Origin of the sequence: Acinetobacter sp. AHP123 (genome assembly GCF_023757925.1) — a bacterium.
GTDB classification, from domain to species: Bacteria; Pseudomonadota; Gammaproteobacteria; order Pseudomonadales; family Moraxellaceae; genus Acinetobacter; species Acinetobacter oleivorans.
Genome location: NZ_CP092454.1, coordinates 3,631,594 through 3,862,279, shown reverse-complemented (window position 1 = coordinate 3,862,279; position 230,686 = coordinate 3,631,594). Strand labels below are relative to the sequence as shown.

At 38.0% G+C, this 230,686-nt stretch carries 214 protein-coding genes, 2 tRNA genes, 3 pseudogenes and 1 riboswitch (2 of these 220 running past the window's edge); of the genes and pseudogenes, 148 read left to right on the top strand and 71 right to left on the bottom strand.

The window, feature by feature from the left end; all coding sequences use genetic code 11:
• A protein-coding gene (locus tag MJX77_RS18380; protein ID WP_252060100.1) for a GFA family protein crosses the window boundary here: on the top strand, positions 1–90 show its 3' portion. Its footprint begins 318 nt before the window's first position; the window shows 90 of its 408 coding nt (coding positions 319–408); its start codon lies off the left edge, out of view; the stop codon is at positions 88–90.
• A 633-nt stretch (positions 91–723) separates the two neighbouring features.
• On the opposite strand, the gene MJX77_RS18375 is transcribed toward MJX77_RS18380, so the two are convergent.
• Positions 724–1,080, bottom strand: coding sequence for a four-helix bundle copper-binding protein (locus MJX77_RS18375; protein WP_005303648.1), 357 nt, complete (start codon positions 1,078–1,080; stop codon positions 724–726).
• 472 nt (positions 1,081–1,552) lie between these two features.
• The gene (locus MJX77_RS18370; protein ID WP_252060099.1) at positions 1,553–1,882 is read right to left on the bottom strand and encodes a hypothetical protein; all 330 of its coding nucleotides are present in this window, start codon (positions 1,880–1,882) and stop codon (positions 1,553–1,555) included.
• Between the two features lie 443 nt (positions 1,883–2,325).
• On the opposite strand from MJX77_RS18370, the gene MJX77_RS18365 reads away from it, so the two are divergent.
• On the top strand, positions 2,326–2,919 hold the full coding sequence (locus MJX77_RS18365) for a LysE family translocator (RefSeq protein WP_252060098.1): 594 nt from the start codon (positions 2,326–2,328) through the stop codon (positions 2,917–2,919).
• 48 nt (positions 2,920–2,967) lie between these two features.
• Positions 2,968–3,186, top strand: a complete 219-nt coding sequence (locus MJX77_RS18360) for a hypothetical protein (protein WP_004793583.1) — start codon at positions 2,968–2,970, stop codon at positions 3,184–3,186.
• A 198-nt stretch (positions 3,187–3,384) separates the two neighbouring features.
• Here MJX77_RS18360 and xseB read toward each other — a convergent pair whose 3' ends face one another.
• Together xseB and xseA are read right to left on the bottom strand one after the other, a co-directional pair.
• Positions 3,385–3,579 carry an exodeoxyribonuclease VII small subunit gene (xseB, locus tag MJX77_RS18355; protein WP_004793582.1) on the bottom strand — a complete coding sequence of 65 codons (195 nt, stop codon included), beginning with the start codon at positions 3,577–3,579 and terminating at the stop codon, positions 3,385–3,387.
• A complete protein-coding gene (gene xseA, locus MJX77_RS18350; protein ID WP_252060097.1) occupies positions 3,569–4,834 on the bottom strand; it encodes an exodeoxyribonuclease VII large subunit in 1,266 nt (421 codons plus the stop codon). The genes xseB and xseA overlap by 11 nt, the downstream gene beginning before the upstream one ends.
• A 256-nt stretch (positions 4,835–5,090) precedes the next feature.
• On the opposite strand from xseA, the gene MJX77_RS18345 reads away from it, so the two are divergent.
• A tRNA-Met gene (locus tag MJX77_RS18345) sits at positions 5,091–5,167 on the top strand.
• Positions 5,168–5,341: 174 nt separating this feature from the next.
• Positions 5,342–5,575 (top strand): hypothetical protein, encoded by a 234-nt coding sequence (locus MJX77_RS18340; RefSeq protein ID WP_005303658.1) that lies wholly within the window; start codon positions 5,342–5,344, stop codon positions 5,573–5,575.
• Positions 5,576–5,726: 151 nt separating this feature from the next.
• Here the strand turns inward: MJX77_RS18340 and MJX77_RS18335 are convergent, their stop codons facing one another.
• Positions 5,727–6,398, bottom strand: a complete 672-nt coding sequence (locus MJX77_RS18335; protein WP_199944755.1) for an XRE family transcriptional regulator — start codon at positions 6,396–6,398, stop codon at positions 5,727–5,729.
• A 669-nt stretch (positions 6,399–7,067) separates the two neighbouring features.
• Between MJX77_RS18335 and MJX77_RS18330 the strand changes: the two genes are divergently transcribed.
• The 3 genes from MJX77_RS18330 to MJX77_RS18320 all read left to right on the top strand — a co-directional run bounded on the left by MJX77_RS18330 (position 7,068) and on the right by MJX77_RS18320 (position 8,498).
• A complete protein-coding gene (locus tag MJX77_RS18330; protein WP_005303662.1) occupies positions 7,068–7,322 on the top strand; it encodes a hypothetical protein in 255 nt (84 codons plus the stop codon).
• Between the two features lie 210 nt (positions 7,323–7,532).
• Positions 7,533–7,922: a hypothetical protein gene (locus MJX77_RS18325; protein ID WP_005303665.1), complete on the top strand. Its 390-nt coding sequence runs from the start codon at positions 7,533–7,535 to the stop codon at positions 7,920–7,922.
• Between the two features lie 30 nt (positions 7,923–7,952).
• Positions 7,953–8,498, top strand: coding sequence for a glycoside hydrolase family 108 protein (locus MJX77_RS18320; RefSeq protein WP_252060096.1), 546 nt, complete (start codon positions 7,953–7,955; stop codon positions 8,496–8,498).
• A 97-nt stretch (positions 8,499–8,595) separates the two neighbouring features.
• On the opposite strand, the gene MJX77_RS18315 is transcribed toward MJX77_RS18320, so the two are convergent.
• Positions 8,596–9,213 (bottom strand): LysE family translocator, encoded by a 618-nt coding sequence (locus MJX77_RS18315; protein ID WP_151963590.1) that lies wholly within the window; start codon positions 9,211–9,213, stop codon positions 8,596–8,598.
• 238 nt (positions 9,214–9,451) lie between these two features.
• Between MJX77_RS18315 and MJX77_RS18310 the strand changes: the two genes are divergently transcribed.
• From MJX77_RS18310 to MJX77_RS18295, 4 genes are all read left to right on the top strand, one after another.
• On the top strand, positions 9,452–10,384 hold the full coding sequence (locus tag MJX77_RS18310) for an LpxL/LpxP family acyltransferase (RefSeq protein WP_013198449.1): 933 nt from the start codon (positions 9,452–9,454) through the stop codon (positions 10,382–10,384).
• 350 nt (positions 10,385–10,734) lie between these two features.
• Positions 10,735–10,950 (top strand): cold-shock protein, encoded by a 216-nt coding sequence (locus tag MJX77_RS18305; protein ID WP_005303678.1) that lies wholly within the window; start codon positions 10,735–10,737, stop codon positions 10,948–10,950.
• Positions 10,951–11,166: 216 nt separating this feature from the next.
• Positions 11,167–11,391: a hypothetical protein gene (locus MJX77_RS18300; RefSeq protein ID WP_252060094.1), complete on the top strand. Its 225-nt coding sequence runs from the start codon at positions 11,167–11,169 to the stop codon at positions 11,389–11,391.
• Between the two features lie 380 nt (positions 11,392–11,771).
• Complete coding sequence (locus tag MJX77_RS18295) at positions 11,772–12,581, top strand: pyrroline-5-carboxylate reductase family protein (protein ID WP_151987405.1); 810 nt, start codon at positions 11,772–11,774, stop codon at positions 12,579–12,581.
• 14 nt (positions 12,582–12,595) lie between these two features.
• On the opposite strand, the gene MJX77_RS18290 is transcribed toward MJX77_RS18295, so the two are convergent.
• Together MJX77_RS18290 and MJX77_RS18285 are read right to left on the bottom strand one after the other, a co-directional pair.
• Positions 12,596–12,712: a hypothetical protein gene (locus tag MJX77_RS18290; RefSeq protein WP_004793556.1), complete on the bottom strand. Its 117-nt coding sequence runs from the start codon at positions 12,710–12,712 to the stop codon at positions 12,596–12,598.
• Positions 12,713–12,890: 178 nt separating this feature from the next.
• Positions 12,891–13,376 (bottom strand): Lrp/AsnC family transcriptional regulator, encoded by a 486-nt coding sequence (locus MJX77_RS18285; RefSeq protein WP_031945309.1) that lies wholly within the window; start codon positions 13,374–13,376, stop codon positions 12,891–12,893.
• A gap of 364 nt (positions 13,377–13,740) precedes the next feature.
• Between MJX77_RS18285 and MJX77_RS18280 the strand changes: the two genes are divergently transcribed.
• The 3 genes from MJX77_RS18280 to MJX77_RS18270 all read left to right on the top strand — a co-directional run bounded on the left by MJX77_RS18280 (position 13,741) and on the right by MJX77_RS18270 (position 16,553).
• Positions 13,741–14,508 carry a class I SAM-dependent methyltransferase gene (locus tag MJX77_RS18280; protein ID WP_252060093.1) on the top strand — a complete coding sequence of 256 codons (768 nt, stop codon included), beginning with the start codon at positions 13,741–13,743 and terminating at the stop codon, positions 14,506–14,508.
• A 283-nt stretch (positions 14,509–14,791) separates the two neighbouring features.
• On the top strand, positions 14,792–15,130 hold the full coding sequence (locus tag MJX77_RS18275; protein ID WP_252060092.1) for a hypothetical protein: 339 nt from the start codon (positions 14,792–14,794) through the stop codon (positions 15,128–15,130).
• Between the two features lie 868 nt (positions 15,131–15,998).
• Positions 15,999–16,553 (top strand): TetR/AcrR family transcriptional regulator, encoded by a 555-nt coding sequence (locus MJX77_RS18270; protein WP_252060091.1) that lies wholly within the window; start codon positions 15,999–16,001, stop codon positions 16,551–16,553.
• Between the two features lie 66 nt (positions 16,554–16,619).
• Here the strand turns inward: MJX77_RS18270 and MJX77_RS18265 are convergent, their stop codons facing one another.
• Both MJX77_RS18265 and MJX77_RS18255 read right to left on the bottom strand, forming a co-directional pair.
• Positions 16,620–17,564 carry a metal-dependent hydrolase gene (locus MJX77_RS18265; protein WP_252060089.1) on the bottom strand — a complete coding sequence of 315 codons (945 nt, stop codon included), beginning with the start codon at positions 17,562–17,564 and terminating at the stop codon, positions 16,620–16,622.
• A 283-nt stretch (positions 17,565–17,847) separates the two neighbouring features.
• On the bottom strand, positions 17,848–18,081 hold the full coding sequence (locus tag MJX77_RS18255) for a DUF2171 domain-containing protein (protein WP_005303705.1): 234 nt from the start codon (positions 18,079–18,081) through the stop codon (positions 17,848–17,850).
• Positions 18,082–18,330: 249 nt separating this feature from the next.
• Here MJX77_RS18255 and MJX77_RS18250 point away from each other — a divergent pair, with 249 nt between their 5' ends.
• The 4 genes from MJX77_RS18250 to MJX77_RS18235 are packed head-to-tail and all read left to right on the top strand — an operon-like array spanning position 18,331 to position 21,341.
• On the top strand, positions 18,331–19,344 hold the full coding sequence (locus MJX77_RS18250; protein WP_252060086.1) for an acyl-CoA dehydrogenase: 1,014 nt from the start codon (positions 18,331–18,333) through the stop codon (positions 19,342–19,344).
• The gene (locus MJX77_RS18245) at positions 19,332–20,126 is read left to right on the top strand and encodes a PIG-L deacetylase family protein (protein ID WP_252060085.1); all 795 of its coding nucleotides are present in this window, start codon (positions 19,332–19,334) and stop codon (positions 20,124–20,126) included. The genes MJX77_RS18250 and MJX77_RS18245 overlap by 13 nt, the downstream gene beginning before the upstream one ends.
• Positions 20,101–20,700 carry a class I SAM-dependent methyltransferase gene (locus tag MJX77_RS18240; protein WP_252060084.1) on the top strand — a complete coding sequence of 200 codons (600 nt, stop codon included), beginning with the start codon at positions 20,101–20,103 and terminating at the stop codon, positions 20,698–20,700. Before MJX77_RS18245 ends, MJX77_RS18240 begins: the two co-directional genes overlap by 26 nt.
• On the top strand, positions 20,697–21,341 hold the full coding sequence (locus tag MJX77_RS18235) for a glycosyltransferase family 2 protein (RefSeq protein ID WP_216070564.1): 645 nt from the start codon (positions 20,697–20,699) through the stop codon (positions 21,339–21,341). The genes MJX77_RS18240 and MJX77_RS18235 overlap by 4 nt, the downstream gene beginning before the upstream one ends.
• Before the next feature lie 4 nt (positions 21,342–21,345).
• Here the strand turns inward: MJX77_RS18235 and MJX77_RS18230 are convergent, their stop codons facing one another.
• Entirely contained in the window at positions 21,346–21,708 is a 363-nt protein-coding gene (locus MJX77_RS18230) for a DUF3592 domain-containing protein (RefSeq protein ID WP_252060083.1), read from the bottom strand.
• 246 nt (positions 21,709–21,954) lie between these two features.
• On the opposite strand from MJX77_RS18230, the gene MJX77_RS18225 reads away from it, so the two are divergent.
• The 5 genes from MJX77_RS18225 (at position 21,955) to MJX77_RS18205 (ending at position 27,046) form a co-directional block, all read left to right on the top strand.
• Complete coding sequence (locus MJX77_RS18225) at positions 21,955–23,202, top strand: mechanosensitive ion channel family protein (RefSeq protein ID WP_252060081.1); 1,248 nt, start codon at positions 21,955–21,957, stop codon at positions 23,200–23,202.
• A 220-nt stretch (positions 23,203–23,422) separates the two neighbouring features.
• The gene (locus MJX77_RS18220; RefSeq protein ID WP_252060078.1) at positions 23,423–24,364 is read left to right on the top strand and encodes a metal-dependent hydrolase; all 942 of its coding nucleotides are present in this window, start codon (positions 23,423–23,425) and stop codon (positions 24,362–24,364) included.
• A 1-nt stretch (position 24,365) separates the two neighbouring features.
• Positions 24,366–25,262, top strand: coding sequence for an alpha/beta fold hydrolase (locus tag MJX77_RS18215; RefSeq protein ID WP_252060076.1), 897 nt, complete (start codon positions 24,366–24,368; stop codon positions 25,260–25,262).
• A gap of 24 nt (positions 25,263–25,286) precedes the next feature.
• Complete coding sequence (locus MJX77_RS18210; RefSeq protein WP_252060075.1) at positions 25,287–26,528, top strand: NADH:flavin oxidoreductase/NADH oxidase family protein; 1,242 nt, start codon at positions 25,287–25,289, stop codon at positions 26,526–26,528.
• Between the two features lie 38 nt (positions 26,529–26,566).
• Positions 26,567–27,046 (top strand): DUF6632 domain-containing protein, encoded by a 480-nt coding sequence (locus tag MJX77_RS18205; protein WP_252060073.1) that lies wholly within the window; start codon positions 26,567–26,569, stop codon positions 27,044–27,046.
• A 51-nt stretch (positions 27,047–27,097) separates the two neighbouring features.
• Here the strand turns inward: MJX77_RS18205 and MJX77_RS18200 are convergent, their stop codons facing one another.
• Positions 27,098–27,502, bottom strand: coding sequence for a hypothetical protein (locus MJX77_RS18200; protein ID WP_252060069.1), 405 nt, complete (start codon positions 27,500–27,502; stop codon positions 27,098–27,100).
• A gap of 308 nt (positions 27,503–27,810) precedes the next feature.
• Between MJX77_RS18200 and MJX77_RS18195 the strand changes: the two genes are divergently transcribed.
• Positions 27,811–28,575: a COG4705 family protein gene (locus MJX77_RS18195; protein WP_151987424.1), complete on the top strand. Its 765-nt coding sequence runs from the start codon at positions 27,811–27,813 to the stop codon at positions 28,573–28,575.
• Between the two features lie 70 nt (positions 28,576–28,645).
• Here the strand turns inward: MJX77_RS18195 and MJX77_RS18190 are convergent, their stop codons facing one another.
• Positions 28,646–29,863: an MFS transporter gene (locus tag MJX77_RS18190; RefSeq protein ID WP_252060066.1), complete on the bottom strand. Its 1,218-nt coding sequence runs from the start codon at positions 29,861–29,863 to the stop codon at positions 28,646–28,648.
• A gap of 111 nt (positions 29,864–29,974) precedes the next feature.
• Between MJX77_RS18190 and MJX77_RS18185 the strand changes: the two genes are divergently transcribed.
• The 6 genes from MJX77_RS18185 to MJX77_RS18160 all read left to right on the top strand — a co-directional run bounded on the left by MJX77_RS18185 (position 29,975) and on the right by MJX77_RS18160 (position 34,065).
• Positions 29,975–30,421 carry a winged helix-turn-helix transcriptional regulator gene (locus MJX77_RS18185; protein WP_252060064.1) on the top strand — a complete coding sequence of 149 codons (447 nt, stop codon included), beginning with the start codon at positions 29,975–29,977 and terminating at the stop codon, positions 30,419–30,421.
• Positions 30,422–30,506: 85 nt separating this feature from the next.
• The gene (locus MJX77_RS18180) at positions 30,507–30,836 is read left to right on the top strand and encodes a hypothetical protein (protein ID WP_252060062.1); all 330 of its coding nucleotides are present in this window, start codon (positions 30,507–30,509) and stop codon (positions 30,834–30,836) included.
• A gap of 806 nt (positions 30,837–31,642) precedes the next feature.
• Entirely contained in the window at positions 31,643–32,161 is a 519-nt protein-coding gene (locus tag MJX77_RS18175; protein ID WP_252060060.1) for an antA/AntB antirepressor family protein, read from the top strand.
• Positions 32,162–32,247: 86 nt separating this feature from the next.
• The gene (locus MJX77_RS18170; protein WP_252060059.1) at positions 32,248–32,817 is read left to right on the top strand and encodes a hypothetical protein; all 570 of its coding nucleotides are present in this window, start codon (positions 32,248–32,250) and stop codon (positions 32,815–32,817) included.
• A 76-nt stretch (positions 32,818–32,893) separates the two neighbouring features.
• Entirely contained in the window at positions 32,894–33,229 is a 336-nt protein-coding gene (locus tag MJX77_RS18165; RefSeq protein ID WP_163119961.1) for a hypothetical protein, read from the top strand.
• 83 nt (positions 33,230–33,312) lie between these two features.
• A complete protein-coding gene (locus tag MJX77_RS18160; protein ID WP_174745241.1) occupies positions 33,313–34,065 on the top strand; it encodes a hypothetical protein in 753 nt (250 codons plus the stop codon).
• Positions 34,066–34,155: 90 nt separating this feature from the next.
• On the opposite strand, the gene MJX77_RS18155 is transcribed toward MJX77_RS18160, so the two are convergent.
• Both MJX77_RS18155 and cysS read right to left on the bottom strand, forming a co-directional pair.
• Positions 34,156–34,231, bottom strand: a tRNA-Gly gene (locus tag MJX77_RS18155).
• Between the two features lie 63 nt (positions 34,232–34,294).
• Positions 34,295–35,716: a cysteine--tRNA ligase gene (gene cysS / locus MJX77_RS18150; protein WP_111854818.1), complete on the bottom strand. Its 1,422-nt coding sequence runs from the start codon at positions 35,714–35,716 to the stop codon at positions 34,295–34,297.
• Positions 35,717–35,929: 213 nt separating this feature from the next.
• On the opposite strand from cysS, the gene MJX77_RS18145 reads away from it, so the two are divergent.
• From MJX77_RS18145 to MJX77_RS18095, 11 genes are all read left to right on the top strand, one after another.
• Positions 35,930–36,907 (top strand): KpsF/GutQ family sugar-phosphate isomerase, encoded by a 978-nt coding sequence (locus MJX77_RS18145; RefSeq protein WP_252060057.1) that lies wholly within the window; start codon positions 35,930–35,932, stop codon positions 36,905–36,907.
• A 3-nt stretch (positions 36,908–36,910) separates the two neighbouring features.
• Positions 36,911–37,450: a KdsC family phosphatase gene (locus MJX77_RS18140; protein ID WP_004793423.1), complete on the top strand. Its 540-nt coding sequence runs from the start codon at positions 36,911–36,913 to the stop codon at positions 37,448–37,450.
• Between the two features lie 37 nt (positions 37,451–37,487).
• Positions 37,488–38,036: an LPS export ABC transporter periplasmic protein LptC gene (gene lptC, locus MJX77_RS18135; protein WP_252060055.1), complete on the top strand. Its 549-nt coding sequence runs from the start codon at positions 37,488–37,490 to the stop codon at positions 38,034–38,036.
• On the top strand, positions 38,020–38,568 hold the full coding sequence (gene lptA / locus MJX77_RS18130) for a lipopolysaccharide transport periplasmic protein LptA (protein WP_013198418.1): 549 nt from the start codon (positions 38,020–38,022) through the stop codon (positions 38,566–38,568). Before lptC ends, lptA begins: the two co-directional genes overlap by 17 nt.
• Positions 38,568–39,314 (top strand): LPS export ABC transporter ATP-binding protein, encoded by a 747-nt coding sequence (gene lptB, locus MJX77_RS18125; protein ID WP_003650837.1) that lies wholly within the window; start codon positions 38,568–38,570, stop codon positions 39,312–39,314. Before lptA ends, lptB begins: the two co-directional genes overlap by 1 nt.
• Positions 39,315–39,587: 273 nt before the next feature.
• Positions 39,588–41,054 (top strand): TolC family outer membrane protein, encoded by a 1,467-nt coding sequence (locus MJX77_RS18120; protein ID WP_013198417.1) that lies wholly within the window; start codon positions 39,588–39,590, stop codon positions 41,052–41,054.
• Positions 41,051–43,189, top strand: coding sequence for a type I secretion system permease/ATPase (locus tag MJX77_RS18115; RefSeq protein ID WP_013198416.1), 2,139 nt, complete (start codon positions 41,051–41,053; stop codon positions 43,187–43,189). The genes MJX77_RS18120 and MJX77_RS18115 overlap by 4 nt, the downstream gene beginning before the upstream one ends.
• The gene (locus tag MJX77_RS18110; protein WP_005303758.1) at positions 43,186–44,382 is read left to right on the top strand and encodes a beta-barrel domain-containing protein; all 1,197 of its coding nucleotides are present in this window, start codon (positions 43,186–43,188) and stop codon (positions 44,380–44,382) included. The genes MJX77_RS18115 and MJX77_RS18110 overlap by 4 nt, the downstream gene beginning before the upstream one ends.
• Before the next feature lie 92 nt (positions 44,383–44,474).
• Positions 44,475–45,074, top strand: coding sequence for an IMPACT family protein (locus tag MJX77_RS18105; protein ID WP_252060051.1), 600 nt, complete (start codon positions 44,475–44,477; stop codon positions 45,072–45,074).
• The gene (locus MJX77_RS18100) at positions 45,067–45,678 is read left to right on the top strand and encodes an acyltransferase (RefSeq protein WP_005303760.1); all 612 of its coding nucleotides are present in this window, start codon (positions 45,067–45,069) and stop codon (positions 45,676–45,678) included. The genes MJX77_RS18105 and MJX77_RS18100 overlap by 8 nt, the downstream gene beginning before the upstream one ends.
• A gap of 155 nt (positions 45,679–45,833) precedes the next feature.
• Complete coding sequence (locus MJX77_RS18095; RefSeq protein ID WP_252060047.1) at positions 45,834–46,676, top strand: universal stress protein; 843 nt, start codon at positions 45,834–45,836, stop codon at positions 46,674–46,676.
• A 116-nt stretch (positions 46,677–46,792) separates the two neighbouring features.
• Here MJX77_RS18095 and MJX77_RS18090 read toward each other — a convergent pair whose 3' ends face one another.
• The 6 genes from MJX77_RS18090 to paaZ form a co-directional block, all read right to left on the bottom strand.
• Entirely contained in the window at positions 46,793–47,461 is a 669-nt protein-coding gene (locus MJX77_RS18090; protein ID WP_252060045.1) for an O-methyltransferase, read from the bottom strand.
• 138 nt (positions 47,462–47,599) lie between these two features.
• Complete coding sequence (locus MJX77_RS18085) at positions 47,600–48,322, bottom strand: D-Ala-D-Ala carboxypeptidase family metallohydrolase (RefSeq protein ID WP_174746768.1); 723 nt, start codon at positions 48,320–48,322, stop codon at positions 47,600–47,602.
• Positions 48,323–48,453: 131 nt separating this feature from the next.
• A complete protein-coding gene (gene fdxA, locus MJX77_RS18080; RefSeq protein ID WP_003650851.1) occupies positions 48,454–48,777 on the bottom strand; it encodes a ferredoxin FdxA in 324 nt (107 codons plus the stop codon).
• Positions 48,778–49,121: 344 nt separating this feature from the next.
• The gene (locus tag MJX77_RS18075) at positions 49,122–49,652 is read right to left on the bottom strand and encodes a GNAT family N-acetyltransferase (RefSeq protein WP_252060042.1); all 531 of its coding nucleotides are present in this window, start codon (positions 49,650–49,652) and stop codon (positions 49,122–49,124) included.
• Between the two features lie 61 nt (positions 49,653–49,713).
• On the bottom strand, positions 49,714–52,353 hold the full coding sequence (mutS, locus tag MJX77_RS18070) for a DNA mismatch repair protein MutS (protein ID WP_252060039.1): 2,640 nt from the start codon (positions 52,351–52,353) through the stop codon (positions 49,714–49,716).
• A 395-nt stretch (positions 52,354–52,748) separates the two neighbouring features.
• Complete coding sequence (paaZ, locus tag MJX77_RS18065; RefSeq protein WP_252060036.1) at positions 52,749–54,851, bottom strand: phenylacetic acid degradation bifunctional protein PaaZ; 2,103 nt, start codon at positions 54,849–54,851, stop codon at positions 52,749–52,751.
• Positions 54,852–55,116: 265 nt separating this feature from the next.
• Here paaZ and paaA point away from each other — a divergent pair, with 265 nt between their 5' ends.
• The 13 genes from paaA (at position 55,117) to MJX77_RS18000 (ending at position 66,485) form a co-directional block, all read left to right on the top strand.
• The gene (gene paaA / locus MJX77_RS18060) at positions 55,117–56,055 is read left to right on the top strand and encodes a 1,2-phenylacetyl-CoA epoxidase subunit PaaA (RefSeq protein ID WP_004793398.1); all 939 of its coding nucleotides are present in this window, start codon (positions 55,117–55,119) and stop codon (positions 56,053–56,055) included.
• A gap of 32 nt (positions 56,056–56,087) precedes the next feature.
• A complete protein-coding gene (gene paaB / locus MJX77_RS18055; RefSeq protein WP_000389648.1) occupies positions 56,088–56,378 on the top strand; it encodes a 1,2-phenylacetyl-CoA epoxidase subunit PaaB in 291 nt (96 codons plus the stop codon).
• A 12-nt stretch (positions 56,379–56,390) separates the two neighbouring features.
• Positions 56,391–57,146, top strand: a complete 756-nt coding sequence (gene paaC, locus MJX77_RS18050) for a 1,2-phenylacetyl-CoA epoxidase subunit PaaC (protein ID WP_252060034.1) — start codon at positions 56,391–56,393, stop codon at positions 57,144–57,146.
• 16 nt (positions 57,147–57,162) lie between these two features.
• Positions 57,163–57,663 (top strand): 1,2-phenylacetyl-CoA epoxidase subunit PaaD, encoded by a 501-nt coding sequence (gene paaD / locus MJX77_RS18045; protein WP_252060032.1) that lies wholly within the window; start codon positions 57,163–57,165, stop codon positions 57,661–57,663.
• Between the two features lie 23 nt (positions 57,664–57,686).
• Positions 57,687–58,748 carry a 1,2-phenylacetyl-CoA epoxidase subunit PaaE gene (gene paaE, locus MJX77_RS18040; RefSeq protein WP_107881558.1) on the top strand — a complete coding sequence of 354 codons (1,062 nt, stop codon included), beginning with the start codon at positions 57,687–57,689 and terminating at the stop codon, positions 58,746–58,748.
• A gap of 8 nt (positions 58,749–58,756) precedes the next feature.
• Positions 58,757–59,530: an enoyl-CoA hydratase-related protein gene (locus MJX77_RS18035; protein ID WP_252060030.1), complete on the top strand. Its 774-nt coding sequence runs from the start codon at positions 58,757–58,759 to the stop codon at positions 59,528–59,530.
• A complete protein-coding gene (gene paaG, locus MJX77_RS18030) occupies positions 59,530–60,321 on the top strand; it encodes a 2-(1,2-epoxy-1,2-dihydrophenyl)acetyl-CoA isomerase PaaG (protein ID WP_005041595.1) in 792 nt (263 codons plus the stop codon). Before MJX77_RS18035 ends, paaG begins: the two co-directional genes overlap by 1 nt.
• 2 nt (positions 60,322–60,323) lie before the next feature.
• Positions 60,324–61,862: a 3-hydroxyacyl-CoA dehydrogenase gene (locus MJX77_RS18025; RefSeq protein ID WP_252060028.1), complete on the top strand. Its 1,539-nt coding sequence runs from the start codon at positions 60,324–60,326 to the stop codon at positions 61,860–61,862.
• 12 nt (positions 61,863–61,874) lie between these two features.
• Positions 61,875–63,083 carry a 3-oxoadipyl-CoA thiolase gene (pcaF, locus tag MJX77_RS18020; protein WP_252060026.1) on the top strand — a complete coding sequence of 403 codons (1,209 nt, stop codon included), beginning with the start codon at positions 61,875–61,877 and terminating at the stop codon, positions 63,081–63,083.
• A 40-nt stretch (positions 63,084–63,123) separates the two neighbouring features.
• The gene (paaK, locus tag MJX77_RS18015; protein ID WP_016144874.1) at positions 63,124–64,413 is read left to right on the top strand and encodes a phenylacetate--CoA ligase PaaK; all 1,290 of its coding nucleotides are present in this window, start codon (positions 63,124–63,126) and stop codon (positions 64,411–64,413) included.
• A gap of 53 nt (positions 64,414–64,466) precedes the next feature.
• The gene (gene paaX, locus MJX77_RS18010) at positions 64,467–65,432 is read left to right on the top strand and encodes a phenylacetic acid degradation operon negative regulatory protein PaaX (protein ID WP_000062822.1); all 966 of its coding nucleotides are present in this window, start codon (positions 64,467–64,469) and stop codon (positions 65,430–65,432) included.
• Positions 65,419–66,024, top strand: coding sequence for a DapH/DapD/GlmU-related protein (locus MJX77_RS18005; RefSeq protein WP_252060024.1), 606 nt, complete (start codon positions 65,419–65,421; stop codon positions 66,022–66,024). Before paaX ends, MJX77_RS18005 begins: the two co-directional genes overlap by 14 nt.
• A 77-nt stretch (positions 66,025–66,101) precedes the next feature.
• Positions 66,102–66,485 (top strand): PaaI family thioesterase, encoded by a 384-nt coding sequence (locus tag MJX77_RS18000; RefSeq protein WP_252060022.1) that lies wholly within the window; start codon positions 66,102–66,104, stop codon positions 66,483–66,485.
• Positions 66,486–66,567: 82 nt separating this feature from the next.
• Here MJX77_RS18000 and MJX77_RS17995 read toward each other — a convergent pair whose 3' ends face one another.
• The 3 genes from MJX77_RS17995 to MJX77_RS17985 all read right to left on the bottom strand — a co-directional run bounded on the left by MJX77_RS17995 (position 66,568) and on the right by MJX77_RS17985 (position 70,198).
• Positions 66,568–66,777: a hypothetical protein gene (locus tag MJX77_RS17995; RefSeq protein ID WP_252060020.1), complete on the bottom strand. Its 210-nt coding sequence runs from the start codon at positions 66,775–66,777 to the stop codon at positions 66,568–66,570.
• A 335-nt stretch (positions 66,778–67,112) separates the two neighbouring features.
• Positions 67,113–68,147, bottom strand: a complete 1,035-nt coding sequence (locus tag MJX77_RS17990) for an ATP-binding protein (protein ID WP_252060017.1) — start codon at positions 68,145–68,147, stop codon at positions 67,113–67,115.
• Positions 68,148–68,353: 206 nt separating this feature from the next.
• Complete coding sequence (locus tag MJX77_RS17985; RefSeq protein ID WP_252060014.1) at positions 68,354–70,198, bottom strand: nuclease-related domain-containing DEAD/DEAH box helicase; 1,845 nt, start codon at positions 70,196–70,198, stop codon at positions 68,354–68,356.
• Between the two features lie 131 nt (positions 70,199–70,329).
• On the opposite strand from MJX77_RS17985, the gene MJX77_RS17980 reads away from it, so the two are divergent.
• From MJX77_RS17980 to MJX77_RS17965, 3 genes are all read left to right on the top strand, one after another.
• Positions 70,330–71,358, top strand: a complete 1,029-nt coding sequence (locus MJX77_RS17980) for a DUF7829 domain-containing protein (RefSeq protein WP_252060012.1) — start codon at positions 70,330–70,332, stop codon at positions 71,356–71,358.
• Between the two features lie 579 nt (positions 71,359–71,937).
• On the top strand, positions 71,938–72,492 hold the full coding sequence (locus MJX77_RS17970) for a TetR/AcrR family transcriptional regulator (RefSeq protein ID WP_252060010.1): 555 nt from the start codon (positions 71,938–71,940) through the stop codon (positions 72,490–72,492).
• A gap of 245 nt (positions 72,493–72,737) precedes the next feature.
• Complete coding sequence (locus tag MJX77_RS17965) at positions 72,738–74,078, top strand: aspartate aminotransferase family protein (protein ID WP_002157177.1); 1,341 nt, start codon at positions 72,738–72,740, stop codon at positions 74,076–74,078.
• 151 nt (positions 74,079–74,229) lie between these two features.
• On the opposite strand, the gene qhpR is transcribed toward MJX77_RS17965, so the two are convergent.
• The 3 genes from qhpR to MJX77_RS17950 form a co-directional block, all read right to left on the bottom strand.
• Positions 74,230–75,264, bottom strand: a complete 1,035-nt coding sequence (qhpR, locus tag MJX77_RS17960) for an AraC-like transcriptional regulator QhpR (protein ID WP_002157169.1) — start codon at positions 75,262–75,264, stop codon at positions 74,230–74,232.
• A gap of 308 nt (positions 75,265–75,572) precedes the next feature.
• Complete coding sequence (locus tag MJX77_RS17955; protein ID WP_252060008.1) at positions 75,573–76,898, bottom strand: HAD family hydrolase; 1,326 nt, start codon at positions 76,896–76,898, stop codon at positions 75,573–75,575.
• A 74-nt stretch (positions 76,899–76,972) separates the two neighbouring features.
• Positions 76,973–77,974 carry a phosphotransferase enzyme family protein gene (locus MJX77_RS17950; protein ID WP_252060007.1) on the bottom strand — a complete coding sequence of 334 codons (1,002 nt, stop codon included), beginning with the start codon at positions 77,972–77,974 and terminating at the stop codon, positions 76,973–76,975.
• 180 nt (positions 77,975–78,154) lie between these two features.
• Here MJX77_RS17950 and eat point away from each other — a divergent pair, with 180 nt between their 5' ends.
• Positions 78,155–79,570, top strand: a complete 1,416-nt coding sequence (eat, locus tag MJX77_RS17945) for an ethanolamine permease (protein ID WP_252060005.1) — start codon at positions 78,155–78,157, stop codon at positions 79,568–79,570.
• A gap of 88 nt (positions 79,571–79,658) precedes the next feature.
• Here eat and MJX77_RS17940 read toward each other — a convergent pair whose 3' ends face one another.
• Entirely contained in the window at positions 79,659–80,126 is a 468-nt protein-coding gene (locus MJX77_RS17940) for an Lrp/AsnC family transcriptional regulator (protein WP_005070150.1), read from the bottom strand.
• A gap of 118 nt (positions 80,127–80,244) precedes the next feature.
• Here MJX77_RS17940 and MJX77_RS17935 point away from each other — a divergent pair, with 118 nt between their 5' ends.
• The 4 genes from MJX77_RS17935 (at position 80,245) to MJX77_RS17920 (ending at position 83,638) form a co-directional block, all read left to right on the top strand.
• Positions 80,245–81,105 (top strand): EamA family transporter, encoded by an 861-nt coding sequence (locus tag MJX77_RS17935; RefSeq protein ID WP_252060003.1) that lies wholly within the window; start codon positions 80,245–80,247, stop codon positions 81,103–81,105.
• 199 nt (positions 81,106–81,304) lie between these two features.
• Positions 81,305–81,937 carry a hypothetical protein gene (locus MJX77_RS17930; protein WP_252060002.1) on the top strand — a complete coding sequence of 211 codons (633 nt, stop codon included), beginning with the start codon at positions 81,305–81,307 and terminating at the stop codon, positions 81,935–81,937.
• A gap of 33 nt (positions 81,938–81,970) precedes the next feature.
• Entirely contained in the window at positions 81,971–83,035 is a 1,065-nt protein-coding gene (locus MJX77_RS17925; protein WP_252060001.1) for a catalase family peroxidase, read from the top strand.
• A 12-nt stretch (positions 83,036–83,047) separates the two neighbouring features.
• Positions 83,048–83,638 (top strand): cytochrome b, encoded by a 591-nt coding sequence (locus MJX77_RS17920; protein ID WP_252060000.1) that lies wholly within the window; start codon positions 83,048–83,050, stop codon positions 83,636–83,638.
• A 104-nt stretch (positions 83,639–83,742) separates the two neighbouring features.
• On the opposite strand, the gene cuyB is transcribed toward MJX77_RS17920, so the two are convergent.
• The 6 genes from cuyB to MJX77_RS17890 form a co-directional block, all read right to left on the bottom strand.
• Positions 83,743–84,462: a cysteate racemase gene (gene cuyB, locus MJX77_RS17915; protein WP_252059998.1), complete on the bottom strand. Its 720-nt coding sequence runs from the start codon at positions 84,460–84,462 to the stop codon at positions 83,743–83,745.
• A gap of 1 nt (position 84,463) precedes the next feature.
• Complete coding sequence (gene cuyA, locus MJX77_RS17910; RefSeq protein WP_049836290.1) at positions 84,464–85,486, bottom strand: D-cysteate sulfo-lyase; 1,023 nt, start codon at positions 85,484–85,486, stop codon at positions 84,464–84,466.
• 17 nt (positions 85,487–85,503) lie between these two features.
• A complete protein-coding gene (locus MJX77_RS17905) occupies positions 85,504–86,295 on the bottom strand; it encodes an ABC transporter ATP-binding protein (RefSeq protein ID WP_252059997.1) in 792 nt (263 codons plus the stop codon).
• Positions 86,295–87,074: an ABC transporter permease gene (locus MJX77_RS17900; protein ID WP_013198368.1), complete on the bottom strand. Its 780-nt coding sequence runs from the start codon at positions 87,072–87,074 to the stop codon at positions 86,295–86,297. Before MJX77_RS17900 ends, MJX77_RS17905 begins: the two co-directional genes overlap by 1 nt.
• A gap of 9 nt (positions 87,075–87,083) precedes the next feature.
• Positions 87,084–88,163 (bottom strand): taurine ABC transporter substrate-binding protein, encoded by a 1,080-nt coding sequence (locus MJX77_RS17895; protein WP_013198367.1) that lies wholly within the window; start codon positions 88,161–88,163, stop codon positions 87,084–87,086.
• A 334-nt stretch (positions 88,164–88,497) separates the two neighbouring features.
• A complete protein-coding gene (locus MJX77_RS17890; RefSeq protein ID WP_252059996.1) occupies positions 88,498–88,935 on the bottom strand; it encodes a DUF2147 domain-containing protein in 438 nt (145 codons plus the stop codon).
• Between the two features lie 516 nt (positions 88,936–89,451).
• On the opposite strand from MJX77_RS17890, the gene MJX77_RS17885 reads away from it, so the two are divergent.
• Positions 89,452–89,922 carry a Csu type fimbrial protein gene (locus MJX77_RS17885; RefSeq protein ID WP_151823205.1) on the top strand — a complete coding sequence of 157 codons (471 nt, stop codon included), beginning with the start codon at positions 89,452–89,454 and terminating at the stop codon, positions 89,920–89,922.
• A 136-nt stretch (positions 89,923–90,058) separates the two neighbouring features.
• On the opposite strand, the gene MJX77_RS17880 is transcribed toward MJX77_RS17885, so the two are convergent.
• The 4 genes from MJX77_RS17880 to MJX77_RS17865 all read right to left on the bottom strand — a co-directional run bounded on the left by MJX77_RS17880 (position 90,059) and on the right by MJX77_RS17865 (position 94,562).
• Positions 90,059–90,736, bottom strand: coding sequence for a hypothetical protein (locus tag MJX77_RS17880; protein WP_252059994.1), 678 nt, complete (start codon positions 90,734–90,736; stop codon positions 90,059–90,061).
• Between the two features lie 47 nt (positions 90,737–90,783).
• Positions 90,784–92,955 (bottom strand): TonB-dependent siderophore receptor, encoded by a 2,172-nt coding sequence (locus MJX77_RS17875; RefSeq protein ID WP_252059992.1) that lies wholly within the window; start codon positions 92,953–92,955, stop codon positions 90,784–90,786.
• 155 nt (positions 92,956–93,110) lie between these two features.
• Positions 93,111–93,695, bottom strand: coding sequence for a GNAT family N-acetyltransferase (locus MJX77_RS17870; RefSeq protein WP_252059991.1), 585 nt, complete (start codon positions 93,693–93,695; stop codon positions 93,111–93,113).
• 48 nt (positions 93,696–93,743) lie between these two features.
• Positions 93,744–94,562, bottom strand: a complete 819-nt coding sequence (locus tag MJX77_RS17865; protein ID WP_252059990.1) for an isocitrate lyase/PEP mutase family protein — start codon at positions 94,560–94,562, stop codon at positions 93,744–93,746.
• A 313-nt stretch (positions 94,563–94,875) separates the two neighbouring features.
• Between MJX77_RS17865 and MJX77_RS17860 the strand changes: the two genes are divergently transcribed.
• A complete protein-coding gene (locus tag MJX77_RS17860) occupies positions 94,876–95,580 on the top strand; it encodes an SDR family oxidoreductase (RefSeq protein ID WP_151827686.1) in 705 nt (234 codons plus the stop codon).
• A 67-nt stretch (positions 95,581–95,647) separates the two neighbouring features.
• Here MJX77_RS17860 and MJX77_RS17855 read toward each other — a convergent pair whose 3' ends face one another.
• Positions 95,648–96,556 carry a LysR family transcriptional regulator gene (locus MJX77_RS17855; protein WP_252059989.1) on the bottom strand — a complete coding sequence of 303 codons (909 nt, stop codon included), beginning with the start codon at positions 96,554–96,556 and terminating at the stop codon, positions 95,648–95,650.
• Positions 96,557–96,690: 134 nt separating this feature from the next.
• Between MJX77_RS17855 and MJX77_RS17850 the strand changes: the two genes are divergently transcribed.
• Positions 96,691–98,079: an amidohydrolase family protein gene (locus MJX77_RS17850; RefSeq protein ID WP_353619249.1), complete on the top strand. Its 1,389-nt coding sequence runs from the start codon at positions 96,691–96,693 to the stop codon at positions 98,077–98,079.
• Positions 98,080–98,103: 24 nt separating this feature from the next.
• Positions 98,104–98,565, top strand: coding sequence for a DMT family transporter (locus MJX77_RS17845; protein ID WP_252059985.1), 462 nt, complete (start codon positions 98,104–98,106; stop codon positions 98,563–98,565).
• A 67-nt stretch (positions 98,566–98,632) separates the two neighbouring features.
• Here the strand turns inward: MJX77_RS17845 and MJX77_RS17840 are convergent, their stop codons facing one another.
• The 4 genes and pseudogenes from MJX77_RS17840 to MJX77_RS17825 all read right to left on the bottom strand — a co-directional run bounded on the left by MJX77_RS17840 (position 98,633) and on the right by MJX77_RS17825 (position 103,591).
• Positions 98,633–99,331, bottom strand: coding sequence for a DUF1826 domain-containing protein (locus MJX77_RS17840; RefSeq protein WP_252059984.1), 699 nt, complete (start codon positions 99,329–99,331; stop codon positions 98,633–98,635).
• Between the two features lie 154 nt (positions 99,332–99,485).
• Positions 99,486–102,029 (bottom strand): TonB-dependent siderophore receptor, encoded by a 2,544-nt coding sequence (locus MJX77_RS17835; RefSeq protein ID WP_252059981.1) that lies wholly within the window; start codon positions 102,027–102,029, stop codon positions 99,486–99,488.
• A 58-nt stretch (positions 102,030–102,087) separates the two neighbouring features.
• A pseudogene (locus MJX77_RS17830) lies at positions 102,088–103,054 on the bottom strand (FecR domain-containing protein).
• Between the two features lie 30 nt (positions 103,055–103,084).
• A complete protein-coding gene (locus MJX77_RS17825) occupies positions 103,085–103,591 on the bottom strand; it encodes a sigma-70 family RNA polymerase sigma factor (protein ID WP_252059976.1) in 507 nt (168 codons plus the stop codon).
• Positions 103,592–103,957: 366 nt separating this feature from the next.
• Here MJX77_RS17825 and MJX77_RS17820 point away from each other — a divergent pair, with 366 nt between their 5' ends.
• Together MJX77_RS17820 and MJX77_RS17815 are read left to right on the top strand one after the other, a co-directional pair.
• The gene (locus tag MJX77_RS17820) at positions 103,958–105,331 is read left to right on the top strand and encodes a putative bifunctional diguanylate cyclase/phosphodiesterase (RefSeq protein ID WP_252059973.1); all 1,374 of its coding nucleotides are present in this window, start codon (positions 103,958–103,960) and stop codon (positions 105,329–105,331) included.
• Between the two features lie 144 nt (positions 105,332–105,475).
• Positions 105,476–107,422 (top strand): acid phosphatase, encoded by a 1,947-nt coding sequence (locus MJX77_RS17815; protein WP_252059970.1) that lies wholly within the window; start codon positions 105,476–105,478, stop codon positions 107,420–107,422.
• Between the two features lie 123 nt (positions 107,423–107,545).
• Here MJX77_RS17815 and MJX77_RS17810 read toward each other — a convergent pair whose 3' ends face one another.
• Genes MJX77_RS17810 through MJX77_RS17800 form a run of 3 tightly spaced genes read right to left on the bottom strand, consistent with a single transcriptional unit; the run spans position 107,546 to position 110,415 of the window.
• Positions 107,546–108,460 (bottom strand): alpha/beta hydrolase, encoded by a 915-nt coding sequence (locus MJX77_RS17810; RefSeq protein WP_252059967.1) that lies wholly within the window; start codon positions 108,458–108,460, stop codon positions 107,546–107,548.
• Complete coding sequence (locus MJX77_RS17805; RefSeq protein WP_252059964.1) at positions 108,444–109,343, bottom strand: alpha/beta fold hydrolase; 900 nt, start codon at positions 109,341–109,343, stop codon at positions 108,444–108,446. The genes MJX77_RS17810 and MJX77_RS17805 overlap by 17 nt, the downstream gene beginning before the upstream one ends.
• Before the next feature lie 19 nt (positions 109,344–109,362).
• Positions 109,363–110,415, bottom strand: coding sequence for a sugar phosphate isomerase/epimerase family protein (locus MJX77_RS17800; protein ID WP_252059962.1), 1,053 nt, complete (start codon positions 110,413–110,415; stop codon positions 109,363–109,365).
• A gap of 180 nt (positions 110,416–110,595) precedes the next feature.
• On the opposite strand from MJX77_RS17800, the gene MJX77_RS17795 reads away from it, so the two are divergent.
• A complete protein-coding gene (locus MJX77_RS17795; protein WP_252059960.1) occupies positions 110,596–111,195 on the top strand; it encodes a TetR/AcrR family transcriptional regulator in 600 nt (199 codons plus the stop codon).
• Between the two features lie 9 nt (positions 111,196–111,204).
• Here MJX77_RS17795 and MJX77_RS17790 read toward each other — a convergent pair whose 3' ends face one another.
• Entirely contained in the window at positions 111,205–111,714 is a 510-nt protein-coding gene (locus tag MJX77_RS17790; protein WP_252059958.1) for a GNAT family N-acetyltransferase, read from the bottom strand.
• Between the two features lie 144 nt (positions 111,715–111,858).
• Positions 111,859–112,746: a LysR family transcriptional regulator gene (locus MJX77_RS17785; protein ID WP_252059956.1), complete on the bottom strand. Its 888-nt coding sequence runs from the start codon at positions 112,744–112,746 to the stop codon at positions 111,859–111,861.
• A gap of 116 nt (positions 112,747–112,862) precedes the next feature.
• Here MJX77_RS17785 and MJX77_RS17780 point away from each other — a divergent pair, with 116 nt between their 5' ends.
• Both MJX77_RS17780 and MJX77_RS17775 read left to right on the top strand, forming a co-directional pair.
• Positions 112,863–114,053: a serine hydrolase domain-containing protein gene (locus tag MJX77_RS17780; protein WP_252059955.1), complete on the top strand. Its 1,191-nt coding sequence runs from the start codon at positions 112,863–112,865 to the stop codon at positions 114,051–114,053.
• A complete protein-coding gene (locus MJX77_RS17775) occupies positions 114,050–115,213 on the top strand; it encodes an MFS transporter (protein ID WP_252059952.1) in 1,164 nt (387 codons plus the stop codon). The genes MJX77_RS17780 and MJX77_RS17775 overlap by 4 nt, the downstream gene beginning before the upstream one ends.
• Positions 115,214–115,508: 295 nt before the next feature.
• Here the strand turns inward: MJX77_RS17775 and MJX77_RS17765 are convergent, their stop codons facing one another.
• On the bottom strand, positions 115,509–116,396 hold the full coding sequence (locus MJX77_RS17765; RefSeq protein ID WP_206222633.1) for a LysR family transcriptional regulator: 888 nt from the start codon (positions 116,394–116,396) through the stop codon (positions 115,509–115,511).
• A 106-nt stretch (positions 116,397–116,502) separates the two neighbouring features.
• Between MJX77_RS17765 and MJX77_RS17760 the strand changes: the two genes are divergently transcribed.
• The 19 genes from MJX77_RS17760 to MJX77_RS17665 all read left to right on the top strand — a co-directional run bounded on the left by MJX77_RS17760 (position 116,503) and on the right by MJX77_RS17665 (position 136,875).
• Positions 116,503–117,423, top strand: coding sequence for an alpha/beta hydrolase (locus tag MJX77_RS17760; RefSeq protein WP_252059950.1), 921 nt, complete (start codon positions 116,503–116,505; stop codon positions 117,421–117,423).
• Between the two features lie 24 nt (positions 117,424–117,447).
• Complete coding sequence (locus MJX77_RS17755; protein ID WP_252059947.1) at positions 117,448–118,362, top strand: alpha/beta hydrolase; 915 nt, start codon at positions 117,448–117,450, stop codon at positions 118,360–118,362.
• Between the two features lie 721 nt (positions 118,363–119,083).
• Positions 119,084–119,638, top strand: coding sequence for a TetR/AcrR family transcriptional regulator (locus tag MJX77_RS17745; RefSeq protein WP_252059945.1), 555 nt, complete (start codon positions 119,084–119,086; stop codon positions 119,636–119,638).
• Positions 119,639–119,956: 318 nt separating this feature from the next.
• Positions 119,957–121,123, top strand: coding sequence for a carbohydrate porin (locus tag MJX77_RS17740; RefSeq protein ID WP_252059942.1), 1,167 nt, complete (start codon positions 119,957–119,959; stop codon positions 121,121–121,123).
• 11 nt (positions 121,124–121,134) lie between these two features.
• Positions 121,135–122,430, top strand: a complete 1,296-nt coding sequence (locus MJX77_RS17735) for a serine hydrolase domain-containing protein (RefSeq protein WP_252059940.1) — start codon at positions 121,135–121,137, stop codon at positions 122,428–122,430.
• Positions 122,431–122,715: 285 nt separating this feature from the next.
• Positions 122,716–123,420, top strand: a complete 705-nt coding sequence (locus MJX77_RS17730) for a PA4824 family protein (RefSeq protein ID WP_252059937.1) — start codon at positions 122,716–122,718, stop codon at positions 123,418–123,420.
• A gap of 140 nt (positions 123,421–123,560) precedes the next feature.
• The gene (locus MJX77_RS17725; RefSeq protein WP_005041709.1) at positions 123,561–123,878 is read left to right on the top strand and encodes a hypothetical protein; all 318 of its coding nucleotides are present in this window, start codon (positions 123,561–123,563) and stop codon (positions 123,876–123,878) included.
• 316 nt (positions 123,879–124,194) lie between these two features.
• Positions 124,195–124,389 (top strand): hypothetical protein, encoded by a 195-nt coding sequence (locus MJX77_RS17720; protein ID WP_252061358.1) that lies wholly within the window; start codon positions 124,195–124,197, stop codon positions 124,387–124,389.
• A 250-nt stretch (positions 124,390–124,639) separates the two neighbouring features.
• A complete protein-coding gene (locus tag MJX77_RS17715; protein ID WP_252059935.1) occupies positions 124,640–125,098 on the top strand; it encodes a hypothetical protein in 459 nt (152 codons plus the stop codon).
• Between the two features lie 311 nt (positions 125,099–125,409).
• Positions 125,410–125,754 carry a hypothetical protein gene (locus MJX77_RS17710; RefSeq protein ID WP_151767691.1) on the top strand — a complete coding sequence of 115 codons (345 nt, stop codon included), beginning with the start codon at positions 125,410–125,412 and terminating at the stop codon, positions 125,752–125,754.
• Positions 125,755–125,934: 180 nt separating this feature from the next.
• Entirely contained in the window at positions 125,935–126,879 is a 945-nt protein-coding gene (locus MJX77_RS17705; RefSeq protein WP_252059932.1) for a DUF4424 family protein, read from the top strand.
• Positions 126,880–126,971: 92 nt separating this feature from the next.
• Entirely contained in the window at positions 126,972–127,769 is a 798-nt protein-coding gene (locus MJX77_RS17700) for an SDR family NAD(P)-dependent oxidoreductase (RefSeq protein WP_151823187.1), read from the top strand.
• Positions 127,770–127,895: 126 nt separating this feature from the next.
• The gene (gene mumR, locus MJX77_RS17695; RefSeq protein WP_005303905.1) at positions 127,896–128,807 is read left to right on the top strand and encodes a LysR family transcriptional regulator MumR; all 912 of its coding nucleotides are present in this window, start codon (positions 127,896–127,898) and stop codon (positions 128,805–128,807) included.
• Positions 128,808–129,147: 340 nt separating this feature from the next.
• Positions 129,148–130,401: an NRAMP family divalent metal transporter gene (locus MJX77_RS17690; protein WP_081399177.1), complete on the top strand. Its 1,254-nt coding sequence runs from the start codon at positions 129,148–129,150 to the stop codon at positions 130,399–130,401.
• 34 nt (positions 130,402–130,435) lie between these two features.
• On the top strand, positions 130,436–131,200 hold the full coding sequence (locus MJX77_RS17685; protein ID WP_252059929.1) for a LamB/YcsF family protein: 765 nt from the start codon (positions 130,436–130,438) through the stop codon (positions 131,198–131,200).
• A 2-nt stretch (positions 131,201–131,202) separates the two neighbouring features.
• Positions 131,203–132,018, top strand: coding sequence for a putative hydro-lyase (locus tag MJX77_RS17680; protein ID WP_252059926.1), 816 nt, complete (start codon positions 131,203–131,205; stop codon positions 132,016–132,018).
• A gap of 32 nt (positions 132,019–132,050) precedes the next feature.
• Positions 132,051–133,634: a 5-oxoprolinase subunit B/C family protein gene (locus MJX77_RS17675; protein ID WP_252059923.1), complete on the top strand. Its 1,584-nt coding sequence runs from the start codon at positions 132,051–132,053 to the stop codon at positions 133,632–133,634.
• On the top strand, positions 133,634–135,352 hold the full coding sequence (locus MJX77_RS17670; protein WP_252061357.1) for an acetyl/propionyl/methylcrotonyl-CoA carboxylase subunit alpha: 1,719 nt from the start codon (positions 133,634–133,636) through the stop codon (positions 135,350–135,352). Before MJX77_RS17675 ends, MJX77_RS17670 begins: the two co-directional genes overlap by 1 nt.
• Positions 135,353–135,654: 302 nt before the next feature.
• Positions 135,655–136,875 carry a chloride channel protein gene (locus MJX77_RS17665; RefSeq protein ID WP_252059922.1) on the top strand — a complete coding sequence of 407 codons (1,221 nt, stop codon included), beginning with the start codon at positions 135,655–135,657 and terminating at the stop codon, positions 136,873–136,875.
• Positions 136,876–136,961: 86 nt separating this feature from the next.
• Here the strand turns inward: MJX77_RS17665 and MJX77_RS17660 are convergent, their stop codons facing one another.
• Positions 136,962–137,969: a hypothetical protein gene (locus MJX77_RS17660; RefSeq protein ID WP_252059917.1), complete on the bottom strand. Its 1,008-nt coding sequence runs from the start codon at positions 137,967–137,969 to the stop codon at positions 136,962–136,964.
• An 83-nt stretch (positions 137,970–138,052) separates the two neighbouring features.
• A complete protein-coding gene (locus MJX77_RS17655; protein WP_252059915.1) occupies positions 138,053–139,549 on the bottom strand; it encodes a T6SS phospholipase effector Tle1-like catalytic domain-containing protein in 1,497 nt (498 codons plus the stop codon).
• An 824-nt stretch (positions 139,550–140,373) separates the two neighbouring features.
• Between MJX77_RS17655 and MJX77_RS17650 the strand changes: the two genes are divergently transcribed.
• Positions 140,374–140,928: a TetR/AcrR family transcriptional regulator gene (locus MJX77_RS17650; RefSeq protein ID WP_252059912.1), complete on the top strand. Its 555-nt coding sequence runs from the start codon at positions 140,374–140,376 to the stop codon at positions 140,926–140,928.
• A 54-nt stretch (positions 140,929–140,982) separates the two neighbouring features.
• On the opposite strand, the gene MJX77_RS17645 is transcribed toward MJX77_RS17650, so the two are convergent.
• From MJX77_RS17645 to yddG, 3 genes are all read right to left on the bottom strand, one after another.
• Complete coding sequence (locus MJX77_RS17645) at positions 140,983–141,216, bottom strand: hypothetical protein (protein ID WP_004793244.1); 234 nt, start codon at positions 141,214–141,216, stop codon at positions 140,983–140,985.
• 426 nt (positions 141,217–141,642) lie between these two features.
• Positions 141,643–142,074 carry an SRPBCC family protein gene (locus tag MJX77_RS17640; protein WP_252059909.1) on the bottom strand — a complete coding sequence of 144 codons (432 nt, stop codon included), beginning with the start codon at positions 142,072–142,074 and terminating at the stop codon, positions 141,643–141,645.
• 128 nt (positions 142,075–142,202) lie between these two features.
• Positions 142,203–143,135, bottom strand: a complete 933-nt coding sequence (gene yddG, locus MJX77_RS17635; RefSeq protein WP_252059907.1) for an aromatic amino acid DMT transporter YddG — start codon at positions 143,133–143,135, stop codon at positions 142,203–142,205.
• A 203-nt stretch (positions 143,136–143,338) separates the two neighbouring features.
• Here yddG and MJX77_RS17630 point away from each other — a divergent pair, with 203 nt between their 5' ends.
• The 5 genes from MJX77_RS17630 (at position 143,339) to uca (ending at position 151,019) form a co-directional block, all read left to right on the top strand.
• Positions 143,339–144,289 carry a 3-hydroxyacyl-CoA dehydrogenase NAD-binding domain-containing protein gene (locus MJX77_RS17630; RefSeq protein WP_252059905.1) on the top strand — a complete coding sequence of 317 codons (951 nt, stop codon included), beginning with the start codon at positions 143,339–143,341 and terminating at the stop codon, positions 144,287–144,289.
• Between the two features lie 235 nt (positions 144,290–144,524).
• Complete coding sequence (locus MJX77_RS17625; protein WP_062849162.1) at positions 144,525–145,688, top strand: zinc-dependent alcohol dehydrogenase; 1,164 nt, start codon at positions 144,525–144,527, stop codon at positions 145,686–145,688.
• Between the two features lie 189 nt (positions 145,689–145,877).
• Positions 145,878–145,973, top strand: a riboswitch (guanidine-I (ykkC/yxkD leader).
• Between the two features lie 28 nt (positions 145,974–146,001).
• Positions 146,002–146,742, top strand: a complete 741-nt coding sequence (locus MJX77_RS17620; protein ID WP_252059903.1) for an urea amidolyase associated protein UAAP1 — start codon at positions 146,002–146,004, stop codon at positions 146,740–146,742.
• A gap of 15 nt (positions 146,743–146,757) precedes the next feature.
• Positions 146,758–147,411 carry an urea amidolyase associated protein UAAP2 gene (locus MJX77_RS17615; RefSeq protein WP_252059900.1) on the top strand — a complete coding sequence of 218 codons (654 nt, stop codon included), beginning with the start codon at positions 146,758–146,760 and terminating at the stop codon, positions 147,409–147,411.
• A gap of 2 nt (positions 147,412–147,413) precedes the next feature.
• Positions 147,414–151,019, top strand: coding sequence for an urea carboxylase (gene uca / locus MJX77_RS17610; RefSeq protein WP_252059898.1), 3,606 nt, complete (start codon positions 147,414–147,416; stop codon positions 151,017–151,019).
• A 40-nt stretch (positions 151,020–151,059) separates the two neighbouring features.
• Here uca and MJX77_RS17605 read toward each other — a convergent pair whose 3' ends face one another.
• Positions 151,060–151,596: an NAD(P)H-dependent oxidoreductase gene (locus tag MJX77_RS17605; protein WP_009388792.1), complete on the bottom strand. Its 537-nt coding sequence runs from the start codon at positions 151,594–151,596 to the stop codon at positions 151,060–151,062.
• A gap of 93 nt (positions 151,597–151,689) precedes the next feature.
• Between MJX77_RS17605 and MJX77_RS17600 the strand changes: the two genes are divergently transcribed.
• The 5 genes from MJX77_RS17600 to MJX77_RS17580 all read left to right on the top strand — a co-directional run bounded on the left by MJX77_RS17600 (position 151,690) and on the right by MJX77_RS17580 (position 155,684).
• Positions 151,690–152,055 carry a winged helix-turn-helix transcriptional regulator gene (locus MJX77_RS17600; RefSeq protein WP_252059896.1) on the top strand — a complete coding sequence of 122 codons (366 nt, stop codon included), beginning with the start codon at positions 151,690–151,692 and terminating at the stop codon, positions 152,053–152,055.
• Positions 152,056–152,276: 221 nt separating this feature from the next.
• The gene (locus MJX77_RS17595; protein WP_001000625.1) at positions 152,277–152,402 is read left to right on the top strand and encodes a hypothetical protein; all 126 of its coding nucleotides are present in this window, start codon (positions 152,277–152,279) and stop codon (positions 152,400–152,402) included.
• 4 nt (positions 152,403–152,406) lie between these two features.
• Entirely contained in the window at positions 152,407–152,841 is a 435-nt protein-coding gene (locus MJX77_RS17590) for a CopG family ribbon-helix-helix protein (protein ID WP_001118705.1), read from the top strand.
• Positions 152,842–152,853: 12 nt separating this feature from the next.
• Complete coding sequence (gene atzF / locus MJX77_RS17585) at positions 152,854–154,665, top strand: allophanate hydrolase (RefSeq protein WP_252059894.1); 1,812 nt, start codon at positions 152,854–152,856, stop codon at positions 154,663–154,665.
• Positions 154,662–155,684 carry an ABC transporter substrate-binding protein gene (locus MJX77_RS17580; RefSeq protein WP_252059893.1) on the top strand — a complete coding sequence of 341 codons (1,023 nt, stop codon included), beginning with the start codon at positions 154,662–154,664 and terminating at the stop codon, positions 155,682–155,684. Before atzF ends, MJX77_RS17580 begins: the two co-directional genes overlap by 4 nt.
• 51 nt (positions 155,685–155,735) lie before the next feature.
• Here the strand turns inward: MJX77_RS17580 and MJX77_RS17575 are convergent, their stop codons facing one another.
• The 4 genes from MJX77_RS17575 to MJX77_RS17560 all read right to left on the bottom strand — a co-directional run bounded on the left by MJX77_RS17575 (position 155,736) and on the right by MJX77_RS17560 (position 159,391).
• Positions 155,736–156,617: an ABC transporter ATP-binding protein gene (locus MJX77_RS17575; RefSeq protein WP_252059891.1), complete on the bottom strand. Its 882-nt coding sequence runs from the start codon at positions 156,615–156,617 to the stop codon at positions 155,736–155,738.
• Entirely contained in the window at positions 156,617–157,561 is a 945-nt protein-coding gene (locus MJX77_RS17570) for an ABC transporter permease (RefSeq protein ID WP_252059889.1), read from the bottom strand. The genes MJX77_RS17575 and MJX77_RS17570 overlap by 1 nt, the downstream gene beginning before the upstream one ends.
• A gap of 95 nt (positions 157,562–157,656) precedes the next feature.
• Positions 157,657–158,058, bottom strand: a complete 402-nt coding sequence (locus MJX77_RS17565) for a hypothetical protein (RefSeq protein WP_252059887.1) — start codon at positions 158,056–158,058, stop codon at positions 157,657–157,659.
• A complete protein-coding gene (locus MJX77_RS17560) occupies positions 158,051–159,391 on the bottom strand; it encodes an MFS transporter (protein WP_252059885.1) in 1,341 nt (446 codons plus the stop codon). The genes MJX77_RS17565 and MJX77_RS17560 overlap by 8 nt, the downstream gene beginning before the upstream one ends.
• A 98-nt stretch (positions 159,392–159,489) precedes the next feature.
• Here MJX77_RS17560 and MJX77_RS17555 point away from each other — a divergent pair, with 98 nt between their 5' ends.
• From MJX77_RS17555 to MJX77_RS17500, 12 genes and pseudogenes are all read left to right on the top strand, one after another.
• Complete coding sequence (locus MJX77_RS17555; protein ID WP_252059883.1) at positions 159,490–160,386, top strand: LysR family transcriptional regulator; 897 nt, start codon at positions 159,490–159,492, stop codon at positions 160,384–160,386.
• Positions 160,387–160,492: 106 nt separating this feature from the next.
• On the top strand, positions 160,493–163,687 hold the full coding sequence (locus MJX77_RS17550; RefSeq protein ID WP_252059882.1) for a DUF2345 domain-containing protein: 3,195 nt from the start codon (positions 160,493–160,495) through the stop codon (positions 163,685–163,687).
• A gap of 9 nt (positions 163,688–163,696) precedes the next feature.
• Positions 163,697–168,505, top strand: a complete 4,809-nt coding sequence (locus tag MJX77_RS17545) for an RHS repeat-associated core domain-containing protein (RefSeq protein WP_252059881.1) — start codon at positions 163,697–163,699, stop codon at positions 168,503–168,505.
• A gap of 7 nt (positions 168,506–168,512) precedes the next feature.
• The gene (locus tag MJX77_RS17540) at positions 168,513–168,842 is read left to right on the top strand and encodes an immunity protein Imm33 domain-containing protein (protein WP_062849148.1); all 330 of its coding nucleotides are present in this window, start codon (positions 168,513–168,515) and stop codon (positions 168,840–168,842) included.
• A 95-nt stretch (positions 168,843–168,937) separates the two neighbouring features.
• Positions 168,938–169,462 carry an SMI1/KNR4 family protein gene (locus tag MJX77_RS17535; protein ID WP_252059880.1) on the top strand — a complete coding sequence of 175 codons (525 nt, stop codon included), beginning with the start codon at positions 168,938–168,940 and terminating at the stop codon, positions 169,460–169,462.
• Positions 169,463–169,835: 373 nt separating this feature from the next.
• Positions 169,836–170,246: a DUF4303 domain-containing protein gene (locus tag MJX77_RS17530; RefSeq protein WP_252059879.1), complete on the top strand. Its 411-nt coding sequence runs from the start codon at positions 169,836–169,838 to the stop codon at positions 170,244–170,246.
• A gap of 362 nt (positions 170,247–170,608) precedes the next feature.
• Positions 170,609–170,887, top strand: a complete 279-nt coding sequence (locus MJX77_RS17525) for a hypothetical protein (protein WP_252059877.1) — start codon at positions 170,609–170,611, stop codon at positions 170,885–170,887.
• Positions 170,888–171,210: 323 nt separating this feature from the next.
• Positions 171,211–171,729 (top strand): SMI1/KNR4 family protein, encoded by a 519-nt coding sequence (locus tag MJX77_RS17520; RefSeq protein WP_252059875.1) that lies wholly within the window; start codon positions 171,211–171,213, stop codon positions 171,727–171,729.
• A gap of 78 nt (positions 171,730–171,807) precedes the next feature.
• Positions 171,808–172,343 (top strand): annotated as a pseudogene (locus MJX77_RS17515) (hypothetical protein).
• Between the two features lie 89 nt (positions 172,344–172,432).
• A pseudogene (locus MJX77_RS17510) lies at positions 172,433–172,771 on the top strand (hypothetical protein); the annotation flags it as partial.
• A gap of 345 nt (positions 172,772–173,116) precedes the next feature.
• Entirely contained in the window at positions 173,117–175,897 is a 2,781-nt protein-coding gene (locus tag MJX77_RS17505; protein ID WP_252059873.1) for a type VI secretion system Vgr family protein, read from the top strand.
• A 7-nt stretch (positions 175,898–175,904) separates the two neighbouring features.
• Positions 175,905–178,910, top strand: coding sequence for a hypothetical protein (locus tag MJX77_RS17500; RefSeq protein ID WP_252059871.1), 3,006 nt, complete (start codon positions 175,905–175,907; stop codon positions 178,908–178,910).
• A gap of 24 nt (positions 178,911–178,934) precedes the next feature.
• Here the strand turns inward: MJX77_RS17500 and MJX77_RS17495 are convergent, their stop codons facing one another.
• Together MJX77_RS17495 and MJX77_RS17490 are read right to left on the bottom strand one after the other, a co-directional pair.
• Positions 178,935–179,906 (bottom strand): formylglycine-generating enzyme family protein, encoded by a 972-nt coding sequence (locus MJX77_RS17495; RefSeq protein WP_252059870.1) that lies wholly within the window; start codon positions 179,904–179,906, stop codon positions 178,935–178,937.
• Positions 179,907–180,223: 317 nt separating this feature from the next.
• Positions 180,224–181,210, bottom strand: coding sequence for a formylglycine-generating enzyme family protein (locus tag MJX77_RS17490; RefSeq protein WP_252059868.1), 987 nt, complete (start codon positions 181,208–181,210; stop codon positions 180,224–180,226).
• Positions 181,211–182,019: 809 nt separating this feature from the next.
• Between MJX77_RS17490 and MJX77_RS17485 the strand changes: the two genes are divergently transcribed.
• The 18 genes from MJX77_RS17485 (at position 182,020) to MJX77_RS17395 (ending at position 203,655) form a co-directional block, all read left to right on the top strand.
• The gene (locus tag MJX77_RS17485) at positions 182,020–182,709 is read left to right on the top strand and encodes a hypothetical protein (RefSeq protein ID WP_151822129.1); all 690 of its coding nucleotides are present in this window, start codon (positions 182,020–182,022) and stop codon (positions 182,707–182,709) included.
• Between the two features lie 16 nt (positions 182,710–182,725).
• The gene (gene tssB, locus MJX77_RS17480; protein WP_003651049.1) at positions 182,726–183,229 is read left to right on the top strand and encodes a type VI secretion system contractile sheath small subunit; all 504 of its coding nucleotides are present in this window, start codon (positions 182,726–182,728) and stop codon (positions 183,227–183,229) included.
• A complete protein-coding gene (tssC, locus tag MJX77_RS17475; RefSeq protein ID WP_013198291.1) occupies positions 183,222–184,703 on the top strand; it encodes a type VI secretion system contractile sheath large subunit in 1,482 nt (493 codons plus the stop codon). The genes tssB and tssC overlap by 8 nt, the downstream gene beginning before the upstream one ends.
• 49 nt (positions 184,704–184,752) lie before the next feature.
• Positions 184,753–185,256, top strand: a complete 504-nt coding sequence (locus MJX77_RS17470; protein ID WP_003651052.1) for an Hcp family type VI secretion system effector — start codon at positions 184,753–184,755, stop codon at positions 185,254–185,256.
• Between the two features lie 78 nt (positions 185,257–185,334).
• Positions 185,335–185,811, top strand: coding sequence for a type VI secretion system baseplate subunit TssE (gene tssE / locus MJX77_RS17465; protein ID WP_002048404.1), 477 nt, complete (start codon positions 185,335–185,337; stop codon positions 185,809–185,811).
• Positions 185,812–185,827: 16 nt separating this feature from the next.
• On the top strand, positions 185,828–187,639 hold the full coding sequence (gene tssF / locus MJX77_RS17460; RefSeq protein WP_252059867.1) for a type VI secretion system baseplate subunit TssF: 1,812 nt from the start codon (positions 185,828–185,830) through the stop codon (positions 187,637–187,639).
• Complete coding sequence (gene tssG, locus MJX77_RS17455; protein WP_252059865.1) at positions 187,603–188,601, top strand: type VI secretion system baseplate subunit TssG; 999 nt, start codon at positions 187,603–187,605, stop codon at positions 188,599–188,601. The genes tssF and tssG overlap by 37 nt, the downstream gene beginning before the upstream one ends.
• Positions 188,598–190,007 (top strand): hypothetical protein, encoded by a 1,410-nt coding sequence (locus MJX77_RS17450; RefSeq protein WP_252059864.1) that lies wholly within the window; start codon positions 188,598–188,600, stop codon positions 190,005–190,007. The genes tssG and MJX77_RS17450 overlap by 4 nt, the downstream gene beginning before the upstream one ends.
• Before the next feature lie 30 nt (positions 190,008–190,037).
• Entirely contained in the window at positions 190,038–193,859 is a 3,822-nt protein-coding gene (gene tssM / locus MJX77_RS17445; RefSeq protein WP_252059862.1) for a type VI secretion system membrane subunit TssM, read from the top strand.
• 37 nt (positions 193,860–193,896) lie between these two features.
• Positions 193,897–194,856, top strand: a complete 960-nt coding sequence (gene tagF / locus MJX77_RS17440; RefSeq protein WP_252059860.1) for a type VI secretion system-associated protein TagF — start codon at positions 193,897–193,899, stop codon at positions 194,854–194,856.
• A 2-nt stretch (positions 194,857–194,858) separates the two neighbouring features.
• On the top strand, positions 194,859–195,626 hold the full coding sequence (locus tag MJX77_RS17435; protein ID WP_252059859.1) for an OmpA family protein: 768 nt from the start codon (positions 194,859–194,861) through the stop codon (positions 195,624–195,626).
• Between the two features lie 16 nt (positions 195,627–195,642).
• On the top strand, positions 195,643–195,906 hold the full coding sequence (locus tag MJX77_RS17425) for a PAAR domain-containing protein (RefSeq protein WP_005304032.1): 264 nt from the start codon (positions 195,643–195,645) through the stop codon (positions 195,904–195,906).
• Between the two features lie 148 nt (positions 195,907–196,054).
• Positions 196,055–198,736, top strand: a complete 2,682-nt coding sequence (gene tssH / locus MJX77_RS17420; RefSeq protein WP_252059857.1) for a type VI secretion system ATPase TssH — start codon at positions 196,055–196,057, stop codon at positions 198,734–198,736.
• 22 nt (positions 198,737–198,758) lie between these two features.
• Positions 198,759–199,853 (top strand): type VI secretion system protein TssA, encoded by a 1,095-nt coding sequence (gene tssA / locus MJX77_RS17415; RefSeq protein ID WP_004793180.1) that lies wholly within the window; start codon positions 198,759–198,761, stop codon positions 199,851–199,853.
• Between the two features lie 16 nt (positions 199,854–199,869).
• Positions 199,870–201,234 (top strand): type VI secretion system baseplate subunit TssK, encoded by a 1,365-nt coding sequence (gene tssK, locus MJX77_RS17410; protein WP_005304041.1) that lies wholly within the window; start codon positions 199,870–199,872, stop codon positions 201,232–201,234.
• Positions 201,235–201,251: 17 nt separating this feature from the next.
• Positions 201,252–202,058, top strand: a complete 807-nt coding sequence (icmH, locus tag MJX77_RS17405) for a type IVB secretion system protein IcmH/DotU (protein ID WP_004793176.1) — start codon at positions 201,252–201,254, stop codon at positions 202,056–202,058.
• A 12-nt stretch (positions 202,059–202,070) separates the two neighbouring features.
• Positions 202,071–202,694 (top strand): hypothetical protein, encoded by a 624-nt coding sequence (locus MJX77_RS17400; RefSeq protein WP_252059855.1) that lies wholly within the window; start codon positions 202,071–202,073, stop codon positions 202,692–202,694.
• Positions 202,695–202,701: 7 nt separating this feature from the next.
• Complete coding sequence (locus tag MJX77_RS17395) at positions 202,702–203,655, top strand: M15 family metallopeptidase (RefSeq protein WP_252059854.1); 954 nt, start codon at positions 202,702–202,704, stop codon at positions 203,653–203,655.
• Here the strand turns inward: MJX77_RS17395 and MJX77_RS17390 are convergent.
• The gene (locus MJX77_RS17390; protein ID WP_252059853.1) at positions 203,652–204,509 is read right to left on the bottom strand and encodes a LysR family transcriptional regulator; all 858 of its coding nucleotides are present in this window, start codon (positions 204,507–204,509) and stop codon (positions 203,652–203,654) included. The genes MJX77_RS17395 and MJX77_RS17390 overlap by 4 nt on opposite strands.
• Before the next feature lie 148 nt (positions 204,510–204,657).
• Here MJX77_RS17390 and MJX77_RS17385 point away from each other — a divergent pair, with 148 nt between their 5' ends.
• From MJX77_RS17385 to MJX77_RS17370, 4 genes are all read left to right on the top strand, one after another.
• Complete coding sequence (locus MJX77_RS17385) at positions 204,658–205,326, top strand: ankyrin repeat domain-containing protein (RefSeq protein WP_252059852.1); 669 nt, start codon at positions 204,658–204,660, stop codon at positions 205,324–205,326.
• A gap of 16 nt (positions 205,327–205,342) precedes the next feature.
• Positions 205,343–205,828: a nucleoside deaminase gene (locus MJX77_RS17380; RefSeq protein WP_252059851.1), complete on the top strand. Its 486-nt coding sequence runs from the start codon at positions 205,343–205,345 to the stop codon at positions 205,826–205,828.
• The gene (locus tag MJX77_RS17375) at positions 205,825–207,006 is read left to right on the top strand and encodes a cyanate transporter (RefSeq protein ID WP_252059850.1); all 1,182 of its coding nucleotides are present in this window, start codon (positions 205,825–205,827) and stop codon (positions 207,004–207,006) included. Before MJX77_RS17380 ends, MJX77_RS17375 begins: the two co-directional genes overlap by 4 nt.
• 130 nt (positions 207,007–207,136) lie before the next feature.
• Entirely contained in the window at positions 207,137–208,294 is a 1,158-nt protein-coding gene (locus MJX77_RS17370) for a winged helix-turn-helix domain-containing protein (RefSeq protein ID WP_252059849.1), read from the top strand.
• Positions 208,295–208,332: 38 nt separating this feature from the next.
• Here MJX77_RS17370 and MJX77_RS17365 read toward each other — a convergent pair whose 3' ends face one another.
• Positions 208,333–208,788, bottom strand: coding sequence for a GNAT family N-acetyltransferase (locus MJX77_RS17365; protein WP_252059848.1), 456 nt, complete (start codon positions 208,786–208,788; stop codon positions 208,333–208,335).
• A gap of 111 nt (positions 208,789–208,899) precedes the next feature.
• Here MJX77_RS17365 and pdxR point away from each other — a divergent pair, with 111 nt between their 5' ends.
• A complete protein-coding gene (gene pdxR, locus MJX77_RS17360; RefSeq protein WP_252059847.1) occupies positions 208,900–210,378 on the top strand; it encodes a MocR-like pyridoxine biosynthesis transcription factor PdxR in 1,479 nt (492 codons plus the stop codon).
• 277 nt (positions 210,379–210,655) lie between these two features.
• Here the strand turns inward: pdxR and MJX77_RS17355 are convergent, their stop codons facing one another.
• Entirely contained in the window at positions 210,656–211,315 is a 660-nt protein-coding gene (locus tag MJX77_RS17355; protein ID WP_111854934.1) for an epoxyqueuosine reductase QueH, read from the bottom strand.
• Between the two features lie 439 nt (positions 211,316–211,754).
• On the opposite strand from MJX77_RS17355, the gene MJX77_RS17350 reads away from it, so the two are divergent.
• The 3 genes from MJX77_RS17350 to MJX77_RS17340 all read left to right on the top strand — a co-directional run bounded on the left by MJX77_RS17350 (position 211,755) and on the right by MJX77_RS17340 (position 213,308).
• Complete coding sequence (locus MJX77_RS17350) at positions 211,755–212,048, top strand: hypothetical protein (RefSeq protein WP_013198273.1); 294 nt, start codon at positions 211,755–211,757, stop codon at positions 212,046–212,048.
• Between the two features lie 198 nt (positions 212,049–212,246).
• Entirely contained in the window at positions 212,247–212,714 is a 468-nt protein-coding gene (soxR, locus tag MJX77_RS17345; protein ID WP_192833586.1) for a redox-sensitive transcriptional activator SoxR, read from the top strand.
• Positions 212,715–212,873: 159 nt separating this feature from the next.
• Positions 212,874–213,308 (top strand): I78 family peptidase inhibitor, encoded by a 435-nt coding sequence (locus MJX77_RS17340; protein ID WP_013198272.1) that lies wholly within the window; start codon positions 212,874–212,876, stop codon positions 213,306–213,308.
• Between the two features lie 74 nt (positions 213,309–213,382).
• Here MJX77_RS17340 and MJX77_RS17335 read toward each other — a convergent pair whose 3' ends face one another.
• On the bottom strand, positions 213,383–214,006 hold the full coding sequence (locus MJX77_RS17335) for a hypothetical protein (protein WP_252059846.1): 624 nt from the start codon (positions 214,004–214,006) through the stop codon (positions 213,383–213,385).
• A 543-nt stretch (positions 214,007–214,549) separates the two neighbouring features.
• Between MJX77_RS17335 and MJX77_RS17330 the strand changes: the two genes are divergently transcribed.
• Positions 214,550–215,485, top strand: coding sequence for a dihydrodipicolinate synthase family protein (locus MJX77_RS17330; RefSeq protein ID WP_013198270.1), 936 nt, complete (start codon positions 214,550–214,552; stop codon positions 215,483–215,485).
• Positions 215,486–215,541: 56 nt separating this feature from the next.
• Here MJX77_RS17330 and MJX77_RS17325 read toward each other — a convergent pair whose 3' ends face one another.
• Positions 215,542–216,447: a DMT family transporter gene (locus tag MJX77_RS17325; protein WP_252059844.1), complete on the bottom strand. Its 906-nt coding sequence runs from the start codon at positions 216,445–216,447 to the stop codon at positions 215,542–215,544.
• 420 nt (positions 216,448–216,867) lie between these two features.
• On the opposite strand from MJX77_RS17325, the gene MJX77_RS17320 reads away from it, so the two are divergent.
• From MJX77_RS17320 to MJX77_RS17295, 6 genes are all read left to right on the top strand, one after another.
• Positions 216,868–217,551 (top strand): GntR family transcriptional regulator, encoded by a 684-nt coding sequence (locus MJX77_RS17320; protein WP_000174668.1) that lies wholly within the window; start codon positions 216,868–216,870, stop codon positions 217,549–217,551.
• Between the two features lie 179 nt (positions 217,552–217,730).
• Complete coding sequence (locus tag MJX77_RS17315; RefSeq protein WP_252059843.1) at positions 217,731–218,663, top strand: 4-hydroxyproline epimerase; 933 nt, start codon at positions 217,731–217,733, stop codon at positions 218,661–218,663.
• The gene (locus MJX77_RS17310) at positions 218,660–219,763 is read left to right on the top strand and encodes an NAD(P)/FAD-dependent oxidoreductase (protein WP_252059842.1); all 1,104 of its coding nucleotides are present in this window, start codon (positions 218,660–218,662) and stop codon (positions 219,761–219,763) included. Before MJX77_RS17315 ends, MJX77_RS17310 begins: the two co-directional genes overlap by 4 nt.
• A complete protein-coding gene (locus MJX77_RS17305; protein ID WP_000615330.1) occupies positions 219,764–219,994 on the top strand; it encodes a (2Fe-2S)-binding protein in 231 nt (76 codons plus the stop codon).
• Positions 219,994–221,256, top strand: a complete 1,263-nt coding sequence (locus MJX77_RS17300) for an NAD(P)/FAD-dependent oxidoreductase (RefSeq protein WP_252059841.1) — start codon at positions 219,994–219,996, stop codon at positions 221,254–221,256. The genes MJX77_RS17305 and MJX77_RS17300 overlap by 1 nt, the downstream gene beginning before the upstream one ends.
• A gap of 44 nt (positions 221,257–221,300) precedes the next feature.
• Positions 221,301–222,053, top strand: coding sequence for an AraC family transcriptional regulator (locus MJX77_RS17295; protein WP_252059840.1), 753 nt, complete (start codon positions 221,301–221,303; stop codon positions 222,051–222,053).
• A 67-nt stretch (positions 222,054–222,120) separates the two neighbouring features.
• Here MJX77_RS17295 and abaF read toward each other — a convergent pair whose 3' ends face one another.
• The 3 genes from abaF to MJX77_RS17280 form a co-directional block, all read right to left on the bottom strand.
• Entirely contained in the window at positions 222,121–223,410 is a 1,290-nt protein-coding gene (gene abaF, locus MJX77_RS17290) for a fosfomycin efflux MFS transporter AbaF (RefSeq protein ID WP_005304099.1), read from the bottom strand.
• Between the two features lie 162 nt (positions 223,411–223,572).
• Complete coding sequence (locus MJX77_RS17285) at positions 223,573–225,153, bottom strand: aldehyde dehydrogenase (NADP(+)) (protein ID WP_252059839.1); 1,581 nt, start codon at positions 225,151–225,153, stop codon at positions 223,573–223,575.
• A 153-nt stretch (positions 225,154–225,306) separates the two neighbouring features.
• On the bottom strand, positions 225,307–226,878 hold the full coding sequence (locus tag MJX77_RS17280; protein ID WP_252059838.1) for an APC family permease: 1,572 nt from the start codon (positions 226,876–226,878) through the stop codon (positions 225,307–225,309).
• A gap of 450 nt (positions 226,879–227,328) precedes the next feature.
• Here MJX77_RS17280 and MJX77_RS17275 point away from each other — a divergent pair, with 450 nt between their 5' ends.
• Entirely contained in the window at positions 227,329–228,708 is a 1,380-nt protein-coding gene (locus tag MJX77_RS17275) for an L-serine ammonia-lyase (RefSeq protein WP_252059837.1), read from the top strand.
• A 137-nt stretch (positions 228,709–228,845) separates the two neighbouring features.
• Here MJX77_RS17275 and MJX77_RS17265 read toward each other — a convergent pair whose 3' ends face one another.
• Complete coding sequence (locus tag MJX77_RS17265) at positions 228,846–230,201, bottom strand: dihydroorotase (protein ID WP_252059836.1); 1,356 nt, start codon at positions 230,199–230,201, stop codon at positions 228,846–228,848.
• On the bottom strand, positions 230,191–230,686 hold the 3' portion of the coding sequence (locus tag MJX77_RS17260) for a gamma carbonic anhydrase family protein (RefSeq protein WP_032007519.1). Its footprint extends 65 nt past the window's final position; only the last 496 of its 561 coding nucleotides appear in the window; the start codon falls outside the window, past its right edge; the stop codon is at positions 230,191–230,193. Before MJX77_RS17260 ends, MJX77_RS17265 begins: the two co-directional genes overlap by 11 nt.

Sequence of the window (230,686 nt, the reverse complement as noted above, 5' to 3'; positions counted from 1 at the left end):
ATTTCTCACGCTTTTGTGTCTTCAAAAGTGAAGTGGTATCCAATTTGCGATAGTGCTCGCCAATATCAAAATGGGGTAGAAAACCCTTAAATATTAAGGTTGGATGGTATTTTATTCATTTGTAAAAAAACGTGAACAAGACTAGTCATGAATAAATAATGTGCTATAACTGTACCTAAGGTAATCGTAATATCTCCTCGATCCACAGGGAAACTTGGGACAGGGCAAAAGATACGATAGGACCTTACATATAGCTAGCAAAGAGCATGTAAGAGATGGATAGACACAAATCTTAGATTGCTCACCGTTGCAGAAAAGCCCGTGAAACGGGCTTTTTTAATGCCTGTAAAAAGCTATTTAGTGGATGATCAGACTATAAATAAAGTTTTTTATAACGTCATTTTTTACCATTCGTTCTTAAGCAAATAAAAAGATGTAGAAATAATAAAATTTTTTAAACATACAGACTATTCTGTATTGCAATTTAATTTGTTTATAGGTACATTTACTTAACGGTTTAAAGTTCAAGTTTAATAATGGACTCATGGTCGTTGTGGGAGATCTAAGAGCCTGCATTCTTCCCCAAGATGCGGGTTTTTTTTATGCCTATAGAAAAGTGGCGATTAATTCGACTTAAATAAAAAACATATAATTTTCTGTTATTTATTAGATTTTAATAAGCCTACGATCTAAAGATTGCGTAGGCTTTACATGTTTAATAATTTAGGCGCGATAGGCCAAACACGCTTGAGCACAAGCCAAACATGCTTTAGCACAGATCTGACAGTGCTCATGTTCATGTTTACTACATTCTGCTGCACAGAGTTGACAGGCATTGGCGCACAATTGCATGGCTTGTTCAGCAAGCTCAGAATTTCTTAACTCTAAAGAGGTACACAGTTGGCAGGTTTCTACACATGTCATGCAATGCTTAATACACTCTCGCATCATATGGACATGTTCCTCTTGTAAACATGCAGCTGCGCACGTTTTACAAGCAATCATACATTCGATACAGGCTTGAACTGAGGTAGAAGTGTCACAAAATAAAGCTGAGTTTGTTTCTTGTTGAATTTCCATAAGAGTTCTCCTATCGAAGACTATTATTAAAAAATGGAATATCGTTATATTTTCTATTTTAGAAGATCATTTTTAAGGCATGGCTGTTTGAGATGAAAGGGCTACAAATCGCTAATACACAATTAACCTCGTAGTAGAATGTTACATCCAGCTTTTAGCTAAAACGCTCGTATTTTTTGATATTGATAGGGGTTTTAAATTTAAGGATTGTGTTAAATTTAATTGCATATAATACTTTTGGCTAATTTCTTATTGTGTGAATATTAGGCAAATTAGGAATGTGAACTTTGAAGGACACGAAATGGAAAACGTTAATCAATACGCTCACGGAGCTGAGCATGAAGTCCACATCCATTGCAAACGATCATTAAGCACATTAATACTGAGTATGTTCGTATTAATTACAACTGGTCGTTAAAAGAAAAAGCACCCGAGGGTGCTTTTTCTATATGTGTACTATAAATAGATAGGTTTAAGAGTCTATAAAACCACGACGTTTTTTGTAGGCTTTACGGTCATAAGAAGGGATATTTGATTGCTGGAGATCAATCGCTAGTTGTTTCTTACGTTGAAACTGAACTTCATTAAGAAGAACAGCATAAATTTTGGGTCGGTCAGTTTTAAACTTATCTACATCCAATGGAATCTTATCTTCATTCTTGACAATGTATAGAACAGAGCCATTGCCATTTGTTTCATAAACCGTCCAACCAAGCCGCACAGCATAGAGTCCGGTTTTCTGATTTTTACCTAAATAAGATTTAAAACCATCGGGATGAGGGCGAACATAAGCATTCATCATGCATCCTCCATCATTTGATTTATTTGATGAAAGCGACAATCAATGAATTGATGGGGAGTGAGACATCATATTCAGTAAAATTACGATTTCTAGTTGTTTATATATTGTTCAATTTTAAAATTTCAAGTGAGGCGGAAAACTGTTATTTACTGAGTTACATACGCTCAAGAATATTCAAAAAAAGCTTATTTTTTTGAGTAATAAATTTTCAAGTTCATTCCTTGTAGGCAAGAAAGAATAGCCCACTATTCTGTATTTGTGTGATCGATTTTGCATATTTAAAATTGATGAAATCGTAAGTGAATTTAAGGTCAGTTTTAGTTAATCATTTGTTTTAAAAATAAATAATTAAGTTTTAATATTTCTTGTTACAACCATTTTGTCGACAATAGATGCACCTTTTTGACATATTTCGCCTAGCATAATTAAAGAGTTCGTTGCCTATGGTGTCATTTATGTTCATTGGACTTGTGGTCACCATTTTGTTGACTCCAGGCCCAACAAATACATTGTTAGCCTCTGCTGGAATACAGGTAGGAGTGAAGCAGTCTCTTAAACTTATTCCTGCTGAAGTGATGGGTTATCTCATTGCAATTACTTCATGGGGTATTTTACTTGAGTCTGTTTCACATTTTATTCCGTGGCTTCCACCTGTATTAAAGTTAATAAGTGCAACTTTTATTCTCTACCTTGCATTTAAACTTTGGACAACATCGACAAACGACATCAAATTAGACAATCCACTGATTACGCCTAAGGCTTTATTTGTCGCGACACTTTTAAATCCTAAAGCTTTACTCTTTGCTTCTGCTATTTTTCCACATGCAGCATGGGAAGTGTTTCACGTATATTTTATTCATATTGCTGTTTTTTTATCATTAATTACACCCATTGCTTTTTTATGGATTGCTTTTGGAACCGTATTAATTTCAAACAAAGTAACTTGGTTAAACCAACGTAATTTACAACGTACGGCTGCATTTATTTTAACTTTTTTTGCTATGCCAATCGGCTATTCAGCGATTAGCTCATTTTAAACTTAACTCGTTATTTATATTAAAAAATTTAATTTTCAGGAGATTTTTATGAAAAGATTAAAAGTAATTATTAAGGATCAGTTTAACCAAGAAACGATTGCTTTGGCAAAAGTTCGACCTATGAATGACCACGCCCTTGAACTTCACAAAAGCGTTGAACATATTGAAATTGATGACGATATTATTTTGCCAAACATGGATTTGCTTTATGAAAACCCTAAAGACGGCAAGATTTATCAATTGATTGGAGCATTCAGCGAGGAATAGCTTTTAGCTAAGAAGTGCTGAAAATAAAGCCAAACTACGTAATAGACACAATTAAAATATTGAAGATGCCCAATACTTATGGGACTATGCTTTTGCAAAAATGTGACCTAATCCACATTTTTGCATTTCAGGACTAAGTGGTTTTCACTAAGCCCATTCCTTCAATGAGAAGTAGGAATGGGCTTTTTTTATTGCAAATTATTCTTTAAATGTTTCATCTAAAGCTTGTTGAACAGCTTCTATACGTGATTTACACGCTTTATAAGCAGTAATCGACTCTTCAACAATCTTCATTAAATTATCAATATCTGGGCTTTCTTGAGACTCAAGTAGTTCGGCATTTTTTTTCAGAATGTCATGGCCGTCTTTAAACGTTAACTCTTCATTGTTCATTTGGAATTACCTGTGTAATGTTGGCTTCAATCACACCATCTTGCATTTCAATCGCAATGGAGGGGTTTGAAATTTGATGTATAGACCGAATCGCTTTTCCTTCGGATCTGACAATTGCATAGCCTTTGGCTTGAACTTGTTTTGGATTTTGTAAAAGGACTTCTTTCATTAATGATTCGATTTGAGTTAATGAAAATTTAATCTGTTGCTGAGAACTAAACTGAATACGTTCTTTCATTTGGTCAAGCAGACGATGTGCCGAGCTAAGTTGACCTTGGGCCGAAGATTTAATCTGATGAAGTAGCTGATCATTCTTGCTTTGATACGTCGTGATTTGATGTTGCGAAAGAAGCTTAATGGTTTGCAGGCTATCGACGGCTTCTTGTACGCGTTCAACAATATGGTTACGGATGCCAGCAATCACTTTACTTGGCGTGTCGAATGAACGATGGGCAATTTCATCAAGAATAGTACGGTCTTTTTCATGACCAATACCAACCCAAATTGGTACAGTGCGTTTGCAGAGCAGGGCTGCAAGTTCGTAATCATTTAAATAAGCTAAATCATTCACAGATCCGCCACCGCGAATAATTACAATAAGGTCAGGTGGAAATTTAAATGTGCTGGCCCATTGTCTTAAACCCGAACCTAAAGATTCAATCAAGCTAGTTGCAGCGCTGTTCCCTTGAAAAGTAGCGGTGTGATACACAAAATGGCAAACACCATTTCTCTCTAGAGCATCAGCATCTTTTTTAAAGTCACCTAGGCCCGCAGCATTTTGAGGAGCAATGACTAAAACATTTTGAATGTCAAAAGGAGTAGGCAGGAGTTTGTTCTTGTGAATTAACCCTTCTTGCGTGAGGCGTTCAATAATTTGCTGATAACGTTTAGCAATTTCACCTAAGGTAAAGCTTGAATCAATCTCTTCAATATTGACCGAAAATCCATATTGAGGATCAAAACGCGCTCTAATTTTGATAAGCACATTTAAATCGCTTGAAATCTCAATGCCAGTTTCGCGTTCAAACTTTAAAACAATTTTACTGGCTGAAAATTTCCAGATTGTAGCTTTACAACTGGCAATGACTTTATCAGTCTCTGCATCTTTTTCTGCAAGCTCTAAATAGTAATGGCCGCCTTTAATATTTAAATTTCGAATCTCTGCTTTTACCCAGACTGGCTCATCAAAAGCCAAACGTATGACTTCCTGAACTGTGCCAAGATATTCACTAAGGGAAAACTGAGGTTCAGACATACGAACTAAACATTAAAGGACCAACCTAGATAGTATAAAAGCCATCCAACCAAGGCAATTGCTGTCTATGAATATCGGGTTCTATTTAAAATAAATACAACAATTTAAAGAATTAAAAATTGGAAATTGATAGGGTTATTTAGACCAAACGGTTAAAATGAAAAATTAATAAAAAGATAATTCTCAATAATTACAACCGATTAAAAAATAAAGTTTGCTTTATGAAATATATGAGCGTATAAAGCTTACTTCCAATTGCGGGGTGGAGCAGTCTGGTAGCTCGTCGGGCTCATAACCCGAAGGTCGTTGGTTCAAATCCGGCCCCCGCAACCAAAATATTATGCTCTGTGATGTACCACTTTTCATAATACGAAAATTATGAAAAGCAATTAGCTTATAAATAACCCTATATAAAGCTAAATATTAAATTCTAGACTGACTGTCCATACCTTAAATCTAGCGTTCTAATTAAATACCGTTAAATCACATGAGCTCAGTGATGAGTGAATGATTGTGAATATAGTAAATGAGTGGCATATTGCCACATCCGTAAATGGCAATGAGATCAATGTGAGGATCGTTCCTCATGTGCGTAAGCAAAACTCTCAAGATGGTTATCGTTGGGTCGAAGTTGGTAAGAAAATTCAACTTCAATCTGGTGAAGAAATCGAATTAAACCAAGATGGTAAAAGCTTTTATGCTGGATTTAATCAGCTTTATCGTTTAACAACGTATTGTTGATAAAATGCTTGGCGCTAAAGCTAAAAAACCTATCTCCTTTAAAAGAGATAGGTTTTTTTATATCTATATGGATATAAAATAATTAAAATTATAAAAAGCAAAAACGTATTAAATTGATAGAATTATTATTTTAATTATATTTATAACGACCTTAACCCGCTCGCCAAAATTGACGGCCCATGACCTTAAAGTTCTTTCCATTTTCTTCGGTTACACGGCGGTCTCTAAATTTTTCATTCAAACTATGCAAAATTAAAGAGCCATCCGCTTCTTTAAAAATTTGCTTAATCATTCCTTCCCCTGCAAAGTAAACCGCATAAATCTCGCCATCAATTACTTCAGTTTGAGAGATATCAATACCGACCAGATCTCCATCTTTAATGTAGTCTGTCATGCTATCGCCTTTAGCTTTGATAATACGCATGCACTCTTGAGCAACCCGTTTTTCTTTAAAAAATGAAGCAGGGAAAGGGATTTTTCCATTAATTGCATCGAAGTGGAACTCAATAGACTCACCAGTACCACACGAAAAACTAGCTTCTACCACTTCAATCCAAGCATATTGATCGGTGGATTCTGCACTCACAACTGTAGGGGTAAATACATCACTTTCTCTAAAAGCATCTTCTGTATTTCCAGTCGTTAACCAATAACCATCTACACCTAAAAACTGGGCAATAAGTGGAAGAAACGCAGATTTTAAATTTTTCCCAGACTCTAAAGCCTGATAGGCCGGCTGAGACATTTTTACAGCCTCAGCGACTTCAGCCTGAGTTTTTTTGGCTTTAATTCTAGAATCTTTTAAACGGTCTTTAAGAGCCATAACGGTTACACCAGCAAACTTATAACAAATATATAACTAAAGTTATATCGAGTAAAACAACTATAGTTATTGACTAATAATAACTATAGTTATAATATCAGTTATATCTTCAGATGAATAGATTAAGTTTAAATCGTATTTGAACCACTATTTATTGAATTATCAACATGTTGAGATGAAAGCTAAATTTATTTTGTTTCTAGAGGAGGCAAAATAGAAGGGAGATAGCTCAATTATTATTTACAGATAGGCTATCAAAACAAAAAATGGAATAAAAAAAAGCCCGATTCCGTGGATCAGGCTTAATGTTCGTCGATAAAGGGTATCAAGAACATGAAGAATTTAGCAAAGATTGTGAGTCGTAACAAAAGTTTCCGATATACGGCAAAGTCTTATTTGAACTTTTTGGTCAAAAAATTAAAGTTCGAAAAAAGCGTAAAAGTAAGCGCTTTCATACTTTTTTACAATTTTAGAAAAAGGAATATCTACTTTTAAATGAATGCTTTAAATGCATACCGTTTAGTTCTTTAGGTTTGTTGTACCAGATGAAACGTTTTGAACACACATTTGTAGTCATAGCTTCGCTATATTGCTCAAAGAATGGATCAAAACTTCAAGAATAACAAACGATAAAGATGCCTTATTAAACGTGTGAGTTGGAGATAGTGAATGACTACAGCAATGCAGAACAGAGCTAAACAACTTAAAAATGCAAAACGTGGAGGATATGTTCCGACAATTGCAAAAGACGTAAACAAATACAAGGTACAAAAAATAAAAAGGGCGCTTGAAGAGGCAAAGCTAATTGCTAGTGAGCTTGAAGATGATGCATTCGAATTCGATGATCAAGTCTCAATGCAAAAAGCGATAGGTGCAATCACCGTGATTGAGTTGATTGAACAAGCCTTAAACAGTGCACACTAACAGGCTTTAGCATACAAACATTCTTTCTTGGACCCCTGAAATATGGGGTCAAGGATCAGTTCGTCTTGCGATTTAGCGCGGTTAAAAAAGCGTTAGTGTTTTTTATTGACTGTAATAAAGAAAACTAAGGGTATTTATAGAACCTGAAAAACAACAAGCGAGTAAGCGTGGTGAGTTTTCAAGTTTTACCCTTTAAAGCAGGACAAGATGATGAAAACAGTTCCAACAGGTGGTTTAGCAACATTTTTAGATTTTTATAGCATTGCAATTATGGTGGCTTTAGCAGTCAGCTTAGTTGTGGCAGTCGTGTTGATGATGCGTTTCCCTCGCTCACCACAAGAATGGATTGTTGGGCTGATATGCACAGTCGTTTCAAGCTTAACTGGAGGCTCATTTATCATCATGAAATGGAATTTACATGAATGGGTCTCGGATATTTGGGGAATGATCACACTATGTGGATTCTTCTTTATTTGCGGTTTGCCGGGCTGGGCGATTGTGAGATGGATATTTAACTTCATCAATAAACAAGAAGGTAAAACGATTGTGGAAGTCATCAAAGACTTAAAAAAAGCGAAAGATGATCTGCAAAATAGCTAAAAACAGTTTCAATGATATAGGTAAAATAAAATGAATATTGACCAGTATTTAGAAGCAATCATAGACAGAGAAGGTGGATATATTAATCATCCATCAGACCATGGCCATGCTACCAAATTTGGCATTACAGAGGCAGTCGCTCGATCAAACGGATATCAAGGTGATATGCGAGATTTACCATTAAGCGTAGCCAAATCTATTTATAAAAAACAATATTGGTTTGAACCCCAATTTGACCAGATCAATCAAATTAGCCCTGCTATTGCAGAAGAGTTACTTGATACGGCTATAAATTGTGGAGTCAACTTTGCTAAACCTTTATTACAACGTGCTCTAAATCTGCTAAATAAGCAGGGTGAGGAGGGCTGGCCCAATCTTACTTTAGATGGTCAATATGGGCCTTTGACTTTTCAAGCACTGAGTACGTATTTGAACAGGCGTAATAAAGATGGAGAAACGGTATTACTACGCGTTTTAAATATTATGCAAGGGCAGCACTATATCGAAATTACAGAGAAGAACCCAAATTACGAAGACTTCTTTTATGGATGGATCTTAAACAGGGTAGTGTTGTAAAAATTGTAGTTAGATAAAAATATGTTGATAGACAAAAGACTTGAAAAGCCTAACCATGAGTTGAGGCTTTTCAAATAATCATATGTCGAGTAATGATTTATTGTGCAATGAGTAAAACGGCAAGAAGAAAGAAAATAGCACCGCTAATTTTATTGAGTATAGAAAAATTATTTCCCGCCAACATCTTTTCTTTAAAAATTGAAGAGAAATTTGCATAGACCAAATGAATTAAAAAGCCAATAAAACAAAAGGTTAAAGATAGAACTAAAAACTGAGTTAAAATTTCTTTCTTTATATCAATAAATTGAGGGAATAGAGCAATAAAAAATACGATTGTTTTGGGGTTAAGCAAAGATGCAAGTAGACCTTGATAAAAGAGTCTCGATTTACTTACATTTTTATCGCTTTGCTGATCAGTGATTAAATCTTGCGATGGCGATTTTTTGCTGAAGTTTTTATATCCAAGATACATTAAATAAAATGCACCAATAAATTTTAAAACCGTAAAAATAGTAGGGTTGCTGGTAATAATAAGACCTACACCACTAGCGGAAATTACAGCAATTACAAACATACCAATGATTAAGCCGCTAATACCGAATAGAGCAGTTTTAACACCATAATTGATTGAATTTGTGACAGTAAATAAAACGCCAGGTCCGGGGCTTAAGAGAGTAAGAAATGCAATTGTTATAAAGACTAAAAGACCGCTCACGCTGATATATCCTATTTATCAATGAGACTAGATTATGCGATTACTTTAAATGAGAAAATAAGTTATGTATACAGACAGTTATGTATATTTAAGCCTTGAATAGATTAAATGTTTAAAATATGCATTTTGATAAATAGGTAGGGTAATAAAAAGCTTATTACTCAAAGCAACATAAACATACAACCCCAACAGTAGGGGGTGTTAGTATGCTAAACCTATACCTCAAGAAATATACAGCATGACGAAAAAAGAACGGCAGTTTAAATCTGGCGAATTTCGATTTTCCTTTTTATCGTTTAAATATTGGGGTATATGGTTTTTAGCATTTATTCTGATGTGTTTTGCGATGTTACCTTGGGCAATTCAATGGCGTCTTGCCGATCTTTTATCAAAAATAGCATGGAAATCTTTAGGTTCAAGAAGAAAAACAACATTACGTAATTTAGAAGCCTGCTTTCCTGAAAAAACACCTATGCAAATTGAGGTCAAAGCCAAACAGGTTTTTGTAGATACTCTCACGGGTGTATTTGAAGCCTTAAATGCTTGGTACAGCCCAAACTGGTTTAAAAGCCGTGTTCACATAGATGGATTAGAGAATTTAACCAATAATCAGGAAAATGGTGTACTACTATTAGGCACTCATAGTACGCTTTTAGACGCTGGTGGAGCAGCTTGTACCTTATTTTTTAATATGGACGTGGTTTACAGACCTCAAAATAATCCCTTTTTAGATTTTCTGATTCATCGTAGCCGCGCAAGAGTCTATAAAAATCAGATTGCTCGAGACAACATGCGTGGACTTATCCAAAACCTTAAACATGGTCATGCCATATGGTATAGCCCAGATCAGGACTTTGGCTTAAAACAAGGTGTAATGGCCTCATTTTTCGGAATACAGGCTGCCACCGTGACCGCTCACCGTAGACTGATGGATATCTCAAAAGCAGCAGCAGTACCTTTATACTTTTATAGAAGTGGCGATATCAGAAACCCTCAATATCATGTTCTCGTGGAACCTAAATTAGAAAATTTTCCGAGTGGATGTGAAGTGAGTGATGCTGAAAGAGTCAATAAGATTATTGAGAATCAAATTCGTATTGCCCCTACACAATACATGTGGTTCCATCGACGCTTTAAGACGCGTCCTGCTGGTGAAAAGAAATTTTATTGATGGTTTTATAGGGAAATAGCACTGATATGGGACTTCTTCCGATTAAAATGAAACAAAATTTGACTTTTAATTGAAAGGAATCTTAATTAAATCAATGTGAAAGGTGAATCGGGGAGTGGGTAGAGTTTTTCTTGCTTTAATTATTTTGAATATCGATTGCAAATGCTTATGAAGCGTGTATTATCGAGCATAACTAACAAAATATTCTTGTCATAATAAATTTCTATTTGCGCAGTTTTATATTTATAATCCTTGGGTTTCTTCAGATATTTAATTTTTGACATCTATTTTTTAGTTAAATTGGTTTCCCAATAATAAGTTATAATATTTTAAGATTTAGGATATAACATATGTCTACTAGTACTGGTACAGTAAAATGGTTCAATGAAACTAAAGGTTTTGGTTTTATTGTGACTGATGAAGGTAAAGATATTTTTGCTCATTTTACTGATATTCAAACACAAGGTTTTAAAGTTCTATTAGAAGGTCAACGTGTTGAGTTTACCGTAGTACAAGGTAAAAAAGGCCCTCAAGCTTCAAATATTGTGATTCTTCAAAACTCATAAATAAAGCGTTTAATTGATTTGAATATATTATTTAAATAAAATATATTTAAGTCTAAAGTATTTTATTAGAGTTTAAAAAAGCCCACTTTAGTCTTGTGGGTTTTTTATAAGTTTTAATTCAACTTATATTTAAAAAAAGAAGTATAAAAATACTCTCATCAAAGTGCTTCTAAGTTTTTATGTTAAAATATAACGAATTAGGTGTATGGTATTAAAATGGATATTTGTATTGGCGGTATTTTTGACGGTCAGAAAATAGAAAATAATAATGATTTCTTTAAGGTTGAAGAGCATTATTCAGACAATAGTTCTAAATATATTAGGCAACACTTCCACTTGTTTGGACAAATTTTTAGCTTTTGGGTGTGTGAAGAGGTTGATTTAAGTCAAGCAATGAGAAAAGCCGAGAGTATTTTAAAGAAGAAAAATGAAAATATTTAGCTAATAAATTAAAATAATTTTACTACTGTCTATTATTTTAAAGATTTTCTTATTAATTTAATTGAAATAGATTTAATGAGTAAACTTTAATTTTTGAAAATCAATGGTTTTATTTTATAGCTTTAAATAGAATTTACAATATTTTAGTATTAGTTACAGACCATTACAATTTGTGAGTGGAATTTGCTAAATATAGTTATACATTAGGCGTAAGCTAAAGTTGTTTTATTTATTGCGCAAATAAAACAAAGCCCACTTTAATAAAATATTTTATTAAAGTGGGCTCTTTATTCAGACGGTCATCTTTAATTCAACCTTCATAATTAAACTATAGATAATATTTATTGTTATAGCCTCGCTTAGAAAGGAAAACATTTTAAATGTTAAGTGAAGTACAACCTAATATTTGCTTTATTGGCAGTAGTAATTTAGCTTTGGCTTTAATCGGAGGAATGGTTTTAAAAGGGTTTAACAAAGAAAAAATACACTTAATTGAAGAGAAAAAAATTAATGATACACATGCTTTGAAGCAAAAAGAAAATGGTTTAAAAAAAGCTGATATTGTTGTGTTGTTACTCGATCCAAAACAATTAAAAGAGATACTTGCGCCGTTTAAAAAATGGTTAGCAAATAAGATTATTGTTTCTATGATGGCAGGGATTGATATTGCGCACCTATCCAGTTTTACAGGTTCAAAGAAAATCGTTCGTGTGATTTCAAATCCGCCTGTACTGACCCATGTTGGTACTCACGTGCTGATTGCTTCAGAGCAAATGGACCAGCTTGATAAAGACTTAATTGAAACCTTGTATTCTGCAACGGGCCAGACTTTTTGGGCGCCGTCTGAAACACAAAGTGATGCCATTATTGCATTATCAGGTTCAGGGCCAGCTTACTTTTTCTATATTTTAGATAGCATGATTAAGACAGGTGTTTCATTAGGGCTAGATAAACAATTTGCCTTAGATCTTGCGCTTCAAGCGGCTACTGGCGCAGTCGAAATGATTCGTAAAAGTAATGTTCCACCAGCGGAGTTATGTGGAAAGGTCACTTTAGCAAATGGGATTACCGAATCTGCTTTACGAATGTTTGAATTAGGCAATGTGTCTGATGATATACGTTTAGCCATGAGGGCCGCATATCATCGTAGCAAAGAAATTACTTCAGAAATTATTTCTGAGGCTCGTTAACGCTTTTTAGCAAACTAGGCCTTTAAGAAGTATTCCCAAATAATGAAACCTAAGCCAAACCCAATAAAAGAGTAGAGAGTAATAATAAAGAATACAAAACTGGCCTTATTTTTTTTCTTCAAAATGTTCATGGCGATGCCTCCAATTCAGATTAATTTTATTATGGAGATGAGGAGGCTGTAATCATAGATACAGAATTTTTTAAAAAAAATATAACAGAGCTTAAATCTGTTATGGTTTAAGCCGCTTAACTGAATAAGAAGTTTCGAATCAAAAGTTTAAGTCGATACGCTATACGTCTTACACCTTTTATTCAATTAACATTAAATCGGCGGTATTGGCAGATTTAAGAGGGCGTAGGGCAAAGGTCGAACGGGTGTGTCGAATTCCCTTAATTGAATAGAGTTTTTTTCGTAAAAAACGTTCGTAATGGTCAGCATCTTTTACGGCTACTTTCACCAAATAATCATAATCACCTGTAACCAGATGCGCTTCTACAACTTCTGGTATGTCAGCTAATGCTTCGCTGAAATTTTCCAGCATTTCATCGTCATGGCGTTCTAAAGTAATTTCTATAAAGAATACTTCATGAATACCGATCGCTTTTGGGTTTACGTTTACCGTATAGCCTTCAATAATTTTTAAAGTTTCCAGACGTTTCAGTCGTGTCCAGCATGGTGAAGATGAAAGACCGACTTCTTCTGCTAATTGAGCAACAGTTAAACGGCCATTGCCACGTAATGCAGATAAAATTTTCCGATCTATGCGATCTAGTGTGTATTCTGTTCTGTTCAAAATATAAACCAAAGAAGAATCTTCTGATAAAATTAAATATACTTCATTTTTATGCTGCGAACATTTAAAAATATTAAAAAATACAGGAAACATTTTGAGTTAAAGGTACATACACTAGTTCTATGCATCGAACTCTCTGGATAAGGGTTGTGATGGAGCAAAGAGCACTGTTTCAGTAAGGGTGACTAAACAGTGCTCTTTGCGGATCCCTTCTAAGTTCTTAAATCTATTTTTATTAATTGCCGTAGTGTATTAAAACAAATTAAATAATAACTTTTATTTATCAATTGAAGAAAAACTAATCATTATTTTTTATCTAACTTTTGCTTTATGGTGATTTCATTGCAAAGTAGGAAGCAAGGTTATGATCACCCAGCACGATATAAACCAAAAACAATATCAAAATAAATCTTTAGACTATTTGAATAGCCAAGCTCATTCTGAAGGAATTGAATTTAATAAATTTATTCATGAAATTCAGAAATATGAAAAGGCTGTTGTCCTAGATTTAGGCTGTGGTGGTGGTCATGTTTCTTATAATGTTGCTCCGCATGCTGACCTAGTCTTTGCCTACGATTTATCTCATGAAATGTTAGACACAGTCTCTAAAGCTGCTAGCCAGCGCAAATTAAAAAACATCTTTGTGCAGCAGGGCATTGCTGAAGATATGCCTTTTAGTGATCAGCAGTTTGATGTTGTGATTAGCCGATATTCAGCTCATCACTGGCAGCATGTTCCGACAGCCATGAAAGAAGTAAACCGTGTTCTTAAGCCAGATGGTATTGTTATTTTTGTAGATATTATTAGTTCTAGTTCGCCTATATTAGATACGTTTTTACAGACGATCGAAACTATTCGAGACCCAAGTCACGTAAGAAACTATAGTGTGAAAGAGTGGGTTTATTTTATTGAAGATGCTGGCTTTGACTTAGGGGGGGTAGACAAACAAACGCTTTCATTAGACTTTGATAGTTGGGTAAAGCGTATGAAAACCCCTGAAGATCAAATTAAAACATTACGCTATTTGCAGGAAGGTTCATCTGACCTCGTTAAGAAGTATTTCAAAATTCAAAATGACGGTAGCTTTGAAAGCCATGTGGGTTATTTTGTCTTTAAGAAGTTAGGGTTTTAAAGTGGTGTAATGAGTAAGGGTTTTAGTCGATAAGAAATCTATGAAATATCACTAAAACTCTTTACTTGAATAACTTGGATTATATTAAAGAAGATTAAAGAAAAAATTAATATCATTTATTTGAGAAAACTTAATCACACAATTTTTTTAAGGTGATTAAGTACTCAAAAGAGAAGAGGATTTATCTAATTTTCTTATTATTAATAGACACTTATAAGTAATTATTATTTAATACGCCCGCAACATTATCACTAATACTTTTAATAACTTTGTCGGGGAAATAATGCGTAATATTTTAGTAACAGTTTTCACTTTATTGGTAGGAACATCAGTTTATGCTGAGCAAGAGCCGAAAACTTATATACAGCGAACAACTTGCGAGAGAACAGTACAATTACATGGTTTTTTAAGCCGTGCTCAACTTGATTGTAATTATCACTATACTTCACAAGAATTAGTTCATGAATCTGACAAATGTACTAAACATGAACTAGGTGAAAAATATGGTAGAGAAGTTATGAGATTAGGTATGGACCAATTTGAAGCACGTAAGAGAGGAGATATGAAAGGCCAATTATGTAATACGGTTTTAAAAGAATTTCCAAACTATATTAAAAAATAAAATAAGGTTTTAAAAATCTCTTCTAGCAAGCCGATAAAATGGATTTAATTATTCATTTTATCGGTGTTTCACCCTATATAATTTGCCAATTAAACCAGATAATAAACTTTAAGAATTCACCTAATATCACATTGACACTTAAAATCTCTCTTATTATTCTTCGTTTCAGGATGAGAGAGGGACGCTCAATGCGTGCTGATTCTTGTGTGTTAGTCTGTCAACCCTTTCTCGTTCTATTATTATTTTTACTAAATAATGAATTTCTAATAAAAGAATTAAATATTTTACTCAAATGAAAAATAATATTTATTCAATTATTTTCTAGCCAATATCACATTGACACCTAAAACCCCTCCGATTATGCTTTGCCTGCTGGCCTACATTGCCAGCCGGTTTTAGCAGACCGAGAGCGTATAGCGCATCAAAAAAGCAATTTTTTGGTGGCGAACTCGTTCGTCCCCCCTTCGTAGCGGTAGGACGGAAGGGGGACGCCTTGTGCGTGCTGGTTCTATATGCCCAGTCTGCTAACCCCCTTTCGTTCTGCCACCATAATCATTTAGCAGTGATTGGCAGAAATTTTATGCATATAGGAGTTCGCTCATGCGTACTATTTCTTCTCATTTATTGGTCTTTGCCAAACTCTCTCTAGCCATACCGCCCAACTGGTCTTTAAAACGGTTTAACCGACTCTAGGTTTTCTACAACCTTAGCTCGTTACGACTAAAAAATCATAGCAACAATAAAACCTGAGATAGCTTAGGCACATTTTTGTGCTGCTTTTGCATGCCTGTTTTTAGCACTCATTTTAAGAGTGACGGCATTTCTATCTCTTTTAGATACAACAAAAAATTATTTAAACGGTATTCCTATGCCAAATTTAGAATCTTCATTTAGAGCACTAAGAGTGCTTCACATCGCAAAAGACTTATTTAATCAATATGGGTTTCATAAGGTCGGGGTCGACCAAATTATTGCGGAAGCCAAAGTTGCCAAGGCTACTTTTTACAACGACTTTCACTCAAAAGCCCGACTCATCGAAATGTGTCTTACTTTTCAAAAAGACGCGCTCAAAGTAAAAGTGTTTTCCATTGTTAATTCTTACCGTGAACAAATGGTGCTCGATAAACTTAGGCAGATTTATCTTTTACATGCCGATTTAAATGGCTTTTATCATTTACCCTTTAAAGCAATTTTTGAAATAGAAAAGCTCTACCCAGTTGCCTATAAAGTTGTGGTTGACTATAGACACTGGTTTGTTAACGAAATCTATAAGTTGCTCTTAACCTTAAAAGCTACGGTCTCCATCCAAGATGCTTACATGTTTTTATTTATGATTGATGGCGCAATGGTCCAGCTTTTAGATAAAAATGCGGTAGATGAAAGAGATCGGTTGTTGGATTATTTCTTTTTAAATTTTGCTTAAGCGACAAAACTCAGTAAAGAAAAAGCCTCCAAATAAGGAGGCTTTCATTTTAAATAAAATAGCTGCTTAGCTTAATGTTGCTGGTTTTGTAGCTTGTGCCATTCCTTCAAAATATTGAACGGCAGGTGAACGAGCCATATAAGCTAAAGCTTGCTCGGTGTCACCTTCATGAAGTGGGTTAAATTTTGGAGAAACCCATCTTAATGTCGCTTTCCATAAATATTTAATGGTCGGTAAGTTGTCTGAGCGAGTCGCAGTTTTTTCAAATTCACGAATAATTTTGAAGTAGCCACGACGCATCAATTTTTGAATGTCTTCGTGCTCTAAATCTTGTTGGCCTAAACTACGCGCAAAGTCAGCAAGGAAATAAATAAACAGCGGGAAAACAGCCGCCATAATCACTTGGCGCGACACATAAAAACCAAACTTGTTTGTTAAGAGGTGCTCAAATAAGTCATAGGCAACACAACGATGCTCAACTTCTTCAGCCAAATGCCAACGGAACAAATCGGCCATGGCAGGGTCGGCTTTGTCCCAAGACTTACTATCAAGTGTCCACTGACCAATAGTTCCAGTAAAGTGCTCAATTGCAGCAATCACACCTACTCGGAAAAGTAACCAATATTCATCGAGCTTTTCGCCTTTTAAAAAGGGTATACCTAAAGGTTTGTCACCCAATAAAATGTTAAACACAAAATGGGCGCGGTTAAGTGTTTCTTGAATGTCGTAGCCATTTTCACGTAAGAAGTCCTGAGCCTTTTCATGGGCACGTGCATGAGCTGCTTCTTGACGAACAAAGCCAATCACTTCTTGTTTTAATGTTTCGTCGGTAATCAAGGGAAGGGTTTTATTAAACACGCGGCAAAACCAAAACTCACCAGCCGGCAAGAGCATATTAATGCCATTGGCTACATGTGAGCATAGCGGATCATTCGGCATCCAACACACAGACGACTCCGCGAAATCAAAATGTACTTTTCGAGCTTTAAGCTGATGATTCCCTGTGATCATATACGTCACCCTATTCATAATTATTCATTTAATGCGAATGCACAATTTTTAGCATTAAGTAAAATCGATCGCCATGTGAGTAAAGGACAAAAACATCCAACCAAAGGCTTAAAGAGATAAAAACGGTCTAAGACAGAGATTTCATAAATAAAAAAAGGCTCCTTATGAAAAGGAGCCTTCAGTTTGGGGAGTTAGGCTTTAAAGTTTCTAAGCCTCTTTATTTTTCTAAGCTGAAACGCTTTATTATAAATTTCACGTTAAGTCACGTATCGTGCTTTAAAGTCTAGATCGCTTGCCACTGATCTTTAACTTCTTCTGAATTTTTATTCAGAATGACTTGGTTTTCTTTCACTTCACCAATCCATCCTGTAGGAATAAGGTGATGTTGACCGCTTTCGTCTCGAGTCAGCTTTAATTGGTTTTCACCCTCTAGATGGTCGACTGTACCTACTTTAGTACCACAAGAAGCAATAACGTCTGCGTGTTTTTTAATATCATTAATATTTAAAGTACTCATTTTAGACCTCTTCTTTAGAAATAGAAAAACGGTAAGACTTAAATTACTTTAAATAATTGGATAAATCAGGGGTTTTTAATAAACCTTACAGGATGGGTTTATAAGTTCACTTAATAAATATATTCGAGTAACAATGAAATAATTAGATATAAAACTAATAATATTTATCTTTTTATTACAATTTACATGTTTATTTAAACAGAAGTATTTAGATAAGGTTAAACCAAGTCTTATAAATAATTATTTGCAATGAATATTAAAATACCTATAAATGTGACGATATTAAGTGTCTTGAGTGAATTTGAATCTGCCTTAGCTGAAGATAAAAGCAAGCTTCGTATAGATTTGCTCTCTCAATTGGTAAATTTAGCGAAAAATTTGCCTCATCCCGCTTCAGGCCAGACCTATCAACGCTGGCAACTTTTTGCTCAGATTGCTGGAGTCGATTTGAGTTTGGCGAAGCTTTTTGAGTCACACTGCGATGCTTTAAGCATTTTAAGTGAATTGGGTTATCACCCAGAAATAGATGACCAGCTTTGGGCTGTTTGGGCAGCAGACGGTGGACCAGCTCCGTTGCAAGTGAAAGATAACCTGTGTAATGGCATAAAGCCTTGGTGCTCTGGTGCAGAGTTTATTCAAAAAGTTTTGATGAGTTATAAAAATCAACAAGGGCAGGCGCAGCTTTGTATTGTTGACTTAAGTCATTCCTCTATTAGCACGGACTCAAGCCACTGGCATGCAGTCGGGATGAATGCGACACAGACTGCAAGAGTAAGTTTTGAAAATACACCTGTTAAATTGATCGGTCACCCAAATAGTTATTTAAAACGTCCAGGCTTTTGGCATGGTGCAGCCGGTGTGGCGGCTTGTTGGTATGGTGCCGCCGTTGGCTTAGCTGGTTTTTTACAAGAAAGTTGTCAGGTTAGTCCGAATCCTTTTAAAAAACTGTACTTGGGAGAGGTCGCTCATCAATTAGAAATCACTAAGCAATATTTTCAATATGTTGCTGAACTGATTGACAGCAAACCCATGCTCAATCATGAGCGGGAAATACGAATATTACGTGCCCAAACAGAACAATGCTGTCTGAGTGTAGTTGAGCGAGTAGGCAAAGCATTAGGCGCTCGTCCTTTTTGTGAAGATGCTACTTTTGCACAGCTCATGGCTGATTTGCCGGTGTTTATCAGACAAAGTCATGCTGCTTTTGACTACCAGCAAATTACAGAACTCTGTTTATCGGACCAAAGTCTATGGGAACTTTAAAACATCCTTTGGTCGAAGACCGCATTATTTTTGGTGAGGGTACGTCCAAAGAGCAATGGTTAAATGCATTTCAACAACAACCTTTAGCAGCTTTAGATCTTGAGTTATTTCGCTCTAAAAGGATGGTGATTGTTGCTCCACATCCTGATGATGAAGTGCTTGGTTGTGGTGGCTTAATGCAGCAACTTATTGCGCTGAATTGTAAGATCCTCATTTTAGCGGTAAGTAACGGCACACAAAGCCATCCTAACTCTACAAAATATCCTCCAGATCAGCTCAACATTCTTCGCCCACAAGAAAGCTTGGCGGCATTAAATTGTTTAGGAGTAGCCGAGTCAACCGAGCATATAGAACTTAATTTGTTAGATGGTCAGATTCATTTGCAAACAGATCAACTGTGGCAGAGTTTAGAGCAGATCATTCAAGCCGATGACATTCTAATTTGTAGCTATGCCTTTGATGGTCACCCAGACCACGAAGCCGTAGGTAAAACCGTACAAGCTTACGCAACCGCTAAGCAACTTCTATGTTTACACGTATTAATTTGGGCTTGGCATTGGGCAAAACCGTTAGACTCACGAATTGATTGGTACCGAGCAAAAGCCTATCACTTAACCGAAGAACAGCTAACTAAAAAACATCAAGCAATTTTGCAGTTTAAAACCCAACTTGAAGCAGATGAAACCACGGGTAATGCTGCGGTTCTTTCTTCAAGTGCAATTAAACGTCTTTTAATGCCTTATGAGGTTTATTTGAGTGATTCATTCTCGCATGTACTTTGAAGATTTATATCGTCATAACAGTGATCCGTGGGGCTATGACTTTCATTGGTATGAAGCTCGTAAAAGACAAATTTGTCTCGCGCTACTGACAAAACCTCGTTATTCAAAAGTGTTAGAAGTGGGCTGTTCAAATGGACATTTAAGTTTTCATTTGGCGCAAAGAGCCGAGCAATTGCTGTGTATAGATGTCTCTGAATGTGCTGTTCGTTTGGCATCCGAGCGCTTAAAAGAATTTGAGCATGTGGTCGTTGAAAATAGAAAAATACCTGAAGACTACTCAATTCAAAAATTCGATCTCATTTTAATTAGTGAGATGGCCTATTACTTATCTGCTGATGAGTTGCAGCAGTTTATTGAAAAGTTAAAACATAGTTTAAATGATGACGGTGAGATTCTGTGTTGTCATTGGCGTCATGAAATTCAAGATTTTGAATTAAATGCAGAACAAGTCCATCAAGGCTTTCAGCAACATTTTCCATTTCATCACTATCTCAGCTTAAATGATCCAGATTTTATGATTGATCTATGGACGGCGAACACTTCCTCTTTAGCACAGCAGGAAAAACTAAGATGAAAATAGGTATCGTCATTCCAGCGCATAATGAAGAGCACTATCTATCTGCCTGTTTGCAATCTATTCAGGTCGCTATAGAGAACATTCACGGTTATGACGTAGAAGTGATTGTAGTACTGGATAACTGTACAGATCAGTCGCGGTTGATTGTACAAAGCCATCAGATCAATTGGATTGAATGTAATTACGCGTGTGTTGGGCAAGCACGAGATTTAGGAATTCGCCATTTAATTGGGCGTGGCGTGACATGGATTGCATGTACGGATGCAGACACAGTCGTTAGTCCTGATTGGCTGCGCTATCAAATCCAGCACCAACCCACAGATGCAATTTGCGGCACTGTAACGCTAGACGATTTTAGTCATCTCTCTATAACGAAACAGCAAAAATATTTAGCGCATTATAAAGATCAGATGGATCACGCGCATATTCACGGGGCGAATTTAAGTTTTAGTGCAGAGGTTTATCTTTTGGTAGGTGGCTTTGAACCTATTTCATGCCATGAAGATGTGTCTTTAATCAAAAAATTGATCAAGCATTGTTGCAATATTACTTGGAGTAATCTGGTTCGAGTGACAACGAGTAGTCGCTTAAACGGACGGGCACCTCAGGGCTTATCGTACTTTTTAAATAATCTCTAATCACTTAAACCATGACTTCTCCCAATATCGAAATATTCTTTAAATTTTTAGGGTCATATTTAATTTTGATGATGCTACCGACCTTATATTGATCGTGATTTTTTTTAGCAATAAGCACCTTAAGGTTTTCAGTAATGATTTGGCCTTGCTCAGTTTGAAATTTCAATTTTATATAACATAACGGGCGATATTGCACCTTAGCTAATGAGTCCTGAAAATATACGACCTTGGCAGAAGTAATCATTCCTCGTTTATAAATTAAAAACCTATGAACCAGACTTTTAAGAAAAAAGGTCCAAGCAATATAGACAAAGAATAAGCTGAACCAAACTACTCCAATAAAAGTCAAAAAATCAGAAAACTTCACTCACTAAAACCAGAATTATTCGTTTAACGGATTATTCTAAATGAACAGATTTGTTCAATCTAGTTGATGTACGTGATCCAAAACATAAGCGGATAAAACCTTATCGTTAAGCGTCAAAAATAATAAGATAAATAGCAGGGTATATAACTTAGTTGTTGTATTTATGCCTACATATGTAAACAAGTCTTATTAACACATGCTTTAGCCCTTAAAATTCTAGAAAAGAAAGTTTTAAGGTGTATAGGTTTGGATTTTTTAAGTTTTTTCCGCGATATTCGGGTTCAGTTAAGCCATTATCCTTGGCTAGAAATGTTTGTTTCACTCACCATTTTGATTTTATTTGCAGCAATAGCAAATTTTATTGCTAAACGCATTATTGTTCGGGGCGTCCGTCACTTGGTGACCAAGCTAAAATCACCCAATCAATCTATTTTTGCCCAGCATAGCGTCATAAAGAAATTTGCAAATATTGTTCCTGCTGTTGTGATTATGAACGGTATTGCAACGGTTCCTCATCTAACTCCAAAGTTCATTTCGTTTGTAGAAATGGGCGCGCAAGCATTTATCTTTCTTACACTCGCACTTACGGTCAGCGAGTTGTTAAATATCTTTAATCTTATTTATCAGCGTAATCCGAAGTCTAAAAACAAGCCGATTAAAGGTTACTTACAACTGGTTAAGTTAATCTTATTTGTCGTGTGTGGCCTGATGATTTTGGGAACATTCCTTAAAAAGGATGTGTTCACTTTACTGGCAGGTTTCGGTGCGATGGCAGCGGTATTAATGCTGGTTTTCCAAAACACTATTTTGTCTTTAGTGGCGAGTGTACAAATTGCCTCTTACGACATGGTGCGGATTGGAGACTGGATTGAGATGCCGTCGCTTAATGCAGATGGTGATGTAATTGATATTTCGCTGCATACGGTGACTGTGCAAAATTTTGATAAAACCTATACCACCATTCCAACCAATAAACTCGTTACCGATACGTTTAAAAACTGGCGAGGCATGAGCAATTCGGGTTGCCGTCGAATGAAGCGTTCACTCTTTCTCGATCAAAGCAGTGTTCATTTTATGAGTGATGAAGAGCAACAAAAGCTCAAAGAGTTTTTATTATTAGACCAATATCTCGATGCAAAGAACTCTGAAATTGAAGAGTTCAATAAGCATTTAAGCAATCAATCTCGTTATAACAAGCGCCGTTTAACCAATATTGGGACATTTAGAGCCTATGTTGAATTTTATTTGCGCCAGCACAAGGGTATTGCCCAAAATCAAACCATTATGGTTCGCCAATTACAGCCGACTAGCCAAGGTTTGCCTTTAGAAATTTATGCATTTACCAATACGATTGCATGGGTTTCTTATGAAGCAATTCAGTCAGATATTTTTGACCACTTAATTGCGATTCTTCCCGAATTTGGTTTACGTGTTTACCAAGCACCTTCGGGTCATGATTTGCAAAGATTAACTACCGAGATTAATCCAAGCTAACTTTTAAGCTGTGAATAGCAGGTCCTCAACTATTTTAAAAAGCTCACAGATGGGGGCTTTTTTAACTTTTTTCAATCTGAAAATGTTTGCGTTAACCCTTATTTTAAAACGTTAATTATGAGTTCTTGACCGTTCTGACATCGGAATTGTCCTTTAAAGATATTAACAAGTTCTGTTTTAGAACTTAGTGTGTAGATATCTTGAGGACGAGAAAAAGAACATGTACCCAAACACATTCAAAGATATGGCTTCTAAAACTTTATGGCCTTTATTTCCACGTCGTGTTGCTTTTGATTGGAATGAATCACCACTCCACTGGATGCCACAATCTCCAATAGGAAGTCATGCTGTAAACCATTTCAGTTTTACACTTGTGCGAGGAGAGTACTTTTTCTGCCGTATTTTTAATAAGGCATTGCCTTTTGTAACCGATGAAAAATTAAAAAAAGATGTAGAAACTTTTATCCGCCAAGAGGCGATTCATGCTCAAGCGCACAAAGAATCTATCGAAAAATATATACAGCGTTATGGCGTTGATATTGAAGAACAGTATGAGCGCGTAATTGAACTCTTTGATTACATGCTTGCAGATAAGCCGTTTGGAAAAGCTCTACCAAAGCGTATGCAAAAGTCTTGGTTATTGTTTCGTGTAGGCATTGTTGCTGCTGCTGAACATTATACGTGTGCATTAGGGCAATACGCTTTGACGAAAGCACATTGGGAAGAAAAAGGCTGTGACCCAGCAGTAAGTGATCTATTTACTTGGCACTGTGCCGAAGAAGTTGAGCATCGAACGGTTGCTTTTGATTTATTTGAGCACTTAGGTGGGAACTATGCATTACGTGCTGCAATCATGAGTATGGTGGCACCAATTTTCACTTATTTAATGGTTAAAGGCACGCAAGAGCTTGCAGCAGTAGATCGTAGTTTACCTCAATCTCAACAAACCTTAGCTCGCTTTGGTTTTTGGCAACAATGGTTTAAAGCAAGTTCTCAAGAATTAGTACCAAGTCCTGTCTGGTTTATGACTACGGCTAAAAACTTCTTTAAACCTTCGTATCATCCTTACTATGAAGGTTCAACTGAGCTTGCACTGGATTATATAAACCGTTCACCAGCGGTCAAACTGTATGAAGAAATACAAAAAGGATTGGTGAGCTAATATGAATACGAATATCGAAAAACAACAAAGATATATTCAGTCTGCTGATGTCACGCTATCTATATATGAGTGGGGTACAGCGGTAGACAATCGTGAAACACTGGTGTTTATTCATGGTTATCCTGACGAAGCACAAATCTGGGATGAACTGGCTTCATTACTGAAATCAGATTTTCATATTGTGACTTACGATGTAAGAGGTACAGGTTTATCAGGAACTCCGTTGTCTGACGCGGGTTATCACATGGACTATCTCATTTCAGATTTAAAAACGGTTATTGAGCAAACGAGTCCTCAGCAGCCCGTGCATTTGATTGGCCATGATCTTGGTGCCCTCCAAGGTTGGGAAGCGATTTTGGACGATAAGTTAAAACCATATATCAAAAGTTATACGGCTTTAGCACCGAGTATTGATCATGCAGGTATGTGGTTTAAAGAAAATCTGAATAGCAAAGAACTTGCACGAAAGTTTGCGGCTATTAAGCAGATGATTTCTTCGAGTTATATGCTGTTTTTTAATATCCCAATTATTCCAGAGTTAAGTTGGTATCTGGGCCTATCTAAAATATGGCCAAAAGTGGTTTCTCAACTCGAAGGTAAGAAAGTTAATCCACATCCTCATCAACTCAAAAATGCCGTACGTGGATTAGGTTTCTATCGGTTGAATTTGTTTAAGCCATTAATTAACTCTAAAAAGCGTTATACCTCAGTACCTGTACATGTTTTATCGATGACCAAAGATCGCTTTGTGCCTCAACACATCGTAGATAAACAAGACAGATGGGTAAATTCATCTTTTACGCGTACTGATATTCATGCGGGTCATTGGGGAATTGCGAGCCATCCTGATTTAATCGCAATGCCTATTCGTAATTATATTCAAAAACTTACTGCGTAAAAACAATAAAGCTGGAGGTCTAAAATGAAAAACGATTTAAAGCTAGCGTCGCCATTTGTACTAAAGAAAAAAACTACGCTAAAGAACCGGCTTATTAAATCAGCTTTAAGTGAAGGGCTGGCGCATACAGATGGACGAGCGAGTAAAGAACTGATTCAGCTCTACCAAACGTGGTCGCAATCTGGAGCTGGGGTTTTGATCACGGGTAACGTAATGATTGACTCTAGAGCAATTGGTGAACCAGGCAATGTCATTATTGAAGACGAAAAAGATTTTGATTTAATCAAAGAATGGGCAGATGTTGCTAAATCTGGTGGTAGTGAAGTCTGGATGCAAATAAACCACCCAGGTAAACAAGCAATTCGAGGCTTAAATAAAGAAACCATTTCACCGTCAGCTGTGCCTTTTAGCCCGAAAATGGCAGCGGTTTTTGCTACACCGCGAGAGCTGACTCAGCACGAAATTGAAGACCTGATTCAACGCTATGCAAACACTGCTGAGATTGCCAAGAAAGCAGGTTTTAGCGGTGTGCAGTTACATGGTGCACATGGCTATTTAATTAGCCAATTCCTTTCTCCGCATCATAACCGCCGTACCGATCAGTGGGGTGGGAATATCGAAAATCGACGTAGATTTGTCCTTGAGGTCTATAAGGAAATTCGCAATCGAGTCGGGGCTGACTATCCTGTAAGCATTAAATTGAACTCAGCCGATTTTCAAAGAGGTGGTTTTACCGAAGAAGAATCGCTAGCAACCATTCAAGCCCTCGATAAGGTGGGAATCGACTTAATCGAGATTTCTGGCGGAACCTATGAAAAACCGATTATGCAGTTGGGGAAACCTAAAGAATCAACCATCTCTCGTGAAGCTTACTTTTTAGACTTTGCTAAAAAAGTTCGTGGACTTAGTAAAGTACCTCTTATGGTGACTGGTGGCTTTAGAAGTCTGCAAGGGATCGAAAGTGCTTTATCAAATAACGATCTAGATTTTGTGGGTCTTGGACGAATTTTTGCAATTGAACCGTTGGCATCAAAACGTTTATTAAGTGGGCTTGAAACGATAAACCAAGTTAAACCTTTAACTACGGGCTTTAAGTTTATTGATAACTTGGGTACGTTGGAAATCACTTGGTATACACGTCAAATGCATCGATTGGGACGAGGGCGCTTGCCAATTCCAAATGAAAATGGTCTCAAATCTTTTATTCTGGATATTAAAGATAAAGGATTGGGTATTTTCAAAACTCGTCGATTACGTGCTTCTTAAAATTATAAATGAACGTTTATATCAATGAGGATATAAGGATGCCAACAACTGAACATATAAAAATATCGAGATTTAGCCTCGCCGCAAAATTTACGGGAATTAGCTTTCTGCTATTTTTTGTCGGAGCAGCGCTTCTTATCTTTTTAAATATTCCTGCAATTTTACTTCAGTTTGAATGGGGTAAATTTCTAGTTCGATTAGTTCGCTGGGGAGAGTTGCATGGAGGAGGTGAGCATTACGAGTTGATGATCTCTGCCATCTATATTGTATGGGGCTGGTTTCTTTTAAAAGCAGCGAATGAACCTCTAAAAAACTATCTATTTTTTGAATTTACCATGTTTGCAAATATTGCTCACTTTGGTGCAATGTTCGTTATGGGTTTGGTAATGACACATGAAACTCCACACTTGATTGGAGATGTATTGTTGGGTTGGGTCATTCTCTTAATTTATATTTATTTCTGGTTACCTGTGAGAAAAATTTATAAATCTGGTAGTGAATTAAATCGTTCTGTTTAAGGCCTAGAGATTGAGAGGAGCGAAAATCGAATTCAAACTCTTCTCTCTAGATTATCCAGCAAACCAAATCTTCTGATGATCACACATTGGGCTTAAATGTTTAATGCGTAGATTGTCTCGCTCAAAATCGCCACTCCCTCCAGCAATATCTAATTCGCTACCTAAGCGGATATGCTTGTCTTTATAGCTTAAAGCTTCTTTTTCAGCATCCCACTTGGCCGAATGTTCAGGAAAGATAATCAGAATATCGTTTACATAGAGACACTCTTGTTTTTGCTCTAATATTCCTTTTAAGCGCGCTGAAGCAGAAATACCATTAGATTGATAAACAGGGAGTTTTACCGCACTGGTATTTTCGTTCGCTTCTTGCTGCTGACATCCTGTAAGAAGAGCAAATACAACTGCACAAATCAATTTATTATTAATACCCAATTTTGTTCCTATAGGGATTTCCATATAATTTTGATAGTAATGGACTAATGTTGCATATCAATCTTTAGATTGTTAGAGAAGATTTCATCTCACTACGGTTTAAACTTAAGCATTTTAGCCAAATGAACTCATTCACTGGCATGATTAATTATTGGTTATTATATTTTATTTATTTGTATATTGTTATCTTTTTCATTTGAGTTTTTTGGTTATATGCATCGTGTAATTTGCTTTGAAAAAAGTATTTGTAATTTATTTTTAACCTTAACTTTATCTTAAGGCATAAATATTTAGATAAGAGCTAATAAATACGTATGTTTGGAGAACATACAATGATGAGTCATGAGAATTTATCTAAAACCTTGAGTAAGGTTCCAGAAGTCACCTTATTATTCTGGATCATTAAAATTGCAGCTACAACGCTAGGTGAAACTGCTGGAGATGCATTATCTATGTCCCTAAATTTGGGATATATCATTAGTACAGCAATTTTTGCTGTGATCTTTGCCGTATTTGTCGGGCTACAAATTAAAGCTAAAAACTATAATTCTTTTTTTTACTGGGCGACCATTATTGCCACTACCACGTTAGGTACGACAATTGCCGATTTCGTTGATCGAACTTTAGGTGTGGGTTACGCAGGAGGGAGCTTAATATTACTTATTTTATTAGGCGTATCTCTGTTTGTTTGGTATTTAAGTTGCGGCACCATTTCAGTAAAAAGTGTTCAATCTGCAAAAAGTGAAGCTTTCTATTGGTTAACCATCATGTTTTCTCAAACATTAGGGACAGCTTTAGGAGACTGGACTGCTGATACTCAAGGCTTAGGGTATACCAGCGCCGCTTTAATTTTTGGTACTTTATTATTGGTGTTAGCAATCTGCTATTTTTATACCAAAATTTCAAGAACCTTATTATTTTGGTTGGCCTTTGTTCTGACCAGACCTTTAGGTGCAGTATTGGGAGATTTTCTTGATAAACCTATCGCACATGGTGGATTAGAGTTAAGTAGATTTAGTGCGTCTTTTGTTTTATTAGCTTTTATTGTTGTCTGTTTAGTGGTCTTTAAACCTAAAGCAGCTCAGTCATCTCATTAAATTAACTGCTCATTAAAAACCACATGATTCTCTTGAGTCATGTGGTTTTTTTATTTGAGAGTAGGCATTTTTAAGAGACTTTACGGGTTATCCACCAAAATAATAATGCCAGAAGGCTAACACCTGCACCGAGTGCACATACGCCAAACCATCCAGCATAGGCGTAAGTGACTGTTGTACTGATTGCACCTAGTCCACTACCGATTGCATAAAACAGCATGTATAGACCAACAAGCCGGCTATGCGCTTCTGGACGAGTGCGAAAAATCATACTCTGGTTGGTGACATGTAAGGCTTGTCCGCCTAAGTCTAGCAATACGATGCCAATCACCAGCGCCCAGAGCGAATAAGCCATGAATGAGAGTGGTCCCCAAGCAAGCAGTAATATTACGAGTGCTGCTAAGCTTGTACGCTGAGCATATCCGCGGTCGGCCCAATAACCCGCACGTGCAGCAGCTAGAGCACCAACTACTCCAACGAGTCCAAAAGACCCAATAACAGTATGCGAGAAACTGTAAGGCGGTTCACTCAACGGTAGTACCAGTGCACTCCAAAAAATATTGAATGCGGCGAACATGAGTAAAGCTAAAACACCGCGTACTTGTAGCACTTTTTCTTGGCGAAGCAGTTTTAACATCGATGCTAAAAGTTGCGAGTAACGCATGGTAGCGGGCTGAACCTCTAAATGAGGCAGACGTTTCCAAAGTGGTAACGCAATCATGAGCATGATGATGGCTGCACAAAAGTAGACGCCACGCCAGCCCGCTATATCGCTAATTCCTCCTGAAAACACACGGGCAAGCAGTAAACCAATGAATACACCACTTTGTGCAGTACCGACCACATGTCCTTGCTCATGTGGGAGAGCGGCACTTGCAGCATAAGCAATAAGCCCTTGAGTCATGGCTGTGCCGAGTAAGCCCACAGCAAGCATTCCTGCTAAAAGAACAATTGTAGAATGAGCAAAGGCAACCACGAGTAATGCCGAGATCAAAGCCAGTAACTGTAGGGCCATTAATCGACGTCGATTTACAAGATCACCCAACGGCACTAAAAACACGAGGGCAAGGGCACAACCTATTTGAGTGGCTGTAACTACCCCCCCAATGGCAGCATGACTAACGTTAAAGTCCTTGGCCAATATGTCGAGCAAAGGCTGTGCATAATAGACATTTGCTACGCTTGCACCACTTGCAATAGCAAACAGCAATATTACGCCACGAGGCATGCTTGAAAGCGGTTTATCACTTTTGGTGTGTGAAGTTGATGATGCAAGAGAAGCTTTCATGGCTCTAAACTCACTCAATTTGGTTTTAAAATGCAACTAGTTGAATATTAAGTCTGCTAGTTTTAAAATGCAACTAGATGACTTGTTACTGATGATTGGTAAGGAAACTCGATGGCGAACTCTACATTGTTAAAAGATGAACCTTGTCCTGTTGCACGTTGCGTCAACCTGATAGGAGACCGCTGGTCATTACTTATTGTGCGGGATGCTTTTGATGGAATGCGCCGTTTTGGAGATTTTCAGCGCAGCTTAGGTGTTGCGCGAAATATTCTTTCTGACCGACTTAAAAAATTAGTAGATGTCGGTGTTCTTGAAATGCAAGACGCTTCGGATGGCACGGCTTATCAGGAGTATGTATTGACGGCTAAAGGGGAGAGTTTATTTCCTGTGATTGTGGCTCTGCGACAATGGGGAGAGCACAACCTTTTTGAAAGTGGTGAGCATCATTCTCTGTTAATTGATAAAACGACAGGACAACAAATTCCATTTATGACGCCAGTCGCGGCAGATGGAACAGTGCTGAAAGCTTCTAATACTCAAGTGCAAAAGGTCAAATAAAATAAGACAAAACAAAAATAACCTTTTTTAACTTAAATTTGGGCAGATTAGTTGGTACCCTTGCGCGTCAAATTAAGGTGAGATTATGAGATTTATATTCCTCTTTATCAGCGCAATTTCAATTCAATGTTATGCAGCATCAGAAGCAATGGAACTTCATTACTGTGAAACCGTGAAGAAAGCAGCGAGTGGGGTGATGGATGCTAGACAACATGAAGTGCCAGCTAAAGAGTTACACGACATCGCCGATCATCTTGAAGAGCAACAAGCCAAACAACTTTATCAAGAGCTTATCAAATCTGCATATTCTTCAAAATTATTTGAAGATCCTCTCATTAAGTCAAAAGCTGTCGAAAATTTTCAAACCACTTGGCATGAACAATGTTTAGCAAAAGAATTGGCTAAAAGTATGTGAAGGTGTTAGTGAAAGTTTAACTAACTAACACCGAAAGCCATCTAATTTTTTAAACTAGGTGGTTTTTTTCAATTTTAGAGTAGGAAATGAAGCTCAAAATAGTGATAATTTTGTAACTAAAAAATTCAAAAATATAATTAATTATTCACTTATAAATGATAACAAGGTTCTTAATCTTAATTAATTTATTGGAAAATTCATCAAATCAACAGACTATTACGGACTAATACAGATTAATACGGACAAATCTAGCGAAAGCTAAGCAAATTAAAATTAATCTTCGCAAAGAGGGTAAATTTATATTTAGTAGATAACAGTATTATCTAAATGTGAATAATTTTATGACGCAATCTGTCGTAGTTGTTAGGTAAAGAGGTAGTCATTTAAGCAAAACTCTTATAAAGTAAAAAGATAGAACCAATTCAATGATTAGCGTGGCTATTTATCTCGCTTTTTCAAAAGAAAAAAGACCAAGTACGGCAATACTTGATCTTTTTCGTGGTTCAGGTGGTATCTCGTAACGGCAATTACGAGAAACCTTAATTTTTAATCGCCGTCCGAGGGCACAAACTAAGAGAACTTAGATGTAAAGATTAAAAACTAACTTAACTTAGTAAATATTAGACCACTGGTTTAAACAAGTAAACATTTTGTTTACTTTGGGAAACCTCCAGTTTATTTCACTAAACATAATGTCTTGGTGAGGTAGATTGTTGCGGATTAATATTTGGTAGTATGAAAATTTATCTTTATTTCTATTTCTCTTTATTTGTAGCTTGGCTGAACTCTTTTTAGAGGTCTTGCATATGCACAAACCCCAAACATTACACAATTCTTTAATTCCAGTTGTGGACGCCAAAATTGGTGGAGAGATTCAACCTTGTGTTGATGCCCGCACTTTACATCAATGGCTGAAAAGTGAAGATCATTTTGCTGACTGGATAAAAAGGCGAATCAAAACTTATCGATTTGTTGAAAATGAAGACTATATTGTTTTTTCGGTAAAAGGCGAAAGACCCTATAGTAGAAAGGCTTATCAGGAGTATTTATTAACACTGGACGTTGCCAAAGAGCTATCAATGGTAGAAAACAATGAGCAGGGGCGAATTGCACGCCGTTACTTTATTAACTGTGAGAAAGTATTAAGGCAATCAGCTTTCCATTTAATAGATCAATTTAATCGAGCTACATTGGATCTTGAGACTTTAACAGACATTGCTTCTAAAGCTGGAAGGACTTTATGTTTGGTTGGTAAGCAACTTAAACCGAAAGCAAAATATAAAGTTGAAGAGTTAAAACAAAAAATGCAGCCACTTTTAATCTAAGTGATTAAAGAAGAAACCACCTTTCGAGGTGGTTTTTTAATATCTTAAATGTTAGATTTTGACCATTAGTAATAAAGGGTAATTTCATGAAAAAAATAATTTTATTAGGTGGTATATTAGTCTTATCACCTTTCATTAATGCTTCAACTGAAATCGAAGATAAACAAAATGCTTTTAATATGGTAAAGCAATATTCTGGGCTAGTTTCTTGTATGAGTTCTTTTGAGAAAAATCCAGAAAATGGACGACCAACCACTATTAAAGATGTAACTACCGTTAATTACGATAAAAATAATAATGAATATGTGTTTTTTGTTTTATGGGTAGGAGATATGGGGTGTTTAGGTGGGTCAGGAACAATCTCTAGCTTCGTTACAGAAGTTGCCAGACATGGAGGGGACTGGAAGCCTTATACTATTCAAACTGATTTTGCTTTTGGTCAGAATGTTGATATCAATTATGGATACATTGAATCAATCAAAAAAATTAATGCTAATAAATTTGAAGTTATAAGTTGGGACCATGCAGATAGTAAGTACGGTGGAGTAGATGGAGGTAGTAATTTTCCTGCTAATAAATTTAAGTATACGGTAGAGCGAGAAGGATATTCGGGATGGAGAGTTACTCATCAAACATTACTTGAACAAAGAAAGTAAAATGGGAAATCGTCTATTGATATTTTTTTATTATCTGAACTATTAAATTCTACTCATTATTAAAGGGATAATTATTATGAATAAAATTATTTTATTGGGTTTAGTAATTTTAAATACGTCATCTGTATATGCTTTAGCACCTAAAAATGGTGAACAACCTACCTATTGCGAGCAGATAGTTGCTGTTCATGGATTGCTTACGAGAGCACAAGTTGAATGTGGATATAGCAAGTATAATAAAGAAATGATTTCAGAGACTAAAAAATGTTTTAAGCATGAGCTTGGAGAGGAATATGGAATGGAAGTACTTAAATTCGGTTTGATGGAATATGATCGCCATGTTAGAGAAGAAGGAAAAGAACTTACCTGTAAATCTATTCTAAAAGAATTTCCAGAATATGTTCAAAAGTAAAAAATAAAAACTACCCTTGGGTAGTTTTTATTGTGCCTTTATTAACCACTTATTAAATATTATTAAGAAATATAGGTAATTTCATGAAAAGAATAAATTTAATATTTGGTCTATTATGCATTTTTTATTTTTCAAACTCTTATGCTGAGGATTGGGATAGGCTGAGTAATTTAAGTAAAACACTTTCGGAAGGTTCATATACTCATCCAGCCAATTCAGAGTCGACAACTTTAAGAGAGAAGCTAGAAGATAAGCAGAGAAAAACTGAATTTGAAGATGTGTCAAGAAGTGAACTGAAAAAACTGGGGATGTTGCCAGCATATGGGGATTCAATTATTAAGAAAGATACTGAGAAAAATGAGTATTTTGAGATAAAAGAATTTCCTGATGGAAATTACATGTATAGAACTTTAAGTCAGAAAGAAATAGTGGCTGTATTTCCAGTTGCTGGTGAAGATGATCCTTTTGGCGACGGCTGGAAAGTTGTTTGCTATATAGATCAAATAACAGCTATCAGAAATTGTTCGATAACAAAATATGCAATTATGATCTTAAAATCTGCCAAACATGGCTTAGTTTTTTCAGTAAGTAATGAGCCAGATAAGCTTAATCCTTTAATCGATCACTATGTAAGAGTTGATAAAAATACTCCTTTAAAAACTACATCTATTTTTATCGGTTCACAAGCTGCCAATATCATAGAACAGATGAAGAGAGGAGAAATAATGAGGACTAGATTCCATGAATTTGGTGATACATATGAGGAGACTATTTATCTTGATGGTTTTACAAATGCTTATAATTTTATGAATTTGATGTATCCACAAGTTAAGTGAAATGTCGCACATATTTTTTAATTAATCAAAGCTAATTAATAGCCAATAAAAAACCACCTAACTCTTTCGAATTAAGTGGTTTTTAAATTTTGGAGCGGGAAACGAGACTCGAACTCGCGACCCCAACCTTGGCAAGGTTATGCTCTACCAACTGAGCTATTCCCGCAATGTGAGCACATTATAGAGTGTTTCACTAAAGTGTCAACACTCTTGTGATTTAATTGAACATTTAATCAGCACGACGCCAAACTGTACCTTGACGCGTATCTTCTAATACAACACCTTGGTCGAGCAAAGACTGACGAATACCATCTGCTTTAGCAAAGTCTTTTGCTTTTTTCGCATCTACACGTTGTTGAATAAAATCTTCAATTTCAGCATCAGACAAAGTAAGCGCTTCTTGTCCAATATCTGATTTTAAGAAATCATCTACATTGTGTTGTACCAAACCTAAAATGTTGGTGAGGTGACGTAATGTCGAATAAAGCACAGTTGCTTGGTCAGCTTGCTCTTCTTTTACAGCACGGTTCAATTCTTTGTTCAGTTCAAACAATACCGCCATTGCTTCGGCAGTATTGAAGTCATCACACATTGCATTGTTAAAGCGTTCAATAAAGCTTTGATCAAGCGTTTCAGTTGTCGTTTGACCATATACTTGTTGGTAAGCTTTAAATGAGTGATAGAAACGAGTTAAAGAAGTTTTTGCTTCTTTAAGTGCCACATCAGAGAAGTTCACAGGACTACGATAGTGTGAAGACACAATAAAGTAGCGAATCACTTCAGGGTGGAACTTCTCCATCACGTCACGAATAGTAAAGAAGTTGCCTAAAGACTTAGACATCTTTTCACCATCAACGTTAATGAATCCAACATGCATCCAGTAGTTTACATATTGTTCGCCAGTTGAAGCTTCACTTTGCGCAATTTCATTTTCATGGTGTGGGAACATTAAATCTGAACCACCACCATGAATGTCAAAGTGATTGCCTAGGCAGCAAGTCGACATTGCAGAACATTCAATGTGCCAACCCGGACGGCCATTGCCCCAAGGTGACGCCCAAGATGGTTCATTTTCTTTAGCATGTTTCCAAAGTACAAAGTCAAACGGATGTTTCTTTTCAACTTCTACGTCAACACGCTCACTCGCACCAGCTTGCATGTCATCAAGCTTACGGCCAGAGAGGCGACCATATTTTTCAAATTTGGTAACTTCAAAATAAACATCGCCATTTGCAGCAGGGTAAGCAGAACCTTTATTGACCAGATTGCCAATCATATTTTGCATCTGATCAATATATTCAGTCGCTTTAGGTGCTTCATCAGGTGCAGCACAGCCTAAGTTAGCTGCATCTTCGTTCATTGCATCAATGAAACGAGTAGTAAGCTGCTGAATGGTTTCACCATTTTCATTCGCGCGTTTAATGATTTTGTCGTCAATGTCGGTAATGTTGCGAATATAGCGAACATTCCAGCCTTGGCTACGCAAGAAACGAATAATGTAGTCAAATGCAACCATAACTCGAGCATGCCCGATATGACAGTAATCGTAAACGGTCATACCGCAGACGTACATATCGATGTGACCTTCTTTGCGAGGTACAAATTCAACTTTTTTTCGTTGCTCAGAGTTATATAAAACAAACGGTTGCATAAGGGTTTTCAAACACTCAACAAAAACAGTGTTACATCATAACTGATGCATCATTTTTCACAAAGGTTTATGCAAGAATTTTATAAGCTTGTGAAATCTTATACATTTAAAAACGTGTAGATGATTGAGTTATGTTAGAATGCCCCCAAATCTTTTGATTAAAATCACCGATCTTCATAAGAGATCAGATCAATTATTTTGAGTCAAACTCGTATGCCCAATCCTACAGATTTTCAAAGCAGCGCATTAGCAACCTTGCGTATTGAGCAGCAAGCCCTAGACGTGTTAGCAACACAAATTAATGACAGTTTTAATCAGGCTTGTGAAATATTGTTACAGTGTAAAGGCCGTGTTGTGATTACTGGCATGGGTAAGTCAGGGCATATTGGCCGTAAAATGGCTGCGACTTTTGCTTCAACTGGTACACCATCTTTCTTTATGCATCCGGGCGAAGCTGGGCATGGCGATTTGGGGATGCTGGTTCGTGGTGACGTTTTAATTGCGATTTCCAATTCTGGAAAAAGTGATGAAATCATGATGTTGATGCCGCTCATCAAACATCTTGGTGTACCTCTTATTACCATTAGCCGTACTGATAAAGGGCCAATGCCTCAAAATGCCGACATCGCTTTAACTTTAGGCGAGTCTGATGAAGCGTGCCCACTAGGTTTAGCTCCGACATCGAGCACGACCGCAACTTTAGTATTGGGTGATGCGCTGGCGGTTGCTTTACTTGAAGCGCGTGGTTTTACTGCAGATGATTTTGCTCGCTCGCATCCTGCTGGAGCATTGGGTAAGCGTTTACTTTTACATGTAAAACACCTGATGCATACAGGCGATGAATTGCCAAAAGTTTCACCAAATACGCCAATGAATCAAGTGCTTTACGAAATTTCTAATAAGCGTTTAGGCTTGACCACGATTGTAGATGAACAGGAACATTTACTTGGTATTTTCACCGATGGTGACTTGCGTCGTTTAATTGATAAACAGCAAGGTTTCGATGTGAATTTACCTGTTTCTGAAGTAATGACAAAAAAACCGTCAACTATTTCTCAAGAAGCACGTGCGGTAGAAGCTCTACAACAGCTTAACCTGAAAAAAATCAGTCAATTTGTTGTGGTTGATGACCAAAATAAAGTGATTGGTGTAATTAGTATGCATGACCTTATTCAGGCAGGGGTAAATTAATCAATGGCATCTTATGCATTGTTAGAACAAGCACGTCACTTACAGGCATTGGTTCTGGATGTCGATGGTATTTTGAGTGATGGCTTTGTAACTTTAACCAATAGTGGCGATGAGATTAAATCATTCGATATTCGTGATGGTTTAGGCATGAAACTTGTGCAGCAAGCAGGCATGAAAGTCATCATTATTACAGGCCGAAAAAGTAATATTGTTGAAAAGCGTATGTCTGATTTAGGCGTAGATCTCGTTTTTCAAGGTCGTGAAGACAAAGGTTCTGCGTTACGTGAAGCTTGTGCACAGTTTAATATTTTGCCTTCCGATTGCTTGTATATGGGCGATGACTGGCCTGATTTATCTGCTTTTGCAATCGCAGGAATGAGCGTTACCGTGCCAAATGGTCATGAAGAAGTGCGTCGCCGTGCGCATTTGGTTACCCAGTCGATGGGCGGACGTGGTGCTGTACGTGAAGTCTGTGATATGTTGCTGATCGCAAAAGGCATTTACCAAGAACTTCTTGAAAAATATCTTGCAGTACCGCATTAATAATAAGATTACTTAAAAAGGTAGGCTATTCCTGCTCATGGATACCAGAGTTTTATCTATTGTTGCTGTAGTTATTGCTGCTATAAGTGGTGGTTATTACTACTATAGTGGCAAAGCAAAAAAACTAGACATTGGTTCTGCGAAGAATATGACATATTCGGCGCAGGGCGTCCATTTGACTCAAACTGATGATCAAGGCAATTTGTATATTCGTGCTGAAGTTCGTCAGCTTGAACAGGATATGCAACAAAAAACATCAAAGTTGGATCAACTTAATGCCTCTATGTATAAAGATGGCAAGGTTGATGCGACGTTCTTTGCGAAACAGGCAAATGGCTATGATGATAATCGTAAAGTTATATTATCGGGTAATGTGGTCGCAACTAAACTTGCTCCACAAGGGAAAATTGAATTCAAAACCGATGAGTTAACTGGTTATCCAAAAACCAGAGAGATTGAAACGGATCATCAAGTGATTGTACAGTCTCCACAAGCCGACTTTGTTAGCAAAGGATTAAAAGCCAATTTGAACAACGGTCAGTACGAATTTTTTAATATTCGAGGAAAGTATGCACCAAAGTCTTAATTTAAAACGTTCTTCAGCTTTCCTAAAACAAGCTGCGGTTATTACATTCGTTGCTTTATCATCAGCTTCGACTTTTGCGTTGCCGTCTGACCGTAATCAACAAATTTCACTCGTGGCAGACCGTGCAACTTATAACGAAAAAACTGGTTTAACGACTTACACAGGTAACGTCGTGATTGAGCAAGGTACGATGAAGCTTCAAGCCGATTCGATTGTTGCTACGCTAAACTCTAAGCGTGAAATCCAAACCATTACTGCTAAAGGTCGACCATCTAAGTTTCAGCAACAAATAAGTGCTGATAAGGGCGTGGCACGCGGTGAAGGACAGACCATTGTTTATAATGCAGATACGGGCATTATTACATTGAATGGTGGTGCATATTTATATCAAGATGGTTCTAGTATTCGTGGTAACTCATTGAAATATAGTATGAACAAAGGTGATGTTGAAGCTCAAGGTTCATCATCAAATCGTGTGCAGATTATTATTCCACCATCAAGTTCAAAAAGCTTTCCAGGAGCGCGTGACTAATGCAACAAGCTCTTCAACAACCCCAAACTTTGTGTATTAAGCACTTAGGAAAAAACTATAGTAAGCGTTGGGTCGTCAAAGACGTATCTTTTAGTATGCAAAGTGGACAGATTGTTGGTTTGCTTGGCCCTAACGGTGCAGGAAAAACAACAAGCTTCTATATGGTTGTAGGGCTAGTGCGTATGGACAAAGGTGAAATTCACCTTGATGATCTTGATATGTCTGACTTGGCAATGCATGAACGGGCACGTAAGGGCATTGGATATCTTCCGCAAGAGGCTTCTATTTTTAGAAAGCTGACTATTGCTGAAAATATTATGTCCATTTTAGAAACACGTAAGGACTTAAATAAGCAACAACGCCAGCAACGTCTTACTGAATTATTAAATGACTTTAAAATTAGTCATATTAAAGATTCATTAGGAATGAGCGTGTCTGGTGGTGAACGCCGCCGTGCTGAAATTGCACGTGCATTGGCTGCTGATCCTAAATTTATGTTGCTTGATGAACCATTTGCCGGCGTTGACCCAATCTCGGTTGGAGATATTAAAGATATTATCCAGACTTTGAAGGATCGTGGTATCGGTGTACTCATTACTGACCATAACGTACGTGAAACTTTAGCAATTTGTGAACGTGCATATATTGTGAGTGAAGGGGCTGTAATTGCAGAAGGTACACCACAAGAAATTCTGGATAACGAGCAAGTCCGTAAAGTCTACTTAGGTGACGATTTTACAGTTTAAATAACAAAGTTAATCTATTTGTCTAAAAAGAGGTCAATGCCTCTTTTTAGTTTTTTTATATTTAGTTTTTAAAAACAATGATTTAACTTATTCATTTAATAGAACTATAATGTGTGAATTATTCCTGCAATTATGCTTCTTTATGCAAAAAAATATGTAGAATGTAAAAGCTTTTAAACGATAACAAACAAGATCAACAAGACAAGCATGATTGGATATAACCAGAGAAGAGTAACAAGGACATGTAAAAAGCCGGCTTTCCTGAAAGGGTTGATGCTTTTAACTTCATTGCATGTACCTGTGGTGATATATGCTGCTAAACCAAGTGAGCAATATCACACCTTAAAAGACAACTTATCACAACTTTTTGCCCCAAAAAGTAGTGATGAATTTAAAGTTGCCAAGATGCAAGAGCTGAGTAATTTTAAGTTAGATCGTTCTAGAGTTCAGGAGTTTCCGACTGTTCAACTCAATGATCGATCGGCTGGATCTTATTCAAGTTTGCCATCAAGCAAAATGACGTTGCAGGAAGCGGTGAAAATCGCGATCCAGCGTAACCCTGATATTTCTCAAGCCATTTCTACTTTAGCTGGCCAAAATGCTGGTATTGATTATGCCAAGGCTGGTTATTATCCACAGCTTTCAGGTGGTATCACTACAGGTGACTTGACTAGTGGTGAGCGTGGTAGGCAGTTATTGACCTTAAATGCGACTCAAATGCTCTATGATTTTGGTAAAGTTAAATCAGGTGTAGATGTTGAGCAAGCCAAGGTTCAAGTCGAGCAGGCCAATGTTCTGGTCAGCATTGATGATATTGCACTTGATGTTGCACAGTCGATCATCAATATTCAGCGCTATCTTCAATTAAATAAAATTGCCGAGCAGCAAATTGCGGGTATTCAGCGAATTCAGGAAATCGCTAATTTACGTGCAAATGCGGGTATTAGTAGTCAGGCTGACCCGATTCAAGCTCAGTCTTATTTGCAAGCTGCCCAGTCTGGTTTAATTGCACAGCAATCTTTATTGCGTCAGTACCAACAACATTTAAGAACATTACTGGGTGCAGATGTCTCGCGCACGGGTTGGATTATTTCAGATGATTTGGTGAAACAATCTGATTTATATGGCGAACCTGAGTTTAATACCATCCCAAAAATGATTGCGGCTCAAGCCAGTGTTGAAGTTGCCAAGGCACAAAAGGAACAGACGCGTTTAACACGTTACCCAACCTTGTCGGTTAAAGGTTCCTTGAGTCAGGCCATTAATGGCAGAAACCCAAACAATGATAAAGATGACGGTCTATATAGTTCAGTCATGCTTGAAGCAAGCAGTCAGTTTTATCAAGGTGGGGCAGTTTCTTCTCAGGTAAAAATGGCAAGTTATGCTGAAGAAGCAGCAAAGTCTAAAGTCAATTCAGTTTATCTGGACGTTCTGGACCAAATTAGAACAAGCCGTGAACAAATTGAAAATAAACAACGTCAAATGTTGGTTTTAGCAAATCGCCAAGCCACTACAGTTCGTACACGGGAACTTTACCAAGAGCAGTACAAGCTTGGTACTCGTTCATTGGTTGACTTACTGAATGCAGAACAGGCCATTCATAGTGCTAACTCAGAACTCGAGACGGCACGTTACGATATCTATAACAGTATTGTTCAGTACATTTCGGCAACAGGACGTTCCCGCCAAGCTTATGACTTAAATAATATTTCAATTCAGGGGTTCGAAGTACAACCATGATGACAAAAATAAACTACCAGCCCTGGTTACAGGCGGTCTTAACGATTGCTAAACATTACCGAATTGAGCCTTCAGAAGAAAGAATCCGTTTACAACTTGATTGGAACCAGAATCAAAACCTTGATGATGTTTTGCAGCTCATTACACGTCAGGTTGGACTAAATTTACGTAAAGTACCTTTTTCTTTAGAGGTACTGAATCCGTGGCGCCTGCCTGTTATGGTCGAGTTTAACGACGGACAGGTTGGTGTTGTTGATAAAGCTGATACTCAAGGAAATGTCAGTATTCAGTTGAGTGGAGATCACGGCCTTTCTCAAAATTTAAGCTTGGACGTCTTAAAAACGACAATTAAAAATGTCTATATTCTGCGTCCTGAAACTTCTATTCCTGATGCGCGTATTGACGAATATATCAAACCGTATGAAGCAAGCTGGTTCTGGTCAATTGTACTCAGAGACTGGAAGCGCTACGTTGATATTATGTTTGCCTCACTGATTGCCAATATTTTGGCACTGGCAACCATTATTTTCTCAATGCAAGTCTATGACCGTGTTGTTCCTTCACAGTCTATTCCAACTTTATGGGTGCTGGCAGGCGGTGTACTCATTGCAGCGCTCTTCGAATTTACCTTACGTATATCACGGGTATATTTATCCGATATTATTGGTAAGCGTGCGGACTTACGGGTGTCTGACCGTGTATTTGGTCATGCCCTAAGAATCAAAAATAAAGACCGTTCAAAGTCTACAGGTAGTTTTATTTCCCAGATTCGTGAACTCGAAGGTGTGCGTGAGCTGGTGACTTCTACCACCATTAGTGCAATTGCAGATTTCCCGTTCTTTTTCTTGTTCCTCACGATCTTTGCGATTATTGGCGGGAAATTGTTTTGGGTGATGTTGCTGGTTGTACCGCTTATGCTTTTGCCGGGGATTCTGGCACAGAAGAAGCTAGCGCAACTCGCACAAGAGGGTATGAGAGAATCTTCAATTCGTAACGCCATTCTTGTTGAAGCGGTGCAAGGTATTGAAGATATCAAGCTATTGCGTGCTGAATCGCGTTTCCAAAACCAGTGGAACCACATGAATGAAGTTTCAGCCGACATTGGTATGAGACAACGTAAAATCGTTGGCACCTTAATGGCATGGACTCAAATGCTTCAAGGTCTGACCTATGCGATTGTGGTTTTGGTGGGATGTTTTGCGGTAATGGATGGTGAAATGACTACAGGTGCGTTAGTGGCCTGTTCAATTTTATCTTCACGTATGTTAGGTCCGATTGCACAAATTACAGGTGTTCTAGGACGTTTACAGCAAGCGAAAGTTGCAAAACAAAGTTTAGATGAGCTTATGCAACGTCCGATTGATCAGGCTGACCGTTCACATCTGGTACATAAAGCTGCTTTAAATGGCGATTACGAACTAAAAAATGCTTTGTTCCAATATGGAGAAGAAGACCCAAGACCAAGTTTGGCAATCCGTCATTTAAAAATTCGTGCTGGCGAAAAAATTGCAATTCTGGGGCGTAATGGTGCGGGTAAATCGACACTCCTTCAGCTTCTATCTGGCATGCAAGTCCCAACTCAAGGTTCTGTGCATTTAGATGGTTTGGATCTGTCTTTAATTGACCCATCCGATGTACGTCGTGATATGGGGTTACTCAACCAGAATGCGTATCTTTTCTACGGTACGATTCGTGAGAACCTTACTTTAGGTGCTCCGCTTGCAACCGATGAAGAAATTCTTCGGGCTTTAGTGGTGACAGGTGCATTACCTTTTGTTCAAGAGAAAAAAGAAGGACTAGATCACCTGATTTTAGAGGGTGGCGTTGGTTTCTCGGGTGGTCAGAAACAAGCGTTGTTATTGGCTCGTCTATTGATTCGTCAACCAAACATTTTATTGTTAGACGAACCAACAGCAGCCATTGATGATGTGGCAGAGAAACAACTGATTGATCATTTAAAAGGTTGGCTGGCGCATCGGACCTTGGTCGTTGCGACTCACCGCCGAGCTGTTTTAGAACTGGTGGACCGTATTATTGTCGTGAACGATGGCAAAATCGTGATGGATGGTCCAAGAGATCAGGTCCTTAATCAATCAACAGCCCAACAAAAACAAGTGCAAGGGGGTAATTCATGAGCGAACCACAACAAGAACAACAACTAACCCGTTCAATGAATGTCTCTTACAGTGAGCCACCTTTACCACGTGCCAGTTTAGTGATTTGGATCGTGGGTATTGGCTTGGTTATTTTCTTTATCTGGGCATGGGTATTTAAACTTGAAGAAGTTTCTACCGGTACGGGTAAAGTGATTCCATCATCTAAAGAACAGGTCATTCAGTCTTTAGAGGGCGGTATTTTAACTAAGCTCAATGTACAAGAAGGCGACATTGTTCAAAAAGGCGAAATTCTTGCGCAATTAGATCCAACCCGTTTTGCATCTAATGTGGGTGAATCAAGATCTTTACTCATTTCAGCTCAGGCGACAGCAGCGCGTTTGCGTGCGGAAGTAAACGGTACGCCATTGGTTTTTCCTGAAATTGTGATGAAAGAACCAAAACTTGTACAAGAAGAAACAGCGCTATATCGTTCACGTCGTGCTGATCTTGAGCAAACACTTTCAGGTTTAAAACAGGCTTTGCAACTGGTGCAACAAGAGCTGGCAATGACAGAACCATTAGTTGCTAAAGGTGCGGCAAGTGAAGTTGAAGTTTTACGTTTACGTCGTGAAGCAAACGACCTTAGAAACAAAATGAACGATGCGCAGAACCAGTATTATGTTAAGGCTCGTGAAGAGTTATCGAAAGCAAATACGGATAGTGAAACGCAACAACAAATCGTGTTGGGTCGTAGTGACAGTTTAGATCGTGCAGTGTTTAAAGCACCGGTACGTGGTGTTGTAAAAGAAATTGCAGTCACAACCCATGGTGGTGTTATTCCACAAAACGGTAAATTGATGACGATTGTACCGATTGATGAGCAGCTGCTGATTGAAGCGCGTATTTTGCCGCGTGACATTGCGTTTATTCGTCCGGGACAAGAAGCACTGGTTAAGATTACTGCCTATGACTACTCAATTTATGGTGGTTTAAAAGGTAAGGTTACGGTTATTTCACCAGATACAATTCGTGATGAAGTAAAACAAGACCAATTCTATTATCGTGTTTATATCCGAACTGATTCCGACAAACTTTATAATAAAGAAGGTAAAGCATTCGGAATTACACCGGGTATGGTGGCAACAGTAGATATTCGTACGGGTGAAAAAACAGTACTGGATTACTTACTTAAACCATTTAATAAAGCAAAAGAAGCGTTACGAGAAAGATAATCAAAAAAGCCCCGAGATTCGGGGCTTTTTTATGGGTTTGATTCTATTAAATTCACGTTATAATTTGATTTTTATTATGCTTTATTTAATTTATGGCTTTTACGATTGCATCACAGATTACATTTGAAGAAGAAATTAAAAAAAGCAGATTTCAGGCTATCGCTGCGCCAGTAGAAAATGAACAGCAAGTTAAAGAATTTTTAGAACTCAATAAAGACATCTCTACAACTCACCAATGTTGGGCATGGAAAATTGGCCATAATGTACGCTTTAATGATGACGGCGAACCGTCAGGAACAGCAGGCCGTCCAATCTTAGCAACCGTTGAAGGGAATGACCTGACGAATATTATTGTGATGGTTAACCGCTGGTATGGGGGAATAAAACTTGGAACAGGCGGCCTTGTTAGAGCATATGGGGGCTGTGCTGGACAATGTTTGCTTTTGGCTGAGCGTATTGAACTCATTGCAAAGAAAACGATTTACTTTTCTTGTCACTTTAATGAGTGGGCGATATTTCAATATGAGCTTACTCAACAACAAATTGAATATCAGGAAACCTACACTGCAACGGGTGTAGATATCGAAGCAAGGCTACAAATACATCAAATTGAACCGCTTGCCTTGAAACTCCGAGACGTAACGCGTGGTCGTGAAGAGTTAAAAATTGAAGAGGAATTAACAGATGACTGATTCCTTGTTGAAATATCGTGAGCAACACAAGCACCGCTTAAACTATATGCCATGGTTATATTGGACTTTAAAACCCAAACATCGTGCTTGGGCCGAAGAATGGCAAAAAGAATATCAAGCTTATTTGATGGATATGGAAACTGTTGAGATTGGTGAAAACTGTTTTATTTCACCGTTAGCTCATATTTTTGCTGAGCCGGGACGCAAAATTATTATTGGTGATAATTGCTTTATTGCAGCAGATTGTAGTCTGCATGGACCACTTGAAATTGGTAATGAGGTCGCGATAAATCATCATTGTATTTTAGATGGTGGACGAGCCGGCATAAAATTGCATGACCAAGTTCGTATTGCAGCATATTGTCATTTATATGCATTTGATCATGGGATGCAGTTAGACCGTCCACTTTACCAACAGCCTGTCACTTCTAAAGGAATTGAAGTTGAGCAGGACGTTTGGTTGGGTGCGCATGTGGGTATTAAAGATGGTATCAAAATAGGAAAACATGCCGTAGTCGGGATGAATAGTATGGTGACCAAAGATGTTGAGCCTTACCATATTGTTGGTGGAAATCCCGCAAAATTTATTCGTTTAAGAGAATAATGCAGTCTTAAGAATGTAATAAAATGTTTGACCTTTAAACAAAAAAGTTGATTTTTATACATAAACCTTAACATACCAATTTTTATCTATGTTAAGTTAAAGATAAGTTTTAAGAATAATCTCCAAGGCAATAGACCTGAAGAAGAGAGGCTAACATGAACCGTGTTATTGCGTGTATTGACTCATCACCGTGTATTAATGCTATTGCCGATGCAGCAGCATGGGTTGCTAAAGCAACCGGACGGGAACTTGTATTATTACAAATTCTAGATTATTACCCAGCCAGTTATCATCTTGGTGAAATTAGTGGGGTAATTGGCTTTGAAAGCAATGCAATGCTGCTAAAAGAGTTAGCTGAGCTGGAACAAAAACAAAGTGAACTCGCTTTAGACTATAGCAATAATTTACTCCGTCACATTTCTGATCTTATTCAAGAAAAACATGGAATTACGAGTTCAAAAATTCAAGAAAAAGGCGATTTTTTAGAGCAAAGTTTTAATCTTTTGCATGAAAATGACATCGTCATTTTAGGTCGAGTTGGGGAGCGGGCTGCCGAGAAACAGAAACCAATCGGTAGTAATGTTGAAAACTTTATCCGTGGTGCTAACTGTACAGTTTTGACTATTGGTGAAAACTTTAAAGTGCCAACCCGTTTTATCTTTGCCTATGAATATTCACCAACTTGTCAAAAAATGATGCGCCGTATTGCCCAAAGTGATTTATTGCGAACACTGCAATGTCATTTGGTATATGTAGGTGACCATCCTGAAATATTGAATGAGCCAGAGCATTACCTGAAAGAAGCAGGCTTAGATGTAGTGACCGTTTACCGATATGGTGATGTTGCACAAAATATTTTAGAGTACCAACAAGAACACGGTATTCAAATTATTGTGCTAGGGGCATTTAGTCATAGCAAGATTCATCAATTCTTCTTAGGAAGTATTGCGACAACCATATTCAGAAACGCGACTGTACCGTTACTTGTGGCTAAATGATGAGATTTCCATATAGTTATCCGCAAATCTTGTGGATAACTATATGGAAAAGCAACAGTAATAAAAGTAATTTGTTGATTATAAATAATAAAATAAAAAAGATGATTTTTTAACCATTATTTCACAATTGCAATTGCGAAGCCATCATGGCCCTTTGAACCGACTGTTTGTAAGGCTGTACAAGACAATATTTGTGGATGATTTTCGAGAGCTTTAAACATTTCACGGATGCCTTCGATACTCGGTTTTTTATTGTCTGGATTTAAAATATCACCTGCGCGAATTACATTATCCAGCACAATAATCGTACCTGATCTAGAGAATTTTAGGCTCAATTCTAAATATTCAGGATAACCCTGTTTATCTGCATCAATGAAAATGAAATCAAAAGGCTCGATAGATTGAGGATCAATTGCAGACAGAATATCAGCGGCGCGGCCAGCTTTAAGATCGACTTTTACCGGAAGGTTAGCATGGTCAATATTTTTTTGAGCCATTTCTGCATGAGTAGCACGGCCTTCAATTGTGAGTAAATAGCCATCTTCAGGCAAAGCTCGGCCCAACCAGATGGTACTGTATGCAGCAAAGGTACCAATTTCTAAGACTCGTTTGCATTTATTCATTTGAATAAGCATCTGCAAGAACATTCCTTGGTTAGGCGCCACGGCAAGATGATTTGAAAAGCCGTGTTCATCGGTATTCTTTAATGCATATTCGAGTCGCGGGTCTTCAGGAATTAAATGTGAATCGATATATTCGTCAATGTCTGTCCACATCTGCTGCATAATCAAATTTACCTATATATTGATCGGGCTATTTTAAACGTTTATGCCTAGAGTGCAAAAATCTTCGTTTCAAGAAATTTTGGTTGATTGAGAAATGAACAATAAAAAACTCCTTTCAGTTGAAAGGAGTTTTTTGAATTAGAAATTACACATCGAACTGTTTCGGGTGAGGTCTGGTCCCCAAGTACGATAGCCTTGAGTATCAATATGAATTTGCCCAGAGCTGTATAAGCCAATACCCATATTTAAGCTTTGGCCATGCTGAGCCCAGAACTGACAAAGTTTAAATTTGGTATTTTCGATAAAAGCATAATCTTGAGCTTGCGGGAACTCAGGGCCAATACGGAAATCGATTGCCGAGTTAAATAAATGTTTAGATGAGCTTGCGCCACCAGCACATTCATTTAAAGGTAAGTCACGGTAAACCGAGGTTACTTCAAAGTCGGTTAGAACTTTTGCTGCAACTAAATATTTAAATACGCGTAGGGTTGATAAAGAATTGCCCCAAAGTTCGCGATTAGGTACGGCATATTCTGAGCGTCCACATTTTTGCCAATCACGTGCTGAGCGTAATAACTCAAAACTTGGCACAATGCCTGCGACGTTGTTTCGGGTTAAGAAATTTTCGTATTCACGAACACGTTGGTAATTTTCACCAGAACTTAACCAGCCTCGATAAGACGCAGGCTCAACTTTAGGGGGGATCGGGCGCTCGATAATAACGCGCTCTTGTGGAATAAAGATTCGTTTACCACTTGGAGAGGTTTTGCCTGTTGTTGTGTGTTGGGGAGAGCTGACACAACCTACCATAACCGCTGGGATTATGCATAAGGGCACCAGACTCTGCAAAAACTTCCGCATAAGAAAAATTAAGCACTTATAAATATTGCGGCTATTTTAATGCAAAACAGTGCACAAATTACGAGGAATTTGCAATGAAATGTTTGAATAGGGTATAAAAAAGATCAGCGGTTGCTGATCTTTTTTTGAAATTACTTTTCAAGATATTGTAATTTATCAGGTTTGCCGTTCCATTCTTCACGGTCAGCTGGTTGATCACCAATTTGCGTAATGTTAGGCCATTTTTGAGAAAGATCAGCATTTAATTCAATAAACACTTCCTGACCTTCTGGTAACTCATCTTCAGAGAAAATTGCATTTGCCGGGCACTCTGGTTCACATAATGCACAGTCAATACATTCATCCGGATTAATCACTAGGAAATTCGGACCTTCGTAGAAACAGTCAACAGGACAAACTTCTACGCAATCTTGGTATTTACATTTAATACAATTTTCAGTGACAACAAAGGTCATGGCGACAGCTACCTAAAAAATATGGTTTCATTTCGAATAGCTTATTTTAGGCAAAAAAGGGGTAAACAAACAATTGCTTTTATTGATATTCTTTATTCATGCATATGAAGATAAGTTAATACGTTGATAATCAAACAAATCTTTCAGTCTTATGAACTGCTTGTCTATAAAATTAAAATAATAATATATTTTATAAAACAATAACTTAAAAATTATTTTATTTAATTATTTAGATGTCATTTAAGTCAAGGCATCTATTTTAATAAATACCTTAACTTTTCATTTTTTCTTTTACAAATTTTGATTTTCAGCTTTTTGGGGCTGAAAATCTTTAATATTTAGAGCTAAACGTTACACACTAAATGAATATCTTCAGGTTCGAGTTGCCAAAGTTCTTGATCTGGAGCACTTAGAGGTTCTGCACCATGCTTCATATAGAAGTCTACAGTGCGCCGACTTGGGGTTGCTGAAATATACAGTTGCTTTGCACCGAGTTGCTTGGCGGATGCTTTTGCGGCTTGCATAAGCTTAGTGCCAATGCCTTGACCTTGTTTGTCTGCATCGACATAGAAATAGTGGAATAATTTCGCTTGCGGGTAGTCCGTTATAAGTTGATTTGAGACCACGCTCACACCAACCAGTTTTTTAGAAGCATCAAATGCGCCGATAAATATTGAACCTTGCTCAAAGAGTTGTTTCAGTTTTGGTGGGTCATTTTCTAGATGATATGAGTCCCAATGTTGTACATCAAAAAAACAATCAACTAAGTCTAGATGCTGCTGTTTTTGTATGTAGTTTTGAGTAATTAATTCACGGCGGCTAATTTGCTGCCAAATAAGATCGATTTCTGAACTTTGCAAAGATCTTAAGATCATATAAATATTATTCTCCGAGATGAATAAGCAGACCTAAGCCTGCTTATTCAGACGTGATTTATTAAGATTTGAGTGCAGCTTTCAGCTCATAGAGTTGTTCAAGCGCCTGACGAGGCGATAAGTTATCGACTTCAATTTGCTTAAGTAAATCTAGAGCAGGGGATGAAACTTCTATTTCGACAACTTTTTCTATGATTTGTGAACCAGAGTTCGCATCTGGTGGAGCAAACAAATCATTTTGAAAACTAGTTTGTAGATGTTGCTGCTGCTGTTTTTCCAAAATGCGTAAACGCTTCTGTGCTTCTTTAATGACATTGGCAGGAATGCCCGCTAATTTTGCGACTTGTAAACCATGGCTTTGACTTGCAGGGCCTTGCTGAACCTTATGCAATAAAATCAGGTTGCCGTTAAGCTCTTGCGCCGTCACATGATAGTTATCAATTCCTGCTTCACTACCAAGTTCAGTTAACTCAAAATAATGAGTGGCAAATAAACATAAACATTTTACGCGCTTTGTTAAATCAACCACGCAAGCCCATGCTAAAGATAAACCGTCATAAGTACTGGTTCCGCGGCCAACTTCATCCATTAAAACCAGCGATTGATTGGTGGCATGGTGCAGAATTTGCGAAGTTTCTGTCATTTCAACCATAAAGGTAGATTTGCCTGTAGATAAATCATCGGCTGAACCAATACGAGTGAAAATTCGGTCAATTGGACCAAGCTTGGCTGCTTTAGCTGGAACATAGCTACCGCAATAAGCAAGTAAACTAATTAATGCTGTTTGACGCATGAAGGTTGATTTACCGCCCATGTTTGGACCGGTAATAATTGCCATACGGTGCTGAGCATCAAGGAAAGTATCATTTGGTGTAAATGGTGCTTTATTTAATGCTTCAACCACAGGGTGACGACCCGCCTGAATTTTAATGCCCGTTTCTGGGGTAAATTCAGGACGTGCCCAATTGTTTAGACGTGCTTGATGCGCAAAGTTTGCCACCACATCAATTTGAGCAATTGCTGAACTCATCATTTGTAGGTGAGCAATATTTTCACGAAGATTTTCAAGCAAAGCTTCGAATAATGCTTTCTCACGTGCTAATGCGCGCGATTCGCTCGACAGAACTTTATCTTCGAAACTTTTTAGCTCTGGCGTAATGTAGCGCTCAGCATTTTTTAAAGTCTGGCGACGAATATAGTCAGCAGGGGCTTGTTCTGCTTGAGCACGAGTCAATTCGATGTAGTAACCGCTTACACGGTTATAGCCGATTTTAAGGGTGTTAATACCTGTGCGCTCGCGTTCTTTGATTTCTAAATCAATGAGGAACTGACCTGCATGATCGCGAATTTGGCGTAATTCATCAAGGTCGGCATCATATCCTTCTGCAATTACATTGCCATCACGAAGTAATACAGGAGGGTTTTCAACAATAGCTGCCATCAAATGCTGATGAAGCGCTTTAAAATCTCCAAGTTCTTGATCAAGCTGAACTAATAACTTAGATTTTTTCGCTTGAATGACTGGAGTTAACGCCGTTCTTAAAGCTGGAATTTGTGCACATGCATGACGAAGTTGCACCAAATCACGTGGTCGTGCACTGCCTAGTGCAACACGGCTAAGCACACGTTCAATATCACCAATTTCTTTAAGCACTAAACGAACAGGGCTTTCGTGATAGCCTTGAATGAGTTGCTCAATCGCATCTAAACGAGCATCGAGTAAGGCAGTATCACGAACAGGTTGCATGAGTGTTCGGCTTAATAAACGCCCCCCCATTGCAGTTTGGCAGTCATTTACCAGTTGGAATAATGAGGTGCCATGTTCAAATAGTGGCTCGATAATTTCTAGATTACGGCGCGTGATTGGGTCAAGCGCAATAAAGTCTGTACTTTGCTCAAGCTGAATTGAACGGATATGTGGTAATGCAGTTTTTTGTGTTTCTTTTGCATAGTGAATGAGTGCAGCGGCAGCAGCTTTAGCTAAAGGCAGTGGGTCTAAACCAAAACCTGAAAGTGTTGATACCGTAAACTGGTCACATAAAGTTTTTTGTGCGTTATTTAGATTGAAGTCTACATTTGGACGTTTGGTAACAGGGCATTCTAAGTGTTTTTTAATTTGCTCGATAATATTTGTGTCGACCAAGTCTTCATCAATCAAGATTTCACTTGGCATTAAACGCGCAAGTTCAATAGGCAATTGTTCTGGCTTGTAATCTTGTTGTTGAACTTTAAAAATGCCTGCACTTAAGTCGAGTAACGCGAAACCAATCTGGTTTTGATGAATGCATAATGAAACGAGATTAGAAGACTGATAACTGCTGAGTAATGCATCATCAGTTAAAGTACCAGGTGTAAGAATACGAACAACTTTACGATCAACCGGGCCCTTACCTGTCACTTCTCCCACTTGCTCGCAAATGGCTACAGTTCGCCCAGCTTTGACAAGACGTGCAAGATAACCTTCTGCCGAATGATAGGGAACGCCTGCCATTGGAATCGGGTTGCCGTTTGCTTTACCACGATGGGTTAAGGTAATACCTAAAAGTTTAGCTGCTAAATGGGCATCTTCAAAGAATAGTTCATAAAAGTCGCCCATACGATAAAACAGCAACGCATGTTGATAGTCTTTTTTAACCTTGAGATATTGCTGCATCATTGGAGTGTGAGAGGAGAGATCGGCCATGATTTCAGCGCTATTCATGCGTAATAAACCCTTAAAAAATCAATAATATTTTACGTTTGGTCATCTAGCCAATTCTAACAACTTCTGTATGAATTGGACTTAATCAAAGAAAAAAGTATACCTTTTAGTGTACCTTTTTTATGTCAAAATTGAGTCAACAGTGTGTGAGAGCTTAACTTAATTTCTCAAGCTTGCCATCTTAACAAATTGCGACTGATTGGCAAAAAGGATTCCTGTATTTCCTCATAGGACAGTTTTTAATAGTACAAATTTTGAAATTTTTTAGTATAAAAAGGAACAACAGCAGCGCTAGGCATATTTATTTTTTGATTATTATTTCTTGTAGTTTAAGTTCAACGCCTAGTAAGATAAAAAACTGATGGATATTAGCTATCCATCAGTTTGAGTTCTATTTATAAATCACGAGCAACTAAAGTTAAAATGTCATAAGTTGCGACAAGTTCACCGCGTTGGTTTTTGACTTTAATATCCCATACAACAACGCCATGCGCAGGCTGAGATGGGTCTTTTTGTGGCTTAGGTGTTTTTTGCTTACAGGTCAATTCAACCTGAATCGAATCACCAATTTTAACTGGTTCAACAAAGCGTAAGTTGTCCATACCGTAGTTGGCAATAACCGGACCTTGTGTTGCATCTACAAATAGACCAGCTGCGGCAGACACAATGAAATAGCCGTGTGCAACGCGCTCACCAAAGAAAGATTCGGCAGCTGCAATTTTGTCGGTATGTGCATAGAAATAGTCACCGCTTAAACCAGCAAAGTTAACAATATCTGCTTCGCTTACTGTGCGACGCGCCGTTAATAAACGTTCACCAATCACTAACTCATCAAAAGACTTTTTAAATGGATGTACTCGGTCTTCATTAACTTTTGAGCCAGCAGTCCATGAGTGGGTAATTTGCGTCAGGCTATTTGGAGAACCTTGAATTGCAGTGCGCTGCATATAATGTTTAACAGCGCGAATACCACCTAACTCTTCACCGCCACCTGCACGACCAGGACCGCCATGTACTAAATGCGGAAGTGGAGAACCATGTCCTGTACTTTCTTTTGCGGACTCTGCATCGAGTACATGCACACGGCCATGCCAAGGTGCAATTTTTTGAATAATTTGTTCAATATTCTCATCGTTATTTTTAACGACTGAAGCCACTAAGCTACCTTCACCACGTGAAACAAGATCAGCTAGTTCTTCAATGTTGCTATATGGCATGAGTGTACATACCGGACCGAAAGCTTCTGTGGTATGAACATGTGTCGCTTGTAAAGGTTGTTCGCACAGCAATAAAGTTGGAGCGAAAAAAGCACCTTTTTCAGGATGATCTGCATTAAATGTAAAACTATCATTGCCACCAAAAACAATTTTTGCGTCTTTGCTGAGTTCGGCAACTTTTTCTGCAACGTCATGTTTTTGTTTAAGGCTCGCCAAAGCACCCATGGTGGTTTCTTCTTTTTGCGGGTCACCCACTACAACTTTAGCAAGTTTGGCAGTTAGTTTCTCTTGTACCGTAGCTAACAAATTTTCAGGAACAAATGCACGACGAATGGCCGTACATTTTTGGCCTGCTTTGGTGGTCATTTCACGGAAGACTTCACGCACAAATAAATCGACAGTTTCTTCATTTGCCTCAGGGCTTAAAATTGCACTGTTTACCGAGTCGGCTTCCATGCTAAATGGAATTGAATATTTATTAAGGTGAGGATGGTTACGCAGTTTTTGACCTGTATAAGCAGAACCTGTAAAGGTAACGCAGTCTTGTGGACCTAAATGCTCTAACAGGTCATACGTCTGACCGCAAATAAGTTGCAGCGAACCTTTTGGTAATACGTGTGCTTCTTCAATCGCTTTTACAACCGCTTGAGTTAATTGAGAGCCATCGGTTGCTGGCTTAACAATACATGGCACACCCGCAAGTAGCGTCGGTGCAATTTTTTCAAGCATTCCCCAAATTGGGAAGTTAAAAGCGTTAATGTGAACGGCAACACCCGCTTTAGGGCTTAAAATGTGTTTAGCGCCGAAAGTGCCATTTTTAGAGAGTTGAATCCAGCTATCTTCAGTAATAATTTTTTCATCATTAAGTTCACGACGAACCAGACTCGAATAAGCGAATAAGGTCTGAATACCGCCTTCAATATCAATCCATGCATCTTTACGAGTTGCACCTGTTGCATAAGCAAGTTTGTAGAACTCTTCTTTACGCTCAAGTAAATGTTGGGCAATTTGTTTTAACGCATTAGCACGTTGGTGAAACGTCCAGTTAGCCAGTTCTGAACCATTTTGTTTGGCATATTGAACAACACGTTTCATATCAATGCCATGACTACTTACGGTATAAATCGCTTCACCTGTAATAGCATGATAAACAGGGCGCAGTTCTTCACTGGTCGAATGCCATGTTCCATAGACAGAAGAAGCAAGATGAGGCAGTTGATGCTCAGACTGCTGAAAATCTGTGTCAGTTGAGGTTCCTTCTAGGTGTGCTTGTTCAAGCATGACCAAACTCCTTTTTTATGTGATACATCAATTATAAAAATTGCAAAAATATGATTCATAATTTCAGATTAATTTGTCTAAAAGTCAACTTTATTTTGATTTGTAAAAGTAAAAAGGTTTTTTGCAATTAGTTTAAATTTAATAATTTCAATAATTTGTTGTGTTTTACTGTTGGTAATTTAATTTGATACTAAAAAAGTGGTTGACTTTGTTTTTGGTGTATCGAAAAATAGATTTAAGGGTGATGCCTACAGGGAATGAAAGAATGGAAAACAATTACCAGAAATTTGAACAAAATATTGCCAATGAAATTACGATCGAGGCTAAGGATCAAATGCCCGATGCCTACCGCAAAACATTGATTCGTCAAATTGGGCAACATGGCCATTCTGAAATTGTAGGTATGTTGCCTGAAGGGAACTGGATTACTCGTGCGCCAACTTTAAAACGTAAAGCGGTTTTGCTCGCGAAAGTGCAAGATGAAGCGGGTCATGGTTTGTATTTGTACAGTGCAGCAGAAACTTTAGGCGCTGACCGTGATGACATGATGGAAAAATTAATTGATGGGAAAATGAAATACTCATCAATTTTTAACTATCCAACTTTGACTTGGGCAGATGTTGCTGCAATTGGATGGCTTGTCGATGGGGCAGCCATTGTGAACCAAGTTGCGCTTTGCCGTACGTCTTACGGGCCATATGCACGTGCAATGGTACGTATTTGTAAAGAAGAAAGTTTCCACCAACGCCAAGGTTTTGAAGCCATGATGGCTTTAGCAGGCGGTACACCAGAACAAAAACAGATGGCACAAGATGCGGTAAATCGCTATTGGTGGCCAGCACTCATGATGTTTGGTCCAAGTGATGAGCATTCTCCAAACAGCGCGCAAAGCATGGCATGGAAAATCAAACGTTTTAGTAACGATGAATTACGTCAAAAGTTTGTTGATAACACTGTGCCGCAAATTTTACAGCTAGGTTTGGAAGTTCCAGACCCAGATTTAAAACTGAATGAAGAAACAGGCCACTACGAATTTGGCGAGATCGACTGGCACGAATTTAATGAAGTGATTGCCGGACGTGGACCATGTAATCACGAGCGTATCGAAGCACGCCGTAAGGCATGGGAAAACGGCAAATGGGTTCGTGATGCAGCAGTGGTCTATGCGAAAAAACAGCAGCTTGAAGCAAATAAAGTGGCTTAACAAGATTTATGGAAAAATTTGAGGAAATCAAAATGGAAGATAAAAACAACTGGTCGCTCTACGAAGTATTTGTACGTAGTAAACAAGGTTTAAGTCACCGTCACGTAGGCAGCTTAAGAGCACCTGATGATGAGATTGCACTGCAACATGCTCGTGATGTTTACACGCGTCGTAATGAAGGAATTAGCATTTGGGTGGTTCGTTCTGAACTGATTAAGTCATCACAGCCAGATGAAAAAGCAGAATTTTTCGATCCTTCTCTAGACAAGGTTTATCGTCATCCGACTTTTTACCATATCCCAGATGGCATTGAGCACATGTAAGGGAGATGACACATGAATCATTCAGTTTTATCTAAATTCTTATTGCATATTGGCGACAGTCAACTGGTTTTATCTCAGCGTTTGGCTGAATGGTGCGGGCATGCACCTGAGCTTGAAGTTGATATCGCTTTAGCAAACATCGGTTTGGACTTGTTGGGTCAGGCAAGAAACTTTCTGACTTTGGCTGGTCAATATGATGAAGCTAAACGTGATGAAGATCAGCTTGCATATTTCCGTACTGAACGTGAGTTTTTAAACCTATTGTTATGCGAACAACCGAATGGTGATTTTGCACAAACGATTGTACGCCAGTGGTTGATGGATCATTACCATCTTCATTTATTTACGGCTTTAACCCAGAGTTCGCTTCCAGAAGTCAGTGCGCTTGCCGTGAAATCTTTAAAAGAAGTGAAATATCACATCCGTTTTTCAACAAGCTGGATGGAACGTTTAAGTTTAAGCACAGATGAAGCACATCAACGTGTGCAAGATGGATTAAATAATTTATGGCGCTTTACCGCTGAATTATTTGAACTCAATGCAGACGAGCAAACACTAGTTGCAGAAGGCATGATTCCAGATTTTTCAAATGAAAAAGAACAATGGAACCAAACCATTGCAGATGAGCTTAAGCGTTTTGAATTAAATGTTGCTGTGAACGGTGCTTATCGCCGTGGTGCGAAACAAGGATTGCATACTGAGCATTTGGGTTATTTGTTGGCTGAAATGCAATGTATTCAAAGAACTTATCCGGGAATGACCTGGTAAGACAAGGAGGTGAGCCATGCAAATGATTCGTCATTGCATCGACCAATGTTGGGATGTTCTACAAACGGTAAGTGACCCTGAAATTCCGGTTTTATCTGTTGTGGATTTAGGCATGATTCGTGGTGTAGAGATTAACGATCAACAAGAAATTATTGTTCGTCTAACTCCGACATATAGCGGTTGCCCAGCAACAGATATGCTCAAAGCACAAATTGCTGAAGCCTTTACCGCAGAAGCTTTGACACCAGTCAAAGTCATGGTCGATTTGTCAGAAGCATGGACCACGGACTGGATGTCTGAAGCGGGTAAAAAGAAACTGCAAGTCTATGGCATTGCACCACCTGAAGGGTTGGCGCATCAGTGTGGTACTCATGTTGACTTAAAAGATGGTGTTGAGTGCCCACGTTGTAAAAGCCGACATACCCGACTGTTAACAGAGTTTAGTTCTACCGCCTGTAAAGCACTTTATAAATGTCAGGACTGTCTTGAGCCTTTTGATTACTTCAAATGTATTTAAGTCTTTAGATAAGGAAATCAGCCATGAGCCAATTTGTACCATTAAAAGTAAAAAGTATTACGCCTCAAACCGATCAGGCAATTTGTATTGCATTTGATGTTGTACCTGAACAACAAGAACAATTTCAATTTCAACCGGGTCAACACTTAACCATTCGCCACTTAACTGAAGCGGGTGAAATCCGCCGTTGTTATTCAATTTGTAGCTATGCAGCAAAAGAAGACATCAGCATTGCGGTTAAAAAAATTGATCAGGGTCAGTTTTCAAACTGGGCCAATGACCATTTAAAAGTAGGTGATGTGCTTGAAGTCATGCCACCACAAGGTGTGTTTTTTCAAAAAGCAGCCAAGATGGGTGGACAAAACTATTTAGGTGTTGCTGCGGGCAGTGGTATTACCCCAATTTTATCGATTGTTAAGCAAGTGTTGTTTGAACAACCAGAAGCGAAATTTACCTTGCTCTATGGCAATCGCTCATGGAAACAAACCATGTTTGCCGAGCAAATTATGGATTTGAAAGATCAGTTTAAAGAACGCTTTCAACTCATCAATATTTTTTCTCGTGAGTTCAACGATAGTGAGCTGATGAATGGCCGTATTGATGAAGAAAAGCTTAAACAACTTTTTGATTTTGATGTGCTTGAAACGAGTTTTGATCATGTGTTTGCCTGTGGTCCAGACGAAATGATGAATGCCGTAGAAAGCACGTTGCCAAACTATGGTATTGCAAAAGAAAAAATCCACACCGAACGTTTCCATACAGGGCAGGCTCGTAAACGTAGCGCTGAAGCTGATGCAAACCGTAAAGAAGAAAAAGTAAACATCATTTTAGATGGTCGTGAACTGATTGTGTCTGTGGCTCAGGATGATGAAAGTATTCTTGATGCGGCTTTACGCGCAGGTGCTGACTTGCCATATGCCTGTAAAGGTGGGGTGTGTGCGACTTGCCGTTGTAAAGTTGTTTCTGGTGAAGTCGATATGTTCCTTAACTATAGCCTTGAAAAAGATGAAGTTGAAAAGGGCTATGTGCTGAGCTGTCAAACCTTACCAAAAGGCCCAAATGTTCGTTTGAGTTTTGATGAGTAGAGGCTGTCATGCAAGAGTTGATCAAAGTCAGCACAGCAACTGACGGTGTTTTGTTATTAACCCTAAACCGTCCAGAAAAAAGAAATGCTTTAAACAATGCAACATTGCAGTGTTTATGCGAGTTGCTCGAAGAAGCTGAGCACAATGCTCAAGTTAAAGCGGTGGTTTTAACGGGTAACTCACAATGTTTTGCTGCTGGAGCAGATCTTAGCGAGTTGGCTGCAATGGACGCCGTGACTTTGCAACTCGATATTCGTCCGAAGCTTTGGCAAAAAATTGATGCGTTTAGTAAACCACTGATTAGTGCAGTCAATGGTTATGCCTTAGGCGCTGGGTTTGAGTTGGTTTTGCATTCAGATATGGTGATTTGCGGTGAAAATGCCCGTTTTGCACTACCTGAAATTGGCCTTGGTATGTTGCCGGGTGCAGGTGGAACACAGCGTTTAGCACGCTTGGTTGGACAACAACTCACGATGCGCTGGGCCATGACAGGTGAGATGATTTCGGCAAAACAGGCGGAGCAACATGGCATTTGCAGTCAAGTGGTTCCGACCGAATTAACCGTTGAATATGCGGTTCAACTTGCAGCCAAAATTGCCAAACAAGCGCCTTTAGCGATTCGCGTGATTAAACAATCAATTAAAAGTATTCATGAAACGACTTTAAGTCAGGGACTCAAGTTTGAACGTCAAAACTTTGTCTGGCTGGCGGCTACAAAAGATCGAAACGAAGGGATTAATGCTTTCTTTGAGAAAAGAAAGCCAGTGTTTAGAGGTGAGTGATGGACTATCAAAATATTATTGCTGAAGAAAAAAATGGTGTTGGCTACCTGACATTTAACCGCCCAAAAGCACTAAATAGCTTCAACGTAGATATGCATCGTGAAGTGGCTGAAGTTTTAAACCTGTGGACTAAAAATCCAGATGTTCGCTGTGTTGTGATTAGTGGTGAAGGCCGCGGCTTCTGTGCAGGGCAAGATTTAGGTGATCGTGTAGTAGACCCAAATGCTGAAGCTCCAGATTTAGGATATTCCATTGAAACTTACTATAACCCGCTCATTAAAACGATTGTAAATATGCCAAAGCCTGTGATTTGCGCCGTAAATGGTGTGGCAGCAGGTGCAGGAGCAAATATTGCACTGGCATGTGATTTGGTGATTGCAGCTAAATCGGCAAACTTTGTACAAGCCTTTTGCCGCTTAGGACTGGTTCCAGACTCGGCGGGTACATGGTTTTTACCACGTGCTGTAGGCCATGCACGTGCGATGGGTTTAACTTTGTTAGGTGACAAGCTCCCAGCAGAAACCGCAAAAGAATGGGGCATGATTTGGGATGTTGTAGAAGACGCTGAACTTAAAACAAAAGTGACTGAACTCGCAGAGCGTTTAGCGAAACAGCCTACATTTGGTCTATCTCTCATTAAAAAAGCCATTCATCAATCAAGTAATAACACCTTTGATGAGCAAGTGCTGTTAGAGCGTGACTTACAACGTATTGCGGGTCGTTCCGAAGATTATCGTGAAGGTGTACAAGCCTTTATGAATAAACGTGAACCAAATTTTAAAGGGCGCTAAGCATGACAGATTTAGATTTATCTCGTGCCCGAATTGCCGTTATTGGTTCTGGCACCATGGGCATCGGCATTGCCCAGTTAGCGATCGTCAATGGGCACTCGACTGTTTTATATGATCTGGACGCTCAAAAAGCGCAACAAGCCGCCCACGGCTTGGAGCAGACTTTTAAAAAGCTAGTCGAAAAGATCAAGCTCACACAGCAGCAAGCTGATGAAGCTTTAGCGCGTCTAACTGTGGTCAATCAAGTTGAAGCACTCCGTGATGCTGACTTGGTGATTGAAGCAGTCATTGAGAAAAAAGAAGTTAAACAGTCTTTATTTAAACAACTTGCTGAAATTTGTAGTGAGCAAACCATTTTTGCAAGTAACACATCTTCAATTTCAGTGACTGCAATTTCGGCGGGCATTGCTCACCCTGAGCGCGTAGTGGGTTTACACTTTTTTAACCCTGCGCCAGTCATGAAATTGGTTGAAATTGTACAAGGCTTAAAAACACCAAACAGCTTATGTTTGGCTTTAAAAAACTTGATGCTGAATTGGAAAAAAATTCCAGTACTCACCAAGTCCACTCCTGGTTTTATTGTTAACCGAATTGCACGTCCATTTTATGCAGAAGGCTTTAGAGCACTGCAAGAACAAGTCACCAGCTACGACCAGCTAGACTATGCCTTAAAGCAATGTGGCGGTTTTGCGATGGGGCCGTGTGAACTCACTGACCTCATTGGTCAAGATGTTAACTTTTCGGTGACGCAAAGCGTTTACCAAGAGTTCTTTTACGAGCCACGCTACCGTCCAAGCCTCATTCAAAAAGAATTAGTCGATGCAGGTGCTTGGGGGCGTAAGTCCAAACAGGGCTTCTATAGTTATAACGAAAAAAATCAGTACGAGACATTTCAGCCTCAAGCTGTAACCGCCAAACCAGTTGATGCCCATATTCAGCTCAAAGGGACTTGGTCTCAGTTACCTGCTTTTTTAACACGTTTAAGTTTAAAAAGCGGATCTGCGAGTGATGACAATATCCTTCAAATCGATGATATCGACTTACGTTTAAGCCAAGGTGAGTCAGCCAATATTCATTATTTAAACCGTAAAGTGGTTTTAATGGATTGGCACCATGATTTTGAGCAAGCAGAGGCTTTAGTACTCAGTCATAACGAACTTTGTGAAGCAAGTGACCTCGCTAAAGTCGAAGCTTACTTTGCACAGTTTGGCATGAGCGTGATGTGGATTAAAGACCATCCGGCACTGTTAACCTTACGCACCATCGCTTTACTCATTAATGAAGCCTGCGAAGCAAGTTTACATGGAGTTGCGAGTCTGGAAGATATTGATAATGCCATGAAATATGGAGTGAATTATCCTAAAGGTCCTTACCAGTGGTTGACACAAATGGGCGGTGCTTATGTGCTCCAAACTTTAAATAACTTATATGCACTGTATGGAGAGGAAAAATATCGCGCGAGTATCTACCTCAAGCAATACGTAGCAAAAACTCAAAACATTGCTACTCAATATTCACGTGATATGACCGAATTTGCATAATCAGGAGTCAACATGGAAGACGTTTTAATTTGCGATTTTATTCGTACCCCAATTGGACGATATGCAGGTGCCTTAAGTGCTGTACGTGCAGATGATTTAGCTGCATTGCCGATCAAATATTTAAAAGATAAACACCCGAACTTACCGTGGAATACGGTAGACGAAGTGTTTTTAGGTTGTGCTAACCAAGCAGGTGAAGACAACCGTAACGTTGCACGTATGGCAACACTCTTAGCAGGCTTACCTGATACAGTGCCAGCGATGACGGTCAATCGCCTGTGTGCTTCAGGTCTAGATGCAGTAGGCCTTGCGGCACGCTCAATTAAAGCAGGTGAAGCAGAGTTTGTGTTGGCAGGTGGTGTTGAGTCAATGAGCCGTGCACCATTTGTGCAAGCTAAACCAACCGAAGCTTTTAGCCGTACACCTGAAATTTATGACACCACCATTGGCTGGCGCTTTGTAAATAAGCAACTTAAAGCACAATACGGCACCGACAGCATGCCTGAAACTGCCGAAAATGTAGCTGAAAAATACCAGATTAGTCGTGAAGACCAAGATGTATTTGCATTGCGTAGCCAACAAAAAACCGCTGCGGCACAGCAAAACGGTTTCTTTAACGATGAGATTTTGCCTGTCGAGATTGTAGACCGTAAGAAAAACGTGAACGTTGTTAGTCGCGATGAACATCCGCGTGAAACGACACTTGAAGCACTTGCAAAACTAAAAGCGCCTTTTAGAAAAGAAGGTGGCTCGGTGACTGCCGGAAATGCTTCTGGTGTAAATGATGGTGCCGCGTGTGTGTTAATTACCAACCGTGAATTTGCAGATACACATGGTTTAAAACCTTTAGCACGTGTAATTGGCATTGCAAGTGCAGGTGTTGAACCCAAATATATGGGTATAGGTCCTGTTCCAGCTGTGCAGAAGATTTTAAAGCAAACAGGTTTAACGCTAGATCAGATGGATGTGATTGAGCTGAATGAAGCATTCGCAGCCCAGTCTTTAGCTTGTATGCGTGAACTTGGTTTAAAAGATGACGATGAACGCGTGAACCCAAATGGTGGTGCGATTGCGTTAGGACATCCGCTCGGTATGAGCGGTACACGTTTAGTGATTACGGCAACACGTGAGCTAAAAAAACGTGGTGGACGCTATGCACTTTGCACAATGTGTGTGGGTGTGGGACAAGGCGTCGCACTGATTTTGGAAAATTTAAATTAATTTAGACGGTTTTAAAAATTACATAATGAGGAGATAGGCGATGGACAGCCTTACAACGGATAATGTTGAACAATTAACACTTGCAGAGCTTAGAGAGCTGCAAACTAAACGGTTAAAACAAACCCTGACTTTTGTATATGAAAATAGTCCGGTCTATAAGAAAAAGTTCGATGACGCAGGTGTACATCCTGACGACTTCGTCACTTTAGACGATCTGGCGAAGTTTCCATTTACCACCAAACAGGATTTAAGAGACAACTATCCGTTTGGAATGTTTGCCGTACCGCAAGAGCAAATTGTGCGTTTACATGCATCATCGGGCACAACGGGTAAACCGACGGTGGTGGGTTACACCCAAAAAGATATTAATACTTGGTCGGACATTGTTGCGCGTTGCTTACGCATGGCAGGTTTAACCGCGAAAGATATGGTTCAGGTGGCTTATGGCTATGGACTATTTACAGGTGGTTTAGGTGCACATTATGGTGCCGAGCGCTTAGGTGCAACGGTTATTCCAATGTCTGGTGGACAAACTGAAAAGCAAGTTCAGCTTATTCAAGACTTTAAACCGACTGCAATTATGGTTACGCCATCGTATTGCGTGAGCATTATTGAAAAGCTCGAACAACAATTTGGAACTGCGCGTAATACGTCTTTAAAAGTCGGTATTTTTGGTGCCGAGCCGTGGACCAACGAACTTCGCCGTGAAATTGAAGAACGCTTAAATATTAAAGCACTCGATATTTATGGTTTATCTGAGGTAATGGGGCCGGGCGTTGCTATGCAATGTCTAGGTGAGGGCGAAGGGCTAACCATTTGGGAAGATCATTTCTACCCAGAAATTATTAACCCTGAAACGGGTGAAGTCTGTAAAGATGGTGAACTTGGCGAGTTAGTCTTTACCACCATTACCAAAGAAGGTTTACCGATTATTCGTTACCGTACCCGTGATTTAACTCGTTTACTGGCGGGAGAAAATCTGGCGATGCGTAAAATGGATAAAATTGTTGGCCGTAGTGACGACATGCTGATTATTCGCGGCGTGAACGTTTTCCCTACCCAAATTGAAGAGCAAATTTTGCAAGTTCCGCATTTAGTTCCAAATTATGAAATTTTGGTGACTAAAAAAGGACATATGGATACTTTGCATATTCGTACAGAGATGTGTCATAACTGTAATATACAGGCCAATCAACTTGCTCAGGAGTTGATGAAACGTATTAAAACCATGATTGGGATTAGCGTTACTGTAGAGGTTGTTACAGAAGCGACCTTACCTCGTTCGGAAGGTAAGGCAAAGCGGGTAATCGATATGCGTCAGATTGCTTAACATCAAGATCATTCAGGGTATAGAATCTATACCCTGAAACTAAACGCCAAGACATGAGTATGAGTGCAAAAATACAGCAAATAATTGATTCTGTTGTAAAGAATGAGACCTTAAGTGGAACTTCGCTTATTTCGACAATTTTTGGAGATTCAGTACTTCATCGGGGTGGAAACATTAGTCTTGCAAGCCTGATTCAGTTATTAGAACTGTTTGGTTTTAATGACCGTGCTGTAAGAACCTCTGTTTTTCGTTTAGTTAAAAATGATTGGTTATGTTCAGACAAAATCGGCAGAACCAGTTTTTATCGAATTACCGATTCGAGCCGTTCGACCTATTTGCAAGCTGAGCAACGCATTTATAACGACCAGATGAAAGAGTGGGACCATTATTGGGATCTTATTCTGATGTCTAGCCTCGACACTGAAAATAAAGCGTTGTTAAAGAAAGAACTCGAGTGGTTAGGGTTTGCCAATATTTCGACAAACTTAATGGCATATCCGGGTTGTAACCGTATTGAACTGCAACGCTTGTTGGTTGACTTAAATATGAGTGAGCAAGTGGTGGTGTTTAAAGCCGAAACCTTGCAGCTCTTTAATAACTCGGTCGATACCATTGGTCGTATGCTCAGAACCAATTGGCCAATCGATGAATTACGCCAAAGATATCTACAGTTTCTTGATATTTTTAGAGAAATTGGCGTGTTGCTGATGCAAGAAAATGAACAGCTCGAACCTGTACAGGCCTTTCAAATTCGAACTTTGCTGATTCATTATTATCGACGGATTTTATTGAAAGACCCAGCGCTACCGCTTGAGTTGTTACCAACTGACTGGCCTGCGATTAGTGCACGAACTTTATCAATGAATATTTATAAAAAAGTATTTGAACCTGCCGATGAATACTTCTTGTCTGTTGCCGCAACAGCAGAAGGACCAATGCCAAATGCCACAGCACATTATTGGCGCCGTTTCGGAGGTTTGGTGGCGACAAATGAGAGGTTAAATCATGCCTTGTTATAGTATTGACGGTGTTATTCCCGTCGTTAGCCCAGAGGCTTTTGTACACCCAACGGCTGTTTTAATTGGTGATGTGATTATTGAAGCGGGCGTATATGTAGGGCCATTTGCCTCATTGCGTGCCGATTTTGGTCGTATCCATATTAAGCAAAATGCCAATATACAAGATAGCTGCACCGTACATGGCTTTCCGCAAAGCGTGACTTTAGTTGAGGAAATGGGGCACATTGGGCATGGGGCAATTTTGCATGGCTGCCGCATTGGTAAAAATGTTTTGGTTGGCATGAACAGCGTAATTTTGGACTATGCCGAAATTGGTGAAAACACTATTATTGGTGCAAATAGCTTAGTCAAAACCAAAGATATAATTCCGGCAAATGTATTGGCAATGGGGAGTCCAGCCAAAGTTGCACGTGATTTATCAGAACAAGAAAAAAAGTGGAAAACCAGAGGCACGCAAGAATACATTGAGCTTGCACAGCGCTGCTTAAGTACAATGCAAGAAGTTCAGCCTTTAAGCTCAGAGTTGGATGACCGCCTGACCTATAAGGACTTTAGTTCTTCAAACTATCAGATTAAACAAGATAGCGTTTAACGGCTGTTAATCAGTCGATTTCAATACAGATAGGTTCATCACATTTAAGGAATACTCGCACGAGTAGGGAGACGTTTGTGCAAAAAAATGAAAACACTGCGGTTGATCAATTCGCAGAGCTATTGGGTGTTCAAGTGCTGCATCGCAGTTTTGATGAAGCGCGTTGTCAACTTAATGTAAAAGACGAACACATGAATGCCTTGGGCGGCGTGCATGGTGGTGTCATATTTTCTTTAGCCGATATTGCTTTTGCGATGGCTTGTAATGCAGGGGATGCGCCATATACAGGCCTACAGGCTGATATTCGCTATATGAGTGGTGCGAAAGATAAGGTGTTATTTGCAACGGCAACCAAGGTCGGAAGTAGTAAAAAATTCGCGCATTATGAAGTTGTGATAACAGACGGTTTGAATAATAGAGTCGCTTTGTTTACATCTACGTGTTATAGACTAGCGTCGTGAGATGCGATTCAATAGTAATTAGCAGTTATCAAATTCTTAAAGTCAAAAAGGAGCTAGAAGCTCCTTTTTGGTGGTTGTGTTGTTACCATCTAATAGGAGTTTTGGTAGCTGTGTCTATAGCAAACTTCTTGAAAAGATCACCTAGCGCTAAGTGGCGATACTGGTTTGAGGCAATTTTTGAAAAATCAAACCATTGCTCAGATGTGAATTGATTTATATGAGAGCAAGGTGGATAGCCATTTTGAACTAAAAAAGTATTAATTTCTTGTACCATTGCGTCGACTTTAGACATGTTTTTTAAACCTAAATTAGATATGAATCTTCATTATAAATCACTATTAAAAACTCAATTTTTTTTGTTCCACATAGTTTTTTTAATCGTTTTGTTTTGTAACTTATGACTAAGGTAGAAAAATATTTCTGATAAATCAGCTTGCAGTGGTTCACCAGCTATGCTTTAGGCTCATAAATAATTAGTTGTTTAATTGAAAAAGCCTCTGCGAAAACAGGGGCTTTTTTATGTATCAAATGTAAATATAATTAAGATTAGTTGTTTCTAATCAACTATCAAATTTTGTATATATCTATAATTTATACATATCAGTTAAATAGCCACTCAAATATTTTTTAAGTATTACGATGCTTTGAAAGCATTAAAGATGCTGTAGAGGGTTCTATATCCATTTTTGTTAATTCTTGGGCTAATGCAAAACCCTCTGTTCTAAATTTCCCCAGGGTTTCTTGTAATGTACTAATATTATTAGTTTGTATGACCATGCGTAATATAGTGCCTTTTAATCTAACTTTATAATCTCTTTTCTCATCTTGAACCCATTGCAAACCATGTTTGCCACTAGCAATAAAAAAATCGCCCCCCATCCCAGCTATACGATGAGTCATATATAAACCAAATCCACTGTTTTTCCAAAAGTCATCTGATCTTCTTTTTTGTTTTCTACCATATGGAACTTTACTGGAAATACTTGGTAATAAGGCGAAATTTAGTGCATCTTTATCATTTTCAATATAGGGTAGTGTATCGTTTTCATTTAAAGAGTTCTTAATGCCTTTACCTCTATCTAAAACCACAATTTCTGCTTTTTTTAGATATGGCCAGTATTGAGCGCAAAAAGTAATTTTTGAAGATTCTGAATGCTCAACAACATTTCGAAGAATTTCCCTAAAACAATATGTTAAAGTATCTACTAAAATAGTTTCTTTTTGTGATGTAAGTAATTTTGCTAAGTTCTCACTATAATTTTCAATAATTTGACCAACTTCCTCATATGAATCTCGAGCTTCTTTTTTTAATGTTTCTACATCAATAATAGTAATAGGTATATGATTTTTTTCACAAGTAGGAAATAGTTCCCTGGGTTTTTTACCAATATCAAAACCACAATTTTGAAAAAGTCCCATATGTTTAGCATAACTTATACTTTCATCATCATAATAAATACAAGAAAAATCTACATCTTTAAGCCTTGTAAGAGTTTTAATAAAGTTTGAAAAATATACTATTCCGAAAGGTTCAATAGTACTTAAATTTCTAAAATCTAATTCGATTTTTTTAATATCTGAAATCAGTATGTCTCTAATTCTTTCACAGTAATCAATTGATGAATTAAATGTTAATTTTTCAATTTCAATAGTTTTTTTCAAATGATTTAATCCTAAAAATAAAAAATAATAACATATAATTTATTTTGTTTTTACTTTAATTGGTAGAATTGAACTTATACTAAAGTATGTATTCTATAAAACTAATATATTATAGAATAAAAATTTTTTAATATTTTACCATAATTTAGTTTTTTGCTTGAAAGGGTAGTCAAAATATTCTGATTACCCATCAATTTTATTTATAACTAATTAAAATGATTATAAATGTGAGAGATATAACCTTGCTCATTTATAAAGGGGATAATTAAATGTTGCTGTGCTCTGGTTATTCCTACATATGCAAGACATTTTTCAGCCTCTGGGTCTCTATCTTCTCTAGGCATACTATCTAAACCAATAAAAAATGCGATTGGAAATTCTAGACCTTTACAGCCTTCAATATACATAACTTTAATACTGTTTAATAATGGATTAAAGTTCAGCTTTTCTTCACGTCTTAGTAAAAAAGTGACTGCTTCTGAGCCGAAAGTCTCTAATAAGTTTTTTCTGATCAGTGGAAGAAAATCATTACTGCTAGGCGCAATAATTATACCAATATCCTTAAATGTGTATTTATCTGATGAAATTGCCTTTTGAATTGCTTTAGTTAAAAATAAAGTTAATTCTTCACTATTTTTTAACTGCTTAAGAACTGGTTCAGAGCCAGAATGGCAATATTCTATATTGGGTATTAGACGAGAAGATAAATCATCTTCATCTGTTAATATTTCATTTGAACCATCAGAAAATAAACTTGCCAATTTAAGAATTTCTTTTGTATTTCTATAGCATTCTTTAAGTTCAGTTGGTTTTTTACCTTGTACCGTTAGTCCCACAGATTTCCAATTAGGACGCTTTCTGCCAAACACATTCTGTGCTGGGTCATAGCAAAATAAGATACTATTTGTCTCAGGATCAATTAGATTGGTTATTCCTCGCACCCAATCATCTGAAAGATCTTGACCTTCATCAATTAAAATCGCTTGATATTTTTCAGTAGAATTTTCATTTATATGGTCGAATAATAAATGACCTATTCGCTCATTATATTGACTTTGATCTTCATCTGGATATTTTTTTAAATTTGCTTGAGTAATTTTCTTAACTAGTCCATGAAAATGAGTAATAGTGATATTTGATGGTGAATTTTCATTTAAAATATTAAGTTTAAGTTGATTTAATAAATTAAGGTTAAAACATATAACAAGAATTTTCCACTCAGGATTTGTCTGCTGTAGGTACTTCGCACGACATGAGAGGACAACGCTTTTCCCACTTCCTGCCACACCTTTTAGAATACGATGACCTTCACCAATATTTTTTGCTACTTTTTCTTGTTCAATACTTAAAGCTTTAATATTATTTATATTTAATATTTCTGTTTGATCACCAATACGGATTTCAGGAAATAAAGTATATCTTAGATGCTGTAACTCTTTAAAACCTAGTGGTTCAAAAGGAAAATTAATGCGATCAAATTTTAAAGAAGCTTTTATTTTTTTGATAAAATTTTTACATTCATCTCTATCATCTAAATCAAAATTAAGGTCATCAGAAAATAATACTTGATCATTTGGTATTATTGAATCATTAATTAATCCTAACTCATTTGCTTCTTTACGGTTCATATTTGTAAAAGCAATACATTTACCAATAGGAAAGCGGATGTTTCCTGAATATTCACCTTCAGTTTGAATTAGAGAAGTATTCTTTCCTACAAGGTCTCGAATTTTATTGACATAATTTCTTGCTTGTTGTAATGGGTTTATAACTTCTACTTCTTCATTTTCATTATAGAAGTTACCGCGAAATTTACGCGGATTAAAACTTTTAAATCTATTTTTAGACCAATCTTTTACTTCTAAGACTATTATGCCGAAATCTTGACTGAAAATTACAAAGTCGCTATATCGACCTAGTACAGGAGTATCATACCAAACATAATGTTCATCATCAGGATGAAGAGCTTCTCGTAAAATTTTGAATATTTTCTTTTCACCAGATGTTGCTTTATGAATTTTTAAAATGCTTTCAGGAATCATTTCAGCCATAGATTTATCTCTAACTTTTTATAGAAGATTATTTTGAGTAATTGGCAATTGTAAGAAATAATGTGAAACATATCAAATTTATATATAATTCTTTAAATAAATTTCTCTTTACTCTGGAGTTAATGAAGATAATGGAACAGCTTTCACATATTAATTATTCTGAAATTCCAGATGATTTTAATGAATTAAGAGATTTATTTGAATATGGTTGGGTAAATGGAGATACCGATTATGGTTGGTTTTGGAAATGGCATAGTTCTTTTGATGAAAAATTTGAACTTTATGAAATCAAAACAGGTTCATTTGGTGATGGATACATTATCCTAATAAAAGCAATTTTAAGCGCAAAACATGGCAAACCAATAGGGTATAAATTTTCAAAGCTTTTACAAGTGGCTCATGTTCTTTTAGAACATCATCCAGAATTTTGGAAGCATTTTCTAGTAGTAGTAAAACATTATGGGCATATGGATTTACTTAAATCACAAGATATAAAAGGAAAGCTGTTTAGCAAGACTAAAAAAATATCAGCAGAAGATTTTAAACCTGATCATGCCTATAACTCACTGATAGAATTTTTATGTCCTATTTTCCAAGGAAAATTATTTTTATGGGAATATGAACATGCTTCTGTTGAAGAAAATACTATTGAATTACCTATCGTAACTTTACAATATTTGTTTGAAAAACCGTGTACTTTTGAAGAACTTGGTTTTAGTAAAATGCAAGCTGAATCATGTTTAAGGCGTTATTTGTTAAAGTATTTTGATTCTGATCAAGAGTCTAATGTTGTAAAAAATGAGTATATTATAAAAGCTATAAATATTGCTAAGATGAGCAATAAAGATTGCAGTCATGATACTGTTTTTTCTCGTAGAAATGTGGATTGGCAAAATATAGAAATTAAACTTTTCTTATCATTAGTCTTCTTCTTAGGGCTTGAAGAATTCATTGAAGAAGGTTTCTATTGTAGTAATAGTGACTGTTTCTTTTTAAAATTAAAATGGGAACAATTAAAAATTACTAAAGAGGAACATTATTTAATAGAGAAACGTTTCTCTCGAATATTAGAACTTACGATAGGGCAATATGAGTGGAATGATGTGATTGGACATGGTTCTCCATCAATATTTCTTGATGAAACTATTTCAAGTTTATAATGCCCCACTTAACAATAACCCACCTATTATTTAGCCTTACTTTTTTAATGATTTAATTTAAAACAAATGGCATTTTGCGTGCTTGACTGCAAAAGGGTTGGGAACTATTCTTTGCCTGCTGGCCTACATTGCCAGACGGTCGTCGCGGACCGATTACAACAGCATCAGAATTATTCCTTTCTGAGGGATAATTTTGTGTGAGCATCTCCTCGTCTCCTCCCGTAGCGGTAGGACGGGAGAGGGACACCTTCGGGTGTGCTGGTTGTTGTACCAGTCCGCGAACCCTTTCTCGTTCTGCCACCATAATTTTAATGTCTGGCAGAACTCCCAATAAAAAGGAGTTGGCTTTGCACATCCATTATTTCTTGGCTCTCAATGCCAAAAGCTATAACGACACAGCTTAAAAATTAAAGCAGCTTGATTGCCATAAGGCTTTCAGGCTTAAAGTCTTTTTTATTTAAAACTTAGCAATAACAAACTCGAGATGTGCTACGCACAGTCTTTACGGCTTTGCTGCGCCTTTTTTTCTCCCAAAAAGTATCTCATTTAGAAACAACAAGAATTTATAGCGGTAAAACGATGCCAAATTTAGTACTTTCCTCCCGTGCCATACAAGTTATTAATACATCAATTAATTTATTTCACCATTTGGGGTTTCATACGGTTGGTGTCGACCGAATTGTGAAAGAATGCCAAATTCCCAAAGCGACTTTTTATAACTACTTTCACTCGAAAGAGCGGTTTATTGAAATCTGTTTAATCGTACAAAAAGAACGATTAAAAGAAAAAGTGGTTTCCATTGCTGAATACACCAGCCACACCAGTGCTAGAGATAAACTCAAGGAGCTTTATCTTTTACACACCGATTTAGATGGGCTTTACTATTTATTGTTTAAAGCCATTTTTGAGATAAAACTGACTTATGCAAAAGCTTATCAAGTCGCAATTAAATATAGAACTTGGCTAATGAATGAAATCTATAGCCAGTTAATAAAACTAAAAACCGATGCGACTTTCCAAGATGCCAAACTATTTTTATATATGATTGAGGGCGCAATTATTCAGCTTTTAAGCTCAGATGGGGCAGACGACAGAGAAAGCTACTGGAATATGATTTCTCATTTATTTCTTTAGATGTTTCGGTTTATTTACGGGAAAGCATAAACCTTAATTTTAAAATAGCTATTGGATGAACTTTGAGAGTTGACTTCAAATTGTGGCTTAAGTGGTCTGAGGTCAAGTTTTTTTTAAGAGACTTAAGCAATATGGTTTGCGTAACTTCAATCAAATACTGAAATATTTCGAATCAGCGTATGAGTTGCCTACGTCAGTCATCGTCTCGCGCAAAAGTATGCTGAATATAAATAGAGGAGTCATTCATGGGTACGCGTTCAACCATTATGGATACCAATAGCTTTCGTCCAGAACATGCTGCTGAGCTGGACCATGCTACCCGCAAACTGACCGATAAAAGAAATAAAATTTTAGGTGAATCCTATCGCTTGTTTTATCGTAATCCCGTGCATCTGGTGAAAGGACAGGGGCAATATTTATGGGATGCAGCAGGTCATCAATATCTGGATGTTTACAACAATGTTGCCAGCATTGGTCATTGTCATCCTGCGGTGATTGAAGCGGTAAATGAGCAAATGAAAATGCTCAATACGCATACCCGTTATTTACATGAAAATATTTTGGATTATACCGAAGAACTATTACAAACCACTCCCGATGAAATTGACCGTGCCATGTATATGTGTACTGGCTCGGAAGCGAATGATTTAGCGATTCGTATTGCCCGTGAATATAGCGGCGGTACAGGAATCATTGTGTCTCAAGAGTCGTATCATGGAACCAGTAGCTTAACCTCAGGATGCTCTCCAGCGCTTGGAACTGAGCAGCCTTTAGATGCGACAACTCGTCTAGTTCCAGCCCCTGATTATTATCGAATTCAAACTGATGATTTAGGTACTTGGTTCGCGCAGCAGATCCAACAGCAAATTGATGATATGAATGCAAAAGGTATTAAGTTTGCAGGTTTTTTAGCGGACTCAATATTCTCTTCTGACGGTGTAATGCCTAATCCTGTTGGGTTCTTACAAAAAGCGGTTGATGTTGTGCATGCCAATGGCGGTATCTTTATTGCTGATGAAGTACAACCGGGTTTCGCGCGCACTGGCGATTCTTTCTGGGGCTTTGGTCGTCACAATGTTGTGCCTGATATTATTACCACAGGTAAACCAATGGGTAACGGAGTTCCAGTGTCAGGGCTTTTAGCCAAGAGTGAAGTCCTCGCTGCTTTTAGCGATAAAATTCCATATTTTAATACATTTGGTGGTAATCCTGTTTCTATGGCAGCGGCACAGGCTGTACTTAAAGTCATTCAGGAAGAAGAGTTGCAGACCCATAGCAAATATGTGGGAGGGCTACTTCTCAAAGAACTCACTAAACTTATGGATAAACATGAGATGGTCGGTGATGTCCGTGGCGCTGGTCTGTTTATAGGATTTGAACTGGTTAAAGATAGAGCCACAAAAGAACCGAATAAAGCATTGGCTTTGAACCTTATTGAAGAACTCAGAAACACTCATCGAGTTTTAACCTCAGTTGCAGGTCCTTATGGCAATGTATTAAAACTGCGCCCACCTTTGGCTTTCCAAATAAAAGATATCGATTGGTTAGTTGGCGCTTTAGATCAAGCATTAACAAAATTAAAGTAAGTCACTTTAAATATAAAAATACCCTTCAAGTTGGATGTTAAATCTAATTTGAAGGGTATTTTGTTGTTCAATTATTTTGTGGCTGTAAAAGTTATTTCGAATTACTTAAATAATAAAAAGGCCTTTATTCAAGGCCTGTATTTGCAATGCTTTAGTGTCTTAATTGACGTGGTGTAACACCAAACCAGCGTTTAAATGCACGTGATAGAGCACTTACTTCTGAGTAACCTAATAAGAATGCCATTTCTGAAATTGGAATATTTTTTTGTTTAATATAATGCTCAGCCAATTCACAACGAACCTGATCGACTAAATGGGTAAAGGTCAGTCCTTCATTTTTTAAACGGCGGGTAAGGGTGCAGCTCGTTAAACCAATATCATGAGCGATTTTTTCAAGGTTTGGTTCACCTTCACTCAGTTCAAGTTGGATGTGAGAACGTACTTGATCTGCAAGACTTTGACTTTGAGAAGAGCGATTGAGTAACAGCAGCGTATCTAAAATTACTGTTAATAAAATAGAATCACGCCCCGGCATAGTATGCTGGACGTCTTTTTTTGAAATGATGATGGAGTTAAAAGGCTGATCAAAATAAACAGGCGCGTTAAATAATTTGCTGTGTTCTTGCCAAAATTCAGGGCGAGTATGCTCAAAGTGAATCGCGCGTGGTGAATAATGAGGACCCATCACTTCACGAATCACATTCATAAACATGCCCATGGTCAGTTCTGCATCTTGGCGGCGAGTTAAAATCGCGCCGTGTTGAACCTGATAATCTATGCGCCAGCTATCTCCTAAATCGACCATTCGATTAAGCGTATCTTTCTGATGCAAATAAAAGTTATTGGTCATGTTCATGAGTGCAGACTCTAATGTATTTGAACAAAGACCAATGTACCCAATGAGCCCTAATGATTTCGGTTGAAACTGTTGACCATAATGCAGGCCAAAATTATCACAACCAGAAACCAGCGCCGCCTGTTCTAGCACCTTGCAATAATTGGGCAGTTGTAAACTTAAAGTTGGGCTGATTAAAAGTTCAGGATTAATACCACTAATACCTAAAACGCGATCAACATCTGCACCTTTTTGACGAATAAACTCGCTTAATCCAGAAGCAGCTGCAGACAATACACCTTGATTACACATATTTGAATCGACAAGATGAGCTGGGTTGAGATGTAACATGTCAAGTCTCATGATATTTATTCCTAACTATTCTTATATTAAGCAAAAGCCATACCAGTTTTTGCTTACGTCCATGATTTTGTGTTGTTAAAAATTTTTATAAAATAATGACTTATGTGTTGCTGTTTTAAGTTTCAGATTTGATTCTTTAAGAAGAGATCAAGAGTTGTATTTAAGGTTGGGTAGCGAACTAAAAGAAGGCAGAAAATGCATTAGAGATAGGCAAACAGGGCAGAACTAAAACAAGAAATTAATCGGTTTCTCATGCATACAACATCTATTGTAGGCATGAGAAAATAAGTGAAATATTAATTTTTTGTAGTTTTTGCCGTTTGTGCGCCATAACTTAAACTGGCCATTGAGGGTCTAAATTGACCTGTATTGGCATCGCGGCCCTGTAGTAAAAATCTAGGATTGGTTTGACCATAGCCCTGTACAGCCTGCTGAGAAAACTTGCCAATATCAGAGCTTGGGCTGCGCAATCGGTTGATAATCAGAACCTTCTGAGTCGCCGCAAAATCTTGCATCATATTTTGATCGCCTTCACTGTCACCTGCGATAAAAATTGGCCCGTAACCATATTTAGAGACTAAAAAACGCTGGATGGTTGCGGTTTTGCCTTTACCTTGAGTTTGCGCATAGCCATGACGAAACTCGGGTAAAATTCGATTTTGTGCATCTCGTTCCAACTCCATCGCGTAGGCATTTTTTTCATTAATGTTGTAGCCGATCTCTGGATTAGAAATAATTTCCTTAATCACATCAATAAAAGATGCCGAGCAGACATAGACATCAATTCCATTATCCTGAAAGGCCTTAAATAGATTTTGCATTTCACGGTATGGTCTTAAACCATTTTCCCAAGTGGTTTTCACAACACCAGCTTGGCCCGAAAGTGCTGCGGGAGAGGTCCATGTCACAGGTCCAATCGGTTGCTGCATTTGCCAAGCCACCGTTGCTTTCACCAAATTACGGACTTCTTGTTCGGTAAGCCCGGTAAATAAATAAGTGACCCACGGATATGCAACTTCATGATCAAACGTGTCTCCAATCGCTGCATATAGATATCTCATTTTAGTAATGAAATCGAGATAATGCGGATCTTGTTTAATTTGATCCAGACTTTGCTTGCCTTTTAGACCGCTATAGTGGTGATAAAGCCATGTGTAGCTCGCAATAATATCTGGGGCAATTTTATCAATATTGACGGCTTGGCCTTGCTGGTTATTGTAGGCCGCTTCAAAATTTTGCGAGCTAATTCCTTTGTGAATAATCTGATTAAGCTGTTCTGGCGTGACATTAAACGCTAAGTGTTCAAGCTGATAAATTAAAGTTGCTTCTTCGATGTCTAAAAATACCGAGGTATTGTCAAAGTCAGTGACAATATACGGGCGTTTGTCAGGATTGTAGTTAGGGCTATCTTTTCCATAGCTAGCAATAAATTGATTAAGTTGGTCGAAGTTAAAAGCGTCCCATTGACCTTTTTGGATATATTCCTTTTTGGGAATAGTGACTGCGGGAGATGTATTTTGTATAGGGTTGTAATTACATGCGCTTAGAGCAATCATACTTGCCAGACTACTGGTGAGTAATAGTGCTTTGGCAACTTTGCTCAGTTGATGGGTAGCTTGCATAAACCCTTCCTTTAAATTCTATAAAATTTAAAAACTAAAAAATGAAAATGAAGAAAAGCGATCTAAATCACTTTTCAAATTCCGACAGGCATTTGTCCGTTTAGATATTTTTTACAAAGACGCACAGTTTCATTGGACCATTGGTCTCCAAGACTTTGAGCCATTTCTGTTTGTGCGTGAGAACCATTCCAAGCCATCATTTGAATGCGGCGTTGCATGATAAAAGTCGGGATCATTTCATATTCTTCAGACTGAATATGACCTACGCGCTCGTAGCCTTTTAACCAGTAATCAACCCAATGAGGCGCATTTGCATAATGTTCATTGAAGCTAATCGCAGCGGCGAGATCATGCATAAACCAGCTCATGCCGCAGTCATCAAAATCAATCACGCCGATACGTTCTTGTTGTAGTAATAAATTGGTTAAACGCAAATCGGCATGAATCAGGCCATAACGGTCCTGAGTTTTGCCAAAGAAATTTAAATCTTTCGAAATCTGTGCAATCGCTTCTTCAATTACGCCGTGATCTTGTGGTCTTAAATGAGGTGCATTTTTCCAGTTTCCCCAGTGTCCATCTGCACCGACCATGGTTTCATGGTTCCACACAATACGCTGAAAGCTTTCAGGCGCTTGCCATGTCTTACTATGTACGTGCAACTTTGCGGTAATTTGTCCTAATTGTTCAAATGCAGTTGGGTCAACTTCAACCGTCGGCATATCGCCCTCAACCCAGTTGAAAAGGACTGCATAACGATAAATATCATTTGATAGTTTCAAGGTAATGACGCGCTCACCCGACTGATCTGCAATCGCCACAGGAACTTGGATTCCACTTGCATTTAAAGCATCTAACCATTCAAGCTCACTTTGTATATCGAGTTTGCTGTGATAGTTGGGGCGGTGAATTCGAAGTGCATATCGGGCAGACCCAGTCGAAACTTGATAGGTTGCATTTTCAGACTGACACAGTAGTTTGACCTGTCCTTGATAGTCTGATGGATATTGCTTAATTGCTTGTTCTGCCAGTATTTGTAATTGAACTTGGCTTAAAAATTCATTTTGTTCTACAGACATAACCCATCTCCTCAATTTAATTTTTAAACACGTTTCGTGTTGAGATGCCGTCGATCTTATAAAAGAAAAAATGAATCAACTTGACTTCAAGTGGTCGGGGAGATGTTTTGCTGTCAAGTTTTATGAATATCTTTTGCGCAACTATTGGTGGTGTAAATTTAGTCGATAAGGCATACGACAATGAAAGAATCTGAATTAAGCGTAGATGTTGGTGCTTTACAACAGGACGCAGAGTATTTTGCAAAACGTCAGTTAAAAAAGGGGGCAGTAGGTTGGTTACTTTTAGTGGGGCTAGGCGTCTCTTACGTCATTTCGGGTGACTTTGCGGGTTGGAATTTTGGGTTGGCACAAGGCGGCTGGGGAGGACTCTTTATTGCAACAGTCATCGTCGCGTTTATGTATCTTTGCATGAGCTTTGTGATGTCTGAGATGTCGACGATGTTGCCCACTGCTGGCGGTGGCTATAGTTTTGCCCGCGTTGCATTTGGTCCTTTTGGAGGATACCTCACAGGGACTGCGATTTTAATTGAATATGCAATTGCACCTGCCGCGATTGCCGTTTTTATCGGTTCATATTGCGAATCACTCTTTGGAATTGGCGGCTGGGCTGTTTATCTAATTTGTTATTTAGTTTTTATGGGTATTCATCTCAAAGGTGCGGGTGAAGCGCTTAAAATCATGTTTGGAATTACCGCCGTTGCTTGTATTGCGCTGGTCGTATTTATCGTTGCGATGCTTCCACATTTTGACAGTGCCCGTTTGTTTGATATTCCAGTCAGCGCTCATGCAGGAGCGAGTAGCTTTTTACCATTTGGCTATATGGGAATATGGGCCGCAGTACCTTATGCCATCTGGTTTTTTCTTGCAGTTGAAGGAGTGCCACTGGCAGCCGAAGAAGCAAAAGATCCAGTACGTTCATTGCCACGAGGCTTGATTGGTTCAATGTTGATATTGGCATCGTTTGCACTTTTAATTTTATTTTTAGGAGCAGGCGCAGCGGGTTCAAATGCATTAAAAAATTCAGGAGCACCTTTAGTTGATGCACTTATTGCGGTGTATGGTCAGCACACATGGTTGGCAAGTTTTGTTAACTTTGTGGGTCTTGCTGGACTTGTCGCAAGTTTCTTCTCAATTATTTATGCCTATTCGCGCCAGATTTTTGCATTGTCACGTGCGGGATATTTGCCAAAAAACTTATCACTTACCAATGAAAATAAAGCGCCATATTGGGCCATTATCATTCCTGGCATTATTGGCTTCTTACTCTCTTTAACAGGTGAGGGTGACTTACTCATTTTAATGGCTGTATTCGGTGCAACCATTTCTTATGTGTTGATGATGCTCTCACACATTAAATTACGTTTGTCTCGCCCTGAATTACCACGCCCTTATAAAACACCTGGTGGAATATGGACGTCTTGTATCGCTTTGATTCTCGCTGCTGTTGCTGTAGTGGCAGGGTTAATGGTTAATCCAAAAGTTTGGTTATTAGCCGCGCTGATTTATGTCGGATTTATACTCTATTACTTGTTATATAGCCGTCATCATTTGGTGAAAGGTACGCCTGAACAAGAGTTCGCTATGATTGATGACTGATTTTCATTGCAGTAAAAATAAAGAGGCTTCGGCCTCTTTTTAAGTTTTATAAAACCACAAAAAAGTTTAGAAGCCAAAATAGAAAAGTTTAAATATTTAACTCAAAGTTTACTTTTACACGGTCTAAAACAATTAAGGTTCGATATGTTTTTACATCTTCATTATCCGCAAAATGTTTTCTAACTAAACTTTCAAAATGAGATAAGTTGTTGCTTAGCATGATAATGATAAAAGAGACTCCTCCATTCACAAAGTAGCACTGTTGAATTTCTTCAACAGAAGCAAAGTATTGCTTCGCTCTATCCATCACTACAGAGCGGTCTTCGCTAAGTCGGACTTCAATAATAGAAGTAATTTTTTCTCCAAATTTAAGCGGATTTAAGATAGCGCAATTTCTTAAAATAATTTCCTTTTCTTCCATACGAGTTATACGTCTTTGTACTGAAGCAGAGGATAGGCCAATTTTTTCGGAAATTTCTCGATGCGAAGTTTTATTGTCTTTTTGAAGTATTCTTAAGATTGCATAATCAAAATTATCTAAAGAAATATCTGACATGAGTAAATCTCTCATTAAGCTTTAAATATAGAGTTATTTAATCGTTTTATTGAGAGAAATAGAAGAAATATATTGATTATATAGAATTAAAATTTCAATCATTCCCAGAGTAGTAAATATGATGATTGAGACAAACTCCAAGCAAGGCATGGCATTCGCAGCCGCATTTCTATCTTTAGTTTCTGTGCAAATAGGAGCATCAATAGGAAAAGCCCTTTTTCCAATTCTGAGTGCAGAAGGAGTGACCTTAACTCGACTTGCTTTAGCAGCATGTTTCTTATGGATTGTTTATAAACCTTGGAGAGACTGGAACAGACAGACCAATTGGAAAAATCTCATTATTTATGGGGCCATCCTCACTTTAATGAATACTTTAATTTATAAAGCATTTTCTTATATGTCTGTTGGAATCGCTATTTCCATCGAAGTGTTGGGACCGCTTACGGTCGCTATTTTAATGTCTAAAAATAAATTAGATTATTTTTGGGGAGTATTATCTCTTATTGGTTTGCTTTTTTTACCTATGGGCAATTCAAACAATAACTTTAGTTTTATTGGTATGACGTATGCGCTTGTGGCTGCCGTGGGTTGGGGACTGTATATTATTTATGGCTCTAAAGTTGCACAAGGTGGCGGAAGCTCTGTTGCAACTGGAATGTTCTTGGCGGCTTTGTTTGCAACGCCTTTAGGTGCATCTCACATTATCCATATTTTTGATAGTTATACGATTCTTTTGACATGTTTACTCATGGCGATGCTAGCAAGTGCAATTCCATTTATATTAGATATGGTTGCTATGAAAAAACTGCATCCGCGAGTTTTTGGAATATTAGTGAGCGCATCACCCGCGGTGAGTGCTTTGGCTGGATGGCTGATTTTAGATGAACGATTAAATCATTTTCAGATCATTGGAATAACAATTATTATGGCATCGTGTGCAGGATGTTCTTATTTCTCGTATAAACGTAATACTGCATAAGTCTGTTCTTCTATGATGGCTTATATCTAAAGCTGGATGAGTCATTTGAGCGGGAGAGAAATAATAAATAGTGCCCCCTTAAAAAGGCTGCCTCTGTACAAAAAGAATATAAAAACAGCAAGTAACACTTACTCAAGTATCATTTTAATCTGATTAATATTTATACAATATAGTTGCCAGATCACAAGGATATGAACTAATGAAATTTTTAAGATTTCTAACTTTTAGCACCATTCTTACGTTGTCCGCACATAGCTATGCGACAGTGGGTGGTGGACAAAAAATTGAAGTATTGGGTTATCAGCAAAAAGAGAAGAAACTTTATGTATTAAGACACTACGAAGATGGTCGAGGACGGTTACCACAACTCTATTATTATCTATTAAATAGTAAATCGCCTGACAAACTTATTGAAGTTAAATCGCTCTACATCAATCCAAAAACACATAAGATTGATTATGATCAAGATAGTACCGCGTTTGATAAAGCTCTAAATAAAATTAAAAAAAACTTAGTCCCTTTGATCGTAAGTAATAGTAAGACTGTAAAAATTCAGACCTTAAAAACGCATCAGAATCAAGTATCATCTTGGTTTGATCCTTCAGGCAAGATCACGCAATATAAAACAGAATATGTTGTAAAATCGCCGTCTTTACAAAGTAAGCCCCATGTCGCGGTTCATTACACTAAAGCAATAAAAATTTCCCAAAATTATAGCGTGCCTAAACAGAACAAGAGGTTGGTTGTCGTTAAATATTTGGGGGTTCCAGAAGAAACTGGTTATGACATTGAAGACCCTGTTTTACTAGTACCTAATCAAAATCTTCTTTAGGGATGCAGCCATACAATTTACACAGGATGAAGAATGAATAATTTGAATTTTAAAACTCTCAAGAAGTATTGGTTGCCATTCGTAGGTATTGCTTTAATCGCGGGCTCTTTAATATTGGCATTTGCTTGGGTTGCTGGTCTATTGGGACATCGAACAACAAGCAAAACTTTTTTGGGCGAATCATTAAGTAAATTTGATCCTGGTTATCGACGTGCACACGGTAAGGGTATTTGTTTTGATGGCACTTATCACAGTAATGGTGCGGCGGCTGCACTCTCTAAAGCCACTGTATTTGCCAAGTCTGATATACCAGCAATTGGCCGATTTTCTATTGGGAGCGGTAACCCGCATGCGGCAGATAATTCGACAGCAACAGTGAGTATGGCTTTATTACTTTCCGCAGCTGATCATTCACAATGGCGGATGAAATTAAACAACTTTCCCTATTTTCCTACGCGAAATGCTGAGGGTTTTTTGGCGCAGCAAAAAGCATTTAAACCAGTTCCATCTACTGGCAAACCTGATCCAGCCCTTGTTGAGGCTTTCTTAAAAGAATATCCCGAAGCGCGTAAGTCTATTGAGCAAAAGGCAAAGATGCCATTAACCGGTAGTTTCAGCGGCGCAGAATTTTATGTCGTAAATGCATTTATATTGCGGGCCGCCAATGGACAAGAACAGCCAGTGCGTTGGTCTATGCGTCCTCATTCAAAATTTATTAGTCTGACCAAAGAGCAACGTGATCAAGCTGGCCATGATTTCTTATTTAAAGACATCAAAAAACGTTTGGCTGAAGGGCCGCTGTATTGGGATTTAGTTTTGCAACTTGCCGAGCCAGGAGACCTAGTGAATGACCCGTCTCAGCCTTGGCCAAAAGAGCGTAAAGAAGTTATAGCCGGAACATTAGAAGTCAAAAATGTGGCTGAACAGGTAAATGGTGTTTGCCGTGATATTAACTTTGACCCAACTTTGGTTCCACCCGGAATTGAGTTATCAGATGATCCGGTACTCGCAGCACGAGCAAGCATCTATTCACAATCTTACAATGCGCGCTTACGTGAAATTGGATTTGGCAAAGCAACGGATGCCGTGGGTAAATAGGAGAGATCAGCCATGCAAAAAAAATCTAACGATAATGCTCCACGTCATTTTAATTTGACTGCTCGAATTCTACATTGGGCTATGGCGGTAGCAATTTTGGCTATGCTATTTATTGGTGTTGGAATGACAACCTCAATCACTTGGCGTCCGTGGTTAATCGATATTCACCGTCCTTTAGGAATCGCAATCTTATTGTTGGTCATCTTAAGATTAATAAATCGACTCTATTTTCCAATTCCACCTTTGCCGCCGACTGTACCGCGCTGGCAGGCGTTTATTGCCCATGCATCACATTGGCTACTTTATCTTTTGATGTTTAGTTTGCCATTGCTCGGATGGGCAACGCTTTCGGCAGGTAATTGGCCTGTAACGTTATTTCCGGGTTGGGACCTTCCACCAATCGCTCCAACCAACTCTACGCTCTATGCATGGTTTCGCACGCTACACGGAATTTTGGCTTGGCTGTTATTTGCTGTCGTTATTGGTCATCTGTCTGCTGCATTATTACATGCATGGGTTTATCGCGATGGCGTATTCTCAAGTATGGCTCTGGGTTCTTCTGCTGGGTCAAATAGAGATAATGAAAAGAAGAGTGCTGATTGAGAGGGAGTTATTCGACTTTAGAGTTTGAAGCACTCACTCAGAACATATAGACAGTGCCTTAGGTAGATTAGAGTCTAAAGCACTGTGGGAACATTATTTTAGGGTTATATATTCCGATAAAACCAATGTACACAAGCATCTGCCAAAATTTGTGTGGTATCAAAGCTCACGTCTAAAATTGGAGACTGGATTGCATGTAACCCAATTGGAATTTCTGTACAAGCTAAAATAATCGAACCAGCACCTTTATCTATGAGCCTTTGGCTTAACTCTTGAAAAACCGCACCCGCTTGTGCCGATTCATTACGTTTTACAGCATAAACAGCGGGCATAAATTCCTGTTCAATTTCTTGATCTGAATTAATGACAAAAGGAATGTCGTGCTTGCTTAACTCAAGTTGATACAACTGAGTAGAAAGGGCGCCTTTGGTTGCCAATATTCCGACTTTATCACCCGATTGATAATTCTTTAAAATCTGTTGCACCGTAATTTCAACCATATTTAAGATTTCAATATGGGTGTGTTGCTGTAAGTCAGAATGCCAGAAGTGTGCGGTATTACATGGAATGGCGATTTTAGAGACACCGCTACGCTCTAATATTTTTAGTCCATGTAACATGGCATTTAAAGGGCTTTCACCTAGGTTTTTAAGTGCAAGTTGTCGGTCAGGAATACCGCCGTGATTCCAAGCAATTGTTGGAATATGTTCCTGATCTTTAGTGGCAGGGCTTGCATCGAGCAGACGCTGTTGAAAATCAACAGCAGCGCCCGGTCCCATACCACCCAAAATTCCAAGGGTGGGGAGTTTTGAAAATTCTGTCATCTTACAAACGGTATGCATCTTTGTTAGAGAAGGTTTTACGATAACCGAATAAGCCTACGGCACCGCCTGTGTGGAGGAAAATCACTTTGTCATCCTTAGTGAAATGACCCTGACGGATGAGGTCGACTAAACCTGCAAAACCTTTACCTGAGTAAACAGGGTCAAGCAAAATACCTTCAGTTCGAGCCAGCAATTCAACAGCCTCAACCATGCTATCAGTTGGAATACCGTAGCCATCGCCAACATAGTCACTATTCGCAATCACTTTTTCACGGGCAATAAGATCTGCGCTTAAACCAAGATGTTCTAATGTTGCACGAGTAAGTTTATAAACATTTTCTTCTTGTTTGGATTTTTCAGCACGAACGCTAATACCGAGTACTGGTAAGTTTGAGTGCGTTGCCGCAATACCCGCTAAAAGGCCAGCTTGAGTACCCGTGCTACCTGTTGCATGTACAAGATGAGTCGGAGCCAGTTGAATCTGGTTAAGTTGGTTAATTAATTCAATTGCTGTTGAGACATAACCTAAAGCACCAATAGCGTTTGAACCACCACCCGGAATAATGTACGGACGCTCACCTTGTAGTTCTAATTCTTTTGCTTTGGCTTCTAAAGCCGCCACCATGTCGGTGCCACCCGGAACAACCTCAATTGATGTTGCACCTAAAATCTCGTCGAGCAATAAGTTTCCATTATTGTAATATTCATCTGTACCATCACTAACGCGTTGTTCGAGTAAAACAGATGCCTTTAAACCAAATTTATTTGCTGCTGCAATTGTTTGGCGAACATGGTTAGATTGAGTTGCACCTTGAGTCAGTACATGGGTTGCACCTTTTGCAAGTGCATCACCAATTAAAAATTCTAATTTGCGGGTTTTATTACCACCTGTAGCCAGCCCAGTAGCATCGTCTCGTTTGATGTAAATCTGGGGACCATTTAACGCTTTAGTTAAGTTGGGTAAAAACTCTAGAGGAGTAGGCGCATGAACCAATTGAACGCGCGGTAAATGACTTAATAACATAATAATGTCCTAAAAATTTAATGTATGTAATCAATCATGCGACTTACTTCTTTGCGCATAATTTCTAAAATATGTTTTTTGGTTTCAATAAATTCTTGCTGTGGCGTAATATTTTCAATGCTACGCGCACGAGGTAAATTCACTTGAATATCTTCGGCAATGCGTCCGGGATGGCCTGCCATTAAAATAATGCGATCTGCTAAAAGTAGAGATTCATCAATATCGTGAGTAACAAATAAAACGGTAGTTTTATTGTCTTGCCAAAGCTGAGTCAGTGTTTCCTGCATCAAAATACGTGTTTGAGCATCTAAAGCCCCGAAAGGCTCATCCATTAATAAAATCTTTGGCTTCATGACCCACGCACGGGCAAGGGCAACCCGTTGCTTCATCCCCCCTGAGATTTGCCAAATTCGATGATTTTCAAACTTCTTTAAGCCCGTTTTTTCTAAATAATATTCAGTTTGCTCAGCAATATATTTAGCTTCAGCTTTTGATTGCTTAAGTGGAAATTGAATATTTTCTTTTACTGTGAGCCAAGGAAATAACTGAGCTTGTTGAAATACAACAGCTCGGTCAATGCCCGGTGCTGAGATGGTTTGACCATCTACATAAATCTCACCTAAAGTTGGTTTTTCAAAACCAGCAAGCAAGTTCAAAATAGTTGATTTACCACAGCCAGAAGGCCCAAGTAAGCAAACAAACTGACCTTTAGGAATTTTAAGATTAATATCTTCTAAGACCGTATTTTCTGTCTTGTTTTGTTTAAATATTTTCAGAACATTATTTAGCTCAATAAAGGGTTGAGTCATTATGCTTTTCCTGTCCAAGGGGCCCATTTCTGCTGTGCTTTCACAATGAGCCAATCTAAAATAAAGCCAATTGTTCCAAGTAAAATAATCCCGACAATCACCACATCTGTACGTAAATAAGAACCCGCATTAATAATCATCCAGCCTAAACCAGAAGTCGCTGCAACCATTTCCGCTGCAATTAATGATGTCCAACCAATACCAATAGATAAACGAATGGTGGTGAAAATTTCAGGAAGTGAAGAGGGTAAAATGACACGGAATAAGATTGCTGTTTTTCCTAAGCCCATCGTTTGTGCTGCTTGAATCAAACCATATGGCACGTTTTGGCTTGCTGCGGTTGCACCCACAATGACGCTCAGTAAAGTCGCAATAAAAATAAGGAAAAATTTAGATTCCTCACCAATTCCTAGCCAAACAACAACCAATGGAATGAGGGCAATTTTGGGAATAGGACGTAAGAATTGTACAAATGGATCTAAAATGGCATTAAGTACAGGACTACGGCCCATTAATAATCCCAAAGGCACACCAATAACGATTGCAACGAAGAAAGCAAAGAAGGCACGAGCCGTGCTGACTAAAATGTGTTGATAAAAAGGAGCATCTCGGTAACCGTTTTTAAATAAATCTAAAACTGTATCTAAAATCTGTAGAGGAGAGGGCAACAAAATGGGTGAGACAAGTTTAAATGTACACACAAGCTGCCAAATAATCACAAAAGTGATTAGCGATAATGTACTAATCACTTTTACTTTAAACGGGTTCAACTGAATCATTTGATAACCTTATTTTGTCGCTTCAATAAGGTATTTACTGTCGATATTAGGCGCATAACTCTTTGGGACATCAGATTGTTTCAACTCGCCAATACTGACTAAAAATTTAGCAATATCTTGAGTTGCTTTAGCCAAGCCAGAGTTTTCATCGTTTGATGTTGCACCTAAATATTTTTCAGAGGCTTGATCTTTCAGTGGAATATATTCGATACCAGCAAGTGTGGTTTCTACTTGGTCATATGGAAGACTTAAGTATTTAGAGATTTTTTCAGAAGCAGCTTTAGGATCACGTTTATATTCATCAACTTGATCTTGGTAAGCCTTCAAGAATTTAATTACAAGGTCAGGGTGTTTTTCTGCAAACTCTTTGCGGACAGCAAAGTTGTTATAAACCAAAATACCTTTTTCATTCAGCGTCGTTGTACGATAAATTTCTTTACCGCCTTCTTTCTCTAGCTGTTGAGTAAATGGTCCCCAAACATAGGCTGCATCAATATCACCACGTGTCCATGCAGAAACAATTTCAGCAGGCTTAAGTGGAATTAATTTGATTTTTGATTTATCAATTTTATTTAATGCAAGCGCTTGTTCTAAAGCATATTGCGCGGTGGAGTTGGCAGGGAAGGCAACTTTTTTACCAACCAGACCTTGCAGATTTTTAATATCAGGACGAACAATTAAACGTTCTGCACCAGAAATTAGACCTTCCAAACCAATGATTTCAATTGGTAATCCGCGAGTAATACCTGCAACAGCTGGGCTTGAGCCAAAACGAGCAATATCAATTTCATTTGCGGCAAAGTAATTAATTACATCAGCACCCGAAGCAAATTCAACCCACTTAATTTTTGTACCTAAAGCTTTTTCAAAATCTCCATCAGCCTTACCAAGAACCCAAACTCGTGGACCACCACCCCAAGCAAAACGTACTTCTTTAGGCAGTTCAGCGGCAGCCGCAGTTTGAGAAGCTTCTGCCTTAGTTTCATTATTTTGCTGAGAATTATTTCCACAACCCGTTAAAAGTGCAAAGCTGAGAACCCCTACTGATAAGACAGCGTTTTTTAAGTGAAAACGTGTTGCAAACAACATTATATTTCCAGTAATTTTCGAAATTTATTCGATCTTAGTGAAAATTTATGATTAATAAAAATATGAAAAAGTGGAATGGATATATGCAAAGATGAGTTTATATTTATCATTAAAAAAGAATTATTTATCACTTAAAGTTGGTAGTTATATTTTGAGCTAAAATCGATGCATGAAAAAAATAAGAGCTTTTAAAAAATTATTTATTTATAGGTTAGTGCATGATTAAAATTATTAATTAAATTAAGAATATTCAAAAATTACATGGCTTTTGAGGTAAATGATCACTTCAAAAAACCATGCAATTTATAAGTAGGGCTTTTAACGATTTAGGAGCTTATTTAATTCGATACCACGTTTGGTTTCGGCCAATTGCAGAAATACCAATGTATCCGCGAGCGATGAGTTTTTCACCATCTGGTGATACGGTTACACTAAATTTATAAGTTTTATCTGACTGAGGGTCGAGGATAGATCCCTTGTCATATTTATTTTGACCAACACTTTTTAAATTTTTGACAATGGTTAGGCCAATTAAAGATTTGTTTTTGTAGGTACCTTCACACATCGTACATTTGTTGGCCTCATTTGGAACAAGTATTTTTTCGATGTTCGCAGACAAATTGCCATTTTTATCTTCGCTAAATCTTACTAGTGCTCTCGGTTGATTGGTTGCCTCATCAATTGTTTTCCAAACACTGCCATGTAGTTTGTCCGAGGCAAATGAGTGAATCGAATAAAAGCTAAGTAAAAGGAATAGTAAATATTTTTTCATATCAAGCATTTCTCAAATTAAAAATGGATGGTTTTAAAGATCTGAATTATTCATTTTAAATTTAACTTCACAGTTTTCTTAGTATTGAATCTTTAAGCTAAACAATATGTAAAGTTATAATCTATTTGTGTGGATATTATTTGGATCAATATATTTATGCAATTGCGAGAATGGACAGAGTTATAAAATATAGCTTTAAAATGTGATTATTAGATTATAAATTATTAAGACTTTTAAAAGTATGCGATGAATAGGTAGGTATATAGTGTAATAAATGATGACAAAATATGTTTTAAAAGAAGATAAAAACATCAACTATTTTTTGAATTAGTTAGATTGCGTGTAGTACGTCACAGATTTTAAAAATAACATTCAAATCATGCGTTTAGTATTTATTGACAGTGTGCAATATTAAGTTTTATAACTAAAAGATCCTGAAGCTGTTTCTTTAACCAGAACAGAAAAAACACAATATAAAGATGAATAGACATTAGAACAAAAAGTTAAGGAGAAGAAATGAAAGTCCTTAAATACACTTTATTTTCTCTTATGAGTATGCTGACAATAAATAGTGCAGATGCTGGAAATGCATCTACATCATTAAGAGTCAGTTTAACGATTATTGAAACGTGTGAAGTTTCTACACAAGGAAATTTAGATTTTGGTTCAGTCGTTCGTTCTCAGCCAGTTGCTGCTGCAAGAACGGATGTATCTGTGCAATGTAGCCAAAATACCCCGTATCAATTGGCGGTAACTTCAGACAATAACTTTGAACTTAAATCTGCTGCTAGCCCAGCATCTGTTGCATATGTGCTGTACCAAGATGCTGGTCATACTCAAATTTGGGGAGGCCAGGGAAGTAAAATATATTCAGGAGTTGCCACAGGGATGAAAGAAAATATTCCTATTCATGGGGCAATTACATCAAGTACCAATGTTCAGGCCACCAAGTATGAAGATTGGGTCCGTGTGAACGTTATATATTAATAAAAGAATAATAAATAAAGCGCTTCTGCTGTAAAGCTGAAAGGCCAATATTTTAATCACTATGATTTGATATCAAATTCTTTTGCAGCTCAACAAGGTGCGATGAGTAGAACCTTGTTGAGCTACATAAATGATTTTATTTATTGCTCAACCATTGAATTGAGGCATCAAACAGTTTTAATCCATCGTCAGATAGATTGGTAAATGTGTCGTTGTTAAGAAAAAACATGAGTCTTTTTGCAGGTGCCAGAGACTCATAATCCATGGTTGCACCTTTCTCATAACCCCAAATTGCCACTTTTTCAGGTTGCCCATACACAGTCGCGATAATGGTGGCACCTAAACCCGGTTTGCCCCAACTCATAGGTGCTTGCGCTTTATAGACATTGTGAGTCCCCGCAGAAAGATGTGCAGAGAGTGGATGTGGCGCATTGACCAACCACAAATAACGTTCTTTCTCTACTTCGCCAAAATCGCTATTAATTCGTTTACCTGTCATAGCCAAATCATCAAGATAATCGTTTTCCCACGTCATCAGTGGAATGGCGAGTTGGCGCCAACCCGATTGAAGATTTTTAGAAGCGACTGTAGAAGAAATAATGACTAAATCTGTGTTCTTTAAATTATTCGGTGAAACAGATTGATCTAATACTTCAACTTGATAGCCTTTGCTCTGCAAGTATTTTTGAATAGCGACATCTGTACTAGCAGATGAACCCTTGATCTGTGAAATCAGGGCAATTCTTGTTTGGGCGTAAACAGAAGTACTAAACAGTGTGCCAATCAACACTACCGTAGAAAGAAGCTTTTTCATATTGTTCTCGAAAGAGCAGTGATTTAACACTGCTCTGATCCTGTGTTTTAAAATTTAAAGGTTGCACGTAATACTGCTTGGCGAGAGTCACCTTGAGATACTGTCACATTATCGACGCTAGCTGTGTAGTAAGTGGTGTCAAAGATATTATTTAAATTAAATTGGAAAGTGACTGCTTGTTTCGCAATAGTTGTGTCATAACTCACAAAAGCATTGGCAAGCGTATAGTCGGGTAGGTCAAAGGTATTTTTCGAATCGCCAGCACGTTTTCCTACATAATTACCGCTCAAGCCTAAACGTAAATTACCGTTGTAGAGCTGCCCATAATTATAGGCCAATGCCAAAGAAGCTGTATTACGTGCCACATTGCTAAGGCGGTTGCCTTCTAAACCATTTTCATCTTCAGTCACTTCAGCATCTGTATAGGCATAGGTGAGGGTAGCATCAAGCTGATCTGTTAGACGCCCTGTCAGGTCAAGCTCAGCTCCTTTAGAACGAACAGCACCCGTCGTATGCAATTCGACTACTTTGGTAGATGAATTGGTGATTTTAGTTAAAACATTACGTTTTTTAATATCGTAGAGTGCAAAGTTGGCTTTGATACGGTCATTTAACTCGTATTTTGCTCCAACTTCATAAGACTTAGCTTGTTGAGGTTGAACATCTGCATTAATGACAGCATCGCCGCCTAAAGGGGCAATTGAAGAAGATGGCTTAAGTGACTCGGTATAACTGCCATAGAATGAAAGCTGGTCATTCCACTGATAGACTAAACCTGCATGTGGAAGCCAAGCATCATCATTGGTGTTGGTGTTTTCTTTAAATGGTCTGCCACGTCCAGCAGTTTGCTGATAGTTCAGGTAACGACCACCAAGCACAGCAATCCATTTTTCATTTAAGTGAATTGCATCTTGAACGTAAAAACCGTAGGTATGTAGTTTATCGGTTTGGTCACTATCGTCATTACTAATATCACGAGATGCTTCAATAGTTCCAAAACTTGGATTTAAATAATCTAAGGTTGAGGTATCACCACGAACCATATCTGGACGGAAATATTTGCGATATTCGATGTCTGAACCAATTTGAATATCATGTTTTAAACCAAATAAGTTGGTTGAACCATTGATATAAGCTTGGGCGTTACTGTCTATACTTTCTGCATTTAAAGTCGCATCGGTACGGCGTGTAACCGTATGATTGGCTGTATCTAACTTGGTTACACGTAACTGATTGGCATCATAGGTTTCGTAGTTGTAGGTATAACCAAAGTGAGCCGACCAATTATCATTAATTTGGTGATCTACCAACAGTTGAGCTAAATGATCTTCACCTTTCATTTGGTTAAAAGCTTCATCTAGACGTTGATATTTAGAAATGGGTAGGGCTTTGTTTGTTTTTGGATCAAAAACGGTAGAGCGGTCAAAAGGTACATCAAAGTGGCGGTATTGATAGCTCAGGTTCACTTTAGTTTGACCATTATCCCACGCTAAAGATGGAGCAATTAGTGACTGTTTGAGGTTACCAAAATTACGCCAATAGTCTGCATCTGAGTGATCGGCAATAAAGCGATAGGAAAAGTTACTATTACTAATCGCGCCCGTGGTATCTATGCTTGCGCCTAAACCATTTTTACCCGCAGCAAAGCTTGAACCGTAGACGGAAAGTTCAGTTTTCTGGGTGGTTTCAGGTTTCTTTGTAATGACATTGACCACACCACCCGGGTCCATAATGCCATAGAGTAATGAAGACGGTCCCTTTAAAACTTCAACTTGTTCAACTGCCGCGTTCATGGTTCGGCCTTGCACAATCGGCATACCATTTACGGTAATTGAACCGTCACGGTTATCACCAAAACCACGTTTCATTACGGTATCTTGTGTACCGCCTAAAGTATTACCTTGCGTAATGCCGCTGACTTGGGTCAGTGCATTGTCCAGATTTGCAGGTAAATAGTCTTTCATATATTGCTTAGAAACGACATTTACGGTTTGTGGGCTTTCTAGATTTTTTTGATTGCCTCGTAAGGTCGATGCCGTTTGATTTTCGATATAGCTTGAGTTCGCTTCCGCCTGAACTTTAATAGTCTCTAGCTGCGCTGGTTGGATCGCAGTTGTTTCTGCCCAAGACATGATAGGGATGAGGGATAAAAGCAAGGGGCTACTATGTTTTAAAATTTCAACAGTAATTAAATTTTTACGCGGGGAGAAAGAAAACATACGTATACCTAAGTGATATAAACATCGTGAAAGGCTAAAAAAGAGCGACTATTCAAGCGAGCAAGAGAGCCGACTAGACTCAAAAAAGTGTGTAAAGTATATATAAATGAGACTCATTTGCAATGTTTTTGAAGAGGAATAAAAGAGAAGAAAAATTAATAATAAGTTAACTTTTTAATAAGATTCTCTTTTATGCTCGGCCACTCTTCATCAATGATACTAAATCTGACAGAATTCCTTTTTCTTCCATCAGGCATAATTCTCTCATTTCTTACAACACCTTCCTTTTGAGCACCGAGTCTTAAAATCGCATTCTGTGATTTTTCATTGAGCACATCTGTTGTAAGCTGAACCCTGACGCAATTTAATTCCTCAAAGGCATATTTAAGAAGCAAATATTTTGCTTCTGTATTTGCGTATGTTCGCTGCCAAGATTTCGAATACCAAGTACTTCCAATTTCTAACTTTAAATTTTTTCTGTCTATTTTCCAAAATCTCGTAGACCCAATAATTTTTCCTGTAGCGATATCTTCAACAACAAAAGGAAGAACTGTACCTGCTCGGTAACCTTCTAGTGCATGGTGAATATAGTCATCTATTGTTTCTGCTGAAGGTACGACAGTGAAAGGGAGGTTCCATAGTTCTCCGTCTGATGCAGCGGCGACTAAATCTCTTGAATCTTCAATCTTTAAAAGGCGTAACCGAATACGATTACTTGAAAGCATGATGTTTGGGGCCATAACAGAGGTCCTAGCTAAAAGTTATCAAAAAAGAGTTTTACCCAAATCTTATTTAAATCGACTATTTAGATCACCACTTGAAACAGAAGTATTGAGCGAATGAAAATTGCCTGACTTGGCAATCGCACTTGCTGTTTTAATAAAACCATCCCAAGCTGAACGTGCTAATGCACCACCAAGGCTAATACGTCTTACACCCAAGTCTGCAAGTTCTGCCGCTGTTAAATCACTATCCCAGCCAATTAAAACGTTCACGGGTTTTGGTGCAACAGCATTAACGACAGCAATGATTTGTTCACGTGTTTTGATACCCGGTGCATACAGGCAGTCAGCACCAGCTTCTGAATATGCTTTTAATCTGTTAATGGTATCTTCTAAATCTGGCACACCAACAAAAAAGTTTTCAGCACGGCCGATAAGCATTGTATTCGTTCCGCTTTGATCGATCGCTACACGAGCTGCTCGTATTCTTTCAACAGCATCAGGAATATCACGAAGCGGTTTTTCAATATTTCCAGTCGAATCCTCAATCGAAATACCCGCTATACCTGTATCAATTGCCATCAGAACATTCTCAATAACGCCTTGAGTAGTATCTGAAAACCCACTTTCAAAATCAGCATTAATAGGAAGATTGGTCGACTGAACCATGTAACGTAAATGTGCCAATGTTTCATCTTTGTCGAGTTGACCATCTGCTTTTCCACAAGACCATGCATAGCCCGAGCTTGTTGTTGCAAGTGCTTTATAGCCAAGTTGTTCGAGTACCTTTGCGCTGCCTGCATCCCAAGGATTAGGTAAAATAAAACATCCGTCTTTATGGAGTTCACGGAAAATTTTTCTTTTCTCATCTACAGAGGTTTTCATTATTCGGTACTCTTTTTAATGTATTTACTGAAACTTAAACAATTCCATCTAGCTGTTTAAAATAATCTTTTAGAAGGCAAGTTAAAGCTGAATGACTATAACAATTTTTTAACTCATAGAAATATAGCTACTTCTTAATTTCAAATAAGTAAATCAAAATTAAGTCATGTCCATTTGGGGAATATTGATTATAGTTTTCTTGAGTTTATATAAATCTGTTTATCGTCATAAAAAATCATAGTTAGCGTTTTATTATTTTTGTAGTTAACGGGGGAGAACGAACCAGAAACTATTTTATTATTTAGGATTAGCTATGAAAAACACTTATTTAGTTACAGGTGCTACAAAAGGTATTGGAAAAGCAATTAGCGATGAATTGTCCTTGCAGGGACATCATGTAATCGGAATTGCTAGAAATATTAAGGATATAAACTTTTCTGGAGAGCTTTTTAGTTGTGATCTATCAAATATAGAACAAACTGAAGAAACCTTAGCTTTAATTTCTAAATCTCATGTTATACACGGAATAGTGAATAACTCAGGAATTAGTCTACCTCAACCTTTAGGCAAGATTACATTTCCTGCCTTAGACGAAGTTTGGAACTTAAATGTAAGAGCTGCTATACAAGTGACCCAACACTTTATTGAACAACTTAAAGAACAACGCTTTGGGCGAATTATTAATATTGGTAGTAGGGCGATTTACGGGGCAAAGGATAGAACAGCTTATTCAGCAGCAAAAAGTGCATTGGTGGGTTGTACAAAAACTTGGGCACTGGAGCTGGCTGAATTTGGAATAACAGTCAACTGTGTTTCACCAGGACCAATTGAAACGGAACTTTTTAGGAAAACTAGACCAATCGGTAGTTTAGCCGAGAAAGCAATATTGGATAGTATTCCATTAGGAAGGATTGGAACGCCTAAAGATGTTGCAGATGCGGTATCTTTTTTACTCTCAGATCATGCAGGCTTTATTACTGGTCAGGTTCTAAATGTTGATGGTGGGGGAAGCTTATAGAGCTGTTGTTGTGCCAAGTGAAATATTTTTTTATCTGTAAAGTTTTAAAATAGTCTTTTACAGTGAGTTAGTCTGATTGTTGATCACTTATTAGCTTTGCCATCCAGTCTGCAAATACACGTACTGCGGGTGAAAGAAAACGCTGATGCGGATAAAGTAAAGTGACGGCAACGGGTGAAGGACACCAGTCTTGTAACACAGCGACGAGTCTTTTTTCTCTTAGGTGATCTACCACAAGTCTTTCAGCAAGTTGAGCGAGTCCATATCCTTCAATGCACATTTTTATATAAAGTTCGGTTTCATTAACAGCAACAGTACCATTCGTTTGTACAGTTTTTTTCTCACCATTTCGTATAAAGCGCATTTCACCTGCATGCCTGTTGTTCCCTGAAAAATAATGAATAGCTCGGTGATGTGCTAAATCATCGGGAGTTTGTGGAATTCCATTTTCTTTTAAATATGTTGCCGAAGCACATGTTACCCAGCGGAATTCGCCAAGAGGACGGGCAACAAGTGTGGAGTTTTCTAAATTTCCCATGCGAATCACACAGTCCACACCTTCCTTAATCAGGTCTACTTGTCTATCGCTGACACCTATCATAAGGTAGATATCTGGATAACGCTGTTGAAACTCTTGCAGGCTCGGCATAATCACTGAATGAGCGATGCCCGCAGGCATATCAACTCGTAATCGACCCTGTGGCTTTTTGATTGCATTGGTCAGGTTGGATTCGGTATGTTCAATCAGGTCGAGTATTTCTCGGCACTGGGTCAGATATTCTGCTCCCTCTGGCGTCAGGCTAACCCGTCTTGTTGTTCTGTTTAACAGACGCACTTGTAAATACTTTTCAAGATTTTTAATTGTACTAGTGACTGTTGAGGCAGGTAGGGAAAGTGCCTCTGCTGCATGGATAAAGCTTTCAGCTTCTGCCACCCGAACAAAAATCTGCATTGCCTGAATACGATCTAATCTCATACCTTTGTCCCAATACTATACTTACACTCTTAGATTATTCGCTTTCACTGAATAATAAAAACAGTTTAACCAGCTTTTTCAGCATTATCACTTCAGATAGGTTTTCAGCATACATTTGAGAAGTTGGAATAATGATGACTGATTACAACAGAAACATAGTGCAGCTGACTGAGTCTTCACCAAATAGAACGCTGATTCGCGGGGCGACGATCCTAAGCATGGATAGCGTGATTGGGAACATGGTTCGCGGAGATATTCTTATTGAGAGCGGCATGATTACTGCCGTGGGTGAAAATTTAGAAGCCGAAGGTACAGCTATTATTGATGCATCCAATATGATCGCGATGCCGGGTATGGTCGATACTCATCGACATTCATGGGAAGGGCAACTGCGACGGATTAATCCGAATGCTGAAACGTTAGAAGACTATTGCAACGCGACGCACTATTCTTTTGCCAAGTACTATCGCCCAGCAGATATGTACATTGGTAATTTACTTACAGCGCTAGGCTGTATAGATGCGGGTATTACAACAGTAATAGATAATTCACACAATAGCCGTAGTGCTGCTCACTCTGATGCGGCTGTTGAAGCTTTACTAGATGCTGGTATTCGAGCTGTACACGCTTCTGGTGCACCAGTCTCAGGAGACTGGGACAGAGCGAATTGGCCTAGCAATCTCGAACGCCTACAAGAAAAATATTTTAAAAACAGCGAAAACAGTTTGGTATCACTGGCTGCCATGGCTCAGCTAGAACCTGAATTATGGGCTGAGGCACGCAGATTGGGGCTGCCAATCATTACTGAATTTTTTGGTGGTGAAATGGCTGCTGCACTAGAGGGTCTACATCAACAAGGTCTGCTAGGACCAGATAATATCTTTAACCACTGTACCTCGCTGCCAGATGCTGGATGGGAAATTTTACGAGAGGCGGGTGTGCGAGTAAACGTATGCCCACGATCAGATGCTCACTATGGTATTGAAGACGGCATGTTTGCCATGCAGTCTGCTTTACGTCACGGCATTAGACCTGGTTTGAGTGTAGATAATGAAACATCATACAGTGGCGATATGTTCATGGAAATGCGTGTAGCGTTTTACTTACAGCGTGTGATGGGAATGCATCACAACAAATGTTGTGGTTCAGCACATTCGCCAGTGACCATTCAGGCGCAAAACCTTCTCAAAGCTGCAACGGCTGATGGTGCTGCTTGTGCAGGTCTGCAAGAAAAAATCGGCAGCCTGACACCCGGTAAACAAGCTGACCTGATATTAATTCGAACGGATGACATTAATCTTTATCCGTCTGGTAATGCATTTGGCACGGTTGTTCATGCAACTGAACGCAGCAATATCGATACGGTGATGATTGGCGGAAGAATCGTTAAACGTGATGGTAAAGTGTTGGGTGTGGACAGTGAGCGACTTCGTGCAGCGATTGATGAATCTCGCCAGCAACTTTTCGTTGCGGCTGGTTATACTCCAGATATTTTTGCCGAGACGTTTCTACCTCTGGAATAAGTTGTCTAAGAGGGAGCAAACAATATGTCTATAAATGTTATCTATTACCTCATGGCTTTTGGTGCGGGGCTGGGGATTACTCTACAAACCACTCTGAATGGGCAATTGGCTAAAGGTATAGGCGGGGATTCTGTTGCAGCGGCATTATTCTCGTTTACTGCTGGTGCCGTATGCCTTGGGATTTATTCTCTAATGCGAGGAGGAATAGCTCCTTCGCTAATCGCTATTCCAAGTCAGCCATGGTGGGCCCTTTTAGGCGGAGTTTTAGGTTCATGTGCACTGCTGAGCTATGTCGTCCTTGCGCCTAGAATCGGGTTATCGGCTTTGTTGGGGCTGGCAATTGCTGGACAAATTATCTCGTCATTGTTGATTGATCATTTCGGGCTGATGGGAGCGGCTGAACGACCAGTTTCCATGATTAAATTGGTTGGAACAGTGGTCATGCTGATAGGTCTAGGGATTGCTCTTTTCGGTGACATGGGATGAGTTTTGGATTTAAAACGCCTGATACAAGTTGACTCCACGCCATTCCAGTCATGGAGTGGCAATATATTTAACAAATCAACAGCAACCGATACTCGCCATCTTTTTCAACAGGGGCTCGATGAACACAAGGCAAAACCTTTTGAGTGGGATGATCTACGGCCAAACGCCAAATATGACCCGTGCCTAAATTTACAGGTTGAGCATTGGGTTTAGGCTGATAATGCAAATCAAAGAAATACTCTGCCAAGAAAGCTTCAAATTCAGCATCTGTGCCGTCATGTAATTCTTTGAGCTTTTCTCGAATTTCGGAAATTAAAACTTTTTGTTCAACCTGATCATTGGAAACAATATCACTGGCAGCGCCGTGATAGGTACATAAGAAAGTATCAGTTTCAATTGGAGAGCGATCAACATGAAATGAATATACATCTGTTGAAATGAAATCTAGCTCTTCATCGCGTTCATAATGTTTAAGTAAGTTAAGTACTGGCGATGCTCCGAAATCAGTTAACTGCTCGATATCTTCTAAAATAGTTTTTCTTGCCAGATTGCCTTTTTCTGAAAGTTGTAGTGCTAAAAGGTCCTCAACAGAAACTTCTGTAATATTTTCTTTTAACTGAAGCTTATTCACAATCTCTTTAAAGTCGCCCACCAAATTTCTGTGCCAGCAAATCGCATTTGTCTCTCCTCGGAACTTCGTATTTACAAGTTCAGGGAAACTAGACACTTGTCTAATTTGTTTGCTGTCAGAAAACGCATTCTTCATAGGAGAACTAAATAAAATAATAGAGCATGTCTAATATTATAGCCTGAGCTTAGCCAAAAAATATTCCATTCCAATTGATTAAGCCAGTTTAGTCTTACTTCAGAAGAACATTATTTGCCTCTGAAGTAAGGTCTTTAAACGTCGAGTAATTTATTTACCACTCATATTTCACACCTACTCGGAAATTGGTCGGAGCGCCGTAATAGCTATTTGTGGTGGCTAAATGGTATTTCTCATTAAATAAGTTATTAACATTAAAGTTGAGCATCAGATTATTGTTGACCTTATAACGTGCCATTAAGTCGACTAAAGCGTAACTTTCTTGAGTAAATCGACCTGTTGCAGAGACCGCATTTTTTTCATAAATTTCGCTTTGCCAACGAACACCGCCACCAATGGTGAGGGCTTCATCAAGATAAGGTAGCGTATAGGTGGTAAACAGTTTGGCTGTGTTATTTGGCACACCGGTATTTAATCGGTTGTCTTGACTATCTTTTGATAGGTTACGGCTAAAGCTGGTTGAAACTTGCCATAAATCAGTCAACTTACCTGTGGCTTCAATTTCAAACCCGCGGCTTTTGGTGCCAGATTCTGTGCGATAGGCTTGAGAACCATCTGGAGCAAATACATCTGCTAATGCAATCGCTGTATTGTCCTCTTTAGTTTCATAAATAGCAGCACCAACATTTAACTGATTATCAAAAAACTCACCCTTAATACCCAGCTCGGTACTATTACCTACTAATGGGTCTATGTATTCGCCTGTAACGGCTTTCTTATCTTGTGGTGAAAAAATATTGGTGTAGCTTGCATACGCAGTCCAATTGTCAGTGAAATCATAGGTAATGCCCACATAAGGAATTACCTTGCCACTTTCTTCTTGTGTTGTGTAGGTGGTCGTATTCTTAGCATCTGAATGATCGCCCGTTACGCGTTCCCAGTCTTCAACTCGAGTGCCTAAAATGACTGCAAGATTGTCTGTGGCTTTAAGACGAACAGCACCAAAAATAGATTGGCTACGATCATCACCACTGTACCAACCATCTATTTTTGTTTCAGGGCGGTTAGGTGTACTGCCATCCCAAGCAAAAATATTTTTTAGAGTTCCATCCCATGTCATTTTGCCGTCAACTGAGTTATTCCAGCCAGAATAGGTGGGACGTTTATTTTTACTTTTTGTGTAAGTCGTGCCTAACACCACGTCATGAGTTTGATTAAACAAATCAAATGAACCATTCAAAGTTAAATTGAACAAGTCTTGAGTTGGACGATAATCCCAACGGGTTGCATATAACATCGCCCCGCTACCAGTAGCTTTATCGATCCCTTTACTTGAGTAGGTATAGCCTACAATTTCATCAGAATCGGTAATGGTTCTAGATACTACACCTTTTAATTTCCAGCGGTCATTAAACTGGTGTTCAATGTCGGCAAAGTAAGATGTCGTTGAGCGATCTGAACCCGTCCAACTTGCTGCCGCTGAATCTGAACGGGACCAATTAATGAGTGTGCCATCTGTATAAAAGCTTGGTAAACCACCTCTAGCCACACCAGTCAAATCAATTTGCTGGTAACTTGCACCTAAACTTGCTTTGGTTTGGTCTGTTAAATCAGCTTCTACAACTGCATAAGCAACTTTACGTTCTTCATTATAGCGGTCGATATAAGAGTCTGACTTTTGGTAGGCAAAAAGGGTACGGCCACGAATACTTCCTGATTCATTAAGAGGTGTGGAAACATCAATATCGGTACGGTAAGAATCCCATGAACCAATGTCGGCACTCACTGAAGCCTTAAAGTCCTGTAATGGTTTTTTTCGGACCAGATTAATACTTGCGCTTGCACTGCCAGCCCCTGTCATTAAGCCATTTGCACCGCGCACGACTTCAACACGGTCAAATAAAGCCATGTCCTGACTTTGGAAAATACTTGCATATGAACTCATGAGCTTCACGCCATCGAGTAAATAGCTATCTACTTCTTTGCCGCGAGCGTAAATAGGTGAGTTATCACTACCAATATTGCCGCCTTGTTTAATAGAGAGTCCTGCTGCTTGACTGACAACATCGGTTAATTGGGTGAGGTTCTGATCTTTCATTTGTTGGTTGGTGATTACACTGACCAGCTGAGGTGTTTCTCGCAAACTTAAAGCTAAGCCATTAGAAGCGGTGGTCGCTTTCGCCGTATATAAACCCGAACCTTCGGTTGTTAGGTTTTCACCATGATCAGCATTAACATGAATTGTTGCTAAATGCGCCGTACCTGTTTCACTGCCTGCCGTATCAAATTCATTATTGTTATTTGCTTTTGTTTTAATTGTTTCTAACTGGAAAACTTTGGGTTCAATTGGAGCGGGTGGAGCCTTCACTCGGATGCTGTAACCACTATTGTTGACTTTAACGGCTTCAAATGGATGGTTTTGTAATAACAGACTTAAAGCATCTTCAACAACGTAATTGCCTTGAAGCGCTTTGCTTTTTGTTTTTGAAAGACTGGCATTATCGTAGCTAATGGTTGTGCCTGTTTGAATCGCCAGTTGTTTAATGGCCTGATCAAGCGTGCTCTGGCGAATTGAAATACTATAAGTTTGTGCAGCGTAAATAGACGTTGAGGTAAGCGCCGTGACCACCAATGGCGTACTCCATAGCACTGCACGTATAGCCAAAGCCAATTTACTTTTTGCTTGATAATCCTTCATGTGGTCTTCTCGACAGGGAGTGTATTTCTCTATAAGTCGAACCAGATCAAAAAAAGGGTCACATTTTTTTATCTTTTTTTAATATTTAATAAATAGGGACTGTAATAGTTCAGTTCAAGTTGATGGCTATAGGCCAAAGTTTCTAAGCTTTGCTCAGGGTTCTTTAGAGAAAATACGCCAGAAATTTTTATATTTTTTAATTCAGGGTCTAGATGGTAAGTTCCTTTTTTATAACGGAATAGCTCATCCAGCACCTTTTGAAGTGGCCATTGATCTACAACCAAAAGTTGTTGGGTCCAATAGGGCTGATCGTTATCAAGAGGCAGAGATTTTGAAATATATTTTTCATCAAAAAAAGCACGTTGACCTTGTTTTAATATTTGCCGTTTAGAAGCGTTCTCTGGTTCAATGGCTACCGCATGTTTATAGACTTTGACTTTGGTTTGTTCGCTATTTTCTTGGCGAACCGTAAATTGAGTACCTAAGGCTTCTACTGAACCATTTTTGGTTTCGACAATAAATGGCCGATGTTGAGCATCCTTTGCCGTTTCAATATAAATTTCTCCATCAATCAGCTTTATCTGACGTTTCTCTTGCGTGAAATTTACATCGACATAGCAATCACTGGCCATAATCAGTTGAGAACCATCTTTTAACGATACTTTTCTAATTTCACCCACTTGGGTGTGGTAGTCCGACTGCCATTTTTCCCAAGGTATGAAATAGGCAGACAAACCAACGATCATTAAACCTGAAAGGCTTAACAGCATATTGCGTTTTGCAGCAAGATTAAAATTTTGATTAGACTGAACTAAAGCTTCGGAAGGGAAGTTAGCTGCAAGGTTTGATAAACCATGGCTGAATTTTTCCATTTGCTGGAGTGCTAGCTGGTGTTCTTTTTTTTCGGTTTTCCACTGCTCAAACTGTTGTTGCTGTAATGCGGTCATTTCACCCGAATGTAAGATTACCAACCAGTCTGCGGCTGCATCTAAAACATGAGGAGGAATTTTATTCATATCTGACATAAGGTAATAAATTAAGCGCAGCTAACAGGGTTAATTATAGAGGTCTATACAAGCTAAAAAAGCTTGTTTCATATCTCTTTTCACAGTGGCTTCAGAAATATTCATTTTTTCACTAATTTCTCGATAAGTCATGCCATCTAGTTGAGACATTAAAAAGACCTGAGCTGTGCGGGTAGGCAGTTTTTCTAATATTAAATGGACCTGATATAAAGTTTCTTGAATATAAACTTCATGTTCAGCGGAGGGATAATATTCTTCTGGAAGATGCTGTAGGGCATCTAGATAAAGGCTTTCAATATGCTGACGACGCCAATAGTCAATCATGACATGTTTGGCGATGCCCATAAGCCATGCCTGTGGTTCCTTAATTTTTTGAAAACAATATTCACTTTTTAAAGCACGATAAAACACCTCCTGGCTTAGGTCTTCAGATTGATGATGGTGCTGAAGTTTGTGTTTAAACCATGATAAAAGCGTAGTTTGCTGAGAACGGTAAATTTGGCTAAACCATACCTGTTTGTCTACATCGAGGTTCATAGCAGTGAAGTCCACAAATTGGCACTGAGTAGCGCAATTAAACACACATTTAAATTATTCTTAAATAGTAATGATAATTATTATTAATATCAATCATTAGAACGATATATTCTAGAAACAATAATGTTCTAATTTTTCGCTATTTAGAGCCTGTACCTTAGTCGCAGACACATGTATCGTTAGGGGATGATCCTTTAAAATTATAAGGTGTTTGATAAGCAACATCGTTCAATTAAACAACCAAACTATACCACCACGATAAAACAACAACGTTCTCAAGATGAGTCGTATAAATAACAAGGAATAAAACATTTTGTTTTATTGGTGAATCTTGAAGTGGGGTATCAATGATCCAGATGGGGGTCTATGAAGAAATATTTTATGGTTGATTTATTTATGTTAGCTTCGTCTTTTTTTAAGAAACACAAGAAAAATTACCGCAGCGTAAAGGACCAGCAGCTTACAATTGCAGCCAAAGCAAATATCTTTATTTGCATCATTTTTTGCTTGTTTTGGACCATATATTTTGCATTTGCACAAATATGGTTGATTGTTTACATGGATATCTTTTTTACATTGATCTCCATATTTAGCCTTTTTCTTATTTATATAAATCGAATTTCAGCGGGTATTCTTCTTTCACAGGTCGTACTGCTGGTTTTTCCAGTGGTGTTCTGCCTATTTTTTGATATAGCTACCGTTGATCGTCCGCAGGTAGCTCATTTATTTTTACCTGCTGGAGCGATATTGGGGTATTTGAATTACCGCAGAGACCCAAGCTATTTACAATTCATTTTAATTTTATTGTCGATTGGTTGTTTTATATTTTTTAGTGGAAGCTCTTTTAATCTTGAGAGTGCTATACCGCTATCTGAAGATATTCGCGATCATGGCGGATGGATTGCAACTTATGCTGCCACATTAATGATTTGTATTTCAATTTATACCATGCAATTAGAGATACAAATAGAAAACAGCATGGTGAAAGACTTACGCTTAGCTCTTGTGAAACAACAATTTGAGCTTTTTTATCAGCCACAAATTAATTCATCTGAAACGCTGATTGGCGCGGAAGCTTTATTAAGATGGCATCATCCTACTTTAGGTTATGTTCCTACAAAAGATTTCATTCCAGCAGCTGAAACGTTTGGATTAATGCCAGAGATTGGGGAGTGGGTATTGGCTCAAGGCTGCAAAGTTTTGCAAGACTGGAGCAAAAAAGCCGAGACCAAAGATCTTACGCTTTCAATCAATATTAGTGCTGATCATTTTATGCAAGCTAGCTTTGAGCAAACCGTGATTGGAATGGTTCAAAAATATCAGATAAATCCATCGCGTCTCATTTTAGAAATCACTGAAAATATTGCTTTAAATAATTGTGTAAGCATAATCGAAAAAATGCATTTCCTGTCAAAAAATGGAATTCAGCTTTCCCTTGATGATTTTGGTACAGGTTATTCATCTTTAAGCTATTTACAAAAAATGCCTATCAGCCAAATCAAAATTGATCGTAGCTTTGTGCAGGCAGCTTTGGATGATAAACGTAGCAATAAACTCGTAACTGGCATTATTAAAATTGGACTAGATTTGAACCTTCGAGTTTTAGTCGAAGGCATTGAGACGACTGAACAATTTAGTGCTTTTAAAAATAATGGATGCACTGAGTTTCAAGGCTATTTATGGGGATGTCCGATGCCTTTAAATGACTTCTTAAAACAGATAGCCCATTTCAAAAAATAGGCAAAACAACTATTTCAGCAGTTAAGTATAGAAAGTAAAAAGAGGGTTAGCATTGTTTAGAAAAATTTAAATTAATTTAAAATATGTAATAACAGCTAAACATTCATGGTGAAAGATATGGATATTTATTAAACGGATCACACCATGTCAAGCTTTAAAATAAATACACTTTTACTTTCTCTTATTTCTTGTTCGGTCTTTTTTACGGGGTGTAATGACAGTAATAGCTCAGATGATAATTCGGCTGCAAACCAAGAAATACCCGCAGCGCCTAAGGGCGTAGGTTTTGAAGATGCTGCTTCAGTTCCATCGAATATCACCACCATTGTAGATTCGTGGACGACCAATCAACGTGGTGATGCACGATATGCCACGGTTGAAACAAATGCTGGCGTACGTGTGCTGAGCGACTTTTTAGATGTATGGACGCCTTCGAGTTTATTTGTAGATGCAGGCCAATCTGCTGAGGCAAGAGATGGTTTTCCAGCAGTAGTCGCATCAAACTGGACAGGTTTACCCGGCGACAGTACGGACGGTACAAAAAAGAATGTAGATGTATTGAACTACAACATTAATTATTCAATTCAAACTACGCAGAAACGTACAGATGAAGAAGCTATTCGGGCCTATTTAGATGATAGACGCGGAAAAAGTTATAGCGTAACAACAGGGATGGGAGCATTAACCGATCCGTGGAGAAAACTCACTGGGCAGACCACCACAATTAATTCAGTACCAGCCGATGCTGCACAAGTAAAATACGATGATAAAGGCAATAATAGTGGATTAACCACGGCCGATGGCAATGCCAACTTTGGAAAAGTGGTTGAGTTTGTTCAAGCGATGGGTAATAACTCATCGACGGAATCAGCAAAGCGTTTTTATAAATATGCACGTCCGTGGCGCTGGAGTTCAGAAGTCATTGTTGTACCTAGCTTAGAATCTGCTAAAAGTAGTACTCCTACAACTGACGGCGGTTTCCCAAGTGGGCACACTGCCGAAGCTGGCCGAAATGCAATTGCGATGGCGTATTTAGTGCCGCAGCGTTATCAGGAACTCGTTGCTCGCGGTATGGACCTTGGTGATTCACGTATTATTGCGGGCATGCATTCAGCGATGGATGTGATTGGCGGACGACTTCAATCTATTGCCGCAGATGTTGCAAACTTAAATGCCATGACTGCCGAGCAACGAAAAGAAGCTTATTTACAAGCTCAAACACAGCTCATGAAAGAGACCAATAGCTCAACGTTTGAATCATTTTATAGTTTGGCCAAAACACCTTATGACGCGAATGACCGTTTTGCCGATCTTGAAAAGTTAAAACAGCAGGTTAATCACTGGATGACCTATGGGTTTAATCAAATTGGCGATAAAACAAAAATAGCAACGGTGCCTAAAGGTGCAGAGGTTTTACTGGAAACTCGACTTCCTTATTTAACAGCCGATCAGCGCCGTGTAGTTTTGAAATCGACTGCTCTTGCTTCGGGTTATCCAGTCATGGATGACGTTGAAGGTTATGGCCGTTTAAACTTGTTTAGAGCGGGTGCAGGTTATGGCAGTTTTGATGGTGATGTAAATCTGACCATGGATGCGAGTTTAGGTGGCTTTAACCAATATGATCAGTGGAGTAATGATATTACGGGTGCTGGGAAACTGACCAAATCAGGTACAGGAACTTTAGCACTAACAGGAAATAACTCGTTTACTGGCGGTATTGATTTAAAACAGGGTGGTTTAGAAATATTGTCTGAGCATGGTGCAGGTCAAGGCGATATTTACATGCATGAAAATAGCCTATTAAAAACCAACTCAGCTAAAACAGTTACCATTGCGGGTAATCTAACTCAGCTTGCAGGAACCACATTCAACATCACGTTTAAATCGAATGTACTGCCAGCAGTTCAGGTGGCAAATACTCTTACCTTAAATGGAACATTGCAGCTTGTCACAAAAGACAATTTAGCAGCGGGAACTTATACGGTGTTATCGGCTAAAAAAGTCCAAGGCACCTACAAAAAAGTGACACTGAATGGCAAGGATATTACGCCAATCTATCAAAATAACAGCGTTAAGTTTACGGTGTTATAAGCGGAACTTGGATAACCCATATCCATAGTTAAAAGTAAGTTGGGCCACTCCAAATGTTTGATTAAACAATTTTAAAGAGTGGCCCGACTAACCGAAATGCTTAAATGATGGAAATAAATCTATCTACATGTGAATTTTACTATAAATAGATTTTACCTTTTCAGGACTAATTGCCAGCATGTGAATCGCGCCGTGAATCATTCCTTCCAACAAATGAAAGTTTACTTGAATACCAGCATCCCACAGTTTTTGAGCGTATCTTTCGCCATCATCCCGAACAGGGTCATATTCACAAACAAAAATGGTTGCATCAGGCAGTCCCTCTAAAGACTGAGCGAGTAACGGACTGATAAGTTCATTCTGTTTTTCACTTTCATCTTGCACATATTGATCCCAGCAATAAATCATTGTGGATGACTCCAAACCATAACCTTCGGCGTATTGGTCATAAGATTTGCTACTCATCGTGGCATCTAAGGCAGGATAGAAAAGAAGTTGATGGCTCATCTTAATTTCCGGATGTTGTTTTGCCATTAAACATGCAGCGGCAGCTATGTTTGCGCCCGCACTATCACCACCTACCGCCATACGGTTTGAGTCAATTCCAAACAGTGAGGCATTGTCATGGATATAGCGAAATGCCGTAAAAAAATCATTTAAAGGTGTGGGGAACTTAAACTCTGGCGCCAAACGATAGTCCACAGAAAATACAACTTGTTGAGTAGTTTCTGCTAATAACCGACACGAGCGGTCCCATGCATCTAAACTTCCAAGACACCAACCTCCACCATGCGCAAAAACTAAAGCAGACCGTTGCTCAGTGTTTTCGAGTGAATAGGGAACATAAACACGCACTTCAATTTCGGCACCATCAGAAACAGCAACATAAAAACTTTGTTGATAGCTTGCATCATGTTGAATACCTTGCTGATCAATAATGTCTTTGTTTACTTGCTCCCTAAGTTCTTGTAACGAGTTTACAGCCTGTGTGGTTGGTCTGGATTTAAGCCAGCTTTCAATTTCAGCAAGTAGAGGCATCGCTTTTTTCCTGCTGCAAGAAGTCTAAAATAAGTGAACTGAATGTTTCTGACTGTTCTTCCATAATGAAATGACCGCAGTCTTTTACAATCGCACTGGTTAAATGCCGTGAAACCTTTTTCATGGTTTCATAAGGGGCATTATCTGTAGCATGTTCAGCGCCTATGGCTAAAACTGGCATATCTAAACTTTTACTTTCTCTGATTTTATTTTGACGTATGGTCTCTGGAATAGAGCGATAATAATTAAAACCCGCCGTTAAACGACCCGGAATTTTATAGGCTTCAATATAAGTTTCTGTCGCAACTTTATCTTTGTGCCACGACCATTTATCAAACATATAATTTAAATAAGTATCTTCGCGGCCCGCGATTAAGGCTTCGGGTAAGTCAAGGGTTTGGTTAAACATGAAATGCCAAAGAAAGATATTTTCACTCGGCTCAACAAAAATAGGAGGTGCGGGCGCTAAACCCGGAATTACAGCTTCTGTTACCGCAAGACGAGTCACTGACTCAGGAAAGTCAGATGCAAGCGCATAGGCAACCCACATGCCAATGTCGTGACCAACAACAGAATAAGTTGGAGATTCAAGTTCAGTCATGAGCATCGATAAAATTTTGGCGATGCGCCCCGTATCGTAACTTCCATCCAGTGGAGCTGAATTTCCAGTTCCGGGTAAATCAACTGCGATGGCTTGATAACCTTGTTTTGCCAACTCAAGCATGACTTTGTGCCACGCGTACCATGTTTGTGGCCAGCCCGGAATAAGTAATACCGCTGGGCCTTCACCTAAGGTCACGTAGTGTAATTTTTTGCTCTCGATGTGAATGTAATGATGTTGGAATTGGTTATATGAGTTTTTATTGAATAATTGAGTTTTCATGTTGATCTCTTACGATTCCTTAAATCCCTAATAACTGATTAATTTGAGTCTGATTCACAGGGGCCGCAGCAAAGTCATCAAATACTTTATCGGTGACATGAATAATATTTTGCTTAATAAACTCGGCACCTTCGCGTGCACCATCGTCTTTATTTTTGAGGCAACATTCCCACTCTAATGTGGCCCAGCCTTCGTAGTCGTAATGCGATAACTTTGAAAAAATCGCTTTAAAATCAACTTGACCATCACCCGTAGAACGGAATCGAGCTGCTCGATTTCCCCAGCTTTGATAGCCGCTATACATTCCTTGACGGCCTGTTGGATTAAATTCAGCATCTTTAACATGAAACATGCGAATGAAATCTTTATAGATATCGATATATTCCACATAGTTCAGTTGCTGCAAAACAAAATGGCTTGGATCAAAAAGAATATGGCAACGTGGGTGGTTGTGAGTCCGCTCTAAAAACATTTCAAATGTAATGCCGTCATGCAAATCTTCACCGGGGTGAATTTCGTAGCAAAGGTTGACGTCTTGTTCATCACAAGCATTCAAAATAGGAAGCCAACGACGTGCTAACTCATCAAACGCCGTTTCGATGAGTCCTGACGGTCTTTGAGGAAATGGAAATACATAAGGCCATGCTAGCGAGCCTGAAAATGTCCCCATGTCTTTAAGACCTAAACGGGCAGAGGCTTGAATTGAAGCGAGCATTTGTTGCTTTGCCCACTCGGTTCTAGCTGTTGAATTGCCATGCAAATGAGATGGGGCGAAGTTATCGCACATTGAGTCATAAGCAGGGTGTACAGCCATTAACTGCCCAAAAATATGAGTCGTTAACTCACTAATTTTTAAGCCATGATTGTTTAAAGTACCTAATATTTCATCGCAATAATCTTGGCTTTCTGCTGCTAAATTGACATCAAACAAACGCTTATCCCAAGCAGGAAGTTGTACCGCTTCAAAGCCTTGGTTTGCTACCCAAGCAGCAATATCTTCTAAACGGTTAAAAGGGAAAACATCATCACTAAATTGAGCAAGATGAATACTAGGGCCTTTGATGGTTTTCATAATAAAACTTAATTAGTTGTCGATCGACAAACAATAGGCTGAATTATTGAGAAAAACAACTTTTTATTTGAAAATCAAAACAAAACAGGACTATTTTGAATAAATCTCATTGATTTATTTGTGAAAATATTTTTTTCGAATAATAATAAAAACACGTACTAAGTTTGATAAAGGGTCATTATGGCTGGCAGACCAAGAGAGTTTGATCGAGAAGAAGCCCTCGTAAAAGCGAGAGATTTTTTCTGGCTTCACGGCTATGAAGGCACATCAATGTCAGATTTAGTTGAGGTTTTGGGGATTGCCTCAGCTCGAATTTATAAAGCGTTTGGCTCCAAAGAGGCCTTGTTTAGAGAGGCTGTAAATCACTATGAAAAGAACGAAGGTAATTTCGCGCTAAATGCTTTAAAGCAAAAAAATATTAAGGATGCGATAAACCAATTATTTCAAGATGCACTAGCGCTTTACACGCAAACTAACCATTCCTATGGGTGCATGGTCGTGTCGGCAGCGAGTGTGCTAGGCGAAGAAAACCAAGCTGTTTTGGAGTGGATGAAAGCACAGCGTATTGCACGAGGCCAAAGTCTAGTCCAACGATTTTTGCAAGCAAAATCAGACGGTCAATTGGTCGCAGATGCAGACCCTAAAACTTTAGGGCAATATTACGCGCTCGTTCTCCATGGGCTATCTATTCAGGCAAGAGATGGATATTCGCAAGAAGAGCTGTCTCAAGTGATTCATTTTGCATTAAAAAATCTAGATCAATATATTGTAAGTGCTTAATTATGGGCATTAAAAGCTAACAGGAATTTCATAGGTTACAAATTCATATTTGGGGCCTGTAGCTTTTGAAACTACTTTGCCTCCCAAAGATTCTGCGATTTTTCGACTTGGAGTGTTAGCTTCAGCAACTGGATAAATAAAATAGTCTGGTTTAACAAATTCGACTGCCCACTTAGCGACTGCTGATATAGCTTCTCTTCCATACCCATGAAAATGATAATCCTCGCGTATCCATATGCCTAACTCTGGATGAGGAGTCTGCATACGATGTAGGCCAACAAGACCTATAAATATTTGAGAATGTGTCTCTCTTATAACAAATATAATTTCAGAGCCAGCTTTGAAGTTTTTTAACCAAGCATTCCAAGTTTCATCAAACTCATGTCTCGGTTGAGGGTCCCACGCCATATAGCGTGTTAGGGTTGGTGTAATACAGCTGTAAATTTCATCTGCATCTTCTGCTGTAAATGGTTTTAAATTAAGCCTTTGAGTAGAAATGTTCACTTCAAGCAAACTCATAATGGTCCTTATATAAATCAATTAAATTTAATTGTTATCAAAAATATATTATTCATATTAGCGATAAATAGTGAATAAACTCTCACCAATAATAGCGATTTGGCATTACGTAAATATTTTATAAACCAAATTTTAACGAGCTTTTTATTTTTCAAACATACGTTCAGACAAGAAATTAACAAATGCCCGAACTTTCGGGGAGGGATGTTTACTTGCAGGCCAGAGTATATTAAATACGCCAGTTCTATCGATAAACTCGGGTAATACTTGAACCAGTTGATTGGTACTCAACAATTCCTTGATAGAAAAGTCAGGCAGGCAAGCAATTCCTCGACCTTTCAGCGCAAAACAAAGCCGTGTCTCAATATTATTACAAATCATCGATATTGGAAGTTGCAAGTCAGGTTCGTTTTCAGTTGTTTTTAAGGGCCATTTCTCAAGCTTACCGCTATGGGAAAATCGATAATGTAAACAAGAGTGTTCTAATAAATCCGCTGGTACTATTGGAGTTCCGCGTTGAGTTAAATAGGCTGGAGAGGCAACCAGTAGTTGTCTAAAAGTTCCTAGTTTCAAGGCTTTTAAGCGTGAATCTGTTGGAATGCCTGTCCGAACAACAGCATCAAATCCTTCTTCAATCACATCGACCAAGCGGTCTGTAAAATCAAGATCTAATTCTATTTCTGGATATTCCTGCATAAAGTCACCCAGTACAGGTAATACCAGTGAACTCACTAAGGGTAAACTTACACGTAACCGTCCTTTAGGAGACTTGATCGCTTGCGATAACTCCATTTCCGCTGCTTCAATTTCAGCCAGTATGCGTCGACTACGTTCTAAAAATAATATTCCCTCAGCAGTTAGATTAATACTACGTGTATTACGATGAAAAAGCCGTACACCAATCTTTTCTTCAAGGCGAATCAAGCTTTTACCAACAGCAGAAGCAGAGATTCCTAATGAACGCCCGGCTGCCACAATACTTCCAGTCTCAGCGATTTTAACGAATACGGTAAATCCATTCAGGCTATCCATTCTTTTCTCCTTATTGCGGAACAAAACTTCCGTATAACAAGGAACTATAACCGACTTTTTCTTTAATAGGAGTCTTCCTAGTATATAAATCTCGAATATGAAAAGAAGTTTTTAATATGAATTCCAAAGCGTTTGAATCAAGTACTACAGTTCCATCGACCTCTTTAAGTCTAGTTCAAAATGTTGTTCAAAAAGCTATAGACAATAATCAGTTAGTAGGGGCTGCGGTTATTGTGGCTCAACATGGGAAAGTTATACACCGTGAAGCATTAGGACTATCTGACCGAGAACAATCAATATCCATGACCATGGACACTGTCTTTCGCTTAGCGTCAGTGAGCAAGGTTATTGTTTCAACGGCTGCTTTAGTTTTAGTTGCTCAAAATAAATTGAATTTAGATGAGTCGATTCACCACCAATTGCCATATTTTCAGCCTAAATTAGAAAATGGAAAGTTTGTTCCAATTACGCTACGTCAACTTCTTAGTCATACGGCAGGTTTGGGCTATCGGTTTCTTGAACCCGATAACGGTGGCGCATATTCACAGGCAGGTGTATCTGATGGCATGGATTCATCCAATATTAGTTTGGAGGAAAACTTACGTCGAATTGCTACCGTACCTTTACTTTATGAACCAGGGAAAGGATGGGGATATTCTTTGGCAACCGATGTATTAGGTGCATTAATTGAAAAAGCTTATGGCAAGCCCTTAGATCAAGCAGTTAAAGAATTAGTCACTGATCGATTGAAAATGAACAAGACTGGTTTCGCTGTACCAGATCACCAACATGTAGCAACTGCTTATGTGAGTGATCGTCCTGAACCTCATGTTTTATTAGAAGAAGAGGTGGTTTCACCATTTGAGGGATGTGTAGGAATTAATTTTAGTCCTCGCCGTATTTTTAATTCGCAAGCATTTTTCTCAGGTGGAGCGGGAATGTCTGGAACTATTGAGGATTTTTTTAGCTTATTAGAAGCTCTTCGTCAGGAAGACTCATTATTTTTACCCACTGAGTTAATTGATGAAATGACAAGAGATCAAACGGGTGGTTATGAGTTACCAAATGCACCGGGCTTTGGTTTCGGTCTCGGGTTTTCAGTACTCAGAAACGCTCAGCAAGCATTATCACCAGAGTCAGAAGGAACATGGCGTTGGGGCGGAGCTTACGGTCATTCATGGTTTGTCGATAAAAAACATAATCTGAGTGTGATTGCATTTACAAACACACTTTATGAAGGCATGTCTGGAAAGTTTGTTACAGAGCTACGTGATGCAGTTTATAAAGCGATAGGAGTAGTCGAATGAACAGCTCACATTCAAATAATCGGTTACCTATCGTTCCCTTACTCATTCTTGCTATGGGAGCGTTTGTTACGATTTTGACAGAAGCTTTACCTGCGGGGTTATTACCTCAATTAGCTTTGGGTTTAAATATTTCTGAACCTTTAGCGGGACAAACAATCACGATATATGCAATTGGGTCTTTATTAACAGCCATTCCATTAACGAATGCTACCCAAAGTATTCGACGTAAACCTCTGTTATTAATTGCTCTAGCGGGTTTTGCTCTCACAAATCTAATTACAACGTTATCTACCAGTTATCTTTTAACAATGGTTGCCCGATTTTTTGCAGGTGTTTCAGCAGGCTTACTTTGGGCTTTGCTCGCTGGATATGCAACACGAATGGCGCCAGAACACTTAAAAGGACGTGCGATCGCGATAGCAATGTTAGGAACACCATTAGCTTTGTCTCTAGGTGTGCCAGCAGGTACTTACCTTGGTCAACTGTTCGGTTGGCGAATGGCTTTTGGTGTTATGAGTATTTTTGCGATTATTTTAGTGGTGTGGGGGAGCCTCACACTACCTGACTTTAAGGGGCAGGCTAAAGATAAACACATCTCTTTAAAACAGGTGTTCATTTTACCCGGTGTCAGACCCATATTATTTACGGTTCTAAGCTTTGTGCTTGCCCATAATCTGTTATATACCTACATCGCTCCGTTTTTAACACTTGCTGACTTAGCTAAAAATACGGACATTATTTTACTGATATTCGGCTGTTTATCATTATTCAGTATCTTCATTACAGGCGTGTTAATTGACCAACATTCACGACTATTAACGCTCTATAGCATTATATTATTTGGATTTTCTGCACTTTTACTGGCAGTCATGGGTAATCAGGTGGTTCCTGTTTATGTGGCAATTGCGATTTGGGGCGTCGCATTTGGTGGCGCTGCAACATTGTTTCAAACAGCTTTGGCGAAAACGACAAATGATATGGCTGATATTGCTCAATCGATGTTAGTCACAGTTTGGAATATTGCGATTGCTGGCGGGGGAATTATTGGTGGCTTTTTACTGAGTAATTTTGGGATGAGTTCTTTCCCTCTAGTACTTTTAATATTGTTATCGATTACATTTATTGTGGTTTGGCGGGCGAAGCAATATGGGTTTCGCTAAAACGATATATTTCATTATGAAAGCATAACTCTACATATAAGGATTCCACCTTATATTGAGTTTTTAATTAATCGAACCTAGGATTTTAGTTGGTTCAGAATCATGTATATAGCCATTCATATGTAAGTACATGGTATTTTTAATAACTTCAATTTTCTTCTCATCAAAGCGATATTCTTTAGCTTTAAATTTACGGTGTCATAAGTTGAGTTTTAGTACTGAAAAATGACGGTAGTAAAATAGAAGAGTAAGTGACAAAGTTGGATTTCCATTTACTCCTTAAGGATTTTAAACTTTATATTTCACTCAACGTATCTTTAACAATTTTAAAGGCAGGGGACATTAACCGACGACTTGTATAAAACAAATAAAAAGGAGGTAAGGTAACAGCGTGTTGTTCCAATAAACTTACTAATTTTTTTTCTTCTAAAGCTGGTTTCACTAGAAAGTAGGGCAAATAAGCTACTGCGCAACCATCAAGTACAGCATCAAGCATTTCATCTAAACTGGTCATGACCAGTTGAACGGGGCCTCTAAAAAATACACTTTTATTTTTATCTTTAAACTCCCATGCCATTAAAGAGTTATCTGTTAAAAGACGAATATAGATGCCTTTGTGTTTTTTTAGATCGTCTACAGATTGCGGTGTTCCATACTTTTCTAAATATTCAGGTGAAGCGACCAATCGGAAGGGAATTTCTTTACTAATAGGAACCGCAATTAAATCTTTTTCTACCAAGTTTCCAACACGTACCCCAGCATCATATCCTTCTTTTGCAATATCAATTCGTCTGTTTTCGGAAGTCAGTTCTAAAGATATATCGGGATATTGTTTTACAAGCTTTTTAAGCTTTGGCCATAAATAATACTTAATGGTAAATGCATCGGCAGAAATACGCACATGACCACTTGGAAGGTCTTTCATCGAGCTAATTTGTTCTATCCCTAAGTCGATATTTTCAATGTTTTGACCAACGAGCTCAATAAGGCGCGAACCTGCTTCTGTAAGGGTGAGACTACGGGTAGAACGGTTTAATAACTTTATTCCTAACTGTGCTTCAAGATTATTAATACTCTGGCTTACAGCCGATTGGGTCACGCCCATATATGCCGCAGCTTTCGTAAAATTTTTAGTTTTTACTACTTCAGAAAATGTTTTTAAATCATTCAGATTAATTTTCATGATTCATAAGTTCTACTAATAGTTACAATCAGATTATAGCATCTAATCAAGTTAATCTTTGCTTGTTACTATGTTTTTCATGAAGTTCAACACAGGTGAGTCAACAATGAAAAATGTAAAAATCAAAGCACCTTATTGGGAAATCGCAGCAAATCTTCACTTCCCAGAAAATTTTGATGAAAGTATTCAATACCCAGCAATTATTAGTGGACACCCAATCGGAAGCTGTAAAGAACAAACCTCTGGAAATGTATACGGTGCAGCATTAGCAAAAGCTGGCTTTATTGTGATTGCATTTGATGCAAGTTTTCAGGGTGAAAGTGGCGGTGAACCACGTTCAACAGAAAACCCAGTACTTCGTGTAGAAGACTTCCGTTTAGTGACTGATTATTTGATGATGCTTAACTATGTCGATGAAAACCGAATTGGCGTATTAGGAATTTGCGGGGGCGGTGGTTATGCACTCAATGTTGCCATGACCGAAAAACGTATTAAGGCAGTTGCTACAGTAGACGCCGTAAATTTTGGTCGCTTGTCGAGAGAAGGCTTTAGCAATTGGAATCCTTTAGAGAAATTAGAGCTTATTGCAAAACAACGTACTGCCGAAGCTCGCGGAGAAACAAGAAGAGTCGATGATTTGCTGCCAAGTTCAGTTGAAGAAGCCAAAGCGGCTGGAATAACAGATATTGATGTACTAGAAGCAACTGACTATTACAAAACAGATCGTGGCTATCAACCAAATGGTGTTGCTAAAACATTATTTTCACATTCGGCTGTGGCAATCGGTTGGGATGCATTCCACCTAGCTGAAGTATTACTTACACAGCCTTTATTACTGATTGCAGGTGATAAGGTCGGTGGTTTTGGTTCATATCGAGACAGTTTGGAAATCTATGGTCGAGCACGTTCGCAAAATAAAGAGCTTGTGATTGTAGAAGGATGGTCTCACTACGATTTATATGACAAACCTGAACCAGTGGCACAAGCATTAGCAAAACTCATCCCATTTTTTCAAAAGAATATCTAAGTTAAGCCTATAAAGGAGCTAACCATGAATACAGTTAAATTTCAAAATTCAAATGGTCAAGATATTACCATTGCAGCAAATATTCACTATCCATCAAACTTTGATGAAGCACAAAAGTACGTAGCAATTGTTGTTGCTCATCCGGGTGGAGGCGTAAAAGAGCAGACCGCGGGTTTGTATGCGTCCAAGCTCGCTGAACAAGGTTTTATTGCAATTGCATTTGATGCAAGTTTTCAGGGCGAAAGTACAGGTTTACCTCGCCAGTTAGAAAATCCTTACATTCGCACAGAAGACATTAGTGCCGTGATTGATTATCTAACCACCTTAAGCTATGTCGATGAAAACCGTATTGGGGCAATGGGTATTTGTGCGGGCGGTGGTTATGCAGCAAATGCTGCAATTAATGACCGCCGTATTAAAGCAGTAGGTACGGTAAGCGCAGTGAATATCGGCTCTATGTTCAGAAATGGTTGGGAAAACACAGTTAAAGATGCAGATGCTATTCCATACATCCAAGCGGGTTCAGATGCGCGTACAGCAGATGCAAATAGTGGAAATGTTGCAACCATTCCGCTTGCACCTTTAAAAGAAGAAGATGCACCGAATGAAGAGCTTCGTCAGGCGTGGGAATATTACCATACGCCAAGAGCTGAGCACCCTAACTCACCAGGGGTTGCAACAGCCCGTAGCTTAACTCAGATTATTACTTACGATGCTTATAACAAAGCCGAAGCTTTCTTAACTCAACCATTAATTGCAATTGCTGGAAGTGTTGCAGGTAGTAAATGGATGAGTGAAGACCTAATTCAGCGCGCTGCAAGTCAGGATAAAACTTTACATATTGTTGAAGGTTCAAACCACATGGAGTTATATGACATTTCTAAATATGTAAATGAAGCTTCGAGTGTACTTGCTGATTTCTTTAAAATGAAATTGTAAAATTACCACTATTCATTTAATAAAAGCCCGCTAATGGGCTTTTATTATTTAAACGGAATTTGCTCATTTTATTGAAAAAGCAATATTGCTTTAGACAGAAAATACCTATTTATAAACCAAACTTTAATAATAACTTCCTCATTATTTAGCCTTACTTTTTTAATGATCTAATTTAAAACAAATGTCATTTTGCGTGCTTGACTGTAAAAAGGTTGGGCACTATCCTTTGCCTGCTGGCCACATTGCCAGTCGGTTTTAGCAGACCGTGATGAAAGATCGCATCAGAGTTATTCCGTCTGAGGGATACTCTTATGTGTAAACTCCTAGTCTCCTCCCGTAGCGGTAGGACGGGAGAGGGACACCTTCGGGTGTGCTGGTTATATCTTTCACCAGTCTGCTAACCCTCTTCCGTTCTGCCACCATAATTTTAATGTCTGGTAGAACTCCCAATAAAAAGGAGTTGGCTTTGCACATCCATTATTTCTTGGCAGCCTTTGCCAAAAGCTATAACGACACAACTTAAACATGTAAAGCAGTTTGATAGCTATTAAGCTTTTCAGACTTTAATTCGGCTTAACCAAAAACTTAATCAACAATAAAACTTGAGATGTGCCAAGCACAGTCTTTACGGGCTTTGCTATGCCTTTTTTTCTCCCGAAAATGGCAACGGTTTTTTATATCTCATTTATATACAAAAATAATTTTTTATAACGGTAAAAATATGCCACATTCAGATCTCCCATTTCGTGCTTTAAGCGTATTGCACACTTCCCGCTATCTTTTTAATAAATACGGCTTTCACAATGTTGGGGTAGACCGAATTGTTGAGTCGGCAAAAATCCCAAAAGCGACTTTTTATAACTACTTTCACTCAAAAGAAAGGCTAATTCAAATGAGCTTAACCTTTCAAACAGATGGCCTTAAACAAGAAGTGATTTCAATCATTCATGTCCAAAAAGAATTAACTCTAGTTGAAAAACTCCGCAAGATTTACTTTTTACATGCCGATTTAGAAGGGCTTTACCATTTGCCGTTTAAAGCTATTTTTGAAATTGCGAAAACGCATCCAAAAGCCTATCAGACCGTAGTTGACTACCGAAATTGGTTTATTAATGAAATCTATAAACTGCTTTTAACAACGAATGAAAATGCTTCAAAACAAGATGCACACATGTTTTTGTTTGTGATTGATGGAGCCATGGTTCAGCTTTTAGACCCCAATAAACCAGATGAAAGAAAGCGCTTGCTTGAGTATTTTTTGCTGGGGTTTGGGTGATTTTTTTGATTATTTAATAGCCTAAGCGTTTAAGGGTTATATGTCATTTTTAGACAAAATTGATGTCATTAGCACACAAGTCAAGCCAATATAAATATGTTGAAATCAGATTTATCAAATGGGACTGAAATAAATGAGTAAGCCTAAAGTTATCGATATTTATTAAATATAATTTATTAATTTGTGGTGGAGGAGATTCAAAAACTATCAGAGTTAATAAATATTAAATTGAGCTAGAAATAATCATTATGCCAAGTTTTTAATTATAAAAATATAAAACTTGGAAAGTGATTAATTATATTTAAAGGAAAGAATTCTATGTATATATCTAAACAAGGATGTATAGGTACACTCGTGCTTTTATATAGCATAAGTGCAAATGCAGAAGTTAGCCTAAAAGATAATTTTAAGTTTACAGCTAATTTTATTGATTTAGCGATGTATAGCCAAGAAAGTAATGTAGATGACAATTTTACTAATTCAGCAGGTTTATTTCTAAATACCGAAATTAAATTGGCGAATGAAAATTATGATTTTGGGGTTCTAAAAGCACAATATGTGTTTAATGGTTTAAATGATGATGCACAGCTAAATACCTCAAACAATTGGTTTGGTGGAGTAGGAAGTTATGTCGGTGGAGCAATTGCTGCCAATGATTTGGCTTCATCCCAACTCAGTTTGCTGACTTGGGATAAGTATTGGAGTGATAAGAAACTCTATACTTCCGTTGGGCGTACCAATCTAAGACGATATTTCCTCTATAACAATTGTCAAAATATCCTGTTATGTACTGACCCGATTAAAGGCGCAATGGGTTCATTACCGACTAACTATGCGTATTGGGGCGGTTATGCCAAATATAATTTATCAGACCATATCTATATGCATGCGGGAGTTTTTGAGGTCAACACAGATGATTATGTCTATAAGAAAAAAGGATTAGATTTTTCCTTTCATCATCAGCTAGGTTACAGCCAAGTATATGGTGTGGGATATAAAGATAAAAATAGTAAAGCAGAGTTGTTATATTTTTATAATAATTCTGAATATCGTAATGCATATACTCAAGAAAAATATGATGGTACAGATGGTTTAAATTTTAGATTTAATCATGATTTTAATAATCAAAATATTCCAACTGTATTTGGTGCTTACTCATATATTGATGAGAAAAACCAGCCTTATAAAAATTATTGGGAACTCGGTTTAAGTTACAAAATCAATCAAGGTAAAAATCATTTAGGTGTGAAGTTCGGTCAGTCCCAACTCAATGATGATTATGTTTTAATGACAGAAAAAATTAATGGTAATAATAATAAAACAACCTCTTTTCTTTCTTTAGATACCGATATTAATTACAAACGTCTGACTCTAAGCCCATTCGTACAATACATCTGGAATCCAGATAACTACTACCGCTCTACAGGAAAAGCCTTCAATAGCAATGTGATTGTCGGTTTAGTCACTCAAATTAAGCTCTACTAAGGGAAAAAAAGATGAAGATTACAAAAATGAGCCTACTGTTTACTGGTCTATTCGTCAGTAGTGTCGCTTGTGCTGAATATAGCTGTCAGCAGTTGGAACTAAAGGACTGTCCAACGACCGTGGATAAAAAATTACCTGACCCACATGATATGTTGACATGGACGCAGCAGCAAAGGGTGGTGGGCTTTCGAAATACATTCCGCAGTTATGATGGCAGTGTTTTTCGCCCTGATAAGAAAAACGTGCTTGCGCTACCAAAATTAAAGAACAGCATTAAAAATAAAGATATCCATTACTCGGTAGATGGCAAAAATTATAATTTAAATGACTACTTAAAAAATCAAAGTGTTGCAGGTCTGATTGTATTAAAAGATGGCAAAATTGCTTATGAGTATTACGGACAAGGGAACAATGAAACGACTTTATGGACTTCTCGTTCAGTAGCAAAGTCTATTGTAGCAACATTAATTGGAGTCGCTATTCAACAAGGTAAAATCAAATCGGTAGATGATCCAATCATTCAATATTTACCTGATTTAAAAGGAACTGCTTGGGAAAAAGTATCCTTAAAACAGCTTTTGCAACACACCTCAGGTGTTGAATGGAATGAAAACTATAAAGATCCAAATTCAGATTTTGCAAAAATGACCTATTGTGAGGCAGCTAATAATCCCGATGCTTGTGTCTATAAAAATGTGAAAAACCTGAAATCTAAATATGAACCGGGAACGGTATGGTCATATAGCACAGGTGGGGCATATTTGGTGGGTAAAGTCTTAGAAGCTGCTACACATGAAAATATTGCTAAATACCTACAAGATAACGTCTGGAAACGGGTAGGTATGGAGCGAGAAGGTGTTTGGCAATCTTATACCCGTAATCAAGTTGACATGGGTGGACATGGGTTTAATGCAACGTTACGTGATTATGCGCGTTTCGGACAATTTATATTGAATGATGGGCGCGTTTCTAATGGAGACAAAATGCTACCCGAAGGTTGGACTACACAAGCGACCAAATGGAATCAAGCGAAAGGCTCTGTCTCAGAAAACTACCCAAAAGGCATATATGGTTTTCAATGGTGGAATTCACATGCCAAAAAAGGTTCGCCATTAAGCACACAAAATTCTGATGAAACTTTCTGGGGACTAGGTATTTTTGGGCAGATGTTAGCCATTAACCCTAAAGACAAGATTGTTATGATGCAGTGGAGCACATGGGAAACCGCGATGCCTTCTGCTGAGCTTGATAATGAAAAAAGTTTATTTTTTAATGCGGTAACTCAGCATCTTACCGAGCAAAAATAAGCATTTTTTCTATAGCTTAGATTGTCATGAAATTTTAACTTGATATTTAACAAGGGTAATTTTAGAATCCGCCCAACTAATTTTTAGGAGCTTCAATGTGAGTACTTGCTCGAGTGACGGTAGTCGATCGGTAATAGTCTAAGTATCCACTGAAGTCCTGACAGACCTCTTTTTGTGGATGCAAGAAGAGGTTTTTTATTTTCATCTTTTCATTTCTATTATGAACCCATGATTTATTCATGACGGGTTGCAGTACTTGCATGTGCTCCATGACTTATGGGAGTGATGCCAGTGTTATTTACTTTAAAGAAACGCTCACTTATTTCTGGTTTCTGTTTATTCGCATTATCTAACGCTAGCCATAGTGGACGACCAATGGTTGTTGACGATGCTGCTCTTGTTTCGCCAAAAACTTGCCAGCTAGAAACATGGGTACAGCATAATCCTGACAGCAAAGAATATTGGGCGACACCAGCCTGTAATTTGGGTGGCAATTTTGAATTTGCTGTAGGGCTGGGAAGAGTGAACGATGATGCTGAGCACGTCAGCTATGCAACTTTTCAAGGTAAAACCTTATTAAAACCTTTAGAAACGAATGATTGGGGAATCGGCTTTTCTTTTGGTACTCAAATTAACACCAAAGATTCTTCAAAAAAAGATTGGACGGTCAACGTTCCTTTAAGTCTTTCTACATTAGATGATAAGTTTTTAATCCATACCAACCTTGGTTGGTTACGTGAAAATACTACGCATAAAAATCAAACTACGTGGGGAATTGGAACCGAAACACAACTTGCTCATCCATTAACGCTCACTGCCGAAGTATATGGTAATGACCGAAATGATGCCTTTTACCAAACAGGTTTTCGATACATGGTCTATAAAGACCTTGTGCAATTAAACGCAAGTTATGGCAACCAAATGTCTCATCACGATAATGCTTTTTTCTCCATCGGATTTGTATTTCTAACACAGCCATTTTTACCTTAATGGTTATATGTATCTAAACCTATCAATAAATGTGACAGAATCTAACTTTTTATATCATGTAAATACCGCTATCTTGTTTGGACTTGAGCACTTCCTTTTGAAGTGTTCGTCTTTTCGTTAGTTTTTTAGGTATTTAAAAAATGAATAAAATGCACGTAACTTTAGCGGTCATTATTGGTTTAATTGTTGGTGGTGTAATAGGCGCTCTCGGTTACTCTAAAACTGCTGCACGTTATGACGCGATGACTACAGCCTGTGTCATGGTAAATCAAGCGGTTGAACATGGCATCTTGAAGCCAGAACAAGTGAAAGAGCTTGGTGAGCTAACAGGCCAAAGCCTTAAAAAAGATTATGAGTCAGTTGCATCCAAATTTAAATTCTCTGAAAAGCAATTAGGTAACGCATCTGAAGGTTCTAATTGTAGTCAGTTTATTGTTGGGGTAAATGCCGCAAAATAACCATTAGAAAGCCCACAGTTTGTGGGCTTTTTTGATTTCATCATTTATAATTTTCACAATACTTTTATTAGAATTTAATTATGCTTATTGTTTTTATTATCTTAGCGGTCTTCTTGGTTCTTGCACTTTTAACTAAATTTACTAAATAAAATTCTATATGTTTGTACTTTCTAAAACCTGCTTGTAATAGACTATGATCGGCTACAAGATCAACTGAACATATTGTTTACAGACTGCTATAATAATGATCAAAGCAAAATCTAAGCTTGCTCTAAAGGCAGGCTTTTTATATGTGCAAGCAAATCTACTCGGAAATATGAAACGTTATTTAAAACAAATTGAGTCAACTACTTCCACTTGGACCACAGAGCAAGACTGCTTCTTGATAGAAAATAATTTTCTTTCAATTCAGGAACTCATCGAACAGTTACCTTTTTCTGAAGAAGAAATACGAGTGCGCCGAGCTGTTCTTGGTTTAGTTAGACGGGATAAGCAAATGAAAACATATTAATTTTATCAAATGGTAAAAAATAATATGAAAGTAAATATTTCTAATTATCTCTATTCAACCATTCATTTTGCGGATGAGTTATCAAAACCATAATTTTTTTAGGTATTTTTATGGTGCAATTTACATAAACAACTAATTACTTACAAACCACTCCAATAAGGATACCTTTAATTACACTACTTTAAGCATAATCAAAGACAGAAAACATTCATAGATCAGCACTTTATAACAATAGTACGGAGAGAGGTTAATGCCAAAGTATCTAGCTGTAGCCGAAAAGGTTTATAAAAATATTAAAAAAGATAGCTTATTCACTGATGACATTACTCAGAACCTTAACTGTTTAATTAGTCAGATTCGAAAAGCCATCAAGGGAACAGAGTTTAAGCTCAAATACAACTATATAGACTTTGAAGAAAACTTAACGAAACCGTTAAGTGAGTGCAAGGTCCAGATTGATTTGAGTGTTATGCCGAAGTTCGCAAATGAAGGTGAGTATCTTCTTTGGTTAGCTGGTTTTATTGAGCGAATCACAGAAGGGGGAAAACCTAAATTACCACCAATTTCGCATTTTTTGCCACCAGGTTTTAAGATGTCGAAAGATACGTTTCCTGTGACTGTTGCTCCTGTAAAAGAAGAGCATGCAGACATGATTATCAATTATTTTAAATCTGAGGATTTTATTAAAACTAATAAAACTCCTTCATAAAAGAATATAGAAGTGAACGTCCACCTTGCTTCTATATACTGCTGCTTTTAAGTTCAGCGACCGCCTTCTGGGGCGGTTTTTTTTGTCTAAAAATCACTCATAACTCAATTTTCTTATAATTAAATTCAAATTTAAGAAAATATTAAATGTATATAAATGTGCCTATTTTTGGTGTTTTGTAATAAATAACAATGGTTTAACTTTGTTTGTTGATAAAGGAAAAGATACATTTTTCACATAACCCATGTGCCAAGTAACGCAATTAAACATTTAGCTGTACATAATCTTTAAAAAAAGAGAGTGTGAATAAGATGAATGAAAACGCAGAGCTTATAAAATATATAGACGTTGCTGAAAACGTCTATGAACGTGTCTATGAGAACAACCAAGTTTCAAATAATTTGATTGTTAACCTTAACCGCATTATGGCGGAAATAAAAAAGCAGGCCGAAGAAAAAGACCTAAAGTTGAAATATAAATCGATCGATTTTGAATATTGCTTGAGCTTACCTTTGGCAGATCGAGATATTAAAATTGACCTTAGTTTGATTCCTCACTTTGAACACCGTGATGAATGCATTTTATGGTTAACTAACTTTATTGGAAAAATTAGTGTGCCTAAAAAGATGACAAGACAAAAACTAACTTTTCATTAAATTTTTTAGACTTAAATAGATAGGGTTGCCATCTAAAAGGCTTTTTTGAAAAATATAGAATAGATTACTCTGTTTGCTTCTATGCATGGACGAAAAAATTAACAGCATCTGGGCTTAAACAGTTATGCTTTATTGCAGATCGACATTTCATAATTAGAAAATGACATAGAGCACTTTAAAATGAAAAAGCTTGCAATAACCTTTGCTGTTTTGGTTCAACTATCAACCTATGGCTTAGCCAATGATTCTACGGGTTACGTCGGTACAGGTGGGATTCAATATCTCAAAAATTCGCAGATTGCTATGCAAAGCGAAGATCTATTTATTAGTAAAAAACGAATTAAAGTCGACTACCTCTATAAAAACCTAAGCAATAAAGACATCACTGAAACGATTTTATTTCCGTTACCACGTATTGATAATTTCTTTGAGTCTGACTTTGCTCACACCGAAGAGCTTTTAAAAAGTTTTAAGATTGTGGTGGATGGTAAAAATATTAAACCAGAAATGCACGTGCGAACGTTTATTCAAAAAGATGAGAAATCCCCTCTGATTGATGCAACGGATGAGTTTAAGCAGTGCGGTTTTAGTGAAAAAGACATGCTTAATCCGTGGCTACGTAATAACGATGATTATGAGTATTATGTAGATAAGTTAAAGAAGTGTAATAAGCCACAAATACAGAAAATTTTAGCCAATTTTAAAAAAGATGATGTGATTCCGTGGTCATCTCAAGTGATCTATAGTTGGAAACAGACCTTTAAAGCAAATAGTTTGACTAAAATTCAGCATGAATATAAACCTTTGGTGGGTGGTTCTGTTGCTCTCTATCCAGACGAATATAACCAGCAATTTTGTATGGATAAACAATTTAAGCAGGGCTTAAAAAAAGCCAGTTCAGAGAATTCGCCTTTTAGTGCCCTGGGCTATATTTTGACGACGGGTGCAAATTGGGCAAAGCCGATTGAAAACTTTAAGCTCACCATTGAGCGTGATAAAGACGAACTGGTTTCCTTTTGTTGGGATGGAGAAGTTAAAAAGATTAGCCCAACTCAATTTCAAATGACAAAAACCAAGTTTGTACCAAAAAAAGACCTCGATATTATTTTTGTCAAAGTTAAATAAGCTCATACAAACTCTAAACTGTATAAAATTGCATCAGTCTTGATTGTGTGACATAACTTAATGATGGCACATAATAACAAGAGGATGCCGCAATGTTGTTTAAGGGAAAAGTGGCTGTCATTTTTGGAGGTAGTGGTGCAATTGGCACTGCAATTGCGAAGGTTTTTGTTCGTGAAGGTGCACATGTTTATTTGTGTGCAAGAGATATAAATAAACTTCAAAATATTGCGGCACAACTACAAAAACATGAAGACGTAGTACATACCGTTAGTGTTGATGTGTTAGACAGTCAGTCAATAAATAATACCGTGGCTCAAATTACTCAAGATACAGGTGGGCTCGATTTAGTCATCAATGCGACCAGTTTTATACATAATCAAGGCAAAGAAATTTTGGAATTAAACCTTGATGAGTTCGTTGGGGGAATAAACCCATTTCTAACGGCGCAGTTTAATATATCTAAAGCTGTGGTGCCTTTTATGGGTGGTGATCGTGGCGGAACAATGATTTCAATTGTGGCACCTTCAGCTCGGATGGCAATACCGGGCCATCTAGGGCATATTGTGGGCTGTGCCGGAATCGAAGCTTTTATTAAAGCACTGGCTAGTGAGCTAGGGCCTAAGAATATACGAGTACTGGGTGTTCGCTCACATGCAATTGTTGACGCTGTTCAAGCTGGTTCATACACGCGTGAATTATTTGAGTCAAAAGCACAGGCAATGGGGCTCAGCATAGGACAATGGCTAGAGGGGGCGGCTCAAGGCACTATGCTAAAACGGCTACCAACACTTTCACAAGTTGCAGAAACTGTCGCTTTTCTTGCATCGGAGCATGCGAACTCAATGACGGCAACAGTGGTAAACATGACCGCTGGTGCAATAGTTGATTAGTACTGAGCTTGATATCAATGATAAAGATTTAAATCGATTTAAATAAAAATGAATAAATGGCTAGCCTAATCAGGCTAAGAACTCACATACTATAAAAGTAAAGGAATTTTGAAGACAGGATGAAACGTGAATTTAAAGAATCTTGAAGCATTTTATTGGGTTGTGACTTTAAATAGCTTCAATAAGGCTGCGACTAAATTGCAAACTACCCAGCCTGCGGTATCTCAAAAAATCACATCTCTTGAAAATGAATTAGGCTTTAAAGTTTTAGATCGAAACTATCGGCAGTTTAAACCGACTCATAAAGGCTTAACTTTATTTAAGTACGCCGAAAAATTTATGCGCCTAGAAACCGATCTGGTCGCAGAACTGACCGAAAACCAGCACCTGACTGGCACCATTCGTTTAGGCGTTTCCGAAACCATTGTTTATACGTGGTTAGTTGAATATATCGAAAAGGTTCAACAAGAGTTCCCAAAAATTTCAGTAGAAATTGTGGTAGACCTGACACCGAACTTACAAGAAGGTGTTCGGACAGGCGATTTAGACATGGCTTTTTTGCTTGGACCAACGCTGGCTTTTGAGTGTATTGAACAGGCCTTGTGTGACTTTGAATTAAGTTTCTTGGCGTCACCTTCCTTTAAAGGCGGTGTAGCTCAAATGTCTTTTAAAACTTTAATGTCACATACCATTTTAACTTACCCCAAAATTACCTATCCCTATAAAGAATTGAAAGCCAGAATGAAAGAACAAGGAATTGATGAACCACTCTCAATTACCAGTTATTCATTAGCGACTTTATTGCGTTTAGCTGAGCAGGGCCTAGGTATTGCTGTCGTGCCGACCTTAACGGCGCTAAAAGAAATTACCGACGGACGACTAGAAATATTAAATACACCCATTCAGTTAAAGACGTTTCATTTCACCTCAATCTACATTCAAGGAAATGATGTTGCTTTGAAAGAAAAACTAACTGAAGTTGCTGTTAGGGTGTCGGAAAGTGCCATGAAAAGCCTCAATGAGAAAATCCAAAAATAAGCGATATTTTTATTTCGCATAAAATATTTTTTCTTATTTTAAATAGGCTGCTTGTATGCAAAGTCATAAAAGCAGCTTATCTCTTTCAATAAGTAAAACTTATTCTGCTTTTTTAATAAAATATAAACCATTTAAAATCAAATGCTTGAGTTTTTAATTTTATGTAAAAAGTCTTATTGTCCGTAGGGTTTAGCTATGTTTTTATTTTAGATACAAGATTTGATCACCGATTGTGCTGATTGGGGAACAGGGAATCTTTGTCATTTTAAAGGATTAAAGAATATTGTTTGGGAAAAATGATGTTCTTGGTTCAACCTGAAAATAGCGTTGTTAAGCTCAAATGGATGAGGAACGCATTAATATGTCTTTACTGAAATCTTCTTTTTTATCAGATCGCCAATGGGCCATTGTAGCCTCAATCTTTATGATGGCGACCTCTGCAATGGGGCCAGGATTTTTAACCCAAACTGCTGTATTTACAGTCAAGTTAGGTGCAGCATTCGGCTTCGCAATTTTAGTTTCCATTCTGATTGATTATGTAGTTCAACAAAATATTTGGCGAGTGGTCACACTTACTCAAATGCGTGCATCAGATATTGCCAATAAAGCATTACCGGGTAGTGGTTATTTACTGGCGTTTCTGGTGATTTTGGGCGGTTTTTTCTTTAGTGTTGGTAATATTGCAGGTGCAGCTTTAGGTTTAAATGCACTTTTTGGTCTAGACACAAAATGGGGCGGCATTTTAAGTGGTGCGTTAGCCATTTTGATTTTTGCATCAAGAAAAGCAACGCTTGCCATGGATAAAAGTATGATCGTGTTGGGATTGCTTAAAATCCTACTGATTATTATTGTTGCCGTTATTGTAATGCCTCCAGTTGGGCAAGCTGTACATCAAACCTTTGCTCCAGATCAGATCGACTTTGCCATTATTACCACCATCGTTGGCGGTACAGTTGGTGGCTATATCTGCTATGCAGGTGCCCATCGTTTACTCGATAAAGGTGCTGTTGGCCCTGAAAATATTGATGAGGTTGCTAAAGCTGCGACCAAGGGCATTATTGTTGTCGGCATCATGCGCTACGTGTTGTTTTTAGCGTTTTTAGGTGTGGTGGTGAGTGGTGCAACGATTGATTTAGCCAGCCATGACGCCAATCCGGCAGCTCAAGCATTCCAATATGCAGCGGGTACATTTGGTTTTAAATTATTCGGCTTAATTTTCTGGGCAGCAGGGATTAGTAGCACTATTGGCGCAGCGTATACTTCAGTGTCATTCTTTACTGCATTTAAAAAGAACTTAACACCAAAACAAACTAACTATACGACCATTACCTTCATTGCATTAGCTTTATTGCTTTATGTGTTATTGGGTGCAACTCCAGCAGGTCTACTCATTTTCGTCGGTGGTTTTAACGGTTTGGTGTTGCCAATTGGTCTTACAATTTTTGTGTATGTTGCTGCGTGTCGTAAAGATTTAATGGGTAATTACAACTATCCAAAATGGTTGCTTATTTTGGGTGGATTAACATGTCTGTTAACGTGGTGGATGGGCTATATGTCGTTTACGACAGTATTTAACTATTTGACCAAGCTTTAAGCCAGACTGCGTGAAGTAATAAAGGAATAATGCCATGTTTGTAGATTTAAATAGTGATTTGGGTGAAAGCTTTGGTTCATGGAAAATGGGTAATGATGACCAGATTTTGCCTGTCGTGACCAGTGCCAATATTGCGTGTGGCTTCCATGCTGGCGACCCACTTGGCATCTTAAAAACGGTTCGTAAAGCAGTGGAGCTTGGTGTGAACGTTGGTGCTCATGTGTCTTATCCAGACCTTGTAGGCTTTGGCCGCCGTAATATGGATTTGTCCCGTGACGAGCTGATTGCCGATGTACTTTACCAAATTTCTGCACTCGATGGCTTGGCTAAAGTGGCAGGTTCAAAAGTGCAATACGTTAAACCGCATGGCGCGCTTTATAACACCATTGCACATGACCAAGCTCAAGCAGCCGCAGTGATTGATGCGATTAAAATGTATAACCCTGAACTGGTTTTAGTAGCTTTGGCTGGATCGAACTTAGTCGAGCAGGCACGTGCGGCTGGCTTAAAAGTGGTATCTGAGGCATTTGCAGACCGTGCTTATAACAGCGATGGTTCATTGGTTTCCCGCCGTCTAGAAGGTGCGGTTTTACATGACTCAGCATTTGTTGCGAGCCGTGTGGTGTCTATGCTTAAAAATGGTGGGGTCGAGTCAATTGACGGTGTCTTTACGCCAATTCAAGCCGACACCATTTGTTTACATGGCGACACTGACGGTGCGCTTGAGATGTCGGCAGCTATTAAAGCCGAGCTTGTAAAAAACAATATTGAAATCCGCCCGTTTGTAAACAAAGCATAAGGATGAGCACAATGTATAAGGATATTAAAGTCGACCCAGCTCAGCTTGAAGCCGCTTTAGATGCGCGTTTAAAAATCCGTGCAGGTTTTGATAAACCAACAGCAGGCATGGCTGCGGGCATGACGCAGGTCAACATGATTTCGGTGCCAAAAGAGTGGGCATATGACTTTTTACTCTATGCACACCGTAACCCGCAAAGCTGCCCAGTGCTTGATGTACTTGAAGAAGGTATCTACGCAACTAAGCTTGCGACAGACTCAGACATTCGAACTGACTTCCCGCGTTATCGCATTTGGAAAGATGGCGAAATGGTCGATGAAGTGACTGATGCGAGCGAGATTTATAACGCGCATCCTGATTTGGTGACTTTCTTAATTGGCTGTAGTTTTTCGTTTGAAACCGCTCTGCAAGAAGCAGGTATTGAAGTTCGCCATATTCATGACGATACCAATGTGCCGATGTATTTGAGCAATATTCAGTGCGAACCAGCAGGGCGTATTTCAGGAAATATGGTGGTTTCCATGCGACCAATTCCATCGCATCAAATTAGTGAAGCGGTAAAAATTACATCACGTATGCCAAGTGTACATGGTGCACCTGTACATATTGGTCACCCTGAAAGCTTAGGAATTTCGGATGTAAACAAGCCTGACTTTGGCGATGCTTCTCGTATTGAAGTAGGCGAAATTCCAGTGTTTTGGGCATGTGGGGTAACACCGCAAGCAGCTGTTATGAACTCGAAAATTCCTTTTGCGATTAGTCATGCACCGGGTCATATGTTTATTACTGACATTCCTGACCGTGCTTGGATTGGCTAATTGGACTAAAGAAGAATTAAAAGGATAAGCAAATGCGTTTTTTATCGGTAAACGCCGACTGTTTTCTGATTGAGCTTGCGAGCCTAGAAGAAACTTTGGCGTTGTACAATAAATTGCAAAATACGCAATTGAATGGAATTAAAGACTTAGTCCCTGCTGCAAAAACAATTTTGGTTTTTTTCAATGAGATCGAAACCAACTTTAAAACGCTGGTTGCTTCAATTCAGGGCCTCAAAGTTGATTCTGGATTTGAGCGTAGCAGCCAAGAAGTGATTGTGCCGATTCGTTACGACGGTGAAGACCTTGCGCAAGTTGCCGAGCTACAAGGGCTGTCTGTGGCTGATGTGATTAGAAAACATCACCAAAGCGTGTGGAATGTGGCTTTTATTGGTTTTGCGCCGGGCTTCGCGTATATGAGCAGTCCCGATAAGCCTTTTACTGATATTCCGCGCTTAACGGTTCCGCGTAAAAAAATACCGTCAGGCTCTTTGGGTTTGGCTGGAAAATACTCTGGTATTTACCCAAAAGACAGTCCGGGTGGTTGGCAGCTGATAGGTACAACATCAGAAAAAATGTGGGATTTAGAGCGTAAAAATCCTGCTTTGCTGTTACCGGGCATGACCGTACATTTTGAAGATGTCACGCATCGTCCAACTACTGTGACTGTACCAGAGCAAATCACACGTAAGGTTGAGCCGAAACAATCTCTGCCACTGTTTAAGGTCACTGCGCCAAGTTTACAAATGCTTATTCAAGACGAAGGGCGTTTAAACCAGACCAATATTGGAGTTGGGGTTGCAGGTGCAATGGACTTGTCTGCCATGCATAGTGCTAATCGTATTGTAGGTAATCCAACCGATACACCCGTTATTGAAGTTTTAAATGGTGGGCTAAAAGCCAAAATGCAGCATGCAGGCGTTATTGCAGTTGCTGGAGCGATCTCAAATATTCGTGTGAAATTTGCCGACGGACAAACCGCAGACTTTGCAAGCTATCAGCTGATTGATTTAGATGAAGGCGATGAATTTCAAATTCAGCCGCCAACAGCAGGCTTAAGAAACTATCTGGCAGTTCGAGGTAGTATAGATGTTGAACCTGTACTCAATAGTGCTTCGTTTGACAGCTTGGCAGTGTTAGGGCCTGAGCCTTTAAAGCTTGGAGATATCATTTACCAAGGACAGGTTCAAGCAACCAATATTAGTGTAAATGAAGTGGGTAAATGTGACTTGCCACAAGCTGGTGAAGTGGTTGAGCTAGATATTGTAATGGGGCCACGCACTGACTGGTTTGAACAAGACAGTATTGAACTGCTCTGTCAGCAAGAATGGCTGGTAACCAATGAAAGCAACCGCGTCGGGCTAAGACTTTCAGGTGCACAGCCTTTAACTCGCAAAATTACCCATGAACTAGAAAGTGAAGGCACATGCATTGGTGCTTTACAGATTCCACCGAGCGGCCAACCCGTTTTGTTTATGAATGATCATCCTTTAACGGGCGGATATCCGGTCATTGGCTCTGTTGCTAAACACCATTGGGACTTGGTGGCACAGATTCCAGCAGGTTGCCGCATCAAATTTAAAAAAATTGCCGAATTTACAGATTTTGAGAATGAATGATGAATACAGAAAAATTATTGATTGCTAACCGTGGTGAAATTGCCGTTCGTATTATTCATGCTTGCCGTGACATGGGAATTGCTTCGGTCGCGTTATATGCAGATGACGATATTGGCAGCATGCATGTCGAACTTGCAGATGAAGCATGGGGCTTAGCTGGTGCAACTGCTAGCGAGACTTACCTAAATATTCCTGCGATTATTGAAGTTGCAAAGAAATCGAAAGCGACGATGGTGCATCCGGGTTACGGCTTTTTGTCTGAGCGTGCTGAGTTTGCTCAAGCTGTGATTGATGCAGGTTTAAAATGGGTCGGACCATCACCAAGTGCCATTGAAAAACTAGGCGATAAAATTGAAGCACGTAAAATTGCAGCTTCCGTTGGCGCGCCGTTGGTTCAAGGTACGCAAGACCCACTCAATAATGCAGAGGAGGCTTTAGAGTTTGCCAAGCAATATGGTTTACCAATTGCCATTAAAGCTGCGTTTGGTGGCGGTGGCCGTGGCTTAAAAGTTGCGTGGAAACTCGAAGAAGTTCAAGAGCTTTATGAGTCAGCAGTACGAGAAGCAAAAGCTGCCTTTGGTCGTGGTGAGTGTTTTGTCGAGCAATATCTCGATAAACCGCGCCATGTAGAAGCGCAAGTGATTGCTGACCAACATGGAAACATTGTGGTGCTTGGCACACGTGATTGTTCGTTGCAACGCCGTAACCAAAAGTTAGTTGAAGAAGCGCCCGCGCCATTTATTAGCGATGCGATTTATCAGCAAATTTTAACCTCGGCAAAAAACATTTGTCAGGCTGCAAACTATGTGGGTGCGGGAACAGTTGAATATTTACTGAGTCGTGACGGCAAGCTTTCATTTTTAGAAGTAAACACGCGTTTGCAAGTCGAGCACCCAGTGACCGAAGAAACCTCAAAAGTCGACTTGGTGATAGAGCAAATTCGTGTGGCACAGGGCCATGAGCTTTCTATTAAAGAAACACCGAAAGCTCAGGGTCATGCCATTGAGTTTCGTATCAATGCCGAAGACCCAGCACGTGGTTTTATTCCGGCGTTTGGTGTGTTGAGTTTATTTGAAGCGCCGTTTGGTAACGGTGTACGCGTCGACACAGGTGTTCGTACTGGTTCATTAGTGTCTAGCCATTTTGACTCACTCATGGCAAAACTCATTGTGACGGGTCCAAACCGTGAAGTTGCAATTGCCCGCGCTAAACGTGCTTTAAAGCAATTTAAAATTGAAGGCGTGGCTTCAGTTCTAGACTTCCACCGTGCGGTACTTAATGAACCTGACTTTACCGATGAATTTAATGTACACACGCGTTGGATCGAAAATGACTTTAAACAAGAGTTGAAACCGACTAAACGCGGCATTCCAAACCATCAACAACCGATGTTGCTGAGCTACATTGAAATTGATGGCAAGTTACACCGTTTAGGTTTACCAGCAGGGATGTTTGCACAAGGTCCAGCAACCGCAGTTCAAGTACAAACTGCCGAGCCAGAAGTGAGTGCCGAGCATTTACTTGCCCCAATTAATGGTGTGATTAGCGCTTGGAAAGTCGAAAATGGTGAGCAAGTCACAGAAGGCCAAGTGGTTGCGATTATGGAAGCTATGAAAATGGAAGTTCAGGTACTGGCGCATCGCAGTGGCGCTATTCAGATTAGTGCAGAGAAGGGTGCGACCTGCCATGCTGAAACTGTGATTGCTAGCATTAACTAAGTTTTGAATAAATGATTTGGCCTGATTTTGGTTTTAGTTTGATCGGGTCAAATCAAATGCTTATTTATTAACTCAGTCCGCTATTTTCACAGTACTCGTTAACCATTTTCAACTTGAAAGCCAGAAAGGGTTATGAGATATTTCGCCCTGTTTGGTGATATCAAAATTAATCACTGTATTGAAAGCTCGCCTATGCGAGCTTTAATTTTTAGCCCAGTTTAAGCATTTCTCACTTAATGAGCTGGCTGCATAAAAAAATTGAGAATTTATCATCCATTTTAAAGGCTAATTGAAGAACGCGAATGAAAATTCTACCTTCATCTGAATATGATCAAATTCTAAAATACAGTGTCTATTGGCTCGTCATCTCGATTGTGATTGGAGTCGTCGCGGGGCTGGCCTCGACTTTAATTTTTGTAGCCTTTGATATTTCAAACAAAGTCCGAAGTCTGCATCATTGGCTCATCTACTTTTTGCCTTTTATTGGGTTTGGCATTGGTTATCTCATTAAAAAATATGGTTCACCGATTGAGCGGGGAACTCATTTACTCATTGATGAAATTCACCAGCCTAAGTCGTTTATTCCCAAACGAATGAGTCCCATCATTTTTATCACCTCAATTTTAACACAGTTGTTTGGTGGTTCGGCGGGGCGTGAGGCGCCAGCGGTTCAGCTTTCGGGTGCTTTAATTGACCACTTAAGCCATATATTAAAAATCTCGGAAGATAACCGAAAAATCTGTTTAATCGCGAGTATTGGTGCGGGCTTCGCTGGGGTGTTTGGTTTACCTCTAGCGGGTGCAATTTATGGTTTAGAAATTACCGCTTTAGGTAATTTAAGATATTCAGCCATTTTTCCATGCTTTGTGTCGGCGCTTATTGCATCGACCATCCCTGAGCTATTCGATATTGTTCATCCGCATATTTTTTATGTCATTAGTGAGTTTCCAGCCATTCATTTTGGCACGCTCATGAGTTTAATTGCGGCAGGGTTAGTTTTTGGTTTAGCTGCGCGTTTCTTTATTGCGGCCATTCATTTGGCGAGTGACCTCTTTTACAAGTACATTCGCTATTTGCCATTAAGAACCATGGTCGGTGGTATTGTGATTATGCTACTTACGTTGTTCACTGCGCATCAGCAGTACAACGGTTTGGGTACAGATAAAATCATTGCATCTTTTTATGTGCCGATTGAGTTTTACGACTTTTTTAACAAGACCGTTTTTACTGCCATCACTCTAGGTTCAGGTTTTAAAGGTGGCGAAATCACGCCGTTGTTTTATGTTGGCGCGACATTAGGTAATGCTTTAGGGGCGGTTTTAAACTTACCACTTTCATTACTTGCGGGCTTAGGTTTGGTGAGTCTGTTTTCAGGGGCAAGTAAGGCACCATTAACGTCTATTATTTTAGCTGTTGAGCTATTTGGAATGAATGTTGCCACTTACGCCATCATTACTTGTTTATTGGCAGCGTTATTTTCTGGAAATTGTGGGTTGTATCGCCGTAAAAAGTTGATGGATTGATTAAGCCTTTCTAAGGAGTTGAGTAGTTTTAGGTTGCTTAACTCCTTAGAAAAGGTTAATTAGAAGCTTATAAGAGAAAGTTTTAACTAAGGGGTTTCTACTGGATGAAAGTTAAAATTACTACCAAAGTCAGTTTCATCAGTAAATAAATTTTTCACTAAATTTAGATCTTTTTCATTTTTACTAAGAGCAACGGCATAGGGTTTTGTATTATCTAGCTTGTCACAGTTGCGGAGTGTTTCAGAAAAATTTTTAGACTCTAATGGGTTACAGTTCTTATCAAGTATAGGATCTACATTTTTTCTATCTACCATTGAAAAGAAATAAACTTGATATTCATAATTGTCAGCATGAGAACCTCCACAAATACCTGTTGATATTCCGAGGTGAGAAGAGACTTCAGGTTCTGACATACAATATGTAATGATTGTACCTAGCTGTATGTTTTGAAGATTTTTAATATTAACATCCGCTTGTGTATATTTAGAGGGGGTTAAATAACCTATTACTAAACCCAGACGCTTCGTTCCATCATGATAGTCAGCTACAAAATAAGCATCTTTATATTGGTATCTTGAAATTGTTAGTGGTGGATCTACATCTTCATCACTTAGCGGTTCTTCACTAAAAGGTTGACCCATCACTTCAACTATCTTTTCTTTAGGAGAATTTGAGTTAATTTCATTTAGCTTTGTAGCTATCTCTATATAATTTTTTTCTTCATTTAATTTCTCATTTGTGACTATAACTTTTTTTTCTTCATTGTGGGGATTACGTTGTTTATCTAAACAGTCTAAGTAAGCTTGGAATATTTTTACACCATATTCATTTGATCTTATATTTTTAATAATTTCACCTCGGCTAGCTTCTATAGATGAGGCACTCGTTTTTATATTTAAAAAATTAGCCATTTCCCCCAAAATTTGACTTTCTGTTTTACTATCCATTCCTCCGGAACACATTTTTATAACTTCTTCATTTTGATTTTTTGTATCACTTTTTATTTTAGGAATTAATACTATTAAAGTATTAACAATTATCATTGCAATAAATATTAAGAGAATAATATTTTTATAACTTCGAAAGAATTTCATTATTATTTCTCCTAAGCAATTATTTTAATTTCATTATATAATTAGTAAGATAGAAGAGTTCTTCTCCTATCTTACTATTAAAATTATTCAACTTGTAGGCGTATACGGCCACGATTGTTTTCATAGCAGTTCCAAGCATCGTTAGCATACGCATATAAATAACCAGACTGTTTAGGCGTATATTTACATCCATCACTAATTAAGAAAGTTTCATGTGGTATCCAATTACCTTGACTATCGACCTTTCCATTTGCAATTGCCCCAACTAGACTAAACCAGTTCAATTTTTCATGTCTTTTTGTGAATTTAAAATCCGCAGAATGATTGCCTGTTATTTTTTTAAACAAGTCCTCTGCTTTGCCTAAAAGAGATCCTGCAACTTGAATCATTTCAGCAATTTGAAAGTCACCATCCTTAGTACCAGCTGGTCCACATTTAATCGAACTGTCCGTCCATTCACCTGAAGCGCTAAAACTATAGGTTTTACCTTTTTCTAGCCAAATCCCAGTTTGATTCCAAGGATTAAGTGCATAAATATCTAAACTACAAGGTAGTGTCCGAATAAATTTATAAGGACTTTGCTTAATAGGCGGTGTATCAAGTCTCTCTCTTACAGAGTCATGGATAGCAATAGAATTATTTAATTGAGGAGAACTGCGAGGTAAAGATGGAAATGTATAGAAGATACCTGTATAGGAGTTATGTAATGTATCCTGAAAAAGAGGAGTAATTTGTTGTTCAAACTTTGGATTGATTGCTAAATTAAGATGTTTTGCTTCATCAATCATCCATTTAAGAGTGATATGTGATAATCCATGATCTTTATAACCTCCTCCAACATCAGAATGAACGCCTGCAAACCAAACTTGTTTAGTATTGGCATTTGGATTACTCCATAGAGTAGGTTGAAAACTTGCGCGCATTTCGTCAAGGGCTAAAGCTTGGCGTGCATTAATTATTATTGGACTTAATTCAGTATCATGAAAAGTATAGTTTTCAAAGCTATCAATAAGATTTAATAAGCCAAAATAATCGGGTATTCCAAGTGATCCAACGGTTTCCCATACACCAATAAACCAAATAGGCACGGGTGTACTATAATTGGTCTTCAATTTCCATCCTAAGGAAATCCATGTGTTTTGAGTCTCGATTTTTTTTCTATAACCCTGTTTGAACACACGGTCTATTCTGTTCCATATTTCAGTTTCATTTAACTCTTTAAGATCTAATAACCCTGAATGATGTACTAAACCTGCTAAGCTTCTTACTGTATAAGCACCGCGGCTAAAACCAAAGAGAAAGATTTTATCTTCTGGCTCATAATATTCACATAGTTCGCGATATGCGCTTTTAATATTTTTATCTAATCCTTCTCCAGTTCCACCATTAATTAATTTATCCCATTTTGTACCATCTGTGCCTACCCCTGGGTGATAATACTTATGTTGTGCTATTCCATTATTATCTGTATCTGCTAAGGAATTGTATAACTGTACAACGTTAGTTGGTGATAATACTCCTTGATCTTGCTGATCAGTTGAGTTCCATGTTCCATCACAACAAATAATAATATTTTTCATTTCTTATTTCCTAATTATTATTTATTTAATAATCAACTCTTTCTAAGAAACAATCTAATCAGATTTTCTGTAAATATTCGGTTAACTCCATGAAATAAATTGATTTATTAAATTTTGTTTAAAAATTAACCTAACAAAGTCTTTTTTGTTTATTTAAACTAATTGATCAGTAAATATATTTTTATTCAATGCTAAAAAATAGCTTAAATTAATTTTTCAAACCGTAAAAACATTTATCTGCTCTCAACCCAACCGCTCTACTTTAATACGATTGTCATGTCCTACGCTTGACGCCAACAAGAGCGAATACTATCCTTTGCGGGCTAGCCTACATTGCTAGCGGGTTTTAGCAGACCCTATTTAACAAAGACGATATTCGAAACTTAGTTTTGTGTATCGTGAACTCGTTCGCCCCCTTTTTCTCTACGGTAGGGCGGAAGGGGGACACCTTCGGGTGTGCTGGTTTCTTTGTTGCCAGTCTGCTAACCCTCTTTCGTCCTGCCACCATCATTTAGCAGTGATCGGTAGGATTTCTTTTGTTAACAAAGGAGTCCGCTATGCGTACTAATTATTCTCAATTTTTGGCCTTTGCCAAACTCTCTCTGCTCATACCACCAAACTGGTCTTTAAAACGCTTTAACCGTTTGTAGGTTTTCTACGACTTTAAATCGTTACGACTACAAAATCATAGCAACAATAAACCCGAGATAGGCGAGCACACCATTTTGTGCCGCTTTTGCATACCTGTTTTTAGCACTCAATTTAAGAGTGACGGCACTTCTATCTCTTTTACATACAACAAAAAATTATTTTAAGCGGTATACATGAAAAATTTAGAATCTTCATTTAGAGCACTGCGCGTGCTTCACGTAGCAAAAGATCTATTTAATCAGGATGGTTTTAATAAAGTTGGTGTCGACCGGATTATTGCGGAAGCCAAAATCCCCAAAGCTACTTTCTATAACGACTTTCACTCAAAAGCACGACTCATCGAGATGTGTCTCACTTTTCAAAAAGACGCGCTCAAAGTAAAAGTGTTTTCAATTCTCAAATCTTACCGTGAAGAAATGGTGCTTGATAAACTCAAACAGATTTACCTTCTACATGCCGATTTAAATGGCTTTTATCGTTTACCCTTTAAAGCAATTTTTGAAATTGAAAAGCTCTACCCAAAAGCCTATCGCGTGGTGATTGAATATAGAACTTGGCTAATCAACGAAATTTATAAACTGCTTTTAACCATCAAAACTACGGCTTCAATGAAAGACGCCCACATGTTTTTGTTTGTGATTGATGGGGCAATGGTTCAACTTTTGAGTAAAAACAGTGTAGATGAGCGAGACAAGCTACTCGAGTATTTTTTAATAATGCTGTCTTAGCGATAAATTCAAACACTTTCTAAAAGGAAAAAAGCCCGTAACTGGGCTTTTTATTTATTCGAGTTCAAGCTGATCGTCATCTTTCGTGACTTTAATTTTCAACTTTTTATATTTACGTTTGTTTGGGTCTAAAGCAGAGTTTGACACTTCATCAGCAAACTTTGGATTTTGCATGAGTTTTGCATAGGCTCTGTAACCTATGCGAATTCGGGTAGGCGGACAATCTGTTCTTTTGGAATAATATTCAATCAGTGAATTTAATTCCTTTAACAAACTCTGATGTTCCATTGTATTGATTATTTTCTATTAATTAGTAAGTTATTTTTAGCATACTAAACTTTAGAAAATTTCTAAAGATCTAGTTGATATACATTACATTTGTTAAATGTGATTTGAATTGCATTAATTTCATAAATAGTGATTTATTTTACTTTTTATTCGAGGTTTTTGATTTCTTTTTAATCAAATAGTCATAATTAAGGGTTAAATTAATTTTAGAAAAAGAAAATAGATAGAAGATTGCCACGAACAAGAACTATTTAAGCAATTTTCTCGAACTGTAGTATTCAGCTGACTTTAACGAGTCGGCTTTTGTTTTTGTGGTTAGGTTTTAAATTTCCTATTTATAGAAATTGATGCAGCAGTTCATCCATACATCTACTTATACTTAAAAATAAAAGCCCAATAATGGGCTTTTATTTTGATATATCTTGATTAAAACTTAAGTTTTTTAAGGCCACGACTTACACCATTTTGTAAGGCTGCTTTAATAATTGGGCCAATAAAAGGAACGCGACCTTTAAAGCTAATGGTGTATTCCAAACGAGTACGGTTATTTCCCAAGTCAGTAAACTTCATTACACCACGGTGACCCCTAATTGGGCTAATGCCGCTCGTGATTGCGTACTCGATCAGTTCATTTTCTTTATAGACTAAATTTGTTTCTACAAATGAAGGGGTGAGTGGAATAGACATTTTACGTGCAGAACCAACACCATTACGGGCGTCTTTGCCGTTGCTAATACGAGTCACTTTAGCAGGAGCGAAAAGTTTGCTTAGGTTTTCATGCTCACTTAAGGTTGCAAAGACTTTGTCTACGGGTGCATCAAATTCTTGTACGATGTTGATTTTTTGAGTTTTTAACATCTTATTCCCTCTATAAATTATTTTGACATGGATGATTGTCAGAATTTGGATATTAGCATGCTTTGGGTAATGGGGGAATTCTTCTTCGTCGGAGTTATCTTAAGTCCGAAAAAAGCATTGCGATAAATTCACAATGCTTTTTGGTCTTTTCTTAATTTTTTAAAGAAGGGCTGAATCACAGACCAATTGGTTGAAACCCAGCAAATAAAGGAACCCGCCGTTACCATTGCTGTTCCTTGCCAAAAGCTCACTGAAAGTTGAGTTTGTAAAACAAACATCGCCAAAATAGATGAGATAATCGGGGTGAAATAAGAGGCCACCACAAGTATGGTAATGTTTCCATGAATGATGCCAATGTTCCAAGCAGCATAACCAAAACCCATGGCAGCGGATGCCATTAAAACGGTGATAAAAGCTGGAATATCCATTGATGGAATAGCGAATTGCCCCGAGACAAGCAGCTTGAGCCATAAAGTGAGCGCGACACCAACAAAGAAAATGGAAATGGGGTTTTGCCCATTGCTCATTTTTTTAGTGATTACACAGTAAAAAGCCCAGATGATGGCACCTGTAAATGCCAAAATATAGCTCAGTGGGTTGCTATGAAAATTATCGACAAGACTATTTAGACTAAAATCACCGCTTCCAGTTTGAATAAAAATAATGCCAGAAATTGAAATAAGTAAGCCAAGAATAATAAGAAAATTAAACTTTAATTCCTTAAAAATCACGAAAGCCAAAACCGTTAAACTCGGCCACAAATAGTTAACAATACTAATTTCAATGGCTTGTCTTGCTGTCTGAGAATAAGCAATCGCAAATGAAAAGCACACCTCATAAGCCACGAACAGAATTGTGCCAAATATTAAGTATTTTTTAGAGATCTGTTTAAAGTCTGGGACTTTGAAAATGGCCAGTAACAGTAGCGCACTTAAAGAATAAATAAGCGTAACACCTAGCTCAGGTCCAAGGGCGGCGCTGACTTGTTTCATCAGACCGACCAGAGATGCCCACATGAGAATGGCACTTAAACCAATCAATGTTGCTAGATTTTTTGACATAAAATTCAGTAAATAACGGTTAAAAAATGGTAAAAGGTTAAGTTGTACTAATGAAAGGAATCAATTTTCAAGCTAAGGAATATAGGACAAATTATATAAAATATAAACAATTAAATTTATTGATTGGTTGAATCTGCTATGTTTATTTAGCATTCAATTGAGTAACGAAATTTCGAATAAAACAACATTCTTACGAGGAAAATATGGAAGTCATTAAAACGGTTGGTGTTGTTGGAGCAGGTGTAATAGGTGCAAGTTGGACGGCCTTATTTTTATATAAAGGATTTAAAGTTAAGGTTTACGACCCGTATCCTATAAATGAAGCGGTCTTTAAAAGCAGAATATCTGCAAATTTAAATGATTTATTGGCTTTAGATCAAAACGTTGAATGCACTCATACTCAACCAGATGTGCTGCTTCATCTGGAAATTTTTAATCATTTAAAAGATGCAGTCTCAGACGTAGATTTTATTCAAGAAAATGCCCCTGAACGTCTCGATGTAAAACAACAGCTATATAAAGAAATCACAGCATATTGCCCTGAACATACTATTATTGCTTCAAGTTCATCGGGCTTAAAAGTGTCTGATTTTCAAAAAGAGGCACAACATCCTGAACGTATTTTATTAGGTCATCCTTTTAATCCGCCACATCTTTTACCTTTGGTCGAGATCGTTGGCGGTAATTTGACTGATCCTCAAATTTTAAAACAGGCTTCTGAGTTCTATAAACAACTGGGCAAAAATCCAATCATTTTAAATAAAGAAGTAAAAGGGCATGTCGCAAACCGTTTGCAGGCTGCGCTATGGCGAGAAGCTTTTTCATTGGTTGAACAAGGCGTGTGTTCTGCCGAAGATGTCGATGTCGCGATTACCAGTGGGCCGGGTTTAAGGTGGGCGCTATTTGGTCCCTACATTAATATGCAGCTGGCAAACCAAAAGGGTTTTAAAGAGGCAATTCATCATTTAGGCCCACCGATGACAGAATGGTGGAACGATATGCAAGCATTTCAACATTCAGATGAGACAACAGAGTTGTTAGAAGCAGAAACCAATCAGCTTTTAACTCAATATAAAGATATCGATTTATACCAAACCAGAGATAAGGGGCTGGTCGATATCTTAAAGCTCAGACAGCAACTCAAATTAGACTAAGTCAAATTTTTAAGACAAAGCCAGTCATTTTATTGCAGGGATGATTGGCTTTTTAATGGGTCAAATAATAAAAATATCTCTAGCTGAAATAATCCTACATTCATTAAATGTTACTGAAATCTCTGTCGCGTTGCATTTGAACTATATGCCTTACGTGAAGAGTAAGAATCGTTGCAAACCGTAAAGAAAGCCTCCTCATAATCAAAGGACATCATAGAAAATAGAGGAATATAAAATGCGCGCTCTTACTTACCACGGTGCAGAAGATGTTCGAGTAGAAACAGTAGCAGACCCTATTATTCAAGAACCGGATGACATTATTTTACGCGTGACTGCCACAGCGATATGTGGCTCTGATTTACATTTATATCGAGGCAAAATCCCTAGAACCGAGCAAGGCGATATCTTTGGGCACGAATTTATGGGCGTGGTTGAAGAAGTCGGTCCAGCCGTCACCACAGTGAAAAAGGGTGATCGAGTGATTGTTCCTTTTGTGATTGCCTGTGGCGAATGTTTCTTTTGTCAACTTGACCTGACCGCTGCCTGCGAAACCACCAATACAGGACGCGGCGCAATTATTAATAAAAAGCAGATTCCACCAGGCGCAGCTTTGTTTGGTTATAGTCATCTTTACGGCGGTGTACCGGGTGGGCAAGCAGAATATGTGCGTGTGCCAAAAGCCAATAAAGGCCCTTTTAAAGTGCCAACTTCACTGTCAGATGAAAAAGTACTGTTCTTGACTGATATTTTACCCACTGCTTGGCAAGCCGTGACCAATGCCCAAGTGAAACGTGGCTCAACCGTTGCAATTTATGGTGCTGGTCCAGTCGGACTGTTAAGTGCTGCTTGTGCCAAGATGCTCGGTGCTGAAAAGATATTTATGGTCGATCACAATGACTATCGATTGAACTATGCAGCGGCAACATACGGCGCCATTCCAGTTAATTTTGATGAAGTCGATGCTGCCGAATTTATTATTCAACATACCGACAATTACCGTGGTGTCGATGCTGTGATTGATGCAATTGGTTTCGAGGCAAAAGGCAGTGTGATTGAAACAGTTCTCACCAATTTAAAGCTTGAAGGTTCAAGTGGTGCAGCACTGCGTCAATGTATTGCTGCGGTTCGCCGTGGTGGTGTGGTGAGTGTACCGGGTGTCTATGCAGGCCCGATTCATGGTTTCTTATTTGGTGATGCTTTTGATAAAGGCTTAACTTTTAAAATGGGACAAACCCATGTGCATCAATATTTACCGCAACTCTTGGAATTGATTGAGCGTGGTGATTTGTCACCTGAAACGATTATTACCCATCGAATGAAATTAGAAGATGCCGCAGAAGGATATCGCATTTTTAATGAAAGAGAAGAGGATTGCCGTAAGGTAATTCTGCTTCCTTAAGATTCTCAATCTTATAATTTAGTTTTAAGCCTCTTATTGAAAGGGGCTTTTTTATTTTCAAGATGCACAATTTTTAGTGCAGCTTTTTACTTTCCATTCTAAATCGCACTCAAATTGCCCAAGTTTAGTATTACTTTTAATCAAAATCGTAATACTAAGCTGGCATGTCCTTTGCATAGTCATAAACAATCAAAAGTGATCTAGGGTTCCGATACTTCATGTATGACTGGACCGAGAGTTCACGGTTCCTAGCGAACTACACGGAGGGATAAAAGCCCGGGAGGAAGTCTAAAACTATCCGACAGGAGTAGCTATGAACACTGCAAGTTATCATAACAATCAGGCGATTTGGACCGAACTTTTACCCGGAGGACATCACTGGTCGGGTCGTATTCAAAAAGGAACTATTCTTAGATTTACATCGCTTGGCGCTCAGGCAAATGTTTCTTTGTTTTGTGTAAATGCTGCCGATGTGCTTGAACGTTATAACATGCCCGACAGTTTAAAAGGACAACATACCTCTTATTTGAAAGCTTCCAATGTGTTGTATTCAGACCTAGGCCGTGTCATGGCTTCCATTGTTCATGACGATCATGGTTGGAACGATGCACTTTGTGGCCCAAGCCGACCTGAGCAAATTGAAAAGCAATTTGGTGCGCGTACATTTCAAGATGCCCGCAATGATATGTACCAAAATGGCTTAGACAGCTTACTCATTGAAATGTGTAAATACGGACTTGCCAGCCAAGACCTGAGTGCCGCGGTTAACTTATTTTCTAAAGTTGTGCCAGATGAAAACGGTGCTTTGTCTTATGTCAGTTCTGACAATACCGATCAAAGCATTGAACTGCGTTTTGAAATGGACTGCTTACTATTTTTATCTGCTGCACCGCATGGTTTAGACACCAGCCCAAGCTATCAACCCGCCGATATTCAACTCAGTCTATTTAAAGCCAATTCTCTAACAGACAGCGATATTTGTCGTGATGCATGTTCGCAAAATCAGCGCGCGTTTCAAAACACAGCCCGCTACTACGCGCTTAGCAATATTTAAATCAGGAGAAGCATCATGACAGTTTTACAATCATTTGAAAAAGCAGTTTTAAATGAAGTTTGTCCTGCGGGTGAAGCGTGGATGTGCGAGGTTAAAAAGGGCCAATATTTTCGAATTATTGATCTTGAGGGAAACCAAGCGGTCGATACTTTGTTTATGAGCGCCGAAAACCCAACTGAACGTTATAGCGCAATGGATACTTTGGCTATTAACCAACAGATTTATTTAGAAAAGGGCACCAAGCTCTACAGTAACTTTGGCCGCCCAATAGCCGTTATTCATGATGATAACTGTGGCCGCCATGACACCATTGGCGGTGCTTGCTCATGTGAAAGTAATACGGTTCGCTATGCACATGAAACCTACCCAATGCATAGTTGTCGTAACAACTTTATGTATGCCTTGGCAAAACACCCGATTGCAAAAAAGCATGGCTTAAATGTCCGTCATATTGGCCCAAATATTAACTTTTTTATGAATGTGCCTGTTATGCCAGATGGCCAGCTTAAATTTGATGACGGAATTTCAGCGCCGGGGAAATATGTCGAAGTTCGTGCAGAAATGGATTTGATTGTTTTAATTTCCAATTGTCCACAGCTCAATAACCCATGTAACGCCTATAACCCAACCAAAATTCAACTGGTTGTCCGTGAAGCGGAAGGGGTATAAGCATGTTTAAAAAAGTTCTAATTGCCAACCGTGGTGCAATTGCTTGTCGCGTCATTCGCACCCTTAAAAAACTTGGGATCGCTTCGGTGGCTGTTTATTCGGAAGCCGACCGAGATTCATTACATGTGACTTTAGCCGATGAAGCTTTCTTGATTGGTTCTGCGCCTGCACATCAAAGTTATTTAAATATTGAAAAAATCCTTGAGGTTGCTAAACAGTCGGGAGCAGAAGCTATTCATCCCGGTTATGGTTTTTTATCTGAAAATGCCGAGTTTTGTGATTTGTGCGAAAGCCAAGGTATTGCGTTTATTGGGCCTACTTCAAGCCAAATGCTCGATTTTGGTTTAAAACATACTGCACGTGAACTCGCAATTCAAAGCAATGTGCCTTTACTTCCGGGCAGTTCACTACTTGCAGATGAAGCTGAGGCCTTAACCGAAGCAGCACGTATTGGCTATCCGGTCATGCTGAAAAGTACCGCGGGCGGTGGAGGTATTGGTATGCGTCTGGTATGGAATGAAACCGAGTTAAAAGATGCTTATCAAACCGTATCTTATTTAGCGCAAGTCAATTTTAAAGATGCAGGTTTATATTTAGAAAAATTTGTACAACATGCGCGCCATATCGAAGTTCAAATTTTTGGTGATGGGCAAGGGCAAGTTTTAGCGTTGGGTGAGCGTGATTGTTCGGTACAACGCCGTAATCAGAAAGTCATTGAAGAAACACCCGCGCCAGACTTAAATGAACAGCAACGTGAGTATTTGCAAAAAGTTGCGATTCAATTGATGCAGTCGGTGAACTATCGCTCGGCAGGCACGGTTGAGTTTGTTATGGACACCGAAACCCAAGAATTTTATTTCTTAGAGGTTAACACGCGTTTGCAAGTCGAGCACGGCGTGACCGAGCAAGTGTTTGGTGTCGACTTAGTCGAGTGGATGGTTACTTTGGCAAGCGGTGACTGGTCAGCACCGACTGAAAAGTTAGAGCCAACAGGACATTCCATTCAGGTTCGTCTTTATGCCGAAGACCCGATTAAACAGTTTCAGCCGAGTGCAGGCCTGCTTACACATGTTCAATTTGACCCGCAAGCCCGAGTCGAAACATGGGTTGAAACAGGTTCAACGGTATCTTCTTTTTATGACCCAATGATTGCCAAAATCATTGTGACTGCTGCAACACGGGACCAAGCCATACAGGTAATGGGTATTAGTCTTGCCAACACGCAAGTGGCTGGTATCGAAACCAATTTAGAATATTTGCAAAATATTATTGCTTGCGATGTGTTTGCTTTAGGTACTCAAACCACTCGATTTTTAAATACGTTTGAATGGAAAACTCAAAAAATTGAGGTGTTGCAGGCTGGTATTCAAACCGCCATTCAAGACGTAACAGGTCGATTAGGTTATTGGGATGTCGGGGTGCCGCCATCAGGTGCTATCGATCCACTCAGTTTAACTGTGGCAAACCAACTGTTAGCCAATGAGCCAAATACGGCAGGGCTGGAATGTACCTTGCAAGGACCAACTTTAAAGTTTCATTGTGACAGCCAAATTGTCATTACTGGCGGTGATATGCCGTCAAAACTTGATGGTGAACTTGTGCCGATGTGGCAAACCATCAATGTAAAAAAAGGCCAAGTTTTAAAATGCGGACTTATCCGTTCAGGTTGCCGTAGCTATATTGGTGTGAAAGGTGGTTTCGATGTTCCTGACTATTTAGGGTCACAGGCAACTTTCACTTTAGGGCAGTTTGGTGGGCATGCAGGCCGTAATTTATTAATTGGCGATATGCTGCCGATTACTGAATATTCCGCTCAATCGACCACAGCTTTAGCTCAAGCACAAATTCCAAGCTTTACCCAAAACTGGGAAATTGCAGTCATGTATGGGCCACATGGCGCGCCAGATTTTTTCACCAAACAAGATATTGATACCTTCTTTGCGAATGAGTTTGAAATTCACTATAACTCAAGCCGCACAGGCATTCGTTTAATTGGACCAAAACCTGAGTGGGCACGTGAAGATGGCGGAGAGGCAGGCTTGCATCCATCCAATATTCACGACAACGCTTATGCGATTGGGGCAATTGATTTTACGGGCGATATGCCAATTATTTTGGGTCCGGATGGTCCGAGCTTAGGTGGCTTTGTCTGTCCTGCGGTAGTGATTCATTCCGAGCTTTGGAAAATCGGGCAGCTTAAAGCAGGTGATAAAGTCAAATTTGTGCCTGTGAGTTATGCACAAGCAAAAGCACTCGACCAAAAATATCATCAAAGCTTAACTGTGACCGATACAACTCAGATCGATTTTAATCCAGCCACTCAAGCAGAACCCGATACTCTAAAAGATGCAGTTTTGGCAATTTTAGAAGGTGAATCTGATTTACCAAGCGTGACCTATCGACCAGCAGGAAATAGCTATTTATTGGTGGAATATGGTGAGTTAGTCCTCGACCTAAATTTACGTTTCCGTATTCATGCGCTCATGCAATGGGTCAAAGATCAAAACATTCAGGGTATTATCGACCTAACACCGGGTATTCGTTCACTACAAATTCATTTTGATTCAATTCAACTCGATCAACTGGAGCTTCTACAGAAACTTCAGCAAGCAGAAGCCGAATTACCAGACATTCAAAATATGCAGGTGCCTTCACGAACTGTCTATTTGCCTTTAGCTTGGGAAGATTCGCAAACTCAACTTGCCACCGAGCGCTACACACAAATTGTTCGTCCAGATGCGCCTTGGTGCCCAGATAACGTCGAATTTATTCGTCGTATTAATGGTTTGGCTTCCAAGCAAGCAGTTAAAGATGTGGTCTATAGCGCAAACTATTTGGTGATGGGTTTAGGCGATGTGTATTTAGGAGCACCTGTTGCAACACCACTCGACCCACGCCAACGTTTAGTCACCACAAAATATAACCCTGCACGAACTTGGACACCTGAAAATGCCGTGGGTATCGGTGGTGCCTATATGTGTGTGTACGGCATGGAAGGGCCTGGTGGCTATCAGTTTGTTGGCCGTACCACTCAAATGTGGAGCCGTTACCGTAAAAATGCCAATTTTGAAGAAGGCAAACCGTGGTTATTGCGCTTTTTTGACCAAGTGAAGTTTTATGAAGTTTCTGAAACTGAACTTTTACAAATGCGTGAAGACTTTAAGGCAGGTCGACTACAACTTCGCATTGAAGAAGGTGTGCTCAACTTAAAAGAATACAATGCGTTTTTAAAAACACATCAAGATAGTATTCAGGCCTTTAAAGATATGCAACAAGCTAACTTTGAGGCCGAACGCCGCCGTTGGCACGAAGCGGGCTTGCAAGAATATATTTCTGAAAGCCTAGATGCTGTTGATGAAGGTGAAACCGTAGTTATTCCTGAAGGCGGCTGTGCAGTCGAATCACACATGCCGGGGTCAATCTGGAAAATTGAATGTGCATCGGGAGATATAGTTGAAGAAGGTGCAACCCTTGCAGTAATTGAAGCAATGAAAATTGAAATTCCAATTATTGCGCCCGAACGCATGAAGGTTGAAACTATTACTATTGAAAAGGGGCAAACCGTAAAAACAGGACAAGTATTATTTACTTTGGCACCTGTGGCCTAAATTAAAAAGAGAGCATCGATATCGATGCTCTCTTTAAATCTTATGCTTCGGTCAAATGCTTTAATACTTTATGACCATGTTCAACCGCTTCTAATTTAATTTTCGACTCTGGGTTACCTGATAAAGGCGATACGTCATAAAGCAAGTAAGTGGCACTTAACTGCATTTGCGTATATTGAATTGAATATTGAACCGCTTTTAAAAAGCTATCGATTAAGTTTTCTTGGTCGTTCACCATGTTGGCTTCTGTTTGGCCGACCGTCATACTAATAATGACTTTTTTGTCTTTTAATTTATCGCCCTGAGAGCCATAGGCAAACTGATAAGTAAAAACTTCATCAAACCATAATTTCAAAATTGCCGGCATATTAAACCAGAACATTGGATACTGCAGGATGATGGTGTCATGGCGTAACAAGGCTTCTTGTTCAGCACTTACATCAATTTGGTAGTCTGGATAAAGTTGAAAAATATCTCGGACTTCAAGGTCTGGATAGGTTTTTACGAGTTCATTCACAATCGTTTTATTTGCAATCGATTGAGCGTAGTAGGGATGAGCTAAAATCAGTAAAGCCATGAGAGTGCCTTTAAACTATAAAAATAATAGTCACTATAATTTTTATAGTATTGGCGTACAATAACTATCAAAGTTGATAGGTAGCGTTAAAAAATGGCAAATACTGAAAATACATGTGAAGTCACGGTAAATGGAAAAACCTATCCATGTCATATCAGTATGGCTATGGACTTGGTGGGTGGAAAATGGAAATGTGTGATTTTGTATTATTTAAAAGATAAGCCGAAACGCTTTAATGAAATCAAGCAACTCATTCCTACAATTACTGAAATGACGTTAAGTCTTCAACTCAAGCAGTTAGAGCAAAGCGGTTTAATCTCTAGAACGGTTTATGGTGAAAAAGCACCGATCAAAGTTGTCTATGAAATGACAGATTTTGGAAAAACTTTTAGGCCAGTTTTAGATTCTTTATATGTATGGGCTCATAGTTTTATTAGTTTATCTGAGGTTGCAGAATAAAAGTTCGATTCACAATTATTATAATTAATATAAAAGATTGATTTTTTAATGCTCACTTCAATTAGCCCCATCCCTGTGCATGGGGCTTTTTTTGTGCCCAAAAATCACTCATAAATACCCATAAAGCCTATCAAAACGACGCTTAAAAACTGGCACATTTTCTGCATCTCTTATCAGTAATACAAAAACTGAATTTGGTAATACCAAACTAGAGGTGCGATATGAACGATGTAAAACCTGTGGTTCAACCAAAGCCAACGTTAAAAGCCTTTTTAGTCGAATTGCTTAGCGTACGTGCAGGCGTATATATCAAGCAAAACAATCAGCCGCCTAAAACAAAAGGATAAGACTGTGGCAAAACAAAAGTTGGCTCGAATCAGTATTACTGTACCTGAAACGACCCTCAACGCACTCGACCAAAAAATTGTCGAGCAGAACTATGAAAGTCGCTCGCAAGCCATTGTCGACATGATTAATAAACACCTGATCGCAGAGCAGGCGCAGGCTAATGAAGTCATGGTGGGCACCTTGACGTTACTTTATGACGCTAGCCAAATGACCTTGCGTAATCAATTGGTCGATTTACAGCAACAGTTTTTAGCGCAGGTGATTAGTTCACTTCATATTCAGCTCGACCAACAAAAGATATTGCAAGTCATGTTAATGCAGGGCGCGAGTTCTGAACTTAGACAAATTAGCCAGCAATTTATTGTGCTGAAAGGGGTGATCAAAGGACATCTAGAACTGATGGATGCCGTCATGCCACCTATACAGCAAAATGACTAAATGAGGAGTAGTGTGTTGAAAAAATTATGGACTATCCAAGACTGGAAAACAGCATATCAAAATGGGCAAATCCATCTTGAAGATTTGATTGGTTACGTTGCAGAAATTAAAAATGATGACCATGCATGGATTGAAATTGCATCGAACGAGCAGATTCAATCGCAAATTGATGTTTTAAAAAACCAGAATATTGCTGACTTACCTCTGTACGGAGTGCCATTTGCAGTCAAAGACAATATTGATGTTGCTGGCTTTCATACCACTGCTGCCTGTAAAGAGATTCAATATTTAGCTAAGAAAGACGCTGCCGTAGTTGCCAAACTAAAAAAAGCAGGGGCGATTGTGGTCGGTAAAACCAATCTCGATCAGTTTGCGACTGGGCTGGTTGGCGTTCGCTCTCCATACGGTGCAGTAAAAAATAGTTTTAACCCTGAATATATCAGTGGAGGTTCAAGCTCAGGTTCATCAGTGGTGGTTGCCAACGGCATTGTGCCTTTTAGTTTAGGGACAGACACGGCAGGTTCAGGGCGTGTACCTGCGGGTCATAACAATATTGTGGGCCTTAAGCCGACAAAGGGCTGGTTTTCTACCACAGGTTTAATTCCTGCCTGTCGAACTATTGATGTCATTTCTATTTTTGCACTGCATGTTGATGATGCGTGGACCATTGCCAATTTAATGCAGGGCTATGATGAAACAGATGAATATTCACGAGCACATCCAGCCAATGTACCGACTCAATTTTCTAAACGAAAAATAGCTATTCCAGCTCAGCTTGAGTTTTATGGTGATCTTGAATCTGAAAAAGCCTTTTTAGTTGCAGTCGAGCGCGTAAAAAAACTGGGCTATGAAGTTGAGAGTATTGATTTCAGCGCGTTTAATGAGCTTGCTGCTGCACTGTATAACGATGCTTGGGTGGCTGAAAGAACAGTCGCCGTTGAACGTATGACAACACGTGAAAAGGCTCATCCAGTCATTGCTCAAATTATTGCGCAGGCAGATAAATTCAAGGCAACAGATGCACTTCAAGCTGAATATAACCGCGCCGTTCTGGCTCGAAAAATTAATTTGGCATTACAACCTTTTGATGCCTTGATGGTTCCAACAGCGCCAACCATTTACACCATTGCCGAAGTTGAAGCCGACCCATTGACTAAAAATGCGCACATGGGAGCCTATACCAACTTTGTCAATTTTGCCGATCTTTCAGCTTTAGCCTTACCTAATGTACTTCGTGAGGATGGTCTACCAAGCGGCGTAACCTTTATTGCACCAGCTTGGCACGATCAGACACTCGCCAATTTTGCACAGCTTTGGCAAACCGAAACATCACTGAGTTTAGGTAAATCAGCTCAACATTATCAAAAAAGTATAAACATCCACTCGAATCATTCAGTGCAGCTTGCTGTAGTGGGAGCACACTTAACAGGCATGCCACTTAATTTTCAGCTCACTAGCCGTAATGCCACTTTGCTCAAGAAAACACAGACCGCAGAGACTTATAAACTCTTTGCCTTAAAAAATACCACGCCACCAAAGCCAGGATTGCAATGTGATGTAGTAGGAACATCAATTGAAGTCGAAGTGTGGGATGTTCCTTTAGCAAATTTTGGAGCCATTGTGGCTGAAGTACCTGCACCTCTTGGCATTGGGAACCTGAAATTAAAAGATGGCACATGGGTCAAAGGCTTTATTTGTGAAGCTTATGCCATTCAAGATGCAATCGATATTAGCCATTTTGGAGGCTGGCGAGCCTATATACAGTCACTCAATCAAACCGCTCAAAGTGTTGTTAGTAAAAATGTTGGGGAAGTTTATATATGATTAAAAAAGCGTTTTTATCCGTATCTATTTTATCGGCAGTTGTATTGGGTGGTTGTGACAATACCGCTAAAGTGCCTGAGGCTAAACAAGATGCTCAGGCATCTACAAATACAAAACCAATTACGATTGGATATAGTGATTGGCCGGGCTGGGTGGCTTGGCAAGTAGCCATTGAAAAAGGTTGGTTAAAAGAAGCAGGGTTAAATGTAGAGTTTAAGTGGTTTGATTATTCGGCTTCGCTTTCAGCCTTTTCCGCAAATCAGCTCGATGCTGTGTTGGTCACCAATGGCGATAACTTGGTAACAGCTTCGGGTGGCACACAAGGCATGATGATCCTAGCAACGGATTATTCTGCGGGCAATGATGTCATTATTGCAAAAGAGGGCATTAATACCATTCAAGACTTAAAAGAAAAATCAATCGGTGTCGAAAAAGGCTTGGTTGATCATCTTTTGCTAGCAACAGCTTTAACTGACCATAATATTAAAGCTAATGATGTGAAGCTGGTAAATTCAGCGACGAACCAATTACCTCAAGTGTTTAATAGCCCCGATATTTCCGCGATTGCTGTTTGGCAACCTGTTGCAGGTCAGGCATTAAAAGCAGTGGCAGGTTCTAAAATTATCTATACCTCTAAAGACAAGCCGGGTTTAATTTATGACACTTTGACTGTCAATATGAGCCACTTAACTGCTCATCAAGAAGAATGGAAAAAAGTTATTCAGGTGTGGGACAAAACAGTTAAATATATTAATGACCCCGCAACACATGCCGATGCAGTTAAAATCATGGCAAACCGTTCAGGGGTCGACCCAAAACAATATGAGTTGATGGTCAGCGGTACGCATTTATTAGATATCAATGCTAATAAAAAAGTATTTGCTAAATCTCAAGGTTTTGACTCGATTTATGGCTCTAGCTACCATGTCAATAAATTTAATGTCGAAAACGGTATTTATAAAACTGAACAAAATGTAGATGGGCTGATTTATCCGACACTCATAGAACAACTCAAATAAGTTCTATAAATCAAAAAGCCCAAGTTGAACTTGGGCTTTTTAATGCCTGACTTATTTTTCTGTACTGATCTGAGTCATACGTGGAATTTTTGGTAAATCTTGTAAAGCAGGGTCAAGTTCGTCTTCTTCAGCATGAACTAGATAATCAACCCGTGAACGGAGCTGTTTAAACTCAGGTGTAGTCATTAAGTCCAGTGAGCGTGGATGTGGTAAATTAACTTCAATAATTTCCTTAATTTCACCTGGGTTGGCTTTGAGTGCCACAATTCGGTCTGCCAGTAAAATGGCTTCGTCCATGTCGTGAGTGACAAAAATAATGGTGATATCAATGTTTTGCCATAAATCCATTAAGTGCTTTTGCATTTTTTGACGAGTGTGTGGGTCGAGTGCACCAAAAGGTTCATCCATGAGTAAAATTTTAGGTTGATTAACCAAGGCTCTAGCAATCGCAACCCGCTGTTTCATACCACCAGAAAGTTGATGTGGATACTGATTTTCATATTTTTCTAAACCAATAATATTGATCCATTCGCGTGCTTGAGCTTCGGCTGTCATTTGACTAGCGCCGCGCATTTGCGGACCAAACATCACATTTTCTTTTACAGTTTTCCACGGAAAAAGGGTATAACCCTGAAACACCATGCCGCGTTCAGGACATGGACCCGTAATGCATTCGCCGTCTACTAAAACTTCTCCACTATGGTATGGGTCTAAACCTGCAATAACACGGCTCAGTGTCGATTTGCCGCAGCCAGAAGGACCAATCACACAAATAAATTCTCTTTTATGAATTTTTAAATCGAGCTTATTTAAAACAGTGCGTTCGCTGTGACCATGCTTAAAGACTTGGCTCAGTTGTTTGGCTTCTAAAATAACAGGGCGTTCATAAATTTTTTGAAAGTATTCATGCGCGTTAAATGTTGAATCGTTCATTATTTTGCTCCTACTTTCCAAGTGAACATCCGCTCACCTAACTTCATTAATAGCCAGTCACAGACCAGCCCAATTACCCCAATAATCAAAATAGCTGCATAGACATTGTCAAAGTTTTGATAGCGTGCCTGTTGGGTAATAAACCATGTAATACCTGAAGTCGTACCAATCAACTCCGAAACAATTAAATAGGTCCAAGCCCAGCCGAGTAACACACGTAAATCGCGGTAAATATCAGGTAAGGCAGCAGGAATCACTACATGGAATAAACTTTTGAGCTTATTGGTGCCAAGCGTATAGCCAGCTTCAATTAAGCTTCGATCAACCATTCGTGTGGTATTGGCAATAATGAGAATTTGCTGAAAGAGCGTACCAATCACAATAATGGCAATTTTAGGTGCGTCATTAATCCCTAAAATTGCCACTGCAAGTGCACCAAATGCAGGTGCGGGTAAGTAACGGAAAAACTCGACAAACGGTTCTGTTAACAGGGATATCCGCTTAGAAAAACCACACAAAATACCCAGTGGAATCCCAATCAAGGAAGAGATAAAAAAGGCTGAAAATACCAGTTTAATACTGTGCCATAAACTTTGATGAAACCACGGCGAATCAGGTTGTTCTGGTGGTGTGGTAAAGGTGGTGACCAAAGCCTTAGCGACTTCATGGGGAGCGGGTAAATAAATCGGATTGACTAAAATACCTTGTGGTGGTGCAGAATTTCGATTGACTGCATTTTGTGCTTCGAGATAGAACACATTTTTATCAATGCGACTTCCTACTTGTAAGTAAGAAACACTTCCCGAACTCGTGATTTGTACTTGAGGATGCCAAACAAAAGGTAAGTAACTGATTGCGCACCAAAGACATATTGGAATAACGAAAGAACAAATACTGAGAATCAGCTTGTTCTTTCGCGTAAATTCCTTTGCAACATAACCCATATTGACAGCTCCCCATTTTGATCAGTATTACGATTTTCATAAAAAGTAATATTGTTAAGCAAAATAGGTGCCATCTTTAAGGAGCTCTTAATGAGTTAAGAAGATGAGGGAACTAAAGTTTCATGTAAATAAACCCAATAACATTTTTCGCCGTCTACTTTAATGCAGGCTGTAGAGGTACGTACTGTCTCCGTTTCATCAGTTTGCTGATGTTCCTGATATTGCACCCAACAATAATTTTCAAATTCGTATAAAGCTGTACTCTTAATAATATCGATTTTTAAAGAAGGTTTTTTTCCAATATTTTGGCTAAATAAACTATTCACTTCGGCGAAACCAATGCTGTGACCTTGAACGGTGACCATCTTAAAATTTTGATCAAAGCTCTCTAAAAGAGGCTTAAGACTTTGCTCTGCATTTTTTCCTGTAAATACATTTTCTATTAAAACATGTAGTTCAATGACACTTTGAATGGCTTGATCCATTTGTTTAGACACGTATTTTCTCCTTTAAAACGGGAATGAGTGAAAGTAAGCAGAGCAAAGCTGCAATTAAAAAAGTATGTTGATAGCGAAGCAGATCGCTTGAGCCAGACATCAAGTTATATATCGAAATGAGAACAACAGTACCGACACTAAATGAAACTTGTCGATTAATATTCCAGAGCACACTTCCTTGTAATAAATCTTGACCTGAAAAATCAATCAGTGAGCTAATTTGGGCAATGTTGGCACTTAGACCGCCACCCATACCCATTAATAAATAAGCAATCACTAAAAAGCTGATTGGGCTAGTGTTTGAAATACAAAATAAAAGAAATATGCCAAGGCTATGTAGGGTTATTCCAATAATAAGAAGATACTTCTTACCTAACCGTTGATAGAGCAGGCTACCACTAATCATGGCTGCGAGTGCCCCAGTTGCATAGAGCAACATGAACAAACCAGTTTGTTTTGCATTAAAGCCAAAGTTAAGCTGTAAATTAAAAATATTGAGTAAGTTAACGCCAGTAAAAATACCCGGAACGGCGTAATAGACAATAAATGCATTACGTAAATTTTTATTTTTTAATAACTCAAGATTAAGAACAGGATGGGAAATTTTTTTCGCATGTCGAATGTAAAAAATAAGCATTCCGACTGAAATTAGAAAGCTAGTTAGAGCGAATGAGGCGTTATGGTAATCACTATAAAATGAAAAGGAGAGTAATAAAGATAAAAGGCTTAAATTAAAAATCACTAAGCCTTTTATGTCTGGTTTTTCACTCGAAACATTCTCTGTTTTTTTAACCCATAACCATGCCAGGGCTGAGGCAAGTAAAGAAAAAGGAAGGTTAGATAAGAATACCCATCGCCAATTCAATGAATCAATAATTACGCCACCAATGGCAGGTGAAAAAGCTGGCGCAATCAAAGCAATTGCCATAATTAATGTAGAAATGCGTTGGCGTTCTTGGTTCGGAAAGAATGCATATACGAGAGCTTGCCCGACTGGAATTAATAAGCCTCCAGCTACGCCTTGAATAAATCGCCAAAAAATTAAGCTATAAATCGATTCGCTAAAGCCAATAAAGCAGATGCTTATCGAAAATAACAGCATCGAATAACACAATAATTTTTGGTTCCCAAGTTTGGTGGCGAACCATAAACTCATGGGCATAATTAAAATGAGGCCAAGAATATAAGCATTTGTTACCCAAGCGACCATGGATTGGCTAACTGAAAATGACGATGCAATATTAGGCAATGCAATTGCAGACATAAAAATGTTGATGCAATCAATAAAGAACCCAAGTAAAAACACTGTTGCTATTTTATATCGATAAGACATACCTACCTCCGTGCAGGCAGGGTAAGATCCAGCTCTTTTATTGTCGATGCAAGCGAAGTAAAATCATTGTTTGATAATTTTAAACAATTGGCTTAATTGTGCAAAAAAACCTCAAGCAAATTACCAGTTTTTTACAAGTCGTTGATTCCGGCTCTTTTACCAAGGCGGCTGAAATTTTAGGCTTAAGCCGATCAATGGTGAGTATTGATATAAAACAATTAGAAAAGCAGCTCAATACAAGCCTGTTAATTCGCAACACCCGTAATATTGCATTAACTGAAATTGGTCAGCATTTTTATGAGGATTTTAAACAAATCCAACTGCAGATTGATGAGGCATTTGAACGAAGCCAACACTTAGGTACAAGCATTACAGGCACTTTAAGATTTTCGTCTACCAATGAATTTGGCCAACGTTTCATTTTGCCTTTACTGCCTGATTTTTGTCGGCTTTACCCAGATTTACGTTTACAGTATTCGTTTAATTCATCTCTCGATGATTTAGTGACTGAAAAATTAGATCTGGTTATTCGGCTAGGAAATTTAAAAAACTCATCTCTAAAAACTCGAAAAATCGGAGAATATCCAATTTATCTTGTGGCTACTCTGCAGTTTATAAAAGACCATCCTATAAAAAATATATCTGATTTAGCGAATGTTCCTTGGATTGGCCACACTTTATTAAATTGGCAAGATTCACAATATATTTTGCAAAACAGTTTAGGGGAGCAATATTCATTACCTTTTATTCGAAGTCAGTATGAATCAAACTCGGTCACTGCAATTCATCAAATGACTCTTTCATCTTTAGGTGTGGCGATTTGTCCTGCATGGTTAGTTGATGAAGATATTCAACAAAATCGCCTAATTCGGTTATTTCCTGACTTTTCATTACCGCCACAAAGTATTCAATTACTTTATCCTCATACCTCTAATTTACCGGCCAAAACGAGAGCATTTATAGATTATTTAATAGCCAATCTTTCTTTCAGTTAAACTAAAAAATATGTAAGTCATGGAAGATAAGCTAATTTATATAAATAGACAATTCTGTCTGTTTTTTATAAAATATCGATGATTATGACTCAGTTTTATAATAACGATGTCCCATAAAATATTTCAAATTTTAGATAGTTTAGGTTTGGTCGCACAGAATCGTGTACTTCATGTGCAATTTTCCAACCCATCATTAAACAATCAAGTCTTCTTACAACGCATTGAGGGCGAGCATACGCTCAACCAAGGTAGCGTTGCTGAATTATTGTGTCTGTCGACAAATGCGCATATTGCATTAAAACAATTTATTGGCTGTCCGGTGGCCGTCGATCAGGTGACAGACACAGGCCAATTTTTTAGAACAACAGGCATTATTACTGAAGCGAGCCAAGGGCAAAGCGACGGCTCACTGACTATTTATAATTTAACTTTAAAAGACCCAACTGCACTTTGGCATAAACGCCGCAATAGCCGAGTGTTTATGAATAAAAGCGTGCGCGATATTAGCGAAATTCTATTTAAAGAATGGCAAGGCAAAAGTCCATTATTTGCCTCAAGTCTAACGCTCGACACATCTGGTTTAGCTAAAGATTATGATGTGCGTCCATTTGTGATGCAGTCCAATGAAAGCGATTATGACTTTTTAACCCGCTTGTGGCGTAGCGAAGGAATTAACTGGTTAATCGATGAATCGCAACTTTTGGTCGCTGACCCGAATGCTTCTATTCAGCCGCAGGTGTTACGTTTAATTGACGATAACCAAAATTATAAAGCTCTTGAACGTCGTAGCCTACGTTACCAACGCAGCAGTGCTACAGAACCGTTCGATACCATGACCCAAGTTAAAGCTGAGCGCCGCTTACAACCAACCTCGGTTCATGTGCAACGCTGGCAAGCTGATGCCCTACAACAAGAAGAAGGCAGCGGTAGCGTACAAGGCACACAAAAGCACAGCGAACACTATGACAATGCGAGCCTAAACCTTGAAGATGCATGGCATGTCAGTCCAGCATGGATGCAGGACCTAAAAGGCGAAGACCAAGCTACAGCTTCGGGTAATAGTCAGATTGAACAGCTTAACCAGCACATCAATGCTTATCATCACCTGAGTTCTAAACAGTTTACCGTTTCGGGTAACGTCCGTGATGCACAGGTCGGTTACTGGTTTGAGCTGAATGACCATCCTGAACTCGACCAGCATGATAGTGCCGATAAAGAATTCTTAATCTTAAGCAAGCATTACTATAACCAGAATAATTTACCGAAAGAATTACAACAGCAACTTGAGCGTCTGTTGCCAAAAGACAAGCTCAAGGTAGCTCAACTCGACAACCAAAACCCAGAGCAACGCCACTTTGCTGAGTTGAATGTCGTTCGACGTAACATTAAAGCTGTCCCTAAATATAGCCCGCTAGAACACCGACCAGCCGCTTACCCGCAGCGCGCTAGAGTGGTGGGGTTGGAAGGTGAAAGTATTCATGTCGACCAGTGGGGTCGTATTAAAGTCCGCTTCTTGTTTACCCGAACTGACGACCATAGCCATGACGGTGGAGCCGGCAGTAACGACAATGACACAGACTCGGCTTGGGTGGATGTACTGACCCCGTGGGCAGGTGCAGGTTATGGTGCACGCTTCTTGCCTCGTGTGGGTGAGATAGTTGTGATCGATTTCTTTGACGGCAACATTGACCGCCCGTTTGTGGTGGGCCGTATTCATGAAGCTGAACGGTATCCAACGCAATTCGACCAGAAAGGTCAGCTACCCGACACCAAAAAACTGAGTGGTATCCGCTCCGAAGAAGTCGACGGTAAGGGCTTTAACCAACTCCGTTTTGATGACACGACAGGCCAGATCAGTGCCCAGCTCCAAAGCAGCCATGCGGCCAGTCAGCTCAACTTGGGTAACTTAAGCCATCCAAAAGACAACGCGGAAAGTGATGGCCGTGGTGAAGGTTTTGAACTTAGAACAGACCAATGGGGTGCAGTTCGAGCAGGTAGTGGCTTACTCGTTAGTACCCACAAACAGGACCAAGCTCAAGGTGTACACCTTGATGCAAATGAGACCAAACAACAAATAGAAGGCTGCCTCAACAATGCCAAGGCACTCAGTGAAGTTGCTAAAAATCAGCAAACTGATCCATTGGAAGTGCTTGAGAACTTAAAAACGTTCATAGAGCAAATTGAAGAAAAAGATCAAGACAAAGCTGCCGCTTTTAAGCAAGCCTTGATGATATTAACTGCACCTAACAGCATTGCCATAGCCAGTAATGAAGACATTCACCTCAGCGCAGATGCTCAGTTAAGTCAAACTGCTGGTGATAGCATTAACCTGACTACTCAAAAGAACCTGATTGCGCATGCCCAAAATAAAATCAGCCTTTTTGCAGCGCAAGAAGGAGCGAGACTCTATGCAGGCAAAGGCAAAGTCGAAATACAAGCACAAGGGGACGGAGCAGATTTAATTGCCCGTAAAGCTGTTCAGATTATTTCAACAGAAGACAAAATTGAAATTAGTGCTTCTAAAGAAATCGTTATCACGGCGGGCGGATCACAAATCAAGATTAATGGCTCGGGAATTTTCCCTGTTACGGGTGGTAAGTTTGAGGTAAAAGCTGGGCAGCATTTGTTTATGGGGGGAGGAAGTGCGAATTTTAGTTCTTCACTACCGCCTCCGCCAAAACGTAGCCCAGGAAATTTAGAGCTCATCCATGATTATGCGCACGGTGAGTTTGTTAAAGGTGGTAGTTATACGGTTGTTGATAACTTAGGAAAAGAAGTCACTGGCAAGCTGGATGAGAAGGGATTTGCAAGAGTTTCTGGCTTAGCAACAGGTGCAGTAAAAGTCTTCTTTGAACCAGATCACCGTGATCCTTGGGATGCAGCAAGTGACTTTAAACGTCCAGTTGAGTGGCCAAATAAGAATGATGCGGATACTGATCAATCAGATTCATTAATTGCACAAATGAGTAAAACAGCCCAGTCCAAACTTGGTGAATTATCTAAACAATTAACCAATCCTGCGAATATTAGGAAAAATATTCAAACTGCACAAAGTATAAAATCTGAAGGGGCAAAGGCTTTAATGCCAATGTTAAAAACAGAGGCGCAGGGATTAGTGACTGATCAAGTGAAAAGCTTTTTACCCATTTCAGAAGTAGGCCAAAAAATAGGGAACAACATTGATCTTGCATCAATTCAAAAAATAAATGACTTCAGCAAATTAAGTTCTGTTGATGGCGGTAGCTTGATAACTAATGCTCTTCCTCAATATTTGCAAAGCCCTTTTAAAAAGAATTCGTAGAGAAATAAAATGTCTGGAAAAACAGAAGTTGTTAAACCATTATCAGAAGTTGCTATTAAAGATGTTAGTCATTCAAAACAAAAAATAGATAATTGGTTAAAAAGTCATACTCATCAAATTGTAACGTTAGACTTGGTTGCAAGTGTAATGGGAACAATTCCAATTATTGGCAATGTCATGGCTGCCATCGATGTGGTTTCCGACATTTGTTATATCTACGATAAAGGTTTTCAAAATGCCGATATTATGGATTGGACCACAATGGGTATCGACCTTATTGGGATTGCGCCTATTCCGGGAACAACAGCAATCCGTACTTCTGCTCGTCCAGCTCTGTTTCTAGTCCGTCAAGAAGTTAAACGTGTGGGTAAAGCTGCTTTAGGTGAAGCAGTTATTGTGGTGATCTCTAACCATTTAAATGATCAGGTTGCAGGGGACATAGAAAAATTCTGCAAAACTGGGTTAAACAAACTAAATTCAATTTTAGCCACTTGTGGTGGAACCGTCCAAAATGCTACTACACAAATTAATGGCGGAATTGTTCGAGTTGTAACAAAAGGCCAAGTATTTACAAATGCAGGCTCAAATACAAACCGCGCTCAACAGCAAGCTGCCGGTGTTATTAAAGGAATAAAAAGTGGTGACTTAACGCGAGCTGGAAAAAATTTAGTTTACATGACTGAAAACTGGGGGAAGGCTCTTATTAAAACAGGAGCAAATTCCAATGCTAAAGTTGTTACTTCTTTAGTTCCTGCACATTTAAAGCAGCCGATTTTAAATGTAGGTGCAACGATTAATAAAATTGGTATCACTGCCAATACTAAAATTAAAGGCTTGGGAAACGTAGCGCAGCCGCAAACAATTGGGTGGCTATTTGATGTATTAAGAATGAGTGCTTCTAAATTTAGGAAAAAGAAACCAGCTCAAGTTAAGCCAACTCAAACCACACAAGTTAAACATGACAAGAAAAATAATAAATTAGAAAAGGCGAATACTGAACCCGACGCGACTCATAATGCGAATGCATGTAAAAACTGTAAAGGTGCTGCGACTAAACGATCGATTACTTTTGCCATGGGTACTGAGTTTTTAAATCATACCGATGCCCAAATTCATCCATTATTAATAGAGCAATTTTCGAGAACGTACGTATCGAACTTATATCAGTATGATCAATCGATTTTCGGAGCGCGGTGGATTACACCTTTTACAACCAAGATTGCTCGTTGTTCTAGTTACAACATTAATGAACCTAAAGAACCGATTGAGCAAGAGGGTTGGGAGTATATTGGCAGCGATGGCCGTCCTGTTCGCTTACCAGAGCTAAAAGTTGGGCAGAGTTACTATGATGAAGTAGAAACTTTTACTTATACAGTTGTCTCACCTGAAATTAGAGCAATTTCATATGGTGTTTCAGAAACTCGCTTTTATCAAAAATATAAAAATGAGTTTCGTTTAGTCTCCATAGAACGTCAAAATGGATTTAGTATCGGACTGCGTTATGACTATGAATTAGAAAATGGTGATAGCTATTTATCCGACATTATATTTAAACAGCAACAACAAAATTTGGCGCATGTAGCATTACAAATTAATGATGTGCAGAAAGTTGTTGCAGCTTGGTTGGTTGAAGATGGTCAACTTCTAAGACAACTATCAGCATATGAATATAATGAGCAAGGCGATTTAATTAAGGCAACTAATGAGTTTGCTGCTTCTTATGAATATCAATACCAAGCTCACTTATTGACTCGTTATACTGATCTTAGTCAAAGAGGAATGAACTTAAAGTGGGATGGCATTTTACCTAGCTCAAAAGCGATTGAAGAATGGGCTGATGATTATAGCTCTGCGACTAAATTAGATTGGGATGAAAATGTTCGAGTAACTTCAGTCATGGATATCGATGGTAACGTGACTGAATACTATTATGGTATTACGGGTTACACCTATCGAATTATTTATCCAGACAATTTGCAAGAATGGTTCTTTAGAGACCAAGCAAAAAATATAACATCACATATTGCCACAGATGGAACAGAAACATCGTATACCTATGACGAACGCGGTAATGTCTTAAGTATGGTTCAGGCCGATGGTTCAACCTTCTATTATGAATATGACGAAAAAGATAATCTGACCGGTTTTGTTGACGCTGAACAGGGGCGTTGGTTTAAAGAATACGATGCTTCAGGAAATATAATTAAAGAAATTGATCCGCTGAAGCGTGAAACAGCCTATGCCTACAATGCAATGGGTTTGGTAACTTCCATTAAAGATGCTAAAGGCGGTAAGAAGACACTCAAATATGATGATCAAGGCAACTTGGTTACTTATATGGATTGTTCTGGTAAAGAAACGCACTGGCACTATGATGATCGCGGGCGCGTCAAATTTATTGAAAATGCCTTAAAGCAAAAAGTTGAATATTTCTATACGGAATTAACTGCTGAACCAAGAAAACCTCTAGCAAAAGGCTTACCGCTAAATGCTTTTGGACAGCTCGAAAAAATTAAACATGCTGATGGTGCTGAAGAACATTTTATTCATGATGAAGAAGGTCGTTTATTAGTTCATGTTGACTCTAAAGGACAGCAGACACGTTATGAATATGATGCGGCTGGTTTAATTACTAAGCGTATTGACCCATTAAATCAAACCTTAAAATATCAATGGGACCGCTTGAGTCGCTTAAAACGTTTAATTAATGAAAATGGCTCAAGTTACGAGTTTGTATATGATGTTGCGGGTCGATTAGTAAAAGAAATTGATTTTGATGGCAAAGAAACTGTCTATACGTACGATGAATATAATGGTCGTTTAACTAGTAGCATTGAAGTCGCTTCTGCCTATGGTCAAGATTTTAAAGATCGTGCTGCACCTAAAGACCGTATTCAGCAATTTATTTTTGACAGTATGGGACGTTTAGAACAACGTACAGCAGGGTATGGTTATCAAGGGCAAGAGCTTGAAGAAAAGCAAACAGAAGAATTTTCTTATGATGGCCTAGGTCATTTAGTTCAAGCTAAAAATGCAGAAACTAACTTGCAATGGTTTTATGATGCAGCAGGCAATTTAGTTAAAGAACATCATCAAGACGTTGTGACTCAGAAAACTGCTGTGTGGAAACATGTCTATGATGAATTAAATAATCGAACTACAACCATCCGACCAGATGGGCAGAAAGTAGATTGGCTGACTTATGGAAGTGGACATGTCTATGGCGTGGCTTTAAATGGTGAAGATGTTGTTAGCTTTGAGCGTGATGATTTACATAGAGAGACATTACGACACTATGCAAATGGACTTAGCCAACAACAACGTTATGATGAAGTCGGGCGTTTAACTCAGCAATTAATGTTGAATGGGCATGACAAAGGCTATCAGGCCCAAACTCAAAATAATGCCATCCAGCATACCAACCAATTGATTGAACGCTTATATCACTACGATAAAACAGGTGAGTTAACGCTCATTAAGGATACTCGTCGTGGGGCTATTCATTATAAATATGATCCTGTTGGGCGTTTATTAGAAGCGACCAGTAAACTTGGGAAAGAGACTTTTAATTTTGACCCGGCAAATAATATTTTAGATCGATATAACAGTACCAAAGAGCAATCCGCACAGCACATTTCTAGTGAAAAAGGTTATAGCTATAACCGCTTAGTCAATAACGTCGTGCAGGAATATCTTGACCAACAATATCAATATGATGCTTTTGGGCAATTGATTCGACAAAAGTCATCACAAGGTGATTTAAATCTTGAGTGGGATGTATTGGGACGTCTTGTTCGTAGCCGAAACAATCAATACACGGCAGAATATCGCTACGATGCTTTAGGTCGACGTATTCAAAAAACCAGTAAGCATCACCATACAGGTCAAGAGCAGAACATTATTTATGGTTGGGATGGTGATACTTTAGCGTATGAATCTAGTGCTGATTTAACAAAACACTATTTCTACGAAAAAGATAGTTTCGTGCCTTTGTTACAAGCGGCGTATCATCACCCCATTGAGCTACATCAAAACCAAGACTGGTCAGATAAAACATATAGTATTTATAAAGACCCTCTTTGGAATACAGTAAAACAAAGTCAAGGTTTTGATGATATATGGTTTTATCATTGTGACCATTTAGGCACACCGCAAGAAATGAGTGATCAGACAGGCGCCATCGTCTGGAAAGCTCAATATAAAGCTTGGGGTGAGTGTAAGGTAGAACAGGCTAAGTCAGATTTCTTTGAAAATTCAGAGATTATAAGCAATAACATCCGTTTCCAAGGTCAGTATTTTGATGGGGAAACTGGGCTTCATTACAACCGTTATCGTTATTATTCGCCGTATGTAGGGCGGTTTATTAGTAAAGACCCGATTGGATTATTGGGTGGGTTTAATGTTTATGCTTATGCACCGAATCCTAATAATTGGATCGATCCATTAGGTTTAAGCGGTTATACTAAAGATGGGAAAGGCAATACTATTCAATTAGATGCTTATGGTATTCCTGATAAAGAAAAGTTTGAACCGAATCCTAATGTTACGAAGCCTTATAAAAGACCTGTCGGAACTACAAGTGGCCAAAGAAAGTCAGTACAAGGAAAGGCGTGTGTAGTATGTGGAAGTACAAAAGGGGTACAAATACCCGATCATAAGGATGCATTAGTAGTTGAATACTATCGAGATGGTAAAAATGATTTGACTTTACAAAATGATGTAAAAGCAGTACAACCCCACTGTCGTAACTGTTCCTCGACTCAAGGTGGTAAAGCCTCGGGGTTCTCTAAGGCAATGAACAAAAAGCTAGGATTTTAGGTAAAATATGTCTGTAATTGAAATGCAAAAAAATATATGTGAAAAATTTAATTCTAAATTTGTTCAACCTTTGGATAATGAAATGGTTGCTGTAGCTTTGGATTCATTAGGAAAAATACCAATTACGGGAATACGTAATGTATTAGAAGAGGGGGAAAATATTTCATGGTTTTTTTATTGTGGAGAATTTTCTGAAGATGATGATTTCTTTAAACCAATACATATATCTCATTTAGAAAATTATCTTCCCGAAGTTATTCCTTATTTGGCGTTGGAAGAAGGGTTTAGATTTGTAATAGATAAACAGGGTTACGAAGATGTATGGAAGGAAGAGTAGAAACTCAATTTAAATTTTTAACTTATAAAGATATTTATTAGTTTTTTTATGAAAACTTTATAGTATATAACTGCAAATAATTAAGTAATTTAAGTATGGAATATAGAAATATAGAGTTTGATAAAATTGCTAAAAGCGAACAGCAATTACAGTCGCTCTCATTTATTGGTATTAATTATGATAAAAAATTAAAAAAAGCATTAACAGAAGAATATAAAAATCCTTCTGTTGTTGATATTAATATGCTTAAAGATCTTGAGGATAAATATAATTTGCTTCTTACGGAAGAATATAAGAATTTTTTATTGGAAACGAATGGTGGAGTACCTTCAAAGAGTATTTTTGATCTTACAAAGAAAAAGGATATTGTTATAGGACATTTTTTTACATTGTACTCTAAGGTTGAAATGTACACCCTTGAAAACAATAATAATTCTGTAATTTCCTTTCTTGTGGGATATTTTTCAATAGGTGACACAGTGAATGGGGATTATATTTTAATAAATTTAATCATTAATGATAGTGATTATGGTGCAATCTTTATATTCTTTCATGAAAAAGATGAGTTGAAGAAAGTATCTAACTCATTCAATGAGTTTTTAGATAAATTACATGATTGATTTTTAATTTGATATGTTCTGATAAGAAAGTTATATTAAGTGTAAAGTGATTTTAAAGTTTTATTAATAAATTATAAAATATTATTTAAATAGTAGTGCTTTTAATTTGACTGCTTAGAAGCACTACTTAAAAACTAGTTACTTTAAAGGTTAATTTGTGAGTTTTTATATCATTTAGCCCTCTGTGTATACTCTTAAAGATTTTTCTTGTGATTTGAAAGGAAGGCAAAAAAGTATCTGTTTAGTTAACTAAAGCTGATAAACAAATTAGTTCGGGTATAAAATGTGGACAAATTACTGTAGCTCAGTCAAAAGTATTGATACGTGCGGAATTACAAATTATTGGGCAAAAAGTTTTTGGACGTTATAGATAATGGATTCATGGCATAAGTTATATTCAGAAAAGTTAGTAAATTTAATTGTGGATGAGTTTCTAGTTCTTTACGAAAATTATAATAAAGATGAAGATAAAATATATGCTTTAGCATTAATTACTGACGATGATGCTTTGACAAATTATATAATGATATCTACAGAACGTACTAGAAATAGTGTACATGCAGGAGTTGAGTGGGAACCACATTCATGGATGCAGGGCTTAAGTGATGATGATACTTTTGGAGTTAGAGCTTTTACTCCGATTATAATGGAACATTATGAGAATGATATTGCTCCAAAGTTTCAGAAAGGATTTGATTATGATGTAGAATTTAAGGAAAACTTAGAGCTCTATGTATATGCTTTAAAAGAGGCAAAAAATAAATTAATAAAAAAAAATGGGTAAAAGTATTGAAGAAATTGTTTTCTTTGTATCTATCTTAGGAAATCCTGATATAGAGGTATCCACTGCAAAAGAAATTAATACTTTAACCAAAAATCTAAAAGATTTTTTAGAGATAAAAAAATAATTTTAATATATTGAAAGACACCCTTAATTTTGAATAAATAGTTTTATTATGATTTTTCAATAATAGGGTGTTTTATATAGGTTAGTATGAGTAAATAAATGAAAAGTTGGGATCAAGTGACTAAAGATGCTAGTGATTTTATTTCATTCTTAGAACAAGGAAATTTTTTTAATAAACCATTTCAGATGAGTGGGAAACTGTAACGGATACGCCCAACGTATTTCCAGATGATTTTGAATTGAGTGATAAAATTAAATATAAGTTAAAACAGAATAATTATTTTGCTTTTGAACAAAAAGAATTTAATGGTGCTAAAGAAAAATGGGTTTATGGGGAAGCTTGTATACTTACTGAATTAATGTATAGAGATATAGGGATTATTTTTCAGTGTTATGCGAATGATTTTTTCCCAGAAATCTGGAAAAAAATTCTTGAAGTCTATTTAAATGGTGGGTTTCCATGTGGTTGGAGTGGTCATTTGCCAGAAGGAAAGTTGGTTGTTTTTTCTAATGAATAGTATTGTGAAGTAATTTTCAAGACGTAAATAAAGCCTCATTATTAAACAAATGAGGCTTTTTATTATAATCTTCCAAAAGAAAAGCATACTAAATCTTCAGGTATTCATACTAACAGTTCGCGTACTGGTCAGAATTGGAATAAAACTTGGGGAGGAATTTTAAATCAAGTTGAAGCTATGAATTTATCACAAGCTGAATCAAAGGAAATTTTGGAACAACGCTTGAGAGCATTAGCAAGGAAAGAGCGTATTGGAAAGCACAATGCTACAGCTGTTAAGGGTGCAAACTTTTGTCAATTACAGTAAGTTAAAAGGTATATGAAATGTTTGATAAATTAATGACAGATCAAGAAATTAAAGCAAAATTAATTGAAAGAAGTAGCGAAATAAAGAAATTTAGCAAATTACCTCAGCTTGATGATAATTATTTGTCTTTTTTAGGTAAATTTAGAAAAATAGAGATTACACCCGATATTATAATTTTTGGATATGAAACAGCATTAAAAGAAAATCAATATCTTCATGAAAATTATCCTGAAATTTGTGAGAAAGTTTGGATAATTGGTCGTACTGGTCAAGGTGATGAATGGTTTATAGGTAAGGAAAAAAATAATATCTTGTTTTATGATCATAACCAAGGCGAGTATTTGAATATTAATCAGTTTATAGATATGAGAATTACTTTTGCAGACTTTCTTAATATGGCATTTTTTTATCAACAACTTGAAGGAGAATTGGATATAAATGAAGAGCTTAATAAAGTTGAACAAGATCAATTTAAGAAATTAGTCAATTCTATTAATGAAGGTTTATATCAAAGATATCCCTTTGAATATTTTTAGTTTTTGTGTTGGGTTTTGATGGTTTTTAGATAAAAATATTTGATACTATTTAATTGTATTAAATAGGGAGTCTTAATAGTGCAGGTTTGTTTTAAAAAATTATTTGAGGAAGTTGATAAATCTAATGAAATAATTTATGGTGAAAGATTTCTTATTGATCAGGATAATTCTGTTAATGATGATCTATTTAAAAGCTATTTAAATTGTATTCCTGAAAATGATTTTAATATTGATCTAGGAGGGAATATAAATGATTTTTTAGGAAAAGATTCGTTAGACAATATTCAATATATGTTTGAAGATATATTCGATGGGGAAAGTGCTACAGTATTCTTAACACAGCATGATGTAAATATCGTATATATAAATCATAATAGTGGCGAGGTAGGAGCATGTATTTCAGGTGATGAATTACATATCATTGCTAAAAATTTATTTGATTTTTTTCGCAAATTAATATTGTGCAGAATTTAATTATTGACCTATATGACTCTAACCCTAGAGGTGAAAATGGAGGGTATAAGACAGGTTTTTTAGAAGAGTTAAAGAAAATTCTTATAAATGAAAAAGTATTGTTAGATGTAGAGTATTTTATAGAATTTTTTTATGGTTAAAGTGTAAGTGCAATTCAAAAATAAGTAGTACTTCTATATATTTATTTAGAAGTACTACTTTAAAATAAGGTGTTTTAAAAGGTGGATTTGTGAGCTTTTATACAATTTATCCGTCTGAGTATATTAATAGAGATTTTTCTTTTGATTTGAAAGGGAAGCAAGAAGTTATTGTTGACTATTTTAAATTTGACTTAAGTAATCAATTTTTAAAAAATCCTAGAATAAATTTAGATTATGACAATATTTTTTATGATCAATTGAATGAAATATTGGATACGGATTTTTATTATTCATCTTCAGGAATTTTACTTTTTTCAAAAAGATTTTTTAATGAAATGAAGGAAATTATTGCATACGAATGTGATTTCTATCAATGTTATGTAAGAAATCAAGAAGCAGATATTTATGCCATGTATATTAAAAGAAAAAATAATTTATTAGATGAAGATGACTTTATAAAGAATGATCTTGTAGTCGATGACTTATTTATTGCTAGAGATAGTGATAAACCTTATATCTACGTAATGAGCAAAAAATTTGTAGATACTATTAATAAATTTAAATTAAAAATGAATTTCTTAGAATACTAAAATATTAATAACTTTTAAAAGTGAATTAATAGCATAAGTTTTTAATTCACTTTATATCTTTATTACGTTCGTCATCTTCATCCACTCTTGTATTCATATGGTTAAGTTTTCCTTTACAAAATAGACAGATGTTTCTGTATTTTATAAAATAATGCCAATCCTGACAAAGTTTTCATAAAAAAGATGTTATCTCATATACATAGAATTCTAGAAGATTTGGGTATCAGCTCGCAAAAACGCGTGCTTTATGTTCAGTTTTCTAATCCATCGTTGAATACTCAAGTCTTTTTACAAAGTATTGAAGGGCAGCATCAGTTAAATGAAGGACTGACTGCCGATTTATTTTGTCTTTCTACCAATGCCCATATTTCATTAAAACAATTTATTGGATGTCAGGTTGCAGTCGATCAAGTAACTGATCAGGGGCAGTTATATAGAACTACCGGAATTATTACCGAAGCCAGTCAGGGGCAGAGTGATGGTTCATTAACATTGTATAAACTGAGATTACAAGATCCGACCGCGCTATGGCATAAACGCCGAAATAGCCGTGTTTTTATGAATAAAAGTGTACGGGACATTACTGAAATTCTATTTACTGAGTGGCAGAACAAAAGCCCGTTGTTTGCTTCTGGCTTAACTTTAGATTTAAAAAACCTAAGCCAAGACTACGATGTTCGACCTTTTGTCATGCAAAGTAACGAAACGGATTATGAGTTTTTAACTCGACTTTGGCGTAGTGAAGGCATTAACTGGTTGGTTGATGAAGCTCAGCTTTGGGCCGCTGATAGCTCGGATGAGATTCAATCACAAAAGTTACGTTTAATTGATAGTAATGAATCATATTTAGCATTAGACCGAAGAAATATCCGTTATCACCGCAGTAGCGCAGTTGAACAACAAGACAGTATGACGAGTCTTGTGCCAACTCGAAGCTTGCAATCTACAGCCGTGCATGTACAACGCTGGCAGGCTGATGCTTTAAGTCAAGAAGAAGGCATGGGTAGTGTTCAGTCAAAGCATAGTCATAGTGCTAATCAGGATAATGCGAGTTTAAGTCTAGAACATGCATGGCATGTCAGCCCTGCTTGGATGCAAGACTTAAAGGGGGAAGACCAAGCCACTGCATCGGGTCACCAGCAGCTAGAAAAACTCAATCAAAATCTATCTGATTATTACGCATTTCAATCAAAATATTTCCATGCACAAACTACGGTACGTGATGCGCAAGTTGGCTATTGGTTTGAATTGGATGAACATCCTGAAATAGATACTCATAGCGGATCAGACAAAGAATTTCTGATTATTGGGAAAAGCTTCTATTTGCAAAATAATTTGCCTAAAGATTTACAACAGCAAATCAATCAACTTTTTAGTCAAAGCCAATGGCAAAACAATCAATCAGGGCTAAATGACCAGACTGAACGTCAGGGTAATCAGCTCATCTTGTCGCGTAGAAATATTAAAACTGTTCCTGAGTATCATCCGTTAGAGCACCGTCCAGCCGCTTACCCGCAGCGCGCTAGAGTAGTGGGATTGGAAGGCGAAAGTATCCATGTTGACCAATGGGGGCGCATTAAAGTTCGCTTCCTATTTACCCGAACTGACGACCATAGCCATGATGGTGGAGCAGGAAGTAATGACACTGACACCGACTCGGCTTGGGTCGATGTACTCACCCCATGGGCAGGTGAGGGTTATGGCGCACGTTTCTTGCCTCGCGTGGGCGAGATCGTGGTGATCGACTTCTTTGACGGCAACATTGACCGCCCGTTTGTGGTGGGTCGTATTCATGAGGCTGAACGTCACCCAACGCAATTCGACCAGAAAGGGCAGTTACCTGATACTAAAAAACTCAGTGGCATCCGCTCCGAAGAAGTCGACGGTAAGGGCTTTAACCAGCTACGCTTTGATGACACCACAGGGCAAATCAGTGCCCAACTAAAAAGTAGCCATGCGGTAAGCCAACTAAACTTAGGTAACTTAAGCCATCCAAAAGACAAGCCGGAAAGTGATGGCCGTGGTGAAGGTTTCGAACTTAGAACAGACCAGTGGGGGGCAGTTCGAGCTGGCAGTGGTTTACTCCTTAGTACCCACAAGCAGGATCAAGCTCAAGGTGGACACCTAGATGCAAATGAAGCAAAACAACAAATAGAAGGCAGCATAAATAATGCCAAGGCACTCAGTGAAGTTGCTAAAAACCAGCAAACTGATCCATTAGATATGCTTGAGAATATTCAGACTTTTTTAGAGCTTCTTAAAGAAGAAGACCCTAAAAAAGCTGCTGAGTTTCAATCAGCAGTGATGGTGTTAGCATCTCCAAAAAGTATTGCTGTAAGTAGTAATGAAGATATACATCTCAGTGCAAATGGTCAGCTCACTCAAAGTGCTGGAGATAGTATTAATATTAGTACGCAAAAGAATATAGTGAGTCATGCGAGTCAAAAAATAAGTCTATTTGCCGCGCAAGAAGATGCTCGGATTTTTGCTGGTCAAGGTAAACTAGAAATTCAGGCCCAAGGTGATGCTTTGGATGTGATTGCTCGAAAGGGCGTGCAAATTACTTCAACCGAAGACACGGTTTTTATTACTAGTCCAACTGAAATTAATCTGACTGCAAATGGGTCTCAAGTAAAGCTAAATGGTTCAGGTATTTTCCCTGTTACGGGCGGTAAGCTTGAGGTGAAAGCAGGGCAGCATTTGTTTATGGGGGGAGAACAAGTTACTCCTCCTAAAAAGCAGGAAAATAAGCCTTATTATTTGACTTTTGAAATTACTGATTTAGATGGAAAGCCAGCGAAAAATGTAGAGTATATTGCTTTTAGAATGGATGGTAGCCGGCAAAAGGGGCGAACTAATGCCCAAGGTTTAACTCAAAGATTTGAAACTGATGGCTCAGAACAAATTTCCATTCATATTAGTGATGAAAATGCTTCTAAATATAAACTAGCGGCAAAAGGTTAGAGATATAATGACTCCTTATACTACGTTTGAATATACAATAGTTTTTTATAATCAAAGAAATAAAGAATTACCAAATGTAAAATACAGCATAATCTTTTTCTGTGAAGATGGGACGAAAGAGACTTATAAGGGCACTACTAACCCAAAAGGACAAACAAAACCAATTCCATTAAATCAAAATGGAAAATTGCATATTTTTGTTGAGGGGCATGAAACTATTCTCAGCCCTAAGAAGACTATAAAGCCTATTTTGGCTGAAGGAAGTAATATAATTGAAGTAAATGCCATAAGCCTTAAGAAAAATACTTTGTTCTTAACAAAAGCTCAGTATGAGCTCAAGCAGAGCAAAGCAAATAAAGATTTAGAAGAGCTAAGAAAAAATGCTAAATCAGTTAAACAAAAAAACTTTTTTAATTTATCAAAAATACAACCAACTTTTCCTTTAGATTTAGCAGAAGAATTAAATGAAAGAATTAATATGTCTTATGAGGAATATAAAAAGAAGAATACTCATATTGTAAAAAAAACAAAATATCTTAAGTTTAAAAACTATGCTGTATATCGATTTATTGATAGTGCAGGGAATGGGATTCCAATTATAGATTATCAAATCTTTGGACAAGGTCAGGATAAGCCCTTGGTTAATTTGAAACCTGGCCCACCTGATAAAAAAGGCTATACTCAATTAGCTTATACGCATTTGAAGAGTAGAGTTACATATACTTTAGGATCTAGTAAAAAAAATAGTGAATGGTATGAACCAATAACTTGTGTAGACAAACAAGTTATTTATCAGATTATTTTTCCTACTTCCACAGCGGTAACTCAACCGGATATTAATCATAAGGAAAATATGGGTGCAAGACAAAAACCACCTATTGTGATTAACCCGTGTACCAATGAAGTTCTTGTGTTGCCGCCTGCAGTCTATGCTGAATTTGATAAAAAAACTAAGATATTATCTGATGCAGTAAAGGAAGTTCACAAGTCTAATAAAGATCTAACGCAAGCAATCCAAAGTCGTGATTTGGAAGAAATTAAAGAATTGGAAAAGCGTTTAAATATAAATCAGGAAAAGGCCATTGAAAAGATTAATGGTGAATTTAAGCAAAGAGCTGATTTAAGAGAAGTATGGGTAGTGGAGAGCACAGGTAAAACAAACGAACAAGCATCTAAATATAATTTAAAACGACGTTATTTAAAAGTTACTGAATATGAGGAGTTAAAAGCAAAGCGTAGGAATCCTCAGACAAATGTGGATGTAACTGCGAATCAATATACAGTACAACAACCTGCACAAATCCGTAGTAGTTTTGAAAAACTTTCCCAGCAACTTTTGACAGCAAAGGGGAGTGTTGGAAGTGATGAGAAGGCTGTTTATAACCTAATAGGAGGTTTGGGAGGGGAAATTGCAGAAGAATACAAAAATAGTAGAGATATTACGGTTACCCAAGAAGCACAATGGATGCGCATGGTCGCTGGAGCAAGCGGAGAAGGTTCAATAAGTGCTGCGCCCAAAGGGGTAAGCATTAAGGCTTCTGGAGATATGTCGACTAAATGGACACTATTTGAAGGAGTGAAAGAATGGCGTAAATTTTATCCTTGTGAAACAGGCTGGAAACTTGAATATGATAACTATGATTTAGGAACAATCCGTTTTTTAATTGGTGCTGAGATATCTGGTTTTTCAGGAGCAAATTTAGGGATCGCTGGTAATCTATCCGTTGATATTTCTTATCAAGGCACAACTCAGGTCATAAAGGCTGCGGTAAGACCACCAGAAAGATCAATGAGTCAGATGGTAGATCGTAATAAAAAGCCTATGTTTCAACCTGCGCAAGGAAGTTTGAAAATAATTGGTGATAATCAGGAAAATGCGCAGAATCAAGGCAATATTGGTATTAATGCATTTGCTGGAGCTCAAATACAAGGTTTACTTAAAGGCGCTATAGAGTGGTTTAAGCCTAAAGGTAATAGTAGTGGTGAAGGTGAGTTTGTGGCAATCGCTTCAGCTGCAGCTGGGGGGGGAGTTAGTATGGGGGCAGGTGCGCAAGGTCAATTTCAAATTGGTTATGACCCTGGTTCAGGTAATTTTAAAATATTAGTAGCAGCTCATTTGTGTTGGGGCGTGGGAGCAAAAGGAGTTGCATCATTTGTTGTGGGCACGGAGCATTTATTGAGTTATCTTGGTTTTGTTAAATCACAAGTTGCTCATGCAGGATTTAAGACACTACTATATATAAATGAAGCGGCATTTTTGTTGGCCGCACAAGTTCTGGCTTATTGTATAGGCGAGAATCATCCAATAATTGATGATATAAATAGAATTGCAGCTTCATATGGAGACTGGATTAGAAGACTAGATATTGATCAAGGGCGTTATAAAACTGCACAAAATATTAATTCTAGTTCTGGGAAGAAAGAGTTATTGTATGCTACACCTGAGACTAAAGGAATATTATTATATGCGGTAACTCATTGGACAGATAGAACCGCTCCTATTTTTGATATGAATATTAAATTTTCAGATATGAAAATTGAATTTTTCCCCACTCGTAAGACAGCAGTAATCAATATTTTTAAAACATGTATTTCTACAGAAGAGTGGGAAAATACGATTCAGCATATTCATCCACGTGGTAATAAGCTTACTCAAACTCAATTGGGTAAAGTGGAAGGAGATATTATTCGCTTTCTTAATTATGGAAGTGATGAAAAGTACGCTGAAGATATAATCCGTTGTTTAAATTCTGGTGTCGAATATAAAGGTACGCAAATTAATATATGGCTTCAGGATTATTTAAAATATCGTAAAGGAGCAAAAAAAATAGCAGGTTCTTTGAATTATATGTTGGTAAAAAATCAGGATGATATGCGTTTTAAACAGCTCCAGATACAGCAAGCAATTAGGAGCGATTCAGAAGAGGTTGCTCTAATAGCGAGTAACTTGAATATTTTGGCGCCGTTTGATCAAGATAATGGAATAATGGATAAGCAAATATATAAAGTTTAATTATATATTTGCTTGATCAAATTTCTAATAATTAACCGCACATCGAACAGAGTTAAATCGATTTAAGTCTATGTTATATTTTTTAATATCAGGGTTGTTAGATAGTTTGGGATCCTCTACAGGATGAATCGCATGGCGACTAAAGGTAAATCCTCCAAACATGTGTAAGTTCTGACCATCAGACGGCTCTGAGCTTCTTACGACCTTCAAAGTTCCTGTTTTAGGACCCTGAGGGTTTTTTTCTGGAGATTTACTATAATACTGTGGGTCATACCAATCAAACATCCACTCATAATTATCGGTAATCATGTCATATAGCCCTAAAGGGGTAGCTGGAAATTGTTGCAATTCTGGTATTTTCTCATCAGTTTTATATTTTGTTATTAGTTCTTGTCTTTGTTTGAAACTCCAAACATTTCTGCCAATATCAATTTTACCATTATCTGTAGGGTAAAGAATGTATTGTCCACGATTTCTTGCTGCATATTCCCATTGTGCTTCAGTAGGTAAATTCATTTTTAAATTAAGTTGTTTTCCTAGCCATTGGCAATAATTTTGGGCTTGTTGCCAATTAATACCAGCCGCCGCAGTGGGAACTCGCTCACTTATTGAGAACTTATCAAACTTTCCAATTTTTTGCTGCCCAGTAACATCGGTATATATATCGAAATCAGCATACGTCGCTTTTGTTGCACTTAATGCATAGTTATCTAAAGTGACTTTGTGTAAAGGTTTGCTATCTGCATCACTATCGTATGGTAATTTATCTGGGCTTTTTTGCTCACCAAAATCTCCCATCATAAAGGTACCTCCTTTAATCTCTACAATATTTTCTTTCGTTTTATCAAGTAGTTTTTGCAACCTCTTTCGTTGCTCTGATGAGAGATTTTGTTTGGTCGCAAATGCTTGTGTTTGCTCTGTATTATTTGTTGATTTTGCACAGGCAGTTAACGTAATACTCGAAAGTAGAATGATGGCTAAATTTTGTTTAATCATCTTATTTAAAAATTATGTAGTTGAGTGGTGATGTGATTATTTTAGTGATAGACATAAGAGATATAAATAGAGTTTTTTTTATTTAGGTATAGAAATAATATAATTTCTTTAGAGAGTAATCATTTCATTCACCAAGTGTCTGTAATAAATTTTTCCTATTTTTTAATAGTTTAGATAACTTTGGATACTACAAGTAATTATAGATGATTTATAAGTGGTTGTACTAATGGTGGGTAACCTAAATGTTCTTACCCAAGAAGGGAATATTGGAAAAGCAAATATATAAAGTTTAATTATATATTTGCCTAATCAAATTGCTAATAATTAACCGCACATCTGACAGAATTATTTTGATTTAAATCAAGATGATGTTTCTTTGTCAATTCATCTTTAGCGGCTTTGGGATCTTCGATAGGATGAATAGCATGTCTACTGAAAGTGAAACCTCCAAACATTTGCAGAGTCTGCCCCTCAGAAGGAGTTGAGCTACGTACAACTTTGAGAGTACCATTTGTAGGACCTTGAGGGTTTTTTTCAGGAGATTTACTGTAATACTGTGGATCATACCAATCTAGCATCCATTCATAATTATCAGTAATCATGTCGTAAAGGCCTAAAGGAGTTGCAGGAAACTTTAATAACTCAGGAATATTTCTAAAAGCGTTTAATTTATTTTGCTGTTTTTGACGTTGTTCAAAACTCCAAACATTTCTACCAATATCAATTTTACCATTGTCTGTAGGGTAAAGAGTGTATTGTCCTCGATTTCGTGCGGCATATTCCCATTGAGCCTCTGTGGGTAAATCTATTTTTAAATTCAGTTGTTTTCCTAACCATTGGCAATAATTTCGGGCTTGCTGCCAATTTACTCCTGCTGCTGAATTGGGAATTCGATCCTGAATTGATAATTCATCAAACTTCCCAATTTTTTCCTGGCCGGTAACTTCGGTGTATACATCAAAGTCAGCATAAGTTGCTTTTGTTGCGCTTAATGCGTAATTGTCTAAAGTGACTTTGTGTAAAGGTTTGCTATCGGCCTTACTATCATATGGTAATTTATCTGGGCTTTTTTGCTCACCAAAATCTCCCATCATAAAAGTACCACCCTTAATTTCCACAAGATTCTTTTTTGTTTTATCAAGTAGTTGTTGCAACTTCTTTTGTTGTTCGGATGAGAGATTTTGGTTGGTTGTTGGGGTTTGTATTTGCTGTGTATTATTTGATGATTTAGCACACGCACTTAAAGCAAGGCTTGAAAATAAAACAATAGCTATATTCTGTTTCATCATTTTGTTGGAAATCATTACGTTGAATATTGATAAAACTATTTTAGTAAGAGATGTAAAAGATATAAAGAGCGGTTTTGTTATTCAACTCAGTGAATAGTCATTAGAGTTTATGAAAAATTAAAATGAACTCAGATATTTTATAAGTGAAATATAGATTAGATGATCTTTTGGGGGGGGAGTCAGATATGAACCTATTGGCTATTTAAAAGAGGAGTCTATAATTTTTTATCATACTTTTACAAAAACAAACTTAAATTTTTTCTTCTATTTTTTTGATAATTTGTCGAAAAAGCATGCTTAGGGCAGGGTGTGGCACTTTTTAACCTTTAGCTAGAAAATTAAATTTATATAAATAAGTATAATAGATAGACAGATTAGTCTTGACAAGTTTTGTGTTTTTTGCAATTTAATTTTTACTTTACGTTTTGATGATGTGTTCATAACCAAATAGAAATACCTTCTGGTTAATATAAACTTAAATATTGTTAAGCAAATGTTTCATAAAAACTAAATGAATGATATTTATAATAATTTATAAATTAGTTTTAATTTTTATTTAATGCATAAGAATCAATAATTTATTTTTAATTACAAAAAATAACAATATTATATTTTTATAAGAATAACTTTATTAAGCTATATTTTATAACCATCTTAACTATTTACTTTTAGTTTAAGTTGATATGATTTTTATATAAAATATGTTTGTTTATATGATAAACTGCGCGTAAATTTTTTGAATATAAGGTTTTTAGACTGATTTTTTAATGTTTTATAAATATTAACTTTTCAGTAAAGCCTTGAATAAATAAGAAAACAGAGGAATGAAAGTTGTGTTGAAACGAAGTATTTTGATACTTTCTCTGACTGGAAACATTATCGGTCTATCAGGTGCTCATGCAGCAGAACTAGAGCCTGTAAAACTTAAAAAAAGTTGTATTAAAAAAAATCCTTTAGCAGAAGGTCAGAATGACCCTGAGCTATTGAATATTTTTAAACAAGTTTGTGATAGTGATAATACGACTCAAAAAAATGATTTATTAGCTAAAGCAGCTATGCGTTTTTATCAAACCAATCAACCAGTTAAAGCATTAAATTTGGCAAGTCAATTGCAAAGTCAAAATATACGCGGTTCATTAATAACAGATGTTTTATTTTTATCTGGTGTAAGCATTGCAAATAACTCTTTGCAGCAAATGCGAAGTCAGGAAATGCGTTATTTAAGCAACGATGTAACTTATCCACCTGCTAAACAATTAATTGAAAATATCCATACTTCAATGCCTGCGCCAGATACTTCAAATGTTAAGGCGGCTACAGAAGGTGGCTCAGTTGATAATGAAAGAAGAAGTTATAAAAAACAAACTGTAACACGCAACAGAGTTACTGCTTCCAGAGCAGCAACAAAACGAGTAGCAACTCCAGCAAAAGCAACTGCGGTTAAACCAAAAACTGCCCCTGTAGCCAATGTTAATAAATCAAAAAGTTCGCCTTTTGACCCTTTAATTAAATAATCAGGAATAGAATCTTATGGCTAAGAGAGAAAGCGTACAAAAGAAGCTTCAGCGAATTCGACCTCCACGTGTTCAGCTTACATATGATGTCGAAATTGGTGATGCAAAAGAAGCGAAGGAACTACCATTTGTTGTTGGTGTGATGGGTGATTTTTCGGCAGCTTCTGAGCTTGAACGTACAAAATTAAAAGATAAAAAATTCATTAATGTCGATTTAGATAATATTGATGAAGTTATGGAGTCATTGTCTCCAAGAGCTGCTTTTCAAGTAGATAATACGCTGACTGAAGAGGGTGGGAGAATTGCAGTTGATTTAACATTTAAGTCAATGGAAGATTTTCGCCCAGAAAATGTTGTTCAACAGGTTGATCCATTAAAGAAACTCGTTGAAGCACGTGAGCGTTTAACAGATCTAAGAAATAAGATTTCTAACAGTGAGCGTTTAGAAGACCTACTTGATGAAGTGCTTAAGAGTACTGATCAAATCCGTAAATTAAGTGCGGAGGCTGATCATGAATAATGCTCAATCGGCAGCAATGCCTCTTGTTGAAAATGAACAAGTTAATCTTTTAGATTCGATTGTTGAAGAAAGCCGTATTGCCCGAAATGAAGAAGAACATTCGCGTGCAAAAAGCTTAATCGGTGAACTTGCCAAAGAAGTAATGGCAGGAACAATTACAGTTTCTGAAAATATGACCTTATCAATCGATAAGCGTATTGCGGAAATTGATGCACTGATTTCAAATCAATTAAGTCAGATCATGCACAATGAACAATTCCAAAAGATTGAGTCAACTTGGCGTGGTCTTTACTACTTCTGTCAAGAAACACCTTCTAATCCCCTCATTAAAATTCGTATGTTAAATACGACTAAAAAAGAGCTGGTTAAAGATTTTCAAGGTGCTACAGACTTTGATCAAAGTACTTTGTTCAAAAAAATCTATGAAGAAGAATATGGATCTTTTGGTGGTGCACCATATTCAGCACTGATTGGTGATTTTGAGTTTGATCGCACGCCTTCTGATATGTATTTGCTTGAGCAAATCTCTCATGTCGCTGCAGCGGCTCATGCACCGTTTATTTCGGCGGCTAGTCCAAGCATTCTTGGTCTTGAATCATTTACAGATATTGACCGCCCTAGAGATGTGTCAAAAATCTTTGAAACAGCTGAATATGTTCAATGGCGTTCATTCCGTGACAGTGAAGATGCTCGTTATGTCGCTTTAACCTTGCCGCATGTGCTTGGTCGTCTTCCTTATCATCCAAAGGAAGGAACAGCTACAGAAGGGTTTAACTTTGCTGAAGATGTTTCGGGTGCAAACCATAATGAGTATTTGTGGATGAATGCTGCTTATGCTTTCGGTACTCGTTTAACAAATGCATTTGATATGCATGGTTGGTGTGCTGCAATTCGTGGTGTTGAAGGCGGTGGTTTAGTCGAAGGCTTACCTGTTCATACGTTTAAAACACAAGATGGCGAAGTGGTATTCAAGTGCCCAACAGAAATTGCGATTACTGATCGCCGCGAAAAAGAATTAAGCGATTTGGGCTTTATTCCTTTAGTGCATTGTAAAAATACCGATTACGCTGCCTTCTTTGGTGCGCAATCAACTCAAAAACCTAAAAAATATGATAACGATACAGCAAATGCTAACTCTGCTTTATCGAGTCAAATTCAGTACATCATGGCCGTTTCACGTATTGCTCATTATTTAAAAGCAATGATGAGAGACAAAGTGGGTAGCTTTGCTTCTGCTGGAAATGTTGAAGCATTCTTAAATGAGTGGTTGTCACAGTATGTATTACTTGATGATGGTGCTTCTCAAGAAGCGAAAGCTCAATACCCACTGCGCGAAGCGTCTGTAAAAGTTGTAGAGGATCCTGCTCAACCAGGTCACTACAAATCTGTGGTTTTCTTGCGACCACACTTCCAGCTGGATGAGTTGTCAGTTTCTTTGCGACTTGTTACTGAGTTACCTCAGTCCTCAAATTAATAAAGGTCAGCGAAAGAATAACTTTAAATTACAAATAGGAAAGTTCTAAATGAAAGATATATACGTTGAGTTTCGCGGTAAATATAAAGTTGATGGCGAGTCTCGTGACTCTGAGCACAAAGGCTGGTTAGAAGTTAACTCTTGGTCTCACAACATTCGTCAACCTAAATCTGCTACTTCAAGTAGTGTTGGTGGGCATACTGCTGAACGTGTTGAACATTCAGATATGCTTTTTATTAAAGACCTAGATGCAACTAGCCCGAAATTATGGGAAGCATGTTCAGCTGGTTATACATTTGATGAAGTACAAATTGATTTTTATCGTGCAAATGGCGATAAACGTATCAAGTACTTACAAATTAAATTGAAGCATGTTCTAGTTTCTAGCGTAACTCCAACAGTTAACGAAGAAGGTGTACCAACTGAAGCGTTTGGTTTGAAATACGCAGCTGTTGAGTGGACTTATAACCAACAAGATATTAACGGTACTGCTAAAGGTGCTGTTACTAAGAAATGGTCACTTTCTAATAATACTGCTTCTTACGCAGCATAATTATTTGAGTGAATATTTGGTGGAGGCTGACATAAAGTTAGCCTCTGCTGTCTTTAAGCATGCTTGTTGTGAACTCGAATGAATTTAGATCGGCTTTATCCATATGGATTTCGTTCAACTTTGTTTGATCGCTTAATTCCTGAAAGTGAAGATTATGCAAAGGGTCTTTCTATTCAGCAGTTAAGAGAATCGGTAGCAAAAGATTTAGAAGACTTGCTGAATAGTCGAGTCGCTAAATTGGATCATGTGGTTGATGATTATCCGCTAGTTAAAAAATCTATACTTCAGTTCGGGATTATTGATTTCGTGGGGCTTTCTACAGCCAATCCGCTAGATCGAGACAAGATTTGCCAATCCATTGAACAATCAATAGCAGCTCATGAACCTAGATTAAGACAAATACGGGTAGAGATGTTGTTAGATGGGCATAATATGGGGGCACTATGTTTAAGTATTCAGGCCTATCTAAATATTCATCCACTGTATGAACCTGTCGTTTTTGATGCATTGCTAAAACCGACAACGCAGCAATATGTAATTTCAGCGAGAACCTAAGCGTAGTGGGTGTGTTGTGATAGAAGAGCTTTTACCGTTTTACGAAAAACAACTACAAGAATTTGGTCAGCAATCTCGTGAATTTTCACAAAAATATCCGAAAATTGCTCAGCGCTTATCTTTAAATCAAGAGCAAATTGATGATCCGCATATTGAGCGTCTTATACAGGCGTTTTCATTAATTGCTGCCCGTATTGATAAAAAGCTTGCTGATAGCTATGACGTATTTACGCGTTCTCTATTTGAGGTGATGTTCCCTCAATACTTACGTCACTTTCCTGCTTGTTCGGTGGTAAGTTTCGAAGATATAAATAAGATAAAGCAGCTCACAGAAGCGCATATTGTTCCTGCACATACCATCTTAAAGTCGCGTAGTTTTAAAGGGGTTCAGTGTGAGTTTAATACTACACAAGAAGTCAAATTACTCCCGATAAGTTTGCAAGCGCTAGAGTTTAAAAGCACACCTAGTGCACATATGCATTTAAGTCAAAATGCGACTTTAAATTTTAAATTCGAAATTTTTAACAATGCTCATCTATGTTTAAAAGATGAAAAACTACCTATTTATTTAGATGCAATTTCTAATTTTCCACTTCAAGTACTAGACAGCATTTTTAAGAAGGGAACAACTTTTGCTATTAAAATAGGGCAGAAAGTTGTTGAGCTTAATAAAAATCCATTTGAATTAACTGGCTTTTCAGAGCAGGAAAGTCTATTGCCTCTCGATCAGCATACTCACCATGCTTATCGTTTGCTGATGGAATATTTTTGTTTTCCTGAAAAATTTAATTATCTAAAACTCGATTTAAGTTTTTTAAAGCTTCTATCTTTAGAAGAGAGTGGTTTTGAGCTGCTTATACATTTTAAATTAAATTTAAATGATCAAGCCGTAGTCCGAAATTATTCTGAATTAAATATCGCTAATTTTAAATTGTTTACTACACCAGTCATTAATTTATTTGAAAAATACGCTGAACCTCAAAAAATTGTACACAAGCAATTAGAGTACCCGCTGATTACAGACGCACATCATCCTGAGTTTTATCAAGTCTATTCAATTACTGAAATGAATATGGTGCGTGAAAAAACTAGTCACGAAGAAAGCTATGTTCCTGTGCTACCTTTTTTCGCGATGAGTCACTACCATGCTGATAAGGCTCGTTTTTTCTATTCAGTGAACTATCAAAAATTACAGCCCAATTTCGTCGAAATGGGATATTCAATTATTTCTAAAAATCTAAATCCTTCGTCAACACGTTCGGATTTTATTAGCACAAAATTATTATGCTCAAATCGTGACTTACCACATGAAGCATTGGGGCAGTCTAATAATATATTGAACCTCAATGACAGTAGTTTGGCTCGCCGTGCTATTGTTTTAAAAAGACCTACAAAACCATATCAATTTGGTCAAAGTCAGAGTGAGCAGTGGCGTGTTATTTCGCATCTTTCATTGAATAGTTTAGCTTTAATGAAAGGTGATGCGGTATCTCATATTAAAGAGTTACTTGCGTTATACAACTTACCATTATCAAAAGAAAATTATTTAATTATTGAATCAATTAAGCATCTCGAATTTTCACTTACTCACAAACTTGTAGATGGAAAGCCCTTTCCAATGTTTGTAAGGGGTGTGAAGGCGGAATTGCAAATTGATTCATCTGTATTTAGAGGGCATAGCCTATACATTTTTAGCCAATTGTTAAGTCGTGTTTTTAATTTAAAGGTTCAAATTAATAGTTTCGTTGATTTGGTTGTTAAGGATTATTCATCTCAGCAGGAGTTATACCAATGCAGTCAGAACGTTGGTGGCAAGACTCTTCTATAACAGCTGAGCTCTTTACAAAGCCAAAGTCTTTTGAATTTATCCAAGCAACACGGCTATTAAGACACGATTCAAGTCGCACAGTTGGTACATCTTGGAGTGATCATTTTAAGTTTGAGACATCCTTTAATTTAAATTTTCCTGCTACAGAAATTGAAAATTTAGAATTAACGGACGAGCGGATTTATATCACAAATTTAATTGTTGGTCTTACAGGTATACAAGGTGCTTTACCGTATACGTATACGAACAAGATTAAACAAGCTTCGCGTCAGCAAAGAGCTGAAACTAAAGAGTTTCTGAGCTTATTTAATCATAAGCTTACTGCTCAATATGTAGAGTCGAGCATTACCTATAATTTGCCGATTCGATATGAGATCGAGCATAAAAATGATTATCTGGATATTCTGCATGCGTTGAATGGTTATGTACGCTCACAACATCAGCAAACAGAGCTTGATGACTATTTTGCAGAGTTTTCTGGATTAATGCAGGGCCAGAATAATACAGTTCATGCATTAAAAACGATGTTGTCGTGTATTTTTAAACACGAAATTACGATTAAAGAGTTCATACAAGAGTCTTTTAAGTTGGCGAGTGACCAATTAACAACTTTAGGTGGAGCTCAGCCGAGCCTACTTGGTGTTAATACATTTTGTGGCGAAACTATTCAGCAAATTGATGGGAAAATTGAAATTCAAATTGGACCATTAAAGCGTCAGCAATATCTCAGTTTCTTACCAAATCAAGAATTAAGTTTAAAACTAAAAAAAATTGTAGAAACTTGGTGTAGTCCAACTTTATCGATAGATCTTCGACTCGTATTAGATGAGTCTGAAATACAACCTATTTGCCTCACTCACCATAATCAGAATGGTTTGGGGCAAGGTTCTTTTCTTATATCACGAGAACCGAAAGTACATAGTCATGAAACTTGCTATAGCCTTATTGGAGAGCGAATATGATTAAAAAAATATTACTTTCGTTCATCGCTATTTTTGCATTAGTTAGTGGATTTATTATTTTCTACTGGCGTGATGTTCAATATAACCCTGATAAGGGTGATTTTTTCCTTTATTTCCTGCTATTACCAGCAATTATTACCTTGGTGATCTTATCCCCATGGTTAGTTTATAGCGCTTATAAAAATTATAAAGAAAAGAAAGAACAAGCTATAAATCAAGATAAAGGTGATGCTAACCAAAAACAAACTGCGGTAACTGATGCACCACTCGAACAGCTAGATTTTAATATTTACTCTTCTTTTGCTGTACATGCACTCGGTGAGAATGAAAGCATTATTGAGCAGCTACAAAACTTTAAAAGCCCAGAGCTGGATGATCAACTGTTAAATTCTTACGGATTGCCTCTTTTATCTTACCGAATTAAAGACTTGGATGAAGATAATCATGAGGAGAGCGAGTATGCATCTCCACGACAAGTTCGTATGATGTCATTAATAAAACAGCAATTAGAACAAAATATAGAAAACTTATATCTTCTTGCAGAGCATTTAAAACGTTCAACTTTATTTTATGAGTCGCAGCAAGCACGTGAATATCATATGCATCCGGCATGGGTTGATCCTGAGTCTGAATATGATGATGTTCAAATGCCGATAGTCGAAGTTTATCGTTTAAATCGCTTAAATCTACATATCCTTCTTTCGGAGGATTTATTACATATCTGGAATGATGAACAAAGTAATGAATTAATTTTAGAGTTTTTTGCTGAGATCGGCATTCCTGCTCAAAAGATCCATATTGAATATCATTTTTTTGGAGAGCAACTGGCTTATCAAGAGCTGATACACCTATTAAAGGGTATTCATAAAAGAGAACACGAGATGTTCTTTTTGCTCGTAGCCGATTCCGAAATTGATCAGGATCTAGTCGATGAAAAGTCTTGGATGATTAAAGATTATATTCCTGCTGAATTTGCAGCAAGCTGTTTACTTGCCGATCCTTTAGTAAAAATTCAAGAATTAGAACCTACAAAAAATCTAAAAGTTGTTGTAGGCCAACAAGATACGGCAAAGCTTTTTACTAATTTTGAATTTCATGACTTACCTCAGCATGAAGGTGAGGAACCTTATGTGCTGATATTGTCAGATCAGACCGATATAAAATTTTCGAAAAAATTGCAGCAGCACTTTCTTCAAACACCTGTAGAACCACATCACTATATTTATGTGAAATCTTCATTAGGGCATACCCAACATTTAGCTGATATTTATGGCTTTATGCTGAGCATGCATTTCCCTGAACATATCATTCCTTTTGTCTTTGGTGAAAATACGGTGTCAGCACATACATTTGTGCAAAGTGTCACTGAAAATTCAGAAGATGATGTGATGGTGTTGAATAACTAATTTAAACTTTGGACTTAGAACGAGAATAGAATGCATACAATTTTAGGCTACTTGTGGCAGTACATCACGAATCCTAAAGCAATTATCGCCTTGTCATTGTTCGTGGCATTGATGTCTTCATATACTTCAATTCCTCGTCATATATTCTGGGCTTTAGCAACTGCCTATGCTTTGGGTCTTATTGTTTATGGTATCTATTGGCTTATTCAACGAAGAAAGCATGCTGCTCAGGGCGAAGAGCTAGCTGAAGCAATTGAAAAAGACAACCAAGCTGAATATGGCAAAAATAAAGATAAAGAAGAGCTTCAGCTTGTTAGTCAACAAATGAAAGAATCAATTCAACTGATTCGTAAATCTAAGTTGGGTGATAAAAAAGGGAATGCTGCACTATATGAGCTTCCTTGGTATATGGTTATTGGTAACCCAGCCGCGGGTAAAAGTTCAGCTATTTATAATTCTGGTTTAAAGTTTCCTTTCGAAGAAACGCATCAAAAAATGGTATCTGCTGGTTTAAGCGGTACTCGAAATTGTGATTGGTTTTTCTCTACAGAAGGTATTTTGCTCGATACGGCTGGTCGTTATTCTGTTTATAGCGAAGATCATTCTGAGTGGTTAGGTTTCTTAAATATTTTAAAAAAGAACCGTTCTAAAGCTCCGGTTAATGGTTTGATTTTAATTGTTAGTATTGCTGAGCTAATTAGTCAAAGTCCTGAAAACTCGTTAAAGCTAGCTAAAAATTTACGTGCTCGTATTCAAGATCTAACCGAACGTCTAGAAGTAGTTGTACCTGTTTATTTAGTCTTTTCAAAGATGGACTTGATTGCAGGTTTTACCGAGTTTTTTGAATTTTACGAAGCTCAAGAATATAACCAAGCTTGGGGAGCAACGCTTCCATATGAGCAGAGTTCTTCTCATAACGCGGTAGATTTGTTCGAAAAACATTACACCATTCTTTATGATGGTCTAAAAGGGGTAAGTTCGACTCATTTAAGTCGCCGTCATTCGCAAAATATCTCACCAAGTGTAATGACCTTCCCATTAGAATTTAAAACATTAAAACCAGCTTTAAAAAGCTTTATCGGTACACTTTTTGAAGATAATCCATATCAATTTCAACCTGTTTTCCGTGGGTTTTACTTCACCAGTGCTTTGCAGGAAGGTGTCATTGAAAGTCCAATGACAGAACAAATCGCACAAGAATTTCAGCTGACTCAAATTGCTCAAAGTGATTTAAAAGATCATTCAAAAATTACGCCTAATCATGGTTATTTCTTAAATGGTCTATTTTCAGATGTTATTTTAAAAGATAAAGATCTTGTTAAGCAGCATGTAAATACGGGTAGAAAACGTCAACGTTACATTGCATTTATTGGTGCTTTAGCGGGCGTTTCAATTATTCTTGGCGTATGGGTTTGGTCATACCGTAATAACCAACAATTAATTGGTGAAGTTCAAGCAGATCTAAATAAAGTAGTTCAACTAGAAAGAGCTTCTGGTCAGCAATTATCTACTCAATTAGAAGCTTTACTGATTCTTCAAAGACGTCTACAGCAGTTAGATGAGTTTGACGAAAATAGACCACTTAAGTTTAGTTTTGGTTTATATCAGGGCAATGAGCTTCGTGAAAAGTTAAAAGCTGAATATTTAAAAGGTGTTAAGCAAATTGTATTGACACCGACACAGCAAAACATTGCTCAGTATTTGCAACGTGTAAAAAATAATGAAGTAACCTTAAAAGCGAATCACACGAATGTTGAAATCAAGCAAACTGCTCAGACTCAACAATATTTAGAACCGTCAGACACAAATCCTCAAGATGCTTATAACGCATTAAAAGCATATTTGATGATGAGTAATCCACAATACATGGATGCTAGTCATCTGAGTGATCAAGTTACGCGTTTCTGGCGTTCTTGGTTGGACGCAAATAAAGGTCAAATGCCACGTGCAGATATGATTCAGGAAGCTGAACAAATCTTGTCGTATGCAATGACTTTAGCGAATGATAAACAGTTCCCAATTTTAGATGCAGATTCGCAAATTGTTGATCAAACACGTCAAGTATTGCTCTCTGTTGTTCGAGGAATGCCAGCGCGTGATCGTGTTTATAACGAAATAAAAATGCGTGCAGCAGTACGTTTCCCAGCATTGACAGTAAGTCAGATTGTGGGTGAAGCAAATAAAAATGTTGTATTAGGTAGTTATGCGTTGCCAGGTGTGTTTACCCAAAAGGCATGGAATGACTATGTAGAAAAAGCAATTGAAGAAGCAGCAGATAAGCCAACAGATAGTAAAGATTGGGTGTTAAATAGCCGTCAATCTGATGATTTAACTTTCTCAGGTAGTCCAGAGCAAATTAGAAAGCAACTGACAGCACTCTATAAGCAAGAATACATTGCGGAATGGAGAAAATTCTTAAGTGGTATTCATTATGCTAAAGCTGGCCAATTTGCTCAGCAAGTAAAAAATATTGATGTTTTAGGTGAGCCACAGAACTCTCCAATTAGAACATTAATTGAAAGAGTGGCAATTGAAACAAACTGGGATAATCCAGTTGTACAAGCTGAGTTGGCAGCTCCACAAAAAGGATTTGTTGCATGGTTTAAACGTAAGGTTTTAAATCATGATGATAAGGCTGCTAATCAAGTGGCAACTAATGCTCAGGGCGCTATTTCTCAAGAATACCAAATGTTCTATCAGTTGGTTCGCAAACGTGATGATCAACAAGGTAAATCATTACTTGATGAATATATGACAAATTTAGCTCTAGTTCGTAGCAAGTTTAATGAGCTTAAGAATGCAGGGGAAGTTGGGCCTAATGCGATGACATTAGTCAAGCAAACCCTGAATGAGCAAACTTCTGTATTTAACCAGACGCAAAAAATTGTAGATGAAAAAATGGCGGTTGGTTTTAGTGAAATTGATCAGCGATTACTACAAAAATTAGTAGTTAGCCCACTGACACAGGCTTTCGAGAGCTTAATTACACCTACACAAGACGAAATTAATAAATTATGGGTCATGCAGGCGTATCAGCCATTTACAGCAAATCTTGCTAAGAAATATCCATTTAATTCATCAGCTTCTTTGCAGGCAACAAGTAGTGAAATTGGACAAATCTTAGGTGAAAACGGCAGCATTTCTCGTTTTGTAAAAGAAAATCTTGATCCATTCGTGATTCGTCGTGGTTATACATTAACGTCTAAGACATGGAAGGATTTAGGAATTAGTTTAAATCCTCAATTCGTTATGAATTTCCAAAGATACGTTACTCCATCTAATGGTATGGCAACAGGTGAGTTGAATAGTCAAGCTCCTGCTGCACCTGCAACTAATCAATCTAACTTCCAGTTCTACCCAATTCCAAATCCACAATTGCTTTCATATACCGTGGATATTGATGGTCAGCGCATGACTTATGAAAATGGCGTGCAACAGTGGGTTAACTTCATTTGGCCAAATCAAGGCAGTATTCCGGGTGCTCGAATTACCGCTGTAGATTTACAAGGTCAAACGCATACGATTTTTGATGAGCCGGGTGAATACGGTATTAACCGCTTAATCGATAGTGCTCAGCGTAAAGAACAAAATGGCGGATTTGAAATGCTTTGGCGTAGTAAAACTGATCCATCATTAGTTGTAAAAATGAATTTCCGTCTGATCAGCAGTAATTCAGGCAGTATTGGTTCAAGCCGTGGTTATGCAGGTATGCAACTAGTGGATAAAGTCACTGCCGACAAAGCAGCTCGCGTGGTGTCTGCTCAGCAGGCGCCAGCTCAAGCAGTAGCTCCAGCAAAAACAGAAAATCCTGTTTCAGCACTTGCTCAGTCTTCTGCGGGAGTTAAACCATGACATGGAAAATAACCTCTATGCGAAAGGAGGAGCAATTATGCAAACATTAAAAACAACTCCTTTGTATTACGGCAAAAGTCCTGCACGCGGCGACTTTTTAAAAACAAAAGGTCAGAATGCTTTAATACAATTGCTTGATCAGTGGATTACTGAAGCATTGGAATACGCAATGCAATCGGCCAGCTTTAAAGAAGCTTATAACACGTTGCCTTCGCTCGACTTCTTTATTGCAAATCCGAAAGAAAATATGTTTTTAGCGGCGAACCTTCTTGCAAGTGAAGATAGTTCGGGTCGATCTTTTCCAATGGTTCTCAGCCATTTATTAGAAATTGATTTACCGTATGATAATTTGCTATATGCGCCATATAGCTATAAACATGTACTCGTTGATTTATTCCAAAACAATCGTACTTTAAAAGGAATTAAAGATTCAGATCTGTTACTTGGAAAATTAGGTCACTTACAAAATCAAATTCAGGTTTTAACTGAACGCGAGTGTGTAGGTTTCTATGAAAATCATACGATGCATTCATTTGCTCAATTAATGAAACTCAGTATTTATGAGTTAGCGCAAAGTATGATTGGGCTAGGATTATTACTTCAGCCAATTTTACAAAATGGAACCAGTCGCTTAAATAAAGTTTTAATTTTGCCTATTAATAATCCTGCTTACAGTTATGAAATAGCAGCCTTTTGGGTCAGTATTATTTGTCGCTTTTTAAAGGAACATAATACTGAGGTGTTGATAGGTTTGTTACATCGAGAACAACCCGTATTATTCTTCGGTTTTCAAGGGGCTGATATTTTAGCCCTGAGCGATATTTTTACTCAGAATATGGATAGTAAACATTGGGTTTCTTTAATAGAAGCTCAGTGGATTGATACTTATTTGGAGCAGAATGCTGGTTTAGCTACGCTAGAACAATCATTATGCCAACGCCAATTAAGTTTAAATCAAGGCTTAAAACTATTTAGACAGACTTTTTTGGGTGAATAATAATGAATCAACGAAATCAAACTAAACTTACACAGCTCATAAAAGGCTGTTTTATCTATGCAATAGCTAATTATGCTTTCGCTCAGCCTATTGTTGTAGAAGGTGTGGTTCCAAATGAGGCGAGTAAACAGGCCATCTTATTAAAAATGCAATCTGTTTATGGTGCTGATCAGGTAGTAGATAAAATACAAGTGAGACCTGTAGCTGCTCCAAATGGATGGAGTGATTCTGTTACACGAGTTATTACACCTGACTTAAAAAAAGTTTCACAAGGTAAATTAAGCGTAAATGGTACTCGATTTGAGCTAAGTGGAAAAATGCTGAATCCAGCAGATATTCAACCTACTATTCAATCTTTTCAAGGGTTAATACAACCACCATATCAACTGTATTCACAGTTATCAGTCAATCAGGCTGAGCAGAAAATCATTGATGACGCACTTAAAAATCGAATTATTGAGTTTGAATCTGGTAGTGCGGTTTTAACTGATGCGGGTCAAAAAATTCTAGACGAGATGGCTGTTGCCTTGAATAAAGTAGGAGGCAAAAAAGTCAAAATCGTAGGACATACAGATAGTTCAGGTGATGCGACTAAAAATTTGAAACTTAGCCAAGATCGTGCGTTAGCAGTAAAAAACTATTTGATTAGTAAAAATATTCCTGCCGACCATTTATCTGCGGAAGGTTTAGGTTCATCTAAGCCTGTTGCAGATAATACTTCTCCAGAAGGCAGAAAGAAAAACCGTCGAATTGAGTTTACTGTTCTATAAATATAAGGAGAAGAACATGGCTAGCCCTTACATTACGATTGGATGCCCAACAACTGGTGGAGGGCAAGTCATTTCAGGAAACAGTACATTTTTAATTGATGGAATTGCAATTGCCTGTGTAGGAGACAAGGCGACTTGCCCGTTACACAAAATAGTTGCAACGATTGTATCGGGAGATCCGAATATGCTTGTCATGGGTAAATCAGCAGCACGTGTAAATGATTCATTATCATGCGGCTGTAAATTATTGCCAAAACAGAGTTTAGTTAATCAAGGATAAGGGCCGAGATATTTTTATATAGATATAAATATCTACCAAAACATATTAACGCTTGAAATGATGAGTAGTTTGTCTGATAAAGCTGAATTTTGTTAATATACAGGCATTATGATTTTAAGCATTAAATTATTTAAAAATATTGAGAGTAATGATGAGTAATTTAAAAATTTTAATTACAAAACTTTCTACAGTTGCGCGAACTGCTTTAGAAAAATCGGCTAATGCTTGTGTTATTCAACAAAATTATGAAATTGAAATTGAGCATTTATTCTTAGAGTTACTTAATCAATCTTTAGAGAATGATTTAAAGATTTTATTAAAGAAATATAAAATTTCATCTGAAGCTTTGGCTGATGATTTAAAAGAAACAATTTCTCAATTACCGAAAGGTAATTCAAGAACTCCTATTTTTGCTAAATCTATTGTTCGTTTGTTTGAACAAGCATGGTTATTGGCTTCGGCTGAGCAAAATCCAGTTATTCGCAGTGGTCATTTATTAGTTGCGTTATTAACTGCACCTGATTTATATCAAATTGCGACTCGTGCTTCGAGTTTATTTGATCTCTTACCAATTGATTCAATGAAACATAAGTTTCTTGAAATTTGTGAGAAGAGTGTTGAACAACAAGATGAAACAAAAGCATCTTTAGGTGAAGCTGAAGCAACAGACGCGAATGTACCAAATACTAAAACTGCTAAAACACCAGCACTTGATCAATATACGATTAATCTCACTGAAAAAGCAAAAAAAGGCGGTATAGATCCAGTTATTGGGCGTGAATATGAAATTCGCCTAATGCTCGATATTTTAATGCGTAGACGCCAAAACAACCCAATCTTAACTGGAGAGCCAGGCGTTGGTAAAACAGCTGTGGTCGAAGGTTTAGCTTTAAAAATTGCTCAAGGTTTAGTGCCTAATGCCCTAAAAAACGTGCATTTACATGTATTAGATATGGGACTTCTACAGGCAGGTGCAAGTGTTAAAGGCGAATTTGAAAATCGTCTAAAACAAGTGATTCAAGAAGTTCAAGCCTCGGTTCATCCTATTATCTTATTTATTGATGAAGCGCATACTTTAATTGGTGCAGGCGGACAAGCTGGGCAAAATGATGCTGCAAATCTTTTAAAACCAGCACTTGCTCGTGGTGAGTTGCGTACTATTGCTGCGACTACTTGGGCAGAATATAAACAATATTTTGAAAAAGATGCTGCATTGAGTCGACGTTTTCAGGTGGTAAAAGTAGAAGAGCCAACCGAAGAAGTTGCCGTAGATATGTTGCGCGCGATGATTCCTGTCATGCAGCAGCATTTTAAATTACAAATTGATGATGAGGCGATCGTTACAGCGGTTCACTCTTCACATCGATATATTAGTGGTCGTCAACTTCCAGATAAAGCAGTTAGTGTTCTTGATACGGCAGCAGCACGTGTTGCGTTGACCCAAAATGCCCAACCTGTAAAGCTTGATCAGTTAAAGGCTCAAGAGCATAACTTAAAGCTTGAACAGCAAATTTTGGAAAATGAGCATCGTCAGATTCCAATTCATCATGAACGATTAGAAACTTTAAAAGCTAATTTAGAATCTTTGCAAAAAGAGATTCATGAAACTGAAGAGCAATGGAAAAAAGAATTAAAACTTGTTCATAAAATTCAGGAATTAGAAGCACAGAATCATTCTAATGAAGCTGAAGCTTATGATCAGATTAATTTACTGCGTAAAGATCTTGCTGAAATTCAAGGCCAGCAACCATTAGTATTTGAAAGAGTAGATTCTCAAATCATTAATGAAATTATTTCTGATTGGACCGGAATTCCTGTTGGAAAAATGGTTAATGATGAAATTAAACAAATATTAACGCTTGAAGATAAATTGGGCGAGCGTGTAATGGGGCAAGATTATGCACTTACACAATTAGTTCAGGGTATTAAAACTTCAAAAGCAAGACTTGAAGATCCGAATAAGCCACAAGGTGTATTTCTTTTGGTAGGGCCAAGTGGTGTCGGTAAAACTGAAACTGCATTAACTTTAGCAAATGAATTATATGGCGGTGAGCAGCATTTAATCACTATTAATATGTCTGAATATCAAGAAGCACATACTGTATCCTCGCTTAAAGGTGCACCTCCTGGATATGTGGGATATGGTCAAGGTGGTGTTTTAACAGAAGCTGTTCGCCGCAACCCTTACAGTGTTGTGTTGCTTGATGAAATTGAAAAAGCACATAGTGATGTTCAGGAACTGTTCTATCAAGTATTTGATAAAGGTACTTTAGAGGATGGTGAAGGACGAGTAATTGATTTTAAAAACACCACTATTTTGTTGACTTCAAATGCTGGCTCAAGTGCGATTATGCAAGCGTGCTTAAATACGCCTGTAGAAGAATGGCCTACAGCTGAAGAGTTGATTGATCATTTAAAACCAAGTTTATATAAGCAATTCAAGCCTGCATTTTTAGGCCGAATGAGAGTTGTGCCATATTTCCCATTGCATGACGATCTACTTGTACGAATTATTAAACATAAGTTAGGCAAGATTACAGCAAGAATTGAAAAACAATACGGTACACAAGTCCAGTATTCTGAAGATTTGGTAGAGCTGCTTTTAAGTCGCTGTACAGAAGTCGATAGTGGTGCACGTAATGTTGATAATATTTTAAATTCTACGGTGTTACCTGCATTGGCTACAGAAATTTTAGTAGCTTTAGCAGAGCAAAAGTTGCCAAAAATTATCATGATTGATGCTAAAGATGACGAAATTCAATATTTACTAGATCCGGTTGCAAAAGCTGCTAAAAAAAGGACCAGTAAAAAGTTGAAGTCAGAAGTTTAAAATTGAATAGAGCTAAAATTAGATGAATATTGATATTTCTGAACTCCTTGAACCCATTAGTGATAGCTTACCTTGTGGTGATGACTTTTCATTTTCTAATGAATTTCATGAAATCAAAAAGGCGAAAACACAAGATGATCTATTGCTAGATCAAGGCGATTGGGTTGCTGAGCGAAAACAAGCCGACTGGGATTTTGTATCAAATAAAACGAGTGTTTTGCTAAAAGAGAATACTAAAGATATTCGTCTATTAACTTGGCTCATAGAGGCTTGGACTCATCTTTACGGTTTTGAAGGTATGGCGAAAGGCTTAACTTTAAGCCATACCATGCTTAATCAATACTGGCAGGAAATTCATCCTGTTATTGAAGATGATGACTTAGATCAACGCATTGGTTTATTACAGGGTTTAATTAATCAGTTGCCTGGCTTGTTGAAGAAAGTCTCTTTAACCAATACAGTGCCTTATTACAATTTGCTTGATTATGATAATTTTCTATATCACGAGAACATTCGTCGTAAGCAAACTGAAGAGTACGATAGTCAGTCGGGACCATCAGAGTTAGAGCAGTTCGATCAAGCTATTTTTAATACGTCTAAAACTTTTCAATATTCTAATTATCAAGATTTTAGCTCAGTCTTAACCGAGTGGGATGTTTTAAAGCAAACCCTTGACCATTTAATGGGACTCGACTCACCAAGTTTTGGTGCAATTGATTCAGCATTTGAAACTATTCACAGCACATTACGCAAGATTTATAAAGCAGAAGCTTTTGGTACTGGGCTTACGCCAGTCCAAGAGCAGGCGACTGTCATCACGAGTTCATCTATGGAAAATCAAGTGCCTGTACAAGTTGTTTCTGATCAGCCTGCTTTTCAGCCTCAAGCTCAAACACACTTGGCGAACCGTGAGCAAGCAATGAAAGTGCTGCAAGAAATCGCGGATTACTTTCAGGCAAATGAGCCTCATAGTCCTGTGAGTTATATGCTTCAAAAAACCATTAAATGGAGTCAAATGCCGTTACATGAATGGCTAGCGCAAGTCATTAAAGATGAGCATCCATTACAAATGGTTCAGGAAATGTTAGGTGTGCAGCCTAAAAATGAATACGAATAAAGATTGGTAAAGACATATGTTTAAAGCTGAAAAAGTCCTGTGGGGCGAAGGTTTATTTTTAAGACCTCAACATTTCCAAATTCAAGATACCTACCATGAACAACGCTTGAATCATACGGTTCGTGCGGTCGTACCTTTTTCATATGGTATTCAGAAATTAAGTTTCGATGAGGCTCAATTGAGCACACATATTCTTGCTCTTGAGTCTGTAGAGATGATCTGGCAAGACGGTGAAATTTATCAGGCACCTGCATATGATTTATTGCCTGAGCCAATTTTATTGGATGATCTTAATTTACGTGGTGAGATGCTAATTTATTTAGCATTGCCACTCTTACAAGCGAACAAGCAAAATCTAATTGATCAAAACCAAGCACAAAAGGGCAGATATCAATCACATCTTGTCGAAACGCATGATCTATTTACGAATGCTACTGAAGCAGATATCAGTTTGCTACGCCGCCGTGCTGTTTTTAAATTATTAGATGTACATAGTAATCCAGACCATAATCTAGATGGTTTCTTATATCTACCTATTGGAAAGATTAAACGTCAAAGTTCGGGTGCTTTTGAAATTGATCGAAAGTTTATTCCACCAATTTTGCATGTGGATGCATCTGAAACACTTATTTCAAATTTAAAAAGAACACTGAACGTTATTAAAGCAAAAATTAAGACGATTCAAACCAATAACCGAGAAAATGAACAGAAATTAATTGAATTCCGTTCAGGTGATATCGTTTCGTTCTGGTTGGTAAATGCCTTAAATACAGCTCATGCTGGTCTAAATCATTTTGTGCAATATCCTCAAATTCATCCAGAGCGTTTGTTCTTCGAATTATTGCGTTTAGCAGGTTCATTATTAACATTCTCGACGGCATATGATGTCGATCAGTTGCCTGCCTATAAACACCATAACTTACAAGAAAGTTTTTCGCAGTTAGACACGATTCTACGTGATTTGCTCGATACGATTATTTCGAGTCGTTACATCAGTATTGCGCTTAAAGAAATCCGACCTTCATATTGGGTGGGAAGTCTTGAGACCGATAAGATTACTCGAGATACTCGACTTTATATTGCTGTATCAAGTAGCGCAATGCAGACACATGAGTTAATCCAGATTGTGCCTTTACGATTCAAGATCGGTAGCACTTTAGATGTAGAACAACGTGTAGTTGCTGCATTGCCTGCGATTCCATTGCATCACTTAATTCAAGTTCCAACTGCAATACCAGTACGTTCTGGTGTGAGCTATTTCGAAATTGAACCACATCATGAGCTTTATCAGCGCATGTTAGATTCAGAAACGATTTGTATTTATGTTCCGGCTGGTTTCCAAGATATCAGTATTGAACTGATTGCGGTCATGAACGCTTAAGGATAAAGGAGAGAAAAATGTCACAATCCACAGGTGCTCCTTCTTTATTTGATGATGGGCAAATTGGAACGGGCGGTAACAATAATAGCCAGTCTCAAGCAAAACTACAGGCAATCAATCTTATTGATTTATTGCATGACGGCTTTTATTTAGTTTTCTTGATTCGAAATCAGTATGTGCCAGCAGATGCTCAGCAGTTTCGTGAAAAAATCTTAAATTTACTTAATCAATTTGAGCAACAAGCCAAAAAGTTACAATTTTCAGCTGATGATATTCATGATGCTAAATATGCATTTTGTGCTTTGATTGATGAAACGATCGTAACGCAACAAGACCCAAGTTATTTTAATTTGCAAAATGCTTGGTTAATTAGCCCGTTACAATTGAGCTTGTTTGGTTCTCAGTTAGCCGGTTATCGCTTCTTTGAAATATTGGAACAACTACGTAGCCGTGGAAAAGAGCGTCTAGCTGCTTTAGAAGTATTTCATTACTGCCTTTTATTAGGTTTTCAGGGTAAGTACCGAATCGAATCTACGGAAAGTCTCAACCATTTAGTATCAAGAGTCGGTGACGAAATTGACTATTTGAAAGGAAAAAAGGTTGCCTTTTCGCCGTTCTCGGCCATTCCCGATCAGATACGAAATATTATTCATCGCGAAGTGCCTTTCTTTTGGATTTTGATCTTTTTATTGATTTTTGCATTGCTTACCTTTGCAGGGCTAAGATTTATGCTGAATAATCAAAATGATAAAGCATTATCTAATTATCAAAATGTGATTTCTGCTCCTCAAGAGCAAGCACATATTACAATTTATTTACCTTGATGATGGTACGAAATGGCTCAGGAAAAACCAACTTCTATTCGAGTTTTACAATCGAATAAAAAAAAGCCGAAATCACCAATACTTTATATTGTCATTGGTGTTATTGCCGGGGTGTTTGTTAGCATCTCGCTATTCCTGTTCTTGTCTCAACCGCATTCGTCAGAATCAACAGCAATTGAGAGTAAATCAACAGAAGAACAGATCTTAAATCAAGAAACTACTCATTCTTCTGATGAACAAAATCAGGTTGCTGTCAGTCAAGACAACGAAACAGATTCAATGAGCCGTGATGGTTTTGAACAACCTAAAGATAATGAATTAAGTAATATCTTTAAACCTGCTCAGCATAAGCCTGCTACTGTCAATCAACAGCGAGTTTCTCCATTTGACGAACAGCTCACGGGTGAAAAGAAAGTTCAGGTTGTGCCTCAACTACAGACGAGTGCAGCTAAAACGGCTCAACCGAAGGTACAGCCGGCTCAGCAAAAGCCAGTGACTAAAACGCCGCAGCAACAAGTGGCACAGGCTAAACCTGTTGTTGAGAATAAAGCTCCAGCCGAACCCGAAGCTGAGGTTGAACCACCTAAAGCATCGGTAGATATTAAAATTACACGAAGTCCTTTTGCTGTGAATTAATGAACAAATGATGATTTTTCTCATTTTCTTTTGCTTTACATGCTTAGCAATTGGTTTAGCGTTTTTAATGTCTTATGAGCTAAGGACGAGAAGCAAAGATTTTGTTTTGTCATTACTGCCGCAAGGCCGTAAACAGCTTAATCAGGTTAGACAATTTGCTCAAACAATGAATCAGGCGGCTGCGCCTGAAAAGCTGCAATCCCATTGGCATTTACAGCAGTGGTGGATTGTTATTGCGGGCTTTTTCTTGTTTGCCAGTATTTTAGTGTTTGCTTTTACTCGGCCTATTAGCTCAACTCGAATTGAAGCTGAATATCTCAAAAAAACAGATCCTCAAATCTACGCGCTTTTGAACGGTGAAATATTATCACCACCACCAGAAGTGGATGAAAGCCTAATTGAAGCCGCAATTGTAGAGGCTACACAATTAGAGCAACAATATTCTGCTCAAAATAGTGGAACCATTAATTCTTCACCTATTGATAATACAAGTTTTGATGGGCGAGCTATTTTAGATACCAGTTTAGTAGATCGTAAATGGAGCAAAATGAACCCGCGTTATAAGCAGCGTTTACTCATGGTTTTTAAAATCATGAAAGAACAATATGGCTATGAGTTGGTTCTATTAGAGGGATATCGTAGTCCTGTACGTCAGAATATGTTGGCAGGTAATCCGAACACGACAAAAGCAAAAGGGTATCAGAGTTATCATCAATTTGGTTTGGCAGCAGATGTCGCCTTTAAACGAAATGGAAAAGTGGTTATTTCTGAAAGAGACCCTTGGGCTATGCAAGGCTATCGTTTATATGGGCAAGTTGCTGAATCAGTTGGGCTTACATGGGGTGGACGTTGGAAATCTATTCAAGATTATGGCCATACCGAGTTCCGTATGCCGGGCTTAAAAAAAACACAGGAAATGGCTGAAAAACTGATCGCTGAAAGTTTGAATGAAGTAAGTTAAACACTTATTGATGATTGAAAACGTTCTTGTAAAACAGTTGTCATCTTGTCTACAAGCTGGGAAATGATCCCAGCTTTTTCCCATGTATAAATTGAAACAACCATAGGGGGGACAGTCCCTAATGAATCATATCGACGTACTCGACGTCCATGGGTTGTCGCCACAGGCAATAAAGATAATCCTAAGCCAGTTTCAACACTAACTAACACGCTTTCTATGCTACTACCCGTAAAGGCAATATACCAACGTCGCCGTTCGCGCTCTAACGTTGCGAACATCTCATCCCGATAAAGTCCGCCTTGAGGAAAGGTCACTAAACTCATGGGATCAGACCATATCGTTGTTGAATTCTCGCTTTCAAACCATGCCATTTCTTCTGGGAATGTAGCGTGGTGATCAGCACTGGCCGCAGGTTCTTTGACAATAATAATATCGAATTCACCATTCCGATAACGTTCTGTTAAGTTGCGACTTAATCCAGAGGTTACGTCTAAACGAATGGAACGATGCTCTTTAGCAAATATACCAAAAACTTCAGCCATTGCTGGACTCATCATATCTTCTGGTAAACCAATACGAATGGGAATACTTCCTGCCGGATCTTTAAGTAGCGCTTCAGCTTCCTGCTGAAGGGTCAAAATCCTTTGCGCATAACCAATGAGATATTCTCCAGACACCGTCAATTTGAAAGGCCGTGCTGTCCGATCTATAAGCGCATGACCGACGGATTCTTCAAGACGAGCTAACTGCTGACTAATTGTTGATTGAGTCAGGTGTAATCGATCGGCAGCTGCAGTAAAACTGCCAGTTTCAAAAATAGTGACGAAAGCACGTAAAAGGCGAGGATCAAACATTATTAGGTACTGCCATGCTTAAAAGCTGATGAAATAAGTATTCATAATCTTAATAGTATCGATTAAATAATTTAATTTCCAAATACTTTTGGTGAAGCTTATTCTAATTGCAAAATGTTTTGCCATAAATTTCTATTGGGAGGCCACCATGCGTAAGTCATTGTTATGGATGAATCTGATCGTCGCGCTGGGGACTTTGAGTTTTACAAATATGACAAATGCAATGGGTGAATATCCTTTACATCAGGCAGTAATAAATAATGACACTCAATCTATTAAACAGATTTTATCTCAAAAGACCTTAATTGATGAGCGAGATGAAACAGGTTCCACTGCTTTGATGGTCGCAACAAGAGCAAATAATGTACATGCTGCGCATATGCTGATAGAGGCTGGCGCTGATGTAAATGCAAAAGACAATATTCAAGACAGTCCATATTTATATGCTGGTGCACAGGGATATTTAAAAATTCTAAGAATGACACTCATGCATGGTGCCGATTTAAAAAGTATTAACCGTTACGGTGGGACTGCGCTCATTCCAGCAGCGGAACGAGGCCATGTTGAAACAGTTCGTACATTAATTGCCGCTGGTGTAGATGTTAATCATATCAATAATTTGGGATGGACGGCATTGCTTGAGGCCATCATTTTGGGAAATGGAGAACCCAAATATCAACACATTGTAGAGCTTTTATTAAAAGCAGGTGCTGATCCGCACTTGGCAGATAAAGACGCGATAACTCCCTTACAACATGCGCGTTCACGAGGATACCGCGAAATTGAAAAAAGACTTCTTGCAGCTGGTGCAAAATAGAAAGTGAGAGTATGTGATGGAAAAAGGTGAAAAGTTTTTACGTAATGCGATTGAGCTTGCCTATAACAATATTGAAAAAGGTGGAAGACCATTTGGCGCTGTGGTTGTAAAGAATGGAGAAGTTATTGCTTCAGGTGTAAATCAGATTCTGACAACGAATGACCCAACTGCACATGCTGAATTACTGGCGATTCGTGCAGCCAGTCAAATTTTAGGATCTGCCAATCTAGAAGGCTGCTCTGTGTATGCAAGTGGACACCCATGCCCAATGTGTATGGCAGCAATGCGTTTAGCCGGTATAAAGTCGGTGAGCTATGCTTATTCTAATGAAGACGGAACACTATTGGGTCTGTCTACAGCCGATATATATATTGAGCTTGCCAAGCCGTTTGCTGAGCAATCAATGAAAATTCAATATATACCGATCAGAGTTGAAAACCGCAATGATCTTTATGCGCATTGGAAGAATTATCAAGCCAATCATTCAGGCTCAGAAGAATGAAGCAGTCTGGAGTTTTTTTGACTCGTCCCATGCTTGTTGTAACGGTAGCTTTGGTGGGCCTTAATTTAAGACCATTTATCACAAGTATTGGACCATTGATTGCCAATATTCGAACAGCCACAGGCTTAAGCTTACAAGGGGTGGCACTGCTCACTTTGCTACCGATGATGCTTATGGGAATCGTTGCATTTGTTGGGCCAGTATTGCAAAACTTTGTCGGTGAGCGAAAGGCTATTCTTGGTGCATTGCTGACCATTTGTGCGGGATGTGCTTTCCGATTTTTATTTCCTACTGCCGAAGGATTAATTCTTAGTGCCATAGTGATTGGATTCGGAGTCGCGATGATACAAGCGGCATTTCCTGGCATGATCAAAAGAGAATTTAGCCAACATATTGGTCCGATGATGGGTCTTTACTCAGCCATGCTTATGGGCGGTGGTGCCTTAGGAGCATGGTTAGCGCCTGTAGTTTCAAATATCACGGGTTTATGGTCTATTGGACTGTCTTTTTTTGCAGTTCCAGCTTTGTTTGCATTTATATTGGCGCTGGTTTTTTTACCTACAAAAGCTAGCTCATCCATTCATCGTGCGCCTGTAAGAAAGCTATTAAAGCAACCTCGAACTTGGTTATTAATGGCTTGCTTTGGGCTTGTAAATGGTGGCTACTCATCAGTCGTAGCTTGGTTAGCGCCTTCTTTTCAAGATCATGGTTGGAGCGCAGCACAAAGTGGGAAATTACTTGCTCTTCTGGCCTTGAGCCAAGCAGCTTCAGCACTCATTTTGCCTGTTTTAGCTAGGAAATATAAAGACCGACGTCCATGGTTATGGTTTACATTAGCAATGCAGATGGTTGGTTTTTCAGGAATTGCTTTTATGCCTGAGTTTGCCGCTATGCTTTGGGCAATTTGTTTGGGCGCGGGTTTGGGAGGATGTTTTGCATTAACGCTTATAGTTGCATTAGACCATTTTGATGAACCCATTCATGCAGGTGCTTTATCTGCACTGATGCAAGGCGGTGGTTTTTTACTGGCAGCAATTCCGCCGTGGATTATTGCAATTTTGCATGATTTTACCGGGGCTTACAAAGCAGGATGGCTTTTTCATTTAGCCAGTGTGATATTGGTTGTTATTTTAGTGATTAGATTGGCTCCCAAAAGTTATTTTAAGATGAGTCTGTAAAATGTTGAGTTGGCCGAGATTCTTTTTATAAAGAATTACTGATGCTAAAGCACAAGCAAATTAGGAAATAGTGATAGGATAGAACTGAAATTTTTCCGCTCCTAAATGAATACAACAATATTTGATTTCTATGACTTCTTCTTTAAAACAGCTCACTTTATTTAATCAAGGCTTAGGAAAAACCAGTCGATTTACAAAAGGTGTGGATGGCACTTTACAGGCGATTGAGCATTTAGGATATGTACAGATTGATACCATATCGGTTGTAGAGCGAGCTCATCACCATATATTGTGGAGCCGAGTGCCTGATTATGATTTAAATCATTTAAATAGTTTGGTTCGTGAGCGCCAGATTTTTGAATATTGGTATCATGCTGCGTCTTATCTTCCTATGAAAGATTATCGCTATGCGCTGCCTGCCATGATGTCTGTTAGGAAAGGGGAAAGTCGTTATTTCAATAGAGGTGATCAGCACCTTATGAATGAAATATTGGCGCGTGTTCGTGCCGAAGGTAAAATTCGACTGCGAGACATTGATAAAAATAATAAGAAAAGTTTGGGAAATTGGTGGAATACAGGTCCAGGTCGCCGTGCTTTTGAGCAGTTATATATGCAGGGTGATCTGATGATCTGTGAGCGTAATGGAATGGAAAAAGTCTATGATTTGACCGAACGCTGCCTACCTGAAAATATTGATTTAAGAATGCCCACGCTTTATGAATATGCGCAGTATTTATTTAATAATACGCTTCGAGCACATGGGGCATTTACATGGAAGCAATTAGTTCATTTAAAGAAAAATGATTTAAAAGAGGCTATGCGTGTTGTGCTAAAAGAGCAGGTTGATGCTGGTGTTGTATCAGCGGTTAAACTTGCCGACGGTCAAACCCTATATGTGGATGTAGCTGCAATAGAACAAAAGCTTACTACTGATTTTGGTTTAAAAATACTTTCGCCTTTTGATAACTCACTTATTCATCGTGACCGCTTAACTTCTTTATTTGAGTTTGATTATCGAATCGAATGCTATGTACCAGCAGCCAAACGGGTATATGGTTATTTTTGTTTACCTATTCTTTATCAAGATGAGTTAGTAGGTCGACTAGATTGTAAAGCTCATCGGTCTATCAAAGAATTAGAAGTGATTAGCCTGCATCTAGAAAAAACAATCAAAGATAAAGAGCATTTCTTTTTTGAACTAGATCAAGAGCTCAAACATTTCGCAGCATTTAACCAATGTTTAACTGTTAATGACAAAGTGATTAAGCTTATTCGTACTAAAATTTAAACACCAAAAGCACTCCAGCTTTTGGTGTTTTCACTTTATTAGTTCAAGGACATACGATATTCAATAATCCCTGGTTTTTGTGCAATCCAGTCATAAAGCTTTTGTGCTGTTAGATTGGTTTCTTGAGTATGCCAATATAAACGGTCACAGTTGTGTTCAATTGCTTGCTTCTGCACATATTCAATAAGTTGCTTACCAATGTGTTGTCCACGAACTTCGGGTGAAACATAGAGGTCTTCTAAATAACAATAATTATCTTCTGCCCATGTTGAACGATGAATAACATAATGCACAATTCCCAAAACTTGCTCGCCTTGTTTGGCAACAGCACAATAAACGGGTTCATTTTCATTGAAAAAGCGTTCCCAAGTCACTTTTGTGACATGAAGAGGTAAATTTACCTGATAAAAATTTTGATAAGCAAGCCAATATTTTTCCCATTGTGAATAGTCCTGCTGTTGAACTGGGATGATTTGAATATCTTGATTTTGCATAATAATTACACTCTATTTTAAAGTAATGGAAAATGGACAACTAGAGTGTAGTTTTGATAGTGGTATTTTTATAAGGTACACTTTTGATATTTTTTACAGTACCAGTTTTTTATGGCAGCTTCGATTTCGGCATCTTTCCCACATTTGATTTTGCCAAAAGGTCAGATTAAAGACGGGCTATATTCGGCTTTGCGTGATGCTATTTTAGATGGAAGACTATCTGCCGGAACAAAATTACCCTCAAGTCGTACCCTAGCAGAGATGATGTCAATTTCAAGAAACTCTGTATTGGCAGCTCTTGAACGATTACTTGATGAGGGGTATTTATTTACCAAACCAAGTTCGGGGACCTATGTTGCTGAGGTTGTGCCAGATCAGTTAATACATGTTCAAGAAAATTCAAAAAAAACGTCTAAAAATAATCATCAATCGTTAAATATTAATCCGAATATTGAAGCTTTATTGGATTCATGGCGAGAGCAGTCGTGGTCAAGTCAAAAGAAAAAAATGTTCCATGTAGGTGTAGGTTGTGTTGATTTATTTCCTCATCAACTTTGGGGAAAGTTATTAAATCAAGCTTGGCGGCAGTCGTATTACCAGCTTGGTCAATTTCACGACCCGCGTGGCTATCTGCCTCTACGTCAGGCAATTTGTGAATATGTCCGCTCCACCCGAGGGCTGAACTGCAACGAAGAGCAAATTATTATCGTAAATGGGACACAGCAAGCTATTCATTTAACGGCCTATGCTTTACTTCAAGCAAATGATGAGGTGTGTTTAGATGAACCAGGGTATGACGCTGCTTTTAATATTTTTAGAAGTTTTGGTGCACAGGTAAATTTAATTGAAAGTGATGAAGAGGGAATGCAAGTCTCTGACATTATTCATCGTTATTCAAAAAGCAAACTGGTCTATACCGCGCCTTCACATCAGTTTCCTGTAGGTGGAACCTTAAGTCTCGCCCGCCGTTTTTCGTTACTCGATTGGGCATCTCAACAAGGGAAATGGATTTTTGAAGATGACTATAATAGTGAGTTTCGCTACGGCACACATCCTATTCAAGCTTTACAAGGTTTAGATCAGCAGCAAAGAGTTATTTACTCTGGTACTTTTAGCAAAATGATGTTTCCAGAGTTTCGGTTAGGATTCATGGTTGTACCTGAAGCATTAATCGAAACATTTAGTGCAGCTAAATACTATACCGATGTTCGAAGTTCTTATTTAGAGCAAGTGGCTTTGTCTCAATTTATACAAAAAGGTCACTATGCTCGGCATGTACGTAAAGTTCGAAAAGCTTGCTATGAGCGCCAACAAGCATTAATTAAAGCTATTGATGAGCATCTTTCAGATGTGCTTAGTGTTCAACCTACAGATTCAGGTATCCATGCAGTGTGCTGGTTAAAAGGTAAGTGGACAGAGCAAGAATTTATTGATCAGTGTTTAGCTCTAAACTTAGCTGTTCAACCACTATCAAGATATTGTCAAATGCCAAACAAAAAGGCCGCGGTACTTTTTGGCTATGCAGCCCACACACCTAATGAAATTATTGAAAACATTCAAAAAATTGCACAACATTTACAAGAAAAATAATAGCCTAAGTTTTGTTATTTAGATAAATTTAATCGTTCTTTAAATGCTTAAATACGAATTTGTATGATGATCAATTGGTTATATGAAAATAGAGATGTTATTAAAATTTTTAAAAATTAATTTTAATTAATATTATTTTAAGCTAGCACAATTAATCTAACTACATCAAAGCTTATTTAGTACACCTTTTGGCCACATTCTCCAGATGTGGCCGTTTTTTTATCAAAAATAAATATAGTTCCGAATAACTTAATTAATTCTTAAAGAGAAATAAAAATTAATCTTCTTCCATGGCATTACTATAAAATTTAACACCCAGTTTAATACGATCACGCCCATTACCCATACGCCAGCGATTAGTATCTCTTAAAGAATATACACAGCCACAATATTCTTGTTGATAAAACTCTTCTCGTTTACTGATTTCAATCATACGGCTTGAGCCACCGTTTTTACGCCAGTTGTAATCCCAGTACTGAATTTCAGGATAGTGCGCAGCAGCACGAATTCCGCAATCATTGATTTGTGCCATATTTTTCCAGCGAGAAATTCCTAGCGAACTACTGATGAGACTAAAGCCGTGTTCATATGCGTAAAGGGCAGTTCGTTCAAATCGCATATCGAAGCACATGGTGCAACGAATACCACGTTCGGGTTCATCTTCCATACCTTTTGCTCGAGCAAACCAATTGTCAGTGTCATAGTCTGCATCAATAAACGGAATATTATGCTTTTCGGCAAAACGAATATTTTCTTCCTTGCGGATGAGATATTCTTTTACTGGATGAATATTAGGATTATAAAAAAATATTGAAAATTTAATGTCTGATTCAATCAATGCTTCCATAACTTCTCCTGAACAAGGAGCACAACAGGAGTGAAGTAATAATTGATCATGTCCAGATGGGAGTTCTAATTTTAAACGTTGAGTTGACATAATAAAAAAATTAAATTGTAATGCAATTCATTATATATTTATTTTTTATATAATGTGAAATGAATTATTTTCAATTTTACTGTGAAATTAATTTAATGTTATCTATTAATATATTTAATGCTAAACTAAATATAATGAAATAAATATTGTACCAAATATTGAAGTCATCTTTATAATTAGCCTTAAGGTTATTGTTAAATATACTATATGATTAAATAAATTATGGATGGGTTTTATATATTTTAAAATAATAAAACTTAAATATTTTTTGATAAGTGATTGATGTATCTGAATATAATTTTAAGTTTTTATTGTGATATGTGTCACAAATAAACCTTATTTTTTCAATTAAAGTATTTCTTTAGATTTATATCTTTAATAAATTTATACTATAAAATTCAGTGTGTTTTTTTAATTTAAGCGTGTGATAATTTGAGATATGAAAGATTGGCAATGTAAGTATTGTAATGGTTACATTATGGTTAATCATTCAAAGATTAGCGTAGGAGAAAAAGTTTACTTTTTGGTATATAAATTTGATGCAAAGAATGAAAGGAAAAAATTATATAAAAAGGGAATTGTGATTGCACGTCACGATAATATACTTCACATTGAATCACGTAAAAAAACTTATAAGATCGAGCAAATTAAAGTCTATCCATTAGGTGCACCAATGCCTTTCGTTTACAACATGTTTTGGATTTGTGGATGTCCGTGTACTCTACAAAACTAATTTTTTAAATTTAACTGATAGCAAGTTATTTTATAAATAGAACTGGATTAATCATCAGATCCATTTTTTGTCTTTTGCTTTTACAGATAAGAACTATAGCTTGATAAAAGCGGCACACAAATATAACAAAACCCGTGTTATTTATTTGACAAAACAAAGACGTACTCTTATAAACCTCAAGTAAAGTTGAGGTCAATTGTGATGAGTGAAAATAAAAAAGCAGACCCTAGTCGCGTTTTGACTGTGGGTGAAGTTGCAAAAAGGAGCGGTGTTCCTGTTTCAACCCTTCATTTTTATGAAGCAAAAGGCCTTATAAAAAGTATAAGAACGAATGGTAATCAACGTCGCTATCCCTTAATTATTTTGAGATATATTGCGATTATTAAAGTTGCTCAAAGAGTAGGTATTCCTTTAAATGAGATTAAAGAAGCTTTGAGTCAGTATCCGATTGGTAGCAAATTAACAGCTAAGCAATGGAAGGATTTATCGAGTCATTGGCGAGAAAATTTGGATGATCGAATTCAAAAGTTAACTCGGTTAAGAGATGAGATGGACTGGTGCATTGGCTGCGGTTGTTTATCGTTAGAGCAATGTCCATTAAGAAATCCTGAAGATATTTTAGGACAAGAAGGATCAGGGCCCAGAATTTTAGAAAGACCTGAATAGAATAGTTCAAAAAATGGCTTTTAATTGGGAATATCTTAATTTCCAATAAATTAAATTTATTTTGCTATAACATTCAAGTGAGTTTTTTATTGTAAACAAGTCATATGAAACATGAATTTTTTTGATATCTTTAGTTTTTTTAGTAAGAAGCAAAAAATTATGAAAAAAACTATCTTTCTTGGCTTAGCGCTTGTTTCGTTAACGGCTTGTTCGTCTGTACAACATAAAGATTCAACTCCACCAAAAATTGGTTCACCAAACCCAGCTAGTCAATATTGTGTTGAACAAGGTGGCAAATTAGAAATTAGAAATGAAGCAAATGGTCAGGTGGGGTATTGTCATTTACCAAATGGCCAAGTTGTTGAAGAGTGGAAATTATTCCGTGATAACCAAGCGAACTGTGTAGCAGAAGAAGCTCAAAAATTAGTGGGGCAATCTGGCCTGACTGATGATCAAATTAAACAAAAAACTAAATCAGAAATTGTGCGCACAGTAGCTCCAGGTCAACCAATGACAATGGATTACCGCACAAACCGAGTTACAGTTACTATTGATCCTGCTTCTAAGAAAATTACTCAGGCAACTTGTGGTTGATTTGTTTAATTAAAGTTTGTTAAACCAAATCTTGAAGTACAAAAGCCTGTTGAAATGCAGGCTTTTTTATGACTTTAATTTTGGGAATAACGAATGACTGGATACTCTTTTTGTTGAGGCAGTTGTTGCAAAGCCTGATTAATTTTAATGAGAAAAATATCAACTTTATCTTGGCTTGGATTGTTGGTGTTGTATGAAGCTCTTTCTTGATAGTTAATTCCACATCCAATAATTTTCATATTTGCGGGATTAAAGCTCCAGTCATTTTTATTTTTGATCGAGATATCTAAATCACTATCACATTCTTTCCAGAGTTTTAAAAATTGATTGGAATATACAGCGGGAGCTTCTTGTGCTCGGTAGGCTGTAAATCCTTGCATTTCAGAGTTAGCAAATTGAAGGAGATGATTGGTGGGCATTCCTCCCCAAAGCATAGCGCTATCTTTTGGTAACTTTATTCCTGTTATATGTTCTTCTTTAAGGGGGGCAGTTTGCTCATCTTTCTGTTTGGACTTTTGAGATTTATAAACTAGTTTTGTTCCAACAGGAACTGTTACGCCTTTGACTTGAGTGATTTGTGTTGTATAGAAATAAGGCGAAGTATCACGGTTACAGCCTGTCGGGTTATAACAGCCAATACAACCACTTAACAATAAAACCGGAAAACTTAAAATACTTAATTTGAAAATTCGATCCATTTTTCTTGTCTTTAATTATGTCTAGAAATTTAATATATCAGCATTTAAATCAATAATAAAAAAAAGCCCCTAGCGGACTAGAGGCAGAAAAACATCAGATGCAAGAACAGGTGAATTATGCATCTGAGTTAAGTAGGTTGTATCAAACCATGGAAAGCACTTTACCAGCAAAAATGAATAAAAATAGGGAGGTGCGACTAATGGCTAATGTTCTACGGTTGTTTTTTAAGCGCCTATAAACTCGGATTTAATTTCTATTCTGAGCACTATTTTTTAAATTCCATAAATTTTTACATCCAATTTTAAAAAAAAATATGAGTTAAATTTTGCTTTTTAATTCGATTATTAAAATTAATATTTGTTTTATATGAATTTTTTCGTCGGTAAAGAATTTGGAAAGGAAGACTATTCTTTTTGTTGTATATCGTATACGATATATGAAGAATGATTAAGCAGCTATTAATCCCATTCCATAACTTTTGAGATGGATTAACTCGAAAGTACGACTACCAAGAGTTTTATTTGTATTACTGAGGAATAATTATGAGTAATATCTTCACAGGATGTATCCCGGCGCTAATGACCCCATGTACTCCTAACCGTGAGCCAGATTTTGACGCGCTTGTGAAAAAAGGGCATGAGCTGATTGAAGCTGGCATGAGTGCGGTAGTGTATTGTGGTTCTATGGGTGATTGGCCTTTATTGACAGAAGCTCAACGCCAAGAAGGTGTAGCACGACTTGTTGCTGCTGGCATTCCAACAATTGTTGGTACTGGTGCAGTTAATTCAAAAGAAGCAGTTTCTCATGCAGCTCATGCAGAAAAGGTAGGTGCACAAGGGCTTATGGTTATTCCACGTGTACTATCACGCGGGGCATCACCAGCTGCACAAAAAGCTCACTTTTCTGCCATTTTAAAAGCAGCTCCAAGCTTACCTTCGGTGATTTACAATAGCCCATATTATGGATTTGCAACTCGTGCAGATTTATTTTTTGAATTACGCCGTGAGTTTCCAAACTTAATTGGTTTTAAAGAATTTGGTGGCGCTGCCGATATGCGTTACGCAGCTGAATTCATTACTTCACAAGATGATTCAGTCACTTTAATGGCTGGTGTAGACACTCAAGTTTTCCATGGCTTCGTCAACTGTAATGCAACTGGTGCGATTACAGGGATTGGTAATGCTTTACCTAAAGAAGTTTTACTGTTGGTTGACCTTAGTAAGAAAGCTGCAGCAGGTGATGCAAAAGCCCGTCGCTTAGCACAAGAGTTATCAAGTGCATTAGAAGTTTTATCTTCTTTTGACGAAGGAACGGATCTTGTTCTTTACTATAAATACTTAATGGTACTTAACGGTGATAAAGAATATACCTTACACTTTAATGAGACTGATGCATTGAGCGAATCGCAACGTAAATATGTTGAAACTCAGTATGAGTTATTCCGTACGTGGTACCGTAACTGGTCAGCTGAAATCTAAGTAAGTATTCATAAAAAAGAGGCTAACAATTCAGCCTCTTTTTTTATTTCTATGGATTACTTTTTGGTCAAAACAATAACGCATAGGAAAATGAGAATTAAACCTAAATAACTATGCATTGTTAAACTTTCACCCACTACAACAACTGCTAATAATGCTGCAACTGGAATCTCAACCAAAGCTAGTGTCATAGCTTGACTTGCGGGAATTCGTTTAAGACCAAAGCTAAAAAATAAATAGCCTAAAAACATAGGAACAATCGGAATATAAATCGCAACCCAAATGTTAGTTGGGTAATCAAAAAGGTTTTGTGCTGTAAAGAATAATGTAGGTAGTAAAAGCACTGCAGAGATACCAAAAATCACTCCCATGGCAGCTCTTGAGTCGACATCTTGGCGAATTAGGTTTCTCATTATCCAAGAATATGTTGCGTAGCTCAGGCTAGAGAGTAAGCCAAAAAATACCCCTAAAATACGATCAGATTGTATGATTTGATGCTGCGCATGATCACCGGCATAAGAGAGTAAAATAATTCCTAAAAAACCGAGAATAAAACTGATGAGCCATTTTAACGAAAGTTTTCGTTTATCTAAAATCCATTCCAAAAGCACTGAAAACAAAGGCGCACAACCAATAGAAATCACGGTGCCAATAGAAACACCAGCCAAAGAGACAGATGAATAAAATGCAAATGGACAAAGAATTGAAACAATGACCGCAATCAAAACTTGGGATTTATAGTTAAATAGTTTTTGGTAATTTTTTTTAATGGCTTTTAAGCTTAAAAGCGTATGAATTAATCCACCGAAGCCAACAGAAATGGTAGCAATTACAAGTGGACTAATGCCTTTTGCAAAAGATGCCGCTGTACCTGCCGTACCCCATAGAAAAGCAGCAAATAGTACAGATAAGAAACCCGTATAATAATTCAGGGAAAATTTTGCTTCTGTTGGCGTACTCATATGAAGTGACTCAAACTTTAAAAGTTTTATGCAGCATGATTTTTACAAGATAAAAATTTTATCTTGCAGACAATAATTTAGCTAAACGGATAGGAATCTTTTTGACAGTTACCCATCAAGAGAACAGGGTAGTATGCTGCTATTTATTATGATTTGCTTGGTTAGATACAATAAAATGATGACGATTTCAGCATAGTCTAATAATAGTTTTGTGAATTAAATGGTATAAAGTATACTTTAGCTATTAATGTAGTTAAAAATTATTAGCTCTAATAAGTAGAGAAAATGAGTTTTAGCAGCATTAAATAAAGGTAAGCCGTGCCGAAAATAATGCTTGAAAAGCAATGATTTCATTATGGCGGATGAATAAAAATTATCATCCTTTTATTTGTGTCATATTTTGAGGTTAAGAGAATATTCGTGACGCTACCATCTTTTAATGTATCAAATCTTGGTGCAATGCCTTCGGTATCTGAAGTTATTGTCAAATATATTAGAGAAGCAATTATTGCAGGGCATATTGCTGAAGGCGAACCGATTCGTCAGGATGAAATTGCCAAACTTTTTAATGTCAGCAAAATTCCGGTACGTGAAGCCTTAAAGCAACTTGAAGCTGAAGGTTTGGTTGAGTTTATAAAAAATCGTGGCGCAATTGTGACCCGCATCTCTGAAGAAGAGTTGGCACAGATTTTTGAAGTCCGAGTGATGTTGGAAACGAAGCTGATTCAGCTCGCCGTGCCGAATATGACGGAGGAAACTTATAAAAAGGCAGATGAAATTTGTAATGCCTTTATCGATAACATGGATATTGGAAGCTGGACCACACTCAATTGGCAGTTACATGCATGCCTTTATGAACCAGCACAACGGCCCTATATGCTTGGATTAATTCGTTCTATTTACGATAAGATTGAGCGCTATTTAAGATTGCAGATGAATGTTTCCGAAGGCAAGTCGCGTGCAAATGATGAGCACAAAGAAATTGTGAAAGCCTGTAAAGCCAAGGATGTTGATTTGGCGGTTAAGTTAATTGAAGAGCATATTAATGGTGTTTGCCAATCACTTTATGAGCACTTACCTCACCATAAAAATGTGAAAAAATAAGCGCTCGATTCTTAATCATTTCAGTGTTATTTAAATTAGGCCAATGGCCTAATTTTTTTGTCTTTAGTTTAGCTGAAGCAAGTTTTCACTATGCTGATTTCGTCATAGATTCATAAGAAAACGATCAAGCTTGCTGTTTTGAGATCAGTCATCCTAGAAAAAAATGTAAGGATACTTCTATGAAAACAGTAAAAATTTTGGACTCTCATACTGGTGGTGAACCAACACGATTAGTACTTGAAGGATTTCCTGATTTAGGCATAGGAGAGATGGAAAGCCGCCGAAAAATATTATCAGAACAATATGACCATTTCCGTAGAGCAACCATGCTAGAGCCGCGCGGTAATGATGTTTTGGTTGGCGCATTATTGTGTAAGCCAGTGAATCCAAAAGCGAGTGCAGGTGTTATTTTCTTTAATAATACAGGTTACCTCGGCATGTGTGGTCATGGCACGATTGGTTTAGTGGCTTCGTTAGCACATTTGGGAAAAATACAAGTAGGCACACATTTAATTGAAACGCCAGTAGGTGATGTTGAGGCGACATTGCATGAAGATTATTCAGTTAGCGTGAGAAATGTACCAGCATATCGTTATAAAAAAGCGGTCGAAGTTGATGTTGAAAAGTATGGAAAAGTTACTGGTGATATTGCATGGGGCGGTAACTGGTTCTTCTTGATTAATGACCATGGTCAACATGTTGCAAGTGATAATTTAGATCAACTGACTAACTATGCGTGGACAGTCAGACAAGCGCTTACTGCACAAGGAATAACTGGTAAAGATGGACAAGAAATTGATCATATTGAATTATTTGCAAGTGACGCCGAAGCGGACAGTAAAAATTTCGTACTTTGCCCAGGCAAGGCCTATGACCGTTCACCATGTGGAACTGGAACAAGTGCAAAAATTGCTTGCTTAGCTGCGGATGGCAAACTTGAGCCAGGAAAGTTATGGAAACAAGCCAGTATTATCGGTAGCCAGTTTATTGCCTCTTATGAGCAAGCTGGGGAATATGTTATTCCAACCATTCGTGGTGAAGCTTACATGAGTGCCGAAGCAACTTTATTTATGGATGAAAATGACCCATTTGCTTGGGGTATTCAGCTATGAGAACCGATGCCATAGTCATTGGGGCAGGCATTGTAGGTGCGGCATGTGCTTATGAATTAGCTCGGCAAGGGTTAAATGTGCAAGTTTTGGATGCTCGTATCGGTGGTGCAACAGCTGCGGGCATGGGGCATTTGGTCATTATGGATGACTTGGAAGCCGAATTAAAGCTTAGCCATTGGTCAGTTCAGTTGTGGCATGAATTAGGGCACGAGCTTTCAGAAGAATGTGCCTATCGCCAAACACCAACTTTATGGCTGGCAAGTAGCCCAGAAGAAATGCAGATTGCCGAAGAAAAATATCAACGTCTCACTGCACAAGGTGTCCGTTGCCAACTTCGAAATGCAGAGGAAATCCGTCAGCTTGAACCTCACTTAAAGCATGGTCTCTACGGTGGGTTGGAAGTTTTTGATGATGGCATTTTATATGCACCCTGTGCTGCTGAATGGTTGTTAAAACAATTCCCGCAAAAGATTCAGGTTCAACAAGCTAAAGTTATTCATATTGAAGAAAATCGGGTTCAGTTAAGTGATGGAACATGGCTCGAAGCAGCACATATTGTTTTAGCAAACGGCATTCATGCGACAGATTTTTTTCCAGAGTTACCGATTGAACCTAAAAAAGGTCATTTAGCTATTACCGACCGTTATCCCGAATTAAATGTAAAACATACGTTAGTGGCTTTGGCTTATGCAGCCAGCACTCAAGCGACAAGTGGAATTTCAGTCGCTTGTAATATTCAACCTAGACCGACAGGTCAGCTATTTATTGGGTCATCTCGTCAGTTCAATACGGTTGATCCGACTGTAGAGCCAGAAGTGTTTACTCGGGTGCTTAAAGAGGCTGCTGATTATTTTCCAGCTTTGGCTGATCTTAATGTTATTCGGGCATGGACTGGTTTTCGTGCAGCTACTCCGGATGGCATTCCTGTTATTGGACGACATCCTGCATTTCAATCGGTTTATTTAGCGGTTGGTCATGAAGGACTAGGTGTAACCACTGCGACAGGTACAGCAAGACTTATTGCTTCCCTTGTGTGTGGATTAACTTTTGATATAGATCCTGAACCTTTTTTACCTAATCGTTTTATAGGAGCTGCATAGATGATTCAGCTTTTTATTAACGGACAATCAGTTTCTGTGATTGAGGGCACCAGTGTTGCTGCTGCTTTAGCACAAGCAAAGTCTTACAGTCGTCTATCTGTTTGTGGTGAAAAACGTACTCCATTTTGTGGAATGGGAGTTTGTCAGGAATGCCGTGTCAATATTAATGGACTCAGAGTGCTTGCTTGTCAGACGCTGTGCCAGCAAGACATGAAGGTGGAAACACAATAATGGAAAAACAATACGATGTGGTAGTTGTAGGGGCAGGCCCTGCGGGGTTGTCAGCTGCTATTGCAGCCGCCGAGAGTGGTGGGCGAATTTTAATATTGGATAATAACCCACAGGCGGGTGGTCAAATCTGGCGCGCTGGACCGATTTTTCCTGTACCTGAAATGGCGCAGCAGAAATATCAACAAATTGAGACTCATCCTAATATTGAATTTATGTTTGGTGCCAAGATTGTCGCTGCACCTTTTGTAGGCCAATTACTCGTTGAACGACCTCACGACAGCCTAAATTTGTCTTATCGCCAGCTTGTATTGTGTACGGGTGCAAGAGAACTATTTTTACCTTTTCCCGGGTGGACCTTATCTGGAGTAACGGGTGCAGGTGGTTTACAAGCTTTAATTAAAGCAGGTACACCTGTTAAAAATGAACGTGTTGTGATTGCAGGATCTGGACCATTACTCTTAGCAAGTGCGGACACTGCGAAAAAAGCAGAAGCTCAAGTTCTCTATGTTGCTGAACAGGCACCTTCATCTTCCGTTCGTAAATTTGCACTACAACTTTGGCGCTGGCCAGCGAAAATAATACAGGCGTTATCATTACCTTATCGTCTATATCACCCTGACAGTTATGTGGTTGAAGCGATTGGTCAGGAGCGTCTTGAACGAGTAAGACTACAAACACCGAAAGGAATTGTTGAAATTGAGTGTGATCGACTCGCATGTGGGTTTGGTTTAGTACCGAATACTCAATTAGGGCAGTTAATGGGTTGTCAAATTAAGGACAATGCGATTACGGTCGATGACTATCAACGTACATCACAACCACAGGTGTGGGCAGCAGGTGAATGTACAGGTTTTGGCGGAAGTGAGTTGGCAATGGTTGAAGGTAGCATCGCAGGTTATGCAGCTATAGGTCAAAATGAAAAAGCCAGTCAATTATTTGCTCAAAGACAACGGTATCGTTTATTTGCACATCTCCTTGAGAAAAGCTTCAAATTGCGTGCTGAGTTAAAAACGCTTGCTCGTCCAGAAACTATTTTTTGTCGATGTGAAGATGTGACTTTTGATAAGGTTGCCGAGCGTAGTAGTTGGATTGATGCAAAATTACATACACGTTGTGGAATGGGAGCATGTCAGGGAAGCACTTGTGCAACAGCCGCCGCCTGCCTATTTGATTGGCAGTTGCCTAACTCTAGACCACCATTACTTCCTACCCGTGTAAAAAGCCTCATGGAGATGTCTACTTCTCCTTTAAATCAAAAATGAAATGTTCTAGAGTAGACAAGTTATTACTTTGCCCGCTCTAGCTCATGACTTTGGTTCAAATTCCGAAACTAACCACCACCTTGGAAGATTTCTTAAAAAATCTGGAAAGTATTGAACCATTATTTGATGCTTTATCTTCGGTAGTATTTTTCATCAAAAATACCGAAGCACGCTATGTCTTTGTCAATCAAACATTGGTAAATCGCTGTGGTTTCAAAGATAAAACTGCGTTACTTGGAAAGACCTCGGAAGAAGTCTTTCCTCACTCTCTTGGAAAAATATATACATCTCAAGACTTGCAAGTCATTCGCCGTCGTAAAAAGTTAACAGAGCAATTAGAACTGCATTTATATGCAAAAAATCAGTCGGGTTGGTGTTTAACTTATAAAGAACCTTTATTTGATGCGGATGGAAACTTAGTAGGAATAGCGGGTATTTCTAATGATTTAAATGTACCTGAAAATACACACCCTGCTTTTTACAAAATGGTTCAGGTTGAGGAATATATTAAAAAGAATTATGCCGAAACGATTACGTTGGCACACTTGACCGCAATTGCTGGTGTGTCGGTGGCTCAGCTCGAACGCTATTGCAAAAAAATATACCATTTAACGCCGCGGCAAATGATTAGCAAAATTCGTCTTCAGGTCGCCACTGAACTGCTTGCGACTGACTTACCGATTACTCAAATTGGTTTGCGCTGTGGTTATACCGATCATAGTGCTTTTTGTCGTCAGTTTAAGTTGCATACAGGCATGTCGCCTACTTTGTATCGTGCCTCTACCAAAAATATTTAGATGAAAAAAATGGGCTGTATAGAACAACCCAAAATCATCGTTAAGCAAATAATGTATATTTTAAAGATTAATCTTTAAAAGCAAGTGATCGGCCTTTGGTTTCTTTCACCAGCAAAATCGAGACAATAGAAATCAGACTTGCGGCAACTAAATATAAAGAAATTGGAACCGAGCTATTAAATTCTTTGAGTAAGGTTAAGGCAATTAATGGAGCGAGTGAACCTGCCATAATGGGTGCGACTTGATAACAAAATGAAAGTGCCGTATAGCGAATGTGAGTTGGAAATAACTCAGTCATTAAAGCAGAGTAAGGCGAGTAGGTCATCGATTCAATAAATAGACCGAGCACAATCGCTAACATGATGAGCCAGTTATTGCCTGTATCCATTAACGGAAAGCCGACAAAGCCCCAAAATGCAGTGAGTACAGCTCCAATAAGGTAAATTGGTTTACGGCCAAATATATCGCTTAAATGCCCCATAACAGGAATAATAAAGAAATGGATGAGGTGAGCGCCGAACATGAGCAGTAAGATCTGTGAAGTATCTTTATGGACGACCAACTTTAAATAACTGATCGAAAAAGTAACCACCATATAGTACAAAATGTTTTCTGCGAATCTGGCACCGATACCCGCAATAACAGATTTCTTATGATATTTTAAAACCTCAATAATCCCGAGTTGTTGTTTTTCAAGAAGCTGTTGTTTGGCCTGTGCTTCTTTAAACACCTCGGCATCGTCTACATTTTTTCGTATCCATAATCCAATTAGTACCACGACCGCCGAAAACCAGAATGCACAGCGCCATCCCCAATCTAGGAATTGTTCGGGTGAGAGGTTTTTTGAAAGTAGTAATAAAACCAGTGTGGCTACTAAATTGCCGAGCGGTACACCAGTTTGTGGCCAGCTTGCCCAATAGCCTCTGCGATCATCTGGACTGTGCTCTGAAACCAAAATAACTGCGCCGCCCCATTCACCACCAAAAGCAAAGCCTTGAATTAAACGCAGCATAACCAATAGTGTAGGTGCCCAATAGCCAATTTGATGGAAGGTCGGAATACAGCCCATTAAAAAAGTAGTGATACCAACAATAATCAGGCTAATTTGCAATAATTTCTTACGTCCAATTTTATCGCCGTAATGACCAAACACAAGGCCACCAATAGGTCTTGCTAAAAAGCCAACGGCATAGAGGGCAAAGGCTGCCAAAATACCATCTATAGCATTGCCCGTTTGTTGAAAGAAAAGTTCGCCAAAGACAAGGGCAGAAGCAGTTCCATAAAGGAAAAATTCATACCATTCAGCTACGGAGCCGACCATAGAGGCCGCGACTACCTTTTTTAGTGTTGTCGTCATATACCAATATCCTTATTTAAAAATATGTTATGCATTGACTTAATGCAGCATCTTGCTATTCATTCTTTTGCACTTTTTTATTTAAATAATGTGCGGTTACGTTGTGAGATTTGGGTCTAAATAAAAAGGAGTTCATCACTTAGATAAACTCCTTTAAAAATATTAAAGAGCAGCTTTACTCATTTCACCATTTACTAAACGCGCAATACCAAGCGGATTGGCATTTTGAAGGGCAAGTGGCAATAAGTGATCTGGATAGTTTTGATAGCATACTGGTCGTAAATAACGCTCGATTGCTAAGGTTCCTACCGAAGTACCACGTGCATCTGAAGTTGCAGGGTAAGGTCCGCCGTGTACCATGGCATCACAAACTTCCACACCTGTTGGATAACCATTTAGAAGTAAACGTCCTGCTTTTTCTTCAAGTAATGGAATCAGGGTAGAGAAGTTCTCAAAATCTTGCAGCTCGGCAATTAATGATGCGGTAAGCTGACCACGAAGTCCGTTTAACGCTAGAGCAAGTTGCTCTGCCGATTCAACTTCAATCACAATCGTCGTTGGGCCGAATACTTCTTCTTGAAGTAATTCATCCTGCTCTAGTAAAAGAGATACATGAGCTTTAAAGAGCTGAGGATAGGCTTGATGGCCTTGTTGTGGTTGACCCGCTAAATGCTCAATTTTGTCATGTGCGAGTAATGCTTTAAGGCCATGTTCATAGCTTCTTAACGTGCCTTTGTTAAGCATGGTTTGTGGTGGCTGCTGAGCCATTGCAGCCGTGAACTGCTCAAGAAATTGACTAAACTCAGCTGATTTAATTCCAATAATTAAACCCGGATTGGTACAGAACTGACCGCAACCTAAAACCACTGAACCACTAAGTTCAGCTGCAATTTTATCACCACGCACTTTTAGAGCTTCGGGTAATAAAACCATTGGGTTAATGCTCGACATTTCGGCAAAAACAGGAATTGGCTCAGGGCGTGCAGCAGCTAAATCGCAGAGGGCACGGCCACCTTTGAGTGAACCTGTAAATCCAACTGCTTTAATTGCGGGGTGTTTTACCAGTGGTTCACCAACACCTTGACCATAAATCATGCTAAAGATGCCTTTTGGCATAGCGCATTTCTCAATTGCACTACAAATGGCATTTGCAATTGATTCGGCAGTTGCCATGTGGCCGCTATGTGCCTTCACAATGACAGGACATCCAGCCGCAAGTGCTGAAGCGGTATCGCCACCAGCAGTAGAAAAGGCAAGAGGGAAATTACTCGCACCAAATACAGCAACTGGTCCAACACCGATTTTATATTGACGTAAATCTGGACGTGGAAGTGGTTGACGCTCAGGTAAAGCCAAATCAATACGGGCACCTAAATAATCACCACGGCGTAATACTTGAGCAAACAGACGTAATTGGCCAGTAGTTCGCCCACGTTCACCGCGAATGCGAGCTTCAGGTAAAGCAGTTTCTTGACAGACTGTGGCAATAAACTGGTCATCAAGCGCATCAATTTCATTAGCAATTGTTTCTAGAAAAACAGCGCGCTGTTCTGGCGTAGTCTGTCTAAAAGCTGGATAAGCCAATGCAGCTGCTTGAGCTGCCTGATCAATTTCTTCAGGAGTGGCCTGAGCAAATTGATAGGGTAATGCTTCATCTGTTGCAGCATCATAACTTAAGACAAATTTACTGCCCGAACTTGAACGTTGACCTGCAATAAAATTTTGACCAGTAATATTTAACATTATCAACCTCACTTTAGAGTGAACGTCAAAAGTAGTTCTTCTGACGTTGGAGAATTATCAAAGCCTAGGTTTTACTTTTGAGAAATATAGTATTTTGTATACGTTGTTAATCAAAACAAAACCCCAGCCTATATGTGTTTAAGCAAGTGATCGCTAAGCTTCATCATCATTTTTAATGAGTGCTTTTGGTAAACCTGAATTTATTCCCCAGTAGTAACAACCAAGAGAAATCACCATAACTAAAAGTGTGTCAAACGGAGCTGCCAATAGGTGCGATGCACCATCACCGAAGCTGCCAAGGTAAGAAACAATAATCATTAAAATGTAGTAAACAAGAAGCCAAGCTGATGACTTTAATTGTTGAGCTAGGCTGACTTCTTGGGTTGGCACATAGCGTTTAAAAATGACATAGAGTGCAAACAATACGATTTGTGCGCCTAATAACCATGAAATGACATTCCAGCCAGACCAATAGACAATAAAAGAGGCAATCACGAAGGCAAGCGGGCCAAGAACATTAAAGCCTTTCACATAGAATGGACGTTCAAGCTCAGGAGCATTACGACGTAAGGCACCCACTGTGACAGGAGCTAGGGCATAACTTAAAACTAATGCTGCCGAAACTACAGAAATTAATTTATCCCAAGATGGAAACGGCATGGTCCAAAATACAGAAAGTGCAAATGTTAACCATAATGCATAACGTGGAATGCCTGATTTTGGATCGACACGAGTAAAAATACGGAAGAACGTATTACTGTTCGACCATGCGTAAATTACACGTGGAGTTGCAGCCATATAGATATTGCCGCAGCCAGACGGAGAGATAATAGCGTCTGAAACAACTAAAAGCGCTAACCATCCCAAACCTAATAACATGGCAATGTCGCGATAAGGTAATGGGAATTTGTCACTGAGTCCTGACCAACCATTTGCTAACATATCGGTAGGTACAGCACCTAAGAAAGCAACTTGAAGCACGACATAAATAATCGTTGCTAAAACGACAGATAAGATGAGTGCAAAAGGAATGGTAAATTGAGGACGCTTTACTTCACTGGCTACCGAAATAATCGGCGTTAAGCCTAAGTATGCAAAAATAATACCACCAGCAGAGACAGCACCTTGTACGCCGTGAGCACCCATTGGGGCAAACTCGGTCATTGAAAAGTTTGCCGGTTTAAAGTGATAGAGAAGTGCAACCATCACTAAAACTGGAACTGCAAACTTCAATGCACTAATGAGGTTGTTGGCAATTGCAAAGGTTTTTACGCTGTAATAATTCAATGCAAAAAATACGCATAAAAGTGCAAACTGAAACAACCATCCAATGGTAGTTGGAGATCGGATGCCATCGTGTATTTCTGTAAGAGAAGGGAACCATGCGGCTGCATATTCTCGGGCAGCAACGACTTCAATTGCAATTAAACTTGAAAAGGCAATGACGGTCACAGAACCAAGTAAATATCCTTGTAAAGGACCATGTGAAAATACGGGATAACGGATAATACCGCCTGCTCGTGGTAAGGCTGCACCTAACTCACAATAAATAATTCCCAGAATTAAAACGGCAAAGCCCCCAATAATCCATGACAATATACCCGCAGGGCCGGCTTGAGAGGCCACATGACTTGCTGAAAATAACCATCCAGAACCGAAAATGGCGCCTAAGCCAATGAATGTAAGATCCATTAGAGATAACTGCTTTTTAAACTGACTTGTCATTACGTTTTCCTTAACGACAGAACTATTGTTCTTTCATATATCGTATACGATATATGGTTATTGGTAAATAGGGGAATTTTTATTCTATTTAATGGCAAAGAGTGATCTGAATATTAAGTAAGTTATTGTTTTTAAGTTTGTTTAAATAATTTAAATTCCAAGTAAATAGCTTGAAAACCAAATTTTTTTTATAAAAAATTGGGAAAGGTTCGCTATTTTATTTGTTAAAAAGAACAATTCTTAAATATTTGTTGAGTAATTTACCATTTAAATTAATGGAAAATTCCATTTTTTGGAAAATATTGAATTAGAAATTGATTGTGTTGTTTTTAGGCAATGACCCATTTATTTTCAGTGCTTTATGGATGGCTTAATGATAATTTTAGAGTTATCCGAAAGGACACAATAACGACGAACATACGAATAATAATGAATTGAAGGTAGGACCCAGTGTTTATTAGTGTATTTGATCTTTTTAAAATTGGTATTGGTCCATCTAGCTCCCATACAGTTGGACCCATGCGAGCGGCATACAGTTTTGTGGATGATTTATTGAAACAAAATGATCTACAAAACACGGTTAGAGTCCAGGTGAAGTTATATGGTTCGCTTGCAGCCACGGGTGTTGGTCATGCGACAGACAAGGCTATTCTGTTAGGTTTAATGGGCTTTGACCCTGGACATATCGATACTCAAGCAACTACAAACTTGATTGAAGATGTTCTTGAAAATAACGCTATCCAGCTTAAGCAGCAAAAGAGTATTTCTTTTGACTATAAACGCGATGTACTTTTTCTTGATGAATCTTTGCCTTATCACCCCAATGCAATGGAATTGATTGCATATAACGAGGCTAAAGAAATTTTATATACCGAAACTTACTATTCGATTGGTGGCGGTTTTATTATTAGTCAAAGACAATTAACACAAACCCAATCTGAAACCAGTGACGTTAAGGTTCCATATCCATTTCACAGTGCGGCTGAACTTTTAAGCTTATGTAAAACTCATCGTTTATCAATCAGTGAATTGATGCTTGAAAACGAAAAAAGCTGGCGCAGTGAAACTGAGATTCGCACCAAAATTATGGACATCTGGAAAGTGATGCAGCAGTGCATTCACAATGGATTAATTAATGAAGGGATATTACCGGGCGGATTAAACGTAAAACGTCGGGCTAAAAAAATTCACGATAAATTATTACATAAGAAAAATTCAAACCTGATTGTGACGACTTTTCATGCCATGGAGTGGGTCAATTTATTTGCTTTAGCGGTAAATGAAGAAAATGCTGCTGGCGGCCGAGTAGTCACAGCTCCCACAAATGGGGCAGCAGGAATCATCCCCGCAGTTTTATATTACTACGTGACTTTTTCTAAAGATTTTTCCGAAGACAAAGTGGTTCGTTTCTTTTTGAGTGCAGCAGCAGTCGGCATTTTATGTAAGCTCAATGCATCTATTTCTGGTGCGGAAGTGGGATGTCAGGGCGAAGTAGGCTCAGCTTGTGCGATGGCTTCGGCTGGTTTAGCCGAGATTTTAGGTGCATCGCCTGAACAAGTGGAACATGCAGCTGAAATTGGCCTTGAACATAACTTAGGTTTAACGTGTGACCCGATTGGTGGTTTGGTTCAGGTGCCTTGCATTGAGCGAAATGCAATTGCAGCCGTAAAAGCCATTAATGCTGCACAAATGGCACTTCATGATGAAGGTGAGCATTTTGTGACGCTCGATAAAGTCATTCAGACCATGAAAGAAACAGGCAGAGATATGTCTGAGAAATATAAAGAAACTTCAAAAGGTGGCCTCGCTGTTAATGCAATTGAGTGCTAAATAATCAGATGGGGCGAGGTGCCCCTTATTGCTTATTGGATGTTCAAGGGCTGCATCGCAATTTTGATGAAGCCCGTTTTGTCGACTAAATGTGGAAGACGAAAACATGAATGCGTTAGGCGGCGTGTGGGCTGGTGTTATCTGTCTATGTCTAATACTTTGCCTCGACAGCTTAAAAATAACTGATTTTGATGCCAAGCCAATTGCCCTGACACAATAGTTGTATCGACTTCATAGCGGAAGGTTTTATTTTGAAATGGCGTCCAGTTACATCGCATATAGTTTTTTTGATCTTTAACTGCAATAGCCTCTTTATTTTCTTTAAGCAGAACCAAATCTGCCCAATAACCTTCACGGATATATCCACGATTTTTGAGTTTAAATAAATCAGCGACTTGGTGTGATGTTTTCTTAACCATTGTTTCTATACTTATTTTTTTATCTGCCACAAGTTCCATGAGTGCTGGAACAGCATGTTGAACCAAAGGCAGGCCAGCGGGTGCTTTTAAATAAGATTGTTGTTTTTCGTCCCATGTATGCGGTGCGTGATCTGTACCAATAATATCTAAGCGATTGGACTGAGCAATCGCAGTGATGAGTGCATCTTTGTCTTGTTGAGTTTTAATGGCTGGATTACATTTTATTAAATGGCTAAGCGCAGCATAGTCTGATTCATCAAAACTAAGATGGTGAATACATACTTCAGCAGAAATATGCTTTAGATTTAAAGGTAAATCTTTAAACAAACACAATTCTTTGGCTGTACTTATATGTAAAACATGCAGTTGGGTCCCATATTTTTCCGCTAAAGACACCGCTAAACGTGAACTCTCAAAGCATGCTTGTTTATCCCGAATTTTAGGGTGCATATGTGCTGGAATATATTCACCATATTTCCCGAAATATAAATTTTCTCTTTCTTTAATGCGAGGTGTATATTCGCAATGCGTTAAAAGAATGGTAGGGACATTAGCAAACAATCGTTCAAGAATTTGTGGGTCATCAACTAACATATTGCCAGTAGAGGCTCCCATAAAAACTTTTACGCCGCTGATGAGCTTGGGGTTAAGCTGCTCAATAATATCTAGATTTTCAGAGCTTACTCCAAAATGAAAGGCATAATTTGCCATGCTATATTGGGCGGCAATTTGTCTTTTTTGCATTAAGGCATCTAAAGATATTGTTGGGGGATTCGTGTTTGGCATATCCATATAACTGGTAATTCCGCCAATTACTGCTGCCATAGATTCCGAAGCAATACTACCTTTATGTGGTGAACCTGGATCTCTAAAATGGACTTGATCATCGATCATTCCGGGAATCAGCCAGTTCCCGTTCGCATGAATGGTTTTAGCATTAACAACATGAGAAATTGATGGAGCAATTTTTTCGATTCGACCATCTTGAATAAGTACATCTACAAATTCCTGTTTTCCCTCATTCACTAAATTGGCATCTCGGATAATGATTTTAGAATAGGGTTTAAAACTCATTGTGTAATGCCTTATAGCCTTTGACCAATTCAATATTTGTTGAGACAACACTCTCGGAAAACTCACTAATAGAGATATCAACCGGAGGGTATTGGTTTAAGTCGGTTTTAGAGTTGATGTAGCTCATTGCAGGGACATAAAAATGGTTAGGTAAATCACGTCCATCAACGACTGCGTTATGACGAATAGCACTGTGATGACCGACCTTAGAGTTAAATATGACGCTGTTGAAACCGACAAAAACATGATGACCAATTTCACAAGGTCCATGAATAATTGAACGATGAGCAATTGATGTATTTTCACCAATTACAACTGATGCACCAGCTTTGGAGTGAATCACAACACCATCTTGAATGTTGGAATTTGCACCAATAATGATAGGTTCCATCTCTCCATTTTCGTCGGTTTCATCTGCACGAATCACCGCATAAGGGCCAATAAACACATTGGCATGAACAATGACTTTGCCGCAAATAATAGCG

Bases quoted from the DNA above. Each gene is read 5' to 3' on its own strand.
- MJX77_RS18375 (WP_005303648.1), bottom strand. From the start codon at position 1,080: ATGGAAATTCAACAAGAAACAAACTCAGCTTTATTTTGTGACACTTCT.
- MJX77_RS18370 (WP_252060099.1), bottom strand. From the start codon at position 1,882: ATGATGAATGCTTATGTTCGCCCTCATCCCGATGGTTTTAAATCTTAT.
- MJX77_RS18365 (WP_252060098.1), top strand. From the start codon at position 2,326: ATGGTGTCATTTATGTTCATTGGACTTGTGGTCACCATTTTGTTGACT.
- MJX77_RS18360 (WP_004793583.1), top strand. From the start codon at position 2,968: ATGAAAAGATTAAAAGTAATTATTAAGGATCAGTTTAACCAAGAAACG.
- xseB (WP_004793582.1), bottom strand. From the start codon at position 3,579: ATGAACAATGAAGAGTTAACGTTTAAAGACGGCCATGACATTCTGAAA.
- xseA (WP_252060097.1), bottom strand. From the start codon at position 4,834: ATGTCTGAACCTCAGTTTTCCCTTAGTGAATATCTTGGCACAGTTCAG.
- MJX77_RS18340 (WP_005303658.1), top strand. From the start codon at position 5,342: ATGATTGTGAATATAGTAAATGAGTGGCATATTGCCACATCCGTAAAT.
- MJX77_RS18335 (WP_199944755.1), bottom strand. From the start codon at position 6,398: ATGGCTCTTAAAGACCGTTTAAAAGATTCTAGAATTAAAGCCAAAAAA.
- MJX77_RS18330 (WP_005303662.1), top strand. From the start codon at position 7,068: ATGACTACAGCAATGCAGAACAGAGCTAAACAACTTAAAAATGCAAAA.
- MJX77_RS18325 (WP_005303665.1), top strand. From the start codon at position 7,533: ATGAAAACAGTTCCAACAGGTGGTTTAGCAACATTTTTAGATTTTTAT.
- MJX77_RS18320 (WP_252060096.1), top strand. From the start codon at position 7,953: ATGAATATTGACCAGTATTTAGAAGCAATCATAGACAGAGAAGGTGGA.
- MJX77_RS18310 (WP_013198449.1), top strand. From the start codon at position 9,452: ATGACGAAAAAAGAACGGCAGTTTAAATCTGGCGAATTTCGATTTTCC.
- MJX77_RS18305 (WP_005303678.1), top strand. From the start codon at position 10,735: ATGTCTACTAGTACTGGTACAGTAAAATGGTTCAATGAAACTAAAGGT.
- MJX77_RS18300 (WP_252060094.1), top strand. From the start codon at position 11,167: ATGGATATTTGTATTGGCGGTATTTTTGACGGTCAGAAAATAGAAAAT.
- MJX77_RS18295 (WP_151987405.1), top strand. From the start codon at position 11,772: ATGTTAAGTGAAGTACAACCTAATATTTGCTTTATTGGCAGTAGTAAT.
- MJX77_RS18290 (WP_004793556.1), bottom strand. From the start codon at position 12,712: ATGAACATTTTGAAGAAAAAAAATAAGGCCAGTTTTGTATTCTTTATT.
- MJX77_RS18280 (WP_252060093.1), top strand. From the start codon at position 13,741: ATGATCACCCAGCACGATATAAACCAAAAACAATATCAAAATAAATCT.
- MJX77_RS18275 (WP_252060092.1), top strand. From the start codon at position 14,792: ATGCGTAATATTTTAGTAACAGTTTTCACTTTATTGGTAGGAACATCA.
- MJX77_RS18270 (WP_252060091.1), top strand. From the start codon at position 15,999: ATGCCAAATTTAGAATCTTCATTTAGAGCACTAAGAGTGCTTCACATC.
- MJX77_RS18265 (WP_252060089.1), bottom strand. From the start codon at position 17,564: ATGATCACAGGGAATCATCAGCTTAAAGCTCGAAAAGTACATTTTGAT.
- MJX77_RS18255 (WP_005303705.1), bottom strand. From the start codon at position 18,081: ATGAGTACTTTAAATATTAATGATATTAAAAAACACGCAGACGTTATT.
- MJX77_RS18250 (WP_252060086.1), top strand. From the start codon at position 18,331: ATGAATATTAAAATACCTATAAATGTGACGATATTAAGTGTCTTGAGT.
- MJX77_RS18245 (WP_252060085.1), top strand. From the start codon at position 19,332: ATGGGAACTTTAAAACATCCTTTGGTCGAAGACCGCATTATTTTTGGT.
- MJX77_RS18235 (WP_216070564.1), top strand. From the start codon at position 20,697: ATGAAAATAGGTATCGTCATTCCAGCGCATAATGAAGAGCACTATCTA.
- MJX77_RS18220 (WP_252060078.1), top strand. From the start codon at position 23,423: ATGTACCCAAACACATTCAAAGATATGGCTTCTAAAACTTTATGGCCT.
- MJX77_RS18215 (WP_252060076.1), top strand. From the start codon at position 24,366: ATGAATACGAATATCGAAAAACAACAAAGATATATTCAGTCTGCTGAT.
- MJX77_RS18210 (WP_252060075.1), top strand. From the start codon at position 25,287: ATGAAAAACGATTTAAAGCTAGCGTCGCCATTTGTACTAAAGAAAAAA.
- MJX77_RS18205 (WP_252060073.1), top strand. From the start codon at position 26,567: ATGCCAACAACTGAACATATAAAAATATCGAGATTTAGCCTCGCCGCA.
- MJX77_RS18200 (WP_252060069.1), bottom strand. From the start codon at position 27,502: ATGGAAATCCCTATAGGAACAAAATTGGGTATTAATAATAAATTGATT.
- MJX77_RS18195 (WP_151987424.1), top strand. From the start codon at position 27,811: ATGATGAGTCATGAGAATTTATCTAAAACCTTGAGTAAGGTTCCAGAA.
- MJX77_RS18190 (WP_252060066.1), bottom strand. From the start codon at position 29,863: ATGAAAGCTTCTCTTGCATCATCAACTTCACACACCAAAAGTGATAAA.
- MJX77_RS18185 (WP_252060064.1), top strand. From the start codon at position 29,975: ATGGCGAACTCTACATTGTTAAAAGATGAACCTTGTCCTGTTGCACGT.
- MJX77_RS18180 (WP_252060062.1), top strand. From the start codon at position 30,507: ATGAGATTTATATTCCTCTTTATCAGCGCAATTTCAATTCAATGTTAT.
- MJX77_RS18175 (WP_252060060.1), top strand. From the start codon at position 31,643: ATGCACAAACCCCAAACATTACACAATTCTTTAATTCCAGTTGTGGAC.
- MJX77_RS18170 (WP_252060059.1), top strand. From the start codon at position 32,248: ATGAAAAAAATAATTTTATTAGGTGGTATATTAGTCTTATCACCTTTC.
- MJX77_RS18165 (WP_163119961.1), top strand. From the start codon at position 32,894: ATGAATAAAATTATTTTATTGGGTTTAGTAATTTTAAATACGTCATCT.
- MJX77_RS18160 (WP_174745241.1), top strand. From the start codon at position 33,313: ATGAAAAGAATAAATTTAATATTTGGTCTATTATGCATTTTTTATTTT.
- cysS (WP_111854818.1), bottom strand. From the start codon at position 35,716: ATGCAACCGTTTGTTTTATATAACTCTGAGCAACGAAAAAAAGTTGAA.
- MJX77_RS18145 (WP_252060057.1), top strand. From the start codon at position 35,930: ATGCCCAATCCTACAGATTTTCAAAGCAGCGCATTAGCAACCTTGCGT.
- MJX77_RS18140 (WP_004793423.1), top strand. From the start codon at position 36,911: ATGGCATCTTATGCATTGTTAGAACAAGCACGTCACTTACAGGCATTG.
- lptC (WP_252060055.1), top strand. From the start codon at position 37,488: ATGGATACCAGAGTTTTATCTATTGTTGCTGTAGTTATTGCTGCTATA.
- lptA (WP_013198418.1), top strand. From the start codon at position 38,020: ATGCACCAAAGTCTTAATTTAAAACGTTCTTCAGCTTTCCTAAAACAA.
- lptB (WP_003650837.1), top strand. From the start codon at position 38,568: ATGCAACAAGCTCTTCAACAACCCCAAACTTTGTGTATTAAGCACTTA.
- MJX77_RS18120 (WP_013198417.1), top strand. From the start codon at position 39,588: ATGCTTTTAACTTCATTGCATGTACCTGTGGTGATATATGCTGCTAAA.
- MJX77_RS18115 (WP_013198416.1), top strand. From the start codon at position 41,051: ATGATGACAAAAATAAACTACCAGCCCTGGTTACAGGCGGTCTTAACG.
- MJX77_RS18110 (WP_005303758.1), top strand. From the start codon at position 43,186: ATGAGCGAACCACAACAAGAACAACAACTAACCCGTTCAATGAATGTC.
- MJX77_RS18105 (WP_252060051.1), top strand. From the start codon at position 44,475: ATGGCTTTTACGATTGCATCACAGATTACATTTGAAGAAGAAATTAAA.
- MJX77_RS18100 (WP_005303760.1), top strand. From the start codon at position 45,067: ATGACTGATTCCTTGTTGAAATATCGTGAGCAACACAAGCACCGCTTA.
- MJX77_RS18095 (WP_252060047.1), top strand. From the start codon at position 45,834: ATGAACCGTGTTATTGCGTGTATTGACTCATCACCGTGTATTAATGCT.
- MJX77_RS18090 (WP_252060045.1), bottom strand. From the start codon at position 47,461: ATGCAGCAGATGTGGACAGACATTGACGAATATATCGATTCACATTTA.
- MJX77_RS18085 (WP_174746768.1), bottom strand. From the start codon at position 48,322: ATGCGGAAGTTTTTGCAGAGTCTGGTGCCCTTATGCATAATCCCAGCG.
- fdxA (WP_003650851.1), bottom strand. From the start codon at position 48,777: ATGACCTTTGTTGTCACTGAAAATTGTATTAAATGTAAATACCAAGAT.
- MJX77_RS18075 (WP_252060042.1), bottom strand. From the start codon at position 49,652: ATGATCTTAAGATCTTTGCAAAGTTCAGAAATCGATCTTATTTGGCAG.
- mutS (WP_252060039.1), bottom strand. From the start codon at position 52,353: ATGAATAGCGCTGAAATCATGGCCGATCTCTCCTCTCACACTCCAATG.
- paaZ (WP_252060036.1), bottom strand. From the start codon at position 54,851: ATGCTTGAACAAGCACACCTAGAAGGAACCTCAACTGACACAGATTTT.
- paaA (WP_004793398.1), top strand. From the start codon at position 55,117: ATGGAAAACAATTACCAGAAATTTGAACAAAATATTGCCAATGAAATT.
- paaB (WP_000389648.1), top strand. From the start codon at position 56,088: ATGGAAGATAAAAACAACTGGTCGCTCTACGAAGTATTTGTACGTAGT.
- paaC (WP_252060034.1), top strand. From the start codon at position 56,391: ATGAATCATTCAGTTTTATCTAAATTCTTATTGCATATTGGCGACAGT.
- paaD (WP_252060032.1), top strand. From the start codon at position 57,163: ATGCAAATGATTCGTCATTGCATCGACCAATGTTGGGATGTTCTACAA.
- paaE (WP_107881558.1), top strand. From the start codon at position 57,687: ATGAGCCAATTTGTACCATTAAAAGTAAAAAGTATTACGCCTCAAACC.
- MJX77_RS18035 (WP_252060030.1), top strand. From the start codon at position 58,757: ATGCAAGAGTTGATCAAAGTCAGCACAGCAACTGACGGTGTTTTGTTA.
- paaG (WP_005041595.1), top strand. From the start codon at position 59,530: ATGGACTATCAAAATATTATTGCTGAAGAAAAAAATGGTGTTGGCTAC.
- MJX77_RS18025 (WP_252060028.1), top strand. From the start codon at position 60,324: ATGACAGATTTAGATTTATCTCGTGCCCGAATTGCCGTTATTGGTTCT.
- pcaF (WP_252060026.1), top strand. From the start codon at position 61,875: ATGGAAGACGTTTTAATTTGCGATTTTATTCGTACCCCAATTGGACGA.
- paaK (WP_016144874.1), top strand. From the start codon at position 63,124: ATGGACAGCCTTACAACGGATAATGTTGAACAATTAACACTTGCAGAG.
- paaX (WP_000062822.1), top strand. From the start codon at position 64,467: ATGAGTATGAGTGCAAAAATACAGCAAATAATTGATTCTGTTGTAAAG.
- MJX77_RS18005 (WP_252060024.1), top strand. From the start codon at position 65,419: ATGCCTTGTTATAGTATTGACGGTGTTATTCCCGTCGTTAGCCCAGAG.
- MJX77_RS17995 (WP_252060020.1), bottom strand. From the start codon at position 66,777: ATGTCTAAAGTCGACGCAATGGTACAAGAAATTAATACTTTTTTAGTT.
- MJX77_RS17985 (WP_252060014.1), bottom strand. From the start codon at position 70,198: ATGGCTGAAATGATTCCTGAAAGCATTTTAAAAATTCATAAAGCAACA.
- MJX77_RS17980 (WP_252060012.1), top strand. From the start codon at position 70,330: ATGGAACAGCTTTCACATATTAATTATTCTGAAATTCCAGATGATTTT.
- MJX77_RS17970 (WP_252060010.1), top strand. From the start codon at position 71,938: ATGCCAAATTTAGTACTTTCCTCCCGTGCCATACAAGTTATTAATACA.
- MJX77_RS17965 (WP_002157177.1), top strand. From the start codon at position 72,738: ATGGGTACGCGTTCAACCATTATGGATACCAATAGCTTTCGTCCAGAA.
- qhpR (WP_002157169.1), bottom strand. From the start codon at position 75,264: ATGTTACATCTCAACCCAGCTCATCTTGTCGATTCAAATATGTGTAAT.
- MJX77_RS17955 (WP_252060008.1), bottom strand. From the start codon at position 76,898: ATGCAAGCTACCCATCAACTGAGCAAAGTTGCCAAAGCACTATTACTC.
- MJX77_RS17950 (WP_252060007.1), bottom strand. From the start codon at position 77,974: ATGTCTGTAGAACAAAATGAATTTTTAAGCCAAGTTCAATTACAAATA.
- eat (WP_252060005.1), top strand. From the start codon at position 78,155: ATGAAAGAATCTGAATTAAGCGTAGATGTTGGTGCTTTACAACAGGAC.
- MJX77_RS17940 (WP_005070150.1), bottom strand. From the start codon at position 80,126: ATGTCAGATATTTCTTTAGATAATTTTGATTATGCAATCTTAAGAATA.
- MJX77_RS17935 (WP_252060003.1), top strand. From the start codon at position 80,245: ATGATGATTGAGACAAACTCCAAGCAAGGCATGGCATTCGCAGCCGCA.
- MJX77_RS17930 (WP_252060002.1), top strand. From the start codon at position 81,305: ATGAAATTTTTAAGATTTCTAACTTTTAGCACCATTCTTACGTTGTCC.
- MJX77_RS17925 (WP_252060001.1), top strand. From the start codon at position 81,971: ATGAATAATTTGAATTTTAAAACTCTCAAGAAGTATTGGTTGCCATTC.
- MJX77_RS17920 (WP_252060000.1), top strand. From the start codon at position 83,048: ATGCAAAAAAAATCTAACGATAATGCTCCACGTCATTTTAATTTGACT.
- cuyB (WP_252059998.1), bottom strand. From the start codon at position 84,462: ATGACAGAATTTTCAAAACTCCCCACCCTTGGAATTTTGGGTGGTATG.
- cuyA (WP_049836290.1), bottom strand. From the start codon at position 85,486: ATGTTATTAAGTCATTTACCGCGCGTTCAATTGGTTCATGCGCCTACT.
- MJX77_RS17905 (WP_252059997.1), bottom strand. From the start codon at position 86,295: ATGACTCAACCCTTTATTGAGCTAAATAATGTTCTGAAAATATTTAAA.
- MJX77_RS17900 (WP_013198368.1), bottom strand. From the start codon at position 87,074: ATGATTCAGTTGAACCCGTTTAAAGTAAAAGTGATTAGTACATTATCG.
- MJX77_RS17895 (WP_013198367.1), bottom strand. From the start codon at position 88,163: ATGTTGTTTGCAACACGTTTTCACTTAAAAAACGCTGTCTTATCAGTA.
- MJX77_RS17890 (WP_252059996.1), bottom strand. From the start codon at position 88,935: ATGAAAAAATATTTACTATTCCTTTTACTTAGCTTTTATTCGATTCAC.
- MJX77_RS17885 (WP_151823205.1), top strand. From the start codon at position 89,452: ATGAAAGTCCTTAAATACACTTTATTTTCTCTTATGAGTATGCTGACA.
- MJX77_RS17880 (WP_252059994.1), bottom strand. From the start codon at position 90,736: ATGAAAAAGCTTCTTTCTACGGTAGTGTTGATTGGCACACTGTTTAGT.
- MJX77_RS17875 (WP_252059992.1), bottom strand. From the start codon at position 92,955: ATGTTTTCTTTCTCCCCGCGTAAAAATTTAATTACTGTTGAAATTTTA.
- MJX77_RS17870 (WP_252059991.1), bottom strand. From the start codon at position 93,695: ATGGCCCCAAACATCATGCTTTCAAGTAATCGTATTCGGTTACGCCTT.
- MJX77_RS17865 (WP_252059990.1), bottom strand. From the start codon at position 94,562: ATGAAAACCTCTGTAGATGAGAAAAGAAAAATTTTCCGTGAACTCCAT.
- MJX77_RS17860 (WP_151827686.1), top strand. From the start codon at position 94,876: ATGAAAAACACTTATTTAGTTACAGGTGCTACAAAAGGTATTGGAAAA.
- MJX77_RS17855 (WP_252059989.1), bottom strand. From the start codon at position 96,556: ATGAGATTAGATCGTATTCAGGCAATGCAGATTTTTGTTCGGGTGGCA.
- MJX77_RS17850 (WP_353619249.1), top strand. From the start codon at position 96,691: ATGACTGATTACAACAGAAACATAGTGCAGCTGACTGAGTCTTCACCA.
- MJX77_RS17845 (WP_252059985.1), top strand. From the start codon at position 98,104: ATGTCTATAAATGTTATCTATTACCTCATGGCTTTTGGTGCGGGGCTG.
- MJX77_RS17840 (WP_252059984.1), bottom strand. From the start codon at position 99,331: ATGAAGAATGCGTTTTCTGACAGCAAACAAATTAGACAAGTGTCTAGT.
- MJX77_RS17835 (WP_252059981.1), bottom strand. From the start codon at position 102,029: ATGAAGGATTATCAAGCAAAAAGTAAATTGGCTTTGGCTATACGTGCA.
- MJX77_RS17825 (WP_252059976.1), bottom strand. From the start codon at position 103,591: ATGAACCTCGATGTAGACAAACAGGTATGGTTTAGCCAAATTTACCGT.
- MJX77_RS17820 (WP_252059973.1), top strand. From the start codon at position 103,958: ATGAAGAAATATTTTATGGTTGATTTATTTATGTTAGCTTCGTCTTTT.
- MJX77_RS17815 (WP_252059970.1), top strand. From the start codon at position 105,476: ATGTCAAGCTTTAAAATAAATACACTTTTACTTTCTCTTATTTCTTGT.
- MJX77_RS17810 (WP_252059967.1), bottom strand. From the start codon at position 108,460: ATGCCTCTACTTGCTGAAATTGAAAGCTGGCTTAAATCCAGACCAACC.
- MJX77_RS17805 (WP_252059964.1), bottom strand. From the start codon at position 109,343: ATGAAAACTCAATTATTCAATAAAAACTCATATAACCAATTCCAACAT.
- MJX77_RS17800 (WP_252059962.1), bottom strand. From the start codon at position 110,415: ATGAAAACCATCAAAGGCCCTAGTATTCATCTTGCTCAATTTAGTGAT.
- MJX77_RS17795 (WP_252059960.1), top strand. From the start codon at position 110,596: ATGGCTGGCAGACCAAGAGAGTTTGATCGAGAAGAAGCCCTCGTAAAA.
- MJX77_RS17790 (WP_252059958.1), bottom strand. From the start codon at position 111,714: ATGAGTTTGCTTGAAGTGAACATTTCTACTCAAAGGCTTAATTTAAAA.
- MJX77_RS17785 (WP_252059956.1), bottom strand. From the start codon at position 112,746: ATGGATAGCCTGAATGGATTTACCGTATTCGTTAAAATCGCTGAGACT.
- MJX77_RS17780 (WP_252059955.1), top strand. From the start codon at position 112,863: ATGAATTCCAAAGCGTTTGAATCAAGTACTACAGTTCCATCGACCTCT.
- MJX77_RS17775 (WP_252059952.1), top strand. From the start codon at position 114,050: ATGAACAGCTCACATTCAAATAATCGGTTACCTATCGTTCCCTTACTC.
- MJX77_RS17765 (WP_206222633.1), bottom strand. From the start codon at position 116,396: ATGAAAATTAATCTGAATGATTTAAAAACATTTTCTGAAGTAGTAAAA.
- MJX77_RS17760 (WP_252059950.1), top strand. From the start codon at position 116,503: ATGAAAAATGTAAAAATCAAAGCACCTTATTGGGAAATCGCAGCAAAT.
- MJX77_RS17755 (WP_252059947.1), top strand. From the start codon at position 117,448: ATGAATACAGTTAAATTTCAAAATTCAAATGGTCAAGATATTACCATT.
- MJX77_RS17745 (WP_252059945.1), top strand. From the start codon at position 119,084: ATGCCACATTCAGATCTCCCATTTCGTGCTTTAAGCGTATTGCACACT.
- MJX77_RS17740 (WP_252059942.1), top strand. From the start codon at position 119,957: ATGTATATATCTAAACAAGGATGTATAGGTACACTCGTGCTTTTATAT.
- MJX77_RS17735 (WP_252059940.1), top strand. From the start codon at position 121,135: ATGAAGATTACAAAAATGAGCCTACTGTTTACTGGTCTATTCGTCAGT.
- MJX77_RS17730 (WP_252059937.1), top strand. From the start codon at position 122,716: ATGCCAGTGTTATTTACTTTAAAGAAACGCTCACTTATTTCTGGTTTC.
- MJX77_RS17725 (WP_005041709.1), top strand. From the start codon at position 123,561: ATGAATAAAATGCACGTAACTTTAGCGGTCATTATTGGTTTAATTGTT.
- MJX77_RS17720 (WP_252061358.1), top strand. From the start codon at position 124,195: ATGAAACGTTATTTAAAACAAATTGAGTCAACTACTTCCACTTGGACC.
- MJX77_RS17715 (WP_252059935.1), top strand. From the start codon at position 124,640: ATGCCAAAGTATCTAGCTGTAGCCGAAAAGGTTTATAAAAATATTAAA.
- MJX77_RS17710 (WP_151767691.1), top strand. From the start codon at position 125,410: ATGAATGAAAACGCAGAGCTTATAAAATATATAGACGTTGCTGAAAAC.
- MJX77_RS17705 (WP_252059932.1), top strand. From the start codon at position 125,935: ATGAAAAAGCTTGCAATAACCTTTGCTGTTTTGGTTCAACTATCAACC.
- MJX77_RS17700 (WP_151823187.1), top strand. From the start codon at position 126,972: ATGTTGTTTAAGGGAAAAGTGGCTGTCATTTTTGGAGGTAGTGGTGCA.
- MJX77_RS17690 (WP_081399177.1), top strand. From the start codon at position 129,148: ATGGATGAGGAACGCATTAATATGTCTTTACTGAAATCTTCTTTTTTA.
- MJX77_RS17685 (WP_252059929.1), top strand. From the start codon at position 130,436: ATGTTTGTAGATTTAAATAGTGATTTGGGTGAAAGCTTTGGTTCATGG.
- MJX77_RS17680 (WP_252059926.1), top strand. From the start codon at position 131,203: ATGAGCACAATGTATAAGGATATTAAAGTCGACCCAGCTCAGCTTGAA.
- MJX77_RS17675 (WP_252059923.1), top strand. From the start codon at position 132,051: ATGCGTTTTTTATCGGTAAACGCCGACTGTTTTCTGATTGAGCTTGCG.
- MJX77_RS17670 (WP_252061357.1), top strand. From the start codon at position 133,634: ATGAATACAGAAAAATTATTGATTGCTAACCGTGGTGAAATTGCCGTT.
- MJX77_RS17665 (WP_252059922.1), top strand. From the start codon at position 135,655: ATGAAAATTCTACCTTCATCTGAATATGATCAAATTCTAAAATACAGT.
- MJX77_RS17660 (WP_252059917.1), bottom strand. From the start codon at position 137,969: ATGAAATTCTTTCGAAGTTATAAAAATATTATTCTCTTAATATTTATT.
- MJX77_RS17655 (WP_252059915.1), bottom strand. From the start codon at position 139,549: ATGAAAAATATTATTATTTGTTGTGATGGAACATGGAACTCAACTGAT.
- MJX77_RS17650 (WP_252059912.1), top strand. From the start codon at position 140,374: ATGAAAAATTTAGAATCTTCATTTAGAGCACTGCGCGTGCTTCACGTA.
- MJX77_RS17645 (WP_004793244.1), bottom strand. From the start codon at position 141,216: ATGGAACATCAGAGTTTGTTAAAGGAATTAAATTCACTGATTGAATAT.
- MJX77_RS17640 (WP_252059909.1), bottom strand. From the start codon at position 142,074: ATGTTAAAAACTCAAAAAATCAACATCGTACAAGAATTTGATGCACCC.
- yddG (WP_252059907.1), bottom strand. From the start codon at position 143,135: ATGTCAAAAAATCTAGCAACATTGATTGGTTTAAGTGCCATTCTCATG.
- MJX77_RS17630 (WP_252059905.1), top strand. From the start codon at position 143,339: ATGGAAGTCATTAAAACGGTTGGTGTTGTTGGAGCAGGTGTAATAGGT.
- MJX77_RS17625 (WP_062849162.1), top strand. From the start codon at position 144,525: ATGCGCGCTCTTACTTACCACGGTGCAGAAGATGTTCGAGTAGAAACA.
- MJX77_RS17620 (WP_252059903.1), top strand. From the start codon at position 146,002: ATGAACACTGCAAGTTATCATAACAATCAGGCGATTTGGACCGAACTT.
- MJX77_RS17615 (WP_252059900.1), top strand. From the start codon at position 146,758: ATGACAGTTTTACAATCATTTGAAAAAGCAGTTTTAAATGAAGTTTGT.
- uca (WP_252059898.1), top strand. From the start codon at position 147,414: ATGTTTAAAAAAGTTCTAATTGCCAACCGTGGTGCAATTGCTTGTCGC.
- MJX77_RS17605 (WP_009388792.1), bottom strand. From the start codon at position 151,596: ATGGCTTTACTGATTTTAGCTCATCCCTACTACGCTCAATCGATTGCA.
- MJX77_RS17600 (WP_252059896.1), top strand. From the start codon at position 151,690: ATGGCAAATACTGAAAATACATGTGAAGTCACGGTAAATGGAAAAACC.
- MJX77_RS17595 (WP_001000625.1), top strand. From the start codon at position 152,277: ATGAACGATGTAAAACCTGTGGTTCAACCAAAGCCAACGTTAAAAGCC.
- MJX77_RS17580 (WP_252059893.1), top strand. From the start codon at position 154,662: ATGATTAAAAAAGCGTTTTTATCCGTATCTATTTTATCGGCAGTTGTA.
- MJX77_RS17575 (WP_252059891.1), bottom strand. From the start codon at position 156,617: ATGAACGATTCAACATTTAACGCGCATGAATACTTTCAAAAAATTTAT.
- MJX77_RS17570 (WP_252059889.1), bottom strand. From the start codon at position 157,561: ATGGGTTATGTTGCAAAGGAATTTACGCGAAAGAACAAGCTGATTCTC.
- MJX77_RS17560 (WP_252059885.1), bottom strand. From the start codon at position 159,391: ATGTCTTATCGATATAAAATAGCAACAGTGTTTTTACTTGGGTTCTTT.
- MJX77_RS17550 (WP_252059882.1), top strand. From the start codon at position 160,493: ATGTCCCATAAAATATTTCAAATTTTAGATAGTTTAGGTTTGGTCGCA.
- MJX77_RS17545 (WP_252059881.1), top strand. From the start codon at position 163,697: ATGTCTGGAAAAACAGAAGTTGTTAAACCATTATCAGAAGTTGCTATT.
- MJX77_RS17540 (WP_062849148.1), top strand. From the start codon at position 168,513: ATGTCTGTAATTGAAATGCAAAAAAATATATGTGAAAAATTTAATTCT.
- MJX77_RS17535 (WP_252059880.1), top strand. From the start codon at position 168,938: ATGGAATATAGAAATATAGAGTTTGATAAAATTGCTAAAAGCGAACAG.
- MJX77_RS17530 (WP_252059879.1), top strand. From the start codon at position 169,836: ATGGATTCATGGCATAAGTTATATTCAGAAAAGTTAGTAAATTTAATT.
- MJX77_RS17520 (WP_252059875.1), top strand. From the start codon at position 171,211: ATGTTTGATAAATTAATGACAGATCAAGAAATTAAAGCAAAATTAATT.
- MJX77_RS17505 (WP_252059873.1), top strand. From the start codon at position 173,117: ATGTTATCTCATATACATAGAATTCTAGAAGATTTGGGTATCAGCTCG.
- MJX77_RS17500 (WP_252059871.1), top strand. From the start codon at position 175,905: ATGACTCCTTATACTACGTTTGAATATACAATAGTTTTTTATAATCAA.
- MJX77_RS17495 (WP_252059870.1), bottom strand. From the start codon at position 179,906: ATGATTAAACAAAATTTAGCCATCATTCTACTTTCGAGTATTACGTTA.
- MJX77_RS17490 (WP_252059868.1), bottom strand. From the start codon at position 181,210: ATGATTTCCAACAAAATGATGAAACAGAATATAGCTATTGTTTTATTT.
- MJX77_RS17485 (WP_151822129.1), top strand. From the start codon at position 182,020: ATGAAAGTTGTGTTGAAACGAAGTATTTTGATACTTTCTCTGACTGGA.
- tssB (WP_003651049.1), top strand. From the start codon at position 182,726: ATGGCTAAGAGAGAAAGCGTACAAAAGAAGCTTCAGCGAATTCGACCT.
- tssC (WP_013198291.1), top strand. From the start codon at position 183,222: ATGAATAATGCTCAATCGGCAGCAATGCCTCTTGTTGAAAATGAACAA.
- MJX77_RS17470 (WP_003651052.1), top strand. From the start codon at position 184,753: ATGAAAGATATATACGTTGAGTTTCGCGGTAAATATAAAGTTGATGGC.
- tssE (WP_002048404.1), top strand. From the start codon at position 185,335: ATGAATTTAGATCGGCTTTATCCATATGGATTTCGTTCAACTTTGTTT.
- tssG (WP_252059865.1), top strand. From the start codon at position 187,603: ATGCAGTCAGAACGTTGGTGGCAAGACTCTTCTATAACAGCTGAGCTC.
- MJX77_RS17450 (WP_252059864.1), top strand. From the start codon at position 188,598: ATGATTAAAAAAATATTACTTTCGTTCATCGCTATTTTTGCATTAGTT.
- tssM (WP_252059862.1), top strand. From the start codon at position 190,038: ATGCATACAATTTTAGGCTACTTGTGGCAGTACATCACGAATCCTAAA.
- tagF (WP_252059860.1), top strand. From the start codon at position 193,897: ATGCAAACATTAAAAACAACTCCTTTGTATTACGGCAAAAGTCCTGCA.
- MJX77_RS17435 (WP_252059859.1), top strand. From the start codon at position 194,859: ATGAATCAACGAAATCAAACTAAACTTACACAGCTCATAAAAGGCTGT.
- MJX77_RS17425 (WP_005304032.1), top strand. From the start codon at position 195,643: ATGGCTAGCCCTTACATTACGATTGGATGCCCAACAACTGGTGGAGGG.
- tssH (WP_252059857.1), top strand. From the start codon at position 196,055: ATGATGAGTAATTTAAAAATTTTAATTACAAAACTTTCTACAGTTGCG.
- tssA (WP_004793180.1), top strand. From the start codon at position 198,759: ATGAATATTGATATTTCTGAACTCCTTGAACCCATTAGTGATAGCTTA.
- tssK (WP_005304041.1), top strand. From the start codon at position 199,870: ATGTTTAAAGCTGAAAAAGTCCTGTGGGGCGAAGGTTTATTTTTAAGA.
- icmH (WP_004793176.1), top strand. From the start codon at position 201,252: ATGTCACAATCCACAGGTGCTCCTTCTTTATTTGATGATGGGCAAATT.
- MJX77_RS17400 (WP_252059855.1), top strand. From the start codon at position 202,071: ATGGCTCAGGAAAAACCAACTTCTATTCGAGTTTTACAATCGAATAAA.
- MJX77_RS17395 (WP_252059854.1), top strand. From the start codon at position 202,702: ATGATGATTTTTCTCATTTTCTTTTGCTTTACATGCTTAGCAATTGGT.
- MJX77_RS17390 (WP_252059853.1), bottom strand. From the start codon at position 204,509: ATGTTTGATCCTCGCCTTTTACGTGCTTTCGTCACTATTTTTGAAACT.
- MJX77_RS17385 (WP_252059852.1), top strand. From the start codon at position 204,658: ATGCGTAAGTCATTGTTATGGATGAATCTGATCGTCGCGCTGGGGACT.
- MJX77_RS17380 (WP_252059851.1), top strand. From the start codon at position 205,343: ATGGAAAAAGGTGAAAAGTTTTTACGTAATGCGATTGAGCTTGCCTAT.
- MJX77_RS17375 (WP_252059850.1), top strand. From the start codon at position 205,825: ATGAAGCAGTCTGGAGTTTTTTTGACTCGTCCCATGCTTGTTGTAACG.
- MJX77_RS17370 (WP_252059849.1), top strand. From the start codon at position 207,137: ATGACTTCTTCTTTAAAACAGCTCACTTTATTTAATCAAGGCTTAGGA.
- MJX77_RS17365 (WP_252059848.1), bottom strand. From the start codon at position 208,788: ATGCAAAATCAAGATATTCAAATCATCCCAGTTCAACAGCAGGACTAT.
- pdxR (WP_252059847.1), top strand. From the start codon at position 208,900: ATGGCAGCTTCGATTTCGGCATCTTTCCCACATTTGATTTTGCCAAAA.
- MJX77_RS17355 (WP_111854934.1), bottom strand. From the start codon at position 211,315: ATGTCAACTCAACGTTTAAAATTAGAACTCCCATCTGGACATGATCAA.
- MJX77_RS17350 (WP_013198273.1), top strand. From the start codon at position 211,755: ATGAAAGATTGGCAATGTAAGTATTGTAATGGTTACATTATGGTTAAT.
- MJX77_RS17340 (WP_013198272.1), top strand. From the start codon at position 212,874: ATGAAAAAAACTATCTTTCTTGGCTTAGCGCTTGTTTCGTTAACGGCT.
- MJX77_RS17335 (WP_252059846.1), bottom strand. From the start codon at position 214,006: ATGGATCGAATTTTCAAATTAAGTATTTTAAGTTTTCCGGTTTTATTG.
- MJX77_RS17330 (WP_013198270.1), top strand. From the start codon at position 214,550: ATGAGTAATATCTTCACAGGATGTATCCCGGCGCTAATGACCCCATGT.
- MJX77_RS17325 (WP_252059844.1), bottom strand. From the start codon at position 216,447: ATGAGTACGCCAACAGAAGCAAAATTTTCCCTGAATTATTATACGGGT.
- MJX77_RS17315 (WP_252059843.1), top strand. From the start codon at position 217,731: ATGAAAACAGTAAAAATTTTGGACTCTCATACTGGTGGTGAACCAACA.
- MJX77_RS17310 (WP_252059842.1), top strand. From the start codon at position 218,660: ATGAGAACCGATGCCATAGTCATTGGGGCAGGCATTGTAGGTGCGGCA.
- MJX77_RS17305 (WP_000615330.1), top strand. From the start codon at position 219,764: ATGATTCAGCTTTTTATTAACGGACAATCAGTTTCTGTGATTGAGGGC.
- MJX77_RS17300 (WP_252059841.1), top strand. From the start codon at position 219,994: ATGGAAAAACAATACGATGTGGTAGTTGTAGGGGCAGGCCCTGCGGGG.
- MJX77_RS17295 (WP_252059840.1), top strand. From the start codon at position 221,301: ATGACTTTGGTTCAAATTCCGAAACTAACCACCACCTTGGAAGATTTC.
- abaF (WP_005304099.1), bottom strand. From the start codon at position 223,410: ATGACGACAACACTAAAAAAGGTAGTCGCGGCCTCTATGGTCGGCTCC.
- MJX77_RS17285 (WP_252059839.1), bottom strand. From the start codon at position 225,153: ATGTTAAATATTACTGGTCAAAATTTTATTGCAGGTCAACGTTCAAGT.
- MJX77_RS17280 (WP_252059838.1), bottom strand. From the start codon at position 226,878: ATGACAAGTCAGTTTAAAAAGCAGTTATCTCTAATGGATCTTACATTC.
- MJX77_RS17265 (WP_252059836.1), bottom strand. From the start codon at position 230,201: ATGAGTTTTAAACCCTATTCTAAAATCATTATCCGAGATGCCAATTTA.